We start from the raw sequence: 230686 nt of genomic DNA, 5'->3' as shown, positions 1-230686 counted from the left end.
CCTGCCGCACCGCGGCCCGCACGGCGGCAGTGTCCACCAGGTTCACTGCCTGCCCGTCGATCGTCGAGTAGGCCCTCACAGGGAGGGTGGTGAAGCGCAGTCCGCCGAGGCGGAAATCGCTCATCTGCTGCGCGAACGCCACCAGATCCCACCCTGACGAGAGCACCACGTCCTGCTTCGTCGCGGCGAGCAACCGCTGCACGGTGCCCGCCTTCGACAGCGTTCCGTCCTGTTGCAGCTCGTGCATGACTGACGCCAGGAAAGCTTGCTGCCGGTGGGTCCGGTCCAGGTCGCCGTTGTCGAGCCCGTGGCGCTGCCGCACGAACGCCAACGCCTGCGTAGCATTGAGGTGCTGTACACCCGCGGGGAACCGAGCGCCAGAGTAGGAGTCTCGGACCGCACTGTTCAGGCATACCGTGACGCCGCCCAGCGCCTTGGCCACGTCGTAAAAGCCTACCAGCGAGACCTCGGCGAACCTGTCGATGGGGATCTGGAGGAAGGCCTCCACCGTCTTGATGGTGGCCGTCCGCCCGGCCTCGCGACCCATGTTCTCGAGCTGTGCGAGATCGGTGACTCCGTCGGCTCGCGCCGACGCCTCTGCCTGCGCCTTCGCCAGCCCGTAAGCTTCCTTGATCTTGACGTGGTCGTTGTCAGCGATGCCGGTGACTGGCACGTAATCGTCACGCGGAATCGACACAGCGGCTGCCTTCGACTTGTCCGCCGACAGGTGCACCACGATCAGCGTGTTCGTGTTGTAACCGCCCTGGCTGCCGTCGCCCGCGTGCAACTGCGACAGGACCGCGGCGGGAAGCTGCTGCCCGTTGCGATCTTTACGACTATCGAGGCCCATCAGCAGGATGTTCTCGCCACCATCGCTGGAACGCTGGCCGCCGGCCCGCTCGATCGCCGAGGACAACGAGAATCCGCCGATCGCCGTGCCGAGCATCCACCATCCGGCCCCGGTGACGGCGAGCGTGACGATCGACAACAGCGCCACAACAGCGTGCGCCCTCCCGAACCGCGGCCCCGACACCGGGCGGGCGGTGTTCCCAACCCCGTCGTCGACGTCTTCGACGGCGGGGGAGAGCCCAGATCGGTGTTCCATGATCGGCTCTCCTAGGTTCAACTGACTCGAAACGGGATCGTCCCCGCAATCGCGGCCCGGTTCGCGACCATTGCGATGCCGCTCGCCGCTGCCGGGTGGTAGTGGATTCTGCGAAACGACCCCGACCAGGATGGATCTTTTCTGCTCGCGAGCTGTCATAGGCCGAACGCGCCGCCGGAGACCAGGATGACGACGCCGAGGCCGATCAGGACCAGCGGGAACAGCACGCTTTCCCACCGCTCGAGGATCTCGGCGACCTGGCGGCGGGTGGCGACGAACCGGGCGACGAAGACCAGGGCACCGACGAGGATGAGGAACACCACGCAGTAGGCGATCATCGCTTGGCCGCTGATGCTGACGAACACCGGCACGTAGACGCCGATGTTGTCGCCGCCGTTGGCGAAGGTCACGCCCGCGACGCCGAGGACACCGATCCGGCTGCCGCTGCCCGCCCCGGTTCCGTCGCCGTCGTCATCGTCGTCGCGGCTCCGCCAGGCCGACCACGCCGCCCGCAGTCCGAGCAGCAGCGGGACCAGACCGAAGTACGGAATCGCGGACACCGGCAAGAACGCGCCGGCGCCGAGGGCGATGAGCACGGCCACGGCCAGGATGCCCGCGAATCCCAGGTATTGGCCCGCGGTGATCTTGACGGTGGTGCCGCGCTGGCCGGCGCCGCGGGCGAAGAACAGCGAGATCACGATGATGTCGTCGATATTGGTGGCCACGAACAGGCCGATGGCTTGTAGAACGGATGACAGCATCACCGCGGACCTCCTGCGAGGGTCGGGTCGAACCGGTCGGCGCAGTCGGTCGAGCAGAACCACCACCTCTGGCCGCCGGCGGTTATTCGGTGCGCTGGCGCGGTCGCCGGGTCGACGCGGACCCCGCACACCGGGTCGGCCGGGTGCGGTGGTGCCGCGAGGTCGAGGGTGTGGAGCTGTATCGGGGTGCTGATGTTGCGCAGGTTGCGTTCCCCGATCGCGGTGGCGGTCAGTCCGGCGCCGGTGGTGGCGGGCAGGATCGGGTCGGTGATCACGGCGTGGCCGGCGCCGGCGAGGGCGGTGATGCGGGCGGCGACGTTGACGGCGTGCCCGAACAGGTCACCGTCGCGGCCGACCGCACTGCCGTAGTGGATCCCGGCGCGCAGGGCGAGGAATCCGTCTTGGCCGGCGGCCGCGTCGGCGAGGGCGGTGATCGTGGCGAGCATCGCCTCGGGGGTGTCGGCGGTGAGCATCACCGCATCACCGATGGTCTTGACCAGCCGGGTGCCCGGCTGCAGCGCCCGGCGGGCCTGAGCGGCCAACCGGATGGCCAGTTCCGCGGCTTCCTGGTCGCCGCACATCTCGGTCAGGACGCTGTATCCGGCGAGGTCGACGAACGCCACCGCCACCTCACACCGATCGAGCCCGGCGAGCTCGTCGGCCCGGTCACCGTGATGATGCCCGTGCGGCGGCGGCGTGATCATCGGCCACCGCCGCGGCGGGCACGGAACCGCGTGATGATCGGGTTCTCGCGGACGGTGACGTCGGCCAGCGGCAGGGACGCCAGGTGCGGGTGGAGTTCGCCGCGGGTGATGAACCGGTGCGGTGCGCCTTCGAGGTGGTGCAGCAGCCGCGCCGGGGCGCTGCCGAGCAGGTCGTAGCCGACCAGCGTTCCGCCGGGCGCGAGCACCCGGGCGGCCTCGGCGAGTGCGCGTTCCCAGTCGACGACGTGGTGCAACATGATGAACGAGACGACGGTGTCGAAGGTGCCGTCGTCGAACGGCAGGGCGGTGGCGTCGGCGACCTGGGCGTGGGCACGATCGCCGAAGCCCTGGAGCCGGTCAGCGGCGGCGGCGACCATCACCGGGTCGAAGTCGGTGACCGTCACCTCCACGTCGCCGGGGCTGGCGGTGAGGATCTGTGCGGCCATCGCACCGCCCCCGCCGCCGATCTCGAGGACCCGCCCGCGGGGGCTGACGCCCTGCAGCGCCCATGGCAGCACCCACCGGCCGGTCGCCGCTTCCCACGGGGTGCTGCGGCAGAACCAGGATTCGATCGTCGACATCGACGGCATACCACCAGCTCCCACCATGCTCGCCCGGCCACGGAGTGTGACCCGGGAATTCTTCGTGACGATTCGATTACACCACAGAATCCCGCTATCATCGTCCACGAACGATGAGAGTCAGGTTTGTTGCGGCTCGGTGCGATCGCCAAACCGTCATTAGTCCGGACGATGTTGCCCTCAGATCTGCCTCACTGAAGACGCCTCTCCTGGGGCGCGTGCGCGAACGGGAGTGCAGACGGTGAATCCTCTGCGGAATCTGCAGCTCACGGCAGGTCCCGTACCCCTTCTGTTGCTCGTCGCGGGCGGTGCTGCTCTCGCTGGCCTGATCGGCGCGTCCCGTCGCACGGGGTCTGCACGGATCGTCCTCGCCTGCGTCGGCGCCGCCCTCGTTGTGACGGCGGTGGTGGACTACCTCGTGGAGTTCGTGTGGAAACCTTTCCCGGATCGCCTCGACCCGCTGGTGTTGCTGTGGATCGCTCTCGGAGTGTTGGCGCTGCTGCTGGCAGGAGCGCGTGTGGCGGGCGCCCCGTCGTGGCGGTCCGCCGGGTTGAGTAGCGCGGCTGTCGGTGTCGTGATGCTGATGGGTGGCTATGACAGCTTGAAGAGGCCCCGGCTCGACGGCTAGACCTGGCCCCGTTTGCGACTCGCCGGTGGTGTTGCGACGGTTTGATCTGGCCCCACCTGATGGTTGCTCGTGAACATCGTTTCCGAGCCGAAGCAGGTGGTGGCCAATGATGGGATCGAAGGTGGAGCTGTTCGCGCAGATCCGGCGGGACGCCCGGGTCGAGGGCATGAGTATCCGGGCGTTGGCTCGCAAGCATGGCGTGCACCGGAGGACGGTGCGGCAGGCGTTGTCATCGGCGGAGCCGCCGCCGCGGAAGACGCCGGAGCGGTCGTCGCCGCGGTTGGACCGGTTCAAGGCGGCGATTGATGAGATGTTGCGGTCGGATCTGGATGCTCCGCGTAAGCAGCGGCACACCGCGACGCGGATCCGGGAACGCCTGGCGATCGAGCACGATGCGGTCGAGTTGTCGTATTCGACGGTGCGGGACTACGTGCGGGTCCGGCGGGCGCAGATCGAGGTGGAGGCCGGCCGCCGGACGGAGGTGTTCATCGCCCAGGACCACGCCCCGGGCGCGGAGGCGGAGGTCGACTTCGGCGAGGTCTGGGTGATCCTGGGCGGGGTGAAGACCAAGTGCCACATGTTCGTCTACCGGCTCTCGCACTCGGGCAAGGCCATTCACCGGGTCTATCCGACCGGCGGGCAGGAAGCGTTCCTCGAAGGGCACGTCGAGGCGTTCCGCGAGCTCGGCGGGGTCCCGACCCGGCATATCCGCTACGACAATCTCACCTCGGCGGTGGTCGCGGTCCTGCAGGGCGGAGACCGGCGGCGACAGGAGAACCCGCGGTGGACGTTGTTTCACTCGCACTACGGATTCGATCCGTTCTACTGCCAGCCCGGCATCGCCGGGGCGCACGAGAAGGGCGGCGTTGAAGGCGAGGTCGGATGGTTCCGCCGCAACCGGCTGACCCCAATGCCGCAGGTCGAGTCCCTCGATGAGCTCAACGAGCAGATCAAAGCCTGGGAGGACCGCGACGAGGGCCGCCGGATCGACGGACGACTGCGCACCATCGGCCAGGACTACGAGCACGACCGAGCAGCGCTCGCGCCGCTGCCGGTGGAGGATTTCGACCCGGGCCTGATCCTCACACCACGGGTCGATCGGTCGGCGATGATCACCGTTCGGATGGTGAAGTATTCGGTGCCGGCGCACCTGATCGGCCGCCGAGTCCGCGTCTCACTACAAGCCTCCCAGCTGCTGGTCTACGACGGCCGGACCCTGGTCGCGCGGCATCCACGGGTCGCCGGCCGCGGCACCGCGAAGATCGACCTCGACCACTACCTCGAGGTGCTCAAGTTCAAACCCGGTGCCCTGCCGGGATCAACGGCGTTGGCGCAGGCCCGCGCTGCCGGGGTGTTCACCGCCAGCCATGATGCGTTCTGGGCCGCCGCCCGACGAGTCAACGGCGACACCGACGGCACCAGCGAGCTGATCGACGTCCTGCTGCTGCACCGCAGCCTGCCCGCCGCGGCGGTGATCGCCGGCATCGATGCTGCATTGCGGGTCGGGGCGGTGAGCGCCGAGGTCGTCGCCGTTGAGGCTCGCCGCGCCGAAGCCCGCCTGCTCGCGCACGCCTCGGTCGCTGCCGACCAGACAGGTGGGGCCAACGCTGGCCGTCATCTCGATCGCCATGCCGAACGACGCGAGCAACGAGTTGTCAGCCTCACCCAACGACGGCTCGCAGACCCCGCGGCGGTGATCGCCGGCCTGCCACCCGACCGGCGACCGCTGCCCAGCGTTACGGCCTACGACCGCCTGCTCCCGCAGCACCGGCGACGCACTGCCTCCGACGCGCTACCTGCGTCGCTGGACCCACCACCGATTGAGTCGCTGGACCCACCACCGATTGAAAGGCCCACCCGGCTATGACCGCAACCGCCAATAAGAACCAGACGAATGCGCTGGCCCCGTCGTTGCGCCGCCGGGGCGGCCTCACCGAAGAAGCCGCCCTCGCCGCCGTTGACCAGGCCTGCCGGCGCCTACGCCTGCCGACAGTGCGGTCGATGATCGACCAGCACCTCACCGCCGCCGCCAAGCAGCAATTGTCCTACCAGGGGTTCCTCGCCGAACTCCTGCTCGCCGAAGTCGACGACCGGGACCGCCGCTCCACTGTTCGCCGCGTCAAAGCCGCGGGGTTCCCGCGGGAGAAGTGGCTGGCGGACTTCGACTTCGACGCCAACCCCGACATCGAACCCGCCACCATCCACCAGCTCGCCACCGGCGACTGGATCCGCCACGGACTGCCGCTCTGCCTCATCGGCGACTCCGGAACCGGCAAATCCCATCTGCTGATCGGATTGGGAACCGCTGCCGCCGAGCAAGGCTTTAGAGTCCGCTACACCCTCGCCACCAAACTAGTGAACGAGCTGGTCGAGGCCGCTGACGAGAAGCAGCTCGCGAAGACCATCAACCGCTACGGCCGCGTTGACCTGCTCATCATCGACGAGCTCGGCTACATGGAACTCGATCGCCGCGGCGCCGAACTGCTCTTCCAAGTCCTCACCGAACGCGAAGAGAAGAACAGCGTCGCGATCGCTTCCAACCAGTCCTTCTCCGGCTGGACAGACACCTTCACCGACCCACGACTCTGCGCCGCGATCGTCGACCGGCTCACCTACCGCGGCACCATCATCGAAACCGGCACTCACAGCTACCGCCTGGCTCACACCGAAGCAGCAGCTACCGCGGGCTAAGCGCGGCGTTCGTCCTTGACTACCGACAGATGCCGGCGCAAGGCCCGGTTCTGGTGAGTGACATAAACCACGGTCCACCGGGTCGTCAGGTTCGGCAGTGGCTCCCCGTCTTTAATCTTCACCCGGACCGATACCTGATCACCGAGCTGATCATCACGCGCGATCACGAACTCGGCATACGCACGCACCGACTCGCGATCCCAACCAGTCGGCGCAACCACACTGCGCACCCGCGGCCGCCCATCCACACCCCGGACTCTAGCGGCTCAGGGCCCCACTCAGGTGGGGCCGAATGAAACCGCCCTACCGGGGCCAGATCAACTTGACATAGCCAGATGGGGGCCGGTCAGGTCAACTCGTTGTACTCGGCCTACCCGTCGGTGGAGGACCTCCTTCCTGTTGACTACCCGGCAACGATGCCCAAGCCATCCCCCGGTTCGACAGTCCAGCGCGGGGTGGTGGTCAGGACGAACATCCCCTCCGTCCGGTCCCGCTTCGCCGCTCGGCAGGCGTTGGTGTACTTGCCGCCCGCGTACCTATCCGGCGCCCGCGAACAGTTGCCGGTCCTGATGCTCGTGCACGGCCAGCCCGGCGCGCCCCGTGACTGGTTTTCGGGCGGGAGGCTCGCACGGATCATGGACACCTACGCGCAGCGCAAAGGCGGCGTCACACCCGTCGTGGTGGTCCCGGACGCGACAGGTGGTCAGTTCGAGAATCCACTATGCGCCGATACCCGGCGCACGCGCGCGGCCACCTACCTCGCGGAGGACGTACCCGCCTGGGTACGTCAGAACCTGTCCGTCGCCCCGGCGGCGCGGGCGTGGGCGGTCGGCGGCTACTCGTACGGCGGCACCTGCGCCCTTCAGTTGGTGACGCGGTTTCCAGACGTCTTCCGCACGTTCCTCGCCTTGTCGCCGGAATCCGAGCCCGACCTCGGCGGAGGGCGCGAGCGCACCCTCCGGGAGGCCTTCGCGGGCGACCGAGGAGACTACGCCCGCGCCGATCCCATGACGTTGCTGTCCTGGCGCAAGTTCCCCGACACTGCTGGCGTTCTCGTCGCCGGCACCGATGATGCTGCGTCGACCGCCGCCGCACAGCGCGTGGCCGTTGCGGCTGCCCGCGCGGGCATGGACGTGCGGACCCTTCGGTTGCCGGGCGGGCACGACTTCACCGTCTGGTCGCGAGGTCTCACGGCTGAACTCGACTGGATCAGCCGCCGCCTGGGCCTGCCTGCCTAAGCAACAGCAGGACATTGGTCGCAGTCGGCTTGATGAGCGCCAGCCTCCAGTCTGTTGTACCGAGCGTTCAATGCTGTCACTCCCGGATCGTTCGAGGGGGCTCGATTACACCGACCAATACAGGTATCATCGTCGTATGACGATGAATGAGTGTTCGGTGGCGACCGGGGCGGACCTCGATCCGGCGGTGGCGTTGTTCCACAGTCTCTCCGACGGCACCCGGCTGGCGATCGCGACCCGCCTCGCCCACGGCGGCGAAGCCCGGGTGGCGGACCTGATGGCCGAGTTGGGCCTGGCGCAGTCGACCGTCTCGGCGCACGTGGCGTGCCTGCGGGACTGCGGGCTCGTCGAGGGCCGCCCGGAAGGCCGGCAGGTGTTCTACAGCCTGGCCCGGCCGGAGTTGATGGATCTACTCGCAGCGGCGGAAACGCTGCTGGCGGCGACGGGCAACGCCGTGGCGTTGTGCCCGAACTACGGCACCGACACCGCCGTACCGTGCTGCGGAAGCGACGGCACGACCGCGGCCGGGACCGAGGAAGCTTCGGCGGCGAAGGCGGTGCGGCGATGAGCGACGCATGCGGCTGCGGGCACGACGAACCCGCCGGTGAGGACGAGCAGGCCCCGGAGCACTGGTGGCAGGTGCGGGAGCTGCAGGCCGCCGCCGCGGCCGCAGTGTTTCTGCTCGCCGCGTACATCGTCGGCTGGACCGGCGGCCCCGAACCGATAGCCCTCGCCTTGGAGTGGGTGGCGCTGCTGATCGGGGCGTGGACGTTCGTCCCCTCCACGTTGCGCCGGTTGGCGAAGGGCAAGATCGGCGTCGGCACCCTGATGACGATCGCCGCGGTCGGCGCGGTGATCCTCGGCGAGGTCGGCGAAGCGGCGATGCTCGCTGTGCTGTTCTCCATCAGTGAAGGCCTCGAGGAGTACGCGGTCTCCCGCACCCGCCGCGGCCTACGAGCGCTGCTGAACCTGGTCCCGGACACCGCGACCGTCCTGCGCGACGGCACCCCGACCGTCGTCTCCCCCGACGAGCTGGCCGTCGGGGACTTGATGCTGGTCAAACCCGGTGAGCGGATCGCCACCGACGGCCTCATCACCGAAGGCCGCACCGCGCTGGATGTTTCCGCGATCACCGGCGAATCGGTGCCCGTCGAAGCCGGACCCGGCACGCAGGTGTACGCCGGGTCGATCAACGGCACCGGCGCCCTGACCGTGCAGGTCACCACCACCGCGGAGAACAACTCGCTGGCCAAGATCGTGCAGATCGTCGAGGCCGAACAGTCCCGCAAGGGCGACGCGCAACGCCTCGCCGACACGATCGCCAAACCTCTGGTGCCGGCGATCATGATCTTCGCCGCCGCCATCGCCATCCTCGGATCCCTCCTCGGCGACCCGGCCACCTGGATCGAACGGGCACTGGTCGTGCTCGTCGCCGCCTCCCCGTGCGCGCTGGCGATCTCCGTACCGGTGACCGTGGTCGCCGCGATCGGCGCCGCCAGCAAGATCGGCGTCCTCGTCAAAGGCGGCGCCGCCCTCGAAGCCCTCGGCCGCATCCGCACCGTCGCCCTCGACAAGACCGGCACCCTGACCGCGAACCGGCCCACCGTCGTCGACATCGCCACCACCGAACCCACCACCGACACCGCTGCGCCCAGCGTCGACAGCAGCGGCCCGGGCGGCACCGACAACGGTGGCCGCTCTCCGGGGCAGGAGTGGGTGCTCGCCGTCGCAGCGGCGCTCGAAGCGCACAGCGAACACCCCCTCGCCCGCGCGATCCTCGCCGCCCACGGCCAGACCACCGCCGCGGTCGATGTGCAGGCCGTTCCCGGGGCCGGCTTGACCGGTCTCGTCGACGGCCGCCCCGCACGGCTTGGGCGTCCCGGCTGGATCGAACCCGGCCCCCTCGCCGAGCGGGTCGCGGCGATGCAGGCCGGCGGCGCCACCGCCGTGCTGGTCGAATACGACGGGCAGGTCATCGGGGCGGTCGCCGTCCGCGACGAGCTGCGTCCCGAAGCCGGCGAGGTGATCGCCCATCTGCACCGCAGCGGCGCCACTGTCGCGATGCTCACCGGCGACAACACCGCCACCGCCACCGCCCTGGCGAAGATCGCCGGCATCGATGATGTGCACGCCGACCTGCGCCCCGAGGACAAGGCCCGCATCATCGGCGACCTCCGCCAGGATTCGTTCACCGCGATGGTCGGCGACGGCGTCAACGACGCCCCCGCCCTGGCCACCGCCGACCTCGGCATCGCCATGGGCGCCATGGGATCCGACGTCGCGATCGAAACCGCCGACGTCGCCCTCATGGGCGAAGACCTCCGCACCCTCCCCCAAGCACTCGACCACGCCCGCCGAGCCCGAACCATCATGCTGCAGAACGTCGGCCTATCCCTCGGGCTGATCGCGATCCTCATCCCCCTCGCGCTGTTCGGGATCCTCGGCCTCGCCGCCGTCGTCGCCGTCCACGAACTCGCCGAGATCGTCGTCATCGCCAACGGCGTCCGCGCCGGGCGAATCAGGGCGCTTGCCCAGGCGGGGAGCGGTGCTGGCCAGCGGACTCCGACCATGGTGGCGGTCGGTCAGTGATCACCGCGACGGTTCCGGCGGCGGCGACCGGTCGCGCACGCCTCGCGCGGCGGTGCGGGCTGCTGTCCATCGCCGCCGGACTCGCGGCCACCGATCTCGCCATCAAGGCCTGGGCCGCTAGTGCGCTGGCGGGCGACACAGTCATCGGAACTGGGCTGGTGCAGCTGCGGCTGGCATTCAATCCGGGTGCGGCGTTTTCGCTCGCCGCCGATGCCCCGGCGTGGGTGCTGCTCACAGTCACCGGCGTTATCACCTTCGCCGTTGCGGCCATCGCGTGGCGGATGGCGCCGAGCGCCGGGCGCCTCGGGCGGCTGGGGCTGGCAGCGATACTCGGTGGGGCAAGCGCCAACCTCATCGATCGGTTCCCCGATGGGGTCGTCACCGACTATCTGCACACCGGCTGGTGGCCGACGTTCAATCTCGCTGACACTTTCATCGTCAGCGGCGCTGCCATCTTGATCACCCTCACCGTATCGAGGAGTTCCGATGAGCGAGCACACTCACCTGAGCGCTGAGCTGCCCCCGATCAGGCGCTGGGCCGGGTTGGCAGCGCTGGTCATCGCCCTGCTTACCGTCGGCTTGGACTTGATGGTCCTCAATGTCGCCCTGCCCACCCTGGCGCAGGACCTCGGTGCTAGCACCACCCAACTGCAGTGGATCGTCAACGCATACACCCTCGTATTCGCCGCGCTGATGTTACCCGCTGGCGGTTTCGGGGACCGGTACGGCCGTAAACGACTCCTACTGTTCGGCCTCGTGGCGTTCGTCTCCGCGTCGGCGTGGGCTGCGTATAGCGGGACCACAGGCGCCTTGATCGCCGCGCGCGCAGTCATGGGTGTCGGCGCCGCGATCATCGTGCCACTATCGCTGGGAATTCTGCCGATCCTGTTCCCACCCGACCAGCGGCGCCGCGCGATTGCAGTGTGGGTGGGCGCTCTGGGCATCGGCCTGCCCCTGGGCCCGATCGTCGGCGGCTGGCTCCTGCAGCATTTCTGGTGGGGCTCTGTGTTCCTGATCAATGTCCCGGTCGGTGTTGCCGCCCTCATCGCTTGTATTGCACTACTTCCCGAGTCCTCCGACCCTGACGCACCACCGCTGGACTGGCCGGGCATTGTCACCGCTGTGACCGGAACAGCGGCCCTCGTGTTCGGGGTCATCCAGGCTCCCGACGACGGCTGGACTCACCCTGTTGTGTTGACGACCCTCGGTACGGGAGTGGTGCTCATCGCGGGATTCCTGGTGTGGGAGCGACGGGCCAGCCATCCGTTGATCGATCTGCGACTATTCTCCAATCCGGGATTCACCTGGCCCACCCTCGCGGCCACCGCGGGAACATTCACCCTCGTCGGTGTGCTGTTCGTTCTTCCCCAGTACCTGCAGATCCTCCGCCACCACGACGCTCTCGGCACCGGACTGCGACTCGTCCCGCTGGTGTTGGCGATCCTCGTCGCGGCCGCCGCCGTCGACAGCATCGTCACCCGCATCGGTGCGAAGATCCCGATCGTCGCCGGGTTATTCATCACCGCAATGGGTTTCGTCCTCGCCTCCCGCATCACCGCAGATTCCGAGTACGGCTTCATCGCCGCCTGCCTAGCCGTCGTGGGGCTAGGAGCCGGACTCGCCCTGGCACCGGCAGTCGACGCGGTCATGGCAACCCTTCCCGAACACCGCAGCGCTGCAGGCTCAGGGCTTCTCATGGCCATCCGGCAAATCGGCGCCGCATTCAGCGTCGCCATCCTCGGCACACTGCTCAATCTCACCTACGGCCGCGACCTCGACCCGCATCTGACCGGCCTACCCGCACCAGTAGCCGCCGCAGCCCGCGAGGGCATCGCCGCCGCACAACTCATCGCGGCGGACCTGCCCGGACCGGCCGGAGACGACCTCGCCGCTGCCAGCGCGCACGCCTATACCGCGGCGATGTCCGCGGTATTTCTCGCCAGCGCCGTGGTCAGTGCGTTACTCGCCGCGCTCATCGCCCTGCGCCTCCCCGCACGACGGGAAAATCCTGCCATAGCGGAGGGTTCCTGTGTGTTTGTCAACAGCCTGCCGAACTCGAAAAAAAATAGCGCCTGGGACGTCCTGTCTCGACGCTTCTGCCGACATCATGAACCGACACGGCGTCCGCGCAGCCTAGGCAAGGGCTAGGAAGAGTTTTTCTAGCTTCTGTTGGTCGACGTTGTCGGGGCCTTCGGTTGCCATGCAGTGCTGAAGGCCGGTGGCTACGAGGGCGTAGCCGCTGCGTCCGAGGGCCTTGTTGACGGCGGCGAGTTGGGTGAGGACGTCTTCGCAGTCGTCGCCGTCTTCGAGCATCCGGATGACGGTGGCGAGGTGTCCGTGTGCGCGCTTGAGCCTGGTGAGGATCGGCTTGGCAGCTTGCTCTGGAATCTTCACTCGGCGCCGCCGTCGGTGAGCGCGTCGAGCATAACGGTCAGCAACTCCCGGGCCTCTGTAGCGACAGCCGTGAGCGTGGGATTGCCGGTGAATCCCGGCATCACGTCGGGGTTCATGATCTCAACGACGGAGCCGTCGCCGTCTGCGCTGACGACCACGTTGCACGGAAGCAGGGAGGCAACCCGCGGATCCGCCTGTAGCGCTTGATGGGCGAGTTGCGGCCGACACGCGCCGAGGATCAACTTCGCCGGCACATCCACATCAAGCTTCGCCTTGAGGGTGGCTGCGATGTCGATCTCCGCGAGAACCCCGAATCCCACGCGCGCCAACCCCTCCCGCACCTGCGCCACAGCCTGCGCATACGGCGTCGGGAGTGACCTGGTCATCGTGAATTCGTTCATTGACTCATCCTTCTTCGATACCCGAGGAGGCTGTGCACCCAGTATTGCACAACCCCCTGGGGGGATGCTAGGTTCGCTGCATCCGATCCCCCTGGGGGGTTAATGGTGAGGAGTGAAGACATGGCAGAGACAGTCGGAGACGCGCCGAAATCCGCAGCCGGTGCAACGAGTTCGTCGTTGACCGGCGCGTTGGGGCGCCTTGGCGTGTGGGTCAGCGAGCACGGCCGGGTTGTCACGGCGGTGTGGGTGCTGTTGGTTGTGGGGCTGGGGATCTTCGCGCCGTTTGTGGAGAAGAATCTCTCCGGCGCGGGCTGGCAGGCCGACGGTTCGCAGTCGGTGCAGGTGCGGGAGCTGGCGCAGAAGCACTTCGGTGGCAACGCCAGTCACGCGATCCAGGTGGTCGTGCATAGCGACACTGCGGCGTTGACCGAAGGCCAGGGGCCTCAGATCCTCGAGCGGGTGACCTCGGAGTTGAAGGCGGATCCGCGGATCGCCCAGGTCGTCGCGCCACAGCCGGGCGTGACCTTGAGCGCCGATGGTAAGACGGCGATCGTCCTCGCCGGTGCCGGGGCAGGTACGAACGAGATGGTTCGGGCGGCGACCGATCTCAAGGGGCCACTGAGTGCGCTCTCGACGGATGCGGTGTCGGTGAATCCGACCGGCTCGTCGGTGCTGTGGTCGGACTTCAACGCGGCGAACCTGGAGGCGATGCTCACCTCGGAGATGCTGTCGTGGCCGGTGACTCTCGCGATTCTGGTGATCGCCTTCGGAACCCTGGTCGCTGCCGGCCTGCCGCTGCTTCTCACCTTGGCCGGGCTGGTGGCCTCGGCCGGTGCGCTGGTCTTGATCAATGAGATCGTGCCCGTGTCGATCTGGGCGATGAACTTCGCGATGATGTTCTCCCTCGCGCTGGGTATCGACTACGCGTTGTTCCTGGTGGTGCGGTACCGGGCAGCGCGCTTCGGGCACGGCGTGTCGCCGCGGGAGGCGATCGCGCAGACTATGAACACCGCCGGTAAGGCCGTGTTGCTGTCCGGGGCGACCGTGCTGATCTCCCTGTCCGCGGTGATGCTCGTGCCTTCGCCGTCGTTCCGGTCGATGGCTGGCGGGATCATGCTCTCTGTCGTGTTCGTCCTCGCGGCAACGCTGACGCTGCTGCCGCTGGTGCTAGTCAAGCTCGACAAGCGGATCAACGCGCTGGCGCTGCCGTGGGCCCGAGTCGGTGAACACCGCTCACCAGCCTTCGAGCGATGGGGGCAGCGTTTGTGGAAGCGCCCATTCGCGTGGGGCGCCGCTGCGTTGGCGATCCTGATCGCGCTGTCGATCCCCCTGGCGGGACTGAAGACCGCGATGCCTTCGATCGCGGTGCTACCGTCCGATGCCAACGCGCGAGTCGGCTACGACCAGGTCAAGCGGGCCTTCGGCCCCGGCGCTCCCGGAACACTGCAAATCATCACCCCGTCCTCGGCCGCCTCGCAGGCGCACCAGGTGCTGGCCGCTGACGAGGGAATCGCCGGCGCGATGCCGCCCGCCGCAGCAACCGACGACAGCGGCTTGTCGCTGATCTCCGCGATCCCGAAGGTCGATCCCTCCGACCCGAGCCTGAGCGCGACAGTCGACCGGCTCCGCTCCGACCTTCCAGACGGCACCTTGGTCGGCGGCGCGGCGGTGGAGAATCTCGACCTGAAGGCGCAACTCGACACCTCCACCCCGATGGTGATCGCTGTGGTCCTCCTGTTGGGCTTCGCGCTGCTGCTGGTCGCGTTGCGTGCACCGTTGATCGCCCTGATCGGCACCGTGGTGAGCCTGCTGTCGACTGCTGCTGCGTTCGGTGTCGCCCGCTTGGTGTTCCAGGACGGTATCGGCGCGAACCTGTTCGGCTTCGAACCGCAGGGCTTCCTCGATGCATGGGCGCCGGTGTTCTTCTTCGCGATGATCTTCGCGATCGCTATGGACTACACCGTGTTCCTCCTCTCCTCCGCCAAGGAGCACTGGGAACGCTCCGGTGACCCGAAAGAAGCGATGATCGGAGCCGTCGCCCACTCCGGTCGCGTCATCTTCGCCGCCGGCGGCGTCATGGTCGCCGTCTTCTTCACCTTCGCCCTGTCCGGGCCACTGCCCCCGAAGGAGATGGGCGTCATCCTCGGCGTCGCTGTTCTCCTCGACACCTTCCTTATCCGGCTGGTCCTGCTCCCCGTCGCACTACGCCTGGCAGGACGCGCAGCGTGGGCTTGTCCCGCGTGGCTCGCCCGGATACTGCCGAACATCAGCTTCGCCCACGACTAACCCGTGAAAACAGGAGCACAACCATGACCGACAAGCCCGAAACCACAGCACCCGATCACTCCACCGAATCAGGAGCGGACACCCTGCGGCGACTCCAACCGCAGCACCGTGACCTGCGCAAAGCGATCCCCGACGTGTACATTGAAGACACGAAACGATCTCACCGCATGCGCAAACCCAACATCGACCAAGCCGTCCTGCTCCTCGCCGGAACACTGAACCTCACCGGAGTCGCCCTCAGCGTCACCGTCTCACCCTGTTGGGCCCTCCTATCGGGGCTTGTTTCACTGAACCTGATCCAATCAAGCATCACCGGACTTTGCCCCGCCGCCGTACTTCTCAAGAAGATGGGACTGCAATCGGGAAGGGCATTCTAGGTAGGCCGCTACGGACGGACTTGATGCGATCAGCGATCAATCCAGTGGAAACGACGGAAGGAGCTACGAGTGAACCAACGGCCCGCATTCACGATCTGGCTGGACCCGGTGTGCCCGTATTCGTGGACCACCGCACAGTGGCTGCTAGCCACTGTCGGCAATCCCAACGAACTACAGTGGAAGCTGATGAGTTTGGCCCTCCTCAACGAGGGACGCGAACTGCCCGAACGTGCCCGCAAGCGGATGCAGGATTCCCGAGCGGCGGGCAGACTGTTCGCCTCGCTGGAGCGCGAACTAGACAGCGAGCGGATGTGGCAGGCCCTGCGCACGTTCAGCGACCAGTACCACCGAGACGGCGGCACGATCGACGGTCAGTCAGTGCGCGAAATGCTACTCGAGCTCGACCTGCCCGCACACCACATCTCGAGCATCGACGACCCGACCTTCGACGTCGCGGTGCGCGACGCGCATTCGCTCAGTCAAGAAGCCGCGGGCGAAAGCGCAGGAAGCCCCCTGATCGGGATCGGCGAGACCGTCTTCCACGGTCCCGTGCTCACCGCGATACCGACTCCCACCGCCGCACGCGACCTTCTCACCGCTCTCGAAACACTCGCCACCGTCAAGACCTTCGCATCCGTACAACGGTTTCCACACCCTGTAGCAGCTCACCTCTGAGAACGGAGCAAATCGAGATCATGAATAGCAAACGAATCGTCATCGCCGGCGCCGGAATCGGCGGACTCAGCGTGATCAAAGAGTTGCGCGAATCCGGCACTCCCCTCGACAACACCGACATCACATTGATCGACGAAAACTTCGAGCACTACCTTGGCTTCACTCTGCCGTGGGTCATGCGGGGCTGGCGCACTCCAGAGAGCGTCCCGATCCGCCCGTCCGAGAAGAGCCTCGCTGGAATTCGGACGGTGCGCGGCTCTGTCTCCGGTGTCGACGCCGCCAACAGCACCGTCATCCTCGACGACGGTGCGCACGTGGACTACGACGCGCTCGTACTCGCGCTGGGAGCCCGCAATGCAACGCAGCAAGTGCCCGGCCTCCAAGAGGCGGCCGACGCAGGCGTCGCCGTGCACTATTACGCCACCGCCGACGCCGCACGTGCCCACCGGGCACTGACCGCGTTCGAGGGCGGCCGACTGGTCTTCCTCGTCGCATCGATGCCCTTCCGCTGCCCCGTCGCCCCCTACGAGGGCACCTTTCTCGCGGCAGATCTCCTGACCGAACGCGGCGTGCGGGACCATACAGATATCGCCGTATACACCCCGGAACCGCAGCCAATGCCCTCCGCCGGGCCCGACGTCGGCATGGAACTGGCGAACCGCGTCAGAGCGTCGGGAATCGACCTGCATCCACTACACCAGGTCGAGCGAGTAGACCATCAGACCAAAACCCTGCACTTCACCAACGGCGTGCACGACACCTTCGACCTGCTGGTCTTCGTCCCGCCGCACGAACCCGCGTTGACCCTGGACACACCGGGATGGATTCCAGTCGACCGAGCTTCAATGCTCACCGAACACCACGGCGTATGGGCGATCGGCGACCTCTCCGCAGTCACCTCCCCCACGAACAGGCCCCTCCCTAAGGCCGCCATCTTCGCCAAAAACGGCGCCGCCGCCGTGGCCCAAAACGTACTGCACTACCTCGGGCTCGCCGAATCCCCAGCGTCTCTATCAGGGCAAGGCTATTGCTACATCGATACCGGAGCCCACGAATCAGCCCGGGGCCAGGGCAACTTCTTCGCCGAACCACACCCCGACGTCGCGCTCACACCCGCATCTCAACAGCTGCACCAAGAAAAGATCCGCGAAGAACTCGACTGGCGCGCCTACTGGGAATGACAGCGGACTGCGCGGCCAAATCGAACAAGCCGTAGAGTCCCGTTTAGTCGGGAACAAACGTTGTCGATCGCAGGTCGATCTCCGAACGCTGCGCCCATCGGTCGCTCAAGCTGCCGATCTCACCGGCCGCACCGATCAGCACGCACTCACGCTACAATATCCATCCGCGGCCTCTCCCGCATCGCTGATCATTGTGCGCCACAAGCGTTTCGCGATCTGTCGCTTCAAGCATCGGATCGCCTCACGTGACGTCTTGCCTTCGTCAAGCTTGCGCCGGTAATACGCGTTACCAGCGCTGCCCGCCATCCGGGATTGGGTAACGGCAACGATGTAGATCGCCGCGTTCAAAGATCTGTCGCCCTCAAGGGGTAGGCCCCGGTGTCGTTGCTTATCGGCGCTGGCCACCTCGATTGGCGCGGTCCCAGCATAGGAAGCGAATGCCGACTGATCCCGGAACCGAGCCGGGTCGCCCGTCCGGGACAGAATCCGGCACGCCGTCACCGTCCCGACGCCCTCAATCTCCAACAGGCTCGTCCCCGAGGCCTTCAACTCGACCTCGATCCTGGTGGTGATGTCATCGATCTGAAAGCGCAGCCTGCGCAGATCACCGACGATCGCCAGCCCCACCTCCTTGCGCATCGCATCCGCGCCCGAAGCCGGCGCAAGCCTGCGGAGCGCATCCGATGCCTCCTCCGTCGTGAACGCCCGATCCAAACCGCCCGGCAGCAGTTCCCGCAGTAGAGCATGCAGCTGGTTCGTCAGCCTCCCCTTGTGCCGCACGAGGTCAATCCGGCGTTCATCGAGGACCCGCAACCCATCCGAATGCTTCTCGGCGCCCACCGGCCGGAAGTCGCCTTGCGAGAAGGCGACGCACGCCGCCGCGGCCGCGTCGATTCGATCATTCTTTCGACGCCCGCCTCGGGAGAGCTCCCGCACCCGGGCTGTGGCGGTCGCCGGCACATCCACCACCGCCTCCGCTTGGCTCACGAGCCACTGCGTCAGGTGATGCCCCAACCCGGACGCGTTCTCCACCGCCCAGATCCGCTCCGGCCACTGCCCCGCCCACTTAATCAACTCGCGATAGGAGTTCAGGTCGGCGGAGATCCTCAGCGACCCCAGATCCTTGTTTGTTCCCGAATCGACCGCCGTCGCCGTATGCGTCGACTTATGCGGATCCACACCAATGACGATCATCAAGCACCAAGCCCTGCCTGCGGCGTGGCCGACGACCGCCATACCTCACCCGGGCACTTCAGTGGCTCTTCTCATTTCAGAGTGCGTTGACCCGGTCGGCGAGCTGACCGGAGTGCAGTAGCGACCGCAAGATGTAGTGCTCGAGGTTGCGGAAGCCCAGGGCGATGCCACGCAGGTGCTCGAGTCGTCCGTTGATTGCCTCGACCGGGCCGTTGCTGACGCCGGTGTCGAAGTACGCCAGGATCTCTCGGCGGCGTTTCAAGAGGCTGCGGCCGAGCTGTGCGAGTTCGTCGAGCCCGGCGGGGACTCCGGTGTGGATTCGTTTGAGAGTCTTGAACATTGCGATCTTCCCTGCCCGTCGGTCAGGGTGCTCGTAGGCGGCGATCAGATCCTGATACACCTGGGCGGTGACCTCGACCGCGACGTGACGCTCATCAGCAGCCAACGCCGAATCGAGCTTGACCTGCTGTTTGTCGGCGAGGAGAGCAGGCCGGGTGAGCAGGATCCGGCGAATCCCATAGAGCGGGTCCCCGGAGCGGCCGCGGTGCCCGCAGATCGCCTGCTGCAGCCGCTGCCGGCAGCCGGTGACCTTGTCCGCCGCCAGGTGGATGACGTGGAACGGGTCCATCACCGTTCGCGCTGCGGCGAGTACCTGCGCTGCGGCGGTGTGGTAGCCGCCGAACCCGTCCATCGCGGTGACCTTGATCCGGTCCCGGAACGCTTGATCGCGCTCTTGAAGCCAGCCGCGGAGGGCTTGCGCGGAGCGGCCGGCAACCATGTCCAGCAGCCGGGCGGGACCGGTGCCCTCACGCACGGGGGTCAGATCCACCAGGACCGTCACCCACGAGGAATCGCCGTTGCCGCGGACGTGCTTCCACTTGTGCTCATCAACGCCGAGTTCCCGAACACCCGTGAGATGCTGCGGGCCACGTGCAGCACCGAACGGGCACCGCAGACCGGCAGGTCCACCAGCTCGCGGACGATGTGATCGCGCACCACGCCGAGACCTCGCCGCAGCCCGGGCATTCCAGGTCAGGCGTGAGGACCTCGCACCACAGGTGCGTCACGTCATCGGCGGTGGCAGCGTCGACGACGCTGACCCCCAGATCGATGGCACGGCAGATGGTATCGGCAAGCAGAGACGACGTAGGCTCAGACACAGGTCCTCGGAGTGTGATCGAGATGGCGTAGGAACCTTCATCGTCACACCCCGGGGCCCTCTACATCTTGTGCCGCGCCACGTCAGCGGCGGACCCGCTCATGCACTCTCGCTTGGGAAGAGCCAACGAGGCTCTTCCCAGATGAGGGTGTAGGTCGGTCGGGCGCGTCGGTCCGCAGATAGACGTCGAGGTCTCCCGACGATGGAGGTTCCTACGCCATCCATCCGAAAGACCTCGACGTGACCGACACAACCCCGCCGGCCGGCTTCGGCCGCCCTGACCTCACCGCCTTCGCGGCTCATCCCAATCGACCCTGATCGGGTCTGCTGACCCCCTCGACGAGAACGCAGCGACATCACAGCCACCCAACCCCGACCGTCCGGGAAGCTGGGGCACGTCACACGGCCTGTGCTGCGGGCGTGTCGAGTGGGTCGTCCAGGGGCGACGCAGGAGCGTCGACGCGACGTGCTGAGAGGTGGTTCCAACCGAGCGCTAGGACACTGGCTACAGGCATGGCGATAGGTCAGGAACGGCGTCGCTCCCTGCGCAGGAGGGAGCGCAGAGTCTCGGCGTTCGCGTAGCCGACCCGTAGCGCGATCTCGGCGGAGGTGAGGTCCGTGGTTGCTGAGAGGTGCCGAGCTCGTTCGATGCGAAGCCGTTGGACGAAGCCGAGCGGAGTGAGGTTGAGCGCCGCACGGACTCGTCGTTCGAGGGTGCGCCGGCTGGTGCCGAGCGACTGCGCGACGAAGGCGACGTTGAACGGTTCGTCCAGGCGGGCGCGCACGAAGCGTTCGAACTCGACGACGATCGGGTCCTCGTGCCGGAGATGTTCGTAGGCGACGAAGGCCGCCTGCGACGGACGCTCGTCTATGATGAGGAGCTTGGCGACATGTTGGGCCAGGTCGGGGCTGATCGATCGCACGAGTGAGAGCGCGAGGTCGATGTGGGCGAACGCGGCGCCGGCGGTGACGAGGTTCCCGTCGACCACGACCATGGTGTCGAGATCGAGGGCGACGGTCGGATAGCGCTTCAGGAACTCCGGCCCCAGGAACCAACTGGTCGTCGCCCGCCGATGATGCATCCGTCCAGTCTCGGCGACAGCGAACACGCCGGTGCACGCCGCGGCGATCCGGGTGGTCGCCTCGTCGAGGCGCCCGAGCGAGGCGATGACCGAACGAGCATCTCGGCTCTGGAGGGCGTCGTGGGTCGCGGCGGCCGTGAGGGTTCCAAGCGCAGGGACGACGACCACGTCGAACTCTCCGGACTCCGACAGCGGGTGGTCCACCGACAGGGTCATCGATGCCGTCGTGGTCACTCGCCGTTTCGGTCCGAGGATGGCGAGTTCGATCGCGTCGATCCGCGGGTCGACATCGCTGCGGGCTCCGTCGGCCACCCGCACGATGTCGATGATCGACGCGACAGCCGAACCGAAGCAGCCGTCGATCGCGATCAGTCCGATACGCATGGCGCCAACAATAGCAATACTGCCGTATACGCCACTTCTCACATGCCCTTGCTCGTCATACGCTGAACTCGCTTCACCAAGAAACCTCGACACCTAGGAGAACCCCTCATGTCCACACCCGCATCACTTCCGTATGCCTTCGTCGCCAAGATCGTCGCGGCCGATGGACAGCACGACGCGCTCGCCGATCTGCTCGCCGGCGCTGTCGCGCTCGCCAACGAAGAAGTAGGAACGATTGTCTGGTTCGCGGTCAGGACCCACGCCGACACCTTCTGGATCTTCGATGCATTCCCCGACGAGGCCGCTCGCGACGCCCACGCCAACGGCGCCATCGTCGCAGCCCTGATGGCCAACCAGCACCTCCTCGGCGCAGCACCCGAGATCCTGGCGGCCGACGTCCTCGCGTCCAAGCTTCCGTAGTCCGCCAACGCACGAGACGATCGCGCCCCGCCGAGCCGTCGCCAGGTCGCGACGCAGCGCCACGCTGCGTTGCCGAGCGGTGCGAGGCCTATCGGCACACGGACAGGATGTCCGAGCGTTCATCCGGCGAGGGGTCCGTCGCAGAGGAGAGCGACGTCGGGTGTCGGGCAGAGCCGTGAGGCCAGCGCATCGCGCGACCATCAGAACCGAACCGCCCCTGCCCTACGTTTCCGCAGGTCAGGGGCTGTTCGCCGGAGCCGCCTGTCGGAATCGAACCGACGACCTAATCACGTCGGCTTTGCGTCTATCGCCTGATGCGCCCACTGGGCGAACGAGCCGCTGACCTGCGCGAACGCCGAGCGTGGGGGACGCCGCCATCCGGTGGTGACCGACGACGACCGACTAGTACCGACCGTTTCACCGGAGCTTGCGGCGGCGTCGAAGCCGAGCAAGCTCCATTCTTTTAGCTCACCGCGCCCTCCTCCTCGCCGGTCCCGTCTTCGTCGAAGACGTTTCAGGGGTCTTCTCAGATGCCGGTGTAGGTCGGCCGGGCGCGTCGGTCCGCAGATAGACGTCGAGGTCTCCCGACGACGGAGGTTCCTACGCCATCCATCCGAAAGACCTCGACGTGACCGACACAACCCCGCCGGCCGGCTTCGGCCGCCCTGACCTCACCGCCTTCGCTCGACTCGACGGCCTCGGTCTGAGCGTGACCGGACAACGACTTGAACCGGATCGTGCGGTCCTAGCGTGCCGCGTGGTGGAACCAGATCAGTGGTGCCGACGGTGCGGCAGCGAAGGCGCTGCTCGTGACACCGTGATCCGGCGGTTGGCCCACGAGCCGCTGGGCTGGCGACCGACCGTGCTGGAAGTTGTAGTGCGCCGCTACCGCTGTGCCGACTGCGGACACGTGTGGCGCCAAGACACCAGCGCCGCTGCGGAGCCACGCGCGAAGCTCTCGCGCACCGGGCTGCGGTGGGCGCTGGAAGGGATCGTGGTCGCACACCTCACCGTCGCCCGTGTCGCCGAGGGACTCGGGGTCGCGTGGGACACCGCCAACAACGCGGTCCTGGCTGAAGGCAAGCGGCTGCTGATCAACGACCCCACGCGGTTCGAGGGCGTGAAGGTCATTGGCGTCGATGAGCACGTCTGGCGCCACACCAGGCGTGGCGACAAGTATGTCACCGTGATCATCGACCTCACCCCGGTCCGCGATGGCGCCGGCCCAGCAAGGCTGCTGGACATGGTCGAGGGCCGGTCGAAGGCGGCGTTCAAGACCTGGCTCGCCGACCGCGACGACGCCTTCCGTGACGCGGTCGAGGTGGTCGCGATGGACGGCTTCACCGGGTTCAAGACCGCCGCTGCGGAGGAGATCCCGGACGCGGTCACGGTGATGGATCCCTTCCACGTCGTGCGCCTGGCCGGTGACGCCCTCGACAGGTGCCGGCGCCGGGTCCAACTCGCGATCCACGGGCACCGTGGGTTCAGGGACGACCCGCTCTACAAGTCGCGGCGCACGCTGCACACCGGCGCGGACCTGCTCACCGACAAGCAGAGCGACAGGCTACGCGCGCTGTTCGTTGATGACGCTCACGTCGAGGTCGAGGCGACCTGGGGTGTCTACCAGCGCATGATCGCCGCCTATCGCCACGAGGACCGGCAACGTGGCCGCGAGCTCATGGAGAAGCTGATCACCGACCTCAGCGCCGGCGTCCCCAAGGTGCTCACCGAGCTCACCACCCTGAGCCGGACCCTGAAGAAGCGAGCCGCTGACGTGCTCGCCTACTTCGAACGACCCGGCACCAGCAACGGGCCGACCGAGGCGCTCAACGGACGGCTCGAACACCTGCGCGGCTCCGCACTCGGGTTCCGCAACCTGACCAACTACATCGCCCGAAGCCTGCTCGAGACCGGCGGCTTCAGACCCCAACTCCTACACCCCCGATTGGGATGAGCCAGTAACGACGGGGGCCCGGGGGTCTCGGGCGACACCGCGTCGAAGGTGGACATCACCCGGTCCGCGGCGGGCGACATCACCGCCCACGGGGGTGCGAAGCGCCTCGCCGGCGACCAGACGCAGGCGATCGCCGATTCGATCCAGCGGTCGAAGGCGAAGAACGTCATCCTGATCATCGGTGACGGCACCGCCAACCAGGAGCTCACGCTGGCCCGTGACTACCAGTGGGGCGCCGGCGGCCAGATCCCCGGCATCGACCAGCTGCCGCTGTCGGGTGACTACACCACGTACGCGCTGGACAAGAACACCAAGAAGCCCGACTACACGACCGATTCCGCCGCCTCCGGCTCCGCGTGGGCCACCGGCACCAAGACCTACAACGGCGCCGTCGGCGTGGACGTCAACGGCAAGGCGCAGCGCTCGATCCTCGAGATCGCCAAGGCCAACGGCCGCAAGACGGGCAACGTCACCACCACCGAGCTGCAGGACGCGACCCCGGCCGTGCAGGTCGCGCACGTCGCGCAGCGCAAGTGCTACGGCCCCGTCGCCACCAAGGAGAAGTGCGCGTCGGACGCCCTGGAGAACGGCGGCCTCGGGTCGATCACCGAGCAGCTGCTGGCGGCCCGCGCCGACGTCACCCTGGGCGGCGGCTTCAAGACCTTCCAGGAGGTCGCCGGCGCCGGCCAGTACGCGGGCAAGACGCTCGAGGTGCAGGCCAAGGAGCGCGGCTACCAGATGGTCCGCTCGGGTGAGGAGCTCGACGCCGTCAAGGACGCGGGCCAGGACAAGCCGCTGCTCGGCGTCTTCGCCGACGGCAACCTGCCCCGCCTGTGGGGCAAGGCCACCGCGACCAAGGAGGGCGGCAAGGAGCCGGCCGTCACCTGCTCGCCGAACCCCGAGTTCGCCGCGACCCCGAAGCTCGAGACCATGACCAAGAAGGCGATCGACCTGCTGGGGGGCGACAAGGGCTTCTTCCTGCAGGTCGAGTCCGGCTCCGTCGACAAGGCCAACCACGACGCCGACCCGTGCGGCCAGATCGGCGAGACCGTCCAGCTGTCCGAGGCCGTCACCGCGGCGCTCGACTTCGCGAAGAAGGACAAGGACACCCTGGTCATCGTCACCGGCGATCACGCGCACACCAGCCAGATCGTCGAGACCGGCTCCGTCACCCCGGGCCTGACCCGCACGCTCAACACCAAGGACGGCGGCCTGCTCACGGTCAACTACGGCACGTCGCTCGACCCGGGCGAGGAGCAGCACACCGGCGGCCAGGTCCGCATCGCCGCGTACGGCCCCGGCGCCGCCAACGTCGTCGGCGTCACCGACCAGACCGACCCGTTCTTCTACATCACCGACGTACTCGGCCTGGACCGGGCCAAGAAGTAGGAGGCAAGCCACGGCCACGCGTTCGCGATCACCCTTCGCGGACCGACTGGACGAGATCCCGGTCGGCATGATCGCCGGCCGGACAGCCCGGCTCGATGTCCCGGGCCGACGGAGCATCGTGTTCAGCGGCGCCACCCGCAACTCGGCGTAGGTGGCTATCACGAGTGCGTTTCGCGGGGCGTTGCGCAGTCCGGCCCTTCGCTCCCGTTGCGGTCATGGACGGCCTGGGCATGGAGCTGGTGGCGGGTCTGCGGCCAGGTGCGTCGTCCTTCGGCGGTGGTGAGCCGGTGCGCGTGCACCAGATCCCAGGCGGCGCGTAGGTTGGCCGGGAAGGTGCGAGCGGTCGCTTCGCCGAGCATCAGCTCACGACGCTCGCCGTGTTCACGCCAGATCAGGAACGCGTAGGTGCGGCGGGCCTTTCGGCGACGGTTGAGCTTGACGCGGCCGAGCGCGACCCTGCCGTCGTCGCAGACGACGCGGCGGCGCACCTCGCCGCCGGCGGCGACGTCCTGCTCGGTTTGGTGCTCACGCAGCGTGGCTGCGGCCGAATGCACCGCGTCCGGTGGAAGCGGCGCCGGACGCCACGTCCGGCGGATAGCCCGCACAGCGACCTGGACGGGGTTAGACGCTGCTCAGCTGCGGCCGCAGCCGCGGGAACGGCCACGAGTCGCCGAACACGTCCTGCAACTCCCGGGGCCTGGTCGCGGTGATCGCAGCGATATCGGCGACGGCGTAGCGACTGTTCCGCAGTGAGGCGAAGAACTCCGCGGCCGCCTGCGGCCGGACCGGGTACGTCGATCGCCGCTTGTCCCGCAGCAGGTTCCGGGCGTTGAGGGTGCGGAACCAGTACCGGTACTGCGATTCGGTGATGTCGGCGTGCACGTGCGCGCGGCGCACCAGCGCCGACAGGCTTACCCCCCACCGGCGCCGCAGATCGTCGAGGGTGTCGATCCGGGCCGGGGTGATCCCCCGCAGCTCGTCGCGCAACGACCCGTATGGGGCGAGGAACTCCGCGGCGAACCGATCCGCCCGGTTCTCGATCTCCTTGAGCCCCAACGACACACCCGACAGTTCATCCATCACCAGGTGCCCCAGCTCGTGGGCGAGGGTGTGCCGCTGCCGATCCTCCGGCGCGTGGGGGTTGAGCAGGATCACAGCGGTCACCGGGCCGGTGGTGCGGACGCTGATCGCGTCGACCTTGTCCACATCGGCGGGCATCGGCAAGATCATGATCCCGGCGCTCTCGAGCAGGCCGGCGATGTCGGAGACCGGGCCATGGATGCGCCACGCCTGCCGCACCAGCTGCGCGGCCTCCTCCGACCCCTCATCGAGCAGGTCCACATCCAGCTGCGGCACCGACCGCGGATGCACCGCGGTCGCCAACGTGTCCTCATGCAACCGGTTGAGCATCCAACCGGCGAAGTTCGCATGCTGAATCAACCTGTCCTGCAACCGCTTAGTGACAGTTTGGCTACGGAAGTGCACACCCTCGGGCGGCTCCTGCGGCAACACCGTGCACAGCAGCTCCTCGGTCACATCGAGCACCTGCGCCCACAACGTCAGATCCGCACCACTGACCGATCCGTCGCCGCTCTCAGCGCGCGAGACGTAACTCGGGGAACGCCCCAAGGCATCAGCAACCTGCTTGGCCGTCAGTCCGCGGCGCTCACGGGTGGCGCTCAATGTGGCGGCCACCGCGCAGCGGTCGGTCGACAGCGGCGAACGCGACGCCCGCGAATCAAGATCCGTCACCGTTCCCATGGCCAAAATCTTAGACCCTCCCACCCTCACGGATCACGCTGACGTGCCGAACACCACGCAATCATTCCCCGATCACCGGTAATCCCTACCGTCACACCCGCACCACGGAGGAGGAACGGCCGTTGGGGTTCTACTCGTCCGCTTCGGCATCCTCGGCGGCGTTCGGGTTGGTGGGGACCTCGAAGCGGCTGCGCTCCGCGGCCAGGCCGGCACTGCGGGCGAGGACGGCGATGTCGGCCTCAGCGCGGGCGAGGCGGTCTTGAAGGTCCTCATTCTCGGCACGCAGGCGGGCCGCTTCCTCACGGGCTTCGTCCGTTGCGGCCAGCACCAACGCCCGCTCGGAAGTCATCAGCCACGGCACCCTGCGGCGCCGCCAGGCCACCAGCATGCGGCGCGCCGACTCGATGTCCACCTCGTGCGGGGCCCACAGGTACCGCTCGCCGAGGCGGGTGCGGGCCTGCACTCCGATGATCCGGTTCGCGTCGTTGAGCGTTCCGGACAGGTCGACGTTGGTCACCGCGAACTCGGCGGTGCTCACCACGTCGAACGGCAGCGTGTAGTCCTGGCACTGCTGCTTGCGCAGCCGCTGGCGCTCACTCTGCGAGACCTGCCGCCACGGGGTGTCCCGCTCGACCTTCACGTGCAGGTTGCCGTGCACGATCAGCTCGGTCCAGTTGTGCGGCTCGTGCAGCCGCACGTGCGGCGGGTTCACCGCGTTGGTCCACTCGCGCAGCCCCTCCGACCACACCATCGCCGTCAGCAGCCCCCGCGACTTCGAGTCGTACCGACGTCGCGACGCCGGATCCAGGTACAACGCCTCACACAACTGCGCACACGCCTCATCCGCAGCGAGCGCGATCGCAGCGATCGGCACCATATGCGGCCGCAGCATTCGCAATGCCTGCGTTCGCGGCGCCCTCGGACGCAGCCCTTCGATCCGCACCATGACGCCTCCCCAGAAATCGTTACCAAACTTGCTGTCCATCTTGCAGAGGGGGTAACGATCCTGACGTTCGGACACGCCGCAGCGCAACCATCGAACTCGACGGCTCCGACCGATTTGAGGAGAAGGCAGGGAACCGATCACCGAGCCGATGCGTCCCAATAGGAGTGAGCACCAATCGCGACTTACCCGACGGCACCGAGAGCGACATCCGGGACGACTTCTACGACGGAGTCACTGTGCTGCCGCCCTGGGTCGAAGCCTGGTTCGCTCAGGAACGCACACGCCACCGCAAAGCCCGCGGCGAGAGCCACCCCGCCGGCGACGACTGGGACCGCTGGGAACACCAACTCGGCATCGACTGAAACCCCACCATCCGCTACAGCCCAGATAACACTGACGCAGACGAACACAGCACGACCCCAGAACACCGTCCGCTACAGAGTGGGACACCGAACCGATAGCTACAGATAAGAACGCGGCGGCCACCTGTGCGTGCAGCGCCTCCCGCCCCAGCCCGCCGAGCGCGGCGAGCGCCTCCAGCCGCGCGGGCACCTCTCGCGGGGAGTTGGCGTGGACGGTGCCGGCACCGCCGTCGTGGCCGGTGTTCAGGGCCGTCAGCAGATCGACGACCTCAGCGCCGCGCACCTCGCCGACGACGATCCGGTCGGGCCGCATCCGCAGGGATTGCCGGACGAGGTCGCGGACCGTCACCTCACCCACGCCCTCGACGTTCGCACCGCGTGCGAGCAGTGAGACCACGTGCGGATGGACGGGGTCGAGCTCGTGCGCGTCCTCGACGCAGAGCACCCGCTCGGCCGGATCGATCGCGCCGAGCAGCCCGTTGAGCAGGGTGGTCTTCCCGCTGCCGGTGCCGCCGACCACCAAGAAGGCCAGCCGCGCCGCCACGACACGGCGGACCAGGGGCGCGACTTCGGCGGGCACCGCCCCGCCGTCGATGAGCGAATCCAGCGTCTGGGTCGCGGGCCGCAGCACGCGCAGCGAAATGCACGTACCGCGGTGCGCCAGCGGCGGCAGCACCGCGTGCAGCCGGATCCCGCTCCCGGCGCGCCCTCCCGGCCCCGCCGGGAGATGTCCGTCGACCCAGGGCTGCGCGTCGTCGAGGCGACGGCCCGCCGCGAGCGCCAACCGAGCGGCGAGCCGGCGGACGGCGTCGTCGTCCTCGAAGACGACGTCGGTGCACTCGAGGCCCGCGCCGCGGTCCACCCAGACCCGGTGGGGCCCGCAGACCAGCACGTCCGCGACGGCCGGATCGGCGAGCAGCGGTTCGAGTCGGCCCGCACCGACGAGCTCGGTCTCGAGATAGGCGAGGCCGTCCAGCAGGTCCGTATCCCCCAGCACGCCTCCGCATTCGGCGCGCAGCGCGGCGGCCATGACATCGGGCGTGAGTACGGTCGCGGAGTGCGCGAGCCGCTCACGCACCCGCGCCAGCAGGTCGGCACCGGGGCCCGGCGCGCTCATGCCGCACCCCGGCGCACACCGTCGAGCACGCGCCCCGCCGCGACGGCCAGCGGCGTTCCCCGGCGCAGCCGCAGTCCCCCGCCGTCGAGTTGCGCGGCGAGCCCGGGCTGCGGGCGCATCGACGCGAGCAGGGGCAGGCCGACGGCGCGCTCCACGTCCCGCGCCGAGAGCCCGCCGGGAGCAGGACCACGCACCACCAGCGCGGCCTGCCGCGCGCGTCCCGCCACCCCACCGGCCACCGCGCGGGCCGCGGCGCATCCGCGCACCGTGGCCGAGGCCACGACGACCACCACATCGGCGACCTCGAGGCACGCGGCGGTCGCGGGATCGTTGCGGCGCGGCAGATCGACCACGGTGACCCCCACGCTGCGGCGCCCTGCATCGATGACTGCGAGCAGCCCCTCCACCGGGATCTCCGGCACCATCGCGCCACCCGCGGCGCCGCCCGCCGTACCGCCGGCGGCCAGCACGGCGAGGGCACCCACCCGCCCCGGTAGCGCCGCGACCAGCGCCTCGGCCGGCACGTGCCCGCCGCGCAGCGCGAGATCACCCCATCGCAGGCCGGGCACGTCGGCGCAACCGAGCAGCAGGTCGAGGCCGCCGCCCCAGGGATCGGCGTCGACGGCGAGCGCCGTGACGCCGCGGCCGGGTGCCGCCACCGCGACCGCCGCGGCCAGGACGGACGCCCCCGCCCCGCCGTGCCCGCCGAGGACGGCGACGACGCGGGAGCGGGCACCGTCGTCCTGTTCGCGCGCGGCGAGGAACCGGGCCAGGTCCCGGACCTGGTCCGGGAGGACGAAGACGTGCGCCGCCCCGACCTCGACGGCGGCTGCCAACTCCGCCATGCCCGCTTGCGCGGCCACGATGGCGACGCCGTCCCTGCGGGGCAGTCCACCGGCGCGGGCCGCCTCCGCCATCGCCGTGGCGGCCGCCAGGTCCAGCACCAGTCCCGCCGCCGACGCCCAGCCCGCGCGGGGCCTGCCGCGATCGATGTCCGTGACGGAGCGCGCTGCCGCGGCGGCCGCGCGACGCACGTCGTCGGCGAGCGGCCCGTCCGCCACCGCCATCCCGATCTCGATTCCCCGCATGGCACCACCGTCGCCGATAGGGGTGTCCGGTTCGCCCCGGATCGGCCCCGCCTGTGAATGAACGTGTCCGATTCCAGAAAGTTGTGGAGGAATCCGGTCTCCGCTCTTGCCAGGCGCTCGGCGGCGCGACACCGGTAGGCTGATCGGCGTGAGCCCTACCGCGCCCGACGAGGCCCCGGTGCGCCGGGTCGCCGCCTTCTTCGACCTGGACAAGACGATCATCGCGAAGTCGTCCGCGCTGGCCTTCTCGCGTCCCTTCTTCGACGAGGGCCTGCTCAACCGCCGCGCCGTGCTCAAGTCCAGCTACGCCCAGTTCCTGATGATGCTGACGGCCGCCGATCACGACCAGATGGAGCGGATGCGCGATCACCTCACGCAGATGTGCGAGGGCTGGAACGTCGAGCAGGTGACCTCGATCGTGCGCGAGGCGCTTTACGACGTGGTCAATCCCCTCGTCTTCGCGGAGGCCGCCGAGCTCATCGCCGGGCACCACGCCCGCGGGCACGACGTGGTGATCGTCTCCGCCTCGGGCGAGGAGATGGTCGCGCCGATCGCCGAGATGCTCGGCGCCGATCATTCCGCGGCCTCGAAGATGAAGGTCGAGGACGGCAAGTACGCCGGCGAGGTCGAGTTCTACTGCTACGGCGAGAACAAGGTGACCGCGATGAAGGCGCTCGCCGCCGAGCACGGCTACGACCTCGAGCAGAGTTTCGCGTACTCGGACTCCATCACCGACGTGCCGATGCTGGCCGCGGTCGGGCATCCCACCGCGGTCAACCCCGACCGCGCGCTGCGCAAGGAGGCGGCCGAGCGCGGCTGGCCCGTCGTCTCCTTCTCCAACCCCACGCCGTTGCGCGACCGGCTGCCCACGCCGTCGCGGAACTCGGTGCTCGCGACGGCCGGCCTCGGCGTGGTCGCCGCGGGCGCGGGCGTCGCGACTTACCTTGCGCTGCACCGGAAGAAGCACTGATACCCACCGGTAGCAGTTGCTCCGAAATTTTTCCGCTCCACCCCTTGCTGTGACGGCGCTCACAGGGTAGAAAGGAGTCACGGAGCGGCGCAAAGCCAAACCCCCACCGGAAGAGAAGGTCGAGGGTTCCTGAGCGTCAAGGCTCCCAGCACGGACACCAGGCACCCACGCGGAGCTCGCCACCTATGGCGGAAAGCGCTGTGAGCCTGCGCCACCGGGGAATTTGAGTGGTCAGCACAAGACCTGCGGATAGTGGGTCTCTCCACCGGTTGACGCCGAGGCCGTAATACAGCCCACCCTGACGCACGCTTGGTAACCGGGATCCGTGCTAGCGAACGGCGATTCGGACCCGTTCTGAGGACAGCACCTCGAGTGCGATTCCTCAGCTCAGGCCGGGTCGCCGTTGCGCATGTCCGGGGCCGCGCGCCCCGGTCACGCACGGCGGCACGGTGATCCGCATCAGCGCTCGGCGAGCGCGAGCGCCTCCAGCCCGCCGGCCTCCAGGGCCTGACAGCAGAGCACCACCCAGGCCACCACCCCGTCGGGATCGCCCATGCCGAAGGCGTCCGCGGCGTCCGCATAGCTCGGTGCGAACTTGAGCCAGGTCGTCTCGGGGATGCCGAGCGCGTGCGGATCGAGTCCCGACGCCACCGTCACCAGGCGGGAGGCGGCGCGGGCGACCACGCCGTCGGCCACCTCGAACGGGCGCAGCGAGAGCAGCTCGCCATGCACGATCGCCGCCACCACCGGTGCGGACGCCTGCGTACCCCCGGTCACCAGCTGCGCGAGCAGCCCCAGCCGCTCCCCCGTGCCGGCGCGGGGCCGGCCGAGGCGCTCGTCGTCACCGTCGACCAGCTCCGCCGCGGCCAGTGTGTGCAACCGGGCGAGTACCTGCAGCGGCGCGCGCCGCCACACGCCGACGGTCGCGTCGAGCAGGTCGCCGTCGATCGCCTGGTAGGCGCGCATGGCGCCGGCGAGCACCGGGTCGTTGATCAGTTCGTCGCGGCTGAGCGCGACGGCGCCGCCGTCGAGCGCGGCGGAGGCGCGGGCCCCGCGCAGGGATGATTCCGTGGCCGTGGCCCGCCACTCGCGGCGGTTCGCGGGATGACGGTGCACCTTCGCCAGCGCTTCACGAGCGGCGGCGGCCGCCTCCGCGACGGCGGGGACGGCGACGAGCGGGCTCAGCGGGTCGGTCACACGCCCCACCCTAGCCCGCTCGTCGCGCGTCCCCTCTGCTCAGCCCGCCAGCTCGATCGAACCACCGGGGATCGCCGCGATCAGCGTCCGCGTGTAGTCCGACGTCGGGCTGTCGTAGACCTGATCCGTCGGGCCGGCCTCGACCACCTTGCCGCCCGCCATCACCAGCGTCTGGTGGGCGATCTGCTTGACCACCGCCAGGTCGTGGGTGATGAACAGGTAGGTCAGGCCCAGCTCCTTCTGGAGCCCCTCGAGCAGCGTGAGGATCTGCGCCTGCACGAGCACGTCGAGCGCGGAGACCGCCTCGTCGAGCACAATGACCTCCGGGTTGAGCGCCAACGCGCGCGCGATGGCGACGCGCTGACGCTGACCGCCGGACAGCTCGTTCGGGTAGCGGTGCATGGTGTCGGTCGGCAGGGCCACCATCTCGAGCAGGTCCTTGGCCCGCGCCAGGCGCGAGGCCTTGTCCCCGATCCCGTGCACCACCAGCGGCTCGGTGATCGCCCGGTAGATCGAGTACATCGGATCCAGTGAACCGTAGGGGTTCTGGAAGACGGGCTGCACCCGCCGCCGGAACTCCTTGGCCTCCGCCCCGCGCAGGCTGGTGACGTCCTTCCCGTCGAATTCGACGGTGCCGCTGGTCGGTTCGAGCAGACCTAGCACCATCCGTGCCACCGTCGACTTACCGGATCCGGACTCGCCCACCACCGCCGTGGTGGTGCCCCGCAGCATGGTGAAGCTCACGTCGTCGACCGCGCGGAAATCGCTGCTCTGGAAGGGCAGCGAACCACGGATCGGGAAGTCCTTCAACAGGTTCGAGACCACGACGACCTCGGCGGGGCCCGCCGCGGCGTCGTCCTGCACCTCGTCGTGCAGCGTCTCGGCCTCGACCTCCCGGACACCGGACACGGCCGACGCCTCGTCGCGGTGCGCCGACAGCGACGGCGCCGCGGCGACCAGACGCTTGGTGTACTCGTGCTGCGGATCCTGCAGGATCTCCAGCGCCGGACCCGATTCCACCACGCGGCCCTTGTACATGACCACTAGGTGGCTGGCGCGCTCGGCGGCCAGGCCCAGATCGTGCGTGATCAGCAGCACCGCGGTGCCCAGGTCGGAGGTGAGCGTGTCCAAGTGATCGAGGATCTGGCGCTGCACCGTGACGTCGAGGGCCGACGTGGGCTCGTCGGCGATGAGCAGCTTGGGCCGGCAGGCCAGGCCGATCGCGATGAGCGCGCGCTGCTTCATGCCGCCCGAGTACTCGTGCGGGTACTGGTTCACCCGGCGGTCGGGGTCCTTCATCCCGGCCTCGGTGAGCAGCTCGATCGCCCGCTTCCGGGCGTCGCCCTGGTCCACGTTGTTCGCCTTGAGGGTCTCCTTGATCTGGAAACCGACGCGCCACAGCGGATTCAGGTTGCTGTTCGGGTCCTGCGGGACCAGGCCGATGCCGCTGCCGCGGATCTGCTGGAACTCCTTCTCCGAGGCCTTCGACAGGTCCTTGCCGTCGAAGACGATCTGCCCGCTCGCCACCTTGCCGGTGCCCTGCAGCAGGCCCATCACGGCCGCGGCCGTGGTGGACTTGCCCGAGCCGGACTCGCCGACGATCGCCACCGTCTGGCCCGGGTAGACCGTGAGGTTGGCGCCCCGCACCGCGGGGACCGGCTTGCCCTGCACCTCGAACTCCACGACCAGGTCGCGGATCTCGAGCAGCGGGGACGGCGTCTTACCCAGGGCTGAGGCGACCTTGTCCTTGATCTTGCCCAGACCGTGCTTGTGCTCGTCGCTCATCAGCGCTTCCTCGCCTTCGGATCGAGTGCGTCGCTGAGGACGTCACCGAGCATCATGAACGTGAGCACGGTGAGCGCCAGCGCGGACGCGGGGAAGAACAGGATGGGCGTGCCCTCGCGGAGCAGTTCTTGCCCGTCGGCGATGTCGAGACCCCAGGAGACCTCGCTGCCGGGGAGTCCGATGCCGAGGTACGACAGCGTGGCCTCCGTGACGATGTAAACACCCAGCGCCACGGTCGCGACCACGATCACCGGGCCGAGACAGTTCGGGATCACGTGAGTGAAGAGCGTGCGGATCTTCGACGAGCCCAACGACTTCGAGGCGTCGATGAACTCCTCGTTGCGGATGGAGATGGCCGCCGAGCGCGCGATGCGGGCGATCTGCGGCCAACTGAAGATCGCCAATACGAGCACCACCGAGTAGACCGTGCGCGTGGTGACCATCTGCATGACCACGACGGCGGCCAGCATGAGGGGGACGCCGAAGAAGACGTCGGACAGTCGCGCGATGAGCGAGTCGAGCCAGCCGCCGTAGAAACCGGCGGTGGCGCCGAGCAGGCCGCCGATGACGACCACCGCGATGGTGGTCAGGACGCCCACCAGCACCGAGGCCCGCGCGCCGTAGATCGTGCGGGCGTAGATGTCGTAGCCCTGCAGATCGGTGCCGAACCAGTGCTCGCCGCTCGGCGGGAGCAGGGAACGGCCGAGGTCGGCCTTGTGCGGGTCCTTGCCGAAGGCGAAGACGCCGGGGAACAGCACGACGAGCAGGATCAGGGTCAGCAGCGCGACGCAGACCCAGAACAGCGGCTTCACCTTCAGCTGCAGCCACGCGGTCTTCCAGAAGCCGGTGGGCTCCACATCGCGATCGACGGCGTCGATGGCGCCGACGACCACGTCGTCGGCCGCGGCGACGAAGCGTTCCTGGCCGGGATAGGTGTGATTGTCAGGCATAGCGGATCCTCGGGTCGAGGGCGGCGTAGAGCAGGTCGACCACCACGTTGCAGATGAGGTAGATGACGATGAGCACCGTCACGAACGAGACCACCGTGGTGGCCTCGCCCCGGATGATGGCCTGGTAGATGGTGCCGCCCACGCCGGGGATGTTGAAGATGCCCTCGGTGACGAGTGCGCCGCCCATGAGCGCGCCGATGTCGGCGCCCAGGAAGGTCACCACCGGGATCAGCGAGTTGCGCAGCACGTGCACCAGGACGACGCGCGAGCGCGGCAGGCCCTTGGCCGTCGCGGTCCGCACGTAGTCGGCGGTGAGGTTCTGCGAGACCTGCGAGCGGGTCAGCCGCACGACGTACGCGAAGGACACCAGCCCGAGGACGATGCCCGGCAGCAGCAGGTGGTAGAAGTCCAGGTTGCCGCCGACGGTGACCGGGAACCACTGCAGCTTCACGCCGAAGATGAACTGGGCGATGAAGCCCAGGACGAAGATCGGCACCGCGATGATGATCAGGGAGACGAACAGGATCGACGTGTCGAACCACTTGCCCTTCTTCAGGCCGGCGAGCACGCCGAAGAAGATGCCGAGCACGGCCTCGACGACCAGCGCGATGAGCGCCAGGTTGACGGTGACCGGGAAGGCGCGCTTCATCACGTCCCAGACGGGCTGGCCCGAGAAGGAGACTCCGAAGTCGAGCGTGAAGACGCCCTTGATGTAGTACCAGTACTGCACCAGGAAGGGCTGGTCGAGGTGGTACTGGGCGCGCAGGCCCTCGACCACCTCGGGCGGCAGCGTGCGATCGCCGCCGAGCGCCGCGATCGGGTCCGCGGGGACCAGGAACACGAGCGCGTAGATGAGCAGCGTGGCGCCGAAGAAGACGATCACCAACTGCCCGAGCCTGCTCAGGAGATATCTGGTCATGCCATCACTCCTTCGTGATGTTCGTGAAGTCGAAACGGCCGTTCCAGGTGATATCACCCTTCACGCCGTCGCCGACGCCGCCCGCCGCCTTGTAGTCCCACAGCGGGACGACAGGCAGATCGGCCAGCAGGAAGGCCTGGGCCTCGTTGATGAGCCGGGTCGACTGCGCGGGATCCAGCGCCTGCTGGGCCTGCGCGATCTTCGCGTCGAACGCCGGGTTGCTGTAGTCGCCGTCGTTCGAGCCGCCGCCCGTGAGGTAGTTCGACTCCAGGAAGTTCAGCTGCGTCGGGTAGTCGCCCTGCCAGCCGTTGCGGCCCGCGGACTTGAGCGTCTTCTTGGTCAGCTCGTCGCGGATCTGCTTGAACGTGGGGTAGGGCTTGCCCGCGGCCTCGATGCCCAGGGTGTTCCGGATCTGGTTGGTCACCGCGTCGATCCACTGCTTGTGGTCGCCGTCCGAGTTGTAGGCGATGGTGAACTCGCCGCTCCACGGCTTGATCGCGTTCGCCTGCTCCCACCGCTGCTTGGCCAGCTCCGGGTTGTGCTTGACGGTCTCGTTGCCCGGCAGGTCCCCGCTCCATCCGGGGATCGAGCGGGCGGTGAACTCCAGCGACGGGTTGCGGAACCCCTGGAAGACCACGTCGATGATCTGCTGCCGGTTGATGGCCATCGAGATGGCCTGCCGTCGCAGGCGTCCCTCCTCGTCGGGACCGAAGTGCTCGAGGAACTCCGGGATCACGAAGGACTGCGTCTGCGCGGTCGGGCGCACGATGGCCTTCTTGCCCAGCGTCTTCTGGAAGGACCGCAGCGCACTGTTGGGGATGGTGTCGAGCGCGTCCAGGTTCCCCGAGGTCAGATCCACGTAGGCGGGGTCGTAGGACTCGTACATGACGAAGGTGAGCCCGCCGTTCTTCGGCTTGGGCCCCTTGTAGTCCTCGTAGCGCACGGTCTCGAGCTGGACGTTGTGCCGCCACTGCTTGAGCTTGTAGGGCCCGTTGCCCACCGGATTCTGGCCGAACTTCTCCTTGCCCTCCGTGAAGAAGACGTCGGGCAGCGGCACGAACGGGACGTACCCCAGCGCCAGCTTGAAGTCGATGTTGGGCGCGGCGAGGTCGATCGTGAAGGTGTAGTCGTCGATCACCTTCAGCCCGCTCATCTCGGTCTTCGTGGCGCCCTTCTCGGAGACCTCGTCGAAGCCGGCGATCGGGGCGTAGAAGCTCTGCTGCTTCTGCAGGTTGCCGATCGCGGCACCGAAGTTCCAGGCGCGCACGTAGTTCGACGCCTTGACGGGGGTGCCGTCGTGGAAGGTCCAGTCCCGCTTGAGTTTGACCGTGAAGTGCTTGTTGTCGGTGGTTTCGACCGACTCCGCGTTCGCCAGCACCGGCGTTCCGTCCGCCTGGTACGAGTACAGCCCGGTGAACATCATGTCCAGGACACGGCCGCCCATGTTCTCGTTGGTGTCCGACGGGACGAGCCCGCTCTGCGGCTCGCCGCCGTTCACGCGCACGATCGCATCGGGCCCGACGGTGTTCTGCGACCGCGCGCCCTCCATGCTGCACCCGGACACCGCCAGGCTCGCGGCGACCGCGACTGCGAGGATCGCCCGCACCCCGGATCGCCGCCTACTTCGAATTCCCACAACTACCTCCGCCTGAGTTGGCCGACTTTCGGTGCACAGCACTTTATGTGTGCTGCCCCGCGCTGTCCCGGTAACCGGCAGCACCGCTAACCGAACCGGGCGCCGACCGCCACTGATTTTCCGCCCCAGCCGAGCGCAACCCGCTGCAACCCGCCCCTGGGAACGCCGATTTTCCTCTTTCCCCTGACTGCTGCGGGCGCCCTCCCTACGATTGACCCATGACTGATTCCGCGACAGCCGCTTACCCGCCTTCCGCTGAATTCGCAGCTCAGGCCAACACGCACGGTAGGGAATTGTACGACCGTGCCGATGCGGATCGTCTGGGCTTCTGGGCTGAGCAGGCCGACCGCCTGCATTGGGACACTCCGTTCGGCGAGGTCCTGGACTGGAGTGGCGCACCGTTCGCCAAGTGGTTCGTGGGCGGCAAGCTCAACGTCGCGTACAACTGCGTGGACCGGCACGTGGACGCGGGCAACGGTGACCGCGTCGCGATCCACTGGGTCGGCGAGCCGGGCGACAGCCGCGACCTCACCTACAGCGACCTCAAGGACGAGGTCAGCCGCGCGGCCAATTACCTGAGCTCGCTGGGCCTGCAGGCCGGCGACCGCGTCGCGATCTACATGCCGATGGTCCCCGAGGCCATCGTCGCGATGCTCGCGTGCGCGCGCCTGGGCCTGACCCACTCCGTGGTCTTCGGCGGCTTCTCGGCCGCCGCCCTGCGCTCCCGGGTCGACGATGCCGAGGCCAAGGTCGTCATCACCACCGACGGCCAGTTCCGCCGCGGCAAGCCCGCGCCGCTCAAGGCCAACGTCGACGAGGCGCTCGACATGGACGTCGACGGCCGGAAGGCGCAGTCGGTCCAGAAGGTCATCGTCGTGCAGCGCTGCCGCAACGACATCGACTGGCACGACCGCGACGTGTGGTGGCACGAGTCGGTGGGCGCGGCATCGTCGGACCACACCCCCGAGCCCTTCGACGCCGAGCACCCCCTGTTCCTGCTCTACACCTCCGGCACCACGGGCAAGCCCAAGGGCATCGTGCACAGCTCGGGCGGCTATCTGACGCAGGCCGCGTACACGCACCACTACCTCTTCGACCTCAAGCCGGAGAAGGACGTGTACTGGTGCACGGCCGATATCGGCTGGGTCACCGGCCACACGTACATCGTCTACGGCCCGCTGGCCAACGGCGCCACGCAGATCGTCTACGAGGGCACACCGAACTCGCCCAACGAGCACCGGCACTTCGAGGTGATCGAGAAGTACGGCGTCTCGATCTACTACATCGCGCCCACTCTGGTGCGCACGTTCATGAAGTGGGGCCGCGAGATCCCGGACGCGCACGACCTGAGCTCGATCCGCGTGCTCGGCTCGGTGGGCGAGCCCATCAACCCCGAGGCCTGGCGCTGGTACCGCGACGTCATCGGCGGCGGCTCGGCGCCGATCGTCGACACCTGGTGGCAGACGGAGACCGGTGCCGCCATGGTCGCGCCCCTGCCCGGCACCACGAGCCTCAAGCCCGGTTCGGCGATGGAGCCGGTGCCCGGCATCAGCGCGAACATCGTCGACGACGACGGGAACAGCCTGCCCCGCGGCGAATCCGGACTGCTCGTGCTCGACAAGCCGTGGCCGGCCATGCTGCGCGGCATCTGGGGCGATCCGGAGCGGTTCGTGGACACCTACTGGTCGCGCTACGCCGACCAGGGCTGGTACTTCGCGGGCGACGGTGCGCGGTACGACGAGGACGGCGCCCTCTGGGTTCTGGGCCGCGTCGACGACGTCATGAACATCTCGGGCCACCGCATCTCGACCGCCGAGGTCGAGTCCGCGCTCGTCGGGCACCCGGCCGTCGCCGAGGCGGCCGTCGTGGGCGCCTCGGACGCGACCACGGGTCAGGCCATCGCGGCGTTCGTCATCCTGCGCCAGGGCGTCGACGACTCCGATCCCGACAAGCTGATCGCCGAGATGACCGCCCAGGTCTCGAAGGACATCTCGCCGATCGCCAAGCCGCGCGAGATCAACATCGTGCCCGAGCTGCCGAAGACCCGCTCCGGCAAGATCATGCGCCGCCTGCTCCGGGACGTGGCCGAGGGCCGCGAGCTGGGCGACACGTCGACGCTGGTCGACCCGACGGTCTTCGAGAACATCCGCAAGCAGCGGAGCTGAATCACCTCGCTTCGAGCGTCCGAGGGCGGTAACGTCCGGTAGCTGTGTCGTCGCCATCCGCGGCCGCAGTTCCCGGGCGTGCCGCCCTCCTCGCCGTCCGTGCCGAGGGCCTGCCGTACGCACGGCTGACGGTGGCCGGATTCCGCCAGCAGTCCACGTACCTGAGCGCCGCGGTCGCCGGGGTGTTCACCAACTCCGTGTTCGGCTTCGTCAAAATGGCGATCCTGCTCGCCACACTGACCGGGGCGGGCGGGACGGCGGGCGGGTACACACCGGAGCTCATGGTGAGTTACATCTTCCTCTCGCAGGGCCTGCTGACCGCGATCGGCGCGTTCGGCGGCGACGGTGCCCTCGCCGAGCGGATCCGCACCGGTGACATCGCCGTCGACTTCCTGCGCCCCCTCAACGTCCAGTTCGCCACGCTCGCGACGGTGCTCGGCGGAGCGGTCTACTCGCTCATCCCGCGGGCGCTGCCACTCGTGGTGATCGGCTCCGCGACGTCGATGATGGCCTGGGCGGGCGAGATCGCGGCGTATCCGCTCGCCGCGGTGAGCATCCTGCTCTCCATCGTGCTCGCGCAGGCGCTACTGTACTGCGTGCAGATCCTCGGATTCTGGGTCGTGGACACCCGCGGCATCCAGATGTTCTACGTGGTGGTCGGCACCTTCCTCATGGGCATGTTCGTGCCGGTCGGCCTGTTCCCGGACTGGCTGACCCGGGTCGCCGAGTTCACGCCGTTCGGGTGGATCATCATGCCGCCGTGCGACATCCTCTCCGGCCGCATCGACGCCGGTGCGGGCCTGGTCGCCGTCACGGTCCAGGCGGGGTGGACGGTGGCGGTGCTCGCCCTGGGCCAGGCCCTCACGGCGGCGGGTCGACGACGCCTGGAGGTGCAGGGTGGCTGACCCCGCCTCCACCGCGCGCCCCGGGCCGCTCGCGCCGTACCGCGCCGTGCTGACCTCCCGCGTGCAGGCGCAGGTGAGTTACCGGGCCTCGCTGGGGATGGACCTGTTCGCCGCGCTGCTGCTCGGCCTGGTGGAGCTGGCCGAGGTGTGGCTCCTGTTCCACAACGCGAAGGTGATCGGCGGACTGACCTTCTCGTCCGTGCTGCTGGTCTTCGCGCTGGCCGATCTCTCCTTCTGCACCGCGGACATCCTGTTCGGGCACCTGGACAAGCTGCCGCGCTACGTGCGGGCCGGCACCATCGACGTGTTCTACCTGCGGCCGCAGCCGATCCTGTTGCAGCTCATGACCAGCGACATCCGCATCCACCGGGTGACCCGGCCCGCGGTGAGCCTGGTCGCGCTCGGCTACGCCCTGACGCACAACGACATCGCCTGGGGGCCGGGCACCGTCGGCATGCTGGCGCTGGCGCTGGTGTGCGGGCCGATCATCTACTCGGCGGTCTTCGTGATCGCCGCCGGATTGCAGTTCGTCCTGGTCAACGGCGCCGAGTTCACCAGCTCGTTCGTCTACGGCGGCCGCTACGCCGCCACGCAGCCCGCGTCGGTGTGGCCGGGCGCGATCAAGGTGACCTTCGGCTTCGTGCTGCCGCTCGCGTTCACGGGATACCTTCCGGCTCTGTTCATCCTGGGGTTGCCCGGCGACGGGCTCTTCCGGCCGGAGCTGGCGTGGGCGCTGCCGCTGGCCACCGCGTGGGCGGTCCTGCTGGCGGGCGCGACATGGCGGTGGGGACTACGGCACTACCGGGGAGCGGGCGGATGAGCGATCACATCATCGAGACACGGGGACTGACCCGGACCTTCGTCAAGCGTGGATGGAACGGGCGTACCAAGACCGTGACGACGGCCGTCGACCACCTCGATCTCACGGTCGCGCCGGGCGAATCCGTCGGGTACATCGGCGCGAACGGCGCCGGGAAATCGACGACGATCAAGATGCTCATGGGCATCCTCGTGCCCACGTCGGGGACGGTACGCACCGTGGGGCTCGACCCCCTGGCCCGGCGGCGCGACGTGGCCCGGCGGGTGGGCGTGGTCTTCGGGCAGCGGTCGCAGCTGTGGTGGGACCTGCCCACCGGCCGGTCGCTGGAGATCCTCGCCGCCGTGCACCGCCTCCCCGACGCTATCGCGAAGGAGCGCTCCGACCGGCTCATCGAACAACTCGAACTGGGCGACTACCTGGACCGGCCGGTGCGCCAGCTCAGCCTCGGCGAGCGGATGCGCGCGGAAGTCGCCGCGTCGCTGATGCATTCGCCGGAGCTGCTCATCCTCGACGAGCCCACCATCGGTCTCGATGTGCTCAGCAAGCAGCGCCTGCGCGAGTTCCTCATCGCCGAACGCGCCGAGCGCGGGCTCACCCTGCTGCTCACCACGCACGACATGGGCGACGTGGAGCGGCTGTGCGAGCGGATCCTGGTGGTCGATCACGGGCGCACCGCCTTCGACGGCGGCCTGGACGGGCTGATCGGCACCGTCGGCGCCGCCCGGGTGCTCGTGCTCGACCTGGACCGGCCCACTCCGGACCTGCACGTCGACGGTGCGCGGCACCTCGCCAGCGAGGGCGGGGGCCTGCGCCAGCGCCTGGAGCTGAGCGCGCCGCTGCCGCAGGTCCTCGCGGCCGTCGCGGAGCGGGCGACGGTGCGCGACCTGACCGTCGACGAGCCGGACATCGAGGACGTCGTGCGCAGGCTCTACGAGAGGTCGCGGCCGAACACCTGAGCGCGGAGCACGTCGATCGGGTCGCCCCCGTCGCGCGCGGGCGGCGGCCCCGCCTCCGGCACGCCGAGCGGTCCCGTCAGGTCCTTCTCCCACCGGGTCCAGTCCGTGACCGCCCACCGTTCGGCGATGGCCCACCGTCCGGCCCGGCGCTCGAACCGGTCCACGTAGCGCACACCGAGCGTCAGGTAGGCCTGCAGTTCCGCGTCCGGCGCGGACCAGTGCGTTGCGGTGCAGTAGGTCTCGACGACCGCGACGTCGTCCGCGAGCTCACACAGGTGGTTGCCGACCTGGTGGTGCGTGCCGCCGAGCGAGGCGAGCTGTCCGCGCACCCACGCAACGTATTCCTCGACGGGACCGTCGAATCCGGTGTGGTGGTCGACGGCGCCCGGGTGGTAGCAGGCGCGCACGGCTTCGGGATCGAGGCGGTCGATGCCGCGGCAGTAGCGCAGCACCACGTCGTGGATCGCGGCGCGCGCGAGCAGATCGTCGACGGTCATGCCCCCCAGTGGACCACGCGGGTGCGGCACGGTAGGCAGTAACGCATGGGCTTCACCCGCGAACAACTCCTCGCCTACTCGGACACGACGGTGCCCGACCTCCTCGGCCCCGATTGCCGGCTGCTGTTCTCCGGCATCAACCCGGGCCTGTGGACCGCGGCGACCGGCGCGCATTTCGCGCGGCCGGGCAACCGCTTCTACCCCGCGCTGTACGCGGCGGGGATCGTCGATCACGTCATCGACGCCTCGGACGGGATGAGTTTCGCCGACCGGAACGCCCTCGTCGACGCGGGGGTCGGCATCACCAACGTCGCGCCCCGGGCGACGGCGAAGGCGAGCGAGCTCACGGCCGCCGAGCTGCACGACGGCGGTGCGCAGCTGCTCGCGCGGGTCGCGGACGTGCGACCACGGGTCCTCGCGGTCCTCGGCATCACCGCGTATCGCACTGCGTTCGACCGCCCGAAAGCCGTCCCGGGACGCCAGCCCGACGACATCGCCGATGCTGAGGTGTGGGTGCTGCCGAACCCGAGCGGGCTCAACGCGCACGAGACGGTAGCGAGCCTGGCCAGGGCGTACCGCGCCGCGGCCGATGCTGCGGGGGTACCGGGGAGACTGCGCGAATAACAATCTATTGCTAACGAACAAACCATGGAATCCTGCCTCGTAGAACGAATGCCCGTTCGAGGCAATCTGCATTTGAAAGATCAATTCAAAAACTAGATCAAGATTTCATGCGTTCCATTGCAAATTCTGGACGGCGGATCTGTGTGCAATCACACTATGTACTGCGCTGCATCTCCCACCGGCGCATTTCCTCCGAACCAGGACCGTACACATGTCGATCGCCCGTGCCGCTGCAGCCACCACCACCGTCGTCGGAATGATGACCTCGACCTCGCTCGGACTCGCCTCCGCGCAGGCGGATGCCGAGGCAGGTGGCCGTGAGGTTCTGACCTCGGCGATCTCGGTCTCCGGCGGCGCGCCGTTCAGCGTGCAGGTGCCGACGAGCGCCGCAAGCGGGCGGAGCTCCGTGACGGGGTCCGGCGCACAGTGCTACCCGACCCGCCTGGTCTGGCTGGGCGCGCGCGGCGCAAGCTCGCCGCTCGACCTGAGCTGCGGGTTCGCGATCGGCGGTTTCACCAGCAACGGCAGGTACGTCATCTCCAATGCCGCGGACTTCGGGCAGATCGGACTCGGCCCGTGGATCGGCGTGGGCGCACCCTCGCGCGGTCCGGGTTTCGGCATCGGCGCAGGTGTCGGGGTGGGGCCGGGCCTCGGCTTCGGTGCCGGTGCAGGTCTGGGCGCCGGGCTCGGCAACGGCTTCGGCTTCGGTTCCGGCGCGGGCCTCGGCGCGGGCTTCAACTCGGGCTACGGCTTCACGCCCGGCTTCCAGCTCGGGATCACGCCCGGATTCGGCCCGTACCTCCCCTACGGTCTCGGCGGCGGAGTGAGCCTGGGGCTCGCCCCCGGGTACGGCATCGGCTTCGGCGCGGGCGCCGGTTTGGGCTACGCCCCCGACGGCACCCTGCGCCTCGGCGCCGGCATCGGCTTCGGCATCGGCCTGGGCCCCGGAATCGGGTTCGGCTTCGGTATCGGCGGATACTTCGATCTCCGCTCCCCCGTGAGCATTCCCGGTGTCGACTGGGCGGCACAGGCGCGCGCCAACGCGCTCGGTGCGCGGATCGCCGCGGATTGGGCTGCGCGCGAGGCGGAGCGGGCCCGCAAGGCCGTCGAGGCCGCCCGCGCGAACCAGTCCGCGACCGCGGAGGCCGTGAAGAAGGCCGACGAGCGCCTCGCCGCCGCCACCGCGGCCGCTGAGCAGGCGCAGGCGGCCGCGGAGAAGGCGAGCCAGGACCGCGCCGCCGCAGACGAACAAGCCGCGAACGACACCGCCGCCGCCACGACCGCAGCCGAGAAGCTGGCCACCGCACAGGCCACCAAGGCCGCCGCCGACCAGGCAGCAACCGCCGCCGCCGCCGCGAAGACCGCAGCCGAGAAGGCCCGATCCGCCGCCGACCAGGCAGCAACCGACGCCATCGACCGCCTCAACGACGCCACCGCCACCGCAGCCGACGCGAAGCAGGCCGCCGAGAAGGCCACCGCAGAAAAGCAGGCCGCCGACGCCGCAGCCGCCCAGCGCGAAACCGAACGCCAGACCGCCGCCGACAAGGCAGCCGAGGACCGGGCCACCGCCGAGAAGGCAGCCGCCGACAAGACCGCCGCCGACAAGGCAGCCGCCGACGCCACCACCCAGGCCACCACCACTGCCGCCGCAGCCGAGCAGGCCGCAGCGAAGGCCGCGGCCGACAAGGCCACCGCCGCCGACTCCGCCGCCGCACAAGCCCAGGCCGAAAAGCAGGCCGCCGAGGCGAGCGCCGACGCCACCGCCGCCCGCGACGCCGCCGCGGCAGCAGCCGACAAGGCCACCGCCGACAACGCCACCGCCGCCGACTCCGCCGCCGCACAAGCCCAGGCCGAAAAGCAGGCCGCCGACGCCGCCACCAACGCCGCCGACAAAACCGCCGCACAACAGGCCGCCGACAAGACCGCCGCCGACACCGCCGCAGCCGCCGAACGATCCGCCGCCGCACAGACCCACGCCGAAAAGCAGGCCGCCGACGCCGCCACCAACGCCGCCGACAAAACCGCCGCACAACAGGCCGCCGACCAAACCGCCGCCGACACCGCCGCAGCCGCCCGCCGCGCCGCCGACGAACGAACCACCACCGCCGCCACCCTCGACACCGCCACCACCAACGCCACCACCACAACCACCGCCGCACAGCAAGCAGCGCAGAAGGCCACCGCCGCAACCACTGCCGCGAACCAGGCGGCCGCTGAGAAGGCCACCGCGGACCAGAAGGCCGCCGACGCCGCCACGACGGCGATGAACGCCGCCGACCGGGCGAGGTCGGCCGCCGCTGATGCCGCAGCCGCCGCGGCGGCTGCGGATCAGTCGCAGGCGGCCAAGAAGGATGCCGATGCCGCGAAGGCCGTGGCCGACCAGGATCTCGCCACGAAGACCGAGGCCGCCACGACGGCGGCCGACAACGCCGCCGCGGCCCTGACCGCGCAGCAGCTGGCCGACGCGGCCGCCGCGCAGGCCGCCCGGGACAAGGCGGAGGCCGTCGCGATCGCCGACTCCCGCGCCACCGAGGCGCGCGCCGCTTCTGCAGCGGAGTCGGAGACGCGGTCCGCCGCAGAGCAGGCCGTCGCCGAGCAGAAGGCGGCCGAGCAGGCCGCGGCGTCGGCGATCAAGGCCGCGCAGGACGCCGCCGCGACAGCGAAGACCGCGGCCGATGAGCTCACCGCGGCGCAGCAGGCGCAGGCTCAGGCGCAGGCGGCCGCGGAGAAGGCGAGCCAGGACCGCGCCGCCGCAGACGAACAAGCCGCGAACGACACCGCCGCCGCCACGACCGCAGCCGAGAAGCTGGCCACCGCACAGGCCACCAAGGCCGCCGCCGACCAGGCAGCAACCGACGCCGCCGCCGCGAAGACCGCAGCCGAGAAGGCCCGATCCGCCGCCGACCAGGCAGCAACCGACGCCATCGACCGCCTCAACGACGCCACCGCCACCGCAGCCGACGCGAAGCAGGCCGCCGAGAAGGCCACCGCAGAAAAGCAGGCCGCCGACGCCGCAGCCGCCCAGCGCGAAACCGAACGCCAGACCGCCGCCGACAAGGCAGCCGAGGACCGGGCCACCGCCGAGAAGGCAGCCGCCGACAAGACCGCCGCCGACAAGGCAGCCGCCGACGCCACCACCCAGGCCACCACCACTGCCGCCGCAGCCGAGCAGGCCGCAGCGAAGGCCGCGGCCGACAAGGCCACCGCCGCCGACTCCGCCGCCGCACAAGCCCAGGCCGAAAAGCAGGCCGCCGAGGCGAGCGCCGACGCCACCGCCGCCCGCGACGCCGCCGCGGCAGCAGCCGACAAGGCCACCGCCGACAACGCCACCGCCGCCGACTCCGCCGCCGCACAAGCCCAGGCCGAAAAGCAGGCCGCCGACGCCGCCACCAACGCCGCCGACAAAACCGCCGCACAACAGGCCGCCGACAAGACCGCCGCCGACACCGCCGCAGCCGCCGAACGATCCGCCGCCGCACAGACCCACGCCGAAAAGCAGGCCGCCGACGCCGCCACCAACGCCGCCGACAAAACCGCCGCACAACAGGCCGCCGACCAAACCGCCGCCGACACCGCCGCAGCCGCCCGCCGCGCCGCCGACGAACGAACCACCACCGCCGCCACCCTCGACACCGCCACCACCAACGCCACCACCACAACCACCGCCGCACAGCAAGCAGCGCAGAAGGCCACCGCCGCCGAGGAGGCGGCCGCGGAGGCCGCCGCAGCCAAGACCGCGGCCGACGAGAACGCCGCCGAGGCGACCCGGGTGGCGGACGCCGCCACCGAGCGTGCCGCCACCGCGACCAGCGAGTCCGCGGCAGCCGATTCCGCTGCCGCACAGGCGCTCACTGCCAAGAACCAGGCCGACAACAACCGGGCCCTCGCCGACCAGGACCTCGCGGCGAAGACCGTCGCCGCGGCGACGGCGGCCGACAACGCCGCCGCGGCCCGGACCGCGCAGCAGCTGGCCGACGCGGCCGCCGCGCAGGCCGCCCAGGACAGGACCGCAGCCGAGAAGGCCGGCGCCGAGTCGGATGCGGCCGCGCAGGCCGCCGAGGAGAAGGCCGCCGCAGCCAAGACCGCGGCTGACAACGCCGCCGCCACGCGGAACACCGCCGATCAGTCCGCCACCGCCGCCCAGCGGGCCGCGCAGGATGCCGCGACCGCGAAGACGGCGGCGGACGCCCGCGCCGCCGCCGACAAGGCCGCCGCGGAGCGTTCCGCGGCCGAGGCGGACGCCGCTCGGTCCGCCGCGCGTGATGCCGCTACCGGTTCCACCGAGAAGGCGGCAGTCGCGGCCGCAGCGGCCGAGCGCACCGCCGCCGCACAGAACGACCTGCGTACGTCCCAGGCGGAGCAAGTGGAAGCGGACTCCGCTGCCGCGGCCGCAGCGGAGGCCGGCGCGGCCGCGGCAGCGGCGGCCGACCGTGCCGCTGCGAACGCCGCACAGAAGACCTCCGAGTCCGATGCGGCCGCCGCCGACAAGGCCGCCGCCGAGAAGGCCGCCGCCGACGCGGCCCGCACCGCGGCGGAGAAGAGCGCCGCAGCGACGAAGGCCACCGAGCAGGCCGACGCGACGCGCACCGCCGCGGCGGACTCGGCCGACGCTCGGGCTGCAGCCGATCGCGACCGGGCGGTCGCGGATCAGGCTGTGGCGGAGAAGGTTGCGGCGGAGAAGGCAGCCGCCGACAAGGCCGCCGTCGCGAACACCGCGGCCGATCGGGCAGCGGCGGACAAGGCGGCCGCCGATGCCGCTCGCGCCGACGCGGAGCGACTCGCCGCCGCCAAGACCGACGCCGCTCGCATCGCGAAGGATGCCGCGGCGGCCGCCGAGGACGCCGCCCGCACGTCGGCGGCGGCACAGGTGGCCGCTCAGCAGGCCGCCGCAGCCGCGGCGACCCGCCAGCGCGAGGCCGATGCCGCGGCGGCGACCGCGGCGGCGACCGCGCAGAAGGCACAGCAGGCCGCCACGCAAGCGGACGCCGACCGTGCTGCAGCCGAGCGCGCCGCTGCCACGGCCACGGCGACGCGCGCCGACGCGGATGCCACGGCGCGAGCAGCGGCCGACAAAGCCGCCGCGGACAAGGCCGCCGCCGAGAGGGCCACCGCTGACAGCGCGAAGGCGCAGGCGACGGCCGCCGCGGCGGTCAAGGCCCAGCAGGATGCCGCCACGTCCGCGGTCGCCGCTTCCCAGCAGGCGGCGGCGAGCCAGGCCGCGGCCGATGCCGCCCGCGCGCAGCAGGACGCGCAGCGCGCCGCCCAGACCAGCGCGACAGCTCTGCAGCAGGCGCAGGCCAAGGCCGCCGCAGCGGTCACGGCCGCGCAACAGGCGCAGGCCACCGCCACCAGGACGGCCGCCGATGTCAGTGCCGCGCAGGCGCTGGTGACGCAGCGGGAAAACGAACTGCGCGCCGCGACCGGCGGCAGCATCTTCTCCCCGTTCTGGGAGCTCCTCGGGGCGTACCGCACGGAGCGTGCCAATCTCGCCGCCGCGCAGGCGGCGCTCAACGATGCGATCGCCCGCAACAACGTCGCGCAGAGCGCGTCGACCACCGCAACGGCAGCCGCCACCACCGCGTCGAACCAATCCACGTCGGCCGCCGCCGCCTATACCGTGTCGCAGGACACGCTGGCCGGGGCGAACGCCACCAAGCAGACGGCCGATGCCGCGCTGACCACGGCGACGGAGAAGGCCACCGCCGCGCAGACGACTGCGGATCGCTCAGCCGCGGCAGTGGGACCTGTCGCCTACGACGATCCCGCGGTCCGTACGGCGAAGGACAAGGCCGCAGCGCTGCAGGCCGCGGCGGACAAGTCCGCGGCGTACGCCGCGGCGAATCCGAACGACTCCGCCGCGGCCGCGAAGGCGGCTGCCGACAGGCTCGCCGCGAGCAAGGCCGCCGCCGAGGCCACCGCGCTCGAACGAGCCGCCATCACCTCCGCCGCTGCCGCGGCCGCGACGGCGGCGGCGCAGAAGGAGACCGCCGCCAAGGCCGCCCAGCAGCAGTCCGCCGCAGCGAAGACGGCGGCGGACAAGGTGGCGGCCGATGCCGCGGCCGCGGAGCAGAAGGCCGCCGATGCGGCACGGGTCGCCACCGCCCAGGCGACCACGGCCCGTGCCGCAGCCGACAAGGCAGCAGCAGACAGGGCAGCGGCCGATAAGGCAGTGGCTGCCGCGGCCGCCGCCCGGCAGAGCGCCGACGCCGCGGCCAAGGCGGCCACCGACAAGGCCGCGGCCGATCGGGCCGCCGCGGATGCCGCCCGCGCCGCCGCCGACGAGGCGGCGGCCGAGGCGAACGCCGCGCAGCAGAAGGCCGTCGAGGCCGCGAGGATCGCCACGGAGAAGGGCACCGCCGACCAGCAGGCCGCTGACGCCGCGGCCGCCGCCGACCGCGACGCGCAGCTCGCCGCCGCGGCGCGGGACGCCGCCGAGACGACCGCCGCCGACAAGGCCCGGACCGCGCAGGCCGCGGCCGACAAGGCCGCTGCGGACCAGGCCGCCGCCGAGGCCGCCGCGACTGCGCAGGCGGCCGCCGAGAAGGCCGCCACCGAGGCCGCGGCGACCGGAGATGCCGCTGCGGCGGCCGCGCGGGCCGCCGCCGAGAACGAGTCCGCCGCACGGACCGCCGCCGAGAAGGCGCTCGCCGAGAAGGCAGCGGCCGATACCGCCGCCGCCGAGGCGGCGACTGCGCAGCGCGAGGCGGACGCTGCAGCGGGCGCTGCGGCCGAGCGCGTCGCGACGGATACGGCCACCGCGCAGCGGGCCGCCGCCGACCAGGCGACCGCCGAGGACGAAGCCCGGACCGCGGCGCAGGCCGCGGCCGATGCCGCGAAGGCGGGCACGGACGCAGTGAACCGGGCGGAGGCCGACAGGATCGCTGCGGAGAAGTCGGCACTCGAGCAAGCAACAGCAGCGAAGGAGGCGACCGACAAGGCCGCAGCCGCCGCCACCGCCACCGCAGCCGCGGACGCCGCGAAGACCGCAGCCGACAAGGCCAAGGCCGACGCCGACCGCGCCGCCGCCGACGCCGCGAAGGCCCGCGAAGCCGCTACCACCGCCGCCGGCAACACCGACGCAGCGACCGCTGCGGAGAAGCTCGCCGCGGACAAGGCAGCCGCCGCCACCCAGGCCGCCGCCGACGCCGACGCCGCGAAGACCGCCGCCGACAAGGCACAGGCCGACGCCGCAGCAGCACAGACCCGTGCCACCGACGCCGCCCAGGCCGCCGCCGACGCAGCGACCGCCACACGGGCAACCGCGGACAAGGCCGCCGCGGAGAAGGCAGCAGCCGACAAGGTCGCCGCCGACGCAGCGCAGGCACAGCAGGACGCCGAGCAGGCGGCCAAGGCCGCCGCCGACCGAGCAGCCTCGACGACCGCCGCCGCGCAGCAAGCGGCCGCCGAGAAGGCCGCCGCGGACAAGGCAGCGGCCGACGCCGCGAAGGCACTGCAGGACGCCGCCACCGCCGATCAGGCAGCAGCCGACGCCGCCACCAAGGCCGCCGACGCCGCCGACGCAGCGAAGACCGCAGCCGACAAGGCCGCCACCGAACGCGCCGCCGCCGACCAGCAAGCAGCCGACACCGCAGCCGCAGCGAAGACCGCCCAGGACAAGGCAACCGCGGACAAGACCGCAGCCGACACCGCCAAGCAGGCAGCCGAGAAGGCCGCCACCGAACGCGCCGCCGCCGACCAGCAAGCAGCCGACGCCGCAGCCGCAGCAAAGGCCGCCCAGGACAAGGCAACCGCGGACAAGCAGAACGCAGCGAACTCCGCAGAAGCCCAAGCCCAGGCCGACAAGTCCGCCGCCGACGCCGCCACCGCACAACGCAACGCCACCGACGCCGCCACCCAGGCAGCCGAGAAAGCCGCCGCGGACCAGGCAGCAGCCGACGCCTCCGCCCAAGCGCAGGCCCAGGCCGACAAGTCCGCCGCCGACGCCGCCACCGCACAACGCAACGCCACCGACGCCGCCACCCAGGCAGCCGAGAAGGCCGCAGCGGACCAGGCAGCAGCCGACGCCGCCACCGCCGCAGCCGAACAGGCCACCACCGCCAAGCAGGCAGCCGACCAGACCGCCGCGGACAAGACCGCAGCAGCCGAGAAGGCCACCACCGCACAACAGGACGCCGACGCCAAACAGGCCGCAGCCACCGAACAAGCCGCCCAGGCCACCGCCACCGCCGAACAGGCCGCCGCCACCCAAGCAGCAGCCGACAAGGCAGCCGCCGACGCCGCAGCAGCCCAACAGGACGCAGCGACCAAGGCCGACACCGCCAAGAACGCCGCCGACCAAGCAGCAGCCGCCCAAGCCACCGCCGAGAAGAACGCCGCCGACAAGGCCGCCATCGACAAAGCCATGGCAGACAACGCCGCCGCCCAGAAAGCCGCAGCAGACAAAGCCGCCGCCGACCAAGCAACAGCAGCGAAGGAGGCGACCGACAAGGCCGCAGCCGCCGCCACCGCCACCGCAGCCGCGGACGCCGCGAAGACCGCAGCCGACAAGGCCAAGGCCGACGCCGACCGCGCCGCCGCCGACGCCGCGAAGGCCCGCGAAGCCGCTACCACCGCCGCCGGCAACACCGACGCAGCGACCGCTGCGGAGAAGCTCGCCGCGGACAAGGCAGCCGCCGCCACCCAGGCCGCCGCCGACGCCGACGCCGCGAAGACCGCCGCCGACAAGGCACAGGCCGACGCCGCAGCAGCACAGACCCGTGCCACCGACGCCGCCCAGGCCGCCGCCGACGCAGCGACCGCCACACGGGCAACCGCGGACAAGGCCGCCGCGGAGAAGGCAGCAGCCGACAAGGTCGCCGCCGACGCAGCGCAGGCACAGCAGGACGCCGAGCAGGCGGCCAAGGCCGCCGCCGACCGAGCAGCCTCGACGACCGCCGCCGCGCAGCAAGCGGCCGCCGAGAAGGCCGCCGCGGACAAGGCAGCGGCCGACGCCGCGAAGGCACTGCAGGACGCCGCCACCGCCGATCAGGCAGCAGCCGACGCCGCCACCAAGGCCGCCGACGCCGCCGACGCAGCGAAGACCGCAGCCGACAAGGCCGCCACCGAACGCGCCGCCGCCGACCAGCAAGCAGCCGACACCGCAGCCGCAGCGAAGACCGCCCAGGACAAGGCAACCGCGGACAAGACCGCAGCCGACACCGCCAAGCAGGCAGCCGAGAAGGCCGCCACCGAACGCGCCGCCGCCGACCAGCAAGCAGCCGACGCCGCAGCCGCAGCAAAGGCCGCCCAGGACAAGGCAACCGCGGACAAGCAGAACGCAGCGAACTCCGCAGAAGCCCAAGCCCAGGCCGACAAGTCCGCCGCCGACGCCGCCACCGCACAACGCAACGCCACCGACGCCGCCACCCAGGCAGCCGAGAAAGCCGCCGCGGACCAGGCAGCAGCCGACGCCTCCGCCCAAGCGCAGGCCCAGGCCGACAAGTCCGCCGCCGACGCCGCCACCGCACAACGCAACGCCACCGACGCCGCCACCCAGGCAGCCGAGAAGGCCGCAGCGGACCAGGCAGCAGCCGACGCCGCCACCGCCGCAGCCGAACAGGCCACCACCGCCAAGCAGGCAGCCGACCAGACCGCCGCGGACAAGACCGCAGCAGCCGAGAAGGCCACCACCGCACAACAGGACGCCGACGCCAAACAGGCCGCAGCCACCGAACAAGCCGCCCAGGCCACCGCCACCGCCGAACAGGCCGCCGCCACCCAAGCAGCAGCCGACAAGGCAGCCGCCGACGCCGCAGCAGCCCAACAGGACGCAGCGACCAAGGCCGACACCGCCAAGAACGCCGCCGACCAAGCAGCAGCCGCCCAAGCCACCGCCGAGAAGAACGCCGCCGACAAGGCCGCCATCGACAAAGCCATGGCAGACAACGCCGCCGCCCAGAAAGCCGCAGCAGACAAAGCCGCCGCCGACCAAGCAACAGCAGCGAAGGAGGCCGAGGCCGCGGGCACCGGCACGCAGGACGGTGAGGCGGCCGCACGGACAGCGGCGGAGAAGGCGGCCGAGGCCAAGGCCGCGGCCGACCGCGCCGCCGCCGAGGCCGCGCGCACGCCGGTCGACAAGCCCGCCGTGGACCGCTCCGCGCAGGACAGGGCGGCGGCCGAGAAGGCGGCGGCCGAGGCCAAGGCCGCGGCCGATGCCGCCGAGAAGGCGTCAACGACCACGGGTTCGAGCGGTGCGACCGCGACGCAGCCGGAGCTTCCGGCACCGTCGACGGATTCCCCGTCGAGCACCGGGACGAACGGGTCCGGCTCCGGCAGCTCGGATCGGGGCACCTCCGATGCGCCCGGCGGCGCGGCCACGAGCCCGTCCGGCGGGGCCGACACGAGCGGATCGGGCTCGAGCGCGGACGCCCCGAGCACGAGCGGTGCGGGGACGGGCGGCGCGGACTCGTCCGGGTCGGACGCGACCTCCGGCTCCGGGGCGTCGTCGGATACGGATGCCTCCGGCGCAGGGGATTCCACCGCCGACTCGTCCTCCGACTCGGACTCCCCGGTCACCGCGGGCTGACCCGCACCACGCACGACGGCGCCGACCAGTGGTCGGCGCCGTCGCCGTCGGTGCCCCGTCGCCACCGTCACCGGCGGCGCGCGGTCGATCAGACCTTGTCGAGCTCCACGTCGCGCGTCTCCTTCATGACGATCAGCGCGATCAGGGTGGAGAGGCCGGCCAGCGCCAGATAGACGCCGACCCAGCCGACGCCGTAATCGCTGACCAGCCAGGTGGCGATGAACGGCGCGATGGCGGCGCCCAGGATCGACGCGAAGTTGTAGGCGATGCCGCTGCCCGTGTACCGCACGTTGGTGGCGAACAGCTCCGGCAGCACGGCGCTCATCGGTCCGAAGGTCAGGCCCATCAGGGTCAGGCCCGCGATGAGGACGGCGAGCATCGTGCCCTGCGTCGTGGTCGACGGGTCGAGGATCCACTGGAAGGAGAGCCCGTACGCGATGATCGCCAGCGTCACCACGATGAGCACCGTCCGGCGACCGACGCGGTCGGCGAGATGCCCGGAGACGGCGACGAAGATCGCGAAGAAGACCACCGCGATGAGCTGCATCTGCAGGAAGTCGATGTAGGAGATGCCCAGCTTCACGCCGGACTTGTCCACCACCTTGCCGGTGCCGTAGGAGACGATCCACGTGGTCACCAGGTAGAACAGGGTGTACGTGGCCACCATGACGAAGGTGCCGATGATGAGCGGGCGCCACGCGGTACGCAGGACCTCGCCCAGCGGGGCCTTGACCTTCTTGCCCTCCTCGACGGCCTTCGCGAAGACGGGGGTCTCGGTGAGCTTGAGCCGGACGTACAGGCCGACGATCACCATCACCGCGGAGGCGAGGAAGGGGATGCGCCAGCCCCAGGTCATGAACGCGTGGTTCGACGCCGAGGTCTTCGAGTCGAAGTCCATCAGCTGCATGATCACCAGGAAGGTGCCGTTGGCGAGGAAGAAGCCGAACGGTGCGCCGAGCTGGGGCCACATCGCCGCCCAGGCGCGCTTGCCCGGCGCGGCGGTCTCGGTCGCCAGCAGGGCGGCTCCCGACCACTCCCCGCCCAGGCCCAGGCCCTGGGCGAAGCGCATCACCGCGAGCAGCGCGGGCGCCCAGTACCCGACCTGGTCGAAGGTGGGCAGCACGCCGATGAGGAAGGTCGCGATGCCCATCGTGAGCAGCGATCCGACGAGGGTGGCCTTGCGCCCCACCCGGTCACCGAAGTGACCGAACAGGATCGAGCCCAGCGGCCGCGCCGCGAACGCGAGCCCGAAGGTCGCGAACGAGGCGAGCAGCGCCGCCGTGTCGTCGCCCTTCGGGAAGAACAGGGTGGGGAAGACCAGCACTGCTGCGGTCGCGTAGATGTAGAAGTCGAAGAACTCGATGGTGGTGCCCACCATCGAGGCGACGACGATCCGCCTGCGATTCATTGCGCAGAGATTACGCGGCGCCACAACACCCTCCGGCGGTGACCCGGATCACGACGACCACCTGCGGTACCGTCGACGAATGAACGACGCACCGCCCCGGTTCCGGGCATCACGGGCGTTGGTCCGCTTCCTGCGCACTGAGACGGTCGGCGGCACAGCCCTTCTCATCGCAGCGGCGATCGCACTCCTATGGGCCAACTCCCCCTGGTCGGAGAGCTACACCCATCTCGCCGAGATCACCCTCGGCAGCGACGACTGGACGATCTTCGGGCACTCGCTGCACCTGAAGCTGACGCTGGCCGATTGGGCCAAGGACGGCCTGCTGGCGATCTTCTTCTTCGTCGCCGGGCTCGAGCTCAAGCGCGAGCTGGTGGTGGGCGAGCTGTCCACGCTGCGCGGCGCCGCGCTGCCCGTGCTCTGCGCGGTGGGCGGCGTCGTGGTGCCCGCGGTCATCGCCTTCACGATCGCGCGCGACACCCCGTACATCGACAGTGCCTGGGCCATCCCCATCGCCACCGACATCGCCTTCGCGCTGGGCATCCTCTCGCTCATCGGTTCCCGGCTGCCGTCGGGTGCCCGGGTCTTCCTGCTCGGGCTGGCGGTGGTCGACGACCTCATCGCCATCGCCGTCATCGCGGTGCTCTTCGCCGCCGATCTCAAGGTCGGCTGGCTCGCCGTGGCGGGCGTCGGCTGCGCGCTGTACTGGTTCGGGCAGCACCGTCGGATCACCACGCCCCTGTACTACGTCCCCATCGCGATCGTGGTGTGGGTGGCCATGCTGCAGTCGGGCGTGCACGCCACCATCGCCGGCGTCGCCCTCGGCCTGCTGACCCGCGTCAAGCCCGATCCCGGTGAGCACGAATCGCCCGCGGAGCGGCTCGAGCACCGCATCCAGCCCTTCTCCGCACTGGTCTGCGTCCCCATCTTCGCCTTCTTCGCCTCCGGGGTCGCCGTCAACGGGGAGGTCTTCCGCGAGCTGTTCACCGACGAGCTCGCACTGGGCATCATGATCGGGCTGTTCTTCGGCAAGATCATCGGCATCTCCGGCTCGAGCATCCTCGCCGTCAAGCTCCGGCTGGCCGATCGGCCCGAGGGGCTCGACAACCGGGACATCCTGGCGCTCAGTGTGCTCGGCGCGATCGGCTTCACCGTGAGCCTGCTGGTCGCGGAGCTCGCACTGCCACCGGGCGAGGCCGATCTGGCCAAGGCGGCGGTGCTGCTCACCTCGCTCGTCGCGTCGGTGCTGGGGGCGTTGCTGCTCCTCCGGCGTGGTCGGGCGCACGAACAAGGGTGACCTCTGGCACGATGACTACAACTAGAGGAGGACGACAGTGAGCTTGGACAGCACGCCCACCGGCGGGACCCCGCGGACGCTCTCCGCGATCCCGCTCACCGATCCCAACGTGACCGCATCGGGCGATCCGACCATCGGCAGTCTCGTGCGGGACGCCTCGGCGCAGGTCTCCTCCCTGGTGCGCGCCGAGGTCGAGCTGGCCAAGGCCGAGACGATGCAGGACGTGAAGAAGGCGGCCACCGGCTCGGCGTTCTTCGCCGTCGCCGGCGTCGTGGCGCTGTACTCGTCGTTCTTCTTCTTCTTCTTCCTCACGTGGCTGCTCAACGTGTGGCTGCCGATGTGGGCGGCGTCGCTGATCGTCTTCGTCCTGATGCTGATCGTGGCCGGGATCGCGGCCTTCCTCGGCTACCGCAAGGTCAAGCGCATCCGCGGCCCGCAGAAGACCATCGCCTCGCTCAAGCAGTCGCAGTCGCTGCTCTCCCCGGGCGAGCACGAGGCGGCGGACGCCGTCGCGCGACGCTGACCGCACGACCCTGAGGCACCTTCGGTGACCAGACCAGATCCGTCGAGCGTCCGGTTCCCCGGCCCCTGGGAGCATCTCGACGTGCGCGCCAACGGCATCCGGCTGCACGCCGTCGAGTACCGGCCCGCGGGCGAGGGGCTCGCCCACGACCGGCCGCTGGTGGTGCTGCTGCACGGCTTCGGCGGGTTCTGGTGGAGCTGGCGGCACCTGCTACCGCACCTGCACGGGGCCGGCTACCGCGCCGTCGCCGTCGACCTGCGTGGCTACGGCGACAGCGACAAGCCGCCCCGCGGTTACGACGGCTGGACGCTCTCCGGCGATGTCGCGGGCCTGATCCGCGCGCTGGGCCACACGTCGGCGGCGATCGTCGGCCACGGCGAGGGCGGCCTCGGCTGCTGGGCCACCGCCACACTGCATCCCCGCGTGGTCTCGGCCATCGCCGTGATCTCCTCGCCGCACCCGATCGCGCTCAAGCGCTCGGCGCTGCGCAACAAGGACCAGCGCTCGGCGATGCTGGGCCCCATCACGTTCGCGCAGCTGCCCCGCGTCGCCGAGGACCGGCTCACCCGCGACGACGGTGCCGAGATCGGCGCCCTCTACGCCGCCCGCAGCGGCGCCGCCTGGCGCGGCACCGAGGACTACACCGAGGCGATCGCGCACTACCGCAGCGCCATCCGGATCCCCGGCACGGCGCACAGCGCCCTCGAATACGCCCGCTGGGCGTGGCGCAGCCAGTTCCGCCCGGACGGCAGCCGATTCCTGAGCAGTATGAACCAGCGGCTGCACATCCCCGTCCTCGCCTTCCGCGGCGAGCAGGACCCGTACGTGCTCCCCCAGCCCGTGTACTCCAGCCACGACTGGGCCACGGACTACCGGGTGCGGGCCGTCGAGGGCGCCGGTCACTACGCGCACGAGGAGGCGCCCGGCACCGTCGGGCCGCAGCTCGTGGACTTCCTCGCGGGCCTGCCCGGGCCCCGGCTGCTGCCCTGACCCCCGGACCGGCCCGTCCGGTGCGTCAGCGGTTGACGCAGGCCCCCGTCGAGACGCCCTCGGTCGCGGTCGCCCTCAGCGCGGGCTCGACCTGCTTGGCCGTGAGGGCGAAGGCGGTGTCGGCGTCGTCCACGGCCACACCGAAGATCACGCCGACCACGTTGCCCTCGCGGTCGAAGACGGGTCCGCCCGAGTTGCCGGGACGCACCTGGCCGCGGAGCAGGTAGACGTCGCGCCGGACCTGGGCGTCGCGGTAGATGTTGCGCCCCTCGAGGGTCTGCTGGCTGCGCACGCGCGACGAGGACAGGGTCAGCGGGCCGCCGCCCGGGTAGCCGAGCACGAAGCCCGGATCGCCGGGCTTGGCGCCGTTGAAGACGATGCGCAGCGGCGTGGCCTTCAGGCCCGGCACCTCGAGCACCGCGACGTCGGTCTGGGCGTCGAAGTAGACGACCTGCGCACTGTACTTCGTGGTCCCGTCGACGGTGACCTGCACGCTGCGCGTGCCGGCGACGACGTGGGCGTTGGTGACCACGCGGCCCGGAGTGGCGACGAAGCCCGTGCCCTCCAGCGCGCGACTGCACGAGGGCGCCTGGCCGTCGATCCGGACCACGGACGAGCGGACGCGCTGCACCGCCGGGTCGGTGAAGTCCATCCGGTCCGGCGCCTCGACGCTGACCACGGGGGTGTTGACGAACGGCCCCAGCGCCTGCGGCAGGCCGGAGTCGTCGATGATCGCGGAGAACTTCTGCGGCAGCCCGTCGGCGCCGACGACCTTCGCGAACTCGTTGACAGCACCGAGTACGGCGGAGCCGTTGACGGAGCGGGAGATCTGCGGGGCGGCCGCCGAGGTCAGCGGGATCGCCACCAGCCAGGCGGCCACGAGCAGTGCGCCGACCTGCACCACGGCGCCGACACCGGAGTCGACGGTGCGCAGGCCGGTGCTGCGGATCGAACTGCGCACCGCCCGCCCGAGCACCATGCCCGAGAGCTCGCCGATGATCACCAGCCCGGCCAGCAGGCCGACGCCCAGCAGCAGCCGCCCCTTGGCGTCGCCGACGGAGTCGAGCACGTGCGGTGCGAGCAGCACGCCGGCCGCGGCGCCGAGCACGACGCCGATGAAGGCGAGCACCGAGGCCGCCGCTCCCTGCCGGTAGCCGGAGACGGCGGCCAGGATCATCAGGACGACGACGACCACGTCGACCCAGGTCGAACCGGTCATCGAGGGCTCTCCTGCCAGTTCTGGGCGCGCGCCGCGGCGGCGTGCACCTCGTCGGTGAGCGGCCGCACGTCGTCGGTGTTCCAGGGCCGCTCCCAGCCCGCGGCGCTGATCAGCGCGTTCAACAGCCCGCCGGTGAAGCCCCAGACCAGCATCGGCCCGGCGGCGAAGGCGGGACCGCGGTAGAAGGACTTGCGCACCATGAACCGGTGCGCCGGATCGATGAGCTCGGCGAGCGGCACGCGCCGGACCAGTGCGGTCTCCGCGGGATCGACGGCGCGCACGTCGGGCGGACTGGCGGCGAAGCCGATCACGGGCACCACGCGGAAGCCCGAGACCGGGACCTCGATCGGGTCGAGCTCGGCGAGCACCTGGACGGCGGCGGGGTCCAGCCCCGTCTCCTCCTCGGCCTCGCGCAGCGCGACCGCCACGTCGTCCGCGTCCTCCGGATCGCGGGCGCCGCCGGGGAAGGCCACCTGCCCCGCGTGCTGGCGCATCGCCGAGGCGCGCTGGGTGAGCAGCACCGTCGCGTCCTCGGGCGGGCCCGCCCCGGCCGCGGACGGGTCGCCGTCGAAGAGGATGAGGACCGAGGCCCGGCGCGGGTTGCGCACGCGCTGCAGGGCGGCGACGGCGCCGCCGCGGTGCTCCAGCTCTCCCGCGATGTCGCCGAGGTTGCCGAGCAGCGGATCGAGCCACCGCGGCGCCGTCACAGGGTCACCCCCAGCTCGGTGCGCAGCAGGTCCGCGACCTCGTCGACGGAGGTGAAGGGTTGGGCGTGCACACCGGCCACAGTGCCATCGGCGCGCAACAGAACGGTCACGGGGTACGCCCGGGGCGCGCCGAGGGTAGTGGCGACGACGCCCTGCGGGTCCTGCACCGTCGGCAGCGCGACCTTCAGCTCGGCCAGCAGGTCGAGACCGGCGACGGCGTTCGGGTCGGCGTGCACGCCGAGCACACCCAGCCGGTCCCCCGCGCGGGCCGCGACCTCGGCGAGCACGGGCAACTCGACGCGGCACGGACCGCACCACCAGGCCCAGATGTTGAGCAGCACGGGCTTGCCGCCCGCGGCCGCCAGATCGACGGGGGCACCGTCGCCGAGGCAGGTCAGGGGCTTGCCGGCCAGTGCGGTCGCGCCGATCCCGGCGGGGCACGGCGGCAGGGCGGCGCGGATACGCGCGTCCGCCAGCTGTCCGGGGCTCGCGCTGGTCGACGGCGCCGCGGAGGGCCCGGCCGGGGTGGCACCGTCGTCACCGCGGGGCCAGATGGCCACGCCCAGCGCGAGCGCGACGATCGCGCACACGACGAGCCAGCGCACGCTCGCCGGGATGCGGCTCGGGCGCTCGCCCGGCAGCAGAGGCGCGGGATCGCGCTCGGGGCCCGTCATCGCGCCGCTCCCGTCGGGGCGCGCCGGCGCCGCGGCGGAGGCGGCGCGATCTCGAGCAGGTGCTCACGTTCGGGGCCCTTGACCAGCTCCGCGGCCTCGACGGGGTCGATCGGCCCGGTCCCGAAGGCGGGGCAGTCCTTGGCGAGCACGCAGACGCCGCAGGCGGGCTTGCGGGCGTGGCAGACGCGGCGGCCGTGGAAGATCACGCGGTGGCTCAGCAGCGTCCACTCCTTGCGGGGGATCAGCTCGCCGACGGCGTGCTCGATCTTCACCGGATCGTTCTCCTGCGTCCACTCCCAGCGGTGCACGAGCCGGGAGAAGTGCGTATCGACGGTGATCCCGGGGACGTCGAAGGCGTTGCCGAGGATCACGTTGGCGGTCTTGCGGCCGAAGCCGGGCAGTGTCACCAGCTCCTTCATCGTGCGCGGCACCTCGCCGTCGAAGCGGTCCACGAGGGCCTGCCCGAGCCCCATGATCGACGTGGCCTTGTTGCGGTAGAAGCCCGTCGAGCGGATGTACTCCTCGAGCTCGGCGCGGTTCGCCCCGGCGTAGTCGGCGGCGGTGCGGTAGCGCGCGAACAGGGCCGGTGTGACTTGATTCACGCGCACGTCGGTGCACTGCGCGGAGAGGATCGTGGCGACCGAGAGCTCGAGCGGATCGGTGAAGTCGAGTTCGCAGTACACATGGGGGAAGGCGGCGGCGAGTGTCCGATTCATCCTCCGGGCGCGCCGCACCAGTCCGAGGTGGGTTTCCGACTCCGGGGGCATGGGATCCGATTCTAACGACGGTGCGCAGACGTCATCGTTGCCGTATCGAGACCTTGGCTGTGTTTACTGTCCGGCATGCAAGGATTGCTCGGGTTGCTGTTCCCGGTGGTGCTGATGCTGTTCGCGTTGGCCATGGAGCGTATCGAGGCACGGGTGACGGCCGAGCCCGTCGTGCCACCCGTCGCCGGGGACGACGAGGCGCCGGACGTCGAGACGCTGGCCCGGATCGGCCTGCCGAAGGCCGTCGACAGCCTCGACCTCGACGGCGGCACGGAGCGTCGCGCCAGTTGAGTGCCGGCACCGGTGTCCGGCCGCCCGGGGCGCCGGCGCATCGCGGTCGGTTCCGGCCCGACTCGGACGGTACGGGGAACGCCGGCGTGCCGTTCGACATGTGAACGGGTAGTCTTTCGGTTAGTCGTCTGTGCGATTTCCCACATCTGCGCGGACCGCTGCATAAACTCACACTTCAGGTCGCGGCATCTCCGCACGCGACGGATCGTCGATCAAGGAACGAGGTACCCCGTGGACGAGGTCCTGGCGCGGGCCGGCATTTTTCAGGGTGTCGAGCCGGGCGCAGTCGATGCGCTCACCAAGGATCTGCACGAGGTCGACTACCCCCGCGGGCACGTCATCTTCAACGAGGGCGAGCCCGGTGACCGGCTGTACATCATTCTCTCGGGCAAGGTGAAGCTCGGCCGCCGCTCGCCGGACGGCCGGGAGAACCTGCTGTCGGTGATGGGCCCGTCGGACATGTTCGGCGAGATGTCCATCTTCGACCCGGGCCCGCGCACGTCGAGTGCCACCTGCATCACCGAGGTCCGCGCGATGACGATGGACCGCGAGGCGCTGCGCGCGTGGATCCGCGACCGGCCCGAGATCGCCGAGCAGCTGCTGCGCGTGCTGGCCCGCCGCCTGCGCCGCACCAACAACAACCTCGCCGACCTCATCTTCACCGACGTTCCCGGCCGCGTGGCCAAGCAGCTGCTGCAGCTCGCGCAGCGCTTCGGCACGCACGAGAACGGCGCGCTGCGAGTCACGCACGACCTCACGCAGGAGGAGATCGCGCAGCTCGTCGGCGCGTCCCGCGAGACCGTGAACAAGGCGCTGGCCGACTTCGCCCACCGCGGCTGGCTGCGGCTCGAGGGCAAGTCCGTGGTGATCACGGATTCCGAGCGCCTGGCCCGCCGCGCCCGCTAGCCCCGCGCCGCACCGGATCCGACAACGTCCGGTCGTTCGTTCCCACGATCGTGGAGACGAATGACCGGACGTTTCTCGTCAGTGGGTGGGATCACCCGCCGGGACGGCGACCTGACCGCGCATGAGGGGCCGGGCCGTCCGCAGCAGCGAGGCCGTCACGGCGTGCGGCCCGTCGGGCCGCGAGGCCACCACGGCGCGAGCCGTGACGACGCCCGACGGGGTGGCGATGCGCACGTCGCCCTCAGCACGCGACGCCGCCTCGGCGACCAGCGAGCCCGGCACCGCTGCGGCGACGGCCACCGCCAGCGCGGCGGTGCCGGGGATCGCCCGGTGCGTCTGCCCCATCGAGATCGTCCGCACGACCACGTCCGACGCGTCCGCCGGTAGCTCCGTCCCGTCGATCGTGCGCGTCGCGCGGGGCCCGGCGACGACGGCGATCTTGGGTACCGCGAGGGGCGCCTCCTCCGGACGGTCCGCGAGTCCCATCGCGACCGCGCCGGCGCGCCGGAGGCCGTCGAGCCGCGCCTGCAGGCCGGCGTCCGCGTCGAGGTCCTCCGGCGTCTCGGTGCCGGTCACTCCCAGTTCCCCCGCCGCGACGAAGACCATCGGCGTCGCCGCGTCCAGCAGCGACGCCGCATAGTCGCGCCCCTCGAACCGCAGCCGCGTCCGCGGGCCGCCGCCGGGCAGCAGGGATCCCGTCCGGGCGCCGCCCGGGTCGAGGTACTCGAGCTCGACGGCCGCGCCGGTGCCGGGCACGCCGGGAATCGCGAGCGCGCCCTCGGTCGCCGCCGCGCCGCCCACGACGGTCAGCCGGACGCGGAGCGACTTGTCGGTGTTCGTGTTGTGCACCACGACGGCATGGTCGCCGTCGTCGAGCGCGAGCAGTCCCGCCCCCAGCGCGAACGGCACGACGGCGGCGGAGAGGTTCCCGCAGTTGCCGGAGTAGTCCATCACCGGCTCGCGGATCGCGGCCTGCCCGAACGTGTACTCCAGATCGACGCCGGGCCGATCGCTCGCCCGCACCGCCACGACTTTCGACAGCGACGACAGCCCGCCGCCCATGCCGTCGAGCTGCCGGCCGAACGGGTCGGGCGAGCCGAGCGCGCGGAGGTACAGCCCGTCGCGCTCGGGGCCGGGCGGCGGCAGGTCGGTCTCCCGGAAGAACAGGCCCTTGCTGGTGCCTCCCCGCAGGAAGACGGCGTCGATCCAGCGCAGCGCCACGGCGGGTCAGCCGTGCTCGGCGAGGTATTGCAGCTGCACCTTCACGGACTGCCGCGCCGCGGGCCAGGCCTTCTTGTCCACGTCGCGGTAGACGTGCTTGACGATCTTCATCGGCTTCGCATCGGCGGCGCGCACGCCGAGCTCGTCCAGTGCGTCGCGGACCTGTTGCAGACGGTCCTGGCGGTGCGCCGTGTAGGCCGTGACGACCGGGCCCGCGTCGGGCAGGTCCGGACCGTGCCCCGGCAGCAGGACGCGGCCGGCGGCCACCGTCGACAACGTCTCCAGCGAGCCCAGGTAGTCGGCGAGCGTGCCGTCACTCGCGTCGAGCACAGTGGTGCCGCGGCCGAGGATCGTGTCGCCCGAGACGAGCGCGCCGGGCTCCCCCTCGGCGCCGTCGACGAGGAAGCTCAGCGAGTCGGCGGTGTGGCCGGGCGTGTGCACCACCTCGATCCGCAGCCCCGCCACCTCGATCACCTCGCCGCCGACGAGCGGCGTCGCGGAATCGGTGCAGTACTTCTCGGAGAAGGCCCGGATGGGGCTGCGGGTGCGCTCCTCCCACTTCTTCAGGGCGCCGGTGTGGTCGCCGTGCCGGTGCGTGACCAGCGTGAGGGCGACGGTGCCGGCGGCCTTCGCGACCCGCTTGAGATGCTTCTTCTCGCCCTTCGGGCCGGGATCGACGACGACGGCCTCCGCGCGCCCCGGGGCGCGCAGGATCCACGTGTTGGTGCCCTCGAGGGTCATCACCGACGGGTTGTCGCAGAGCATCACCGCGGCGTAGGGCGTGACCTGCCGCAGCGTGCCCGGCGCCGGGTGCTCCGTCATACCTGGACCGTGAGCTCGACCTCGACGGGTGCGCCGAGCGGCAGCTCCGCGACGCCGACGGCCGACCGCACGTGCACGCCCGCGTCGCCGAAGACCTCGCCGATCAGGAGCGACGCCCCGTTGAGCACCAGCGCCTGGTTGGAGAAGCCGGGCGCGGAGGCGACGTAACCGGTGACCTTGACGACGCGCTTGACCGAGTCGATGCCGACCAGCGCGTGAATCGCGGCGAGAGCGTTGAGCGCGCACTGCCGGGCCGCGAAGGTCGCGTCGTCGAGGTGCACGATGCCCTCGCGGTTCTCGCTGACCTTGCCCTGGGCGACGAGCTCGCCGTCGCGCATGGGCAGCTGGCCCGAGGTGTAGACGAAGTCGCCGACCTGCGTGGCGGGGACGTACGCGGCGAGCGGCGGCACGACCTCCGGCAGGACGATGCCCAGCTCGGCGAGACGCTCGGACGCGGTCACGCGAGCGGCCGCTTCATGTAGGCGACGTGCTGCTCGCCGGTGGGGCCGGGGAGCACGGTGACCAGCTCCCAGCCGTCGGCGCCCCAGGTGTCGAGGATCTGCTTGGTGGCGTGCGTCAGCAGGGGGATGGTGGAGTACTCCCACGAGGTCTTGTCGCTCATGTCCACACCCTATCGACCTCGGGCCCGGCGGAGAAGGCGCGATCCCTACGTCACTGCAGAACGTGTTCTCGGTCGCATTGCCGGGGGAGGTTCACGTTATCGGCCCGGCCCTGCACGAGGGTATGGATATGCTCCGGTCGTGGTGGTGAGCGAGGCGGGCCCCGGAGGGGTCGCGCAGGACACGGGGACGGCCTGGCCCGACGGGCTCCGGGATTCGCGGCTGCACTTCGTGTCCGGCAAGGGCGGCACCGGCAAGTCGACGGTGGCCTCCGCCCTCGCGCTGGCGCTCGCCTCCGGCGGCAAGAAGGTGCTGCTCATCGAGGTTGAGGGCCGCGGCGGCATCGCCCCGATCTTCGAGGCGGGCGAGCTTCCCCCGACCGAGTCCAAGATCGCCGACGCCGACGGCGGCGGCGCCGTCTTCGCGCTGCCGATGGACGTCGAGGCCACGTTCCTCGACTATCTCAAGACCAATTACGGCATGGGGCTCGCGGCGCGAGCGCTCAAGTCGATCGGCGCGATCGAGTTCGCGACGACGCTGGCGCCCGGCCTCAAGGACATCCTGATCACCGGCAAGATCATGGAGTGCACGCAGCGCCGGGGCAAGGACGGGCGCTACGCCTACGACGCGATCGTCGTGGACGCCCCGCCCACCGGCCGGATCGGGAAGTTCCTCGACGTGACGCGGGCGATGAAGGAGATCGCGAAGGCCGGGCCGATCGCGGGCCAGGCCGACCGGGTCGTGCGCCTACTGCACTCCCCCGACACCGTCGTGCACCTGGTCACGCTCCTCGAGTCGCTGCCGATCCAGGAGACGGCGGAAGCGGTGCGCGAGCTGCACGCGCTGGACCTGAAGGTGGGCGCGTTGATCGTGAACCGGACGCTCCCGCAGTTGCTCTCCGACGAGGAACTGCGCGCCGCCGCCGAGGGGACGGTCGACGGGCCGCAGGTGCGCGCCGCGCTCGACGGCGCCGGGCTGCCGCTCTCGGACGAGGACTTCGCCGGTCTACTCACGGAGACGATCCAGTTCGCGCGCACCGTGCGCGGGCAGGACGATGCGCGCGCGGACCTCGGCGCGGTGGACGCGCCCGGCCTGCTGGAGCTGCCGCTGCTCACGGGCGGCGTGGACCTGGGCGGCGTGTACGAGTTGTCGGGCGCACTGATCGAGGCGGGTGTCCGATGATCGACCTGAAGCTGGGACCGCAATTGCTGGATCCGGGCACGCGCGTGGTCGTGTGCTGCGGCAGCGGCGGCGTGGGCAAGACCACCACCGCGGCGGCGATGGCGCTGTGGGCCGCGGAGCACGGGCGGCGCGTCGTGGTGCTGACGATCGACCCCGCGCGACGACTCGCCCAGGCACTCGGCGTGGCCGACCTGACGAACGAGCCGCAGGCCGTCTCTGTCGCCGGCGACGGCACGCTGCACGCGATGATGCTCGACATGAAGCGGACCTTCGACGAGATGGTCACCTCCAACGCGGATCCCGCTCGCGCGCAGGAGATCCTGGACAATCCCTTCTACCAGACCGTGGCCTCGTCGTTCTCCGGGACGCAGGAGTACATGGCGATGGAGAAGCTGGGGCAGCTCACCGCCGACGAGCGCTGGGACCTGGTGGTGGTCGACACGCCGCCCTCGCGCAACGCCCTGGACTTCCTCGACGCACCGAAGCGCTTCGGCTCGATCCTGGACTCGCGCCTGATGCGCCTCATCGCGGGTCCGACCCGCGGGTTCGGCCGCATGGTCTCCGGCGGGATGGGGCTGGCGCTCAAGCTGGTCTCCACCATCGTGGGCAGCCAGATGCTCTCGGACGCCTCGGGTTTCGTCGCGCAGATGGACACCCTGATCGGCGGATTCCAGGAGCGGGCCGATCGCACGTACGCGATGCTCGCGCGGCCGAGCACCCGGTTCGTGGTGGTGGCCTCCCCCGAGGAGGACACCCTGCGCGAGGCCACGTACTTCGTGGAGCGGCTGGCCGGGGAGTCGATGCCGCTGGCCGGGCTGATCGTCAACCGGACGCATCCCGCGCTGGCCGCGATCGGCGCGGAGCCCGCGCGCGAGGCCGCCGGCCGGCTCGGCGAGGGCGATGCCGCGACCACCGCCGAGGGGCTGCTGCGGGTGCACGCGTGGCGCGCGGAGATCGCGGCGCGCGAGGTGCAGGTGCTCGGCGAGTTCGTCGGACGATGCCCGACGGTGCCGGTGGTCGGCGTCCCGTCGCTGCCGTTCGAGGTGGCGAACCTCGAGGCGCTGCAGGCGGTCGCCGAGCAGATCATCGGTTCGCCCTAGCGCCCCGACCGGCGTGCGCGAGCCCACTCGGGAGCGCTCGCTCCGGCGAATTCGATAGGTGGACAAACGAAAGGGCCCCGCACCGTCGACCGGTACGAGGCCCCGATCCCCCGGGAACGGGGATCAGCCGGCGACGCGCTTGCGGTCGCGCTGCGCCTCGAAGAAGGCGCGCCAGCTGGTGACCTCGGGGTGCTGCCGCAGGAGCGCGCGACGCTGACGCTCGGTCATCCCGCCCCAGACGCCGAACTCCACGCGACTGTCGAGCGCATCGGCGCCGCATTCGAGCTGCACGGGGCAGTGGCGACAGATGGTGGCGACCTTGCGCTGCGCCGCACCGCGCACGAACAACTCGTCGGGATCGACGTCACGGCACTTCGCCTTGGAGACCCAAACCAGGCGATCCTCGTCGTCGACCAGAACCCGAGCACTTGTCATCTGACTTCCCCTTTCGCGTGGTGCGGCCCGTCCCCGGTGCCGGCCCTCCCGGAGGTGTACGGGGGGCCGATCGAGGCGCTCGCCACATCGTCTGCAATAGTGTTACCTGAATCACACGGAGGAAACAAGTCGGGGACCGAGGTTAATCGGACAGTGGTCCAAGAATTCCAGTACGCCCGTACCGATCGCCTGGTCGGCGCGTCGGGGTCCCGGTTCGCGGCGGGTCGGCACGTATCCTGGTGACCGTGTCGAAACCCGGAGTGATCGCGAAGCTGGCCGGCTGCGTCCTGCTGGCCGGACTGCTGGTCGCCGGCGTCCTGTTCCCCTACGTCGGCGGGCTGGGCCTGATCTCCAACCGCGCTGCGGACACCGTCGACAACATCAGCTCCGAGCTGCTCGAGGGCCACGTCCCCGAGGTCACGACGGTCGCGGACACGACGGGCGCCCCGATGGCCTACCTCTACGACCAGCGTCGCGTGCAGGTCCCGTTCGATCAGATCTCGCCGAACATGGTGCGCTCGATCATCTCCATCGAGGACAAGCGCTTCATGGAGCACGACGGCGTCGACTACCAGGGCACGTTGCGCGCCTTCCTCAAGAACCAGTCGGCCGGCGAGGTGCAGCAGGGCGCGTCCACGCTCGATCAGCAGTACATCAAGAACTACCAACTGCTCGTGCTCGCCAAGACCGACGCGGACCGGCGGGCCGCCACGGAGACCACCCCCGCCCGCAAGCTGCGCGAGGTGCGCATGGCGCTCACCCTCGAGCGCACGCTGAGCGAGCGCGCCAAGGAGGAGCACGGCGTCGACGACGCGCGGGCCAAGGTGATCGCCAAGGAGCAGATCCTCGCCCGCTACCTCAACCTCGTTCCCTTCGGCAACGGCGCGTACGGCATCGAGGTGGCGGCCCAGACCTACTTCGGCAAGCGCGCCGCGCAGCTGAGCATCCCGGAGTCGGCGATGCTCGCCGGCATGGTGCAGTCCAGCTCCGCGCTGAACCCCTACACGAACCCCGAGGGCGTCACCGCGCGGCGCAACGTCGTGCTCGACACCCTGACGGCGAACTTCCCGGACAAGGCGGACGAGTACCGCGCGGCCAAGAACGCCCCGCTGGGCGTGCTGCCCCGGCCCAACACACTGCCCGGCGGCTGCATCTCCGCCGTCGCCAACCGCGGCTACTTCTGCGACTACGTGCTGCAGTACCTCGCCGAGGCCGGCCTGCCCAAGGAGATGGTGATGCGGGGCGGGTACACGATCCGCACCACGCTGGACCCACGGGTGCAGGACTCGGTGCAGTCGGCGCTCAACGACACCGCGAGCCCGACGCTCTCGAACGTCGCGCAGGTCATGAACGTGATCAAGCCGGGGGAGAATTCGCACGACATCGTCGCGATGAACTCCTCGCGCGTGTACGGCCTGGACGTGAACAAGCGGGAGACCGTCCAGCCGGAGCCCTTCGCCCAGGTCGGCGACGGTGCCGGCTCGACCTTCAAGATCTTCACCGTCGCCGCGGCGATGGAGAAGGGCATGGGCCTGGACACCAACGTCAACGTACCGTCGACGGTGTCGGTCAAGGGCATGGGCCACGGCGGTTACGCCGGGTGCCCGGCCGATTCGTACTGCGTGAAGAACGCGGGCACGTACCCGTCGTCGATGTCGCTGACGCAGGCACTCGCCACGTCGCCGAACACCCCGTTCGTCAAGCTGATCGAGCAGGTCGGCGTGGCCCCGGTGGTCGACATGGCGGTCAAGCTGGGCCTGCGCTCCTACACCCAGCCCGGCAGTTCCGGCTTCGGCAACGACAGCCTCGCCGACATGTTCAAGAAGCAGAACCTGGCCTCGTTCACGCTCGGCCCCACCGCGGTGAGCGCGCTGGAGCTGACCAACGTGGCCGCGACGCTCGCCTCCGGCGGCGTGTGGTGCCCGGCGAACCCGGTGCAGTCGATCACGCAGCCCAAGCGCAACAGCGACGGCATCCAGACGCTCGGCGCCGACGGCAAGCCCGAGACCATCCCGGTGCCGTACAAGTCGGAGAAGTGCGAGCAGGTCATCGACAAGGGCCTCGCGAACACGCTCGCGAACGCGCTCAGCGCCGACGACCGCGGCGCCGGCACCTCGGCCGGGTCCGCGTCGCGCGCCGGGTGGACGCTCCCGCTGGCCGGTAAGACGGGCACCACGGAGACCTTCCGCTCCTCGGCCTTCCTCGCGTACACGAATCAGTACGCCGGTGCCAGCTACGTCTACAACGACGGCAACTCCCCCGGCCCGATCTGCACCAGCCCGCTGCGTCCGTGCGGCGAGGGCAACGTCTACGGCGGCAACGAGCCGGCGCTGGCCTGGTACAACGGCCTCAAGCCGGTGTCCACCATCTACGGCCCCGTGGCGCTGCCGCCCGTCGATCCGAAGTACAAGGACGGCTTCGGGCCCGGCAAGATCCCCAACGTGATCGGCCTGAGCCAGTCGGTGGCCGAGTCCCGGGTGCAGGCGGCCGGCTTCAAGACCACCGTCGCGTACGTGAACAACTCCGCGGCGAAGGGCACCGTCGTCTCGACCTCGCCGTCGGGCTTCACCCAGCCGGGATCGACGATCACGCTGAACCTGTCGAACGGCATCGCCCCGGCGCCGTCCAGCCCGTCGCTGCCGGGCGTGCAGACGGGTCCGGGCGGCACCACGATCACGATCCCCGGCTTCGGCCAGTTCACCATCCCGGGCCAGGGCGGCCAGGGCGGTGGCCCGGTGCAGACGCCCGCGCCGCAGCCTCCGGGGAACTGACGATGCGGGCCCGCCGGATCGTCGCAGCACTCGTCGCCGTCGGGGTGACGGTGACGGCCTGCGGCGATCGGGATGCGCCCGCCGCCGAGACCACCGGCGCGTCCGCCGGTTCCGTCGAGGTCTCCACGGGCCCGACGAGCGGTTCGCCCGCCGCCACCGCGCCGACGGTGACGGCGCCCGCGCCGGGCGCGTACGTCGCGGGCACGGACCGGCGCGCGGGAACGCGGGGCCCGGTGACCTTCGATGTGGGCGTCCCGACGCTCTCCGGCGGGTCGACCGCGGTCACCGAGAAGTTCAACGCGTCGATGCGGGCCTCGCTCGACGACCACCTGCGCGTGCCGGAACAGACCCCGGGGACCATGACCGTCGAGGACGGCCGCCTCGCCGACGGCCGCCGCTCCGGCGTCACGCGGCTCGGGCCGGGTGTGGTCGCCGGCGTGCTGCTCACCAACGGGTACATCTCGGGCGGAGCGCACCCGACCAACGTGATCGGCACCGTCGTCATCGCGACCGGGACCGCGCGCCCGGTCCTGCTGACGGACCTGTTCACCGCGCCGGACACCGGGCTGTCGCGACTCGCCGAGCTGGTGAAGCAGCGGGCACAGGAGGCCGGCACGTCCGTCTTCGTCTCGGAACCCGAGCGCGACCTGGCGAACTGGATCCCGACCGATGAGGGACTGACCGTCTTCGCCGGCGTCACGCACGCCGAGGGCGACTACCGCGGCTTCACGGTGCCGTGGGCGGAGCTGAAAGACGTGATCGCACCGGCCATGTGGCCGGTACTCACCGCCTGATCAGCCGATCTTCGGGGTGACCCGATCGAGGATGGCGGCCGTGTCGACGCCCTGCGGCAGGGTGCCGAAGACGTCGCCGCGGTCGCCGGCGAGCCGGGTGCGGGTGTAGGCGTCGGCGACGGCGGGGTGCCCGTAGCGCACCAGGAGCGAACCCTGCAGCGCCGCAGCCATGTCGCCGATGAGGCGGCGAGCGCCGAACTGCATCGCGACCTGATCGGTGAGGTCGAGCGCGCCGAACGCGCCCTTGAGCTTCGCGACGGCCTCGTCGTAGACCGCATCGGCACCGGTGGCGGCGTCGAGCTCGGCGAAGAACGCCGCGACGGTCTGCGGCTCACGCCCCATGGCGCGCAGCACGTCCAGCGCCGCGACATTGCCCGAGCCCTCCCACACGGAGAGCAGCGGCGCCTCGCGGTAGAGCCGCGGCAGGCGCGAGTCCTCGATGTACCCGTTGCCGCCCAGGCACTCCAGCGCCTCGGCGGCGTGGATCGGGCCGCGCTTGCACACGTGGTACTTGGTGACGGCCAGCGCGATCCGGCGCAGCAGCGAGGCGTCCTCGTCGCCCGCGACGGAGCGGTCGGTGAGCCCGGCCAGCCACAGGCCGGCGGCGGTGGCGCCCTCGGCCTCCACAGCAAGATCGGCGAGCACGTTGCGCATGAGCGGCTGGTCGATCAGGTTCGCGCCGAAGGCCTTCCGATGCGCCGCGTGATGCGCGGCCTGCGCGAGCCCGGCTCGCATGCCGGTGGCGGTGCCGAGCACGCAGTCGAGCCGCGTCATGTTGACCATCTCGACGATGGTGCGCACGCCGCGCCCCTCCTCGCCCACCAGCCAGCCGACGGTCTCGTCGTACTCGACCTCGCTGCTGGCGTTGGAGTGGTTGCCCAGCTTGTCCTTGAGTCGCTGCAGGGCGAAGACGTTGCGCGTCCCGTCGGGCAGCACGCGCGGGATGAAGAAGCAGGAGACTCCCGATTCCGTCTGCGCGAGCGTGAGGAACAGGTCGGACATGGGCGCGGAGGTGAACCACTTGTGGCCCGTGATCCGGTACGTCCCATCGGATTGCGGGATCGCACGGGTGGTGTTGGCCCGCACGTCGGAGCCGCCCTGCTTCTCCGTCATGGACATGCCGGCGATGAGGCCGCGCTTGCCCAGCGGGGCGCGCAGCCCGAAGTCGTACTCCTTGGCGGTGAGCAGCGGCTCGTACTGCGCGGCGAGGTCGGCGTTGGCGCGCAGCGCGGGCACCACCGCGTAGGTCATGGAGATGGGGCAGCCGTGGCCCGCGTCGACGTGGCCCCACACGCTGAACTTCGCGGCGCGCACCAGGTGCGCGTTCGGGTCGGTCTCGGCCCAGGGCGCGGCGTGCAGTCCGTGCTCGACGGCGACCTGCATCAGCCGGTGGTAGGCCGGGTCGTAGACCACCTCGTCGATGCGGTTGCCGTACCGGTCGTGGGTCTTCAGCACGGGCGGGTGCGCCTCGGCGAGATCTCCCCACTCCAGCGCCTCGGCCGTACCGGCGAGGGCGCCGAGGGCGTGGATCGCGTCCAGCTGCGGTGCGTCGACGTGGGCGCGACGCAGCGCGTCCGCGATCATCGGCATCTCGGCGGTGTTGAAATCCAGCAGCGGCGGCACCTGGTTGGTCACTTCGTGGGTGGGCACGACGGCTCCTTCGATCGGCGGTGCGTTTCCCTCAGTGTTACACATTCCCGACAGTCGCACTAGATCTGCAATGCCATCGGATTCCGAAACCGGGCCGATTCTCACTCAGAATCGCCAGAGCGGGTTCTGATCGAGATTCGACCCGGTTTCGGCAGCGGCGAAGCGACAGCGGCCCGGTGTAGCGTCGACGCCGATGTCCACGCTCACCGCCACGGTCTCCGCGCGATCGGCCGTGCTCAGCCTGCTGCTCGGCGCGCACCCGCCCGAGCTCGAGGGCCGCGAGATCGTGGCGGCGATGCGGCTGTTCGGCGTCTCGGAATCCACGACCCGCGCGGCGATGTCGCGCATGGTGACCGCGGGTGACCTGGTCCGCGACGGCGGCCGGTACGCGCTCTCGGAGCGACTCGCGCAGCGGCAGGCACGCACGGACTCCCCGGCGACCACGCCCTGGGACGGCACCTGGGAGACGGCGATCGTCACCACCACCGGGCGCAGCGCGGGCGACCGCGCCGAACTGCGGACGGAGATGACGCGTCTGCGGCTCGCGGAGCTGCGGGAAGGCGTGTGGATGCGGCCCGCGAACCTCGATCGGGCGCTGCCCGCCTCGATCCGGGAGGTGACCACCGGTTTCCGAGCGCGACCGGACGACGACCCCGTCGACCTGGCGCGGACGCTGTGGGACCTGCCCGCGTGGTCGCAACGCGGACACGCTCTGCTGGGCGCCGTCGCGGAGGCCGGCGACGACGGGCGGGCGCGATTCCTGACGATGGTGTCGGTCGTCCGGCACCTCTACCAGGACCCGCTGCTGCCCGCCGAACTCCGGCCCGTCGACTGGCCGTCGGCGCAGCTCACCGCGGCCTACGCGGACTTCCGCGCGTGGCTCGCGGCGATGCGGATCGGGCGGGGCTGATCAGGCCAGCGCGTCGACGACCTTCGTGATCCGCGCCTGCAGGCGCCGCAGCTGCAGCCCCTGATCGTCCAGGCGGCGGGCGATGGAGTTGACCGCATCGCAGGAGCCGGTCTCGTGCAGGCTCCGAGCGTCGATCTGGAGGTCGTCGCCGGTGCGACCGATGGATGCGGCGATGAGCGTGAGCTGGGCGGTGAGATCGTCGAGTTCGCTGCGGACGCTGGCGAGCCCCATGATGGTGCCTCTCTGCGCGGCCCCCGAGTGGAGCCGTTCACCTGCACAGTAGGCGGGGCCTGTGACCGGTGTGACGAATTGCAGGTGACCGTTGCATGTCCGTTACCCGACGAATCGCCGCCACCGCACGCCGGCTGGTGGTCGGCGAACGCCGTCCGGCCGAGCGCACTCAGGCCGACGTGGGCCCGTGCACGGCGGAACCGGTGGCGACCCCGGTGACGGTGCAGACGCCGAACCGGCCGTCGCGGTCGAACATGCTCGCCGAGGAGATGCTGATGCCGTCGACGATGACGAACTGGTCGGCCTCCAGGCCGATCTCGTCGCCACGGGGTGCGCGGGCGATGGCCATGGAGACGTCGCCGTTGATGGTCTCGACGCCGCCCGTGCCCATGCCGGTCACCAGGTTCGTGCAGTCGGAGACCATCGCGGCGCGGGCGAAGGGGGTGGTCTCCTCGCCGTCGAGGACGCGCCAGCCCCGGGTCCACACGCGCTTGCGTTCGGCGGTGGCCCACTGCTCCGGGGTGTCGGAGGAGATGTACTCGCCGGCGCCACCGGCCATCGCGAGACGCGGTGCCCCGGCGGGCGGCGGTGCGGGGACGTGCGGGTCGGACCAGACGGCACCGTCGGGCTGCGGGGCCCGGTGGTAGAACGTGACGGCGGCGCGGACGACGGTCTTGTCGTTCTGGACGATCTCGGCCTCGGCGACGCGGATGCGGCGGCCCGAGCGGACGAGGTTCGTGCGCACGTCGAGGCGGCCGGAGCGGACCATGCGGAACATGTCGCAGTGCCAGCGCGTGCCGACGAGGCCCTCGCCGAATTCGGTGTCGAGGACCTGCGCGAGCAGGCCCGCGATCGCCGGCCCCGACAGGGTGCCGGGCGCCCAACGTCCCTCGGCGGCGGGCAGCGACGTGAAACCGTCGCCGCTGCGGGCGAACTGCGCGGGTACCTCCACGGTGGTCATTCCTATCGGTTTACCAGGCGCACCGGGCCGCGCGGTATTCGCGTGCGTCCGGCCGCCGCGGATGCCATCGTTTCCGGGTGGACCACTTCACCTCCGACCTGCATCTGGCGCACCCGAAACTCGCCGAGCTGCGCGGGTTCGCCGGCGTCGCCGAGCACGACGCGGCGGTGATGGAGGGACTGCACGAGCTGGACCCGGACACCGACGCGCTGTGGGTCCTGGGCGATATCTGCTCGGGCGGCGTGGCCAGCATGGAATCGGCGCTGGCGCAGCTCGGCACCCTGCGCGTCCCCCTGCACCTGGTGACCGGCAACCACGATCCGGTGAATCCCATGCGGCGCGGCGCGCAACGCTTCTTCGCCGCCTACGCGGAGGTCTTCCGCTCGGTGCAGCAGCACGCCCGCACGAAGATCGGCGGGCACGGCGTGCTGCTGTGCCACTACCCGTACGCGGGTACGCCGGACCGGTTCGAGCGCGACGAGTTCGCCCAGTTCCAGCTGCCCGATCGGGGGATGTGGCTGCTGCACGGGCACACGCACGCCACCGAGCGGCGCTCCGGGGAGCGGTCGATCTGCGTCTCGCTCGAGGCGTGGGACCTTGCGCCCGCTCCGGCGGATCGGCTCATGGCCGAGATGACGCTGGGGTACTGATAGAGCATGGGCGAGTCGTTCTTCGTGCGGATGTGGCCGCGGCTGGTGCGCAACGAGCCGGCGCAGGTGACCGAGCTGCGCCGGCGCAACCTGGCCGGGTTGTCGGGGCGGGTGCTGGAGGTGGGCGCGGGCACCGGCACGAACTTCGCGCTGTACCCACCGGAGGTGACGGCCGTGGTCGCGCTCGAGCCCGAGGCCGCGCTGCGGGCCGAGGCGGCGACGGTGGCGGACGAGCGCATCGAGGTGCGTCCCGAGCGGCTCGACGAGTACGCGCCGGCGGAGCCCTTCGACGCGGTGGTGTTCAGCCTGGTGCTGTGCTCACTGCCCGAACCCGCGGGCGCGGTCCGGCAGGTCCGTTCGCTCCTGCGCCCCGACGGTGAGCTCCGCTTCCTCGAGCACGTCGCCGCGCGCGGCGGGATGCTCGAGGGCCTGCAGAAGGCGGTGGACGCGACCACCCTGTGGCCGCGGGTGTTCGGGAACTGCCACGCCCACCGCGATGCCGTCGGGCTGATCAGCGGCGCGGGGTTCGCCGTGACCTCGGTGGAGGACCGGATGCTCGCGCCCGCGTGGGTGCCGATCCCGACGTCTCCGCTGGTGCTCGGTCGCGCGCACGGCTGAGGAGCAGGCGTGCGCCGGAGCCGGGCCGCACTCAGCTGCGGGCGGATTCGATCAATCGCATCATCGTCGCGGTCTCGTCGCCGTCCAGGTCCAGGAGCGGCGGCCGGGGCGAACCGGACGGGATTCCGGTGCGGGCGAGCCCGGCCTTCACGGTCGTCGGGAGGCCGCGCGCCACGATGAACTGCAGGAGCGGTTCGATCCGCGCGAACAGCGCTTCGGCGGCGGGCGCGTCGTCCGCGACGACGGCGGCGTGGAACGCGGCGATCTCCTCCGGGATCAGGCACGGTGCGGCGGTGCACCATCCCGCTGCACCGGCGCGGAAGGCCTCGAGCGCGAGCGGATTGCTGCCGTTGAAGAAGGGCAGGGTGCCGTCACTGAGCTCCCGCAGGCGGTGCATGCGCTCGATGTCGCCGGTGGACTCCTTGACCATCGTGATGTTCTCGACGTCGCGTACCAGTTCCCACAGCTGCTCCGGGGCGAGGTCGACACCCGCCGTCGCGGGGTTGTTGTAGACCATGACGGGGATCCCCACCGCCGCGGCGATGGCCTCGAAATGGCGCTGCACCTCGAGCGCGGTCAACCGCCAGTAGGACACGGGGAGCGCCATGATCGCGTCCGCTCCGAGCCCCTCGGCGATCCGCGCGCGGTGCACCGCACCGCCGGTCGTCAGGTCGGAGACGCCGACGACGGTCGGAGCTCGACCGGCGACATGGCCGATGGTGCTCGCAGCCGTCTCGGTCCACTCGGTCAGTTCCAGGTAGGCGGCCTCGCCGGTGCTGCCGAGCGGGGCGATGGCGGACGCGCCGCCGTCGAGCAACCGGTCGAGGATCGCGTGGAGTGCCGTGTGATCGATGCGGCCCGCTGCGGTGAACGGGGTGACGGGATAGGCGACGATGCCGTGGATACTCATCGGGTTCAGTCCTCTGTTCGGGGGTCAGACGGCGTCGGGGTGATTGCGGAGCGCGCGGCGCGCGTAGTACTGGAAGTTGGCTTCGCTGCGACGGGGGCTGACGGTCCAGTCGTGGGCCTCCTGCGCGAGCCGCGGTGGCAGCGGCTTGATCTCGCCGGCACTCATCGCCAGCAGCTGAAGCCGGGCGGCGCGCTCGATCAGGTGCGCGAGCGAGCACGCCTCCTCGATGGTCGCGCCCACCACGAGCTGCCCGTGGTGCGCCAGCAGGATCGCCCGCTTGTCACCGAGTGCGGCCGAGATGATCTCGCCCTCCTCGTTCCCCACCGGTACGCCCGGCCAGTCGGGGAGGAACGCGCAGTCGTCGTACAGGGGCGCGATGTCCATCTGCGAGACCTGGAGCGGCACCTCGAGCATCGACAGCGCGGCGATGTGCAGCGGGTGCGTGTGGATGATGCAGTTGACGTCCGGCCGGGCCCGGTAGATCCAGCTGTGGAAGCGGTTGGCGGGGTTCGCCATCCCCTCTCCTTCGAGGACGGTGAGGTCCTCGTCCACGAGCAGGAGATTGTCGCTGGTGATCTCGTCGAATCCGAGTCCGAGGCGCTGCGTCCAGAACGTCGCATCCGCCTCGCCGCGCGCCGAGATCTGGCCCGCCAGACCGGAGTTGTGCCCGTCGTCGAAGAGGGCGCGACAGGTCAGCGCCAGCTTCTCCCTGTCGCTCCACTCACGAACGGCGATCCGGGACTGCATCGCCGCGTGAGCCGTGTCCATCAGTTCCTGCTTGCCGAGCTTCATCGTTGACGCCATGACTGTTCCGCCCTTCCGAGGTGTTCCGTTCGACTGACGCCACCGTAGGACACTCGTGTCCTATCGTCAACTCGATTCCTATTCGTCACCTGTTGCCGAGCGTGTACCCTCCAAAGGGCCGTCGACAGAGAGGGGTGCCCGTGTCCGCCATGCTCCGAGCGCACCGCCTGAGCGCCGGAATGACGCTGGAGGTCCTCGCGGACCGGGTCGGCGTCACCAAGAGCTACCTGTCGAAGGTCGAGCGGGGGAAGAGCTCCCCCTCCATCGCGATCGCCCTGCGGATCGCCGAGACGCTGGGCGTCGACGCCGCCGACATCTTCGGCACCCCGGAGGCCGAGCGGCCGGGCACCGTCACCGTCGAGCGCGCCGCGCGCCGGATCGACCCGGCGTCCGCACCCCTGCCGATCCACGACCCGATCGCGGCGGTCCTGCCCGGCAAGCAGATGCACCCGTTCGTCGTTCATCCGAGCGCCACCGGCAGCGGTCCGGTGCACCACGAGGGGGACGAGCTGGTGTACGTCACCGAAGGGATCGTGAAGCTCACCGTCGACGACGAGGAGACCGTTCTGCACGTGGGTGATTCGGCGTACTTCGACGCCCGTCGACCCCACTGGCTCACCGCCGAGTCCGGCGGCTGCGCGACCGCACTGGTCGTCACGACGATCGGCTACCACCACCCGCGCTCGCACGAGGGGACCGAGGACGCATGACCATCGACACCACCGCACTCGGCCTCGACACCCGACTGACGCTGCTCGCCGCGGGACTGGTCTTCCTGTGGGCACTGGGGCTCGGGGTGTGGAAGTACCGCGGAATCATGACGTCCCCCGAGCACCAGGCACACGTGTACGTGGACATCGCGCACCGCGCGGCGCTGATGTACTCCTTCGCGCTCGCGCTGACGGCGGTCTTCGTGGAGCTGAGCGCGTGGCCGCAGTGGGTGAACCTGACGGCCTCCGCGGTCCTCGTCTTCTTCTTCGTCGCCGCCATCGCCAGTTACTGCTGGCACGGCGCGCGCCGCGACACCGACAACCAATTGGCCCCGCCCGCACCGGGAGTACGCGGTTTCATGGTGGCGCTCATCGTCGCCGAGATCGGCGCGTTCGCGGTTCTGCTCGTCGGCTTCGTCGCCGCCTGGTGACGACCGTCAGGCCGCCTGCCCGCAGGTGCACTGGCACTCGGTGAGGGTGCCGCCCGCGGCGGCGGTGTGCCGCCAGGCGGGGCTGCCCGGCACGAGCTCGGGCTCGGGCATCGGCGCCTCGTCCGACGGTGCAGGCTCGACCACTCCCCCGGCGGTGCGACGCCACAGGATCGGCGCGAGAACCGCTCCGGCAGTGGCGATTCCGGCCAGCAGTGCCCAGGCGGGGACGAGCCCGAAGCGGTTCGCACCCCACCCCGCGATCGGATAGGCGACGAGCCAGGCCAGGTGCGAGAGCGAGAACTGGGCGGCGAAGACGGCGGCCACGTCGCTCGGCGCGGCGGCCGCCCGCAGTACCTTGCCGGTGGGCGTGATCGCCAGCGCCGAGCCGGCGCCGCTCGCGAACCACACCACCGCGGTCAGCGCCCACGACGGAGTGTCGGCGGCGGCCATCGCCGTCGCCCCCGTTGCCGCGGCGGTGAGTAGCGCTGCGCCCGTGAGCATCACGGAGCGTTCGGTGAACCGATCCAGCAGCCGCGGCACGGCCAGCGCCACCAGTAGAGTCCCGCCGCCGGATGCGGCGAGCATCCAGGCGACCTGGGATTCGTTGCCGCCCAGCTGATCGCGGACGTAGTTCACGGTGTTGACCACCACGATCGAGCCGGCCGCCGCGACCGCGAAGTTCACCGCGAGCACGCCGCGCAGGCTCGGAGTGCGGGCGAAGAGCCTCACCCCGGAGAGGATCCGATCGGCGGGACCGCCCCCCGGCGCGCGGCGCGCGTCGGGCACCGTCGCCCTGAGTACGAGGAACGCGGAGACGACGAAACCGACTGCGGTGCCGACGAACAGGACGTCGAAATCGATGAGCAGCAGCGCGAGCGCCGCGACCACGGGGCTGACCAGGCTCTCCATCGTGTACGCGACCTGCGACGCGGACAGCGCGGTGGTGTACTCGCGCTCGTCGGTGATGATGTCGGGGATGACGGCCTGGAACGTGGGGGTGAACGCCGCCGACGCCGCTTGCAGGGTGCCGATCAACACGTAGATCTGCCACACCTCGGTGACGAAGGGCAACGCCAGCACGATGCCCGCGCGCACGAGGTCGAGGGCGACCAGGAAGGCCCGCCGCGGGAGCCGGTCGACGTACGCCGCGGCGAGCGGGGCGATCACGACGTACAGCACCATCTTGATCGTCAGGGCGGTGCCGAGCACGACGGCGGCCGAGGAGCCCGCGATCTCGTAGGCGAGCAGGCCCAGCGCGACGGTGGTCAGGCCCGTGCCAAGCAGCGCGACGATCTGCGCGCTGAACAGCATCCGGAAATCGCGGTGCGAGAAGGGACCCACGGTGGCTCCTGGTGATCGAGGCGGGATCAGTGGTGGGCGTGCCCGGCGTGCGGTGCGGCACCGTCGGCGACGAGGGTGAACTCCGCAGTGCGGACGGTGCCGCCGTGCTGGAAATCGAGGAACAGGCGGTACGTCCCGGCCGACGGGGCCATGGCGTGGAAGCGGATCTCCGGGCCGGCGGGGGTCGCCGGGTTCGACGGTCCGCCCTCTGGATGGACGTGCAGGTAGGCCAGATCGCCGGCGCGCAGCGCGACCAGGTGGCCGTAGGCCGCGAGGTAGGGCTCGAGGTCGGTGACGGGGGCACCGTCGCGGGTGACGGTGACGATCAGCTCGCCGCCCTGCCCCGGCACGAGCGCACCGTCGAGGGTGACCCGGTAGTCGTCGATCTCGGCGACGGCGCGGGGCGCGAGGAGGTCGACGGGACGGTACTCGCCCGGCACGGCGACGTCGGCGCCGAGCACCACGCCCGCCCCGAGCGCAGTGGGGACCACGTCCGCGAAGAACCGCCACACACCCGGGGCGAGATCCAGCTCGACCGACCACGTGCCGGCGGCGTCCATGACGGGGTGCACGTGCTGGAAGCCGCTGGTATCGCGCTGGACGGCGATGAAGTGCAGCTTCTTGTCGTGCTGCTCGTCGAAGGCCGTGACCGGCGCACCGTCGGGGCCGAGGATCGCGAACTCGACGCGGGTGCGGCCGGCATCGAGGATCGACAGGGCCGGGGTGATGCGATAGCCCTGCTCCGCGGTCTGCAGGCCCTGCGGGAATGCCGGTGCGGTGTGTGCGCTGTGGTCCATGACTCGCTCCTTCGACGTGCGTTCGCCGAACTGCGCTCGGCTGCCTCCGTGTGCCGGAGACACTGCCATATATACCCCCTAGGGGTATATATGGCAACCATTCGCTCGAGCCGAACGGCGAGCCGCATCACCCTCTCCCGAACCCTGGCGTGGCGCGATCTCGACGAGCCGACGGTTTCACGAGCAGAGGTCCAAACCTCATGCGTCCTGTCGCGGCACCTTGACGACTTCCGTGACGTCCCGGTGGAAGGTGTTCACCAGCGTGATCAGGCTGGACACGAATCCGTTCTCAGTGGCGGACCGCTTAGACCCCATCGACGCCTCGGCAGTGATGGTGAACTCGCGAATATCTCTACCTCCCTGAGGGAGTAGCACCGTCGGATCGTCGCGTACCGTCTCCAGCAGCGCCGAAGTAACTTCCGTTCTACTACCGAAATGGTGGGCGGCAATCCGGAGGCGCGGTGGTGCGGCACTCAGTTGTCGGATCAGCCAATTGACCTTTGTGCTCGTCCGGCCTGACCGTGGGGCAACGACGCTCTGCGAACAACCGATACGCAGCCGGGCCAGGTTGGCGTTGATAATCAGGGGAGCAGTTGCTCCGCTGATTTTCAGCGACCCGAAGACTTCGCCCGAGTCGGCCAACTGCTTGGCGCGGCTCACAGAATCACCCGTGGCGCGCGGGATCTGCGCAACGACAGTTCGGCCTGTGAGCGAGGTCAGCTGCATTGCTGCATGGCACGTGAGGTGATCGAACCTGGAGCAGATCTCCGACGTCGCTACGTCGGTCGCCGCGAGCGTGCCGTCCGCGATTCCGTCCCGAACCTTGACCCAATGCCGCCCCATATCACCGAATGACCACATACCCGACTGCTGATCGGCCGCATAGAGCAGCAGCTCCTCGAGAAGTCGTTGCTGCACGCGGTCACCCGTCTCGGACGCGTACTGCAGGGCAGCCTCGGTCACGATGGCCTCCCATGACAAATGAAAGACGCTGACCGACTTCGGTGGCCGGGATTCGAGGCGGAAGGGCAACTCGCTCGAACTGACAGTGAGATCACAACTGATCGTGACGACCGCGTCGTACCCCTTCGCACGAGCCAGCTTGATGTAGCTCTCAACCTGATCGTTCCCCAGTGATCCCTTAGCAGTCTTCACCTCAACCAGCGCCGTCCATTCCTTCGCGCCCCGAGTGACCCGAATCACCCCGTCCGGACGGTAGTCGTGGCCGGCGAGCGAGAACGCGACCTCAGAGAACGTCTCGACTCTTCCCCGGGGCGCGCCCAGCAGACCGACGATCCTCCGACCGAAATCCGGGACCACCGACATCACCGACAGCAGAACTGATGTCGTTCGGCCCTCTTGCTCAGCCGAGCTCCGAATACCGACCGTGGGAAACAAGCGCGCCCTCTGCCAAAGCTCCGCATGCACAGCGGAGGGGAGTCCGGGACTGAGCCGCTCCTTCCAGTCCGCCGGGATCTTTGCGACGGGTTTACGCCGCCGAGCCAACGCGACCGCAGCATCGGCTCGTGCCGGCACTTCCTCCGCGGCTTCCCGACCGCGCTCGTTCTCAACCACTGAGACCTCGTCGCCCATTCCTCTGTCCTCGGCGTCATCGACGTCGATTCCGAACTCAGTGACCAGCCCGCTGAGGCCGGCGCTGTATCCCTGGCCGACAGCTCGGATTTTCCAATCCGAGTCGCGCCGGTATATCTCGCCGAAAACCAGGGCCCGTTCGTCGGACAACCCACTCAACTCGCTGGTGATTCTCACGTCATCTCGATCCCCCGGTGCCGAAACCGCCATACGAACCGTGTCGGCAGCTCCGAACGTCGCGCTCGAGTCCGCCTCCGAATCGATACTTGCGGCCACGAGCACTCGATCCACAGACTCTGGTAGCCCCGCCAGATCGACTTCGACAGCGATCATGGTCGTGTCCCCATCGTCCGACGATGATGTTTCCGTGAGGCGAACGGCACCGTCCGCACCGGACGGTTGGTTGTAGAACACCAGGTCGTCGTTCGACCGAACCTTTCCTCCGGCGCCGAGGATGAGAACGCTGACGTCAGTAGGAATCACGCGCGAATCGGAAGCGATTCGAGCCTCGACCGCGACGACGACATGCGCGGACGAATCCCCGAATACTGCTTCGACTCCGACGTTTCCGCCCTTGGCGAGTACATACGGCTCGGACATTTCGTCAATCTATCGCCGATTGCGCAGCCATACCTTGACACTCGACGAAGAAGGTTGCGTTGCGGCGGTTTCCATCGGTCGTGAGGATCACTAGGCCGGACTCGGGCATGCGTGGCACGCATAGCCGCGTTGCGATGGATGAATCTCTCCGCGCACGAACGAAGCACTCTACGCACGCAGTCTCAGCACGACGCCCTGCACGCCCCACTCAGCCCACGGAACAAGTAAGGCCCCTGGCCAGTGTCTCCACTGATCAGGGGCCCTGCTGTCGTCTCAACCAACGAGTCGGGGTGGCGGGATTCGAACCCACGACCTCTTCGTCCCGAACGAAGCGCGCTACCAAGCTGCGCCACACCCCGTGACTGTTACAACCTGCACAAGGTTACTACAGCCACCGTCGGGCAGGAAATCGGCAGGTCAGGCCTGCACGGCCTCCGGCGCGACGACGGGTCCGAACTCGACCTCGCGGTCGCGCACGGGCGCGCCGACGAGGGTGAGCAGCGACGCCTCGGGGCGGCAGAAGGTGCGGAACGGCGCCCACGGCGACGTGCCGAGCCCGGCGCTGACGTGCAGCTTCATGTGCGCACCCCACGCGGAGGCGCCCTTGACCCGCGAGCGGTCCAGCCCGCAGTTGGTGATCAGCGCGCCGTACACCGGCAGGCACAGCTGGCCGCCGTGCGTGTGGCCGGCCAGCGCGAGGTCGTAGCCGTCGGTGGCGAACCGGTCGAGCACGCGGGGCTCCGGCGAGTGCGTGAGCGCGAGACGCAGATCGACGGACTCGTCGGCGCGGCCGGCGATCGTCTCGTACCGGTCCCGTTCGATGTGCGGATCGTCCACGCCGGCCACCTGGATGGTGACCCCGCCGACCTCGAGGCGGCGCCGCTGATGCGTGGCGTCGAGCCAGCCGCGCTCGGCGAACGCGGCCCGCAGATCCTGCCAGGGCAGCGGCTCGCCGTGCTTGCGCTCGTGGTCCTTGTCGAAGTACTTCGCGGGGTTCTTCGGCGTGGGACCGAAGTAGTCGTTGGAGCCGAAGACGAACAGGCCCGGCCGCGCGAGCAGCGGATCGAGCGTCTGCACGACCGACGGGACGGCGCGCGGGTGCGAGAGGTTATCGCCCGTGTTCACCACCAGATCGGGCTCGAGCGCCGCGAGTTCGTGCACCCAGGCCTGCTTGAGCCGCTGCCCGGGCGTCATGTGCAGGTCCGAGATGTGCAGGATCCGCAGCGTGGGCGTGCCCGGCGGAAGGATCGGCAGCGTGTGCTCGCGCAGCGTGAAGGCGTTGCGCTCGAACACGGTGGCGTAGGCGAGGGAGGCGACGCCCGCGCCCGCCAGGCCCGCTCCGGCACGCAGAAGAGGATGAACTGCCATTCCCCCAGGATACTCAGCAGCCGCTCCCCCGCACACCGCGTAAATTGGAGCCCATGTCAGAAGTGAAGGCCGCTATCCGCGACGACCTCAAGACCGCGATGAAGGCCAAGGACCAGCTGGTCACGGGCACGCTGCGGATGCTGCTCTCGGCGATCCAGAACGAGGAGACCTCCGGCACGGCGCACGCGCTGACCGACGACGAGTTCCTCAAGGTGGTCGCGCGCGAGGTCAAGAAGCGCGGCGAGGCCGCCGAGATCTTCGAGACCAACGGCCGCGACGAGCTGGCCGCCAAGGAGCGGGCCGAGGCCGAGGTCATGTCCCGCTACCTGCCGAAGCAGCTCGGCGACGAGGAGCTCGACGCCCTCGTCGACGCCGCGATCGCCGAGGTCACCGCCGAACTCGGCGAGGCCCCGACGGTGCGCCAGATGGGCCAGGTCATGAAGGTCGCCAACGCGAAGGCCGCAGGCGCCGCGGACGGCAAGCGGCTGTCCTCCGCCGTCAAGGCGAAGCTCGCCTAGTGGCGACGGTGCGCCGTCCCGGCGCGATGTGGCTGTGGGTGCTGGTCTCGCTCGCGGCGGGCGCGGGAGCGATCGCGCTGTACGTGACCGCGATCATCCAGTGCTCGGCGCTGCTCGGCACCACCGGCTACCCGGGGAACTTCCCCGCCTCGCCGCTGGGCGTGCGCACCATCACCATCCTCATCATCGCGATCGCGGGGCTGGTGGCCGTCGCAGCGATGGCCTTCACCGGGCTGTTCGCCCTGTTCGGGCAGCGCTGGGCGACTGCGCTCTACGGTCTCGCCGTGTTCGTGGGCTTCCTGCTGGCCGCGGCCTCGGTGCTGCTCGGCAACCCGCGCGGCTACACGGATCCGGTGAGCCGCTTCGGGATCGACCACAACGGCGCGCCGCTCGCCGGCCTGCCCATGTGGGGCGCCCTGATCGTCATGTTCCTGATGCTGTTCTCGCTGGTGCTCAGCCGGCCGGTGTACCGGTACGCGGTCGAGCGCAGCGCCGCGTGAACATCCTCGGTGCGTGTCGTCGACGACACGCCGAGGGCCGACCGCAGGAACGCACCGAGGCTCACAGCGCGCCGAGCGCGTAGCCGCCCCACACGGCAACGACGCTCGCACCGAGCGTGACCAGCCCGTAGACCGCGCCGTCCCGGTAGCGCTTGTCCCGCAGCAGGGTCAGGGTCTCGACGGTGGCGGTGCTGAAAGTCGTGTAGCCGCCGCACACCCCCGTGCCGAGCACCGCCAGCGCCGTCCCGCCGAGCCCTCCCCCGGCGACGGCCCCGGCCAGGAGCCCCAGCACGAACGAGCCGGACACGTTGATCAGCGCGGTGCCCCAGAACGACAGGCGGGCACGCAGCGCACCGTCGACGAGGTAGCGCAGGACGGCCCCGAGACCGCCCCCCAGGGCGACGAGCACGGTGGTCATCGCCGGACCACCGCCGCCCCGGCCAGAGCGGCGACGAGGCCGAGCAGCACCGTCGCACCGGCGTACAGGGCGCCGACGGCCGGGCTCGCGTCGTGGATGTCCAGCGCGAACGCGCTGTACGTGGTCAGGCCCCCGCAGAAGCCCGTGCCGAGCAGCAGCCGGACGAGGCGGTGCCGCTCGTCGTCGGGCCGTTGGGAGAGCGCCTCGACGATCCCGCCGAGGAGGAACGCGCCGGCCATGTTCACCGCGAAGGTGGCCCAGGCGAAGGGGCTGTGGGGCAGCCAGTGCCCCACCTCGGCGCGCACGAGGGTTCCGGCCGCGCCGCCGAGGAACACCAGTCCCAGGGCGGCGGGCCGCAGCAGCGTGCTCAGGGTCGGTCAGACCGCGGTGGTCAGATCGACGTCGATGTTGCCGCGCGTCGCGTTCGAGTACGGGCACAGCTGGTGCGCCTTGGCGACGAGGGCCTCCGCGTCGGCCTGGGCGAGGCCCGGCAGGGTGGCCTTGATGGCGGCGTTGATGCCGAAGCCGGACTCGGTCTTGCCGAAGCCGACGGTGACGTCGACGCTCGTGTCGTCCGGGACGTCGACCTTCTCGTTCCGGCCCACGGCGCGGATCGCGCCCAGGAAGCAGGCCGCGTAGCCGGCGGAGAACAGCTCCTCCGGGTTGGTGCCCTCGCCGTTGCCGCCCATCTCCTTCGGGGGCCGGGTGTCCAGGTCGATGCGGCCGGTGGCCGACTTCACGTGCCCGTCGCGACCGCCACCGGTGGCGGTCGAGGAGATGGTGTAGACGACGTCCAAGCTCATATCCGGCGCTCCTTCGCGTGAGGTGTCCGCCCTGTCGGGCGGCGTGCCCTTCCGACAGTAGTCCGCATCACAACCGGCCTCCGGCCGACGGGGTGGATCCGCCGATCAGCCCTGCGCACCGGCGGCGCAGTCGGGGCAGTAGCCCCAGAAGGTCACCTCGGCCTCGTCGATGACGAAGCCGTGGTCGTCGTCCACGGTGAGGCAGGGGGCGGCGCCGACGGTGCAGTCGATGTCGACGATCTTCGCGCACGACCGGCACACCAGGTGGTGGTGGTTGTCGGCGACGCGGGCCTCGTACCGGACGGCCGAGCCGGCGGGCTCGATGCGGCGCAGCAGCCCCTTCTCGGCGCACACGCGCAGCACGTCGTAGACGGTCTGCGTGGCGACGGTGCCCAGCCGCCCGCGCAGGTGCTCTGCCACGTCGTCGGCCGTGGCGTGCGGGTGACCGTCGAGGTAGCCGAGCGCGGCGACGCGGGGCGCGGTGATCCGCAGCCCCACGCCCCGCAGCCGCTCCTCAGCCGTGTCGACCTCGCTCATGCGAAATAGAGTACGCCCGACTTTGGAATGATTCCAGGGTCAATCACGAGGTGTGAGCAGCCCGCCGGTCCGCCCGCGCCACTCCCGCCGCCCCAGGTGGGGCGTCCCGAGGAACTCCTCGATCACGGGCGCCAGCACGTCGGCGCGCGTCACCAGGTCGACGTGCCCGCCCGAGTGGCGGCTCAGCGTGGCCCGCGGCATCAGCTTCTCGAAGATCCGGCCGTTGATCATCGGGATGATCGGATCGTCCTCGCCGAAGACCAGCAGCGTCTTCTGCCGGATCGCCGGCAGCGCGAAGATCGACGTCCACACCGAACCGGCGAGAAGCTGGTGCAGGTAGCCCATCTTCGAGCCCGCGTGCATCTGCTTGACGAAGAGCTGCCCCACGTCGTCGCCGTTGTCGCGCACCGAACCGCCGTAGAGCTCACCGGCGACCTGCGCCGCGTACTCGGGGTCCCGGAACCGGCGGGGCGTGACCATCTTGCGCAGCACCCGCGGATCGCCGGGCACCATGATCGCGCCGGTGCCGGTGGAGACCAGGATCAGGCGGCGGCAGCGCAGCGGGTTCTGGAAGGCGAACTGCTGCGCCAGCGCACCACCCCAGGACAGGCCCAGGATGTCGACGACGCCGATGTCGAGCTCGTCGAGCACCCGCCCCAGCACCCAGGCGAGGTACGGAAACCCGTAGGGCAGAATCGATGTGGGCGACTCCCCGGTGCCGGGCACGTCGAACCGGACCACCGGTCGCTGCGGATCGAGGGCGTCGACGAACGGGTCCAACACCTCGAGGCTCGCCCCGATCCCGTTGCACAGCACCAGCGGTACGCCGGTGCCGGGTCGGTAGCGCACCCGGATGCGCTGGCCGCCGGTGGCGATCAGCAGATCCTCCGGCTGATCCACCTCGACGTCCTTCGTCACGTCGTCGCTCATCGGTAGAGCACCACCGTCTCGGCGATACAGGCCGGGCGGTCGGCACCGTCGACCTCGTAGGTCAGGCGGATCACGGCCTCGATCCCGGCCGGCTTCTCCTGCGCCCCGGCCAGTTCCACGGCGGCGCGCACGCGCGAGCCGACGGGGACGGGTGCGGGGAAGCGCACCTTGTTGAGGCCGTAGTTGACGGCCGCCTGCAGGTTCTCGACGACGAGCGCCTCCGCGATGAACAGCGGCGCCAGCGAGAGGGTGAGATAGCCGTGGGCGATGGTGCGTCCGTACGGCCCGGCGGCCGCCTTCTCCTGATCGACGTGGATCCACTGGTGATCGCCCGTGGCGTCGGCGAAGAGGTTCACCCGGTCCTGGTCGATGGTCATCCACTCGGTGGTGCCGAGCGGCTGCCCGACGAGGCCGAGCAGATCCTGCGCGGTGGAGATCGTGGTGGTCATGCTCGTCCTCACTTCTCGTGAACATAGGTGCCGGGCGCGGGCGCCAGCGGCTCGTAACCGGGGGCGCCGAGCTGGGCCGGGGCGTCGACCTCGGCGCCGGCGCGCTCGGTCAGCCAGGCCAGGTGGTGCGGCCACCACGAACCGGCCTGCTTCTCGGCGCTCTCGAACCACTCCTCGGGCGTCTGATCCGGCTTGACCTGCGCGGTGCGGAACGACGACTTGGGGTTCCCGGGCGGGTTGACCAGGGCGGCGATGTGACCGGCGGTGGACAGGACGTAGGTGTTGTCCTTGCTGCCCAGCAGCGCGCCGCTGCGCTCGGTGGCCTGCCACGGGCAGATGTGATCGGAGAGCCCGCCGAGGACGTAGGCGTCGCACTCGACCTTCGAGAGGTCGACGGGCGTGCCCAGTATCGTCTGCTCGCCCGGCGTCACGAGGGTGTTGTTCACGCCCATCGTCACCATGTCCTTGTGCAGGCTCGCCGCCATCCGCGTGGTGTCGGCGTTCCAGAACAGCACGTCGAACGGCGCCGGGGAGCGACCCTGGATGTAGTTGTTCACCCAGTAGCGCCACACCAGGTCGGTCGGGCGCAGCCAGGCGAACATCTCGGCCATGGCGGCACCGTCGAGGTAGCCCTTGCCGGCCGAGCTCCGGATCGCCGCCTCGGCGCCGCGCTCGCTGGCGATCGCCGACCCCAGGCCCGCGTGGCTCTGATCGAGCACGGTGACGCCGAGCGTGATCGAGGAGATCCGGTCACCGCGGCCCGTGGCGAACAGGTGCGCGAGCAGCATCGAGGTGATGATGCCGCCGGAGCAGGTGGCGAACAGGTTCGCCTTGTCGGCGCCCGTGATCACCTCGAGCGCGTCGAGCGCCTCGATGATGGCGGCGCCGTACTCGTCGAAGCCCCAATCACGGTGCCGCGCCTGCGGATTGCGCCACGAGATCGCGAACACCTGGTGCCCGCCCTTGAGGTAGTACTCGATCAGGCTGCGTCCCGGCGCCAGGTCCATGATGTAGAACTTGTTGATCACCGGCGGGATGAGCAGCAGCGGGATCTCGTGCACCTGCTTGGTCTGCGGGGCGTAGTGGATCAGCTCGAACATCCGGGTGCGCAGCACGACGGTGCCCTTGGTCGTCGCGAGCGTCTCGCCCACCACGTACGCGTCCGGGTCGATCATCGACGGGATCCGCGGGGTGCTCGACATGTCGCGGGCGAAGTTCTTCGCACCGCGCAGCGCCGACAGGCCGCCGGTGTCGATGAGCGCCTTCCAGCCCAGCGGATTGAGCACGGGGCTGTTGGTCGGCGAGAGGCCCTCGATCAGGTTGTCGAGGACGAACCGCATCTTCTCGCCGTCCTTCCAATCGAGATCGGCGTCGACGTAGAGCTGCTCGGCGGTCTCGGACGCGGCGAGGTAGGCCTGCTCGACCCGGCGCAGCAACGGGTTCTGCGTCCAGGCGGGATCGGAGAAGCGGAAGTCGCCCTTCTTCGGCGCCCGCTGGCTCTTCCCCGCAGCGATCAGCCCCAACTCCTTGGCCAGGCCCGCGCCGCGCTCGGCGAGGGTGACGGGCTGGCCGGCGAGGGAGAGCGCGAATCGGGCCCACGCGGCGTTCGGGACCATGCGGGAGGCGAAGGACTTCGTCGAGTTGACGAGCAGCAGGTCGAGCGGAGCGCCCACTTCGACCTCGGGAGCCTGGTTGGAATCGGTGGTCATGGCAGTGCCTCGATCTCTCGTGCGAAGTGGGTGGTCAGGCGGTGTACTCGGACGGAACGGCGATGTCGCGCTTCTGGACCTTGCCGGTGGCGCCCTTGGGCAACTCCGTCAGCAGCCAGACGTGGCGCGGGTATTTGTAGGAGGCCACGCGCTCCTTGACGAACTCGCGCACGGCCTCCGCCGTGAGGGTGCTGCCGGGCTTGAGCGCGACGGCCGCGCCCACCTCCTCGCCGAGCGAGGCGTGCGGGATGCCCACGACCGCGGCCTCGGCGATCTCCGGGTGGCTGTAGAGCACCTCTTCGAGTTCGCGCGGGTAGACGTTGAGCCCGCCGCGGATGATCATCTCCTTCTTGCGGTCGACGATCGAGAAGAAGCCCTCCTCGTCGACGATGCCGATGTCGCCCGTGGCGAACCAACCGTCGGCGTCGATCGCGGCGGCCGTCGCGTCGGGCAGGTTCCAGTAGCCCTTCATCACGTTGTGGCCGCGCACCTGCACCTCCCCGCGCTCGCCCTGCGGGACCTCCTTGCCGGCGTCGTCGACGACCCGCATCTCGACGCCCTCGATCGGGGTGCCGATGGAACCCGCCTTGCGCGGCCGGTCCGGGTGGTTGAACGAGGCGACGGGCGAGGTCTCCGACAGGCCGTAGCCCTCGAGGACGATGGCGCCGAAGGCCTGCTCGAAGTCCGCGATCACCTGCAGCGGCAGAGCCGCGCCACCGGACGCGCACACCCGCAGCGACGAGACGTCGTCGCCGGGCTGCAGGGCCGCCACCATCGCCGCGTACATCGTGGGGACGCCGAGGAAGATGCTCACGCGATCGCGCCCGATCACCTCGATCGCCTTGCGCGGGTCGAACCGCGGGATCAGGGTGAGCGTCGCGCCGAAGCGGACGGCCGCGTTCAGTCCGCAGGTCAGGCCGAAGACGTGGAACAGCGGCAGGCACCCCATGACCACGTCGTCGTTGGTCAGCGCGAACAGGGTGCGGCCGGCGATCTCGCAGTTGCGGCCGAGGCTCTCGTGCGTGAGCTCGGCGCCCTTGGGCTTGCCGGTGGTGCCGGAGGTGTGCAGGATGACCGCCGTGTCCCACGGGTCCCGCGGCTCGACGGTGGCGTTCGGCTGCTGGTTCGCGAGCAGCGCGACGAGCGCGGCGTCGTCACCGAAGTGGCACGCCGCCCCGGCCGCCGTGGCACCGGCCTCGGCGTCCTCGGCGAAGACGGGCGTGGCGAAGAGCGCCTTGGCCGAGGTGTTGGCGAGGTAGTACTCGACCTCCGCCGCCTTGAGCAGCGGGTTCATCGGGACCGCGATCGCGCCGCGGCGCATGAGGCCGTAGAAGACGATGGCGAACGCCGGCGTGTTCGGGAGCATGATGCCGACCCGGTCGCCGGGCCCGATGCCCTGCTCGGCGAGGTACCCGGCGAAGCGCGCGGAGGCATCGTCGAACTCCGCGTAGGTGAAGCGCAGGTCGTCGCACACCAGGGCGACGGTGTCCGCGTGCGCAGCGGCGGCGGAGGTCAGGTTCTCGGCGAGATTCGTCATCGGAGTCCTTCTGGCGGGTGTCGGATTCGTCCTCTACAGAGTGACCCTCGCCACCCTGTCCGGTCGATGGTGACGCAAACACCATTCCGCCCGCTGCGGTGTGACGAAACACAATCACCACAGCTTGGTCTTGCAGCGTGATCGCTAGACGGATTTGCCAGTGTCCATGTGCAGGCGGACCCGGGCGTCCACCTCGAACGCGAGACACAGTTCGGCGACCTCCCGCGGCGAGCCGGTGGAGCGCCCGGTGAGGTGTTCGATGCGCCGCAGCCGATGACGGACCGTGTTCGGATGCACGTACAGCGCGGCGGCCGCGTCCTTGACGTTGCCGTCGTAGGCGACCCATGCCCGGAAGGTCGCGAAGAGCGGGTCCCGGTCGTCCTCGGGCAGCTCGTAGAGCCCGTGCAGCACGCCCCGCGCCAGCTCGACGGTCGTCTCGGGCGCGGCGATCGCCGCGGTGCCGAGCACCGAACCGTCGAACACCGACACCCCCGTCCCCGGCCCGACGAGCTCGCGCCGGGCGAAGGTGAGCCCCTGCGGGGTGTCCCGCAGCTCCCCGAACGGAGCGCTCACGCCGACGCGGGCGACGGCGATCCTGCGCAGTAGATCGATCACGGCGGCCCGCACGGCAGGCGTCGGGGCGTGGATGATCCCGATCTGCTGATCGGGCAGCAGCCGCCACGCGGAGTAGGCGTCGATCGCGCGCAGCCGGTCGGCGATGCCCGGGAGCGGGGCGCGGCCCACCTCCACCGTCGCCGCGGCCACCGCGAGGTACGGCCCGGTGGTCGGCAGGCGGAGCAGCGTGGCGATCTCCCAGAGGCTCTGATCGCTCGGAATCCTTCCCTGCAGAAGATATTCGGCGAGAGCGGCCCGCTCCGCTGCGTCGTCGAGCGCCTGCTCGGTGGTGCGGTCGCGGTGCGCCCCGGCCATGGCGTCGACGAACTGGTCCTGCGCCTCCCACATGTGCTGGGTCGCCGAGAGCAGCGCCCGACGGCTGAGCGCCGGGCGGTCCGCGGCGAGGGCGTGCACCTCCTGCCACACCCGGTGCACGCCGATGCGATAGGCGTGCATCACCGCCGCCAGCGGCACGCCCAGCTCCGCCCGGGTGCGGCCCGTCGCGGCCGCGGGCGCGGTGTCGAAGCGCGTGTCCGTGAGCGCCCGCACCATGTAGCTCAGGTTGTCGCGCACCGCGTCCGTGACCATCGCCGTGGAGACGGTCGTGGCGTCGGCGTAGAACGGGACCTGCTCGCGGATCGCCGCCACCACGGATGCGGTGATCGCCTCCATCCGCTCGGTCAGCGCATCGCGGATCTCCGCGATCTCGGTGTCCACGGCGTCCTCCACACCTGCCGATTGTGCTGCTTCCCACCGCCGCGCGTGCCCGAATCGGCTGGCTAGACTCCGCGCATGGACCTCATCCGGCACCTGCGCTTCTTCGTCGCGGTCGCCGAGGAACAGCACTTCGGCCGCGCCGCGGACCGGCTCGGCATCACCCAGCCCCCGGTCTCGGCGGGACTGCGGCGACTCGAGGAGACGCTCGGCGTCACCCTCATCGACCGGAGCCGACGGGGCGCCGATCTCACCCCCGCCGGCCGCGAGCTGCTCCCCCGCGCCCGCGTGATGGTCCGCGACGCCGACCGCTTCGTCGCCGAGGCGGCGCGGCTCGGCGCGGGGACCGGGCAGCGCCGCATCGCACTGTGCGACGCGCTGGGCTCCGCGGTGGCCGCGGCCTGCGCAGCCGCCCTGTCCACGGACGACGACGGTGCGCCGCTGACGCTGTCCGCGGGAGCCTCGCCGCAGCTGGCGCGGGCGGTCGCGGAGGACCTGCTGGACGCGGCGGTCGTCGAGCACCCCGTCCTCGCGCACGGCGCCCCCTCGGGACCGGTGATCGCGCTGCCGCGGGACTTCCTGGTGCCCGCGGGTTTCCGCTCGCCGCGGCTGCGCGACCTCTCCGCCCTGGCGGTCGCGCTGCCACCCCGCGCGGCGAATCCGCCTGCGGCCGATCTGCTGTTGGACCGGCTCACGGCGCGCGGGATCACCTCGGCGGTCCTGATCGCCGAGACGGAGTCCGCCGCACACGCCGCCGTCGCCGCCGGACTGGCCTTCACGCCCGTGACGGCGGGCACCGCGGTCCCGGACGGGACGGCGCGCCGCCCGGCGACGGACTTCCCCCTGCGGGTCACGGTGCTCGGCCGCCGCGATCACCCGGACACGGCCCGGCTCGAATCGGTGCTGTGGCGGCTGAGCCGATGACCGCCGCCGCGCGGATCGACGGCGTCTTCGCCGACGCGGGGTGCAACGGCTGGCTGCACGCGCGGGTGATCGGCCACCCGGCGGCGCTGTCGGTGGGCGGCGAGCAGCCGGTGGTGCCCGCGTCGGTCTACAAGGTGGTGCTGCTCGTCGCCGCGGCGCGGGCCATCGACGCGGGCCGTCTGGACCCGCGGGCACGGGTCAGCGTCGACCCGGCCTGCGCCACGCCCGGGCCCACCGGGATCGCGGCGCTGACGGACCCGGTCGAGATGAGTGTGCGCGACCTGCTGCGCTCGATGATCGCCGTCTCCGACAACGCGGCCGCGGGCGAGCTGATGCGCCTGGTCGGGCTCGACGCGGTCCAGGAGAGCGCCCGCACGCTCGGGCTCTCCGGCACCAGGATCGTCGGCGGCGACGCCGAGATCCACGCCGCGATGATGGCCGAGACCGACACCCGCACCGTCGCCGAGGCCTTCGCCGCGCTCGCCGACGACGACCTCGCGCGACCGGTGCACGCCTACGACCCGTCGTTCGGGAGCGCGACCACGGCCGCGGACATGACGGCGCTGCTCGCGGCGATCTGGACCGACACGGCGGCCTCGCCCGCGCAGTGCGCGTTCGCGCGCTCCGCGCTCGGCGGCCAGGTGTTCCGGCACCGGGTCGCGTCCGGGTTCGGATCGGCACCGTCGATCGCGGGGAAGACGGGCACGCTGGGCGCGCTGCGCAACGAGGTCTCGGTGGTCACCTATCCCGGCGAGCACCCGGTGGCGGTGGCCGTCTTCACGCACGCCGCGCGCAACGATCCGAGCCTGCCGCGGGTCGACGCGGCGATCGGGACGGTGGCGGCGATCGCGGTCGACGCTCTGCGCATCCCCATTGACCAGGAACGATAGCGAATCGCTATCGCCGACGCCGGTTTCGCACTTTGGCGAGTATCGCGCCGCGCGGGTTGACTGGAGCCATGCGCCCCCACCTGAACCGGCCCGCTCGCTCCACCGCCGGCGCGGTCCTCGTGATCGCCGCGCTCGCGGGTTCGCTCGTCGCCTGCTCGGAGGACGACGTGGTCACCAAGTTCGCCGCCGCCCTGTCCGCGCGCGACGCCGGCGACGCCGCGGCGCTCACCTCCGACCCGGATTCCGCCGCGCAGGCGCTGCAGGCGACGTTCGACGGCATGGGCGCGGCCACACCGACGGTGACCGCCGGCAAGGACGGCGAGGACCGCACGCTGAGCTGGTCGTGGGCGCTCCCGCGCAAGCACGGGGTGCGGTTCACGACGCGGGTCGCCGCCGGTGGCGGGAAGGTCACGTGGGAACCCACGCTGGTGCACCCGGACGCCCGGAGCGCGGGCGCCCGCCTGCTCTACGCCGACGAGAAGCCGTACACCACACCGGTCGTGGACCGGAAGAACGCACCGCTGATGACCTGGCAGACGGTCACCGTCGTGAATCTGGACCCGTCGAAGGCGGCCTCCGCCGCGGATGCCCTGGCGACCCGGCTCACCGCCGCCGACCCGACGGTGACCGCCGCCGGTCTCCGGAAGACGGTCGAGGGCAAGGACTCCCCCACCGCGGTCATCTCGCTGCGCGCCGCCGACGCCAAGAAGGTCGGCGCACTCACCGGGATCGACGGGGTGAGCGTGCGCGAGGAGGGCCGCCTGCTCACCGCGGCGCAGGCGTACCGCTCGCCCGTCGTCGCCGGCCTCGAGGAGCGGTGGCGCCGGGACGTCGACGCAGCCGCCGGATCGTCGGTCACCGTCGTCGACGGGGACGGCAAGCCGATCCGGCTCGTCGACTCCTTCCCCGCGGCGCCGGTGCGCCCCGTGCGGACCACCCTCGACGCGGGCCTGCAGCGCGCCGCGAACGCCGCCGTCGCGGGCGAGAAGCGCGCGACGATGCTCGTCGCGATCCGGCCGTCGACGGGCGGCATCCTCGCCGCCGCCCAGAACGCCGCCGCGGACAAGCAGGGCCCCGTCGCCCTGACGGGGCTGTACGCGCCCGGCTCGACCTTCAAGACCATCACCACGGCCGCCGCGCTGGATGCGGAGATCACCACGCCCGACGCGCAGCTCGCCTGCCCCGGTCGCGCGACCTTCGGCGACCGCACGATCCCCAACGAGAACGAATTCGCTCTCGGCACAGTGCCGTTGCACACGGCGTTCGCGAAGTCCTGCAACACCACGATGGCGGGCCTGGGCACCGAGCTCGACGACAACGCCCTCACCGACACGGCGAAGCGGTTCGGGCTGGGCGTGGACTTCACCCTGCCCGGCGTCACGACGGTGACCGGCTCCGTGCCCGCCGCCCGCACCCCGGCCGAGCGCGTGGAGGAGTCGATCGGCCAGGGCCGGGTCACCGCCTCACCCTTCGGCCTCGCCGTGGTGGAGGCCTCCCTCGCCGCCGGCACCACGGTCCGCCCCGCGCTGTTCGACGGTGAGCCCGCCCGCGCCGACGCGCCACCCCAGCGGATCGACCCCGGCGTGGCCGAGGCGCTGCGCACCGCGATGCGCGAGACGGTCACCTCGGGCACCGCGACCGCGCTGCGCGACATCGAGGGACTCGGCGGCAAGACCGGGACCGCCGAGTTCGGCGACAACACCCACGCGCACGGCTGGTTCGCCGGCATCGTCGGCGATCTCGCCTTCGCCACCCTCGTGGTCTCCGGCGAGAGCTCCGGCCCGGCGGTGACCGTGAGCGGCGCGTTCCTCCGCGGCGCGGGCGGCGATCTGCCCTGACCGGCTGTGCGATGCCACCGAACATTGATACCCTGAAGGAGAAATTCACCAAGAAGGGGAATCGCATGTCGCACCGTCGTCCCGTCCGCCGCGCGCTGGCCGCCGGTCTCGCCACGTTCGGCGTGGCCTCCCTGCTCGCGGTCTCGCCGATCGCCGTGGGCACCGCGAACGCGCTCGAGCCGTGCCCGCCCGGCCAGACCCCGTTCTGGAACGGCAAGAACTGCGCGATGCAGCTGTGCACGCCGCCCTACAACCCGACGTTCCCGCCGTGCACCATGCCTGCGCCCACCGCGCCACCGGCACCCATCGCGACCGCGCCCGGCGCGCCCGGCGCGATCCCGGGGCAGCCGTTCTGAGCGGGTACCGCCCCGCTCCACTGCACCACCCCTGATCTGCGGATATTCCGCCGCGGAACGCCCGCTGCGGCGGTAGTGTTCGGCTCGTGCCCCGCTCCGAGCGCCCCGTGACCACGCCCCGTCGCGCCGTCCCGGGCGTGGTGGCGCTCCTGCTGCTCGCGGCGCTCGCCCGGGGTGCGATCGCGACCGCGAACCCACCGCAGCCGGAACCCTCCTCGGCGCCGGCGGGGACGTTCAGCGCCGAGCGCGCGCGGATCCATCAGGAGCGGGTCAGCACCCGACCCCACCCCACGGGCTCGCCCGCGGCGGCGGAGGTCCGGCGCTACATCCTCGACGAGCTCTCCGCCGCTGGGATCGACACCCGGGTGCAGGACGCCGTCGGATCCACCGATGCCCTCGGAGCCGTCTCGCTCGCGCGGGTGCAGAACGTGATCGCCCGCCTGCCCGGGGCCGGATCATCCGGAACGTTGTTCCTGGTGGCGCACTACGATTCCGCGACGATCTCGCACGGCGCGGGCGACGACGGCGCCGGGGTCGCGACCCTGCTGGAGACTGCGCGGGCGCTGCGGTCCGGTCCTGCACCCCGTAACGACGTGGTGCTGGTGTTCACGGACGCCGAGGAGGCGTGTCTGTGCGGCGCGGAGGCCTTCGTGTCCCAGGACCCGGCCGCCGCGGCCGGCGGGGTGGTCCTCAACTTCGAGTCCCGCGGATCGTCCGGGCCGGCGATCATGTTCGAGACCAGCCGGGGCAACGGCGATCTCGTCGCCGCGTACGCGCGCGCCGCGCCGCGTCCCGTGGCCACCAGCTTCGCGGTGGAGGTCTACCGCCTGCTGCCGAACGACACCGACTTCTCGCCGTTCCGCGACGCGGGGCGCTTCGGCGGGCTCAACACCGCCTACATCGACGGTTCCGCCGCCTACCACCAGCCGCAGGACGACGTCGCCCACCAATCGATCTCGTCGCTACAGCACCTGGGCACCAACGCCCTGGCGATGACGCGCGCTCTCGCGGACGCGGACATCGCGACCCTGGCGCGCCCGTCGGGAACCGATGCCACCTACTTCCCGATCCTGGGGCGGATGATCCGCTATCCCGGCGGATTCGTCTGGCCGATCGCACTTCTCGCGCTGCTCGTGGTGGCGGTCGCGGCCGTGCTCCTCCGGCGCGCCGGCACCCGCGCGCCGCGCCTGCTCGGCGCGATCGCCTGGGGCGCCGTCCCCCTGCTCGGCGCCGCCGGGACCTCGCTGCTGCTCTGGCGGGGCCTGCTCCTGTTGCGCCCGGAGTACGGGCAGTTCGCCGATCCATGGGCGCCCGGGTGGTTCCGACTGGCCGTCGTGGCGCTGGCGTTCACCACCGTCTTGGCGTGGCTCACCCTGCTGCGCAGGAGATTCGATGCCGCGGCGCTCTCCGTGGGCGCGCTGTTCTGGCTCGCCGTGCTCGGCGTCGTCCTCGCGGCCCTCGTGCCGGGCGGCTCGTACCTCGCGGCGGTGCCCGCCCTCTGCGGCGCGCTCGCCGTGATCGCGGGGGTCCGCACCCGGTGGGCGCTGCCGGCGCAGTTCGTGGCCGGTGCCGCCACCGTCGTCGTCCTCGCGCCCACGATCGCGATCTTCTTCCCCGCCACCGGCCTCCGGCTCGCCGCACCGGCGGCGCTGTTCACCGCCGTCATCGCCGTGACGCTGCTGCCGGTGCTGGACCTGCTCCTCCCCGCGCCGGCGGACGGCCGCCGACGCGGGCGCAGCGCGGCCCCGGCGCTGGTGGCCGTCCTGGTGGCGACGGTGGCGATCGGCGCCGGGCTGGCGGCGAACCGGCCGTCCACGGCGCACCCGGTGCCCGTCGCGATGCGGTACGCGCTCGACGCCGATACCGGAAAGGCGTACTGGGTGCGGCCCGGTGGCGATCCGACGGGGTGGTCCGATGCTCTCGTGACGCGGCGCGAGGATCTGACGACGACGTTCCCGATGCTCCGCGGCCGGGGAGCCGGCACGGCCACCGTCGGAGATGCGCGGCCCGCTCCGCTCGCGCCGGCCGAGGTCCGGCTGGTCGGCGCGAGCGTCGAGCGGGGCGATCGACAGCTGCGACTGCGCATCACCTCCGCACGCGGCGCCCGGGTCCTGCAGCTCACCCAGCAGCAGGGCAGGGTGCTCACCGCGACCGCGCGGGGGCGCGAGGTCCCGATCGGCGACCGCTTCGAACTGCGTTTCCACGCGCTGCCCGCAGAGGGCCTCGACCTGGACCTGCGGGTGCAGGGCACCGGACCGCTCCGCCTGCGGGTCGAGGACGCGAGCGACGGGCTCGACTCCCTGCCCGGCTTCGTTCCCCGCCCCGAGGGCGTCAGCGCGCTGGGCGGCCACACCGCGGAGACGACGATCGTCGCCCGCACCGTGACGCTCTGACGGGCGCACGCCGTCCTGCCCTACGATCGACGCGTGTTCGTCAAGGTGTGTGGGCTGCGGACCCCGGATACCGTCGACGCGGCGGTCGAGGCCGGCGCCGACGCCGTGGGCTTCGTCTTCGCCCCGGGCAGCGTCCGGCTGATCGCCCCCGCCGCGGCGGCCGCGCTGGTCGCCCGCGTCCCCGACGGGGTGGAGACGGTCGGGGTGTTCCGCGGCCAGCCGATCGACGAGGTGCTGCGCCTGGCCCGCGCGGCCGGTGTCGGCACGATCCAGCTGCACGGCGACGAACCCGCCGAGCACTTCGCGCGCGCCGCCGCCGCGGGCCTGCGCACGATCCGCGCGATCTCCGCCGCCCGGTACACGGCGTCCGGTCACGCGGGCGACGAGCGCCTGCTCATCGATGCGACGGTGCCCGGCTCCGGCGCGACGTTCGACCCGGCCGAGCTGCCGGTGCCGCCGACCGTCGACTGGTTGCTCGCCGGTGGCCTGCGCCCCGACAACGTGGCCGCGCTGATCGCCGCCTTCGGACCGTCGGGAGTGGACGTCTCCAGCGGTGTCGAGTCGTCGCCCGGAGTCAAGGATCCCGCACTGATCCGCTCGTTCGTCGCCGCCGCCCGCCCCTGACCTGCCGGTTCCCGGCTCGGCCCCGATTCCTACGGGGAGTAGTATTCCGGCTGTGTTCCGCCCAGCCCGCCCCGAAGCCACGGCCCGTGGCGTCGCGGTGGGCGCGGTCTCGTTCGCCGCGAGCCTGACGGCGCACGCCCTCGCCATGCGCGGCCCCGCGATGGCGGGGCACGCGATGCCCGCGAACGCGGCGGCCGGACAAGCCATGCCGGGGCACACCATGCCCGGACATGCCATGAGCGGGCACGAGATGCCCGGTCACGCGATGAGCGGGCACGCGATGAACGGGCACGACATGGGCGCGTCCGCGATGCCCGCGCTCCCGGCGATGGACATGCCCGCCGCGGCACCGTCGGTCCCGCTGAGCGCCGTGCTGCTCCTGGCCGCCGTGTGTGCCCTCCTCGCCGCGCTCGCCTCCCGCCCCCGGTCGACGGGGCCGCGCGGGGTCGCCGCGCTGCTCGTCGCCGGGCAGGGCGCGGGCCACCTCGCGCTGGGCCTGACGATGGGGCATCTCGCGATGAGCCCCGCCATGGCGACCGCGCACATCGTGGCGGCGCTCGTCGCCGGCGTCGTGATCGCGGGCGCGGAGCACGCGCTGCGCGTGGCGCTGGCCACGCTCGTCCCCCTGAGCCCGACCTGGCGGGAGCGACGGCGCACCGTCGTCGCGCCGGTCTGGACCTTCCGCGCCGTGCCGCTGCCCGTGCTCGCCCGGCACGGGGCGCTGCGCGCGCCGCCCTGCTGACACCCACACTCTTCTCCCCGCCCGGATCGGCCCCGCGCCGCCCGGGCTCCCTGCGCGTACGCGCACTTTCCCGTGAGGTGTCCTCATGTCTGTAACCGAATCGGCGGCCGAGAACGCGCCGCCGACCCAGTACCCACCCGCCGACGGTCCCCCGGCCCGCCCCGGGTGGCGCGCCGCGATCCTGCGGCTGCACTTCTACGCGGGCCTGCTCGTGGGCCCGTTCCTCCTCATCGCGGCGATCAGCGGCGGCCTGTACGCCGCCGCGCCCACCGTCGAGAAGTTCGTCTACGCCGACCAGATCGAGGCCCGCACCGACGGCCCCGCCCTGCCGTTGGCGGAGCAGGTCGCCGCGGCGCAGGCCGCCCGGCCCGACCTGCCGCTCGCGGCGGTGCGGACCGGGGACGGACCCGGGCTCACCACCCGGGTGCTGTTCGACGATCCGTCGCTGGCCGCCGAGGGGCGCCAGCTCGCCGTCTACGTCGATCCGGCGTCGGCGCAGGTCCAGGGCTCGCTGCCCGTCTACGGCTCCGTCGAGGCGCTGCCGATCCGGTTCTGGATCGACCGGCTGCACGTCGATCTGCACCTCGGCGACGTCGGCCGGTTCTACAGCGAGCTGGCGGCGTCGTGGCTGTGGGTCGTCGCGCTCGGCGGCCTCTACCTGTGGTGGCGGCACCGTCGAGGCACCCAGCGGCAACGATCCGCCCCGCTCGCTGCGCTCTCGGCGGCGAAGCGGATGCTGGCCTACCCGCGTGCGGCCCGCGGCCGCGGCGGCCGGATGGGCCGGCACGCGGCGATGGGCACCTGGCTGCTCGTCGGCCTGCTGTTCTTCTCCGCGACGGGCCTGACCTGGTCGAAGTACGCCGGCGAGAACATCGGCCAGCTCCGGGCGGAACTGGGGTGGACCAAGCCCGCGCTGTCGACCTCACTCACCCCGGGCGGGGAGCACAGCGGTGGCGGCGAGCACGCCGATCACCAGATGCCGATGGCCGCGCCGACGGTCTCGCCGGAGGTCGCCGAGCAGACCCGTGCGCGGAACATCGCGGTGCTGGACCGGGCCGTCGCCGAGGCGGCGTCCCGCGGCGTCGACGGTGCCGTGCAGGTCTCGGTGCCGACGGACCCGAACGTCGCGATCACCGTCGCCCAGACCCGGCAGCCGTGGCGGATGGGCATCGACTCGGCCACCGTCGACCCGGCGACCGGGCAGGTGATCACGGTGCTCGCGTTCGCGTCGTGGCCGCTGCTGGCGAAGGCGACCGAGCTCCTGATCAACACGCACATGGGCTGGCAGTTCGGTCTGCTCAACCAGATCGCATTGGTGGCCTTCGCCGCCCTGCTGTGCGTGGTGATCGTGCGCGGCTACCTGATGTGGTGGCAACGTCGGCCGAAGCGGGGCGGGCTCCCGAAGCCGCCGGCGCGCGGTGCGATCCGGAAGGTCGAACCGTCGCACGCGATTCCGGCGATTCTGGGCGTCGCGTTCCTCGGTTGGTTCCTGCCCGTGTTCGGCGTTTCACTGCTCGCGTTCGTGGTCCTCGATCTTGCGATAGGCGTGGCTAAGAGGGGTAGGGCTAACCTAAGAAATAGCCCCTGACCTGCGCAAAGGGTCGCCTTGCCTGCGTTGCGCGGTGGCTGGAACGGTTCTAGAGTCGGTCCCATGAAGCTCACGGATGCACTCGAAGAGAAGTTCAACGATCAGATCACGCTCGAGTTCGAGGCCTCGCTGGTGTACCGCCAGCTCGCCATCGAGATGGAGATCCGTGATCTGCCGGGTATCGCGGCGTGGCTGCGGCACCAGGCCGACGAGGAGATCGTCCACGCCAACAAGTGGATCGATCACCTCTCGGACCGCGACAACCACCCGAAGATCGGCGCCTCGGCGGCCCCGAAGGTGGACGTGAAGACGGTTCTCGACGTCTTCGAGGTCGCGCTGGAGCACGAGCGTCGCGTGTCGGACTCGATCCGGGACCTGTACCGGGCCGCGAACGACGACATCGACTCCAAGAGCCTGATCCAGTGGTTCGTCAACGAGCAGGTCGAGGAGGAGGCCACGGTCAGCGAGATCGTCGGCCGCCTCAAGCTGATCGACGGTGACGGCCCCGGCCTCCTGCGCCTCGACGAGGAGCTCGGCTCGCGGCCGACGCGCACCACCGAGGCCTGATCGCAGACCACTATTGCAGCCCGGGAAACGGGGTCCTCCACGCGGAGGGCCCCGTTTTTCGTGCTCCAGCTCCCCGCCGCGCCCCACCCCGTCTTCGGCCCGTCCCTAGCGGGGCGGCCACCTCCCCAGGTCCATGGACGGAGGGAATGCACGACACGCGGCGGCGGAGCACGCCCCGCTAGGGAGGACGCCGGGGAGAGGGGGTCGACGATTCTGGCCGTGCGTGTTATTTTTTGACCGTGCGGCCAGAAAAGGAGATCGGCGGCCAACGCTCGTTCATCGAGGAGGCCCGCCGCCGGCAGATCATCGCGGCGGCGGTCGAAGTGCTGGCCGATCACGGTTTCGGCGGCACGTCGCTCGCCCGGATCGCCGAGCGCGCCGGGATCTCCAAGGGCGTCATCTCCTACCACTTCGACGGCAAGGACGAGCTGCTGCGCGAAGTGGTCACGCAACTGTTCGTGGCCGGCGCCGAGTTCATGGCGCCGCGCCTGGCCGAACAGGACACCGCCACCGACACGCTCCGCGTCTTCATCGCCACCAACCTCGAGTTCCTCAAGGCCGAGCGGCGCTTCCTCGCGGCCATGATCGAGGTGGCCGTCAATCTCCGCAACGCCGACGGGACGCCGGCCTTCCTCCCGTCGGACGGCGAGGACGCGATGGTCGCGCCCGTCGCCGAGATCCTCCGCGAGGGCCAGCGCTCCGGCGAGTTCGGCGACTTCGACCCGGTCGTCATGGCGCGACTCATCCGCGATTCCATCGACGGGGTCGCGGGCCACACCGCCCGCGACGCCGACTTCGACGTCGACGCCCACGCGGACCAGTTGGTCCGCATCTACCTCGCAGCGGTGCAGCCCACGCCGCCCCCATCCGCCTGACCTGTTCGGAGGTCCACCATGACCGACACCAGCACGGCACCGTCGGCCGGCAACGCCCCGGCCGACCGCGACGACGTGCCCCCGATCGCCTGGCCGCTGCTCCTGCCGATCATGGCGGCCGCCGTCGTCGCCGCGGTCTTCGGCGCGAGCAAGTACCACCTCTTCGGCGACGAGTTGTACTTCATCGCCGCCGGGCACCACCTCTCCGTGAGCTACGCGGATCAGGGCCCGATCCTGCCGCTGCTGGCGCTGCTCGGCGACGCGATGCCCGGCGACTCCCTGGTCCTGTTCCGGCTGCCCTCGGTGCTCATTACCCTGGCCGGAATCCTGGTGTCGGCGTTGATCGCCCGCGAGCTCGGCGGGGGGCGCTTCGCGCAGGCGCTGACCGCCGGCGCGTACGCGACCTCCACGTTCCTACTGCTGCAGTCGTCGCTGCTCGCCACCAACGCGATCGACACGCCACTGTGGGTGGCCACCACGTGGCTGCTGGTCCGGTGGGTGCGCACCCGGCGCGACTGGCTGCTGTTCGCCGCGGGTGTTATGACCGCGATCGACATGCAGGTCAAGTGGCTGATCCCCGTCTTCTGGGTGTGCGTGATCGCGGCGTCTCTGATCTGGGGGCCGAAGGATCTCGTGCGCCGGCCGGCGCTGTGGGCCGGCGGAGCCGTCACGGTGCTCACGATGGTTCCGGCCATGATCTGGCAGGCCCAGCGCGGCTGGCCCTACCTGCAGCTCACCGGCCAGGTCGCGGAGGAGAGCCAGTACGCGGGCGGGCGGATCGGCTTCATCCCGATCATGCTGCTCACCGCAGGCGTCCTCGGCGCGCTGCTGCTGCTCTACGGCCTCTACGCGCTGATGCGCTCGGATCGCCTGCGGCCGTACCGGTTCCTGGCCCCGGCCTTCGTCCTGCTGGTGATCGTCTTCATCGTCACCGCGGGCCGCCCGTACTACCCCGGCGGCATGCTGCCGGTGATCATCGCCGCGGGCGCCGTCGCCTTCGAGGCGCTCCCGAAGCCGAAGCTGCGGTGGGCGCTCACCGCGCCACTCTCGTTCCTCGCCGTCGGATCCATCGTCGTGAGCCTGCCGTTCACCCCCGAATCGGAGATCGAGGAGCCGAAGTCGTTGATGGAGGCCGGAATGCAGATCTCCGTGTACGGCCAGTTCGGCTGGCCGGAGCTCGCCCGCGCGGTCGAGCAGTCGATCGCGGACCTGCCGGAAGCCGAACGGCCCCAGGCCGTCGTGGCCAGCTCGTACTGGCAGGCCTCCGCGCTGGAGTACTACGGCGAGGGACTGCCGCCGGTGTCGAGCCCCAGCCGCGGCTACGGGTACTTCGGCGAGCCCGATGACGCCGTGACGCGGGTGCTCTGGGTGGTGGCCTCGGAGGCCGAGCAGCCGGGCGAGATGTGCTCGACCTCCCGCACACTGCGGCAGGTGCACCACCGGATCGGCATGCCGACCGCCTCCACCGACGTCGACCTCCGCCTGTGCGAGGTGCGCCGCCCATGGTCACAGGCGTGGCCGGACCTGCGCCGCATCTAGCCCGCGAACGACGAACGGCCCACGGAGCCAAGCTCCGTGGGCCGTTCGTCACGCGTCTCTAGACGAAGAGCTCCGCGATCTGCACGGTGTTCAGCGCGGCACCCTTGCGTAGGTTGTCGCCGCTGATGAACAGCGCGAGGCCGCGCCCCTCGGGCACACCCGGATCCTGGCGGATGCGGCCGACGAGCGAATCGTCGGCGCCGGCGGCGGCGAGCGGCGTCGGCACGTCGACCAGTTGCACGCCCGGAGCCGACGCGAGCAGCTCCTGCGCGCGCTCGACCGACAGCGGCGCGGCGAACTCGGCGTTGATCGACAACGAGTGCCCGGTGAGCACCGGCACGCGCACGCAGGTGCCGGAGACCAGTAGGTCGGGCAGGCCGAGGATCTTGCGCGACTCGTTGCGCAGCTTCTGGTCCTCGTCGGTCTCGCCCGAGCCGTCGTCGACGATGGCGCCGGCGAGCGGGAGCACGTTGAAGGCGATCGGCGCGACGTACTTGTTCGGCGCGGGGAACTGGACCGCGGAACCGTCGTGCACCAGCTTCTCGGCCTCGGGCTCGACCGCGCGCACCTGGGAGACGAGCTCCTCGACGCCGGCCAGGCCGGAGCCGGAGACGGCCTGGTACGACGAGACGATCAGCCGCTGCAGGCCGGCCTCGTCGTGCAGCACCTTGAGTACCGGCATCGCGGCCATGGTGGTGCAGTTCGGGTTGGCGATGATGCCCTTCTTCAGGTCGCGGACCTGCTCCGGGTTCACCTCCGAGACCACCAGCGGCACGTCGGGGTCCTTGCGCCAGGCGCTCGAGTTGTCGATCACGGTGACACCGGCGGCGGCGAACCGCGGCGCCTGCACCCGCGACATCGTCGCGCCCGCGCTGAACAGCGCGATGTCGAGCCCCGTCGGGTCCGCGGTCTCGGCGTCCTCGACCACGATCTCGCGATCCCCGAAGGGCAGCTTCTTCCCTGCCGAGCGCGAGGACGCGAAGAACCGCACCTCGTCGGCCGGGAAGTTCCGGTCCAGCAGCAGCTGTCGCATGACGGCGCCCACCTGGCCGGTGGCGCCGACGACTCCTACGCGTACACCCATGGCTATCGCCCCGTCCCGCCGTACACGACGGCCTCTTCGTCGGCGCCCAGCCCGAACGCTTCGTGCAGCACCTTGACGGCCTCGTCGAGCTCGGTGTCGCGGATCAGCACCGAGATGCGGATCTCCGAGGTGGAGATCAGCTCGATGTTGATGCCCTCCTTCGACAGCGCCTCACAGAAGGTCGCGGTGACGCCGGGGTGGCTCTTCATGCCCGCACCGACGAGGGAGACCTTGCCGACGTGGTCGTCGTAGACGACGGAGTCGAAGCCGATCTCCTTGCGCAGCGCCTCGAGCTTCTCGACGCCCAGCGGGCCGAGCTCGCGCGGCAGCGTGAAGGTGATGTCGGTGCGGCCGGTGTCGATCTTGGAGACGTTCTGCAGCACCATGTCGATGTTGATCTCGGCGTCGGCGACGGCGCGGAAGACGCGGGCCGCGTAGCCCGGCTTGTCCTCCAGGCCGACGACGGTGATCTTCGCCTCGCTCCGGTCGTGGGCGACGCCGGTGAGAATTGCCTCTTCCACGGGGATGTCCTCCATTGATCCGGCGACGATGGTGCCGGGCTTGGTCGAGTACGACGAGCGCACGTGAACGGGAACGTTGTAGCGGCGCGCGTACTCCACGCACCGGAGCATGAGCACCTTGGCGCCGCACGCGGCCATCTCGAGCATCTCCTCGAAGGAGACCTTGTCGAGGTGCTTGGCGTTCGGCACGATGCGCGGATCGGCGGTGTAGATGCCGTCGACGTCGGTGTAGATCTCGCAGACGTCGGCGTTCAGCGCGGCCGCGAGGGCGACGGCGGTGGTGTCGGAGCCACCGCGGCCGAGCGTGGTGACGTCCTTGGTGTCCTGGGAGACGCCCTGGAAGCCGGCGACGAGGACGATCTTGCCGTCGTCGATGGCGGCCTGGACACGCCCGGGCGTGACGTCGATGATCTTCGCCGCGCCGTGACGGTTGGTGGTGATGACGCCGGCCTGCGAGCCCGTGAAGGACTGCGCCTCGGCGCCGAGTGAATGGATGGCCATCGCGACGAGCGCGTTCGAGATGCGCTCGCCGGAGGTGAGCAGCATGTCCATCTCGCGGGCGGGCGGCGCGGGGCACACCTGGTTCGCGAGATCGAGCAGCTCATCGGTGGTATCGCCCATCGCGGAGACGACGACGACGACGTCGTTGCCCGCGCGCTTGGTCTCGACGATCCGTTCGGCCACGCGTCGGATGCGCTCGGCGGAGGAGACGGAGCTACCTCCGTACTTCTGGACGACGAGTGCCACGTGGAACCTCTCCGTTGCGGTCTTCGATGTGCACGTCGATCCTACCGACCTGGGTTCTTGGCCCGGGAGGGCACCGTTCCAAGCGCCGCGCAACCCGCCGTTCAGCGGCGTCACGGATAATCGATGGGAACGCGAAGACCAGGAGATCCCCATGAACCCCTACGGCGGCCGGAACACCGGCCCGAACCCCGGCGGACCCCCCGCCGGGCAGCCGGGCGGGAAGCCCGGCCCCTGGCAGGGCGGATACCCGCAGAGCGGCTACCCCCAGGGACCCCAGCACGGCGGCGGACCGCAGTACGGCGGCCCCGCACCACAGGGCGGCCCGCAGGGAACGCAGCGCTTCGGGCAGCCCGGCCCGCAGCAGGGCGGCTTCCCGCCCGGCCCGCCCGTGTACGGCGGGAACGGCCCCGGCGGCGGAGGAGACGGCGGCGGGAACGGCGGCGGCAACAAACCCCTGATCATCGCGCTGGTCGCCATCGTGGCGGTCCTGGCCGTCGCCGGCGCCGTCGCGGCGGGCCTCGCACTCAAGTCGGACCCGTCGAGCACCGCCTCGCCCGTCACCTTCTCCGCGGGGAACACCACGACCACGGCCGGCGCACCGACGAGCGGCACCGTCGCGCCGCCGAGCGAGCCCGCCACCGAATCCGACGGCTTCCTCACCACCGCCCCGCGCACCACGACGGGGTCGTCGGCGGGACGCACCGTGCAGCTCAAGCTCTCGGCGACCGGCGCGGGCGCCGGGGCGGTCGTGCTGGTCGGCGTCCGTGACGGCGACGTCCCCAGGGCGTCCACCCTGCCGTGGGAGTGGCAGGGCACCGCGACCATCGGCGACAGCATGACGATGATCGTGACCGGCACCGGAGCGGTGAGCTGCACCATCGTCATCAACGGGCAGGACTTCACCCAGTCCGGCGAGAATCGGGCGGTCTGCTCGATCCGGCGGGTCGCCGGGCCGTGACCCGCGCGCGCGAACGGGTGCGGCGCGGCACCGTCGGTACGATGCAAGCCGTGCCGACCGCCCCTGACCTCGCCGACACCCGCGCCGCGGCGGCACCGTCGTCCCTGCTCGACCGCACGCGCGACGTGTGGCTGCCCATCGTCCTGTACCTGGCGATCCGGGGCATCGGGCTCGCGGTCCTCGCCCGCTTCGCGCAGCTGCGCAACCAGAACCTGGCCGATCTCCTGACGGCCTGGGACGGCAAATGGATGATCGGCCTGGCCACCTACGGCTACAACGACATGCCGTGGCGATTCGTGGACGCACGCGGCGAGCACACCGCGGACACGGCCTACGCCTTCTTCCCCGGCTTCCCGATGCTGGTGCGCGCCGTGGCGCAGTTGCCGGGCTTCGACGCCTACCGCGCCGCGCTCACGGTCAACGTGATCCTGGGCTGCGTCGCCGCCGTCGCCGCATACCGGCTGGGCCGGCTCTGCGTCCAGTACATGCCGCAGGTGCCCGATCGCCTGGCCGAGCGGACCGGCCTGCTCACGACGGTGCTCTTCGCCGCCGCCCCGATGTCCATCGTGCTGACGATGGCCTACACCGAGGCCCTGTACTGCGCGCTGGCCGGCTGGGCGCTGGTGGGCGTGCTCGAGCGCAAGTGGATCCTCGCGGGGATCTGCACGGCCCTGGCCGGCTTCTGCCGCCCCACATCGATCGTGCTGATCGGAGTGGTCGCGCTCGCCGCGCTGCTCGCCGTCCTCTCGTCCGACGGTGCGGAGCGCCTCAAGGCGGGCCTCTGCGTGCTGCTCAGTCCGCTGGGCTGGGTCACCTACCTCCTGGTCGTCGCGCACCACACCGGCAGCCTCACCGGCTGGTTCCGGATCCAGACCGAGGGCTGGGGTACGACCTTCGATCTGGGACTGCAGACGTGGCAGTTCGTGAACTACACCCTGATCAACGGCTCGGACATCGCCGATCTGTCGGTGGTCGCCCTGCTCGCGGCGTCGATCGTGCTGATCGTTCTCGCCGTCCGCGCGCGGGTGCCGTGGCCGGTCACGCTCTACGGCGCGCTCGTGGTGATCTCGCTGCTCGGCTCGGGCGGGCTGATGATGTCGCGGCCGCGACTGCTGCTGCCCGCCTTCGTGCTGCTCATCCCGATCGCGATCGCCCTGGCCAAGGCGTCGAAGCCGGCCCGGGTGTGGACCGTGATCGGCATCATCACCGTCACGTGCTGGTACGGCGCCCACATGGTGAGCGTCTACCCGCACGCCATGTGACCGCGGTCGACGACACCGTCGATTCCCCGCGCCGGACCCTCCGGCGGGCCGGGAGAGTACGCCTCAGGCCGGCAGGGCGGTGCCCTGCCGGCCGTGGCGGTGCGACGAGGGTCAGGCGCGCAGGCTCAGCGGGCGGATGTCCGTCCACGCCGACTCGATGTACTCGAGGCACTCCGTGCGCGAACGACCGCCCTCACCGAACGCGACGGTCCAGCCGCGCGGCGCCTCACGGAACGTCGGCCACAGCGAATGCTGGCCCTCGTCGTTCACGAGCACGAGGAACTCGCCGGTCTCGTTGTCGAAGGGGTTGTTCATTTCGTTTCTCCTTGTTCAAAGGGATGGTGAGTCGGTTGGTCTGAGGGCCGCTAGTGCTTCATGTACGCGCGGGCGGCGAGCGGGACGACGACCACGATGATCGCCAGCGAGGCCAGCGCGGAGTACGCGGTCGCGTGCTCGGCGGCCCAGTTCATGGGCTCGTTCACCACGGGCTTCGGGCTCAGCGGGTTGCCGAAGGCCTCGCGCAGCGAGCGCGCCATGGAGGTCACGGGGTTCCAGGAGGCGATGGTGCGCAGCGGGCCCGGCAGATCGCCCGAGGCGATGAACGCCGACGAGATGAAGGCGATCGGGAACATGACGATCATGGTCAGCGCCTGGGCCGATTCGGGTGTGGACACCGAGAGCCCGATGAGCGCGCCCAGCCACGACATCGCGAAGCCGAAGAGCAGCAGCACCGACAGCGACACCGCCGCATCCACCCAGCTGCCGCGCATCCGCCAGCCCACCGCGAGGCCCACCAGCAGCATCACGGCCACGCTGATCACGTTGACCACGAGATCGGAGATGGTGCGGCCCACCATGACCGCGAGCCGCGACATCGGCAGCGAACAGAACCGGTCGATGATGCCGTTCTTCATGTCCGAGGCCACACCGATCGCGGTGGGCCCGGAGCTGAAGGCCACCGTCTGGACGAGGATGCCCGCGAGCAGGAACTCGCGGTAGCGATCGCCCCCGACCTCTCCGCCGAGCGCCGAGCCGAAGACGTAGCTGAAGAGCAGCACGAACATGATCGGCTGCACCGTCGCGCCGAGCAGCAGCTGCGGGATCCGCACCAGCGTGGTCAGGTTGCGGCGGGTCATCACCGCGCAGTCGCTGAGGAATCCGCCCAGCGACGACTCCCGCTCCTGCGGGAAGGTGATCGCGGTCATGCGTTCTTCTCCTCGGTCTTGTTCGCGTCCTCGCCGGTGAGGGCGAAGAAGACGTCGTCCAGGGTGGCCTCGCGCAACATCGCGGACTCGACGTGGACGCCGGCCTCGCGCAGGTCGTTGAGCACGGCGACGAGCTTGTACTGGCCGTCGGCCACGCGGATCGCGCTGAGGCCGGAGGCCTCGCGGATCGCGGTGCCGTCGATCGCGTGGCGGGCCAGGATCGGCCACGCCGTCACGCGGTCGCGCTCACGTATCCCGATCTGGATCAGATCCGCCGCGGCGGCCGACTTCAGCTCGGGGACGGTGCCGGAGCGGATGATCCGGCCCTGGTCGATGATCGTGACCAGGTCGGCGAGCAGCTCGGCCTCGTCCAGGTACTGCGTGGTCAGCAGCACCGAGATGCCGTCCTCCTTGCTGAGCCGGGCGATCACGTCCCACACGTCCTTGCGGCTGCGCGGGTCGAGACCCGTGGTGGGCTCGTCGAGCACCACCAGGCGCGGGCGAGCGATGATCGCGCCGGCCAGGTCGAGCCGGCGGCGCATGCCGCCCGAGTACGTGCCCGAGCCGCGGTCGGCGGCGGCGGTGAGCCGGAACTGCTTGAGCAGCTCGTTGGCCCGCGCCTTCGCCGAGGCCCTGTCGAATCCGTAGAGGCGGGCGAACATCTCGAGGTTCTCCCGGCCGGTCAGGTTCTCGTCGACCGCCGAGTACTGACCCGACAGGCCGATGATCGACCGCGCCTTCCTGGGATCGGCCAGGGCGTCGACACCGTCGATCGTCACGGAGCCCTCGGAGGGCTTCATGAGCGTCGAGATGATCTTCACCGTGGTCGTCTTGCCCGCGCCGTTCGGGCCGAGCAGGGCGTGCACGCTGCCCGGCGCGATGTCGAGATCCACACCGTTGAGCGCGTACACGGCCTTCTTGCCGCGGCCGTACTTGCGGGTCAAGCCACGGACACTGACGAGCGGCTTCGTCTCGTCCAGCGTCTTGCTCGTGGACTTCACCACCGCGGTGTAGTTGCCGGTGAGGAAGACGTTCATCGTGCGGGCGACCTCGTCGATCGCCGGCGACGAGCCGAGCTGGTTGTGCGTCGCCTCGATGTCGTGCACCTGGACCAGACCGGTCACGTACGGCCGCCACAGCTGCGGCACCAGGCCACCGGTGGGCTGCTCCGTGGCGCGGAAGACCAGCATGTTGCCGTCGTACTCGCGCGGACGGTGCGAGTAACCCAGCATCGTGTTGTGCCGGTAGTTCGACAGCAGTCGCTCCATCTGGCCGCGCGAGAGCTCGCGGGCCGGGCCGCCGGCCGAGGCCAGCAGGTCGAGCGCGTCATCGGTCGTCAGCTCCGCGTCCTCGTCCACGTCGAGCCCCACGAACTCGCGCAGGAGCGCCGCGACGGACATCTCCTCCCGCGGTCCGCGGTAATCGCCCAGCGGATAGGCGTCCATCAGGGCGAGGTTGACCTTCTCGCCCAGATCGCGGAGCTCCACGGCCATCTCGTGCGCGATGAGGCCGCCGAGCGACCAGCCCAGCAGGTTGTACGGGCCGTGCGGACGGCTCGCGCGGATGTTGCGGACGTAGGTGCGCGCGAGTTCCTTGATCGAATCCGCGGGCGGCATCGGGTACGAGATGCCGGGAGCCTGCAGACCGATGATCGGGATGCTCGGATCCAGTTCGCCCGACAGGCCCAGGTAGTTCCAGGCCAGGCCGACCGCCGGATGCACGCAGTACAGCGGCTCCACGCCCGGGGTGCCCGCGCGCAGCGGCAGGATCGGATCGGTGATGGCGGTGTCGGAATCCGCTGCCACACCGGTGATCACGGCCGTCGTCGAGACCGGCGCCGGGGCACCGGCGATCCGTGCCGCGATCGCCGAGACCTTGGCGTCCTCGAAGAACCAGCGGATGCTGGCGTCGTCGGCGTTGAACCGCTCACGCAGCCGGTCGACGGCGATCGCGGCCTGCAGCGACGTGCCGCCGACGGCGAAGAAGTCGTCGTCCATGCCCAGCGAGGCGACTCCGAGCACGTCCGAGAGGATCTCGGCCACAGCGCCGTCCAAGCTGGCGGCGGACATCGTCCGGGGCTTGGGCGCGACGGGCTCGACCACCGCGGCCAGCGGGGACACCGGCGCCTGCTCCCGCACCGCCGGCGCGGGGGCACCGACGGGCGGCAGCGCCTTGAGGTCGGTCTTGCCGTGCGCGGTCACCGGCACCCGGTCGATCTGCTGGAAGACCGCCGGAACCATGTGGCGCGGAAGGCGATCGCCGACCCAGTTGCGCAGCTCATCGACGGTGACGGCACCGTCGGCCACGTAGTACGCGACCAGCCGCGCGGCGGCCTGCGCCTCGAGCGAGCCGTCGCCGCGGTCGACGACCACGACGGCCTGACGCACCCGCGGGTGGCTCTCGACGGCCGTGGCGACCTCGCCCGGCTCCACGCGGAAGCCGCGGACCTTGAGTTGATCGTCGCTGCGGCCGACGAACTCGAGCACCGGATCGCCCGATTCGGAGGCGCGCCAGCGCACCAGGTCGCCCGTGCGGTACATGCGCTTGTAGCCCTGCGCATCGTTGTACGGATTCGCGACGAACCGGGACGCGGTGAGCTCGGGCCGGTCGAGATAGCCGTGCGCCACACCGGGGCCCGCCACGTACAGCTCGCCGACGGTGCCGGGCGCCACCAGGTTCAGGCGCTCGTCGCAGATCATCAGCTGGGCGTCCGTGACGGCGCTGCCGATGCCCACGTTGTCGGGGTCGACGGCGCCCATCGTCGCGGCGATCGTGACCTCGGTCGGTCCGTAGGCGTTGATCAGGATCCGCCCGTTGGCCCAGCGGCGGGCCAGCTCGGTCTGCAGCACGTCGCCGCCGACGCTCAGCGCCTCCAGCAGCGGCAGGTCACGATCCGGGATCGTGGCCAGCGCGGCCGGGGTGATGAAGGCGTGCGTGACCTCGTTCTCCGCCAGGAAGTCGCCCAGCGGCGAGCCGCCATAGAGCGTGACCGGCGCGATCACGAGCTCGGCCCGCGACCAAGTCGCCAGGAGCAGTTCGAGGATCGAGGCGTCGAAGCTCGGGGAGGCGAAGTGCAGCACCCGGGCCTCGGCACCGACGGCGTGCTGGCGCACCAGCGAATCGGCCATCGCGGCGAGCCCGCGGTGCGGGACGACGACACCCTTGGGCCTACCGGTGGAGCCCGAGGTGTAGATGACGTACGCCGGATCGTCGACGCCCACCGGTGCGACATCGGCCGGCGGGTGCTGCACCCGCGAGGAGGTCAGGTCGACCAGCACCCACTCGACGGACGCCGGCAGCCCCGCCGAGGCCTCGCGGACCGTCAGGCCCACCGAGGGCGTGGCGTCCTCGAGGATGTACTCGATCCGCTCGGCCGGGTAGTTCGGGTCGACGGGCAGGTAGACGGCGCCGAGCCGGGCCACGGCCCAGAACGCGACGACCGAGGCGGCCGAGCGCGGAACGGACACGGCCACGCGGGTTCCGATGCCCACGCCGAGACCGGCGAGGCGGTTCGCCAGGGCGGAGACCGCCGAGTCCAGCTCGGAGTAGGTGTAGTGCAGATCGCCGTCGCGCAGCGCCGGGGCACCCGGGCGCTGCCGCACGGCCCGCGCGAGGATCTCCGCCATGGTGTGCGGCTCGATCGTGGCGGAGGCGCGCTGGAAGAGCTCCTGCTCCTCCGGCAGCAGCACCGGCAGGTCGGCGACCGGGGTGTCCGGCGAGGCCACGCCGGCCGTCACCAGGCGCGCGAGGCGTCCGACGATGCCCTCGGCGGTACTGGGCCGGTACAGGTCGGTGCGGTAGCGCAGGTTGAACCGCAGGCCCTCCTCGACCTCCCGCACCTCGAAGGTGGCGTCGAAGGTCGTGGTGGCCGCGGCCAGCGGCAGCGGCTCGAGCTCGAACACGCCGGCACCGTCGGTGCTGAGCACGCTGAGCGGATCGCCCAGGTTCTGGTGGCTGAGCATCACCTGGAACACGGGGTGCCGGTCCCGGCTGCGCGGCGGCTGCAGGGCCTCGATCACGCGCTCGAACGGCGCGGTCGCGTGCACCAGATCGTCGAGATCGCCGCTGCGGATCCGGTCCACGAGGGCGTTGAAGCTCTCAGCGCCGGTGACGGTGGTGCGCAGCGCCACGGTGTTGACGAACATGCCGACCACGTCGCGCAGGCGACGGTCGGTCCGGCCGATCACCGGGGTGCCCACCACCACGTCGTCGGCGCCGTTGACGCGGTGCAGCAGCGCGGCGAGACCGGCGTGCAGCACCATGAACATCGAGACACCGCGCTTGGCGGCGAAGTCCGCCAGCGCATCCCGCTCCGCACGCGGCAGCACGATGGCTATCTCTCCCGCGTCGGTCGAGCCGATCGTCGGGCGCGGGCCGTCGGCCGGGAAGGAGCTCTCCTCCGGAATGCCGGCGAGGCGCTCGGCGAAGTAGTCCACCGCGCCGGCGTCTTTCTCCGCCTGGCCACGCTGCCACACCGCGTAGTCCGCGTACTGCAGCGGCAGCTCGCTCCACTGCGGCTCGGAGCCCGTGCTGCGGGCCAGGTACGCGGCCATCAGGTCACGGGTCAGCGGCACCACCGAGGCGCCGTCGGCGGCGATGTGGTGCACCGCGATCGCCAGGATCGAGCCCTTGCCGGTCGGGGCGGTCATGACCCGCAGCGGCAGGTCGCGGTTGAGCGCGAACGGCCGCGCGACGAACTCCGCGATCGCCGACTCCTGGCCAGCCACATTGGAGGTCGCGGTCCCGAACTCGGCCGCGAAATCGCGGATCTCGGGCGCGTCCACGGCGAGGATCTCCTGGTACGGGCCCTCGGCCGAGGACGGGTACCGGGTGCGCAGGCTCTCGTGCCGCTCGAGCAGGTCGCGCAGGGCCGCGTCGAGCACGGCCTTGTCGACCGGCCGGCTGGCGAGGAACGCCGCGCCGATGTTGTACGTGGGGCCCGGGTCGATCTTGTTCTGCAACCACATCCGCTCCTGCGCGGACGAGAGCGGCATGCGATCGCCGCGCTGCACGCGGCGCAGGCCCTGGTCCTCGAGGGCGGACTCGTTGGAGATCCGGTCGGGATCACCGGTGAGCGCGGTCGCGATGGCGGCGGGGGTCCGCAGATCGAAGACGGTGCGCGCCTCGATCCCGTTGCCCAGCAGGCCGACCAGCTCGTTGGCCGAGAGCGAGTTGCCGCCGAGGTCGAAGAAGTCGTCCTCGACGCCGATGGCCTCGTTGCCGAGCACCTTGCGGAACGCGTCGAGCACGCGGCTCTCGCCCGGTGTCCGCGGCGTGGCGGCCGCGTTGCCGGTGCCTCCGAAGTAGGGCTCGGGCAGGGCGGCGTTGTCGAGCTTGCCGGTGTTGCCCATGGGCACCGAGGCGATGATCATCACCGCGGCGGGAACCATGAAGCCGGGCAGCCGGGTACGCACGTGGGCGCGCACCGCGGACGGGTCCACGTCGCCCTTGACGTACGCGACGAGCGCCGGGGCACCGTCGGGGCCGGGGCGCACCTGGGTCGAGACGAAGTCCACGCCGGGCATCGTGTCGATGGTCGCGTCGATCTCGCCGAGCTCGATGCGGATGCCGCGGATCTTGACCTGGAAGTCGTTGCGGCCCACGAAATCGACGATCAGCCTGCCGTTGTCGCTCCGGGTCCAGCGCACCACGTCGCCGGTGCGGTACATCCGGTCGCCGGGGGCGCCGTACGGGTTCGCGACGAAGCGGGACGCGGTCAGCTGCGGGCGCCGGTGGTAGCCGCGCGCCAGCTGCGGTCCCGCGACGTAGAGTTCGCCGGGCATGCCCACGGGGACCGGGCGCAGCTCGTCGTCGAGCACCATCAGGCCCTGGCCGCGCACGGGCGGGCCGATCGGCACCCGGCCGTCGCCCGAGAGCGCGTCGGAGATCGCGGTCATGATGGTGGTCTCGGTCGGGCCGTAGCCGTTGTGCAGGTGCCGGCCGACGCTCCACTTCTTCGCCAGGCCGGGGCCCAGCGCCTCGCCGCCGGCGAGCACGGTGGTCCAGGTCGGGACGGCGTCGGGATCGACGGTCGCCAGGGTCGACGGGGTGAGGAAGCCGTGCGTCACTCCGTGTTCGGCGATGATCCGTTCCAGTTCGCGTCCACCGGTGGTCCCCGAGGGCACCACGACCAGCGGCGCGCCCACACGGATCGCCATGAGGTGTTCGAGCACCGTCGCGTCGAAGGCCGTGGAGGCGAACGCCATCACCTTGGTGTCGGCGCCGGTCTGGAGGCGCACGTGCAGCTCCTCGGCGAAGTTGCCCAGGCCGCGGTGGGTGACCACGGTGCCCTTCGGCTGCCCGGTGGAACCCGAGGTGTAGATGACGTACGCGGCGTCGTCGAGGTTCGGCACGATCTGCGGGTCGTAACCGTCACCGTCGAGGTTGTCCATCGCGACCCAGTTGACGCCCTCGACGCCGCTGCCCGTCGCGGTGACGCCCACGCGGGCGCGCACGTCGTTCGCGATGTAGTCGCGGCGGTCCTGCGGGTACTTCGGGTCCACGGGAGCGACCGCGGCACCGGCGAGCGTGATCCCCCAGAACGCGGTGATGGACTCCGCGGAGCGCGGCAGGTCCGTGAGCACGGCCTCACCGGGGCGCGATCCGGCGGCCAGCACCGCGGCGGCCACCTTGCGGGCGTCGGCGTACAGCTCGCGGTAGGTCAGCACCCGCTCGCCGTCGACGATCGCGGGACGGTTGGAGTAGGTCCGGGCCGCCTCGCGCATGAGCTGCCCGAGCGGGGTGTGGAAGTCGGCCTCCACCCCGTGCACAGGGGTGAGCTCGGCGAGCCGCTCAGCCGCCATGATCGGCAGCGCGTCGATCGTCGTCTGGGGATCGAGGCCCACCGCGGTGAGCACCGCGACGAGCGCGTCCAGGATCGACTCGGCCTGTTCGGTGCGGTAGAGCTCCGAGGCGTAACGCAGCTCGATCGTGCCGTCGGCGCCGAGCGTGAACTCGAGATCGAAGCGGGCGATCGGCACGTCGACGGGGACGACCTCGACGTCGATGCCGGCCATCGGGAAGTGCTGGGTGTCGAACGGGCGCTGGTTGAGCATCACCTGGAAGATCGGGTGCCGGCCCGCGGCGCGCGGCGGGTCCACCAGTTCCAGCACCGACTCGAACGGCAGGTCCGAATGGTCGAGCGCGTCGAGGTCGCCGCGGCTGACCGCGGCGAGATGCTGGGCGAAGGTGTTGTCGTTGACGGTCCGGGTGCGCAGCGGGATCGAGTTGACGAACATGCCGACGAGACCGTCGAGTTCGGCCTCGCCGCGACCGGCGACGGCGGTGCCGATCACCAGATCGCTCTGGCCCGACAAGCGCGAGATCGCCGCCGCCAGCGCCGCATGCACGACGATGAACGGCGTGGTGGTGTGCGCGCGGGCCAGTCCGGCCACGCCCGCCCACACCTCGGGGGCGACGCGGGTGTCGATCGAACGCGCCGCGGAGACGACGCCGCCGGAGCGCGGGACCGCGGCGGGCGGCACCGACTCGGCCGGCGGATCGGCGAGCACGTCCGCCCAGAACCGGTCGAGCGCCTGGCGCGGCGCCCCGGTCAGGCGGTGCTTGTAGGAGCGGGCGTGCTCGGTGTAGGTGCGCGGCAGCGGTGCGAACTTCGGCGCCTTGCCGCGCGTGCGCGAGGCGTAGGCGGTGGCGAGATCACCGGCGAGCGGCAGCATCGACCAGCCGTCCGCGGCGATGTGGTGGATCACCAGCACCAGGACGAAGTGCCGATCGTCGATGCGGTACATCCGCGCCCGGATCGGCACGTCGGCGGCGAGATCGAAGGGCTCGGCGGCGTACTCGGACGCGGCGTCGGTCAGCTCACCGATCGTCACGGAGCGCTCGGTGAACGGCACGAGGTTCGGTCCGGCGGGCAGCACCTGCACCTCGGGCTCGCCGGCGGTGGGGCCGTTGCGGTAGACGGTGCGCAGCGGGGTGTGCCGCGCGACGACCTCCCCCAGGGCGACGCGCATGGCGGAGACGTCCACGTCGCCGCGCAGGTGCAGCGCGACCGGAATGTGGTACGAGCCATCGGGACTGACGCGGTTGCGGACCCACATCTGGTGCTGGGCGGGGAGCAGCTCCGCCGCCTCCTCCGGATCCGACGGTGCCGTGAACTCCGGCTCGGCCGCGACCGGCGCGGCGACGACCGCCTCCGTCGCGGGCGCGAGCGCCGCGGCGGGCACGGGCGCGCCGCCGATCGCGGCGGCGAGACCCTCGACGGTCGGATTGGCGAAGACCGTCGCCACGCTCACGCGAGTGCCGGTCGCCGAGCCGAGCCGGGCGGCGATGCGGGTGGCGGACAGGGAGTTGCCGCCGAGGTCGAAGAGCGTGGTGGCGACGTTGAGGTCGTCCTTCGTCACGCCCGGGATCACCTCGGCGAAGGCCTCCGCGACGAGCTTCTCGGCGTCGGTCTTCGGGCCGCGCCCGGTGATCACGGTGACCGCGGCGCGCTCGGGCTGCGGGAGTTGCTTGTGATCGACCTTGCCGTTGACGGTGAGCGGGAACTCGCCGAGCGGAACGATGTGCGCCGGAACCATGTAGGCGGGCAGTTCCGCCGCGATGCTCGCGGAGATCGTGCCGGTCTCCGCGGTGCCGGTCACGTAGGTGACCAGTTCCGCGGTCGCTGTGTCGTCGCCGAGGACGACGGTGACGGCGCGCTCGGTGCCGGGCACGCGCATGACTGCCGCGTCGATCTCGCCGAGTTCGATGCGGAACCCGCGCAGCTTCACCTGCGAGTCCACGCGACCGAGGAACTCGAGCGTGCCGTCGACGTCCCAGCGCACGAGGTCGCCGGAGCGGTACATGCGGGCACCGTCGGCCTCGAAGGGGTTGGCCACGAAGCGCTCCGCGGTGAGCACCGGGTTGCCGTGGTAGCCGCGGGCGATGCCCGGGCCGGAGATGTAGAGCTCGCCCGGGACACCGGCGGGGGCGGGCCGCAGCTCCGAGTCGAGAACGTAGAGCCGGGTGCCGGGGATCGGTCCGCCCAGGCGCACGGGAGCCTCGGCCCGCAGCGCGCCGAGGGTGACGGCGATCGTGGTCTCGGTCGGTCCGTAGACGTTGACGAGCGTGCGCCCGTTGCCCGCCCACTTGTCGACGAGGGCCTGCGGCACCGTGTCGCCGCCGACGCCGAGGGAGGTGAGCGCGGGCAGCTTCGCCGGATCCAGCGTGGCGACCGCTGCGGGCGTGATGAATCCGCCGTTGACCTCGCTCTGCGCGAGGATCTCCTCGAGTTCCTCGCCGCCGTAGACGTCCGGCGGCACCACCACGAGTGTCGAGGCGCTGCCGACGGCCATGAGCAGTTCGAGCACCGAGGCGTCGAAGCCCGGCGAGACGAAGTGCATGACGCGCGAGCCCTCGGCCAGGCCGTGCGAGCGGACCAGCTCGGCCGCGAGGCTCGACAGGCCGGTGTGGGTGACGCTGACGCCCTTCGGGCGGCCGGTCGAACCGGAGGTGAAGATCAGGTAGGCGGGGTTCGCGAGGTCGATGGCCGGCCAATCCGCATCGCTGGCACCGGCGTTCGCACCGGGTCCCCACACGCGCGCGAGGTCCGCCGGGGTCAGCGTGGCGACCGGCGCCGCCGCCGTGGCGATGTGCTCGGCGCGCTCGGCGGGCAACTTCGGGTCGATCGGCACGAAGGCCGCGCCGGTCTTCGCCACCGCCCACACGGCGATCACGGATTCGAGCGAACGCGGGATGCGCAGGGCGACGCGCTCCTCGGGCGCCGCACCGACGGTCATCAGGTACCGCGCCAGCCGATCGCTGTAGCGGTCCAGCTCGGCGTAGGTGATGCTGCGGTCACCGTCGACGACGGCGATCCGCTCGGGCTCCGCGGCGGCGACGCGGCGCAGCAGCTCGGGCATCGGGACGGACGGGCCGGCGGCCGCGGGTGCGCCCGGTGCCGCACCGGCGAAGCGGGTCCAGTCCGCGGTCTCGGCGGCGGTGGCGACCGTCAGGGCGGACAGCGGCGTCCCGCCGGATGCGGCGGCGAAGCGCTCGAGGTACTCCATGAACCGCACGTAGTGCGCGTCCAGATCGGCGACGGTGTAGGTCGCCGGGTTGGCCTCCATGTCGATCCGCAGCGCGCCCTGTTCGGACTCGTAGACGGTGACGGCCACGTCCTCGGCCGGCCCGGACGTCAGCAGGTTCAGCGTGCCGGCCGCCTCGCCCAGGGTGAGCGCCGACGAGAACATCATGATGTTGATGGTGTCGCCGAAGGTGGAACCGACGACGCCCTCGCGCAGCGTGGGCGCCTCCATACGGGCGGCGGGATAGAGCTGGTGCCGCAGCCCGTTGCGCAGGTCGAGGCCGGTGCCGTCGATGATGTCGGAGACGGTGGCCCCGGAGCCGGCGCGCACCGGCACGGGCAGCACGTTGGCCGTCATGCCGGTGGAGCCGCGCAGCGCGGCGGTGGTGCGGGCCGCGACGGGCACCGAGAGCGAGACCTGCTCGCGGCCCGAGACCGCGGCCACGTACGCGCCGAAGGCCGCGATCACGAGGCCGGTGCGGTTGGTGCCCAGGCGCTCGGCCGCTGCCTCGAGCCGGGCCCCCGCCTCGGCGCTGGGGTCGCCGTTGCGGCGCAGATTCAGGCTCGACGGCGCCGCGACCACGCGGCTCAGGCCGGCCGCCTCGGGCAGGGTCGCGACCACCTCGGACCAGTACTCGGCGTCACCGTCCGAGCGCGCCGAGGCCAGGTACTTGTCCTCGGAGACGACGAAGCCCTCGGGCGTCAGCGGGGCGGGCTTGAGCGGCGGCGTCTCGGCGCCGGTGGCGTGCGCGGTGTAGAGCTCGGCGACGCGGCGCTGCAGGATCGAGGCGCCGTAGCCGTCGATGACCACGTGGTGAGCGCGCGCGTACCAGAGCCAGCGATCGTCGGCGACGTGGATCAGGCGGTTGATGATGAGCTCGTCGGTCGCCATGTCGATCGGCCGCGAGTACTCGGCGCGCATCCAGGCGACGGCGGCGTCGATCCGCTGGTCCTCGGGCAGATCGGCCAGGCCCAGGTCGATGACCTGGGCGGCGGCGTCGATCGAGCGGTCGAGCCGCTGCACCGGCGAGCCGGACTCGTCGACCTCGACGCGCAGGAACGGGGAGAGGAACTCGTCGCTGGCCTCGCGGGTGGCCCGCTGCATGGTCGCGACGTCGAACGGACCGCGGATGTCGACGTATTGCGCCACGGTGTACGCGACGTCCGGGGACATCTGCTGACCGAGCCACATTCCGTACTGGGCTCCGGTCAGGGAGTGCACCACGTGGTCCACCTAGCTCTCCTCTGCGTAACGATCGCAACACACAACGGTTGCAATCGCAGAATTGTAGGGAGCGCGACGTTGGAATTGCAACATCTTCAATAGGACTTCCCGTGAGCGAAGCTCACAGAAACATCGCAGGTCGAACGGTTGCTACAGAAGAATGTTCACTGGGGATGTGCCATCCTGCGGTTTCTCTGACGTTCTGCGCCGCGATGCTCAGCTTTGAATTCATGATCAAACATTGCAGTAACTTGCATCGCGGTCCCGCCGAGTCAGAACGTGTTCTAGATCACACCCCGGAACCGCCCGTTCCGCCATTCCCGGAGCGGCCCGCGGAGACTCGCGGAGTGCGCCATCGAGGGCGTCCGGCAGCGGCCCCCGCGCTCGTGCGCTACATTCGAACCGTGCAGTGGCGCGCTCTTCTCCTCGGTTGCCGCGGCGGGGTCTGATCCAGACCGGCTCCCCGTCGCGGGTTGAGCCGTGCAGTCGCGGCAGCGCCGGTCGAGTCCCCCACTCCCTGCGCTTCGCAGGGGTGAACCGAGAAAGTAACCTCGACCTATGAGCCCTGCAGCCGATTCCTTCACCTCCGGCGTATCGAAGATCACCGCTCCCGCCGGCCCCCGTAACCCGGGCCAGCCCGCGTGGAACCAGCAGCGCGGAAGCGCGATGCCCGCCCACCGCTACCGCTCCTTCGCGGACGAGGTCGAGGACGTCTCGGTCCCCGACCGGACGTGGCCCGACAAGGTCGCGACCACCGCGCCCCTGTGGTGCGCCGTGGACCTGCGCGACGGCAACCAGGCCCTCATCGATCCCATGAGCCCGGCGCGCAAGCGCCGCATGTTCGACCTGCTGGTCCGCATGGGCTACAAGGAGATCGAGGTGGGCTTCCCCTCGGCCAGCCAGACCGACTTCGACTTCGTCCGCGAGATCATCGAGGACGGCGCCATTCCCGACGACGTCACCATCCAGGTCCTGGTGCAGTGCCGCGACGAGCTGATCGAGCGCACCTTCGAGGCCTGCCAGGGCGCGAAGAACGTGATCGTGCACTTCTACAACTCGACCTCCGTGCTGCAGCGACGGGTGGTCTTCCGCGCCGACAAGGCCGCGATCAAGAAGATCGCCACGGACGCGGCGCACAAGGTGCTCGAAGAGGAGAAGAAGTACCCGGACACCGCCTGGCGCTACCAGTACTCCCCCGAGTCGTACACCGGCACCGAACTCTCCTTCGCCAAGGAGGTGTGCGACGCGGTCACCGAGATCATCGCGCCCACGCCCGATAAGCCGATCATCCTGAACCTGCCCGCCACCGTCGAGATGGCGACCCCGAACGTCTACGCGGACTCGATCGAGTGGATGAGCCGCAACCTGGCCCGCCGCGACAGCGTCATCCTGTCGCTGCACCCGCACAACGACCGCGGTGAGGGCGTCGCGGCCGCCGAGCTGGGCTACCTGGCCGGTGCGGACCGCATCGAGGGCTGCCTGTTCGGCAACGGCGAGCGGACGGGCAACGTCTGCCTGGTGACGCTGGGGCTGAACCTCTACAGCCGCGGTATCGACCCGCAGATCAGCTTCTCCGACATCGACGAGATCCGGCGCACCGTCGAGTACTGCAACCAGCTGCCCGTGCCCGAGCGGCACCCGTACGGCGGCGACCTGGTCTACACCGCCTTCTCCGGCAGCCACCAGGACGCGATCAACAAGGGCCTCGATCAGATGAAGATCGACGCCGACGCGGCCGACAAGGACGTCGACGACATCCTCTGGCAGGTGCCCTACCTGCCGATCGACCCGAAGGACGTGGGCCGCAACTACGAGGCCGTGATCCGCGTCAACAGCCAGTCCGGCAAGGGCGGCGTCGCGTACATCATGAAGTCCGATCACGGGCTGCAGCTGCCGCGGCGCCTGCAGGTCGAGTTCAGCCAGTCGGTGCAGAAGATCACCGACGGCGAGGGCGGCGAGGTTACGCCCAAGGAGATGTGGGACGTCTTCGCCGGCGAGTACATCGACCCGATCCTGCCGCTCGAGCGCATGCGCCAGAAGGTGACCGCCTCCGAGATCGACGGTGGCGTCGACCGCATCGACGCCGTGGTCAAGGTCGACGGCAAGGAGCAGGAGATCTCCGGCGAGGGCAACGGCCCGCTGGCCGCCTTCGTCGACGCCATCGGCACCGTCGGCTTCGACGTGCGCGTGCTCGACTACAGCGAGCACGCCCTCTCCGCGGGTGACGACGCGCAGGCCGCCGCCTACGTGGAGGCCATCGTCCGCGTTGGCGACGAGGACCGCACCGTGTGGGGCGTCGGTATCGCTCCGTCGATCACCACCGCCTCACTGCGCGCCGTGGTCTCGGCGGTCAACCGCGCCAACGGGAGTCGACGGGCCGCCGCCGAAGCGGTCGGCGAGGCGTCGACGCGGACGTGGGCTCCGTAGGGTCCTCGGGTCATGACGGGTGGGTGTGGCGCACACCCACCCGTCACTTCCACCTCTCCCGCCGGCTGTCAAGGATCGCCGTCCGCGTCGGCGGCGGGGCCCCGGGGGATCAGCGGGTGCGGACGGCGAGGGTGGCGGCGACGATGACGGCGACGCCGCCGAGCACCGTCGACCACCCGATCGGTTCGCCCAGCAGGAGTGCCGCCCAGGCAATCCCGAAGACGGGCTGGGCCAGCTGGACCTGGCTCACGGTGGCCATCGGGCCGATCGCGAGGCCGCGGTACCAGGCGAAGAAGCCCAGGAACATGCTGACCACGCCGAGGTAGGCGAAGGCCCACCAGCCGGCGACTGTTCCCGAGACTCCGTCGCGCGCACTGAAGGCGGTCAGCGCCAGCATGACCGGCGACGCGACCACGAGGGCCCACGAGATGGTCTGCCAGGCACCGAGTTCCCGCGCGAGCAGGCCGCCCTCGGCGTATCCGATCGCCGCCGCGACGACCGCGCCGAACAGCAGCAGGTCGGACGGCTGCACCGAACCGGGGCCGCCGCCCTGCACCACGGCGAAGGCCACGGCGCACACGGCCCCGATCGCGGCGGCGCACCAGAAGGCGGGGCGCGGTCGCTCGCCGACCCGCCGGACGGCCACGACGGCGGTGGCGGCGGGCAGGAGCGCGATCACCACGGCCCCGTGCGAGGCGGACGAGCTCGTGAGCGCGAACGAGGTGAGAACGGGGAACCCGACCACCACGCCGAGCGCGACGACGCCCACGCGGAGCCATTGCCTCCCCTGCGGCAGCGCCTGCCCGGTCACGACGAGGGCCGTCCCCGCGAGCAGGGCGGCGACCACGGCGCGACCGGTGCCGACGAACAGCGGATCGAGGCCGCCGTCGGCGACCGCGAGACGGGTGAAGGGCACCGTGAACGAGAAGGCGAGCACGCCCAGCAGACCCCAGAGCAGGCCCGCCCGTGCCGGAGTCGACTCCGGTATCACTGACGGCCTGGTGAGAGTAGCGCTATCATTGTCTTTCATGTCTGACGATAGCAGTAGCGCGCGGCTGACGACAGCGCTGCGCGGGTGGATCGCCGCATCTCCGCCCGGTTCCAAGCTGCCGTCGACGCGGGCCCTCGTCGCCGAACATCGGGTCAGCCCGGTCACGGTGCAGCAGGCACTGCGCTCCCTCACTGCGCTCGGAGAAGTCGAAACCAGGCCTGGTGTCGGCACTTTCGCTCGCGTCGAGCGGGCGACACGCGCGGTCGATTTCAGCTGGCAGACCGCCGCGCTGGGCGCCTCGGGCCGACGCACCCCCGCCGCGCCCACCGCGCTGCAGCCCTCGGACGGTGACGCCATCGGCCTGCACTCCGGCTACCCGGCGCGCGAGCTGCTACCGGAACGACTCGTGCGGCCGGCTCTGGCGCGCGCATCCCGCAGCGAGTCGTTGCTCGGCCGGCCACCCATCGCCGGCGTCATTGAACTGCGGTCGTGGTTCGCGGCGGAGCTGGCGGCCCTCACACCGGCGGGTATCGGCCCCGTCGGAGCCCGGGACGTGGTCATCACCCCCGGGAGTCAGGGCGCACTGCTCACGGCGTTCCGCGCGCTCGTCGGCACGGGGCGACCGTTGGTGATGGAATCGCCCACCTACTGGGGCGCGATCCTGGCGGCGGAGCAGGCGGGCGTCGAGGTCGTCCCCGTTCCGAGCGGACCGTCGGGCCCGGATCCGGACGTCGTGCGCCGGGTGCTGGCGGAGACGGGCGCACGTGCGTTCTACGCGCAGCCCACGTTCGCCAGTCCGACCGGGGCCGTGTGGGACGCGGACCGCGCGGCGGCGGTCCTCGGCGCCGTGCGCACCGCGGGGGCCTTCCTCATCGAGGACGACTACGCCCGCGACTTCGGCATCGACGCGGCGCCCGCGCCCCTCGCCGCGCGGGACGACGACGGCCACGTGGTCTACATCCGCTCGCTGAGCAAGAGCGTGGCGCCAGCGGTGCGGGTGGCGGCGGTGATCGCCCGCGGGCCGGCCCGCGACCGCATCCTCGCCGACACGCAGGCGGACGCGATGTACGTCAGCGGCGTGCTGCAGGCCGTGGCGCTCGACGTGGTCACCGCCCCGGCGTGGCGGACGCACCTGCGCCGCCTGGCGCACAGCCTCGGCGAGCGGCGCGACCTGCTGTTGCGTTCCCTGCGCGAGGAGGCCCCGTCGGTCGCGATCGACGCGGTCCCGCGCGGCGGACTCGCCCTGTGGGCGCGCCTGCCCGAGGAGGTCGACCTCGGCACCGTCGTCGACGACTGCCGGCGCGCCGGGCTCGTCGTGGGCTCCGGCGACGAATGGTTCCCCGCGGAGCCGACGGGCAACCACCTTCGCCTGGCCTACGCCGGACCGCAGCCCGAACGCTTCCCGGAGGCGGCGCGCATCCTCGAGGAGTCGATCACGCACTCACGGGCGAGACCGGAGTGAAGGCCTCCGCGTAGATCCGCTCCGGCGCCACCTCGGCCGCCGCGAGCTGGCCGCCGAGTGCGGTCATGAACGGCTGGGGCCCGCAGAGGTAGATGTTCGCATCCGCCGGAACATCGATGTCGCGCAGGTCGATCCGCCCGCGGCGCTCGCCGTCGCCCAGCGGGTATCCCTCGGGCAGCCGATCGTAGTAGGTGATCAGCCGGGCGTCCGGGATCCGCCCGACGAGCTCGGCGAGCTCGGCACGATGGGCGTGCGTCGCGCGGGTGCGGTCGGCGTGGACGACGGTGACCGCGCGCCCCTGCTGCTCCGCCTCGAGCGCGTAGAGCATCCCCAGCACCGGGGTGATGCCGATGCCCGCCGAGGCGAGCAGCAGCGGCGTCGCCGGATCACTGTCGAGGTAGACGTCGCCGAACGGATGGGACACCTGCAGCACGTCGCCCTCGAAGGCGTACTCGTGCAGATGCGACGAGACCTCGCCCTCGCGGCGCACCGAGATCCGCCAGCGATCCGCTCCCGCGGCGTGGGAGAGGCTGTACTGCCGGATCTGGCGGGCACCGTCGGGCAGGACGACGGCGACGGAGACGTACTGCCCGGCACGGAAAGTCGGGAGCGACGAGCCGTCGGGTGCGGCCAGCGTCAGGGCGACGGTGGCGGGCGACTGCTGCACGCGCTCCGTCACGACGACGGGCATCCAGGTCGTCTCCGGCGTGGTGTCGGCCTCGGCGTACAGCTCGCGCTCGCGACCGATCAGCTCGTCGGCCATGGCCCAGTAGACGGCCGTCCACGCCTCCGCGACGGGCGCCGTCACGGTGTCGGCACCGAGGATCTCGACGATGGCGGCGAAGAGGTGCTCGTACACCACCGGATAGGCGGACGGCGGCACGCCCAGCGAGGCGTGCTTGTGCGCGATCCGCTCGATCAGGGCGCGCTCCTGCGCGTCCTCGGTGACCAGCATCGTGGCGTACATCGCGACGGCGCCCGCGAGTGCCGCCTGCTGGGCGCCGTTGGCCTGGTTGCCACGGTTGAACAGGTCCCGCTCGAGTTCCGGGTGCGCGGCGAACAGGCGGCGGTAGAACACCGGAGTGATCTCGGCGATGGCACCGCCGACGAGCGGCAGTGTGGCGGAAACGATTTCCCTGTGGGCTGCGGAAAGCATCGTGAGCATCCTTATCGGTTCGTGAGTTCGAGCACGACCGCTCGAGTGGGCGGTTGCGCCAGCGAGGCCACGGTGACGGTGTTCAGCGACGCGTAGAACGCCGCGCGCGCGGTGGCGAGGGCGGACCGGAGCCGGCACGCGGACCGGAGTGGGCACCCCAGGCCCGCGCAATCGATGAGCTCGCCGTCGTCGTCGCCCTCCAGGGAGCGCACGACGTCGCCGAGCGCAGCGGCACGGCCGGACGCAGTGAGCGTGACGCCCCCGCCGCGGCCGCGATCCGCCTCGATCCATCCGCGGGCGGACAGGTGTGCGCACGCCTTCGTCGCATGGGCGTAGGACACCTGCATCTCGGCGGCGATGTCGCGGGTCGAGAGCCGGTCCCCGTCCTCCGCGACGGCGAGCCGGATCAAGATCCGTAGTCCGACGTCGCTGAATCCTGTGAGCCTCACGTGACCAGGCTATTGAAATATGCAGATTACGTGCAAGATAAAATCCAGTGATCTACGACACTATGTAGTAGATCGTGTCGGCGCTGCCTCGGAGACCAGCGCTACGGGGTCGCGTTCACCCAGCTGTGCCCGGGACCGAGGAACGTGTGGACGTACCCGCACGCCGTGCAGATCGCTCCGTCCCCGGACCTATTGGCCCAGTCGAAGCCGAGGAAGGAAGCACCGGTGGTGTTCATCTTCACCTCCCGCCGATCGAACGTGGTGCAACCGCACACCACGCACGCGAGATAGCGCTGGGTCGGCTCGATCAGGACGTGCACGATTCGGACACTACCGCTTGAGTCCGTGCTTGCGCGCGACGATGCTCGAGACGACCTCGACGGGCACCAGGCGCTTGAGCAGGAAGACCAGCGGCGCGTTGCTGCCCACCGCGGCGAACTCGCGGGGCTTGTCCGCCTCGATCGCCTTCACGATCACCTCCGCCACCTGCTTCGGGGTGATGCCCGCACGCTCATTGGCATCGAGGTTCTCGATCATCGTGTCGAAGTCGGTGCGGTACACCGAGTTGTCGGCGATGTACTTGGTGCGCCGCTCGCCGATGCCGGTCGCGATCGAGCCGGGTTCGACGGTGGTCACCGCGACGCCGAAGGGTGAGAGCTCCTGGCGCGCGGCGGAGGCGAAGCCCTTGAGCGCGGCCTTCGCCGCGACGTAGGAGCCGCGGTAGGCGAGCGGGAAGCTGGCGAGCATCGAGCCGACCATGATCACGCGGCCGTAGCGCTGCTCGCGCATCGCCGGGAGCAGGCGCTGCGTCAGCTGCACCGCGCCGAAGACGTTCGTCTGGAAGAGGCGGTCCACGGCGTCCGCGGGGAGCTCCTCCAGCGGGCCGGACTGGCTCTCGCCCGCGTTGTTGACCACGACGTCGACGTGGCCGGCCGCGGCGGCACAGGCCGCGACCGAATCCCGGTCGGCCAGATCCAGCGCCAGGTACTCCACCCCGGGGATCCGCTTGTCCGCCGCGATCGTCTCCGGATCACGACTGGTACCGAGAACTCGATACCCCTTCTGTGCCAGCAGCTTCGCCGTCTCGTAGCCGATGCCGGAAGTCGCCCCGGTCACCAGTGCGGTACGTCCGCTCACGCCCTCACTCCCTTCCGTCCACCGGTGGCGGCCGCTGCCGCGCGGCCCGCCGTCATCCCCGAGAATATGCATCCGCCGAGGAACGTGCCCTCCAGTGCGTTGTACCCGTGCACACCGCCGCCGCCGAACCCGGCGACCTCACCGGCGGCGTACAGGCCGGGCACGGGCGCACCGTCGGCCCCGAGGACGCGCGCCGAGAGGTCGGTCTCGAGCCCGCCCAGGGTCTTGCGGGAGAGGATGTTCAGGCGCACCGCGATGAGCGGCCCGTGCGCGGGGTCCAGGATGCGGTGCGGCTTGGCGACACGGACCACCTTGTCGCCCAGATAGTTCCGCGCGTTGTGCATCGCCTGCAGCTGGGCGTCCTTGCTGAACGCGTTGGCGGTCTCACGGTCGCGCGCCTCGATCTGGGTACGCAGGTGTTCGAGTTCGACGTGCCCGCCGCGGCCGATCGCGTTCATACCCGCGACCAGTTCCTCCAGGGTGTCGGCGACGACGAAGTCCTCGCCGTGCTGCTTGAACGCCTCGACCGGGCCCGGCGCCCCCTTCGACTTCACCCGCCCGAGGGCGAGTTTCAGGTCCTTCTCGGTGATGTCGGGGTTCTGCTCCGACCCCGAGAGCGCGAACTCCTTCTCGATGATCGTCTGCGTGAGCACGAACCACGAGTAGTCGTAACCGGTCTCGAGGATCGCCTTCATCGTGGCGTTGGTGTCGAATCCAGGGAAGTTCGGCGCCGTGAACCGGTTGCCGTTCGCATCGAACCACAGGGACGAGGGCCCCGGGATGATGCGGATCGCGTGGTCGGGCCAGATCGGGTCCCAATTGTGGATGCCCTCGGTGTAGGCCCAGACGCGGTCGCGGTTCACGATGTTCGCGCCTGCCTCCTCGGAGATCGCGAGCATGCGCCCGTCGACGTGCGCGGGCACGCCGGCGATCATGTGCCGCGGGAACGGGCCGAGGCGCTCGGCGGGCCAGTACTGGCGCATGAGATCGAAGTTGTGGCCGATGCCGCCCGAGGTGACGAGCACCGTCGGTGCGCGGAACTCGAATTCCCCGACCGTCTCCCGGCTGCTGGCCACGCCGCGCTCGAGGTCCGTGGGCTCGAGGACCGCGCCGCGGACACAGACGATCGCGCCGTCGGCACCGGTGATCAGCTCGTCGACGCGGTGCCGGAAGGCGAAGCGCACCAGCCCCTTCGCCTCCGCGCGCTCGACCGGCTCGCGGAAGACCCGCACCACCTCGGGGCCGGTGCCCCAGGTGAGGTGGAAGCGCGGGACGGAGTTGCCGTGGCCGTCGGCGGTGCCGCCGCCCCGCTCCGCCCAGCCGACCACCGGGGTGAAACCGAGGCCGAGGCGGCGCAGGTAGTCGCGCTTGCGGTGGGTGGCGAACTCGACGTAGGCCCGGGCCCACTGCCGGGGCCAGCGGTCCTCGTCCTCACGGTCGAAGCCCGCCGAGCCCGTCCAGTCCTGCCACGCCAGCTCGAAGGAGTCCTTGATGCCGAGGCGCCGCTGTTCCGGCGAGTCCACCAGGAACAGGCCGCCGAGGCTCCAGAACGCCTGGCCGCCGAGATTGTTGCGGTTCTCCTGGTCGACGATGAGGACCCGGCGTCCCGCTCGCGACAGCTCGTACGCGGCCACCAGGCCCGCGAGTCCCGCACCGACGACGATCGCATCCGGGGCGTCGTGTTCGCTCATGCGCCCACCTTACGTGCGCGCCCGCGCCCCCGCCCCGTCGTCGGCCCCAGCACTTCCGACGCTCTTGTTCCCACCGGCGACGAGCCCGCACAACAGGAGCGGCACCAGCAGGATCAGCAGGCCGACCAGCGGGAGCGTCCAGTCGTCGTGCACGCCGTGCAGGACGCCCATGAGCATCGGCCCCCAGGCGGCGAGCAGGTAGCCCACCGTCTGCGACATCGCGGACAGCGAGACCGCCTGCGCGGTGGTGGCGGCGCGCAGGTTCATCATCGTGACGGCCAGCGAGATCATCGCCCCCAGGCCGAAGCCGACGAAGACGTTCGCGATCCAGGCACCGATCCCGGTACCGAAGGCGAGCACGCCGAACACGCCGATCGCCTGCAGCCCAACGGCCGCCACCGCGACGGTCCGCTGCTCGCGGCGACGCGCGGCCCACTGCGGGAAGCTGAGCGCGGTCACCACGCTGAGCAGGCCGCCGATCGCCAGCATGGCGCCACCGGTCTGCGCCGACAGGCCCCGGTCGCGGTAGATGGTGGGGATCCAGCCGATCAGGGCGTAGGCCTGCAGCGACTGCAGCCCCATGAACCCGGTGACCGCCCAGGCCACCGGACTGCGCAGCACCGTCCGGGCGGCTCCGGTCTCGGCGGCACCGTCGGACTCGGGGACGCTCCGGCGGAAGGCGAGGTAGCGCACGGTGACCACCGTGAGCAGTGCCGCGGCGGCGAGCGCGGGGATCGCCCACAGGGCCAGGGCACCGCGCCAACTGCCGCCGAGCGCCGTCGCACCGGGAACCGTGAGCGCCGAGGCGAACCCGGTGGACAGGCACACCATCGCGGTGAACAGGCCGGTCATCAGCCCGAGGCGGTGCGGGAAGAAGATCCGCACCAGCACCGGCCCGAGGACGTTGCCCAGGGCGATCCCGGCGCCGGCGAGCAGCGTGCCGCCGAGGAGCACCGTCCAACTGGGCGCGATCCGCAGCGCGCTGCCGAGCGCGACCATCGCGACGGCGGCGGTCGCCACCACCACGGCCGTGTACCGGTGGGCCAGACGCGGCGCGGCGGCCGAGAACAGCCCGAGGCAGAGCACGGGGCCGGTGGTGAGGAGCGCGACCTCGGCGCCGCTCAGTCCGTACGCGTCCCGGATCTCCGCGAGCACGGCCGACGAGCTGCCGAAGATCAGTCGCAGGCAGATGCCCATCGTGATCAGGGCGGCGGCGCACGTCAGGGCGCCGACGGCCCGGAGCGCGGGCGGGGCGGCGACTTGCGAGCTCGACGTCATCACTCGAATCATGGGATGACTTCGACACCGGCGTCAACCCACCGCCGCGACCTCCTCGTCGAGCGCGCGCAGCACCGCCGCGACGGCGGGCCGGCGTTCAGCCCCGGGCCGCGTCGCCGCCTCGAGAATGCGGGCGGCCAGCACACCGGCGATCTCGAGCCCCCGGACTCCGGGGTGGGTCACCGCGTGGCGCGCGACGAGCGCGACCCCGAGCCCGGCCGCCACCATGGCCTGGATCGTGTGGAAGTCGTTGATGCGCTGCACCACCCGCGGCTGCACGCCGGTGATCGTGGCGAGGGAGCGGAGCACGTCGTCGACGGGGAAGCCGTCGCGCACGCTGATCCAGTCGAGGTCGGCGAGCTGCGTCGCGTCGACCCGGCCCGCCTCGGCGAACGGGTGGTCCACCGGAACCACCAGGTCGATCGGCTCCCGCATGAGCACGCGGGAGGCGATCCGGGGTCCGCCCAGCGGGCCGGCCCGCTCGTCACGGTGCGCGACCACCACGTCCGCATCCGCGAGCATCGCCGGCAGCTCGGTGCCCGGCAGGTCCGCGTCCGCCGCGGCCACCTGCACTCCGGCGGCGGCGGTGCGCCGCAGCACGCCCGGCAGCAGCAGCTCCGCGGCCGACGGGAAGAGTGTGAGCCGGACGACGCCGACGGGGGTCGAGCGGTACCGATCCATCTCCGCGCGAGCCCGATCCAGTTCGCCCAGCACCGATTCCGCGCGGACCACCAGCGCGAGACCGGCGTCGGTGAGGCGCACGCGCCGGCCGTCGGGCTCGAGCAGATCGACGCCCGCCTCCCGTGCGAGCACCTTGAGTTGCTGGGAGACCGCCGACGGGGTCATGTCCATCGCCCGTGCCGTCGCGGCGACGGTGCCGCGATCGGCCAGTTCGCGAAGGATCCGGAGCCGGTGCACGTCCATGTAGCCACGCTACATGGACGCTCAAGAAGTATTCGATTGTTCTTCCGGTCCAGGGGCGCGACAGTGGAATGCATGACCCCCCGCCACCGCCTCGTCGCCCTGTTCGTCGTCGTGCTGTGGGGACTGAACTTCCTCGCCATCCGCTACGGCCTGGACTACTTCCCGCCGCTGTTCCTGGGCGCGCTGCGCTTCCTGGTTCTCGCGCTCCCGGTGCTGCTGTTCGTGCGCCCGCCGAAGGGGCCGGTGAAGTGGCTGCTGCTCTACGGCATCGGCTCGGGCACCTTCCAGTTCGGCCTGTTGTTCACCGCCATGCACATCGGGATGCCGACCGGCCTGGCCTCGCTGGTGCTGCAGTCCTCGGCGCCGTTCACCGTCCTGCTCGGCGCCGTGCTGCTGCACGAGAAGCTGGCCGTCCGGCAGATCGTCGGCATCGGGATCGCGGTCGTCGGGATGGGCCTGATCATCGCCGACCGCGCGGACGCCGCGGCGGGCGTCGGCGTCCTCGGCGTCGCGCTCACCCTGTTGGGAGGCCTGAGCTGGGCGTTCGGCAACATCGGGCAGCGGCTGGCGGCACCGTCGGAGCCCTTCCGCTTCACCCTGTGGATGTCGGTGATCCCGCCCCTGCCGATGCTGGCGCTCAGCGCCGCCGTGGAGGGCCCCACCACAGGGTGGAAGGCCCTGGCGCACAGCCTCGACGGCACCGAGGGTCGTCTGGCTCTGCTGGGTGTGGCGTACATCGCGATCCTCAGCACCGTCGTCGGGTACGGGCTGTGGGGCGCGCTGATGGCCCGCTACCCCGCCTCGACCGTCGCGCCGGCCACGCTGCTGGTCCCGGTCGTCGGGATCGCCGCGAGCGCGGTCGTGCTCGGCGAGCACCCGACGGCGCTCGCGCTGGCCGGCGCCGGGACGGTCATCGCCGGCTGCCTGCTCGGCATGCTGCGGCGGCCGTCGCCGCTACCGGGTGGCGATGAGGGCGGTGGTGCCGGCCGAGAGCTCGACGTCACCGTCGCCGATGACCTCGGCGAGCGCGGCACGCAGCGCGACCCGGCGGTCGTCCGGCAGGGTTGAGTGCCCTGAGTACGTGAAGACCAGGTCCAGCCAGCGCTCCTTGGGCTGCGTCTCGACCCAGCCGTCCTCGCGCTCGGTCACGACGAAGCCCGCCTCCTCGAACCGACGGCGAAGCTGCGCCATCGCGAACAGTTGATCGTGGGCGGTGCCGGCGCCCGCGGCCTCGACGTTGACGTAGTCCTCGCTCGCGGCACGCAGCGCGTCGTTCGACGGGCGGCACGGCCGCAGCTTGTTCCACAACAGCACCACACGCCCGCCCGGGGCGAGTAGGTCCGCGAGCCGCGGGATCGCGGTCTCGGCGTCGACCCAGTGCCAGGACTGGCCGAAGGTGACCAGGTCGAACGTGCGGCCCTGCGCATCCCAGTCCTCGAACGTCGCGACCTCGGCCGGGACGCCGGAGGCGCGCGCGACCTCGGCCATCGCGGCATCCGGCTCGACGGCCAGCACCTCCACGCCGCGCTCGCGCAGTTGCCGTGCCAGGATGCCCGTGCCCGCCCCGACGTCGACGGCGGTGCCCGCGCCCGTCGTGATCGCGTCGACGGTGACGTCCGCGTAGCGGGGGCGCAGCCGGTCGTAATCCTCGGCGATCGCCCCGAACGAGAGCGCCCGCCGCCGGTCCTCGTGCAGTTCAGCCATGAATCCAGCTTGCCCTATCCTGGAGCGCATGCCCGGACTCCCCCTCCGCGCCCGCGCGGCGCTGCTCGCCGCCCGATCCGCAGCCTGGGCGTCGCAGCGCGCCGGGCGCGGCAAGGGCTCGATGATCGGCGGCCTGGTCGCGCTCAAGATCGAGCCGAATCTGATGTCCCGACTGGCCGCGGGCAAACGCACCGTCGTGGTGACCGGCACCAACGGCAAGTCGACCACCACCCGGATGACCGCGGCCGCACTCGGCACGCTCGGCCGCGAGGTCGCCACGCAGGCCGACGGGGCGAACATGGACGCCGGCATCGTCGCCACCCTCACCGCACACCAGCGCGCGCCGCTCGCCGCCCTCGAGGTCGACGAACTGCACGTGCCGCACGTGCTCGACGCCACCGACGCCGAGGCGCTCGTCCTGCTCAACCTCTCGCGCGACCAGCTCGACCGCGTCGGCGAGATCAACGCCATCGAGCGCAGGCTGCGCGCGGGCGTCGAGGCGCACCCCGAGCTGACCGTGATCGCGAACTGCGACGACGTGCTCGTGACCTCCGTCGCGTACGACGCGAAGAACGTGGTCTGGGTCGCGGCCGGCGCGGGCTGGACCAGCGACTCCACCTCGTGCCCCCGCTCGGGCGAGCCCATCGTCCGCGACGGCGCGCACTGGTACTCGACGGGGACCGACTTCTCCCGCCCGGAGCCCGACTGGTGGGTCGACGACACCTCCATCCACGGGCCGGACGGTTTCGTCGCGCCGCTGGATCTGAAACTGCCCGGTCGGGCGAACCGCGGCAACGCCGCGCAGGCAGTGGCCGCCGCGGTCGCAATGGGCGCCGACCCGCGGGCCGCGGTCGAGGCCGTCGGCACCGTCGGCGAGGTCGCGGGCCGCTACTCGACGGTGATCGTCGGCGAGCACACCGTCCGGATGCTGCTCGCGAAGAACCCCGCCGGCTGGCAGGAGGCCATGTCGATGATCGACGGCACCGCCGAGGGACTGGTGATCGCCGTGAACGGACAGGTCCCCGACGGTGAGGACCTCTCGTGGCTGTGGGACGTGCAGTTCGAGCGGTTCGACAACGGCAAGGTCGTGGCGTCGGGCGAGCGCGGGGCCGACCTCGCGGTGCGCCTGACCTACGCCGGGGCGGAGCACTCGCTCGTCGCCGATCCCCTCGCGGCGATCGCCTCGTGCCCGCCCGGACGGGTCGAAGTCCTCGCCAACTACACCGCGTTCCGCGACCTGAACACGGCACTGGAAGGGCGGCGCGCGTGATCGACTTCTCCGGATCCGAGGCTCGGATCACCGAGTCCACCCTGGTCATCGGCCTGGTGCTGCCCGATGTGATGGGCACCTACGGCGACGGCGGCAACGCCCTGGTGCTGCGCCAGCGGGCGCGGCTGCGCGGCATCGACGCCGAGGTCCTGCCGATCACGCTGGCCGATCCGGTGCCCGCGACCTGCGACATCTACACCCTCGGCGGCGCCGAGGACTACGCGCAACGCCTGGCGACCCGCCACCTGACCCAGTACCCGGGCATGCAGGAGGCCGCGGCCAAGGGCGCGCCCGTGCTCGCGATCTGCGCGGCGATCCAGGTGCTCGGCCACTGGTACGAGACGTCCGAGGGCGAGCGTGTCGACGGCATCTCGCTCTTCGACCTGACCACGACCCCGCAGGCGACCCGCTCGATCGGCGAGATCGAGGGCGTGCCGCTGATCGACGGGCTCACCCAGCCGCTGAGCGGTTTCGAGAACCACCGCGGCGGTTCGGCTCTCGGCCCGGACGCCGCGCCGCTGATGCGCGTGGTCCGGGGCACGGGCAACGGCGCGGGCGCCGCGGTCGACGGGGTCGTCCAGGGCAGCGTGCTCGGCACCTACATGCACGGCCCGGCCCTCGCGCGGAACCCGGAGTTGGCCGATCATCTGCTGGCCCGCGCGACCGGGCGTTCGCTCGAGCCGCTGGACCTGCCGGACGTCGAGCTGCTCCGGCGCGAGCGCCTGCGGAAGTAGGCCCGTCGCCGCTCGGCCGGACCGGGTCACGGTGTGTCGACCGGAGGCCATGCGTGCGGCGCATACCTCGTCGGCGCCGTCGCAGGGCATCCCCGTGACGCGCCGACGAAACATCGCGGCGCCCCGTCCCGAGCTGGGGGACATCGTGAGCAGAACCAGCAAACCAACGGCGGGACGCGCGGAAGAGTTCACCAGAGCCCGAGGACGGCCTGCTCGGTGGAGAGCAGGCGCATCTTGGTCGTGACGCCGCCGCCGGCGGAGAAGCCGCCCGTCCTGCCGTTCGCGGCGGTCACCCGGTGGCAGGGCACGACCGGGGGAAAGGGGTTCTCGCCCAGCGCCCGACCGACGGCGCGTGCGGAACCGGGAAGGCCTATCTCCGTGGCGATCTCGCCGTAGGTACGGGTGACTCCGGGCGGGATCCGGCGGGCCACGTCGTAGACGGAGCGCTGGAAGTCCGTGAGCCCCTGCATGTCCAGGGGCACCCAGGCGAGATCGTCGTCGAGGTTCGTGCCGGAGACCAGGTCGACGACGGCCGTGATCACGCGTTCGATCGCGGGCGGCGGCGCGGCCGGCTCCGCGCCCTCGCCGAGATGCTGCGCGGTGGCCTGATCGGACTCCTCCGGCAGTCGGACGGCGGTCACGGCACCGTCGGCGCCCCAGGCGATCCCGCACCGCCCCACAGCGGTGTCGAAGAGGGCGAAGCCGGCGGGCACGTCAGCCCACCTCGCGCGCGAGGAGGTCGAGATTGGCCCGCATGTAGTCGCGCCAGAGGCCGAGGCGGAAGTCGATGATCCGGGCCTCCTGATCCGGGTGCTCCGCGATGTACTCGCTCAGGGGCGAGGTCCCCGTTCCGGCGCGCGCCCACTGCCGCACCAGCGCGCCGCCCTCGACGGGTTCGACCTCGAATCCCCACGTGGCCAACGGATCATCGGCAGGGCCCACGCGCCAGACCCAGCGCCGGCCGTCCTCGACCTCGGTGACCTCGGGCTCGGTGAACCATTCACCGATCTCCGGGTCGGCGTTGTGCCCACGGAACCGCGCTCCCACGGCGACGCCGTCGGCTCCGTCGAGCCATTCCGCGTGCTGCAGCTCCCCTTCCGCGCGCGTGGGGAGCGTGATGTCGGTGACGAGGCGCCACGCCTCCGCCGGCGAGCATGGAAGCTCTCGGGAGACCTCGATGATCGGATGGTCGCGCAGGCGCATGCTTCGATCCTATTCCGCGGCCCGCGCCGCGGCGTCGATCTTCTCTTGCTGCTGCCGGTCCGCCATGCCCCGACGGTGCCACAGCGCACCGACAGGTTCTAGTGCGCGAGTACCGGTGAGTCGACGACGGTGCAGCGCTCCCGCGTACCGTCGACCGCGAACCAGCCGCGCTCGAACTCCTGCCAGCGCACCAGCTCGTCGCGGGCGTCCTCGCCGTCCCGCGCGACGGCCCGCTCGAGGCGCTGCTCCGCGGTGCCGCCGTCCAGCCACAAGCCCAGGGACAGCCGGTCCGCGAAGGAGCGCCGCGCGCTCGAGACGCCCTCGATCACGATGAGCGGCGCCCAGGGCAGGCGCAGCTCCTCCCCCGGCGACGGGACGCCCTCGCGCCAGACCATCGGCCGGTAGAAGGCGTTGCGCCCCCGCGCCAGCGGGTCGATCACCTCGGCGACGAGCTGCGGCCACCACGAGACCGGGTCGTCCCACGTGGCGTAGTGGTCGGTGCGCACCAGCGCGACGCGGGCGCCGCCCGCGCGCAGGTCGTCGACGAGACGCTGCGCGTACGTCGACTTGCCCGCCCCGGACGGACCGTCGATCGCGACGATGCCCTCGGGCGCGCCCAGGCGGGCCAGCACGGCTGCGGCGTCCACGGTCAGCTCGGCGGCGTCTCTTCGAGGACGCGCGGCGGCTCGGCCAGCGATCGCCTGCCACTCATCGCGCGACCGAGGGTCAGCTCGTCGGCGAACTCCAGCTCGGCGCCCATGGGCAGGCCCGCGGCGGGCCGGGTCACGGTGAGGCCGGGGAAGTCCTTGAGCATCCGCACGAGGAAGGCGGCGGTGGCCTCGCCCTCGGTGTTGGGATCGGTGGCGATGATGACCTCGTCCACGTCGACACCGTCGACCGACGTGCCGAGCCGCACGAGCAGCTCGCGGATGCGGAGCTTGTCCGGGCCCACCGACTTGATCGGATTGAGAGCGCCGCCCAACACGTGATAGAGCCCGCGGTACTCGCGGGTGCGCTCGACGGCCTGCACGTCCTTCGCCTCCTCGACCACGCAGATCTTCGAGGCGTCGCGGCGCGGGTCGGAGCAGATCCGGCACCGCTGCTCGGCGGAGACGTTGCCGCACACCTCGCAGTAGCGCACGTCGTTGCGCACCCGGGTGAGCGCGTTCGTGAGCCGATCGATGTCGGTCGGCTGCACCCCCAGGAGGTGGAAGGCGATGCGCTGCGCGCCGCGCGGTCCCACCCCCGGGAGCTTCGCGAGCTCGTCGATCAGCTCTTGAACGGGTCCTTCGTACACGTGCCGACCGTCAGAAGGGCAGGCCGCCGGCCAGCGGCCCCATCTTCTGCTGCGCGACGGCGGCCGTGTTCTCCGCCAGGTTCGTCAGGGCGCCCAGGACCAGGTCCTGCAGGGTCTCGACGTCCTCCGGGTCGACCACCTTGGGGTCGATGGTCAGGGACTTCACCTGGCCGTCGCCGGTACCGGTCACCTTCACCAGGCCGCCGCCGGCCTGGCCCTCGACCGTCGTCACGGCGAGCTCCTCCTGCGCCGCCATGAGCTGCTGCTGCATCGCACCGACCTGCGCCATCAGGTCTTCCATCGAGCCTCCGGGCTGCATGTGCCGTCTCCCTCCGCCGGTCAGGTGACCCGCTATGTCCGATTCGTGTTACTCGTGATTCCACTGTGCCGGCTGGGGCGGTACAGTGCGATCCGTGAAGAACCGCCGTTCCGCCCTCGCGGCCGCGACCGTGCTCCCTGCGCTGATCCTCTCCGGCTGCACCGTCGGTGACGCCGGATCGCAGCGGAACGCGGCCGCACCCACCAGCCTATCGCTCGGTGGGCCGGCCCTCGTGAACAACGCGGCGCCGCTCGCCGCGGGCGCGCTGAACGGCAAGAAGATCTTCGTCGACCCCGGCCACAACGGCGCGAACGACGCCTCGATCAACAAGCAGGTCCCCACCGGCCGCGGCGGCACCAAACCCTGCCAGACCACCGGCACGACCAGCGTCAACGGCGTGCCCGAGCACACGTTCAACTACGCCGTGGCCTACAAGCTCTACCGGGCGCTCACCGCCGCGGGCGCCCAGGTGATGTTCTCCCGCACCGACGACACCTCCGTCGCCTCGTGCATCGACGCCCGCGCCGAGGCGGCGAACCGCTGGGGCGCCGATGCCGCCGTCAGCATCCACGCCGACGGTTCCGCCCCCGGTAATCGCGGGTTTCACGTGAATCTTTCCTCGCCGCCGCTCAACCCAGCACAGGAGACGGCGAGCCCGGCGTACGCCGCGAAGATGCGCGACGCGCTCGTCGCGGGCGGTTTCACCCCGGCCGCGTACATCGGCTCCGGCGGCCTCTACCCGCGCTCCGACCTGGCCGGGCTGAACCTCGCGACGGTCCCGTCCGTGCTGGTCGAGGCGGGCAACCTGCGCGACGCCGAGGAGGCCAAGGTGCTCGAATCCGCCGACGGCCAGCAGCGGCTCGCCGACGCGATCGCCGCAGGCATCAGCGCGTACCTGGGCTCGCCCCCGACTCGGTAGCTGGAAATACCCGGAGATTCCGCACTCAGCTGCCCTCCGAAGCCGAATTCGGCTTCGGAGGCTCGTGCACGGCGAATTCTCCGGCGCCGAGTTCCCGCCCGCTCACGAACTCCCGCTCGGTTCCGTCGATCGGGTCGGTGAAGGCGAGTCGGCGGGCCAGCAGGCGCAGCGGATCGGAGAAGTCGCCGTCCACGAACTCGCGCGGCTCGGGATACAACGGATCCCCCAGGATCGGCACCCCCAGGCCCGACATGTGCAGCCGCAGCTGGTGGGTCTTCCCGGTCTCCGGACGCAGCCGGTACCGGCCGACGGTGCCGCCGCGGCCGTCGGGCAGCTCGGCCTCCAGCGCGACGTGCGAGCGGGCGTTGGCCGGGCCGTCCACCTCGTAGGCGCGCATGATCCCCGGCGTCTTCTCGATCCGTGACTCCACGACCGTCGGCAGCGCGAGGTCCGCGCGCAGCGGTGCCAGCGCGGCGTACTCCTTGCGCGCCACGCCCGTCGCGAACAACTGCTGGTACGGACCGCGCACCGCGGGGTCACGGGTGAACAGCAGCACGCCGGCGGTCAGCCGGTCCAACCGGTGCGCGGGCGAGAGCCGCGGCTCGTCCAGTTCGCGACGCAGCCGGACCAGCGCGCTCTGCACCACGCGCGCGCCGCGCGGCATCGTCGCGAGGAAGTGCGGCTTGTCCACCACGACGATCCGCTCGTCCTGGAAGAGGATCGGCATCGGAAAGGGCACGTCGATCTCGTCCGGCAGCTCGCGGTACATCCACACCGCCTGCCGGGCGGCGAGGACCGATCCGGGGTCGAGCGGCGCACCGTCGGACGCCAGGACGCACCCGGCCGCGCTCTCGCGCGCCACGTACGCCGCGGTGCCGGGAAAGCGGGCCTCGAGCACCTCGCCGAGTGTGCGACCCGCCTCCTCCTCGGCGACGACGAGTCGCGTCGGGTCGACGCCGTCGCGCAGCGGCAGCGGCGCGACCGGCGTCCCGCGGTGACGCCGCGGGCGCCTAGCCGTTGGACTCGACCTGAACCTTGAGGTTGGTGAGCAGCTCGTCGTAGATGCGGCCGAGGCCCTTGGGCGCGAAGGTCTTCTCGAAGAAGCCCCCGATACCACCGGCACCCTGCCAGGTGGTCGTGACGGTCGCGGTGGTCGCATCGCCCGCGCTGTCGGCGGCGACGGCGCGGTAGGTGGTGACCATCGAGCTGTTGGCGTCGGTCTCGGTGATGGTGGCGCCGTCGACGGTCACGGTGGCGCGCACGTTGCGCGAGCGCTTCTCCGTGGCCTGCAGGACCCATTCGGCGACGGTGCCGGAGCCCTGGCCGCCCTCGACGACGCGGTAGTCGCGGTAGTTCGGGGGCAGGATCTCGGCGCGGCGCGTGTAGTCGCTGAGCGCGGCGAGGACGGCCTCGGGCGCGGCGGAGATGGTGATGGACTTAGTGGCGGTTACCTGGGCCAACGTACTTCGATCCTCTGAGTATCGGGGTCCCCGACGAGGTCGGGGACGTGGGTGCCGGCACCGCCGACGGGTTCGTCGCCAGCCTAACCAATCGGTAACGGCCCGCGCGCGGCGCGGCCGAGGGGTATAGCGTCGATGATCGTGAGTGCTCGCAACGTTACGCCGGCGCGAACCCCGTCGACGGTCCCGATCGCAGGCGAGGCGGCCTACGCGGAGGGGCTCGCGCGCCTGCGCGAGAGCTACCGCGCCATCCCGCCGAACGCCCGTGTCCGCCTGGCCAAGAAGACCTCCAACCTGTTCCGCGCTCGCGCGGCCGCCGAAGCCCCCGGACTCGACGTCTCCGGGCTCGCCTCGGTCATCTCGATCGATCCCGAGGCCCGCACCGCGGACGTCGGCGGGATGTGCACGTACGAGGACCTGGTGGCGGCGACGCTGCCCTTCGGCCTCGCCCCGACGGTGGTGCCGCAGCTCAAATCGATCACCCTCGGCGGCGCAGTGAGCGGCATGGGCATCGAGTCCAGCTCGTTCCGGGCGGGACTGCCGCACGAGGCGGTGCTCTCGATGGACATCCTCACCGGCAGCGGCGAGGTCGTGACCGCCGCACCGGGCGGACCGGATGCCGACCTCTTCTTTGCATTCCCCAATTCGTACGGCACCCTGGGATATTCGACGCGACTCACCGTCGCGCTGGAGCCCGTGACCCGGTACGTCGAGCTGCGGCACGTGCGCTTCCACACACTCGACGACCTGCAGGAGACGATGGGCGAGATCGTCGACGCCCGCGAGTACGAGGGCGAGGCCGTCGACTACCTCGACGGGGTGGTCTTCTCCGCCGACGAGTCCTACCTGGTGCTCGGCCGCAAGACCGACGAGCCGGGCCCGCTCAGCGACTACACCGGGCGCGAGATCTACTACCGCTCGATCCAGCACGCCGACGGGATCACCCGCGACCGGCTCACCACGCACGATTACCTGTGGCGCTGGGACACCGACTGGTTCTGGTGCTCGCGCGCCTTCGGCGCACAGAACCCGAAGGTCCGGCGGTTGTGGCCGAAGCACCTGCTGCGCAGCAGCTTCTACTGGAAGCTGGTGGCGCTGGACCGGCGGTGGGACATCGGCGATCGACTCGCCGCGCGCAAGGGCGAGCCGCCCGGCGAGCGCGTGGTCCAGGACATCGAGGTGCACATCGACGAGATCACCGAGTTCCTCGAATGGTTCCTCGACGAGATCCCCATCGAACCGATCTGGCTGTGCCCGTTGCGATTGCGCGACCCACTGCCGACCGGTGCCGACCCGGACCGGCCCTGGCCGCTGTACCCGTTGGAACCCCGCGAGACCTACGTCAACGTCGGTTTCTGGTCCGCGGTCCCGAAGCAACCCGGCCAGATCGAGGGCCGGGCGAACCGCCTCATCGAGGAGAAGGTCTCGGAACTGGGAGGGCACAAGTCCCTCTACTCCGAGGCCTTCTACGAGCGCGCCGAGTTCGACGAGCTCTACGGCGGAACCCACTTGGAGAAGTACAAGTCCCGCTACGACCCGGAGGATCGCCTGCTGGGCCTGTACGACAAGACAGTCAGGAGGCAGTGAATTGACGCGATCCACTGAGCATCTCCCCAAGCTCAGCCTCGCCGAGATCATCGAGAAGGTGGCGGGCGGCAAGCTCGCCATCCGGGTCAAGGCCTACGACGGCTCGTCCGCCGGCCCGGACGACGCACCGTACGGCCTGGACCTGCTCACCCCGCGCGGAACCACCTACCTCGCAACGGCGCCCGGTGACATGGGCCTCGCGCGCGCCTACGTCGCCGGCGACCTGGAACTGACGGGTGCGCCCCCGGGAGACCCGTACGAGGCGCTGCGGGCTCTGTCCGACGACCTCAAGTTCGCCAAGCCCGGCCCCCGGCTCATCGCGCAGATCGCGCGCTCCGTCGGTGCGGAGCACATGATCCCGATCGCACCGCCGCCGCAGGAGGCGATCCCGCGCTGGCGGCGGATCGCGGAGGGACTGCGGCACAGCAAGACCCGCGACGCCGACGCGATCCACCACCACTACGACGTCTCCAACCGGTTCTACGAGCTGGTGCTCGGACCGTCGATGACCTACACGTGCGCCTGCTACCCGGACGCCGGCGCGACGCTCGAGGAGGCGCAGGAGAACAAGTACCGCTTGGTCTTCGAGAAGCTGCGCCTGAAGCCGGGCGACCGGCTCCTGGACGTCGGCTGCGGCTGGGGCGGCATGGTGCGCTACGCGGCCCGCCGTGGGGTGCACGCCATCGGCGCGACCCTGTCCAAGGAGCAGGCGGAGTGGGCACAGGCCGCGATCGAGGCGGAGGGCCTGGGCGAGTTCGCGGAGGTGCGCTACAGCGACTACCGCGACGTGCCCGAGGGCGACTTCGACGCGATCAGCTCGATCGGCCTGACCGAGCACATCGGCGTGCACAACTACCCGTCGTACTTCACGTCGCTGCGCGAGAAGCTCAAGACCGGTGGCCTGCTGCTCAATCACACGATCACGCGGCACGACAACAAGCTGTCGGGCAAGGGCGGCCAGTTCATCGACCGGTACGTCTTCCCCGACGGCGAGCTCACCGGCTCCGGCCGTGTGATCGCCGCGATCCAGGACATCGGCGGGATGGAGGTGCGGCACGAGGAGAACCTCCGCGAGCACTACGCCCGCACCCTGGCCGGCTGGTGCGCAAACCTGGTCGACAACTGGGACGAGGCCGTGGCAGAGGTCGGTCTGGGCACCGCTCGCGTGTGGGGTCTCTACATGGCCGGATCGCGACTCGGCTTCGAGCGCAACGTGGTCCAACTGCACCAGATCCTGGCGGTCAAGCTCGACGAGAAGGGCGGAGCGGGCGATCTGCCGCTGCGCCCCTGGTGGAACGCCTGAGTCCGGAGTCAGCCGCGGAAGTACATCACCGCCAGTAGGCGACGCTCCGGATACAGGAACGCCCGCACCGTGCCGGGCTCGACGGCCACGAACGCGTCGAGCCCGGCATCGGTGAGCCCGACCCCTGGATCTCCGAGCACGGCCGGCAGCTCGGGGCGCGACCTGCCCGGTGCCGTCCCCGCCGCGTCGCGCAGCCGGGTGGTCACGACTTCGTCGCCGAGGGCGATCACCGCGTCGAGCCATACGGCGCTGGGCCCGGGATTTCGGTCGTCGGCGTTGGAGCGGCCGATCCAGCGGGCCGAGAAGCTGTCGCCGATGTTTTTGACCCGCTTGCGAATCGGCTCCACCTCGTCGCGAACGGTCGGCGCGGAAGGTGCAGGCTCCGACGGAGCGCAGCCGGCGACCACCGGCACGAACAGCGCCCCCAGGATCACCGAGCGGCGCGAGGCGTGCATCAGATGGGGCGGGCGCCGAGTTCGTTCTTGAGCAACTCCAGCGCGATCTCGTCCGGGTCGCGACGGGGCGCGCTGGTGCTGCCGGAGACGGCGTCCTCCCGGTGCGCGGCGTCCATCATCTCCTCTTCGGAGATCTCCTCGACGGGCGCCGGCTCGGGGTCCGGCTCGGGCGGCAGCGGGATGTCGTCGTGGTGCGACGGTGCGCGGTTCTCCCGGCCGGCCGGGCGCGGGTCCGGGCGCTGCTCGCCCGCGCGGCTGCGTCGCTCGAAGGTGGGCGGCGCCTTGCGCGGCTCGGCCGCGGGGCGCTGCTGCTGCGGCGCTGCCGCGGGAGCACCCTGCTGGCGAGCGCCGCTGCCGTCGCCGACCTCGACGTTCCACTGCGTGCCGAAGACCTCGCGGACCGCATCGCGCAGGTTGCCCACGTGCTGCTGATCGCTGAACCGGCCGAGCAGCGCGGGGATCGGCAGCGCCAGGTGCAGGGTATCGCCGGACAATCCGAGCACCTGCACGTTCGGCATCAGGGCGAACGTGACCGTGCTGCGGTCCTTGACCGCGCGCAGCACCTTGGGCCACGCCGTGCGCACCTCCTCGACGGAGGGGCCCGACGGTGCCTGCGCCGCGGGTGCGGCGGCGGTCTGCGGCTCGGGTTCGGGACGGTACTCGGGCTCGGGTGCCGGGGGCGTCGGCTCCGGGGCCGCTGCGCGCACGGGCTCCGGCGCGGGCGGCTCGACTGCCTGCGGCGGGGCGGCAGGCTCCGGCTCCCGCGCGGGTGCTGGCGGCTCGGGCTCGCGCGCGGGCGCTTCCGGCTCCGGGCGATGCAGTACAGGCTCCGACTCGACGGGCTCCTCGGGCTCGGGCCGCGCCGCGGCAGGCTGTGCGTGCTGCGCCGCCACGGGCTCGGGCGCGACGGGCTCGGGGGCAACGGGCTCGGGGGCAACGGGCTCGGGTGCGGCCGGCGCCACCGGCTGCTGGGCCTGCGCGGGCTCGGCCTGCGGGGTGGCCGCGACGGGCTCCTGCGCGGGCACGGCGGGCTGCGACGGAGCCGCGGGCTGGGCGGCAACAGCGGGCTGGGCGGGAGCAGCGGGCGCGACAGGGGCAGCGGGCTGCGCCACCGGCTCGGCGGCGGCCTCGGCCTGACGCTGACTGGGCCGGACGAAACGGGACGGCGGACCGTCGGGCTGGGGTGCGGGGGCCGGACCGCCCGACGGGGCGGCGGGCGCGGAACCCGGGACGGGTGCGGCACCACCGGCAGCGGGCGCGCCCGCGGGGCGCCGCTCGAGCGCCTCGATGCGCTGCAGGAGAGCGGCCTGCGCATCGTCGGCCGCGGGGAGCAGCATGCGGGCGCACATGACCTCGAGCAGCAGGCGCGGCGAGGTGGCGCCGCGCATCTCGGCGAGGGAGGCGTGCGTGACCTCGGCGCACCGGGTGAGCGTCGCGAGGCCGAGCTTCGCGGCCTCCCCGCGCATCGTCTCGAGCACGTCCTGCGGCACGTCGATGAGCCCGCGATCGGCGGCGTCCGGGACGGTGTGCAGGAGGATCAGGTCGCGCAGGCGCTCGAGCAGGTCCGTGGCGAAACGACGGGGATCGTGCCCGGCCTCCATCACCTTCTCGACGGCGCCGAACAGGGCGGCGCCGTCGGCGACGGCCAACGCGTCGACCGCGGCGTCGATCAGGGCCGTGTCGGTGACGCCGAGCAGGCCGAGGGCGCGCTGGTAGGTCACGCCTTCGGGGCCGGCACCGGCGAGCAGCTGATCCATGATCGACAGGGAGTCACGCGGGGATCCGCCGCCCGCGCGGATGACCAGCGGATACACCTGGGGCTCGACCGCGACGTGCTCGGCACCCGTGATCTTCTCCAGCAGCGGCCGCATGACGTTGGGCGCGAGCAGCCGGAACGGGTAGTGGTGCGTGCGGGAGCGGATGGTGGTGAGCACCTTCTCCGGCTCCGTGGTGGCGAAGATGAAGATGAGGTGCTCCGGCGGCTCCTCGACGATCTTCAGCAGCGCGTTGAAGCCCTGCGGGGTGACCATGTGCGCCTCGTCGACGATGAAGACGCGGTAGCGCGACTCGGCCGGGGCGTAGAAGGCGCGATCGCGCAACTCGCGCGCGTCGTCCACACCGCCGTGGCTGGCGGCGTCCATCTCGGTGACATCGAGGTTGCCGGGGCCGCCGGGGGCGAGCGCGACACAGGAGTTGCAGACGCCGCACGGTGTGCTGGTGGGGCCCTGCTCGCAGTTGAGCGAGCGGGCCAGGATGCGCGCCGACGAGGTCTTGCCGCAGCCGCGCGGGCCGGAGAACAGGTACGCATGGTTGATCCGGCCGGAATCGAGCGCGATGCTCAGCGGCTCGGTGACGTGCTCCTGCCCGACGACCTCGGCGAACGTCGCGGGACGGTACTTGCGGTAGAGAGCCACGGTGCCAGGCTACCGGCAGGGTCCGACAGCGTCGCAGCTTGCTCGGCGACCAACCGCCGGGCGACTGCGGCGCGCCGTCACCGCTCCGGCTCGTCGGTCGGAGCGACCGCCGGGAACTGCCCCGTCGCATGCGGCGGGACGGCCGGGAACTGCCCCGTCGGGTACGGCGGGGCCGGAGGGACGAACCGCGCCGGACCGGGCGCCGGCGGGAGCGGGGTACCGCCGAGGCGGTCGGCGAAGGCGAGCGCCAGCAGCATGCACAGCGACACGAACAGCACCAGCACGAACGCGGGGTGCAGCTGGACCGACACCAGGCCGGCGAGCATGAGCACCGCCCACACGCAGCAGCTCGCGACGCGGGCCACCAGCGATCCTCTGGCGAGGAAGACCGCGAGTCCGATCAGTCCGACGAGGGCGGCGACGAGGAGCACCGCGAGCGGGGCGATCAGGGTCAGCAGGTACAGGCCCCACCCCTCGCCCACGTCGGCGTAACTGTCGGCGGAATCGCTGTCGAAGGCGGTCATCCAGTAGATCACCAAACCCACGACGGTGAGCGCGGCGATGAGGGCCTGGATCAGAGCGAGCGCGCGGTGGATGCGCGGAACCGGCACGACCATCGGATACATCTCTCCCCCTGCCCTTTGCGTGTGCACCCACGGTAGCGGGCGGACCGTCGGCGGAGAAGAGCGAAAGACAGCGAGCGGCGGCCCGACGGTGCCGGGCCGCCGCTCGCGGCGCTCCTACTTCTTGTCGCGGTCGAGACCGAGGGCGTCCGTGATGTAGAAGAACGGATCGGTCTGGTCGGTCAGCCCGACGACGTTCGCGGCGCCGGGGCCGTACGCCGCGATGCGGACCTGGCCGCCGGTGTGCTGCTCCTCGCCCGGCTCGAGCGACGTGCCGTAGTTGACGGTCAGCTGGCCGCCGTCCTTGGTGGCGAGCGTGCGGGTCAGGCCGGGCGTGACGGTGCCCGCCTCGATGATCTGGCTCGAATGCGCGTGGTCACCGGTGACGATGACGAGCGTGTCCTTGTCCTGCTTGGCGAACTCGAGTGCCGTCGACACCGCCTCGGAGAGCTGCACGGTCTCACCGATCTGGCCGCAGGGGTCGGCGTCGTGGTTGGCCTTGTCGACCGAGCCGGACTCGACCTGCAAGAAGAATCCCTTGTCGCCCTTGAGCAGGTCGATGGCCTTCTTCGTCATCGACGCGAGCTTCGGGGTGGCACCGAACCCGGGGTTGGGCGAGCAGGTGACGGCCGGCTCCTTGCCGCCCTGCAGGGTGGCGGTCGCCTTGTCCCACACGCGCGGCAGGTTGCCGTCGGCGAAGACGCCGAGCACCGGCTTGTCCTGGTTCGCCTCCGTGACGGCGTCGAGCTCCGCGCCGGAGCGGGCGATCTGGTAGCCGCGCTCCTTGGCCTGCACCTCGAGGGTCTTGTCGCGGTACTCGCCGGCGGTCGCGGTCTCCTGGAAGGTCTTCCAGCCGCCGCCGAGGGTGACGTCGGCGCGCGCCGCGAGCAGCTGCTCGGTGATCGAGCCGAGGCCGCCGTTCTCCTGCAGGTTCTCGGGGCACTTCTCCTTGGTGGCGACGGGGCCGTAGCACTTGCGCTGCGCGACGTGCGCGACCTGCACGGCGGGGGTGGCGTCCTGCAGCTCGGTGGTGGTGACGTTGCCGGTCTTGCGGCCGTTGGCCTTGGCGATCTCGAGGATCGAGCGCTGCGCCTTGCCGTCGACGTCGACGCCGACGGCGCCGTTGTAGGTCTTGGTGCCCGTGGCCCACGCGGACCCGGAGGCCGCGGAATCCGTGGTGTAGTCCGGCTTCTTGGTCTTCTTGTCGATCGCGTAGGTGGTGTAGTCGCCCGACAGCGGCAGCTCGTCGATGCCGGGGATCTGGCCGCCCGCACCCCACTGGTAGTTCCGGGCGAGGGTGAGCTCCTGGTTGGCGGTGCCGTCGCCGATCACGAGGATCACGTTCTTGGCCTTCGAGCGCTGGATCGAGTCGGCGATCGCCTGGGTCTGATCACCCGCGAGCCGCTTGGCGCCGCCGTGGGTCGTGACGTCGCCGGCCGCCTGCCGGTTGATCTCCACCTTCGCTGCCGTCTCACCCGAGGTGCCGGGCCCGTCGTCGCCGCCGCTGCCGCAGGCCGCGACCACGCCGAGCACCGCCACCGCGCTGACGGCCATCGCCGTCCGCGCCTTTCCGCTACCGAGGTTCGTCATTGCCGTAGCGAAACATGCGCGTATGAACATGAATCAGTGTGCGGGTGAACAGTTCGCTATCGCGGATGCGAACGACGCTCGAACCGTCCCGTCACCGCCTGCGCAAGCGCGGAACCGAACAGCAGCCCGAGGGCGAGGGCGCAGATCACCGCCGCCACGTCGACGACGGTGCGCGCGCCCTGCTCCGGATCGATGCCCACCGACGTCACCGACAACAGGCCGAGACTGCCGGGCACGAGCACCCAGAACGCCGGGAGGAAGACCACCAACCGCGACCATTGCGGCCGCACCGCCGCCACCAGCGATGCACCGAGGCTGCCCGCGATCGCGCCGAGGAAGCCGCCGAGCACGACGCCCGAGAGCGCCTGCCCCGCGAGCTGCGCGCCGAAGGCCGCGGCCACCACCAGGCCGATCGCCGGAAGCAACCGCATCGACGCGCCCTCGTTGAGGCACACGCCCACGCAGATCAGCGCCAGCCCGACGGGTGGCCCCCACCAGCCGAGCTGATTGATCCGCTCGTTGACCAGCATCTCCGGGGCGACGCCGAGCACCGACGTCGCACTGAGGACGCCGAGCGAGAACAACAGCAGCTGCACGGTCCCGAACGTCAGCCGGGAGCTGCCCGCGACCATCGCGCCGGCCGCGAGCTCCGACATGCCGGTGACCATCAACGCGCCCGGCAGCAGCACCGCCAGCGGCGCGAGGAGGGTGCGCAGCGGACCGTCGAGCCAACCGGCCTGCGCGGCGGCGAAGACCCCCGTCCCCACGGTGAAGGCCGCGATCGTGGGCAGCAGCGTGGCCGCGAGCCGCACCCGTCCTGCGGCCTTGACCAGCAGCATCACCACCACGCCACCGATCGCCGCGGCGGCGATGTTGGGCAGGCCGGGCTGCAACAGCATCGCTATGCCGACGGCGATCACCGACCACGAGGCGTCCTGCACCCACTGCGGGTACCGGTGCGGCAGCGAGCGCAGGGTCCCGAGCCGGGCGAAGGCGTCGTCGACCGACAACGTGCGCGCGACGAGACCCCGTCGCACCTCCGCGACCACCTCCGACTGCTCGAGCCGGAGCGGGCCCGCGATCGATTCGAAGGTGGCGGGCGCGCCGGGCTCGAGCGTCAGCGTCAGGCCCGTGGGCGTGGCCCCGATCTGGGCGAGCGGGTGACCGAGGGCGGTGGCGACGCCGGTGAGCTCGTCCTCGACCTCGTGCACGGGCTGCCCGCCGGCGATCATCGCGGCGCCGAGGTAGGCCAGCAGCCGGCGGTCCTCGGTGCGCCGGTCAGGCTGCACGGCCGGACCGGCCCGGTCCGGCCGGGACGGCCTCGTCCGCGAGCGCGGGTCGATCCTCCGTGTGGCGGAGGTACCAGGCGGAGCCGATCAGCGTGGCGACGAAGATCCACACGTAGACGCCGCCGGCGAGCGCCTTGAGCACGGGGTTGTCCATCGGGCGCAGGAAGATCCCGATCGCGTACGTGTCGTGCACGTCGTCGACGCCCGTCGGCTGCAGGTGCGGGAAATAGGTGACCCAGATGAAGGTGGCCGCGACCAGCGCGGCGGCGGCCACGAGGGCGAGCACGCGCCGACCGGGATCGGCGGTGAGCAGCGCGCGGCCGATGAGGAGCACGAGCAGCGGCACGATCCACACCCAGTGGTGCCCCCAGGAGAAGGGCGAGACGGCACAGGCGGTCAGGCCGACGACGGTGACCGCGAGCAGCACCTCGTCGCGCCGGTACGCCCAGGCCGCGATCCCCAGGCCCGCGAGGGCTGCGGGCACGGCGACGGCCAGCCAGACCGCGGTCGAGGGCTCCTCCGCGTGGGTGAGGTACGCGATGAGGCCGTTGATCGACTGGTTGCCGACCTGGTTCGGCTCGCCCACCCGGTTGGCGTCGAGGAAGGTGCCCGACCAGTACTGCCACGACTGCTGCGGGATCACCAGGAAGCCGACCACCACGGTGCCGGCCAGCGTCGCGATCGCGGTGCGGGCCTCACGCCACTGCCTCGTGACCACGAGATAGGCGAGGAAGAACAGCGGGGTGAGTTTGATGCCCGCGGCGATGCCGATGCTGAACCCCTTGAACCGCGCCCCCGCGGGCCGGCCGAGGTCCCACAACAGGAGCAGCATGAGGAAGACGTTGATCTGGCCGAACCAGATGGTCGTGCGCACGGGCTCGAGGACCGTGGCGACCAGCGTCAGGCAGATCGCCGCGAACCACACGCGCCAGTCGCGGACGAAGCCCACCAGGCGCAGCGCGATGAGGATGCACGCCAACAGCGCGAGCATCACGGCGATGGTCCACACCCAGCGCAGGACCTCGGTGGACATCCAGCTCAGTGGCACGAACAGCACGCCCGCGAAGGGCGTGTAGGTGAACGGCAGGATGTCGTTGAGCAGCGGACCGTCGTAGAGGCCCTCGCCGCCGTGCGCGACGATCTCGCCGCCCTTGCGGTAGACCTCGGCGTCGATCTGGTTGTGGAAGAGCCCGTACATCGGTGTCGAGAACGGGATCCGGACGAACTGCTGCCACACGGCGACGGCAGCGGCCACCGCGAAGAGGGCCAATACCCACCACTGCCGGGGGAAACGCCGGCTGTTCTCGTCCGCCACCGGCGCGATCCTCCTGCTCAGGCGCGCCCTACTCGGGCTGCGACATCAGCTTTTCAGCAGAAGCCAAGAGTACACAGGTAGCCACGCCGTCCATTGCGGTCTCAAGCTCGCCGATCGACGGGAACGTCGGCGCGAGCCGGATGTTGCGGTCGTCCGGGTCGGTGCCGTGCGGGAACGTGGCGCCGGCGGCGGTCAGGGCGATGCCCGCCTCCTTCGCCAGGGCGACGGTCCGCGCGGCCGTCCCGTCGAGCACGTCGAGGCTGATGAAGTAGCCGCCCGTGGGCTCGCTCCAGGAGGCGACCTTGGCCGCGCCCAGCCGGTCCTCGAGGATCTCGAGGACGCGGGCGAACTTGGGCGCGATCAGGTCGCGGTGCTTGCGCATGTGGGCGCGCACGCCCTCCGCGTCGCCGAAGAAGCGGACGTGCCGCAGCTGGTTCACCTTGTCGGGGCCGATCGAGGTCAGCCCGGTGTACTTGCCGTACCAGCCCAGATTCTCGGCGGACGCGCCGAAGAAGCTCACTCCGGCGCCCGCGAAGGTGATCTTCGAGGTGCTGGCCAGCACGTACGGCCGGTTCGGGTGGCCGGCCGCGGCGGCCAGGCCCAGGACGTCGGGGTCCGACGGTGCGTCGCCCACCAGGGGGTGCACGGCGTAGGCGTTGTCCCAGAAGATCCGGAAGTCGGGCGCGGCGGTCGGCATCGACACCAGCTCGCGCGTGACCTCCTCGGAGTACACCGCACCGGTGGGGTTGGCGAACTTCGGGACGGTCCAGATGCCCTTGATCGCGGGATCCTTCGCCACGAGCTCCTTGACCACCGCCATGTCGGGGCCGTCCGGGTTCAGCGGCACGACGATCATCTCGATGCCGAACTCGGCGGTGATGGCGAAGTGCCGGTCGTAACCGGGGGCCGGGCAGAGGAACTTCACCGTCTCCTCGGCGCCCCACGGCCGCTCGCCGTCGACGGTGCCGTGGATCCACGCGAGGGTGATCAGGCGGTGCATGATCTCGAGGCTGGAGTTGTTCTGCGCGTACAGGTTCGCGACGGGGATGCCCAGCAGCTCGCCGAAGATCGCGCGCAGCTCGGGCAGACCGGCGAGGCCGCCGTAGTTGCGGGTGTCGGTGCCGTCCGCGGCGCGGTAGTCGCCCTCACCCGGCAACGCGAGCAGCGCGTTCGACAGGTCGAGCTGATCGGGCGCCGGCTTGCCGCGGGTCAGGTCCAGCTTCAGCCCCCGGGCCTTGAGCGTCTCGAACAGTTCCGTCAGCTTCGCGTGGACGTCGGCGAGCTCGGACTGACTCAGGGACACGTAGGTGGACATCGGGTGCGCCTCCGGCGGATATTCGGGCCCGGACATAAAGGGGACTCCGCGCACCCGCCAGAGCCCGTTGACCCTTGCTGCGTTCCCGCCCTGGGGGAGTTCACAGGATGGACGCCGCGCGGAGTCCGGTGTCGACTATACGTGGTCGTCCTGGTTTGGGTCGACGGGGGCCGTCGTCTACAGTGGTCCACGGAGGATTCGCCTAGTGGCCTATGGCGCTCGCCTGGAACGCGGGTTGGGTTAATAGCCCTCAGGGGTTCAAATCCCCTATCCTCCGCAGATCAGGGGCGGTTCCGAGCACATCGGAACCGCCCCTGAGTCGTTCCCGCACCCGGTCGAGCGACGCGGCGGCCAGCGGCACACCCTGGGGCGACGATGCAGCATCGAACAAGTGTCTGTTCACAGTGGCGTCCGCGATGCTAACCTCGGGCCACGGATCGACGGCGGTGTCGTCGACACGGCGGCACGAGGGGGAGACATGGGTTCGCAGCGCCCCGGCCGCCTGCGCCGAGCAGTGCGGAAGGCCGTCGAATACGCGACCGACGTCGTCGCGGAATTCCTCACCAAGCTCATCCCGTAGCCCGCAGCCGGTCGACCGGAGAAGGAGTCTCGTGTCCCGTGTGCTCGATCCCGAGGTCGCGGGCGGTCTCGGCGACGAGTCGGTGCTGGACACATCGGTGCATCCGCCGCTGGTGCACCGACTGCACTTCGTGGTCGCAGGCTGGCTCGGTGACGATCTGATCCAGAGTTTCCCGGTGTACCTGATGTCGCCGCGGCTCCTCGCCGCTCTGCGCACCGCCGGCCTGACGGGGTTCTCCGTGAACCCGCACTGCCGGATCGCCTTCGACGAGCAGGTGGGCGAAGAGCTCGACAACGCGGACATCCTCACCTTCGAGTGGATCGACGTCCATGGCACCGCTGCCGACGACCTGCGGATCACCGAGGATCTCCTGCTCGAAGTCTCGGATCGGGCGTGGGACACGCTCTCCCGGTTCTCCGTGAACCACTGCGAGATCGGGAGCGCGGACGGCGGAGAGGAGTTCTGATGTTCGGCGGCGTGAGCGCAAGAACGCGCGCGCCCACCAGCGCGAACCCGCCGACGCCTTCGTCGCACTCGAGAAGGGCGCGGTACAGGTGTACGACGCCGAGACCTCGGCGGTCAATTCCGCTGTCGTCTCGGCGATGACGGGCCGAAAGGCCCGTGTCCTTGCGGGGAACTGGACCGGCGTTCAGTTCTGGGTCGACGACGATGCCGCGGCCGACGATGACAGCGCCATGGTGTTCATGCTCGACCCCTCCACGATGATCGTCGACGACTTCGTCGAGCAGGGACGGTTCGTCGCAGCGATCCTCGAGGGAAGCATCGTGGCCGGCATGGAGGCGGAGCTGCTCCGTTCCTGGCTGGCCGAACGGTCGATGGAGTCCCTCGCGCCGAACACCTGCGTGCCCGTCCACCCGCAGCAGTTCCTCACCGGGTCCGTCGACGCGCGGCCGTTGAGCACGGACAGCGTCTCCACCACGGGCTGGTTGATCCACAGCGCGAAGGCACTGCGCGTGATGCACGACCTCGAGCTGCAGGCGGGAGATCCCCTGCCTCCCGACTTCACCGAGCGCGTCGCAGAACTGTGAGGTCAGCGCGACGTTAAGCTCCTGACGCAACTCTTCCGAGCACAGGAGACACCGTGGCCAAGGGGTATTGGGTCAGCGTCTACCGGGTCATCAAGGATCCGGAGAAGGTGGCCGCCTACGACGCGCTCGCCGGCGCAGCCGTCCGGGCCGGCGGCGGGCGACTCCTCTCCCGCGACGGTCGTGTCGCCCCGTACGAGCAGGGTGTCGCCGAGCGGACGATCCTGATCGAGTTCGAGAGTTTCGAGCAGGCCGTCGCCACCCGCGAGAGCGCGGCGTATCAAGAGGCGCTGGCAGCGCTGGGCGATGCCGTGGAGCGTGACTTCCGCGTCGTCGAAGGCCTCGACTGACACCGGTGCGCCCGTCCCACTGCGGGACCGGTCAGTCGGCGATCGCCGCCGCCGCGGCCGCGAGCTTGGGGATCAGCGTGTTGCGGTAGCCACGCTCCGCGGCGTTGCGGGCGAACTTCTGCTGCCGGTCGTCGACGTCGAAGCCCGACATCGTGAAGACGATCCGGGTCCCGCGCCCCTCCGGCACCAGTTTCCAGTCGACGACCCAGCGTGCCGGCCGAGGCGCCCGGAGATCCGTGTAGCTGTGCGCGAACCGCACGGCGGGCACCGCGTCGATCACCTCGCACGAGACCTCCCCCGGCGGATCCGACGGGATCTCGAGGATGAAGGTGGTGCCGATCTCCGGTCGCAGCCCGACCGACCGCACGAGCCACTGCTCGACGGACGCCGGCTCGGTGAGCGCGCGCCACACCGTCGCGGGCGCCTCCGGCACGTACCTGTCGAGCTCCACGATCGACGGGTCCGACTCGATCTCGAACACGCCGCCAGTAGACCACGCACTTGTGGCGCGGCGTCGCCGGTTCGGGCGCACGCCCTCGACCGGGCCATCGCGACGGCGGGCTCCGCATTCGACGGACGCGCCCCACCGATGAGTGCAGTCCCTCACAAAAGATCTTCTCGTAGTGCGCTCGAACCGAAGCCTCACTAAACTTAACTGGCATCCGCACCCGTGCCCCCGCCCCGGAGACAGTGATGCAGTGGACCGTGATCGACCTCGCCGACGCGATGAGGCTCGCGCGCGGCCTGGGCGACTCCTGGTCGAGTGCATCCGAGCTGGTGGCGATCGTCGCCGAGCGGCGTGAACGACCGATCGACGTGACGGCCACCGACCTCACCGGCACCGGGATCACCGGCACGGTGCTCGCCGGGCGCGACCGGGACACCATCGTCCACGCGACCGGCCTGCCGCCGTTCTTCGCCGAACACGTGATCTTCCACGAGCTGGGGCACCTGGTCTGCGGGCACCTCGACGGAGCAGCGGCCGAACCACAGGGCCGGATGCGGTTCCGCAGCGCCCACTCCGATCCGGCGCAGGAGCACGAGGCGGAACTACTCGCGACGGCGTTCGCGCAGGTCCGTTCGGAACGGGATCGCCGGCGCGGCCACCTCGCCGACGACGGCGGATTCATCGCCACCCTGGCCCCTCACATGCTGTCGCGATGAGGTCGACGTGCCGCCCCCGCCCACCGTCGTCGTCCTGAACGACGTCCTGTTCTCCGGGGCGGCGATAGCGTGCGCCGTCGTCGCCCTTCTGATCGCGGCCACCAGCCTCACTCCGGGACGCGCAGCGCGCGTGCGTCGCTGGCTTGCGGTCTCGTTCACACTCAAGGGCCTGGGCTTCGCCAGCGCAGCGCCCTGGATCGTGCGCCGGGTGAACGCGGTGTTCGAGGACTCGGCGTCCCTCCTGATCACCTACGCCATCTCTCCGCTCTGGTGCGCGGCGATGATCCTCGTCGCCCGCGCCTGGCGGCACGGCTCCGTCACCCGGCCGTTCGGCTACGGCATCGGCGGGGCCGCGGTCGCCAGCACGCTCGCGATGATCGTCCTCTGGTGGCACACACCGCGCACGGACCTCGTCGGATCCGTCAGCGCGAAGTTCGCCGAGACCGCGACGGGGACGGCGCTCATCCTCACCTACGCGGGCACGCTGACGTTCGGACTCCTCGTGCTGCTCGGCGCCTGCCGGTTCCACACGGACCGCCTCGGCGAGAGAGCGACGCCGGCCGTGCGCACCGCGGTCACGATCATCTCGGTGGGCGTCGTCCTCGATCTGATCTTCGCCGCCAACCAGGCCGCGAAGGCGCTCTCCAGCGCGCGGGGGACACCGATCGTCGTGCTCGAGTACCTCACCGCCGCAACGGCGATCGTGGCGGCGACACTCCTGGGCCTCGGGTTCGCCTACCCGGAGGCGCGGCACCGGTGGAGCGACGCCAGGCGGTCGGCCCGGGCGCGGCGCACCTGCCGGGCGCTCACACCGCTGTGGACCGACCTGAACTCCAGCCGCGGCGCCGCGCCCACGCCGTGGCTCAGCACGGCGCACCCCGAGATCCGCGTCTACCGCATGATGGTGGACATCCACGACGGGCTGATCCACCTGGCCCCGCTCCTGCCCGGGTCCGACGAGCGATCACACCCGCAGTCGAGTGCGGACTTCGCTCGGGAGATCCGCGGCGCGGTGTTACAAATGCATAAATCAGACACTTCACTCGAGGGTGAGCTCGGTTTCGGCGAGATCGCCCGCCGCCCCGATCTCCCCTTCGACCAGCAGATCTCCTGGGTGAGCTCGGTGTCGCAGGAGTACCGATCGTTAACAGACCGTAAATAAGCTCCCAAAGTGATTCGTGTCACTACCGAATTCTACTGTCAGTAGATACCGTGGATGACAGACGTTCCGCCGACGCCGCCGGACGTTGCACTCCCGCTCTCCCGCGACAGGGACATCCACGACCGCAAGGTGCTCGCCATGAACGAGAATTCCGTAGTCGATACCCGTACCGAGACCTACCGGCGTCCCGACGGCGCCCGTATCTCCTACCGCTTCACGCCGGCGGCCGCGCACACCGGCGACCAGACCCCCGTCTTCCTGCTGCACGGGACGTTCCAGTCGGCGCAGGTCTGGCACTCCGTCGGAGTCGTCGAGGCGCTGCGCGGCGATCGCCCGCTCATCGAGGTCGACATGCTCGGCCACGGCGCCAGCGACAAGCCCGTCGACCCGCAGCAGTACCTGATCGAGACGATGGCCCGCGACCTGCTCGGCATCGCCGATCAGCTGGGCATCGACCGGTTCCACACGGTTGGCTTCTCACTCGGTGCCCGCACCTCGTTGCGCCTGCCCTTCCTCGCACCGGATCGCCTGGAATCGATGGTGTGCATTGGCGGTTCGCACCGCCCGCAGCCCTCGATGGCGGACCGGGTGTTCTTCCCGGGCGCCCGGGCCGCGCTCGACAGCGGGTCGATGGACACCTTCATGGACCGCTGGGACACCCAGCGCGAACGCCCCCTCAGCGCATCGGCCCGCGAGCGACTGCGCACCAACGAGCCGGGAGCCCTGGCTGCGTTCTTCGACTCCCAGGAGCTCGACGCCGGACGCGAGATCGACGACTACGCAGCGGTGTTCACGCCCGCTCTCTTCATCGCGGGCGAGCACGACACCGAGCGCCTGGCGGATTCCTGGCTGCTCGCCGGGACGATGCCGGCCGCTCGCTTCACCGTTCTCGCCGGAGCGGGCCACGCGGCCTCGATCCGCGAGGCCGGCCCCGAGATCGTGCGGCACTTCGCCGCTCTGGAGCTCAGCTCCGCTGCGTGATCGACTGCACTGCAGAGCAATCCGCCGGAACCCGGCCGACGTTTCAGTCGGTCGGGTTCTGCGCCTGCTCACCCGCCACCGGCAGGCCCTCGAGCTTCCGGGCGTTGTCGATGATCGCGGCGATGCTGGCCAGACTGGCCTCGCCGAGCCCTTCGGCGCGCAGCGCCAGGGCCCGGATGCCGGCCTCGCGCATGACCAGTTCCGCCGCGAGCGCGGCCTCGTCGTCGGTGCCCGGCGCGGTCAGATGGTCGACGGGGACCTCGAAGTACGCGGCGAGCGCGCGGAGCAGTTCGATCGAGGGGTTGGCGCGCCCACCGTTGCGGAGCGCGGAGAGGTAGCCGCCGGAGACCCGCAGCCCGGGGTTGCGTTCACGCAACTGCTCGGCGATCGCGTTGTTGGTACGCGGGCGCCCCGCCTTGGCCTCGCGCTCGTAGAGCGAGTTGAGGCGCTGGGCGAGCAGCAGTGGTGCCGCTTCCGCCTCCCCGCCTGTCATGGCGAGAATTCTACTACCAGTCGCTTTCTCATACGAATCATTGACGGAGGACATGTCGGGCTCCTTTCCTCTCGTGCACGCGAACAGCCTCGGGCCCGGAGCGGTCCGGGGACGCGGATCAGCAGGTCAGACGGTGCGCTCGGCGCGCTCGGCCAGCACCGTCCGGCGCCAGCGCAGCACCTCGCGGACCGCGAGGAACGCCATGAACGAGCCGAGCACGACCGCGAGCCCGCGCTCCGGGAGGGCGAGCGCGAGACTCACGCCGACCAGCGAGCCCGGCAGGGCCGCCAGCGCCAGCGGCTTGCCCACCTGCAGATCGGCACTGCCGTGCCGGATGTGCGTGGCCGCCCCGACGATCGCATTGGGCAGCATGACCAGGAGCGACGTTCCGGCCGCGGTGTGCAGATCGGCGCCGAACATCACGGCCATCACCGGCACGACGAGCAACCCGCCGCCGAGCCCCATGGCCGCCGAGTACGCGCCGACGAGCAGCCCCGTCACCGTCGCCACCGCGACGATCAGCGGCGCACCGTCGAACAGGCCCGAAGAGGACCCGACCTCGATACCGAAGCCCTGCAGGAGGAACTTGGTCGACGAGAGCACCAATACCAGGACGAAGAGCGAGCGGAGCACCACCTCGGGCACCTTCGAGACCCAGCGCGCGCCGACGTAGGCGCCCACGATGCCGCCGATCATCAGGCCGACACCGGGTACGAAGTCGACGTGCCCACCGCGCAGCGCGTAGACGATCGACCCGACCAGGGCGGCGGAGACGTTGGCGAGCGTCGAGGTGCCGTGGATGACGTGGCGCGAGAGCGTCGAGTGCCGATCCAGGGCCGGGACCGTGACCACGCCGGTTCCGCCGCCGAGGAGACCGCCGGAGATCCCGCCCAGGAAGCCGATCGACGCGGACCGTCGCGGGCCCGGGATCCGAGGGCCGGCCACGGCCGATCCGGTCGACGCCGGGGCTGCTACCTGAGTCATGACTCCTCTTTCGTCGCTTGGCTAACTAACACCAGACTATTCGTGACTGATAGGCATGAAAACAGCCTCTTTCGCATCGCTATGATGCAGATATGCAGCATTCGATGGCGCAGCGTCAGCACGCGCTCGCACCCGGGCTCACCGAGTTCCACGCCGTCATGCGCACCGGCAGTTACGCCGCCGCCGCGGCCGCACTGAAGCTCACCCCCACCACGGTGAGCCGCTCGATCCACCGCCTCGAACAGCGCCTGCACCTGCGCCTGTTCGAGGCGCACGGCCGCGGCATCGCCCCCACCCCCGCCGCCGTCGAGCTCGCCCTGTACGCCGAACGCGCGCTCGACGGCCTCGCCCTGGGCCTGCACCGCGCGGATCTCAAGGCCTCCCCGGCGCCGCTGATCCGCCTCGGCTTCATCCGCACCCTCGGGGCCTCGTTCGTCCCCCGGTCGGTGGCCGGGTTCCGCCGGCTGCACCCCGACGTCCAGTTCGTCTTCGAGCTGGGCGTGACCGATGGCCTGCTCGACGAGGTGGCCGGTCACCGCATCGACGCCGCCCTCGTCTCGCCGCCGCCGCGACGGGAGGGCCTGGTGGTGACGCCGCTGTTCGACCAGGCGCTAGTGCTGGTGGCGCCGCCGGACTCGCCCTTCGCGACGCGGCCCGAGGTCTCCCTCGCGGAGCTGTCGGACGAGGGCTTCATCCTGGCGCGGACGGGTCTGGGCACGCGCTCCGCGACCGACGAGCTGTTCCGGGGCGTCGGATTCGAACCGCGCATCGTCCTCGAGACCGAGGACATGGCCATGGCCCGCGCGATGGCGCAACAGGGGCTCGGGCTCGCCCTCGTCCCCGGGCCGGCACCGGGCGACCCCCCGTTCCCGCACGGGCACGTGCGGCTCACCGACCCCGAGGCCGTGCGCTCGGTGGTGGCGGTAACCGCCGCCGACGGTGCCGACGACTCGCCCGCCGCCGACTTCGCCCGCTTCCTCGCCGCGCCGTGATTCCGCGCGACGATCGCGGAGCGGAGGGGGCACGTGAGAGGCGCCGGCGTGACGTCCGCGCAAGGGCTCGGTGAATTCTGTGAGATCCGGTCACGATCCGGGGCCGTGCTGGTGGAGGCTGTGCAAAGCTGAGCGGCGTAGTCCGTCCTCCCTTGCCGAAAGCTGAGCGAACCATGCCGGAGTTCGTATCGACGTCCCGTCCCCGCCGCCTCGTGACCGGGCTCATCGCGCTGCTCGGCGCGATCGCCCTCACCCTGGGCACCGCACTCGCCGGGGCCGCGGCCTGGGCCGCGACCACCGTGCTCGTGGTGCCCGGCACCGGCACCAAGGATCCGTCGAAGGTCCCGGGCTATCAGGAGAACGTCGTCGGCTACTACGTGGCGCCGACGGGTGCGTGCGGCGCCGAGGACTGCGTCGCGAAGCCGGTCCCGTACATCGCCGAGTTCTGGCCCGTGCCGCTGCCGGGCTGGGGCGGCCTCGAGGGCGCGAAGTGGGACGACTCGGTCGGCAGCGGCGTCACGAGCCTGAACGAGCAGTACGCCGCGACCGATCCGGACTCCCCGATCGTGATCTTCGGGTACTCGCAGGGCGGCACCGTGGTCAGCGCGGTCAAGAAGCAGCTCGCCGAGAACGGCGGTGTGCCGGACAACGTCTCGTTCGTGCTGATCGGCAACGCAAGTCGCCCCAACGGCGGCCTGTTCACCCGGCCGTCGTTCCTCGGGCACATCCCGATCCTCGACGTGACCTTCGGCCCCGGCACCCCGACGAACACCACCACGCCCGGCAGGATCAACACGACGGACGTGGCCTTCCAGTACGACGGCGTCACCGACTTCCCCAAGTACCCCGTGAACCTGCTGGCCACGGCCAACGCGCTCGTCGGGTTCTGGTACGTGCACGGGACGATGCTCTCTCCCAAGGGATCCGACGCCCCGTCGGAGCAGCCCATCGGGTACACGCCCGACGAGGTCCGCGCCGCCGTCGCCGCGGCCACCGAGAACTGCACGGCCGGCACCTACTGCCAGGTCAGCGGCGACACCCGCTACGTCACACTGCCGGCGAAGATCCTCCCGCTCATGCTGCCGCTGCTCGATCTCGGCAAGGCCACCGGCACCACCGCCCTGCTCACTCCGTTCGTCGACCTGGTCTCGCCGGTCGCGCGGGTGCTCATCGAAACCGGCTACGACCGCAGCGATTACGGCGCCGCGACCCCGTTCGGCGTGTTCCCGGCCATCAAGCCGCTGGACCTCGGCCTCGGCCTGCTCGGCGCCGGAATTCAGGGCGTCGGTCAGGCGCTGACCGGCACGGGCGACGCCTCCCGCTACCTCGCGCCGAAGCCCACGGCACCGGCCACGACCGACGCGGAGAAGAGCACCTCCGCCTCGGCCACGGCGACGTCCGCCGAGCGGACGACCACGGAGCAGTCGCCGCTGCTGCAGCTCGTGAAGAACACGACCTCGCAGGCGGATCCGTCTCCGACGACGACGGCGTCGAGCGGCACCGTCGAGCCGAGCACGACGGCCACGCGGGGCACGACCGAGCCGACCACCGCGACCGCGACCACCGGGACGCAGGAGAGCACGGCGCCGGAGTCCGGGACCCCGGCGGCGACGGGCACCGGTGAGCCCGGCACCGTCGAGCGGACCGGCTCCGCGACCGAGACCGGCTCCGCGACGGCGGGTTCGGCGACCGAGACCGCACCGTCGACCGGGACCGAGCAGCCGGCCGCGGAGGCGACCGAGGACGCGACGGACGAGACCGTGGTGACGGCCACCGCGGCCTGAGGGACTACTCGCCGGAGAAGAAGGCGGCGGTCCGCTCGCCCTGCGCGCGGGCGTGCTCCTCGGGCACGCCGGCGGCGATGCTCGCCTCGGCCCAGCTCTGCGCCGCGGCGGCGACGAGCGCCTTGGCGGCGGGCGTCGCGAAGAACGCCTCGGCGTCCTCGGGGCGGTCCTGACCCGTGGTGATCAGCGCGTTCAGGCCGAGGAAGGCCAGGTCCCAGCCGACGCCGGTGGCGCCGGGGCCGAACTGCTCGTAGAAGTCCCGCACGTTCTCGCCCGAGTGCGTCAGCGTGAGGCGGGCACCGTCACCGTCGGGCTCGACGACGACCTCGACCTGCGAGGTGCCGCCCATGATCTCCCAGGAGACGAGGTAGCGGTGCGGCGCGTCGCACTCGAGGACGGTGCCGCCGGCGTTGCCCTCCACCTGGAAGCGACCGCCGAGGGCCAGCTCGCCGGTCACGGGCGCGAACCAGCGCGGCAGGCGCTCGGCGCTGGTGACGGCGTCCCAGAGGTCGGCGACGTCGGTGGGGTAGGTCTGGCTGAGCGAGCCGGAGACGTGGACGTCCCCCTCGCCGGTGTCGCGCACCTCGGCGCGGCGGGTGACCGCGGCGGGCTGGGTCGCGGCGAGATCGTCGATGTCGTAAGTCATTGCTCTTCCTTGTCTGCAGTCGATCGGCGCGCCTTCTTGCCGCGCGATATCTCGGTCCCGAGGGCCCACAACTTCGGCTCCCAGAAGTGACGGAAAGGGACCAGCCAGTCGTCGACCTCCCGAAGGGGCTCGGGCTGCACCGAATACAGCCGTCGCGCGCCCTCGGGGCGGACCGCGACGAAGCCGGCCTCACGCAACACCTTCAGGTGCTGCGAGACCGCGGGCTGACTGATCCCGAAACGCGCACGCACCTCGTCGCTCAGTTCACCCGCCGAGAGCTCCCCGCGAGCGAGGAGCTCGATCAGGTGGCGGCGGACGGGGTCACCGAGGACGTCGAAGGCGTGCACATCACGAGTATTTCACTACAGGCTTATATAAGTCAAGGGTTAAGCGAGTTCTGCGCGGCGCCTACCCGACGGTGACGGTGATCGTGCGCTCCACGGTGGGCTCGTTCAGGCGCGACGTATCGACCTTGAGCACCTCCAGGCTGTCCTGCAAGCCGTTCGCCAGCGTCTTCGCCTTGAGCTGGAACGGCGTCCGCGGGCCGGCGATCCCCGCGAGGCCGAAGTCGCTGTCGTTGGCGATGTAGAGGGTCTTCCCGCCGTCGAGCGTGGCGAGGCCCTCCACCTTGTCGTGGCCGTAGAACTTCCCGGCGGGGTTGAGCTTGTCGACGAGCCCGCTGAGGTCGAGCGCCATCGTCTTGCGGACCGGCGTGATGCCCGCCCCCTTGAGCGCGGCCTCGGCCTCGGCGCTGGTGCCGGTTCCGACGAGGGTCTCGGGGTTCTGCTCGCCGAGCGCGGTCGCCCCGTCGAGGCTGATTCGGTACACCGACTTGTTCGCCTTGGGCGCGGTCTTGCCGTCGCGCTCGTCGACGAGGAACTCCCGGTCGGAGATCGCGGTGATCTCGGAGACGGCCTTCTTGGTGTTCTTGGGATCGTCGAGCGGGTACGCGTACTGCTGCACCGCCTTGGTCGCCAGGTCGATCACCACGATGCGGGTCACCGGAACCTCCTTGGCGCTGCCACTCAGCCCGGGAACGCTCAACGCGGACTGCATGATTCCCACCAGCCGCTTCCCGTCGGGCGTGACGGTCAGGCCCTCCATGCCCTGATTCGGCGTGCGGTTGCGGAGCACCTCCGGCAGGCCCTTGCCGGGCGCGAGGCGCTCGAGCTCCTGCCCGTTGGCGTCGAAGTGGATCAGGAAGGGGCCGTATTCGTCCGACACCCAGAACGAGCCGTCGGGCAGCGCGACGAGGCCCTCGGAGTCGATGCCGTGGTCGCCGGGCGGCAGCTCGCCGCCGTCCAGGTCGAGCATCTTCTCGCCGGTCGGCGCGGCCGTATCGCCCAGGCCGTTGAGCGGGCGGCCGTCGCGGCCCTTGAGCGTGATGACGCTCTGCAGCTTCACCGCACCGTCCTCGAGCAGGAACCGGCCGATCTGCGGGGTGAAGTCGGGCGTGACGGCGACCTTCTCGTCCTTGCCCGGACCGTCGACGTTGGGTCCGCGGTCGGTGAGGCCGTAGAACTCGCCCTGCGCGCCCGGCACGGGCGTCCACGACGAGCCGTAACCGCTGCCGTCGATCGAGACGCCGCCGACGGTGGCGAGCGGCGGGATGTCGGACGAGTACAGCGCGACGGCCGGCGAGACGACGGCCTGCAGATCGACCTTCCCGGTGAAGCCCGCCTTGGGCTTGAAGACCAGGGCGCCGCCCTTGGCCGCTTCGACGGTGCCGTCGGGCGTCGGCTTCACGTCCACGACCGCCCCGCCCTGCGCGAAGCCCGCGAGCTGCGCCGCGGTGATGGTCAGCGCGGAGTTCGTGCCCGTCTTGAGGTCCAGCTTCGCGGCGTCGTCGTCACCCCCGGAGGAGCAGGCGGCGAGGGCGCCGCCCGCGAGGACGGCGACGAGGGCGGCGGCGAGAGGGCGATTCGAGCGCATGCCCTGTGCTTACCAGACCGGGGTGAACCGCGCCTGGACCCCGATCGGCTACTCGATACGGTTGCCCTCGGCGTCCCAGTGCTCGGCGACCTTCTTGCTGGGCTGCACGCGCGGGGGCTCGCCGGGCATCTTGGGGTAGTCGGGCGGGTAGTTCAGCTCGACGGGGTGCTGCTCCCACAGCTCCAGCAGCGGGGTCAGATCGTGCGCGACGTCGTCCATGTCGGCCCACGGGTTCCCGTCGGCGAGCCGCTCGGGCACGGTGAACAGGTTGAGCTCGTGCGGGTCCTTCAGCTCGGCCAGCGCGTCCCACGTGAGCGGCGTCGAGACGGTGGCGCCCTGCACCGCGCGCAGCGACCACGCGGAGGCGATGGTGCGGTCGCGGCTGTTCTGGTTGTAGTCCACGAAGATCCTTGTCCCCCGCTCCTCCTTCCACCACGCGGTGGTCACCCCGTCGTCGCGCTTCTCCAGTTCGCGACCGAAGGCGATGGCGGCGTGGCGCACGTCCACGAAGTCCCACCGCGGCGCGATGCGGATGAAGACGTGCACGCCGCGGTTGCCGGAGGTCTTGCAGTACGCCCGCAGACCGAGGTCGTCGGCCAGCTCCCTTGCGATGCCCGCGACCCGTACCGCGTCGCGGAAGTCGGTGCCGGGCTGGGGATCGAGGTCGATCCGCAGCTCGTCGGGATGATCCACATCGGCGCTGCGCACCGGCCAGGGGTGGAAGGTGATGGTGCCCATCTGCGCGCACCACACCGGGATCGCGATCTCCGACGGGCACAGCTCGTCGGCGGGGCGACCGGACGGGAAAGCGATGCGCACCGTCTTCGCGTAGTCGGGCGCGCCCTTCATCATCCGCTTCTGGTAGAAGCCGTCCGCGTCCTTGTCCTGCGGGCCCTGCGCGAGCCGGCCGCCGGGATGCACGCCGCCGGGCCACCGCTCGAGCGCCGTGGGGCGGTCGCCGATGGCCGCGAGCAGCGCCTCGCCGACGGCGGCGAAGTACTGCGCCACCTGGAGTTTGGAGACCTCGGGGGTGAGGTCGGTGGCGGGATAGATGATCCGGTCCGGGCTCGAGACCCGGACGGCGCGGTCACCTCCATCGCCACCGGGCCCGGGGACGATCACCTCGGCTGCCGGGGCCTTCGCCATCACTCGCCCTCCTGCAGAACGTCGTCGAGGTCGTAGGTGACGGGGACCTCGAGCTGCTCGTAGCCACAGCTCGACGGGTCGCGGTCGGGTCGCCAGCGCCGGAACTTGGCGGTGTGCCGCAGGCGCATTCCCTCCATCTGGTCGTAGTCGAACTCGACGACCAGTTCGGGGCGCACGGGCACCCACTCCCCCGTCTTCTCCGGGGTGGCCCAGCGGTTGGGCTCGCCCTGCACGGACTCGGCGGTGCGCATGGGCTCGAGCAGTTGCAGGTACTCCTCGCGCTTGGCGGCGGTGAAGGCGCCGATGCCGCCGATCGGCAGCAGCTGCCCGTCCTGGTGGAGGCCGAGCAGGACGGAGCCGACGGCGTTCGGCTGCGACTTGTGCATCCGGTAGCCGATGACCACGGCCTCGGCGGTGCGGGCGTGTTTGACCTTGATCATCTCCCGCTTGCCGGGCAGGTAGTGCCCGTCGACCCGCTTGGAGATCACCCCGTCGAGTCCGGCGCCCTCGAAGCGCTCGAACCAGTCGGCAGCGGCGCCCGCATCGGTGGTGACGCGGCTGATCTTGCAGGTCCCGGTGCCGGCGTACGCGGAGACGAGCACCTGGCGGCGCGCGCTGAAGGGCTTGCCCGTGAGGTCCACGTCCGCCATCGCGATCGCGTCGAAGCCGATGAAGATCGCCGGGGTCTCCTCCGAGAGCTTGGTGATCCGGGACTCCGCCGGGTGGATGCGCGCGGAGAGCGACTCCCAGTCGAGCCGCTTGCGGCCCTCGCGGTGCACGGCGACGGCGATCTCCCCGTCGAGCACGCAGCGTTCGGGAAGCTCCGCCCGCGCGGCCGCGACCACCTCGGGGAAGTACCGGCCGAGGTCCTTGCCGCTGCGCGAGCCGATGAAGACCTCGTCGCCGTCGCGGAAGATGAGGGCACGGAAACCGTCCCACTTGGGCTCGTGCGAGTATCCCTCGCCGGGCACGGCCTTGGCGGCCTTCGCGAGCATGGGATCCAGCGGCGGGTTCACGGGGAGGTCCACGTGTCCGATCGTAGGCGTCACCGCCGACATCGGGACCGGACCCGCGGACCCCGGCCGCTAGCCCATGCTCTTCTGGCCGTCGATGCTCTCGCGGATGATGTCGGCGTGGCCGGCGTGGTGCGCGGTCTCGCCGGCGATGTGCAGGAAGACGCGGCGCACGGTCCAGAACACGCCCGGCGGCTGCCACGGCGCCTCGGGCAGCTCGAAGGCCGTGTCAAGATCGAGGGTGCGCACCAGCTCGTCGGTGGCGGCCGCGACCTTCTCGTGCTCGGCGAGGACACCCTCGATGGTCTCGCCGTCGGTGAGGCGGAACGTGTTCGCGAAAGCCTCCTGCTGCTCCGGCGTGATGTTCTCGAAGTCGATGTCGTCCATCGCGTGGCCCTTGCCCACCGCGAAGTCCTGCCAGCCCTTCTCGACCTCGGTCACGTGCTTGATGAGGCCGCCCACGGTCAGCTCGCTGACGGTGCTGCGGGTGCCGGCCTGCTCGTCCGTCAGCCCCTGCGCGGTGAAACGCAGGAAATGCCGGCGTTCGGCGAGGAAGCTGAGGATGTCGTTGCGCTCTGCGGAGATGTTCTGGGTCTCGGTCATGAACACAAGGCTACGAGCGATTAGTGTCAGTTTCTGTCCTTAATGCAGAACACACTGGAAGACATGGCGAACACGAGCTCCCGAACCCTGCGGCTGCTGTCCCTGCTGCAGACCCACCGCTACTGGCCGGGCTCCGAACTGGCCGACCGGCTCGAGGTGTCGGTGCGCACGCTGCGCCGCGACATCGAGCGCCTGCGCGACCTCGGCTACCCCGTCTCCGCCACGCGCGGCGTGGACGGCGGGTACCAGCTGGCCGCCGGCGCCGCGCTGCCGCCGCTGGTCCTCGACGACGAGGAGGCGGTGGCGATCGCCGTCGGGCTGCAGACCGCCGCGCAGGGCGGGATCGCCGGCATCGCCGAGACCTCCGTCCGCGCGCTCGGCAAGGTCGCCGCCGTGATGCCGCCCCGGCTGCGCAAGCGGGTCGAGGCACTGGGCGCCGTCACCCAGCCCGCGACGCTGAGCGGCGGCCCCGCCGTCGATCCGCGGATCCTCACCGGCCTGGCCGAGGCCTGCCGGGCCGAGGAGCGACTCGAATTCGGCTATACCGCCGCCGACGGCGCGCGCACCGAGCGGCTCACCGAGCCGCTGCGCCTGGTGCCGCTCGGGCGGCGCTGGTACCTCGTGGCCTACGACCTGTACCGCCACGACTGGCGCAGCTTCCGGCTCGACCGGATCAGCGGACCGTCGAGAACCGGAGTGCGGTTCCGTCCGCGCGAGCTCCCCGCCGAGGACGCCGCGGCGTACGTCCGCGCCGCCGTCGGCCAGCGCACGCCCGGGCACTCGATCGAGCTGCTGGTGGACGCGCCCGCCGAGCGCGTGCGCGCGCGCATCGGCCGCTGGGCCCGGTTGGAGGAGACGCCCGGCGGCACCGTCGTGCGGATGGAGGCGGACACGCTGGACTGGCCGGCGATGGCGATCGCGGTGCTCGACGCCGACGTCACCGTGATCGAGCCGGCGGAACTGCTCGACCACGTCGCAAGGTGGGCCGAGAATCTCGGCCGCGTGCGCGGCGTTCGTAAACTGGAGCGGTGACTGCTGGACGGTACGCGCCGAGCCCCTCGGGCGATCTGCACGTGGGCAATCTGCGCACCGCGCTCCTGGCCTGGCTGTTCGCCCGCTCGACGGGCCGGGAGTTCCTCCTGCGCGTCGAGGATCTGGACCGGGTGGCCGGCGGTGCCGAGGCCCGGCAACTCGCCGACCTCGCCGCGATCGGCCTGGACTGGGACGGAGCGCCCGTGCGGCAGTCCGCCCGCACCGACGTGTACGCGGCGGCGCTGACACGGCTCGACGTGTACGAGTGCTACTGCACCCGGCGGGAGATCCTCGCGGCCCCGTCGGCGCCGCACGCGCCGGAGGGCGCGTACCCGGGGACCTGTCGCGACCTCACCGAGGCGCAACGGGTGGAACGGCGGCGCGAGCGCCCGGCCGCCCTGCGGCTGCGCGCGACCGTCGACGAGTTCACGGTCACCGACGTGCTGCACGGCGAATACACCGGCGCGGTCGATGATTTCGTGCTCCGGCGCGGCGACGGGACGTACGCCTACAACCTCGCCGTGGTGGTCGACGACGCCGCGCAGGGCGTCGACCAGGTGGTGCGCGGCGACGATCTGCTCTCCTCCGCGCCGCGGCAGGCCTACCTCGGGACGCTGCTCGGCGATCCGCCGCCGACCTACGCCCACGTACCGATGGTGCTGGGCCCCAACGGCGTCCGGCTCGCCAAGCGCGACGGTGCCGTCACCCTCGCCGACCGCGGGGGGCCGGGGGTCGTGCTGCCGGAGATCGCCGCGAGCCTCGGGCTGCGCGGGCGCACCCCGCGCGAGATGCTCGACGACTTCGATCCGGCACGGCTTCCGCGCGAGCCGTGGACGTTGCCGCTCTGATCGCGGGCTACGCCGGCCCCGGGCGGCCGCTCTCGTGCCGGCCGTGGCGCACCCGTGCACCGTGGGCGCTGGGTACGTCCACTCCGTGCCGCACCAGGTTGCTCGCCGTGATGCCGGAGGCGAACCCCCGCATCCATCCCGGTGCCCCGCTCCGCGTCCCCGAGGCGCTGCGAGCGCCGCCGAAGACCTTCCTGAACTGCTGAATCCTCATGCCAGAAACGGTATCCGGGGCCGATCGCCGCGCCCAGGTGTGCGGTGCCGCAATTCCTCAAGATCCGGCCACGGGCCGGCCGGCGCTGCGGCCGACGTCGCTGCCCCGGAACTTCTCGCGGTACGCCGTGGGAGCGAGACCGGTCTGCCGCTTGAAGTGGTACCGCAGGGTCTCCTCGGCGTCGAAGCCCGCACGACCGGTGATCGTCGTGATCGAGTCGTTGGTGGGTCTCGAGCAGTCGCATGGCGCGGTAGACCCGTTGCCGCATCAGCCATTCCAGCGGCGCGACACCGGTGTACTGCCGGAACCGCCGGTGCAGCGTGCGGCGCGAGACACCGGCCCGGGTCGCCATGTCGTCGAGTCCCTTCACTCCGCCGATGCCGTGCGCGAGCCCCTGTAGGAAGTCCGCGAACCGCTTGTCCATGTCCGGCCGCAGGGTGTCGATGTTGACGAACTGCGACTGGTCGCCGTCGCGGTGCGGCGCGACCACCAGGCGACGGGCCACCTCGTTGGCGGTGCCCGCACCGTGATCGCTGCGGATCAGGTGCAGGCACAGGTCGAGGCCGGCGGCCGAGCCCGCTCCCGTGAGCACCGGCCCGTCCTGGATGTAGAGCTCCGACGGCGTGACGTGCACGCGCGGGAAACGGAACTGCAGCAGGCCCGCGTGCCGCCAGTGCGTGGTGGCGCGGCGGCCGTCGAGCAGGCCCGCGCCCGCGAGCGCGAACGCGCCGGTGCAGATGGAGACGATCCTGGCTCCGCCGCGCGCCGCGGCCCGCAGCGGCTCGTGCCATTCCGGGTTGGAGTCCGTGCGCGGGTCCGTCACCGCGGTGACGATGACGGTGTCGGCACTCGCGATCTCGTCGAGGCCGTACCCGGGGTGCAGGACCGCGCCGCCGAGCGTGCGCACCCCGTCGGCCGGGCCGCAGCCGCGCACGTCGTAGCCGAGCGAGGGGAGGTCGTTCCACGCGAACCCGAGCGCCTCGACCACGGTCCCGTACTCGAGCATCGTCATCCCGTCGCAGACGGGCAGCGCGACCACGTGGGGCATGTCCGAATCCTACTGGGGCCGACGCCCGGCCGGAGTGGACAAACGTCCGGTCGTTCGTCTCATGGGTCCTTGAGACGAACGCCCGGACGTTTGCGTGTCGCGGCGGGCTGACTAGTCCGACTTGGCGAGGTGCTGCTGGGTTCCCTTGTAGTAGCGGCCCAGGAACTCCTCCTTGAAGTCCCAGTACGTGCCGTCGAGCATCGACGCCCGGATCTTCGCGACCAGGGAGACGATGAACTGCTCGTTGTGGATCGTCGCGAGCGTGGCCGCGAGGCTCTCCTTCGCCTTGAACAGGTGATGGATGTACGCGCGGGTGTACTGCGAGGTGAAGTTCTCCGTCTCGGGATCGAGCGGGCGGAAGTCCGTCTTGAACCGCGAGTTGGTCACGTTGTAGCGACCGTCGAGCGAGTAGATCGCACCGTTGCGCGCCACCCGCGACGGCGAGACGCAGTCGAAGGTGTCGATGCCCTGCTCGATCGCGGCGAAGATGTCGTCCGGCTCGGAGATGCCGAGGAGGTGCTTGGGCTTGTCCTCCTCGAGCTCCTGGTTCACCCAGCGCACGATCGTCGCCAGGTTCGCCTTCTCCAGCGCGCCGCCGATGCCGTAACCGCCGAAGCCGAGGCCGCCGGCCAGCCGGTCCTCCTCGCTCAGCGCGCGCAGGTCCTTGGCCGCCTTGCGGCGCAGGTCCTCGTACTGCGCACCCTGCACCACGCCCCACAGCGAGATCGCGTCGTGCCGCTGCGCGGTGAGCCAGTTGTGCTCGGAGAGGCAGCGACGGGCCCACAGGCGCGTGCGCTCCAGCGACTCCACCTGGTAGGCGCGGGTGTTGTGCAGGGTGGTCAGCTCGTCGAAGGCGAAGATGATGTCGGCGCCCAGCTGGTGCTGGATCTGCATCGACACCTCCGGCGTGAACCGGTGCTCCGTGCCGTCGAGGTGGCTGCGGAAGGTCACGCCGTCGTCGTCGACGCGGGAGAGCCGGTCCTTGCCCTCGGCGATGGCGTCGTCGCCCTGCAGCTCCTCGCCGCCGCCCATGTCGATGACCTTCTTGAAGCCCGACCCGAGCGACATCACCTGGAAGCCACCGGAATCGGTGAAGGTGGGGCCGTCCCAGTTCATGAACGCGCCCAGGCCGCCGGCCTGCTCCACGATCTCCGGACCGGGCTGCAGGTACAGGTGGTAGGCGTTCGCGAGCACCGCCTGTGCGCCGAGGTCGGAGACCGCCTCGGGCATGACGGTCTTCACCGTCGCCTTGGTCCCGACGGGGATGAAGGCGGGCGTGAGGATCTCACCGTGCGGCGTGAGCAGGCGGCCGGCGCGGCCGAGCGGACCGTCGGGGCCCTCGAGGCGACCGTCGATGTCGAACCGCGTCGGGTCGCTGATGTGCTCGCTCTGCAGGCGCGTCCGGCTGGTCATGGACCGGTAGTCCGAGCGCAGCGCGCTGAGCTCCGCGGCGATCGCCTTGTTCTGCTCGCGCAGCTGCGCGATCTCGTCGCTCGTGCGGTCGCCGCGCGAGCGCTCGCGGATCGGGCCGGTGGTGGTGTGATCCGGCACCGGGACGCCGGGCCGGGCCACCGGGTACTCCCGGGTGTCCTGCACGACCGACTCGGGCAGCTCGGCCGCCGGGGCGTTGACCTCGACCACCGGGTTCTCGTCCGTGGTCGCGGCCGGCACCGGCTCGGTGGCCGGCTCGTCCTTGCCGAGCGGAACCAGCGGCACGGGCGCCGTCGGTGCGACGCTGGGCCGCGCGACGCCGTTGCTGTGGCCGTTGACGCCGGCGGACTCGACTCGGGCGGCACCGCGGGCGTACTCGTCCGTCGCGCCGACCGGGGCCAGCTGCTCGGTCGGCACCGGGATCTCCGCCGTGGTCTGCGCGGGGATCGCCGCGGTGTCGGCGGTCGCGCCGCGGCCGAGCTGCGCGACGAGCGCCTCGCCCTCGATGTCGACGTTGGGCAGGATCTTGTCCAGCCACTTCGGCAGCCACCACGCCCACTTGCCCAGCAGCGTCATCACCGACGGGATGATCACCAGGCGCACGATGAAGGCGTCGAAGAGGACGGCGACGGCCAGGCCGAAGCCGATCTCCTTGATGAACACCTGCTCGTTGAGGATGAACGAGGCGAAGACCGAGATCATGATGATCGCCGCGGCGGTCACCACGCGGGCGCCGTACTGCACGCCCGTCACCACGGACTGCGTGGCATCGCCGGTGTGCACGAACTCCTCGCGCATCCGGGAGACCAGGAAGACCTGGTAGTCCATCGCGAGGCCGAAGACGATGCCGATCATGAAGATCGGCAGGAACGCCACCAGCGGCTGCGTGTTGTCGATCAGGCCGAGCGCACCGTCGGTGAAGATCGCCGAGGTGACGCCGAAGGTGGCGAGCACCGAGAGCAGGAAACCCAGGGCGGCCGTGATCGGCACCATGATCGAGCGGAAGGCGACGAGCAGCAGCACGAACGCCAGGCCCACCACGATGGCGAGGTAGAGCGGCAGGACACCGCCCGCGCTGATCTTGAAGCCGAGCTTCTCGGAGACGTCCATCTCGATGGCCGTGCTGCCCGCGACGCCGAGGTCCACGCCGAGGCGGCTCTCGGTGCCGGCGTCGCCGTTGGCCATGTTGCGGATCTTGGTCACCAGCGACTGGGTGTCGTCGTCGTTCGGGCCCGACTTGGGCGTGACGATGACCGTCGCCGCCTTGTTGTCGGGCGCGAGCTGCGCGATCTGCGCGTTCGCGACCAGCGGCGACAGCTCGGGGCTCGTGTTGAGCTTGTCCACGATCTGCGCGTAAGCGGCCAGGCGCTGGTTCGGCTGGGCGTCGGCACCGTCGAGGGCGACGAGCAGGGTGCCGTTGGCGCCCTTGCCCCAGGCGTCGGCGATGAGGTCGTAGGCCTGCCGCTCCGACGTGCTCTTCTCGCTCATGCCCGAGCCGGGCAGCGCGGTCTTCATGTCCTTGATCGGGATGGCGAGGATGCCGAGCACCGCGACGCCCGCGATCAGCGTGACGACGGGGACCTTCTTGATCAGGTGCGCCCAGCGCAGGCCGTTGGCGACCCGGCCCTCGCCCTCGTCGGTGTCCGGCGGGTGCAGGCCCTTGACGCGGCCGGCGAAGACCTTCGAGCCGAACAGGCCGAGCAGCGCCGGGAGCAGGGTCAGGGCCACGATCACGGCGATGAACACACCCCACGCGGCGGCGACGCCCATCTGGCCGAGGAAGTCCATGCCGATGAAGGCCAGCGCGGCGAGCGCGATGATCACCGTCAGGCCGGCGAAGATCACCGCGGTGCCGGCGGTGCCCACGGCGATGCCGGCGGCCTCCGCGCGTTGCTCCTTGGTCGTGGCGCCCAGTCGCCGGAGTTCGTGCCGATATCGGGACACGATGAACAGGGCGTAGTCGATGGTGACGGCCAGGCCGATCATCGAGGTCAGGACCGTGGGGAAGGTGCCGAGCTCGATGAAATGCGTGGCGAGCATGACGCCGCCGATGGCGACGGGCACGGCGATGATCGCGTTGATCAGCGGCAGGCCCCAGGCGACCAGCGAGGCGAAGGTGATGATGAGGACGATCGCGGCCACGATCATGCCGATGATCTCGCTCGTCGCGCCCAGGTCGGGCTCGCCGCGGGCGGCGGAACCGTCGGCCTCGATCTGCAGGGTGCCGTTGGAGGCGGACTCGCCGGCCTCGCGCGCCTTGGTGATGTCCTCGGAGAGCGACTTGGGCAGGTCGGTGACCTTGTCGACGAAGTTCACCGTGATCTTGGCGGTCTTGCCGTCCGGGCTGACCGACGAGGTCGCGGCGGCGTCGGCGTCCTTCTGCTGCGGCGACTTGGTCGACGCGATGTCCTTGCCCTGGGCCGTGATCGCCTCGAGCTGGGCGCGCTGGTCCGGGGTGAGCGCGTTCGGATCCAGCTTGCCCGTCGGGTTGTGCAGCAGCTCGCGGTCCTTGACCAGCGGCTCGTCGCGCTCGACGCCGTTCTCCGTGACCTTCTTGGTCAGGTTCTTGATGTCGGCGATCGTGCGATCGATGCCGGCCGCGGCGGCCGGATCGGTGAGCTTGCCGTCCTTGGCGTGGAAGACGATGGTCGCCGAGGCGGTGGTGAAGGGATCGCCGCCGCTGTCGCCGAAGTTCTCGGAGACGATGTTCGTCGCCTTCTCCGACGGCAGGCCGGGCAGCGAGAAGTTGTCGACGGTGGGCTTGCTCAGCGCGACACCGGCACCGAGCACTCCGACGAAGATCAACAGCCATACCGCGATGACTTTGAATCGGTTGAGGTAGGCGAACCTCCCCAGCCGGTACAGGAACAGTGCCATGCGAGTCACTCCGAGTCGTCGATGCGCGTCGGGCGCGCTGTACGGGTCGAGTTCGAGTGTACCGATCGTTGCCGCCCGCAATAATGTCGCTGACCGGCAGTTTTGTGAGGCTCATCACCGGTCGGCAGGTAGCGTGCAGGGTATGACCGCATTTCAGCACTTCGCAACGCCTGTCACAGCCGTCGCAACTGCAACAGTGTGCGGCCTGCTCCTCGCGGGCTGCGGCAGTTCCTCGGACTCCGCCTCCACCCCTGCGCCGTCCGGCGCACCGTCGGCCTCCGCTACGACGGCCGAGAACCGCGCCGAGATGTGCGGGCAGACCCGCGGCCCCGACGGGGCCCTCTACGTGCACGCGCTCGGCACCGCGAAGGTGGACTGCGCCGAGGCGATGCGCGTCGCGAACGCCTTCGGGCCGCAGATCGCGATGGCGAAGCCCGTCACCGTCGAGGGGTGGAACTGCACGTTGGCGCAGACCCCCGGCATGCTCGCGCGCTGCGACAGCGGCGAGAAGGCGATCGGCTTCTTCAGCTCGCACTGAGGGCCGTCAGCGCGGCGTCCTCGTCCGCGGGCAGGTCGATCGCGAAGGTCTCCGCCAGGATCGCCCGACGGTCCGCCGCCACGTACGGCACGGACTCCCTGCCCCCGTCGGGGCGGGTGGTGATCACCGCGTCGCGGGTGAGCACGTGGCGCAGGCCGGGGCGGTTGACCACGGCCATCGGCCGGCCGCGGAACGGCGAGTGCGGCGAGGTCGCGACGTAGAAGTTCGTCATCCGCAGATCGGCCCAGGTGCGATCGGCCACGGTGAAGCGGTACTGCGGCCGCCACTGATCCGCGCTCGGGTCGAGGAAGTCGAGCTGCCACTCCTCGCCGAAACCGACCGGCATCGCGGTGAGCCGGTAGCGCCAGCCGTCGGCGTCCTGCTCGAGGCCGGACTCGAGCCGCAACGGGACCGTCGGGACGGCGCCGAAGCCGACCTCGACGAGGTGCGGCGCACCGTCGACCTCGGCGAGGAGCAGCGCGTGCGTGCTCGCGGCGGGCCGGCCGTCGACCAGCACCCGGCCCGACGCGGCCCCGAACTTCCAGCCCGTGCGCTGCAGGACCGCCGCGAGCAACGGAACGTGGCCGGTGCAGCCGTAGCCGCGGCGCCCGTCGATCATGCGTCGCTGCAGGGCGTCGAGAGTGAGCTCCCCCGGCACGCCGCGCACGGCGTCGAAGTTCTCCCACGGCAGCGTGCGCGCGTGCGCCCGCACCAAGTCCGTCAGTCCGGCGAGGTCCGGCGCGGGCGGCGCCGCGAGGCCGACGCGGCGCAGGTACCGCGGCAGATCGAGCGCGGGCGCGCCCCAGGCGTCGTCGGTGTTCATCGCCCTCCTCGGCTCCGTTCCCGGCCATCGTGCCTCACCCCAGGGGACTACGCCGGTCCACCCGCGCGGGTGATCCGTCCGCCCGTGCGCAGTCCCTAGCGTCACGGGCATGAAGAAACTGCTGGTGGGCGCCCTGGTCGTGCTGGTCTTCCTCGCCTATTCGCTGCCGCCGTACCTCACCGGCGGCAGCCGGGTCCCGCTCGACGATCAGCCGGACTGGTACTACGGGCTGCTCGTCGGGCACATCGTGCTCGGCTCCGTCGCGATGCTCGCCGGCCTGGTGCAGCTGGGGCGTCGCTGGTTCGCGAAGTACCACTGGATCGCGGGCCGGATCTACGTCGCGTGCGCGCTGCCGGTGGGGCTCGCGGCGATCGCGATCGGCACCGTGACACCGTTCGGCCCGGTCAACGCCGCCTCCAACGTCACCCTCGGCTCGCTGATGCTGCTGTTCACCGCGCTCGGCGTGCGGGCGATCGTGGGCGGCGACGTCGGCGCACACCGTCGCTGGATGCTGCGCAGCGCGGCACTCATGTACTCGGTGATCATCAACCGCATCCTGGGCCCGGTCGCCTTCCTCGTCCTCGACGCCGCCGGCATTCCGGAGTCCGCCCTCGAGACCTGGGGGCCGGCGATCGTCGCCTGGCCGAGCTGGCTGATCGCGCTCGGATTCTGCGAGTGGTGGCTGCGGCGCCGTCCGCGCCGCCGCGTGCGCGCGGCGCGACCGGCGCGCCACCGGGGCACGCCCGGGGTGCGCGCCGCAGCGGCCGACGCCTGAGCCCTCCGCGCGGCTCGCGGGCGCAGGCCCCGGAAAACAGCTGAGCCGGGATGTCGGAGGACATCCCGGCTCAGAACCGTGGCGGTGGCGGAGGGATTTGAACCCTCGGTACGGGGTTACCGCACACAGCATTTCGAGTGCTGCACCTTCGGCCGCTCGGACACGCCACCGTCGGAGTACTTTACCGGAAGACGACTCAGCAGTTAAATCGGCTGGTCACGACCGGTGCGGGGCGAAGAAGTCCGTGAGGAGGGCGGCGCACTCGGCCTCGCGGACGCCGCCGCGCACCGTCACGCGGTGCGTGACGCGCGGATCGCGCACCACGTCCCACACCGACCCGACGGCGCCGGTCTTCGGTTCGAAGGCGCCGAAGACGAGGTGGCCGATGCGGGCCGAGACCAGCGCTCCCGCGCACATCGCGCACGGCTCCAGCGTGACGGCCAGGGTGCAGCCCTCGAGCCGCCAGCCGTCGCCGAACGCCGCCGTCGCCTCGCGGATCGCGAGCACCTCGGCGTGGGCGGTCGGATCCCCGGAGGCCTCCCGCCGGTTGCCCGCCATCGCGAGCACGGCACCGTCGGGGGCGATCACCGCGGCGCCGACGGGCACGTCGTCCGGGCCGGACAGGCCCGCGGCCTCCAGGGCGAGGCCCACCGCCGCGCGCTCGGCGTCGAGCAGTGCCACTAGCCCAGGGAATCGAGGATCGCGCCGAGCTCGGTGTCGAACCGGAGCCGCTCGGCGATGACCTGCAGCTGCTCGTCCGGGTAGAGGTCCGGGTCGGCCAGCAGCACACTGAGCTCCTGCTCGCCGAGGCCGAGGTCGCCGAGGATGCCGAGATCGCCCTCGGGCCAGGGATCGGTGTCCTCGATCTCCTCGGGATCGATGTCCGGCACGTCGACGTTGAGCCGCTCGAGCGCCTGCACCGCGAGCTCGTCGAAGACGGCGGCCGTGGCGTCCGAGAGCAGCAGCCGCGTGCCCGAGGGCCCGGGCCGCACGATGACGAAGTACTCGTCGTCCACGTTGAGCAGGCCGAACACCGCGCCGGTGGCGCGCAGCCCCTTGAGCTCCTGCTCGGCCTTGCCGATGTTGCCGAGTGCACCCGGGTCGAGCAGGTGCACCGTCCAGGTGGTCTCCTCGCGGGTGACGGCCACGGCGTAACCGTCGACGTCGTCGTAGCGCTCCGGTGCGGTCTGTGCGGCCATGAGTGAAACCGTATCCGCAAACCCGCCTCCGCGACACGTCTCATACGGCTTCCGAACACGGTTGTGGAACGCTGTCGGGGTGTCTGCGCAGCGTGCTCCTCATTCCGACGTCCCCGTGTGCGTCCTCGGGCTGGGCCTGATCGGCGGCTCGATCCTCCGCGCGCTCGACCGTGCCGGGCGTCCCGCGTACGGCTGGAACCGCTCGGTCGCCGCGGTCGACGACGCCGACGCCGCGGGGTTCGACGCCTCCGCGGACCTGGCCGCGACGCTGCGCCGCGCCGATCAGGGCGGGCACGTGATCGTCGTGGCGGTGCCGGTGCCCGCGCTCGACGGAGTGCTGGCCGCCGTCGCCGAGCACGCGCCGAACGCCTGGCTCACCGACGCCGTGAGCGTCAAGGGCGACGTCGCGCGACGGGTCGCCGCCGCGGGCCTGACAGGCCGCTACGCCGGCGGGCACCCGATGGCGGGCACCGCCTTCTCCGGCTGGGCCGCGACCGATGCGACGCTCTTCGACGGCGCGACCTGGGTGGTCACCGCCGACGACGAGACGTCCGCGCAGGCCTGGAGGCTGGCCGCGACCGTCGGACTGGACTGCGGCGCCGTGATCGTGCCCGCCGGCTCCACCGAGCACGACGCGGCCGTCGCGCGGATCTCGCACTCGGTGCACGTGGTGGCCGAGGCGGTCGCGATCACCGCCGAGCTCGACCCGGCGGCCAAGCAGCTCGCCCTCTCGCTCGCCGCGAGCAGCTTCCGCGACGTGACCCGGGTGGCGGGCACCGCACCGTCGCTGGTGAACGCGATGTGCGAGGCGAACGCCCCGGCCCTGCTCGACGCGCTCGACGACACCATCGCCGAGCTGATCGCGGCACGCGCCGAGCTGGCGGAGAAGGGCACCGTCGGGGAGATCACCGAGCGCGGGTACGCGGCGCGCCGGCGGTACGAGAACGCCCGCCGCACCCCCTTCTCCCCCGTGCTCGACGGGGCGGGGTGGCAGCGGGCGCTGCGCGAGGCCGGTCACGCCGGGGGCGTGATCACGGCGCTCGGCTGATCACTCGACCCGGCGCGAGAGCCCCGGGTAGTCGATGATGAAGCCGTCGGCGTCGACGGAGACCTTCGAGCTGCTGATCGGGGAGATGACGGTGATGCCGTCGGCGGCACCGTCGTAGTTGATGACCGTCTCCTTGACCGCGAGGCTCGGCAGGTCGACGTACACGACCGGCACGTCGATCTCCTCGGGGTGGCTCTGCAGGTCGAACCGGCGGATGGTGAGCGCGTTGAAGAACGCGGATTTGAGCACGTCGACGCTGAGCGCGCCGGAGAAGAAGCCCCGCTCGGAGCCCTGCGCGCCCTGCACGAGCCAGTGGTTCTCGCCGTCGCGGGCGATGGTCACCTGCGATTCGCCGGCCGCGGTCAACGCGTGCACGGACAGTCGCCGGGTGACGCCCTCGTCGTCGGTGACGAGGTCGTAGGAGGCGTTGAACGCGGGGCCGTCGGCCGACGGTGCCGCGATGATGCGGCCGTAGGCCTTGATCCGGTCGCCGGTGAGCTGTACCCGGACGGACTCCAGGAGGTTCCCGTCCTCGGATCGCCAGGTGAGGATCCTGGGCCAGCTCGCCCCGGTGATCACGGTGGCCACGGAGTCTGCGGATGAAGGGGTACTCACATCCCATACGGTAACCCCTCGCATTCGGCGCGAACGAACCCCTGTGGCCACCCCTGATCCCGTCGCGCCGCTGTGCCTGCGCTCACAGAACCGGCCGCTACAGCGCGGCGACGGCCTCGAGTTCGACCACCTGATCGTCGTAGCGGAGCCGGCTGACGCCGACGACCGACAGCGGCGGCAGATCGCCGAAGAGCTCGGCGAGGGTGTCGACGGCGACCTGCAGGTCGATCTGCAGGTGCTCGGCCACGAACACCGTCAGCCGCGCGACGTCGGCGAGCCCCGCACCGCGCTCGTCCAGAATCACCCGCAGGTTGGCGACGGCCGCGCGCACCTGGCCCTGCACGTCGCCGGGGGCGAGTGTGGTGCCGCCCTCGTCGAGCGGCGCGACACCGGCGATGTGGACGGTGGCGCCCGCGGGCACCGTCGCGCTGTAGGCGTGCGCCACCGCGGTGGTCAGCCGGTCCGAGCCGTGCAGCTCCACGTTCGCCATGATCAGGCCGCGTTCTTCTGGACGGCCGCGCCGACGCGCGGGAGCGCTGCGACGACGTTCTCCTTGGCCTTGCCGCGCAGGCTCGAGTAGGCCTTGCGCAGGGCCGGCTGGCTGGTGGACTCGGCCTTCTTGTCGGTGACCGCGAGCAGCGCGTCGCCCACCTGGTCGCCGCGGGCGGCGAGGAACTGGCCGAAGTCGCCCGGGCCCTGGGCCTGGAACTCGGTCCAGAACGGGTCGAGCGCGGCGGCGAAGTCGGGCAGCAGCTTGGTCAGCGCCGACTCGATGACGTTCGGCGAGACCTTCTTGACGGCGGAGTAGGCGGTCTTGATGACGGTGCCCGACAGCCCGCTCTTGTCGCCCACCTCGGCTTCGACGACCGACGCGAAGTCGGCGACGACGGCCGGCTGGCGCGCAGGATCGAGGAGTGTGGTGGTCAGCGACATGGGGTACCTCCGAATTCGGGAACGAGTGCGAGAACGAGCTTATCGGGCGCTCCGCCGTCGTGCGGAGTGCTGCATCCACGGTGAACGGGACCTCCGGGAATGCAACCGTTCTGCATCGGATCTGCAACAACCGCACCCCTGGTTTGTGAGGTTCGTCACCTGTGCTCTAGGTTGACGGTTGAAGGAAGGGGTTGCAATGGTGACCAGCCGATCCGGTAGAGCGAACGCACGGCTGTCCGGCGTGCGCTTCCCGCTCTGGGACCGCAGCCCGGCGCTGCCCGCCCCGACGGGCGGCGTGCACCACGCGCGCGTCGACCACACGCTTCCCCTCGGCGACCCCACCGGCGGCGCCGACGCCCTCGCCTGGCGCGAGGCCGTCGACGGCCGGCTCACCTACCCCCGGGTCCACATCGACCGCAACGTCGACATCCGCATGTCCGACGGGGTGGTTCTCCGGGCCACCGTCGTCCGGCCTGCCGAGCTCGACGGGGTCCCCGTGGAGCGCCCCTATCCCGCGATCCTCAACCTGAACCCGTACAACCGGATGGTCGTCGACGCGATCGACGAGACCACGCACGCCGCCTTCGTCGGCCCGGCGCTGACGAACGCCTCCAAGACCCTCACGGGCGGAACCGTCGACTTCTCCGGTGGCCTGCTGCAGGGCTTCGGCATCAACCGGCGGCTGGTGCGCAGCGGCTACGTGCAGGTGATCGTCGACGTCCGCGGCACCGGCACCTCGCACGGGGTGTGGCAGATCCTCGGCCCGCGCGAGCAGCGCGACTCGGTCGAGGCCCTGGCCTGGGCCCGCGAGCAGGCGTGGTGCGACGGCAAGCTCGGCATGGGCGGCTGGTCGTACTCCGCGATCAACTCGCTGCAGGCCGCGGGCCACGCCCCGGAGGGCCTCGGCGCCGTCTTCGCGATCGAGGGCAGCGAGGACATCGTCCGCGACATCTACATCACCGGCGGCCTCCCGTCGGTGTTCATCCCGCTGTGGCTGGGCGCGGTGAACGCGCTCAAGTGGCTCTACAATCCGCGCACGCTGCTGCGGGACACCGTGAACGGCAACGTCTTCCGCTGGCTGCACAGCCGCCTGGCCTCGCCCGCGACGGAGATCTCCTCGGTGGTCTCCGGCGTCCTCACCGGCCGCGATCCGCGCGTGAACGACAACCCGTACTTCACCGAGCGGAACGCGCAGATCGAGTCGATCACCGCTCCCACCTTCCTGTTCGGCGGCTGGCACGACCTGTTCGGCCGCAGCACGCCGCGCACGTACCAGCGCCTGAACCTGCCCGCCGGGCGCAAACAGATGGTGATCACCAACGGCTTCCACTTCGACATGGGCGCCGGCTTCGGCGGCACCCAGGCGCCGCCGCGCATCGACGTGCTCGAGCGCGCCTGGTACGACCGCTGGCTCAAGGACATCGACAACGGCGTCGACCGGTACGGCCCCGTCACCCTGGAACAGCAGGGCGGCGGCTGGAGCGCGGGCGAGTCCTTCCCCCGTGCCGGCGCACGCACCCAGCGGCTCTACGCGACCCCGGCACCGTCGGGCACGGCGGCGCACGCCAGGTTCGACGGTGGCCTCGCCGTCGTCCCGGCGCGCCGGCGCGAGTCCGCATCCACGCGGATCGACCTGCGCGGCCTGGCTTCCCCCGATCTGACCCAGGTGCTCGCCGGCCTGACCAAGGCCGTGCCGGCCCTGGAAAACGCCGCGGTGCAGGAGCGCGGCGCGCTCAGTTTCACCTCGCCGCCGGCCGCGGCGCCGGTGCAGCTGAGCGGCGCGATCAACGTGCATCTGGTGACGCGGTGCGAGGGCGACGAGGCGATCTGGACGGTGACCGTCAACGACGTCGCACCGGACGGCACCTCGACGGTGCTCTCCGGCGGCGGCCTGCTGGCCTCGAACCGCGCCGTCGATCCCGCCCGCAGCACCTTCGACCTCGACGGCGAGCTGCTCGGCGCCGTCCACCCGCTCACCTGGTCCGCCAAGCAGAAGGTGGTGCCGGGCGAGATCATCGAGCTCGACGTCGACGTCGTACCGACCGACGCCCTGCTCGAGGAGGGCCACCGCCTGCGCGTGGACGTCTACGCCGGCAGCGTGCCGCGCTACCTGGCGACGGTGCCCGACCTGCTCAAGACCCGCTTCGGCAAGCAGATGGTGCTGATGAGCCCCGAACGGCCCTCGTACGTGAGCCTGCAGATCGTGGGCGATCCGGGCTGGTGACCGCCCGTTCCGGGCTATCGTCGTCTCCACGATGGTGACCGGTTCCCGAGCCGTCGCGTCCGCCGGTGCGGCCGCGCGGCTGCACAGCATGTTCGTCGACGGTGCGGTCGACGAGGCCGCGCTGCGCGCATCGCAGCTGCGGCACCTCATCGCCGAGAGCTGGCAGCGCAGCCGCGCCGTCGGCGTGAACCCGGACGGGGAGGCACCGTCGGGCGACGGTGCGCTCGACGCGCTCCGGGCGCGCACCCCACTGGCGGGTGTCATGCCGGTGATCCGACGGCTGCTCGTCGACGACTCCGCGGGTGCGATGGTGGCCGTGGGCGATCGCGACGGCACCCTGCTGTGGGTGGAGGGCGACGACGCGGCGTTGCGCCGCGCGGCGTCCATGAACTTCACGCCGGGCGCGAACTGGAGCGAGACGGCGGCCGGGACCAACGCTCCGGGGACCGCACTCGCGCTGGACGCCGAGGTCCAGATCGCCGGTTCGGAGCACTTCGCGCGGCGCGCGCACCGGTGGAACTGCACCGCCGTGCCCGTGCACGATCCGGTGACCCGCACGCCGATCGGCGTCCTGGACGTGACGGGCGGTCCCGAGGTGGCGACGCCGCAGGCCCTCGCCCTGGTGCGGGCAGCCGCCCTCGCCGTGGAGGGGCAGCTCGCGATCCTGCGTCTGGCGCCGCCCGCTCCGACGACGGTGCCCCGGCTGCGGCTGCTCGGCGGGCGCCCGGTGCTGGAGAAGGACGGCCGTGACGTGCCGCTCACCGGCCGGCACGGCGACATCCTCGCGCTGCTCGCCCGCCACCCGGAGGGCCTGACCGCCGATCACCTGGCGCTGCTGCTCGACGAGCGCGATCTGGACGTGGTGACGGTCCGCGCCGAGGTCTCGCGGCTGCGCAAGACCGTCGGCGCCGATCTCGTGGGGTCGCGGCCGTACCGGCTGCTGGGGTCGCTCGCCTCCGACGCCGACGACGCCGCGCGCGCCCTCCGCGCCGGCCGGGTGGCCGATGCGCTGGCGCTCTACCGCGGGCCGCTGCTGCCGAACTCGGCGGCGCCGGGCGTCGCGCGCCTGCGCACCGAGCTCGCGGAGAGCCTGCGATCGGCGGTCATGGCGAGCCGGGATCTGGGCCTGCTACGACGGTGGCTCGACCTCCCGGACGCGCGCGACGACGAGCACGGTTGGCGGGTGCTGCGCGCCCACGGGGACGCCCGGGCGCGCGCCGAGGCGGACGGCCGCCTCGCGGCGATCGCCATCGACCTGGCCTGACCTGGCCGGATTCGGGCCGCAACCGGCTGCAACGGTGTTGCAACGGTCACTGCGTAGGGTGGAGTGTGACTGACATCACGCCACTCTTTGGAGGTCCGCCATGACCGTTTACGCACGCCCCGGAGCGCCCGGCTCCCTCATGAGCTACCAGGCCCGCTACGACAACCTGATCGGCGGCGAGTGGGTCGCCCCGGTCAAGGGCCAGTACTTCGAGAACCCGTCGCCCGTCACCGGCCAGAACTTCTGCGAGGTGGCCCGCTCCACCGCGGAGGACATCGAGCTGGCGCTCGACGCCGCGCACGCCGCCGCACCCGCCTGGGGCAAGACCGCCCCCGCCGAGCGCGCCGCGATCCTGCTCAAGATCGCCGACCGGATGGAGGCCAACCTCGAGGCCATCGCCGTCGCCGAGTCCTGGGAGAACGGCAAGCCGGTCCGCGAGACCCTCAACGCCGATATCCCGCTCGCGATCGATCACTTCCGCTACTTCGCCTCCTGCCTGCGCGCGCAGGAGGGCAGCCTGTCGCAGATCGACGAGAACACCGTCGCGTACCACTTCCACGAGCCGCTCGGCGTGGTGGGACAGATCATTCCGTGGAACTTCCCGATCCTCATGGCCGTGTGGAAGCTGGCGCCGGCGCTCGCGGCGGGCAACGCCATCGTGCTCAAGCCGGCCGAGCAGACCCCGGTCTCGGTGCTCTACCTGTTCTCGCTCATCGGCGACCTGCTGCCCCCGGGCGTGGTGAACATCGTCAACGGCTTCGGCCTCGAGGCCGGTAAGCCGCTGGCCTCGTCGAAGCGGATCCGCAAGATCGCCTTCACCGGTGAGACCACCACGGGCAAGCTGATCGCCGGCTACGCCGCCGACAACCTGATCCCCGTCACGCTGGAGCTGGGCGGCAAGAGCCCGAACGTCTTCTTCAAGGACGTCATGGCCGCCAACGACGACTACCAGGACAAGGCCCTCGAGGGCTTCACGATGTTCGCGCTGAACCAGGGCGAGGTCTGCACCTGCCCGTCGCGCGCGCTGCTGGAGAAGCCGATCTTCGACGAGTTCCTCGAGCTCGGCGCCATCCGCACCAAGTCGATCATCCAGGGCGATCCGCTCGACACCGACACGATGATCGGCGCCCAGGCGTCGAAGGAGCAGCACGAGAAGATCCTGTCCTACATCGACATCGGCAAGAACGAGGGCGCGACGCTGGTCACCGGTGGCGAGGCCGCCGACCTCGGCGGCGACCTGTCCGGCGGCTACTACATCCAGCCCACGATCTTCTCGGGCTCGAACGACATGCGGATCTTCCAGGAGGAGATCTTCGGCCCGGTGCTCGCGGTGACGTCCTTCGACGGATACGACAACGCGATGGAGATCGCCAACGACACCCGCTACGGCCTCGGTGCCGGCGTGTGGTCGCGCAACGGCGACGTCGCGTACCGCGCGGGCCGCGACATCCAGGCCGGCCGCGTGTGGACGAACACGTACCACCAGTACCCCGCGCACGCGGCGTTCGGCGGCTACAAGGACTCGGGCATCGGCCGTGAGAACCATAAGATGATGCTCGACCACTACCAGCAGACCAAGAACCTGTTGGTCTCGTACGCACCGGGCGCGCAGGGCTTCTTCTGATCCCCTGCCCGGACGACACCAGGTGAGGGTGTCCGCGGCGCCGTTCCCCATCCGGGGGGCGGCGCCGCTCGCGTGTGCCGGTCGGTGCCGGCCGACGGTGCGCCGCTGCTCGGGTGGTGGACGGCGGGTGGCGGGGTGGCGGAGTGGCGGCCCGGGCACGCTGATGAGGTCGTGTCGTTCACGCAAGCGATGCGTGCAGCGCATACCCACGAACCCTCAGGTCACAGCCTTTTACACGGCACGAGCCATGCGTGGCGCGCATACCCCTGCACTCACCACGTCAGTGCCCCACGGACGAGCCCCTGGACGCCGGGACGCCCTCCGATCCTCGGTGCATTCCTGCGACGACACGCCGACGAACCGTCGCCGACACGCACCGAAGATCGGCCTGAGCGCTCCGCTGTCCGCTGCTCCCGCCCGACGGTGCGTCGGGCGTCGCGTACGTGGGCTGACTCAGTCCACCGGAATGGTGTTGGTGCCCAGCACGTCTCCGAGCTGCCACGGATCGAGTCCGTTGGCGGCGTTCATGTCGCACCGCACGCGACCGTAGCCCTCGGGCAGGCCGTTTCCATAGCCGCTGCCGTCGGTGTACTGGTGGATCACGAAGCGCCGCCCCAGTTCCGGAGCGCGGGAGAAGTCGGGCAGCGCGCCGTAGGAGGGCACGACGAAGGGCATCTCGGGCAGAGACGGCCAGATGTCGATGTCGTTGGGGTTGAGGTAGCCGATGCACCGGGTGGGCCGTGGTTCCGCGTCGCCGCCGCGCCAGTCCGACGCGCCTCGAGTGAAGCCGTTGAAGGCCTCCGAATGATCCCCGACGATCTGGCCTCCCCACGACTCCGCGTCCGCCATCGTCACCACGTCGGGCCGGTCCTCGCCCTGCATCTCCAGGTGCACCGCGAGGCTGTCCTCCCAGTTCGGCCGGACAACGGCGTAGACGATGGCGCCGACCAGGCGCCCGTCGTCCAACAGTCGTCGCACGGTGTCCCAGTTGGCGGCGAAACGTCGATCGCGGTAGGTGCCGTCGTTGGAGCGGATCGCCACCCAGCGGTACGGGTAGTTCTCGGGCAGCGGCGGCTGCCACTCGGAGACGTCGGCGTACAGGGTGTCGCGCTGCAGCCGCGCGGCGCGCGCCCGTCTCAGCCTCTTCCGCATGCGCCCACGCTACCCCGCGAGACGGTACTTTGGGGAGAAGATTCACCCGGTCTTGCTTTGCGCGAACGTCTTTCACGTGGTCGAGGCTCGCTGTTCGCGAACCTCACGGTCGACGGTAGCGGCCGATCGCCGTGCGCGCTCGCGTCAGGACTGCGGGGCGGGGCACGCGGCACCGTCGGCGCCGGTGATCCGCACCCGCGAGACGAAACGCTTCCCGGTCGAGCCCTCCAGCGAGAAGCCCGCGGCGCGGCCGGGCTCGAGGTCGAGCACGAGGACGCTGTTCTCCCATACCCGCGCCTCGCCGTCGGAGACCCAGATCGGCACGGCGCGCCCCTCGTCGAGTTCGACGGTGCCGAGCCGCGTGTTGGCATCGCCCACGCGGAACTCGTCGACGGTGAAGACCATCGGGGCGGAGCCGTCGCAGCAACCGCCGCTCTGGTGGATCAACAACGGGCCGTTCGTGTCCCACAGCTCGCCGAGCATCTGCCGCGCTTCCGCAGTCGATTCGACCCGCTCGTCCATGCCCGCTCCCTTCGACTGATCCGACGGTAGCGCAGCGGAAGCCGCGGGGAAGGCGGTTCGCGGGCTCAGCGGCTGTGCGTACCAGCGCGACGGCCTGAGAACACGCAGTCCGCCAGGGAAAGACCGCTGACGTAGGAGTTCGAGCACACGCCGACCGACGCGCGCCCGGCGGCGAGCAGGCCGGGTACGGGCGCACCGTCGGGGCGCAGGACGGCACCGGTCTCCTCGTCCACCACGAGCCCGCCGAGCGTGAGTATCGGCATGGGATAGCTGACCCGGGCGCGGAAGGAGACGTCGAGCAGGGTGAACGGGCCGGTGGTGATCGGGCGGCGCACGGCGTCGGGCTTGCCCAGGGGGTCGGGCGCTCCGGTCTCGGCGGCCCGGTTGTGCGCGTCGACGGTGGCGCGCAGCTCGCCGGGATCGATGCCCGCGCGGGTGGCGACCTCCTCGATCGTCGCTCCGCGGGTGGACCCCAGCCGTAGGAGGCGCTCGGTCTGCAGCCGCTGGAACCAGGTGGACTGCTGCGGGATCTGCTTTCTCGCCTCGGCCAGCAGGGGTGCGTCCACCAGGAGCCATCCCCGATGATCGGGGCGGGTCGCGAGGGCGTCACCGAGCGCTGCGCCGTACCGGGATTCGTCGATCATGCGGCGGCCGTCGCTGCCCACGGCGAGGCCGGCGAAGAAGGCGCTGGGCGGACCGATGAACCGCCAGTTGGAGATGTGGTCCATCTTGTCGACGGCGGCGCCGAGCGCGCGCGTCATGGTGATCGCGCTGCCGTCGTCGGCAGCCGTACCGAGCGGAAGGCCTTCGTCCCAGGGGAACTCGGGCCGGTGCGCCGTGACCATGGCGCGGTTCGCGATGAAGCCGCCCGTCGTGAGGATCACCGAGGAGGTGGCGCGGATCCGGATCGTGCGGCCGTGCCGGCGCTCGATCCGGTCCAGCACTTTCTGCACCGCGGACCGGAAACCCTTGTGGTAGACACCGGGTTTCGCCGAGAGTCGCGCCAGGGCGACGAACCGGCGCAGCACGGCGAGCGGCGCACCGTCGAGGGTGACGGCCTCCACGCCGACGACGCGGCCGTCCTCCACGACGAGATCGCGGACGCGGGTCCCCGTCCGCACCCGCACCCCGGCGTGCGCCGCGGACGCGGCGAGGGGGCGGTAGAAGGCCTTCCCGGAGACTCCGGGTCCGTGCGCCCGGTGCCCGCGTTGGCGGGGAACGGCGCGGTCGGGGAAGGAGTTCTCGCTGCCCGAGTAGTAGAGGTAGTAGTCGTCGGTCGGGTACGAGGTCTTGTAGGGGCACAGCGACGGCTGGAAGGGGACGCCGTGGCCGGTGAGCCAGTCGATCATGGCGGGCGACCCCTCGCAGAAGCGGCGGAGAGTGGCCGCGGAGACAGCGTCGCCCACCTCACCCTGCAGGTAGGCGTACATGTTCTCGACGGTGTCCTCGACCCCGGCCGCGCGCTGCACCCAGGTACCACCGCCGGCGTAGACGATGCCGCCGGACAGGTCCGTCGCACCACCGCCGAGGTAGCGGTCGAGCGCCAGCACGTCCGCGCCGGCCTCACGCGCCGCCAGCGCGGCCACCACTCCGGCGCCGCCGTATCCGACGACGACCACCTCGGCCGACAGATCCCACTCACCCATGCCATGCCACCCGTTCGCCGACGATTTCTAGAACACGTTACAGAAACCTCTCGGGAGGGGATGCTCGATTCGCGGGTACGCAACGAAGAACGCCAGGTCAGAAAGACTGACCTGGCGTTCCGTACTGTGCGCCCGAAGGGATTCCAACCCCTGACCTTCTGAATCGAAACGCCGAGACCGCGGATCGCCGGGAGTTCCGGCTACTCCGTCTGTTCCACGTCAGGGCAGTGCCGGTGTCCGCCTGTTCCTGACGGTTCCGTCTGTTCCCGCCGGTTCTACATGGGTATCGCATGGGTTGAGCCCACCCGTCTATATGCCTGAGCGTCGAGCCAGGCTCCGACAGCTTCGTCCAGAGCTTGGTCGTAAGTCTGTCCGACGACGCCAGCGGTTCCCTGAACCGCGTGATCGTCTCCAGCGGAACGGCGCCTACCGATTCTGCGGCACCGGCGAAACTTCGCTAGGAGCGCCCCGCGCTCGACGTTGAACTCCTCGGTTTTAAGAGCGCCAGGACAAGATGCTGAGGGGACCGCCCCCTGCCTCACCCTCAGTGCCTACAGCACTAGATTCGAAATGGAGCTTTGGACTGCATTCTGAACGACAGTCAGCTCGCCCTGTACGCATCGTTCAGACGCTGCGAACGCTTGACGAACTGCTCTTCCTTGTGGTTGCTCTCCCCCGTGGATCCGTTGACGACGGAGCCGCTGTATATGGCGAGAACCGCACCCGGAGAAAACAGGAAGTCGTGCCGCAGGGCGAAGCACTATACGGTTGAAGCGAAATCAATTCGCGCAGCTGGATCTGTCGAGGAGACGACGCTCGACGACATTAGGGACGTCACCGTCAATTGCACCAGAAAATCACATTCACCACCCTTGACGTACGACGTAGTTACAATCGACAAGAGCGATCCATACGGACTTTCTAGCATACCAACAACCTTGACGGAATCCTGATCCGCGCCTCCGTGGTGAAAGGCGTCCCCTAGCGCAGACCACCCCGGGATGCTGATGGAGTCCTCAATCGCCGCAGAGACTAAGGCGCTCCCATGCTCGCGCCACGCGGAACCTTCAACCTTATAAACAACAAGAACCGCGTTGTCTGAAAAAGGCATTCCGTTCCCGTATGACTCTATCGGGCTAAACCAAACACTAACCGGAACTTCCCCTCCAAACAGTCTGTTACCGCGATCCTCCACCCAGCCGTCCGGTAGGCCAGTAACTCTCACTTTAGCCTCTTCCGGGGCGCATCCCGTCAGAATCAAATCGAACTCGATGGCCGCACTCGCCAAGCGTGAAGGGTATTCGCTCATTTCTCTCCAATCACCGATGGGTGATCCTCTAGAGATTCCTAGGGATCTGGATTTCAACACTCTCACCCTCCAACACTCCAGTTGGCGGGCTTATCGCTAGCATGAATTTCATTTCAGCCGACGAGAAGGTTGCCCTCCCACCCGAGTCGAGCGACCCTATCGCATCAATAAGGGACAGCAAGTTATTCGGACTGACTAGATAACCGAGCGACGTAACATACTCGGACCTGTCACCGAATCTACTGCCTCTCTGAAACAACCGCACAGAGGCGGCCCCACCGCTAGGCGGATCGTACAGATCGTATCCGAGGTCCTTGAAAAGAATGCTTCTACCGCGCGGAGTTACGACCCTATCCGCATAAATGGTAACGCCTCGCCTAGATCTAGCGATCGCATACACCATGTATACAGAAAGCGCTAGACCTACGATCGCCGCGGGTATCGCAAGAGCAGACCTGACGGAATTATCCTTGGTTACACCAATCGCCAGCCCTGAGAAGAACACCGAAGAGCCGACTGTTACATAGAATGCAATATTCTTCCACCAAGACGCCGGAGCGATCCGAACCCCTACTTCATCAGTCAAGCCCAGAACCGTCTCACCAAAAGATCCGAACAACCTTGGCGCCAGCATTCCGAAGCTCATGATCTCCAGGCCGACTCCCGCGACTATTAGATCCTGCATTCCAGAGATTAATCCCAGAACCAACAGAGGCGAGAACAAGGCCATCATGATAATCGGCGCCCTTTTGGGAATCCAATCATCTTTGTAGTTCTTCCACGTGAACGTTTTCTCGCTTCTCACCACAGCCAGTCAATCCCCTTGGAAGTCAGATAGCCAACTCCCGCGCCAGCTGCGGCTCCCAGGATCGTGCCCACTACAGGGAACGACGATCCCACCATCGCACCGACCGCGATGCTTGCAGCAATACTAGTCGTGGCTGCCGCACCCTCCCTAACAACAGCCTCCCCCACACTGTTTCCGTCCTGAATGTCGGAAAAAATGGCAGGGGCGAGGGTCACCAGACTGGCAACACCCCCCATACGAGAGAGGCCCTTAACAGGCCCGAGGTCGATGTTCTTGATCCAGGGAAGCGCCTTGGCATCGAGATTGGTAGGGCTTTCTGCGATGGCTTTGAGCCACTGCTGCCGTAGTAGATCGCTCCCCGCGCCTACAGTAGTGTTAGTGAATCCAAGAGTATAATCTTTGCCCCCTGGCTCCCAGGTGAATCCGCCATCGGGTGTTGGTATCGCTGGGACTACGTTGCCATCTGGCGTGGTCATCTTGACGCCATCATCGTCGGCGACGACGGTGACGGGGTTTCCGGTATTCGGGTCGATCTCCGACCGGATATTGCTGGTGCTCCCGTTCGGGTTCTGCGTGGTCAGGTCGTACTGGTTATCGCCCGTGCGATTGAATTCGCCGGTGGATTGGGTGCCGTTGTAGTTGGTTCCGGTGATGGTGCCTTGGGAATTGTCCGGGTTGCCGGTGGAGGTTACGCGTGGTGGTGCCCCGTCGAGGGGTGAGCCGTCGTAGCGTTCGGTGGTGTAGTCGCCGTCGACGCCTTCGCGGCCGCCGTAGCTGCTGCCGCCGGTGCTGTCGTCGGACCAGACCTGGACCCCGCCCTGGCCGTCATCGACGCTGCGGATGTCGCTGAAGCTGCCGTCCGGCCGCACCGCCCGGGTGTCGACCGTCTGCCCACCGGTTCCGGGCACGATGGTGTGGGTGAGGGTTTCACCGTTGGGCCGCGTCTCGGTCCACGGCACCCCCTCGTCATGCCCCTTCGTCTCAACCAGGCCCACCTGATCAGGATCGGCCAGGATCGGGTTGTTGTTACCCTCCGGCCTATCAATGTTCTGCACCAGCTCATCGCCGTCGACGCTGTAGCGGGTAGGGATCTTCTCCCCCGTCTTCGTGTCATAGGCCCACGGCTTATCGAACCGGCTGACTTCATTACCGTCACGATCGAGCACGCTCGCGGATCCGTCATCGTTGATCCGCGACGAACCGCCCTCGGGCTGATCGAGCTTGAACCGGTACTGCTCCGGCGCATTCTCATTCTCCGACAGGATGAACGTGCGGTCCCCGTCCGGGGTGGTCCACTCCTTGTAGTTCTCACCATCGACCTGATCGCCGGGAATCATCTCATTCGTCGGGGCAGACCCGTCAGAGTTGAGCGGTCCGGCCTTACGGCCCCGCCGACCGGTCATCAGCGCCGTGACCTCGCCGACGAGGTAAGACCATGACGGAGCGCCGTCTTCACTGTCACCGCCGTCAGGGCCGCCAGCGCCGAGTCCGCTCGCGTCGCCACCGCCGCCGGGTGCGCCCTGCCCACCAGCGCCAGGAGCTGCAGGGGCGGGGCACTGCGACTGGGTTTGCGTGATGGTCACCGTCGGCCGCGACGGAGAAGCCTGGCCGGACTGGGTCGGCCCGCCGGTCTGCTGTCCCTGCTGGGGCCGGCCGGCGGCAGTCGTCTGAACCGGGTTCTGCTGTTGCTGGGCCCCCTGCTGCTGCCCCTGGCCTTGGCCGGGTTGCTGGGCGGGTTCGTTGCCGGGGATGTTCGGAGCCTGCTGCCCCGGGGTACCGAAATCGGGAGTTTGTGCCTGGATACCCGGCCCGTTCTCACCGTCGCTGCCTGCGGGGGAAGTCGCGATTCCGTCGCTACCCTGCTGGGCGCCCTGCTGACCCTGCTGCCCACCCGGCGCGGTCTGCTGCCCCGCGGGCGGCGTGAACGTCAGCTCCGGCTGCCCGGGTGTCGGCCCACACGTGGCAGGCCCACCACCGGGACACGGAGCCGCCTGCGCACTACCGGTGCCAGCGGTGGTAGCTGCAAAGCCCATCATGCCGACCGCGACAACAATCGCCGCGACCGCCGCCGCACCACGCACCTGCTCCGGTGCCGGAGCCCCCACACCCGCAGCCCGGAGTTTGCGCAGCCCGGCGAAGAGCACCTGCCCGACGATCACCATCACCAGCCAGAAAGACAGGAACACGACCGGCACCGGCGTGTACTTGGGGGCTTCGATGGAGAACAACACCCCACCGAACGCGCCAGCCACGCCGATCATCGTCAAGAACAGCCCTTGGAGGCGCTGCTGCGCCACCGAACTCTCCCGCCCGGCACTAGCCGACGGCGAAGGATCGCCACCAGGCTTGGGGACGGGATTGCTACGCGCATGCACTCCGGCCATCAGCGCATCAACTCACTTCCACAACACAGACCAACCCCGAAAGGCTGGAGAGAAAAGAGGGAAAAGGTGCCCGCGAACCGGGCGATGCGCCCAACCTCACCCGCACCGGCAGACTTGTCAACCAACCCGAACCAAGCAGGGCATGTTTGCGCAGGTAGGCGGACCGATTTTCAGAGGATTCAGTGGGCCCACTAAATCTGGAACCCCTCCAGATCTCCATCTGGCTATCATTCAGCGCCCCGCTGAATAACGGCATATCAACTAAATCGGGCATTCTCGGGGGCGTCGCCGACCACTGACACGAGCGCGCACGCGGACGGTGTTCATGTCAGTGCCGCGAGGTGAAGCCGAGGCCGAGGACCATCACCGCCAGGGTGATCAGCAGGGCCATGATGATCTGATCGACCCGCAACCGGTAGTGCGCTTCAGTTTGTGAGGCGGCCCAGAACGCCGTCACTATGGCCGGGACATCAGCTGCGGTGGCGTCCCCGAACCGGATCCCCACCCCCTGCCCTTCGTGTCGACCTGGGGCGGTGAGGCGGCGGGGTGATTGAGGGCAACCAGAGCGTGCGCGGCCAGCTCAAGCCGCCGATGGTCTTAGAGCAACTCCCGCGGCCGGGTTCCACATGGCCCAATGAAATCAGGGCCGGTTCTCCTTGCTGGAGAACCGGCCCTGACTTGTATCTTCTGTGCGCCCGAAGGGATTCGAACCCCTGACCTTCTGATCCGTAGTCAGATGCTCTATCCACTGAGCTACGGGCGCATACCCATATTCAATTCTCGCCGACCCGAAGGCCGACGTGGCGGAGGCGAGAGGATTTGAACCTCCGGTCCGGTGTTGGCCGGACAACTCATTAGCAGTGAGTCCCATTCGGCCGCTCTGGCACGCCTCCAAATCGGACGCGATGCGCGAGCGATCCTTACGGGCCACGCGCAACCGCCGAGCAGCTACTTTACACAACCTCCCCGCAACCCACAAAACCGCTGTTCACACCGCATTCAGGCGCTGGAAAACCTACTGCGGTTCCGGCGTCAGCATGTCCTCCCACGTGAGGTCGATCCGGATGTCGTCGGCCCCGACCATGCGGCGCACGACATCGGCCGCGAGCGACCGCAGGCGCTCGCCACCGTCGAGCAGGGAGACCCGACGGTCCGCTCCGACCGCGACCAGGTGCACGTGCACGGCGGAGAGCCCGTCGCCCACGACGTCCAGCTCGACGTCGGCGACGGCGGCCGATTCGACGGCCGCGCTGTCGGAGAGGGCGGCGGTGACGGCCTTCGAGAGGGCCAGCTCACTGACGGTCACCCCGGGGCGCGCCGTCGCGACCGGGCGGGAACGTCGCGGCAGCGCCGAGACCTGCTGGGAGACCGCGGCCCGGAGCCGGTCGATCGCGTCGGCTCCCCACCGGGGGTCGACGTCGGGAGCCTCCGCATCGGGTCCGGCCAGCCCGGCGAGCCGACGCGTCGCGTCGGCGATCCAGTCGGTGGCCTGCGCCGGTGCGGCGTCGGTGCCTTCCACGTGCCTCACAGTCATCGCACCCCCAGTGCGACCACGTCCTGTCGGATTGCACAACGCCCCGGCCCCCACGGGGCGTGTCGACGCCGTCATCGCCAGTACCCCTCGAGCGCTTCCGCGAGCCGCTGCCGGGTCCGCTGCAGGTGCCCGCGCACGGACCCCTCGGTGGTCCGCAGAACGCCGGCGATCTCGGCGATCGACAGTCCGTCGACCTCCCGCAGCCACCACGCGGCGCGGGCCGGGTACGGCAGGCGGCCGAGCTCGCGGCCGAGGGCGTCGAGGAACTCGCGGTCCGTGGCCTTCTCGACGGGGCCCGGCCCGCTCGCGACGGCCTCGTCGACGGCCTCCGAGTCGACCACCGGCGCTCGGCGACGCAGCACGTCAGCGGTCTTGCGGGCGGCGATGGAGAACAGCCACGTCCGCAGGCTGGAGCGGAAGGCGAAGGTCGGCAGCGCCTTCCACGCGGCGATGAGCGACTCCTGCACGATGTCGTCGCAATCGCTGCGCTCGGGCATCGTCCGCGCGACGAACCGGTGCAGGGCCGGCGCATGGCGCTGCACCAGTACGTCGAAGGCGGCGCTGTCGCCGCGCTGAGCCCGCCTGGTCAGCGTCTCGTCGGACAGCGATCGCAACACGTCCGCGTCGAACAATCACCTCCCGATGTGAGATGGATCACAATCGCGTGCCGATCCTGCGAACGCCGCGACTCACCCAGTGTGCCGGAAAGGATCCCGGTACATCAGTCGACACAAGGGAGACGGAAAGATGACCTCGACCACCACTAAGCCGGCCACCGCCTCGACCACCGACGAGTCGACGGCGAAGACGCCCGGCTCCGCGGTCTCGACGCAGGTGGGTCGCGGCACCACGAGCATCGCCGACGTCGTCGTTTCCAAGATCGCCGGCATCGCCGCCCGCGAGGTCGACGGAGTCTACGACCTCGGCGGCCAGGCCGCGCGCGTCGTCGGCCGCATCCGCGAGACCCTGCCCGGCGCCCCCGACCTGACGCAGGGCGTCACCGTCGAGGTCGGCGAGAAGCAGGCCGCCGTCGACGTCGCGATCGTCGCCGAGTACGGCGTCGCGATCCACGACCTGGCGGCCGGCATCCGCAGCAACGTGATCGACGCCGTCGAGTCCATGACCGGCCTCGAGGTGACCGAGGTGAACGTCACGGTCCACGACGTCCACTTCGCCGACGAGGACGAGGCCGCCGAGGAGACCTCGTCCGAGCCGCGGGTCCAGTGAGCAGGGCGCACGCCGCGCGGGTCGACGGGGTCGTCGCCGCCGTGACGGCCGTCGACGGCGTCGTGGGCGTGCACGCCGGCGGGCCCGGCGCGCCCGCCACGTACCTGCCGGGCCGGACGGTCCGCGGTGTCCGCCTCGACGACGAGGGCGGCCAGGTCGCCGTCGTCCTCGAGTTCCGCCGGGACATCGACCTGATCGACCTCGCGGACCGGGTCCGCGCGGTCGCCACCGACGCCGCGGGGGTCCCCGTCGACGTCGTCGTGTCCGACATCGCGGTGTCCGGGAACCCGGACGCCGCTTCATCGAAGGAGTTCAGCGCATGACGCCCGGAAACTTCACCGTCTGGGGAGGCGTGATCGGCCTGCTGGTCGCGATCGCCGTCCTCGTGGGCGGTCTGCTCGGCTTCCTGCTCGCGATCGTCCTCGGCGCGGCCGGGATGGCCGTCGGCGCCCACTTCGACGGTCTCATCGACCTCACCGCTCTGCGGCGGCGCGACCGGAGCTGACCATGACCACCGACGAATCGGTGACCCCCGACGCTCCGGACGAGGCCGGTGCCGCGGCGGAGGCGAACGCCGCCGCCGAGCGCGCGCGGGAGACCGCGGGCCGAGGGCGCACCGTCATCGACGAACGCGTGCGGCGCAGGCTGATCGAGCACGCCGTGCTCACCGTGCCCGGCACGGAGCGGCGGCGCACGCTGCCGACCCGGCAACTGCCGGCCGTCCGGTTCGCCGACCGCGACCGCAACGAGGTCGACGTGCAGATCGCGGCACAGTGGCCGCTCGACGCGGCCCGCCTGGTCCCGTCGGTCCGCTCCGCCATCGACGACGAGCTCAGCCGCAGCCTCGGCGCCGCACCCACGGACGTGCACGTGCACATCACCCGGGTCAGCGACGAGCGCACCGACTCCGACGCGGCGTTCCTGCACCGGAACCCGCCCCCGGAGCCGGAGGACTCGGCCGACGTCCGGGCACGGCGCAAGCACGCGCCCCGCCGAACCGCGGGCGCCAGCATCGCGACGGTGCCGCTGCTGCTGGCGATCCTCGCGCTCGGCGTCCTGGCCGTCCGCGACAGCCTGGTCTCGCTGGGCTGGGTGGCCGGCGACCGCTGGCTCGACGCCGTGCCCCGCATCGCGGACGACGTGCAATGGGCTTGGTGGGCCTGGCCCGCGACGATCGGCGCGATCGTGCTCGGGCTGGTGCTCGTCATCGCGGCCGTCAAGCCCCGACGGCGCAGCCATGCGCCGGTGACCGACGATCTCTGGTTCGGCCGGCGCGTGAGCGCCGAGCGCCGCACCCCCGAGGAGGTGGCCCGATGAAGCCCTCGACCCGCGTGCTCGACAGGCTCGTCGCGGGCCTGGTCGGCCTCGTCCTGCTCGCCGGCGGCCTGTGGGCCCTGGGCGACCGGCTCGGGCAGCGCACCGCTGCCGAGGCCGCGGACCGCGTCTCGACCGCGAAGATCACCCGGCTGCCCGACGAGCCGTGGTGGCCCGCCGTCGTCGGCGCGGCCGGCGTGGCGCTGATCCTGCTCACGCTCTGGCTGCTGGTGCGGCACCTGCGCAGTGCGGGCTCGCGCACCACGGTCACCGAGGGCGGCGGCACCGTCGACCTGGGGCGCGTGGCGGACGCCGTCGCCGCCGACCTGGGCCGCAACCCGCTGATCCGCCGCGCCCGGCCGTCGACCGCGGTCGAGAAGGGCCGGCCGATCATCCGGATGGCGGTCAGCATCGCCCCGAGCGCCTCGGTCGAGGAGTTGTCGGCGCTCGCCGCAGCCGCCCGACGTGAGGTCGCCGCCGCCACCAACCCCGACGTCGGTTTCCAGATCCTGGTCAACGACCGGCGGGGAGACAAAGGACTTGGGGAGCTCCCCCGAGAAGAAGAACACCACACGATCACCGAGAGGACATAGCCATGGGAATCGCTGACGACGCCAAGAACAAGGCCGAGGATCTCAAGGGTCGCGCCAAGGAGGCCACCGGCGCGGTCACCGGCGACGACGACCTCAAGGCCGAAGGACAGGCCGATCAGGGCCTCGCCGCGGCCAAGGAGAAGATCACGGAGGCGGCCGACAAGGTCAAGGAGGGCGTCGACGCCGTCAAGGACAAGCTCACCGGGAACTGAAATCCCCGCAGGTCGGATGCTATTGCACACGGTTGCCCGGCGCGGGCGTCCCACGTCGCGCACAATCGAGGCCTCGGGGGCCGTCCTCGGGGTAGTACGTCGGGTACACCGGAAGGCAACGATATGAGTTTCGCAGACGACGCGAAGAGCAAGGCCGAGGAGCTCAAGGGCCGCGCCCAGGAGGCCGCGAGCAAGGTCGAGGGCCAGGTCGGCGAGGCCGCTGCCGCCGCGAAGGAGAAGGCCGGCGAGTTCGGCGACAAGGTCAAGGGCGACGCCGCGTCGCTCAAGGACAAGCTCACCGGCAACTGATCCACCGCTCCACCGCCACCGGGGCCGGTCCGTGCGACCGGCCTCGGTGGTCCGCGCGGGCGCACCGTCGGACTACCCTGGCCGGGTGGCAACTGAGAACTCGTCCCGCCCCGCGCCGCTGAGCATCCGCCCCGATCTCGACGCGCTCCCCGCCTACGTGCCGGGCAAGTCCGCGCCGGGCGCGATCAAGCTCGCCTCCAACGAGATCGTCGACGGTCCTCTGCCTTCGGTCGCCGCGGCCCTCGCGGAGGTGCTGCGCGACGCCAACCGCTACCCCGACAACGGGGCGGTCGCACTCAAGGCCGAGCTGGCCAAGCTCACGGGAGCCACTGAGGAGCAGCTGCACGTGGGCTGCGGCTCCGTCGCCCTCTGCCAGGACCTCGTGCAGGTCACCTGCCGGCCCGGCGACGAGGTGATCTTCGCCTGGCGCAGCTTCGAGGCCTACCCGATCGTGACGCGCGTCGTCGGCGCGACGCCGGTCCAGGTGCCGCTCACCGCCGATCACGCGCACGATCTCGATGCCATGGCGGCGGCGATCACCGATCGCACGCGCCTGATCTTCGTCTGCAACCCGAACAACCCCACGGGCACGACGGTCTCCGAGGACGCCCTCGAGACGTTCCTGCAGAAGGTGCCGCCGCACGTGATCGTCGCCCTCGACGAGGCCTACTACGAGTACCACCGCCCCAACGAGCAGACCGGCGAACGCATCGACGGCGCCGCCCTGATCTCCCGGCACCGCAACGTGATCGCGCTGCGCACCTTCTCCAAGGCCTACGGCCTCGCGGGCCTGCGCGTCGGCTACGCCATCGCCGATCCCGAGCTCATCGCCGCGCTCACCAAGGTGCACCTGCCCTTCTCGGTCAGCGTGCCCGCGCAGGCCGCGGCGATCGCCTCCCTGCACGCGAACGACGAGCTGCTCGCCCGCACCGAGGCCGTCGTCGCAGAGCGCGTCCGCGTCCGGGAGGCGCTGCTGGAGGCAGGATTCGAGGTGCCGCACACGCAGGCCAACTTCGTCTGGCTCCCCCTCGGCACCGACGCCCTGCGGTTCACCGCCGACGCCGCCGAGGCCGGCCTGCTGGTCCGGGGCTTCGACGGTGCCGGCGTCCGCGTCACCGTGACCGTGCCGGAGGAGAACGACGCCTTCCTCGCCTTCGCGTCGGGGTGGTCGCGGTGAGCCTCGGCAAGCACGAGTTCGCGTTCACGGCGCACGTTCCCGTGCGCTGGTCGGACATGGACGCGCTGGGACACGTGAACCACGCGCGGATGGTGACGCTGCTCGAGGAGGCCCGCATCCAGTGGCTGCTCTCCGCCGGAGAGAAGTACGCGCCGTTGATCAAGAGCGCCTTCATCGCGGACGTCGCGATCAAGTACAAGGCGCAGCTCTACCACGAGGATTCGCCGGTGCAGGTGGGAATGTACATCGCCTCCAACCGCACCGTGGACTTCACCCTCGGCTACGAGGTGCGCGCGAACGGCGCTGCGCCCGAGTCGAAGCCCGCGATCCTGGCGACCACGCAGATGGCGGTGGTCGACATCGAGAAGCGGAGCCTGCGCCGTCTCACCGACGAGGAGAAGTCCTACCTGGCGTCCTGGTCGCGCGGCTGAGCCGGCGCGGGCCGCCACGCCTTCGGCGCCTCTCCGGGGAGCGCCGCCCCGGGCCGGGCAGCGCCCGAGCGTGGGTTGCCGGCAGTGGAACCCGGTGCCGCACCGTCGGATCCGATCGAACCGGCGCCGGGCAGGGCCCGGCGCGTCCCGTCGGGCAGCTGCGGCGGGAGGTCGCCCCGCGCCCCCATGATCTGCCCGGCGACGCGACGCGCGCTCTGCGTGGAGATCTCGCGCTCACCGGCGCGCTGCACCAGCTCGTGGATCTGCTGATCGATGGACTCGATGGACATGCGCCGCGGCCGCTTGGAATCGGCCACGTCGACCAGGTCGCCGACCCGGGTGAGTGCGGTGACCCGATCGACGAGTTCGTCCCAGACCTTGTCGAGCTCGCTCGAGCGGGTGCCGTCGGCGAGGCCCGGCGCGTACCGCAGCTGGCTCCACACGGACTTGAGCTGCACCACGTCGGCGGAGATCTGCACCAGGTCGGTGGGCAGGTCCAACTGCATCAACTGCTCGTCGAACTCGCCGGCGCTCACCGACCGGGAGTAGCTCACCTTGTCGTAGACCAGCCCGGCGATGAACAACAGCACGTCGTAGCGGTCCTCGAAGACGAGCAGGCCCTCGTCCGGCGCGCCGTGCCCGTCGACCCAGCCCGCGAGCTGCGGGGCCAGGCGCAGGGCCGGCCCGGCCACCCGCGCGACGGTGCGCGCGGCGACCGCCGCGGCCGACGGGGTGAGCGGCAACGGCGTCAGGCACAGCGCGTCGAAGAGGGCGTCGCGCTCGTCGAGATCGAGGTGCACTGCGTCCTTGCGGGCCCGCCGCACCGCGCGCACGCCGGCGGCGAAGGAGATGCGGTTGAGCGTGAAGGCGTGCCGGTACCCGGCGAGCTTGCGCCGCGCATCGGCGCCGCGGACCGCGTCGGCGGCGGCCTTGGCCTGCTGCAGCGGGTTGGGCGGGACGCCGTCGGCCGTGGGCGCGGGGGCCTCGTGCTCGGCGATCCGGCTCAGGCGCCGCAGCTTGGAGTATCCGCCGATGTCGGGGAAGGCGCGCTCGGTGTCGAAGCGGTTGAGCACCACCTCGCGGGCTGCGGGCGAGAGGTGTCCGGCGGCGATCAGCAGTGCCGCCTCGTCGGACAGTTCGCGGCGCGGCATGGGGATGGCGCGCGCGTCGGTCCACCGGCGCACCGGCGCCTCGATGTGCACTTCAGGCTCCTGTGCGGACATCCGTCACCCCCTTCTGCGTCGCGGTACGTCCCTCATCATCCCCGAAGGGCAGCGCCGCGCGCAGCGCCCACGCGAGCGGGATGCTCACCGCCGAGGTCGCGAGGAAGGCGATCGCGATGCTCCCCGTGAAGATCGGCCACTCGAAGACGTCGAGGAGCAGCACGTCCATCACGATCAGGTGCACCAGGAAGTACTCGTAGGAGATGCCGCCGAGCCACACCATCGGGCGGCTGCCGAGCACGCGGTGGTACAGCGACCGGGACGCGGGCGCGAACCCGATCGGCGCGATCAACGCGACCGCGATCACCAGGTACAGCCCCGATTTCACCAGCGCCTCCACCTGGCTGGCCGGCACCATCGTCGGCGGGCCGCCGATCGCGGGCAGCGCGGAGACGAGGAAGGCCGCCACCGCGAGGGCGAGGCTCGCGGCCGTGGCCCAGCGCGGCCACCGTCGGGCGAGGGCCACCGCGACGGTCAGGGCCATGCCCCCGACGAACCACCACAGGTATGCGGGCGGCCACATCCGCGCAGTGCGCTCGATGTCGGGGGCGATCATGATCCACACCGGGCTGATCGCACCCACCACGGCCAGGCCCGCGAGCAGCCGCGCGGGGCGCCACCGGTAGCGGCACACCAGCGCGGTGAGCACCCAGCCGATCAGCGGGAGCGCCAGGTAGAAGGCCATCTCGACCGCCAGACTCCACGCCTGCGTCAGGCCCACTCGCAGGTGCCCGAAACCGTAGATCTGGGTGAAGGTGAGGTTGCGCAGCAGCCCGTCGATCCCGCTGCCGGACGGGTTCGGCTCGTGCCGCACCAGGCCCAGCGCGTAGACGAACACCACCACCACCCAATAGGCGGGGACCACGCGCCGGAACCGGTGCCAGGCGTAGCGACGCAGGTCGGGCTGGTGTCCCGTCCCGTCCTGCAGCAGCCGCACCCAGGGCCGGAAGAGCAGGAATCCCGACAACGCGAAGAAGATCGGCACGCCGATCTCGAACCGCGCCCAGAGGTGGCCGACGAAGTCGTCGGTGTAGTGGCCGGTCGAGAAGGCGGCGTGCGTGAGGCACACCGCGGCCGCCGCGAGGGCGCGCAACCCGGTGAGCGGCGCAACCCGACTCTGCATCCCTCCATTTTGCCCGGTCGCCCCCGGGGCCCGTCCAGTGCCCGGCGCACCGTCGCCCGGGCCCGACGGTCCGCGGTCACGCGCCCCGGGGCTCGCGGAACGCGCGGCGGTAGCCGAGCGGCGTCATGCCGGTGTCGCGCCGCAGGTGGGCGCGCAGGCTCGCGCCGGTGCCGAGGCCCGACTCCTGCGCGACGGCGTCGACGGGCAACTCCGAGGTCTCCAGCAGCTCGCGTGCGCGGTCGAGGCGGCGGCGCAGGATCCAGGCACCGGGAGTCTGCCCCGTCTCCTCCCGGAAGCGCCGGTTGAACGTGCGCACCGACATCCCTGCGCGCCGCGCGAGTACCTCCACCGAGAGGTTCTCGTGCAGGTTCCGCACCGCCCAGTCCCGGGGTTCGACGGTGCTGCCCGCGCCGCTCACGGGCACGGGCACGTCGACGAACTGGGCCTGGGTTCCCTCGCGGGCGGGCGGTACGACGCAGTGCCGCGCGACCTTGTTCGCCACCGCCGCACCGTGATCGGTGCGGATCAGGTGCAGGCACAGGTCGACGCCGGCGGCGAGTCCCGCGGAGGTGAGCACCTCCCCGTCGTCGGTGAACAGCACGTGCTCGACCAGGCCGACGCGCGGGTAGAGCTTGCGCAGCTGGGCGCCGTACTTCCAGTGGGTGGTCACGTCGCGGCCGTCGAGCAGGCCCGCCGCGGCGAGCACGAAGGCACCGGTGCAGATCGAGACGATGCGCGTGCCCGGCCGCACGGTGGCGAGCGCGGCGCGCACCTCGTCGGGCAGGGTGCCCTCGAATCGCGGCCCGGCGATCTTGGTCCCGGGGACGATCAGCGTGTCGGCCTCGGCGAGCACCTCGAGCCCGGCCTCGGGGACGATCGCATAGCCGCCGGTGGCGCGCACGGGGCGGCCGCCGACGCCGCAGGTCACCACGCGGTAGAGCGGGCGATCCTGCTCGTCGGTGGCCTCGGAGAAGCACAGCGGCGGGATCGCCGCATCGAATCCGACGATCGGTTCGAGCAGCAGCACGGCCACGGTATGCATGGCACGATTCTTTCATATCTTGTCATCAATGCCACTGGTTCGGTGTCGCGGAATCCGGGAATCTGATCCGGTGAGTACACCTCTGAGGCGCCTGCGCGCGCCGCACTACGCCTGGATCGTGGCGGGCGTCGCCTTCGTGACCATGCTCGGCGCGGCCGGCTTCCGCTCCGTGCCCGGCGTGATGATGGACCCGCTGCACTCCGAGTTCGGTTGGTCGCACGCGACGATCGGCGCGGCGATGTCGGTGAACATGGCGCTGTTCGGGTTGACCGCCCCGTTCTCGGCGGCGCTCATGGACAAGCTCGGCGTCCGCCCGGTGGTCATCGGCGCGCTGACGCTGGTGGCCGCTGGCACGGGGCTCGCGGTGTTCATGACCGACGCCTGGCAGCTGGTCCTGCTGTGGGGCGTGCTGGTGGGGCTGGGCACCGGATCACTGTCGACGGCCTTCGTCGCCACCATCGCGATGCGCTGGTTCGTCGCGCGACGGGGCCTGGTGACCGGCGTGCTCACCGCCGCCAGCGCGACCGGCCAGTTGATCTTCCTGCCGGTGGTGGCGGCGCTGTCGCAGGCGCACGGCTGGCGCACCGCGACGCTCGTGGTGACCGCGGTGGCGGTCGCGGTCATCCCGGTGGCCGGGCTGTTCCTGCGGTCGTGGCCGTCACAGCTGGGCCTGCCGCCGTACGGCGCCGACGAGATCGCGGCTCCCGCGGCGCGCACCCACGGCGCGGTTCGGGCCGCCGTCGCGGGCCTCGCCATGGGTGCGCGTCGGCCCGCCTTCTGGCTGCTCGCCGCGAGTTTCGCCATCTGCGGCGCGACCACCAACGGCCTGCTGCAGACGCACTTCATCCCCGCCGCCGGGGACCACGGCATGCCCGCCACCACCGCCGCGTCGCTGCTCGCCGTGATCGGCGTCTTCGACGTCGTGGGCACGATCGCCTCGGGCTGGCTCACCGATCGCGTCGATTCGCGGATCCTGCTGGTGATCTACTACCTCGGCCGCGGGCTCGCGCTGGCGCTGCTGCCTGCGCTGCTGTCCCCCGGGCTCGCGCCGGGCCTGCTGGTGTTCATCCTGTTCTACGGTCTCGACTGGGTCGCGACGGTGCCGCCGACGATGGCGTTGGCCCGCGAGCACTTCGGCGAGTCGACGCCGGTCGTCTTCGGTTGGATCTTCGCCTCGCACCAGTTGGGCGCCGCGGTCGCGGCGTTCGGCGCGGGGTACATCCGCGACGCCTCGGGCGGCTACGACCCGGCGTTCTACACGGCGGGCGCGTTGTGCGTCGCCGCCGCGGCGATGTGCTGGGCCGTGCCGCGCGCACGAAGCCGCACCGTCACGCCGGAGCCGGTGGCCGCGTGAGCGGTGCGCGGCCGCGCCGTCAGCCCGCGGCCTCGGAGAACAGGCGCAGGCCCTCGGACCGCGCGTCCGCGAGCCGCACGCCCGCGACGACCCCCGCGGCCGCCGGCCCGCCCGGCTCGGGGCGGTCCTCCGGCCACATCGTCGCCTCCTGCACGGCCCGGTAGGAGACGCTGCTCGGCGCGATGTCCAGCTCGCCTGTGCGTTCGCGCACGTAGATCCCGGTCTCCTCGAGCAGCACCTCGACGGTGCCGGCCACCACCGGGGCGGGCCCCTCGTCGTGCCAGCCCAGGCTCACGATGAGATCGGTGCGGTAGGGGTCAGTCACCGAGAAGCCGAGTTGCGCGTACAGATCCCCCACGACGACCAGCCCGGTCGACGGGTCCCAGTCGAGGACCTCGGGTGCGGGGTAGCCCGGTCGGCGGCTGGGGTGCAGGGTCAGCGATCCGCGCACCGTCGAACCGATCCGCGGCACCTCACCGCAGCACTGGTACTCCCAGTTCGAGATGTGGACGTACACCAGCGACACGTCCAGCGGCAAAACAGAATTCACGGCCCTGTACCGGGTGTTCGACGCCTCGCAGGAGCGGTTCCGCGGGGTCCCGGCGTACCTCCGCGGTCATCGTAGCCACGACGACGCTCCGGCGTTGCTATTGCATCCGCCGACACTCGGGCCGGGCCCCACCCCGGAGGTGGATTCAGCAGAAGCCGCACTCGCCGTTTGCGGCGAGCTGGGTGAAGCAATTGGGGCAGAGCTTGGCCGGACGGGGCTCGGGCTTGGCAGGGGCGGCGGCCTTCACGGGCCGGGTCGACGGTGCCTTCGCCGCACGCGGCGCGGCGGGGGTGCGCGCCTTGACCACACGACCGTTCGAGGCGGCCTTGGCCGGCTTGATCTTCGCGGCGCGGGCGGCGGCGACGCGGCGGGCCTCCTCCAGCTTCGGGGTGAGCTGCGGGCCGGCGCCGGCGGGCATCGTCGCCCCGAAGTGCAGGTAGCAGGCGAATCGGGCCGCGGCGGCGTGCTGGTCCAGGTTCTCGGGGACGGGCAGCCCGGCGGCGGCGACGGCGTGGGCGTAGCCCTCACCGACGGTCTGATCGTGCGCGACCATCAGGGAGACCAGCGGCGGCTCGCCCGCGGCTCCGCAGCGGTCGGTGATGCGCCGCTGCAGTGCGGCCACCCACAGGCGCACGGGAGCACGGGTGGCGACGCCGGCGTCGGCCTGCGCGCGGGCGGCGAGCTCGGCGTAGCTGATGAAGGAGCCGTAACGGCCGGCCAGCTCGACGAGGGCGGCGTGGGCGGTCTCGGCCCACAGATCCAGCGCCTCGGAGAAGGGCACGGACAGTTCGTTGGCGGTGCGCCAGGCTTCGAGGTCGATCGGGTCTTCAGGGGCAGCGCCGGCTTCGCTCACGTCGTCATTTTACGACGAGCCATGGGGTACAACGCAAACCGTCGACCTCGACGTGAACTCGACCACACCGGAACGACCCCGGACCAAGCCGTCGGACGGATTCTTGGAGGATCGGACAAGTGCCGAGGCCCTGCGCGCCGTTACGTTGGACGGATGCCGAACAACGACCCCGCCGCCCCTGCGCTGACCCCGGAACAGATCAGCGAGCGTGCCGCATCCGCGGTCGGCCACAGCTACATCCATCCCGACACCTACCTGGTCGGCCGCGAGAAGGTGCGCGAGTACGCGCGCGCCTCCCAGTTCACCGCGCCGGTGCATTTCGACGTGGAGGCGGCCCGCGCCGCGGGCCACGCCGATCTCGTCGCGCCGCCGATGCTGGTGAGCGTGGCGGGCGTCGTGGCCAACCGCGCCCTCTTCGACGACGAGGTGCTCGGCTACGGCGCCAGCCAGCTGATGCAGGCGGACGAGTCGATGACCTACCACCGGCCGATCGTCGCCGGGCACGAGCTCACCTGCCACGTGCACGTCGACAAGCACCGCCGGGTGGGTGGATTCGACATGGTCACCATCCGCAACGAGATGTACTCGCAGGACTCCGAGCACCTCGTCACGTTCTCCACCACGCTGATCGGCGGCTCCCCGGACGGCGAGGCCGCCGACTTCGGTGACGCGGCCGAGCAGGTCGTGATGCACGGCGTCATCAACGCCTGACCCGCGCCGCGCTCACCGCACGAACTGCATCACCACGTCGTAGCCGATCTTGCAGATGAAGGCCGAGACCACGACGAGGAAGACGACTTTCACGAAACCGCTGCCCTTCGCGACCGCAGTCCGCGCGCCGAGGTAGCCGCCGGCGACGTTCGCGCACGCCATCGCCACGCCCAGCTTCCAATACCCCGCGCCCTGCGGCAGGAAGACCACCAGCGAGGCGAGATTGGTCGCGAGGTTCGCGACCTTCGCCTTGGCCGAGGCCTCGAGGAAGGCGTAGCCCATCAGGCCCACCATCGCGAAGACGAGGAACGAACCGGTCCCGGGGCCGAGCGCACCGTCGTACACCCCGATCGCGAACCCGGCGAGCCCGGCCGTCACGAGGTGCCGGTGCCCCCGGTAGCGCAGGTTCGTCTCGTCGCCGAGGTCGGGCTGGCGCAGCGTGTAGACGAAGACGGTGATCAGCGCCGCCAGGATGATCGGGTTGAACGCCGAGCGCGGGATGTGCGAGGCGATGATCGAGCCTGCGATCGCTCCCGCGAAGGCCGGGACGGACAGGGCGACGGCGGTGCGCCAATCGGGCCGCACGCGCCGCCAGTAGGTGATGCTGCTCGTGGTCGTGCCCGCGATGGAGGCCATCTTGTTGGTCGCGAGCAGGTGGATGGGCGCGGCCGTCGGGAACGCGATCAGCAGCGCGGGCAGTTGGATCAGCCCTCCGCCGCCCACCACGGAGTCCACCCAGCCGGCCGCGAGGGCGGCGAGCAGCAGGAGGAGCAGCGTCGTGGTGGTGATGTCCGGCACCGCACGATCGTGCTGTAATGGCCTTGTGCATATCAACCCTTACGGCGAGGGGCCGGTGCTGCTCGCCGTCGACTTGGCGAACGATCCGCCCGCAGACCTGCGGGAGCTGGTTCGACGGTGCGATGCGCACGACATGCTCGTCGAGACGGTCGGACCCACGGATTTCGCCGGATGCCGCACCCTGATCGCCGAGTGGCTCACGGTGGTGGGCGCCACCGACGTCGCCGCGCGGGTCGAGCGGCTCAACGCGCTCCTCGCCGCGCACGCCTCCCATCCGCGCGTCACCGACCACGCCGGCACGGGCTGGCACATCCACTACCGCGAGTCCGGAGCGAGCCTGACCGGCCAGCTCGCCGTACTGATCCTCACCGGGACGGCGCTGCACCTGACGACGCGCGGGATGAACCGGCTGGGCCGCTGCGCCTCGTCGGACTGCGACCTCGTCTTCGCGGACGTCTCGCGCAACGGCCGGCAGCGCTACTGCTCGCCGCGGTGCGGCAGCCGGGAGGCTGTGCGCCGCTATCGCGCGAGCTGAAACGACGAATCCTGCACCTCGCGTCACACCATCTTGCATCGCTAACGCGGGTTGTTGATACTGGCCCGCATGAGCACCCTTTCCGCCGGCCCGAGCTGCCGGTTCTGCGGCGCGTCCCCCGCGATCGACACGACAGTCCGCGGCCATCAGGGCTTCCTGATCGTCATGCGCTTCCTCAAGCAGCCGGGGCCGTACTGTCGCGATTGCGGCATCGCCACCGTCCGCGCGATGTCCGCCAAGAGCCTGTGGCAGGGATGGCTGACGTTCCTCTCCGTCGCGGTCAACCCCCTCACCCTGCTGTGGAACCTGGTGGTCCGCATCCGTCTGCACCGGCTGCCGCCGATCCAGCGCCCAGGCTTCGCGCACCCGATGGAGACGGGCAAGCCGCTGTACCTGCGCCTGGGCATGCTCGGCCTGCTCATCCCTCTCGCCGTCCTGGGCTGGCTGCTGTACAACAAGTTCGTCGTCCACGAGATCGACGGCACCGGCGCGCGCAGCGGTGCCTGCGTCGCAACCTCGAGCGACAGGCTCACCGTCGTGGTCCCCTGCGACGACGCGGATGCCGACTATCGGGTGGTCGGCAGACTGGAGAACACCAAGGACGCGGGCGGTTGCTCGAGCTACCCCGGTTCCACCAGGACTTTCACCGAAACTCGCAGGAGTACGCCCTACGTGCTGTGCCTCGAGCCCGTCGCCGCCCCCTGATCCCGGGCCGAGTCACGGATCGGCCGGCGCGCGAGCCACGCCGCGACGATCGCACCGGAGACGTTGTGCCACAGCGAGAAGACCGCGGACGGCAGGGCGGCGAGCGGCGAGAAGTGCGCCGTGGCCAGCGTCGCCGCCAGGCCGGAGTTCTGCATGCCGACCTCGAAGGCCAGCGCGCGACGAGCACGGTCGTCCAGACGCCCGACCTTGCCTGCGAGGTAGCCCAGCCCCAGTCCGAAGCCGTTGTGCAGCAACACGGCGAGGAACACGATGCCTCCCGCCGCGGCGAGCTTGCTCGCGCTGCCCGCCACGACGATCGCGACGATGAACGCGATGACGATCGCGGACGCCCACGGCAGCACCGGGAGCGCCCGCGCCACGAGCCCCTTCGCGAAGCGGCGCGCGAGCACGCCGAGGATCACCGGCAACAGAACGGTTTTGACGATGTCGAGCACCATCGCGCCGGCGTCGATCGGCAGATAGGAACCGGCCAGCAGGAGGACCAGGAGCGGCGTGACGACCGGCGCGATGAGCGTCGAGACGCTCGCGACGGCGACGGACAGCGCCACGTCGCCCTTGGCCAGGAAGGCCATGACGTTCGAGGCCGTCCCCGACGGGGCGCAGCCCACGAGGATGACGCCCACCGCCAGCTCCGGCTCGAGCTGCAGCGCGTGCGCGATCGCCCAGCCCGCGCCCGGCATGATCACGTAGTGCGCGACGATGCCGAGCACGACCGCCCAGGGCCGCTTCGCGACCGACGCCAGATCGGGCGGGGTCAGCGTGAGTCCCATGCAGAACATGATCAGGCCGAGTAGGTACGGCACCGACGGCGCCAGAGGCGTGAACGTGCTCGGCGTCAGGTAGCCGACGACACCGGCCACCAGGACCAGGAGCGGGAACACGGTGACCGCCGTCCGCGCGATCCGCGCCTCCGCCGCGAGGGCGGGATTGTCCGGGGATTCAGAAGTCGGCGACATGCTTCGATGCTCTCACTTCCGGCGCGGAGGGCGGCACCCCGGAAGTCGGGTCGTCGTTTCCTCGTCAGAGCGGTCAGCGTCGACTAGATTGCCACCGTGAACCCTGAGAGCTCGACGAGCAGGCGGGCGGATCTCCGTCGGCTCGCCGGCGAATGGTGGGAGGGCGGGCCCAGCTACGGCGAACGCATCGCCTACCTGCGGAATCGATCTCTGCTGCCGATGGTGCGGCTCGTGGTCAGCGTCTGCGCCCTGTTCCTGGGCGTGCTCTCACTCGTCCTGCTGACCGTCGTCCACCCGCTGACCCCCTGGGTGATCATCAGGCTGGTCGCGGCCGGCGCGGTGGCACTGTTCTGGGCGATCCGCTGGCGGATCGGCGATGTCCCCACCTCGCGCGGTGCGGCGATCTTCTTCGCCTCCTCGATCATCGCTATCTACGCGGCCTCGTCGACGCAGAAGGAGTCGGTCGCGTTCATCGCCAGCCTGGCGATGATCGCGACCTTCGGAGCGCTCATCCTGGCGACACGTGCGTTCCTCGTCAACGCCGCCCTGGTACTCGCGGCGATCGTCGCCTCGACGGTGGCGGTCATCCCCGCGCAGGGGTGGACCGTCGCGGTGCTGGGCGCCGCGATCCTGGTCGGCGCCACGATCGGCGTCCCCGCGGTGATGCAGTTCGGCATGACCTTCTCGTGGTTCGACACCGCCGAGGCGGGCACCGACCCCCTCACCGGCGCCCGCAACCGGCGCGGACTGACCACCATGTGGGCCACGTGGGCCATGCGGCGCACGCCCAGCGCCGCGCACGTCGGCGTCATCGTCCTCGATCTCGACCGCTTCAAAGCGATCAACGACGCCCACGGCCACCACGCGGGGGACGAGACGCTCGTGCGGGTCGCCCGCCTGTTGCGCGCGGAGGGCGCGGCGGTCGACGCCATCGTGGCGAGGTTGGGCGGCGACGAATTCGCCCTCCTCATCGTCGGCCATGCGATGCCCACGTACCTCGATCTCGCCGAACGGGTCCGGGAGGGCGTGCGCGCGCTCCCCGCCGTCGACGGTGTCGCCATCACCGCCAGCATCGGCGTGGCCGCAACCGACGCCCCCACGCCCGAACGCGAGCTCCTCGACGGGCTCCTCACCCATGCCGACGCGGCGATGTACCGCGCGAAGCGCACCGGAGACGCCGTCGTAGCGTCACCGGATACGACGGCGCACTGAGTCCGGCCCCGGTACCCGACGACGCCGGCTCCGGCCCGACAGGCGGCCCGCCGGGAAAATGGATCGTTAGCGTCAGTATCCCGCGTCGGATCAACACCTCTGACTATTCGATTGCAACATCTCTACGGCGCCCACTCCTGGACAGGAGGAATGTTTCCTCAGGTGACCGCAGATTCGTGAGTGCAAGGACTTTTCTACCTCAAACTCACCATGCTTCCGAGGTCAGGAGCGGTCCGAACGCGGGTGGCCGCCCTGAAACGGAAACGATGTCCCCTTACGGGAGTCAGCACAGCGCGTTTTGCAATCAGCTCATTTTAAGTCTCTTCGCACGTTAGGATTTTCCTATTGCAGAAGTTCTTTTGCATACATTCATTCTTTTTCAACCGGAGGTACTTTCGTGGGACGACACAGCGCACCGACAGCGCTTCAACGTTCGGCGCGGCGGGCGACCGTCGCGGCGGGTGCGCTGGCCGCGACCGCAGCGATCACGACAGGCGGCGCGGGGGGCGCGGCTGCGGCGACCACGGCAATGGACACCGTCGCAGCCCCGACCACCATCCCCGGCCCGTTCGGCAGCTCGATCACCTACATCACCAATCCCCACGAACCGGGCATGATCGTCTCGGGTGGTTCGGTCACCACCGTCTATCCGTTCGGCCTCGGCACCCGGGGCACCGTCTACGGCCCGGGGGGCATACGCCAGAGTCCGGACGGCACCATCAGCGTCTACGCGCCGGGCGGCAGCAGCACCTGGCGAGGGCCGCAGGGGGTGTACGCGAGCACCACCGGATCCGGTCCCTATGTGTCGTCCGGTCCGAACGGCTTCGAGGTCTACCTCGGGGTCCGCGGCTACTCCCGCGGCATTCCGGGGCTCCTGACCAGCACAGGCAACACCTACTTCGGTCAAGGCCGATTGACCTCCACCGGCTTCACGGCCAGCGGCCCGAACGGGTCCCATTCCTTCTGGAGTCCGCTCGGCACCCTTACGAACTCGTTCTCCGCCGGCAACCTCAGCGTCGGGGCCGGGGGCCTCTTCGCCGGCGGCGGCCACTTCAACCTGAACGGATCGTCGCCGTCCCTGGGCGGCGGCACCGTGAACATGATGCTCGGCGCCATCTCGATCACCCCCACCGGTCTGATGCTCCAGAGCCCGATGCTCACCTTCGGCGGGGGCGGCCCGCTGGGCAGCCTCAGCGGCGCCTTCTCGCCGATCGTCCTGACGCTCGATGCCAACGGGCTGAACATCGGAGGCGGCGGGTGGAGCCTCGGCGGTGGTTCGATCTTCGGCATCGGCTTCGGCGGGGGCGGCCAGCTCGGCAACCTGCACCTGGGGCTGGACGGCCTGAACATCCAGGGACCGGTGGCCTCGGGCAGCCTCGGCGGCCCGCTCGGCACGATCAATACCGTCCTGCAGGGCGGATTCTTCAACCTCGGCACCGGCGGGCTGTCCGCGGGTGGCGGCATGGGGCTGGTCAACGTCGGCACCCCGCTCGGTGGCCACAACACCGTCGTGAACGGCGGCTTCGTGGCCGTCACGCCGACCGGTTCCACCATCGTCAGCCCCTCGGGCAATTCGACCACGAGCACCCCCGCGGGCACAGCGACCGTCGACGTCAACCCCGTGACCGGCAGCGTGAACGAGTCCGGGGCCGCGGTCAACGGCGGCTCCGTGACGGGTGTTGTCACCAACGGCGGCGGCACCACGTCGGTGACCGTCGCCGGCGGATCCGCCAGCACGAACGGCGGCGAGGACGGTGGCCCCACCTCCACGCCGCCGAGCGTCACCGTCGAGCACACCACGACCGAGGACGGCGACGAGGCCGACGCCGCGAAGTCCGGCGGTGAGCCGGCCGCCGGCGTGCAGAGCTCCGAGCAGACGCCGAGTACGGCGAGCGCCGGCGCAGCCGACGAGCCCGAGTCCGCCGACGCGGCCGAATCCGGCTCGGAGTCGGTCACCGACTGACAGGCGGACACCTCCTGCTCCGCCCCACGGCGAGCGCCGGAGTGAGACTCACGATGAAGGCCGATCGCACCTCGCGATCGGCCTTCGTCGCGTGCGGCGCCGCGGCGGAACCCGCAGGCGCCGAGCCGCTCTCCCGGCGACCTCTTTACAGTCAGTCCAGACTGACTGTACGGTGCTCGTCATGCACAGCAGCTCGGACCACGGTGAGACCCCGCCGCCGCCAGAGGAACGTGTGCTCGTCCGCAAGGACGGCCCGGTGACGATCGTGTCCATCAACCGCCCCGCGGTGCGCAACGCCGTCGACCGGCGCACGGCCGAGGCGCTGGCGGACGCATTCCGCGCCTTCGACGCCGATCCCGATGCCGCCGTGGCGATCCTGACCGGCGAGGGCGGCACCTTCTGCGCCGGAGCCGATCTCAAGGCGGTGGCGGCCGGCGATCCGAACCGGTTCGCGCCCGACGGCGACGCCCCGATGGGGGTCTCCCGCCTGCGCCTGTCCAAGCCGGTGATCGCGGCGATCTCCGGGCACGCGGTGGCGGGAGGGCTCGAGCTCGCTCTCTGGGCGGACCTGCGGGTCGCCGACGACGATGCGGTGCTCGGCGTCTTCTGCCGGCGGTGGGGAGTCCCGCTCATCGACGGCGGCACGGTACGGCTCCCCCGCCTGATCGGCATGGGGCACGCCATGGACCTGATACTCACCGGTCGTGCGGTGCCCGCCGAGGAGGCCCGAGCGATGGGCCTGGTCAACCGGCTCGCGCCCAGTGGCACGGCCCTGGAGCACGCCCTCGCGCTGGCTCATGAGCTCACCCGCTTCCCTCAGACCTGCCTGCGCGAGGACCGGCTGTCCACGCTCGAGCAGGAGGGGCTCACCGAGACCGACGCCATGGCCAACGAGCACCAGCACGGCAGGACCTCCCTGCTCTCCGACACTCTCGCCGGCGCGACCCGTTTCGCCGACGGCGCGGGCAGGCACGGCAGTTTCACCGACCTGGGCACGACGACAGATGAGGACACTCCATGACCACGTTGCAGGGCAGGACCGCGATCGTCAGCGGATCCGGACGCGGCATCGGCGCCGCGGTCGCACACAAGCTCGCCGCGCACGGCGCGAACGTCGTGGTCAACGACCTCGACGAGGCGGTCGCGCGGGCGACGGCAGCCGAGATCACGGCAGTCGGGGGCTCCGCCGTCGCATGTCCCGGCAACGTGACCGAGGTGGGCTTCGCGCAACGCTTCGTCGACACCGCCGTCGATTCGTTCGGCGGCCTGGACATCATCGTCAACAACGCGGGCTACACCTGGGACGGCGTGGTCCAGAAGATGGGCGACGAGCAGTGGGACGCCATTCTCGATGTGCACCTCAAGGCACCGTTCCAGATCCTGCGCGCCGCCCAGCCGGTGATCAGCGCGGCGGCCAAGCGCGAGAGCGCCGCGGGGAATCCGGTGACCCGCAAGGTCGTCAACATCTCCTCCCTCGCGGGCCTCTACGGGAATGCGGGCCAGGCCAACTACTCCGCGGGCAAGGCGGGGATCCTCGGCCTGACCAAGGCCATCGCCAAGGAGTGGGGCCGCTACCGGGTCACGGTGAACGCCGTGGCCTTCGGGCTGATCGAGACCCGCCTGACCAGCTCGGCGGAGGATGCCGAGACCATCGAGATCGAGGGGCGTGAGATCACGGTCGGGGTCAATCCGATGATCCGCCAAGCCGCGCAGCACATCGCGCCGCTCGGTCGGCTCGGGACGCCGGAGGAGGCGGCCGGCGCAGTGTATCTCCTGTGTCTGCCCGAGTCCGACTACATCACCGGCGAGGTGCTCGCCTGCAGCGGCGGTCTCGTCGGCTGAGGCCTTCGGGCAGGGCCGAGCACACCGGACCGGGCTCGCCGGCGTGCGACGATGGTGAGCCCCGGCGCACCGTCGCGCCGCCCGGACGAGCACACGGACAGGGATGGTGAGAATGGCCGCGGCCCGCACGATCAACCCGGTCGAGATGCGCAAACGGCTGATCGACGCCACCGTCACCGCTCTGGTCGAGCACGGCTACGCGGGCACCACCACCCTGCGGGTCCAGCAGATGGCCGGCGTCTCGCGAGGCGCACTGCTGCACCACTTCCCGAGTAAGTCGGCCCTGTTCGTGGCCGCAGTGCAGCGCGTCGCCGAGCAGCAGGATCGCGATGTGCGCGAAGCCCTGACCGCGCCGCCCGCGGGCGCCGATCGTGTCGCCTTCGCCATCGACGTGCTGCGCACCGCGATGTCCGGGCCGCTCTACGTCGCGGGCTACGAGTTGTGGATGGCGGCGCGCACGGACCCCGAGCTGCGGGAGGTGCTCGTGCCGTACGAGCGCACCGTCGGGCAGGGGATCCGCGAGCTCGGCGCCGAGGCCTTCGGCCCGGAATACGCACAGCTGCCGGGGTTTCCGGTGGCCTTCGAGATGCTGCTGGAGCTCCTGCGCGGCCAGGCCCTCACCAGCGTGCTCCGTAGTAGCGAGGACACCGAACGCCGTGTTCTCGCCGCGTGGGCGAGCGCGTTCCCCGCGCTCTGCGCCCGCGCATCGTCGTAGAGCACCCCGGAGGCCGAACGCCGCGCGGGGCACGTCGAGATGCCGGTGTTCGAGAACCTTACGGATTCGGCTGTGCCGCCGTCGGCTACCCGCCCGCTGGATCCTCGGCGCGGAGATCGTCGAGCATGACGGCCCACCGGTCGCACACCGTCGCGCGACGCTGCGAGTCGTCGTTGAGCATCGCCGCCAGCCCGAGCCCCCGCGCGGAATCGAGGAAGGCCTGCACCGTGGCGCGGACAGTGGCGTCGTTGCCGTTGAGACCGAGTCGTTCCACCAGCGCCCAGAACCCCCGCGCACCGACCTCGAGCTCCATCGCCGCCACCTGGGGCCGCAGGGCCGGGTCGTCGGCGGCGGCCATGCAGAGCTGCAGGCCCGCGGCGAAATTGGTGCCGATGTGCATGTCGACGACGGCGCGCACGATCGCGCGTGTGCGGTCGGCCTCGTCCACGGACGTGCCCTGCAGCTCGACGATGTCCTGGATCCGGGACTCGAGGACGTGCTTGACCGACGCCGTGAACAGCCCCTGGCGGTCCTTGAAGTGGTGCTGGATCGCACCCCTCGTGACGCCTGCTCGGCTCGCGACCGCGGCCACGCTGGCCGCGCGCCATCCCTGCGTCGCGAGGACCTCGGTGGCGGCCTCCACGATCGCGCGGTAGGTGTGCTCGCCGTTCTCGTTCCGGTGCGCACCGCGCGGCCTCGAGAGGCGGGGCATGGGTTCTCCTCAGTGCGGCGGGCAGGTCACTACATGTCTACGCTCAGCGGTCCGTCCGCGCGCGAGACACACGGGAGGAAGTATCCCTCGTCGCGCTCGGCCTGCGACAACCCGGTCGACCTGTGGTCCGGGACCCCGTCGACGACCCGGACGACGCACGAGCGGCAGAAGCCCTGCCGGCACGAGTACGTCGCGTCCGGCCTGACGCGCAGTAGCGCGGTCAGTGCGGTCTCGTCCGCCGCCACCGGGACCCGCTCGTCCGTGCGCGCGAAGTGGAGCTCGAACGGCCGGCCGTCGACCACGGGCGCGGGCGAGAACCGCTCGTAGTGGAGCTCGACGTCGGGTCGCGCCGCCAAGTGCGTACGGACGGCGTCGATCATCGGGGGCGGACCGCAGACGTACACCGCGCTCCGCGGCGGCAGCTCTCCCACGAGAGCGGAGGCCGCCGGCGGCGGACCCCCGTCGTCGGTGAGCACCGTGACGCGGTCGCCGAACCGGCGCATCCCGTCGAGGAAGGCCATCGAATCGCGATCACGCCCGGCGTACGCCATCGACCACGGAACGCCGACGGACTCGAGCGCGGAGATCATCGGGCGGATCGGCGTGATGCCGATGCCACCCGCGATCAGCCGTACGTGCGTCGTCTGCTGGCGGAATCCACCGATCGCCAACGGGAAGGCGTTGCGCGGCACGGAGACCTGCAGGACGGTACCCACGGTGACGTCGTCGTGGATCTCGCCCGATCCGCCGTCGGTGCTGACCCTGCGCACCGCGATCCGATAGTTCTCGATGTCGGCGGGGTCGCCGCAGAGCGAGTACTGCCGGATCCGGCCCGAGGGGAGAGTCACATCGATGTGGGCCCCGACCGACCAGCGCACCGCCGCTCCGTCGGTCGGCTCGAGCACGAGGGCGATCACGCTCCCGTCCGGCGCCGCGATGTCCTTGCTCACGACCTGGACCGCGCGTTGCCCCGCGCTGCCGGCTCCGAGCGCGGGCAGTCGGAGCCGGGCGTCGATCCAGTTGATGGCCCGGTATCCACCGGTGACGATGCGCAGGAAGGGATCCCGGCGGTATCGCCCACGCAGGTGGGGCGGGATCTGCGTCGCTATCGATGCCGGGCGGCGCCGGCGCAGCGTGGGCATCTCAACTCGCCCGTCGCGGTTCGATGGTGGCCAGGTACGACAGCGCCTGGGCCATGGAACCGGTGTCGTCGGGGCGGAACCCGGGGCGCAGATAGTCGACGGCCGAGCCCAGGATCGTCGTCAACGAGGGCAACAGCCCGCGGCGTCCGGCCCGGATCGCGTGCCAGAGGACCCGCAGGCGCGACTGCGGCGCCGCGGGGTCGTGCCGCACCAGGTACCAGATGAAGCGGCACGAGAGCCAGACGGTCAGTGGGAACGTCATCAGCATCGTGATCACCCGGCGGCTGTAGCGGGGGTCGAAGTACATGGCCACGTCGTAGGCGACGTTGCGGTGCTCCATCTCCTCGGCCCCGTGCCAGCGGAACAGTGCCACCATGTTCGGATCGGCGCCGCGGTCGTCCCACGCGCAGTTCAGAACGAAATGGCCGAGGAACGCGGTGAAGTTCTCCAGCGCCGCGGTGACGGCGAGCCGGAACACCAGGTGCCGGCGCGCCGCGCTCGCGCTGCGGAACTCGCGCGGCCCGAGCAGGCGGTCGAGAACGAACCTGGCCTGCTCGAGCAGCGGTTCCGGGTCGATGCCGTTCCGGTGGAAGAAGTCGTCGAGGGATTCCTCGTGCGCGTTCGCGTGCATCGTCTCCTGGCCGATGAAGCCGAGGACGTCCTCGCGGAGGCGGGCGTCCTCGATGTCGGGGAGGGCCTCGCGGAACGCGGCGATGAAGAACCGCTCGACCTCGGGGAACAGGAGGTGGTAGGCGCTGACGCAGTGCGACGCCGCCGGCTCTCCGGGAATCCAGTGCAGCGGCGTCTCGCTCAGGTCGAACTCGACCTCCCGCGCCTTGAGCTGCAGGGGGCCGATGTCGAGCGCGTCCATCGGGAAGCGCGGTCGCTTACGTGTGATCACGGGACGTACCTTTCAGATAGCCGAGAATGCAGCGCGAGATCGCGTCGGGCTGGTCGAGGTGCGCGAAGTGGCCGGAGTCCGGGACCACCGTTCGACGGCTGCCCGGCGGCAGGTGATCGAGTGCGTGTGCGCTGGTGGAGGCGAGGCCGCAGGTGTCGTCCGCGCCCTGGATGAGCAGTGTGGGAACGGATCTCCTGGAACGCAGCAGGTTCCACTGCCGCGGCAGTTCTCTCCGGCGACGATGGAAGCACGGGTTCCACAGTGCGCGGTAGTAGCTGAACGCGGCCCGCCGCCGTCGCCGATCCGGCAGCGCCGCATGGGCGTTGCCCCGCGCGTCCCGATCCGGAGAATGCCGCCACGAGCTCCACAGGCGGTCGATCAGACGGCGCCCCAGGAGGTCCGAGAGAATCGGTACGTTCAGCACGGGCATGTACCAGCTGCGCGGGAGTTGGCGGAGCGCGGCGCGGAAGTGCGCGGGGCCGCTCAGGGCGAGGATCGCCGGCAGCGGAGGTATTGCGATCAGGACGACCCGTTCGAACAGGTCGGGATGGGCGGCGGCCGCGGCATCGGCGATCGCGCCACCCCAGTCGTGCCCGATGAGAACCGCCCGCGCATCGCCTCCGGCCCAGCGGTGCACGGCGACCACATCGTCGATCAGGCTCACCAACGAGTAGTCGTCGTCGCGCGCCAGGCCGCTCGGAGCGTAGCCGCGGGTGAACGGCGCCACCACGTACCGACCGTTCGCGGCCAGCTCCGGCCCCAGCCGATCCCACGTGTGGGCGCTGTCCGGGAAGCCGTGGAGCAGCAGCACCAGCGGGTCACCGGGAGTGCCCCAGGTGAGCAGCGTCAGGTCGACCGATGCGCGACGCAACGCAGCGACATCCGCGTCGATCATCACCACCACCTCCTCGGGCTTGAATATTTCCATGCACTGTTGCATGGTTTTAGTCGACAGGCCGAAAGGAAGTCAAGACGGGAACCTCGTACGTGCTGTTCATTCCCCTCCCGACCTCCCGCTCACGGCACCACCGCGCTCCATGCACATAGGCATGGCGATCGGAGACGACATGGCCCGCTACGACCTCCTCATCCGCGACGGCATCTGGTTCGACGGTGCCGGCAACAGCCCCCGCACCGCGGACATCGCGGTGCGCGACGGACGCGTCGTCGACATCAGCTCGACCTCGTTGGAGCCGGCGGACGCCGATGAGGTGATCGACGCGCACGGCAAGTGGGTCATGCCCGGCTTCGTCGACACGCACACGCACTACGACGTCGAGATGTTGGTGGCCCCGGCGCTGACCGAATCGGTGCGGCACGGCGTCACCACCGTGATCATCGGCAACTGCTCCCTCACCACGATCATGGCCTCGAACACCGAGTGCGCGGACATCTTCAGCAGGGTGGAGGCGGTCCCGCGGGACATCGTGATCGGCGCTCTCGACGCGCACCGGACCTGGTCCTCACCCGCCGAGTACGCGAAGTCCGTCGACACGCTGAAACTCGGCCCCCACGTCGCCGCCTTCCTCGGCGGCTCGGACCTGCGCATCGCGACGATGGGCATGGACCGCGCCGTCGACGAGAAGGCCGTTCCCACGGCGGACGAGGTCGACGAGATGGTGCGAACGCTCGAGGAGGCGCTGGACGCCGGGTTCCTGGGGATGTCCGCGACGACCAACTGGATCGACAAGCTCGACGGTGACCTGTACCGCTCGCGCTCGCTGCCGACGACGTTCGTCAAGGGGAAGGAGTTCCGCCGTCTGAACTCGGTTCTCCGGCGCCGCGGCCGGATCCTGCAATCGACGCCGGAGGTCTCACTGACCCCGAACCTGCCGAAGTTCTTCCTCGCCGCGTCCAGCCTGCTCCACCGCAAGCGACTCAAAGTCTCGCTGCTCGCGGCAGCGGACTCGAAGGCCTATCCGCCGCTGGTGTACTTCATGATGTACGGCGCCCCGATTCTGAACCGATTGTTGCGCAGCGATTTCCAGTGGCAACACCTGCCCGTTCCGTTCACCGTCTACGCCGACGGCATCGATCTCGTGGTCTTCGAGGAGTTCGGCTCCGGGGCGGCCGCACTCGACATCAAGGACGAGATCGAACGCAACGAACTGCTGCAGTCCGAGGAGTACCGCCGCTGGTTCCGCCGCGACTACGAGAACAAGCTCTCCCCGAAGATCTGGCACCGCAACCTCTTCGACGCCACGATCATCTCCTGCCCGGAGGCGGACCTGAGCGGCAAGAGCTTCGGCCAGGTCGGCCGGGAGCGCGGCATCCATCCCGTGGACGCCTTCCTCGATCTCGTCGTCGAGCACGGGAAGGCGCTCCGCTGGCGCACGACCATCGCAAATCACCGGCCGAAGTATCTGGACAAGCTGGCGCGGAACAAGAGCGTGCACATGGGATTCGGGGACGCCGGCGCCCACCTGCGCAACATGGCCTTCTACAACTACCACCTGCAGCTTCTCGCCCGGGTGCGGGCGGCGCAGACAGCGCGCAAGCCCTTCCTCTCGATCGAGCGCGCGATCCATCGGCTCACCGGCGAACCCGCCGACTGGTACGGGCTCGACGCCGGGCACCTCCGCCCCGGCGATCGCGCCGACATCGCCATCGTCGATCCCGCGAGGCTGGACCATTCCGTGCACGAGCTCGACGAGGCCCCCGTCACCGAGTACGGCGGCCTGCGTCGCATGATCAACCGCGATGCCGGGGCAGTCTCCGCCACCATCATCAGTGGGAAGGTGGCCTACCGCGACGGCGAGTTCGCCGAGGGCCTCGGTGACACCTGGGGCTCAGGCGGCTTCCTCCCGGCGACGGGGGCGCGGTCCTGACTCGGCGCCCCGTCGACCTACGCCCCACCTTGGATCCGACGACGTCCAAACCGGTGTGGCGGGTACTCATCGGTGAACGACGACGATCACGTGGGCGCGAGGCCCAACCAGTCGAACGGCGCGAAGAGCAGGGTGACCAATCCTCCGACGATCAACACCGCGATCGCGTAGGCGTACCCCGCTCGGCGCGTACGCCGGGCGAGCGCCAACATCATGCCCGGTAACAGGGCCACCGGCCACGCGGTCACCCACGGCACCCTGTACGTCGGCCCGATCGACGTGTCCGGAGTGCGGCACCCGAAAGCCTGTCCCCTACTGTCGTCGGTCATTCGTCGCCGGAGAGGAGCAGAGTCTGGGCGTGCACGGGTGCGGAATGGGGCCGGATGACGCGCACTCGGCCGACCGGCTGGTGAGTGAGATGGACACCGGGCGCCAGGCTGCCTTCCTGGCGGTCACCGGAGAACAGCACCATCGTGGCGTTGTGCTCGCGGATTCCGCAGCCGACATCGGATTGCGCGTGGTGATTGCCCGGCGTTCGGCGGGCATCAGTCGCGCGCTGTACGACAGCGTCGTGGCAATGCTTCATCAAATCCGTCGACGAATTCGCTGAAAGTGGCTCATCCCAATCGGGGGTGTAGGAGTTGGGGTCTGAAGCCGCCGGTCTCGAGCAGGCTTCGGGCGATGTAGTTGGTCAGGTTGCGGAACCCGAGTGCGGAGCCGCGCAGGTGTTCGAGCCGTCCGTTGAGCGCCTCGGTCGGCCCGTTGCTGGTGCCGGGTCGTTCGAAGTAGGCGAGCACGTCAGCGGCTCGCTTCTTCAGGGTCCGGCTCAGGGTGGTGAGCTCGGTGAGCACCTTGGGGACGCCGGCGCTGAGGTCGGTGATCAGCTTCTCCATGAGCTCGCGGCCACGTTGCCGGTCCTCGTGGCGATAGGCGGCGATCATGCGCTGGTAGACACCCCAGGTCGCCTCGACCTCGACGTGAGCGTCATCAACGAACAGCGCGCGTAGCCTGTCGCTCTGCTTGTCGGTGAGCAGGTCCGCGCCGGTGTGCAGCGTGCGCCGCGACTTGTAGAGCGGGTCGTCCCTGAACCCACGGTGCCCGTGGATCGCGAGTTGGACCCGGCGCCGGCACCTGTCGAGGGCGTCACCGGCCAGGCGCACGACGTGGAAGGGATCCATCACCGTGACCGCGTCCGGGATCTCCTCCGCAGCGGCGGTCTTGAACCCGGTGAAGCCGTCCATCGCGACCACCTCGACCGCGTCACGGAAGGCGTCGTCGCGGTCGGCGAGCCAGGTCTTGAACGCCGCCTTCGACCGGCCCTCGACCATGTCCAGCAGCCTTGCTGGGCCGGCGCCATCGCGGACCGGGGTGAGGTCGATGATCACGGTGACATACTTGTCGCCACGCCTGGTGTGGCGCCAGACGTGCTCATCGACGCCAATGACCTTCACGCCCTCGAACCGCGTGGGGTCGTTGATCAGCAGCCGCTTGCCTTCAGCCAGGACCGCGTTGTTGGCGGTGTCCCACGCGACCCCGAGTCCCTCGGCGACACGGGCGACGGTGAGGTGTGCGACCACGATCCCTTCCAGCGCCCACCGCAGCCCGGTGCGCGAGAGCTTCGCGCGTGGCTCCGCAGCGGCGCTGGTGTCTTGGCGCCACACGTGTCCGCAGTCGGCACAGCGGTAGCGGCGCACTACAACTTCCAGCACGGTCGGTCGCCAGCCCAGCGGCTCGTGGGCCAACCGCCGGATCACGGTGTCACGAGCAGCGCCTTCGCTGCCGCACCGTCGGCACCACTGATCTGGTTCCACCACGCGGCACGCTAGGACCGCACGATCCGGTTCAAGTCGTTGTCCGGTCACGCTCAGACCGAGGCCGTCGAGTCGAGCGAAGGCGGTGAGGTCAGGGCGGCCGAAGCCGGCCGGCGGGGTTGTGTCGGTCACGTCGAGGTCTTTCGGATGGATGGCGTAGGAACCTCCGTCGTCGGGAGACCTCGACGTCTATCTGCGGACCGACGCGCCCGGCCGACCTACACCGGCATCTGAGAAGACCCCTGAAACGTCTTCGACGAAGACGGGACCGGCGAGGAGGAGGGCGCGGTGAGCTAAAAGAATGGAGCTTGCTCGGCTTCGACGCCGCCGCAAGCTCCGGTGAAACGGTCGGTACTAGTCGGTCGTCGTCGGTCACCACCGGATGGCGGCGTCCCCCACGCTCGGCGTTCGCGCAGGTCAGCGGCTCGTTCGCCCAGTGGGCGCATCAGGCGATAGACGCAAAGCCGACGTGATTAGGTCGTCGGTTCGATTCCGACAGGCGGCTCCGGCGAACAGCCCCTGACCTGCGGAAACGTAGGGCAGGGGCGGTTCGGTTCTGATGGTCGCGCGATGCGCTGGCCTCACGGCTCTGCCCGACACCCGACGTCGCTCTCCTCTGCGACGGACCCCTCGCCGGATGAACGCTCGGACATCCTGTCCGTGTGCCGATAGGCCTCGCACCGCTCGGCAACGCAGCGTGGCGCTGCGTCGCGACCTGGCGACGGCTCGGCGGGGCGCGATCGTCTCGTGCGTTGGCGGACTACGGAAGCTTGGACGCGAGGACGTCGGCCGCCAGGATCTCGGGTGCTGCGCCGAGGAGGTGCTGGTTGGCCATCAGGGCTGCGACGATGGCGCCGTTGGCGTGGGCGTCGCGAGCGGCCTCGTCGGGGAATGCATCGAAGATCCAGAAGGTGTCGGCGTGGGTCCTGACCGCGAACCAGACAATCGTTCCTACTTCTTCGTTGGCGAGCGCGACAGCGCCGGCGAGCAGATCGGCGAGCGCGTCGTGCTGTCCATCGGCCGCGACGATCTTGGCGACGAAGGCATACGGAAGTGATGCGGGTGTGGACATGAGGGGTTCTCCTAGGTGTCGAGGTTTCTTGGTGAAGCGAGTTCAGCGTATGACGAGCAAGGGCATGTGAGAAGTGGCGTATACGGCAGTATTGCTATTGTTGGCGCCATGCGTATCGGACTGATCGCGATCGACGGCTGCTTCGGTTCGGCTGTCGCGTCGATCATCGACATCGTGCGGGTGGCCGACGGAGCCCGCAGCGATGTCGACCCGCGGATCGACGCGATCGAACTCGCCATCCTCGGACCGAAACGGCGAGTGACCACGACGGCATCGATGACCCTGTCGGTGGACCACCCGCTGTCGGAGTCCGGAGAGTTCGACGTGGTCGTCGTCCCTGCGCTTGGAACCCTCACGGCCGCCGCGACCCACGACGCCCTCCAGAGCCGAGATGCTCGTTCGGTCATCGCCTCGCTCGGGCGCCTCGACGAGGCGACCACCCGGATCGCCGCGGCGTGCACCGGCGTGTTCGCTGTCGCCGAGACTGGACGGATGCATCATCGGCGGGCGACGACCAGTTGGTTCCTGGGGCCGGAGTTCCTGAAGCGCTATCCGACCGTCGCCCTCGATCTCGACACCATGGTCGTGGTCGACGGGAACCTCGTCACCGCCGGCGCCGCGTTCGCCCACATCGACCTCGCGCTCTCACTCGTGCGATCGATCAGCCCCGACCTGGCCCAACATGTCGCCAAGCTCCTCATCATAGACGAGCGTCCGTCGCAGGCGGCCTTCGTCGCCTACGAACATCTCCGGCACGAGGACCCGATCGTCGTCGAGTTCGAACGCTTCGTGCGCGCCCGCCTGGACGAACCGTTCAACGTCGCCTTCGTCGCGCAGTCGCTCGGCACCAGCCGGCGCACCCTCGAACGACGAGTCCGTGCGGCGCTCAACCTCACTCCGCTCGGCTTCGTCCAACGGCTTCGCATCGAACGAGCTCGGCACCTCTCAGCAACCACGGACCTCACCTCCGCCGAGATCGCGCTACGGGTCGGCTACGCGAACGCCGAGACTCTGCGCTCCCTCCTGCGCAGGGAGCGACGCCGTTCCTGACCTATCGCCATGCCTGTAGCCAGTGTCCTAGCGCTCGGTTGGAACCACCTCTCAGCACGTCGCGTCGACGCTCCTGCGTCGCCCCTGGACGACCCACTCGACACGCCCGCAGCACAGGCCGTGTGACGTGCCCCAGCTTCCCGGACGGTCGGGGTTGGGTGGCTGTGATGTCGCTGCGTTCTCGTCGAGGGGGTCAGCAGACCCGATCAGGGTCGATTGGGATGAGCCGCGAAGGCGGTGAGGTCAGGGCGGCCGAAGCCGGCCGGCGGGGTTGTGTCGGTCACGTCGAGGTCTTTCGGATGGATGGCGTAGGAACCTCCATCGTCGGGAGACCTCGACGTCTATCTGCGGACCGACGCGCCCGACCGACCTACACCCTCATCTGGGAAGAGCCCTGAAAGTACACACCCGGTAACAGGATCGCCCAGGTGTCAACCAGCGTAAATCGAGAACTTCAGGGACAAATCAGAGGCCGCCAGGCACTAATCCTGCCGCCCCAAAAAGCCAATATTTCGGAAACGCTTCTCGAATACGCCGCGGACCAGAGGGTCTACGTGATGGACATTACCGGTAAGGTGTACAATCAGGCCTTGATGCCGGGCAAGCTGCCGCAAGAGATCGTCGATGCACTCACTATTACACGTAAGCCACGAGGATGTAAGACATGGAATTCGACGTCATGTATTGCCGCGACTGGAACCCGTGGCGCTACAAGGCCCTAGATCCGGTGACCGAGGAACGAGCCCGCGCCATGTTCCACACCGACAAACGAGACTTCACTGTCTCCGCAGTCTGCGGAGAGCCTGGATTCTACGAGCGAGAAGCGCAGCCGCTCTTTATCGTCGGAACCTCGAAAATTGGCGCGCAAATCCACATCTGCAACCGAGCCGGATCGGATATCCAAACCTATTCATACAGCAACAAGCACGAAGACCGAATGTTCCTGTTCGGTTACACGCGCTACTACTACGATGACCCTAACGAATACTCGATGAGCCCGGATGCTTCCCGCTTCGAAGATTGGGCATTTCGCGAGGATGGTAGCTATAGGCTCGCCCAGTCTGGCGAAAGCGACTCCGGCGGAGAGGAAGTTTCTTCAGGAGCGGAGATGGAGAGGGTCCTGTGGCGCCCACGGGTGGTGTTCGGGCGGTGGAGAGAGTTGACGGCGGTGGGAATGATTGAGCCGGCAGTGCCTGGCTATGTCGGTATGGATTGGCCTGATGTCACTGTCGACGAGGATGGGCGGGCGAGTATCGATACGTCTGCGGATGTCGTTCACGTGAAGGAATTCCCCGGCGCGAAGGGAATGCCTTAGGCGCCGCATGTACGCCAAACATGAGCCGCAATCAGATCTACCTCGTGATGAGAGGACCGTGATTCGCCGTGGCGTACAACTGTGGGATCATGCATATTGGGTGGCCTGGAACGCCGAGCGCGTACGTACGCGTGGCGTCGGAGCACC

211 protein-coding genes, 5 tRNA genes, 1 other RNA gene and 4 pseudogenes (2 of these 221 running past the window's edge) are annotated in these 230686 nt (G+C 70.5%); 99 read left to right on the top strand and 122 right to left on the bottom strand.

Features of this window, described 5'->3' with window-relative positions:
• From BLQ62_RS03290 to BLQ62_RS03275, 4 genes are all read right to left on the bottom strand, one after another.
• Positions 1–1105, bottom strand: the 5' portion of a protein-coding gene (locus tag BLQ62_RS03290) for an LCP family protein (RefSeq protein ID WP_082756685.1). It extends 188 nt beyond the left edge of the window; 1105 of the gene's 1293 nt are visible here — the first part of the coding sequence; the start codon lies at positions 1103–1105; its stop codon lies off the left edge, out of view.
• Positions 1106–1260: 155 nt separating this feature from the next.
• Positions 1261–1869, bottom strand: a complete 609-nt coding sequence (locus BLQ62_RS03285) for a cadmium resistance transporter (RefSeq protein WP_068567310.1) — start codon at positions 1867–1869, stop codon at positions 1261–1263.
• Complete coding sequence (locus BLQ62_RS03280) at positions 1866–2570, bottom strand: adenylate/guanylate cyclase domain-containing protein (RefSeq protein ID WP_068567312.1); 705 nt, start codon at positions 2568–2570, stop codon at positions 1866–1868. Before BLQ62_RS03280 ends, BLQ62_RS03285 begins: the two co-directional genes overlap by 4 nt.
• On the bottom strand, positions 2567–3151 hold the full coding sequence (locus BLQ62_RS03275) for a class I SAM-dependent methyltransferase (protein WP_231857358.1): 585 nt from the start codon (positions 3149–3151) through the stop codon (positions 2567–2569). The genes BLQ62_RS03280 and BLQ62_RS03275 overlap by 4 nt, the downstream gene beginning before the upstream one ends.
• 241 nt (positions 3152–3392) lie before the next feature.
• Between BLQ62_RS03275 and BLQ62_RS03270 the strand changes: the two genes are divergently transcribed.
• The 3 genes from BLQ62_RS03270 to istB all read left to right on the top strand — a co-directional run bounded on the left by BLQ62_RS03270 (position 3393) and on the right by istB (position 6470).
• On the top strand, positions 3393–3779 hold the full coding sequence (locus BLQ62_RS03270) for a hypothetical protein (RefSeq protein ID WP_139184148.1): 387 nt from the start codon (positions 3393–3395) through the stop codon (positions 3777–3779).
• Positions 3780–3888: 109 nt separating this feature from the next.
• Positions 3889–5646, top strand: a complete 1758-nt coding sequence (istA, locus tag BLQ62_RS03265) for an IS21 family transposase (RefSeq protein ID WP_231703188.1) — start codon at positions 3889–3891, stop codon at positions 5644–5646.
• Positions 5643–6470, top strand: coding sequence for an IS21-like element helper ATPase IstB (gene istB / locus BLQ62_RS03260; RefSeq protein WP_068526535.1), 828 nt, complete (start codon positions 5643–5645; stop codon positions 6468–6470). The genes istA and istB overlap by 4 nt, the downstream gene beginning before the upstream one ends.
• Here the strand turns inward: istB and BLQ62_RS23195 are convergent.
• Entirely contained in the window at positions 6467–6718 is a 252-nt protein-coding gene (locus BLQ62_RS23195; RefSeq protein ID WP_133298647.1) for a hypothetical protein, read from the bottom strand. The genes istB and BLQ62_RS23195 overlap by 4 nt on opposite strands.
• 87 nt (positions 6719–6805) lie before the next feature.
• On the opposite strand from BLQ62_RS23195, the gene BLQ62_RS03255 reads away from it, so the two are divergent.
• The 5 genes from BLQ62_RS03255 (at position 6806) to BLQ62_RS03235 (ending at position 12445) form a co-directional block, all read left to right on the top strand.
• Positions 6806–7708 (top strand): alpha/beta hydrolase, encoded by a 903-nt coding sequence (locus BLQ62_RS03255; RefSeq protein WP_068568390.1) that lies wholly within the window; start codon positions 6806–6808, stop codon positions 7706–7708.
• Positions 7709–7844: 136 nt separating this feature from the next.
• Positions 7845–8276, top strand: a complete 432-nt coding sequence (locus BLQ62_RS03250; protein WP_068568392.1) for an ArsR/SmtB family transcription factor — start codon at positions 7845–7847, stop codon at positions 8274–8276.
• Entirely contained in the window at positions 8273–10297 is a 2025-nt protein-coding gene (locus tag BLQ62_RS03245; protein WP_068568394.1) for a heavy metal translocating P-type ATPase, read from the top strand. The genes BLQ62_RS03250 and BLQ62_RS03245 overlap by 4 nt, the downstream gene beginning before the upstream one ends.
• Positions 10294–10812 carry a signal peptidase II gene (locus BLQ62_RS03240; RefSeq protein ID WP_068568396.1) on the top strand — a complete coding sequence of 173 codons (519 nt, stop codon included), beginning with the start codon at positions 10294–10296 and terminating at the stop codon, positions 10810–10812. Before BLQ62_RS03245 ends, BLQ62_RS03240 begins: the two co-directional genes overlap by 4 nt.
• Complete coding sequence (locus tag BLQ62_RS03235) at positions 10784–12445, top strand: MFS transporter (RefSeq protein ID WP_082756876.1); 1662 nt, start codon at positions 10784–10786, stop codon at positions 12443–12445. Before BLQ62_RS03240 ends, BLQ62_RS03235 begins: the two co-directional genes overlap by 29 nt.
• Here BLQ62_RS03235 and BLQ62_RS03230 read toward each other — a convergent pair.
• A complete protein-coding gene (locus BLQ62_RS03230; RefSeq protein WP_068568398.1) occupies positions 12431–12691 on the bottom strand; it encodes a metal-sensitive transcriptional regulator in 261 nt (86 codons plus the stop codon). The two genes, BLQ62_RS03235 and BLQ62_RS03230, sit on opposite strands and share 15 nt — an antisense overlap.
• Positions 12688–13092 carry a DUF302 domain-containing protein gene (locus BLQ62_RS03225; protein ID WP_068568400.1) on the bottom strand — a complete coding sequence of 135 codons (405 nt, stop codon included), beginning with the start codon at positions 13090–13092 and terminating at the stop codon, positions 12688–12690. The genes BLQ62_RS03230 and BLQ62_RS03225 overlap by 4 nt, the downstream gene beginning before the upstream one ends.
• Positions 13093–13212: 120 nt before the next feature.
• Here BLQ62_RS03225 and BLQ62_RS03220 point away from each other — a divergent pair, with 120 nt between their 5' ends.
• The 4 genes from BLQ62_RS03220 to BLQ62_RS03205 all read left to right on the top strand — a co-directional run bounded on the left by BLQ62_RS03220 (position 13213) and on the right by BLQ62_RS03205 (position 17611).
• A complete protein-coding gene (locus BLQ62_RS03220; RefSeq protein ID WP_074850833.1) occupies positions 13213–15378 on the top strand; it encodes an MMPL family transporter in 2166 nt (721 codons plus the stop codon).
• Positions 15379–15401: 23 nt separating this feature from the next.
• Positions 15402–15755 (top strand): YgaP family membrane protein, encoded by a 354-nt coding sequence (locus BLQ62_RS24085; protein ID WP_231707035.1) that lies wholly within the window; start codon positions 15402–15404, stop codon positions 15753–15755.
• A 69-nt stretch (positions 15756–15824) separates the two neighbouring features.
• The gene (locus BLQ62_RS03210; RefSeq protein WP_074850837.1) at positions 15825–16430 is read left to right on the top strand and encodes a DsbA family protein; all 606 of its coding nucleotides are present in this window, start codon (positions 15825–15827) and stop codon (positions 16428–16430) included.
• Positions 16431–16450: 20 nt separating this feature from the next.
• Positions 16451–17611, top strand: a complete 1161-nt coding sequence (locus BLQ62_RS03205; protein ID WP_068568406.1) for an NAD(P)/FAD-dependent oxidoreductase — start codon at positions 16451–16453, stop codon at positions 17609–17611.
• A 135-nt stretch (positions 17612–17746) separates the two neighbouring features.
• On the opposite strand, the gene BLQ62_RS03200 is transcribed toward BLQ62_RS03205, so the two are convergent.
• The 3 genes and pseudogenes from BLQ62_RS03200 to BLQ62_RS03185 form a co-directional block, all read right to left on the bottom strand.
• The gene (locus BLQ62_RS03200) at positions 17747–18805 is read right to left on the bottom strand and encodes an IS110 family RNA-guided transposase (protein ID WP_068568408.1); all 1059 of its coding nucleotides are present in this window, start codon (positions 18803–18805) and stop codon (positions 17747–17749) included.
• Positions 18806–18881: 76 nt separating this feature from the next.
• Positions 18882–19965 (bottom strand): annotated as a pseudogene (locus BLQ62_RS03195) (ISL3 family transposase).
• A 523-nt stretch (positions 19966–20488) separates the two neighbouring features.
• A complete protein-coding gene (locus tag BLQ62_RS03185) occupies positions 20489–21430 on the bottom strand; it encodes a GlxA family transcriptional regulator (RefSeq protein WP_068568955.1) in 942 nt (313 codons plus the stop codon).
• A 108-nt stretch (positions 21431–21538) separates the two neighbouring features.
• On the opposite strand from BLQ62_RS03185, the gene BLQ62_RS03180 reads away from it, so the two are divergent.
• The 3 genes and pseudogenes from BLQ62_RS03180 to phoA (BLQ62_RS03170) all read left to right on the top strand — a co-directional run.
• Positions 21539–21850, top strand: a complete 312-nt coding sequence (locus tag BLQ62_RS03180; RefSeq protein WP_003941073.1) for a putative quinol monooxygenase — start codon at positions 21539–21541, stop codon at positions 21848–21850.
• 628 nt (positions 21851–22478) lie between these two features.
• Entirely contained in the window at positions 22479–23804 is a 1326-nt protein-coding gene (locus tag BLQ62_RS03175) for an ISL3-like element ISPfr2 family transposase (RefSeq protein ID WP_068568956.1), read from the top strand.
• A gap of 21 nt (positions 23805–23825) precedes the next feature.
• Positions 23826–25193: pseudogene (phoA, locus tag BLQ62_RS03170) on the top strand (alkaline phosphatase); the annotation flags it as partial.
• Between the two features lie 158 nt (positions 25194–25351).
• On the opposite strand, the gene BLQ62_RS03165 reads toward phoA (BLQ62_RS03170), so the two are convergent.
• From BLQ62_RS03165 to ssd, 5 genes are all read right to left on the bottom strand, one after another.
• Positions 25352–25747 carry a hypothetical protein gene (locus BLQ62_RS03165; protein ID WP_068564987.1) on the bottom strand — a complete coding sequence of 132 codons (396 nt, stop codon included), beginning with the start codon at positions 25745–25747 and terminating at the stop codon, positions 25352–25354.
• 67 nt (positions 25748–25814) lie between these two features.
• Complete coding sequence (locus tag BLQ62_RS03160) at positions 25815–26954, bottom strand: helix-turn-helix domain-containing protein (RefSeq protein WP_139184147.1); 1140 nt, start codon at positions 26952–26954, stop codon at positions 25815–25817.
• A gap of 130 nt (positions 26955–27084) precedes the next feature.
• A complete protein-coding gene (locus tag BLQ62_RS03155; protein ID WP_139184146.1) occupies positions 27085–27846 on the bottom strand; it encodes a hypothetical protein in 762 nt (253 codons plus the stop codon).
• Between the two features lie 285 nt (positions 27847–28131).
• Positions 28132–29379 carry a TadA family conjugal transfer-associated ATPase gene (locus BLQ62_RS03150; protein ID WP_231857572.1) on the bottom strand — a complete coding sequence of 416 codons (1248 nt, stop codon included), beginning with the start codon at positions 29377–29379 and terminating at the stop codon, positions 28132–28134.
• On the bottom strand, positions 29376–30467 hold the full coding sequence (gene ssd / locus BLQ62_RS03145) for a septum site-determining protein Ssd (protein WP_068564993.1): 1092 nt from the start codon (positions 30465–30467) through the stop codon (positions 29376–29378). Before ssd ends, BLQ62_RS03150 begins: the two co-directional genes overlap by 4 nt.
• 148 nt (positions 30468–30615) lie before the next feature.
• On the opposite strand from ssd, the gene BLQ62_RS03140 reads away from it, so the two are divergent.
• Positions 30616–31437, top strand: coding sequence for an HAD family hydrolase (locus BLQ62_RS03140; protein ID WP_068564996.1), 822 nt, complete (start codon positions 30616–30618; stop codon positions 31435–31437).
• 459 nt (positions 31438–31896) lie between these two features.
• On the opposite strand, the gene BLQ62_RS03135 is transcribed toward BLQ62_RS03140, so the two are convergent.
• From BLQ62_RS03135 to BLQ62_RS03115, 5 genes are read right to left on the bottom strand one after another with little or no spacing between them, the layout of a single operon-like run.
• Positions 31897–32634: a Fic family protein gene (locus tag BLQ62_RS03135; protein WP_068564997.1), complete on the bottom strand. Its 738-nt coding sequence runs from the start codon at positions 32632–32634 to the stop codon at positions 31897–31899.
• 39 nt (positions 32635–32673) lie between these two features.
• Positions 32674–34419, bottom strand: a complete 1746-nt coding sequence (locus BLQ62_RS03130; protein WP_068532183.1) for a dipeptide ABC transporter ATP-binding protein — start codon at positions 34417–34419, stop codon at positions 32674–32676.
• Entirely contained in the window at positions 34419–35369 is a 951-nt protein-coding gene (locus BLQ62_RS03125) for an ABC transporter permease (RefSeq protein WP_068564998.1), read from the bottom strand. Before BLQ62_RS03125 ends, BLQ62_RS03130 begins: the two co-directional genes overlap by 1 nt.
• Complete coding sequence (locus BLQ62_RS03120) at positions 35362–36288, bottom strand: ABC transporter permease (RefSeq protein ID WP_068564999.1); 927 nt, start codon at positions 36286–36288, stop codon at positions 35362–35364. Before BLQ62_RS03120 ends, BLQ62_RS03125 begins: the two co-directional genes overlap by 8 nt.
• A 4-nt stretch (positions 36289–36292) precedes the next feature.
• Entirely contained in the window at positions 36293–37837 is a 1545-nt protein-coding gene (locus tag BLQ62_RS03115) for a peptide ABC transporter substrate-binding protein (RefSeq protein ID WP_082756339.1), read from the bottom strand.
• A 305-nt stretch (positions 37838–38142) separates the two neighbouring features.
• Between BLQ62_RS03115 and acs the strand changes: the two genes are divergently transcribed.
• From acs to BLQ62_RS03095, 4 genes are read left to right on the top strand one after another with little or no spacing between them, the layout of a single operon-like run.
• Positions 38143–40089, top strand: coding sequence for an acetate--CoA ligase (acs, locus tag BLQ62_RS03110; protein WP_068565002.1), 1947 nt, complete (start codon positions 38143–38145; stop codon positions 40087–40089).
• A gap of 44 nt (positions 40090–40133) precedes the next feature.
• On the top strand, positions 40134–40994 hold the full coding sequence (locus tag BLQ62_RS24330; RefSeq protein ID WP_068565004.1) for an ABC transporter permease: 861 nt from the start codon (positions 40134–40136) through the stop codon (positions 40992–40994).
• Positions 40987–41814: an ABC transporter permease gene (locus BLQ62_RS03100; RefSeq protein ID WP_068565006.1), complete on the top strand. Its 828-nt coding sequence runs from the start codon at positions 40987–40989 to the stop codon at positions 41812–41814. Before BLQ62_RS24330 ends, BLQ62_RS03100 begins: the two co-directional genes overlap by 8 nt.
• Complete coding sequence (locus BLQ62_RS03095) at positions 41811–42770, top strand: ABC transporter ATP-binding protein (RefSeq protein WP_068565008.1); 960 nt, start codon at positions 41811–41813, stop codon at positions 42768–42770. Before BLQ62_RS03100 ends, BLQ62_RS03095 begins: the two co-directional genes overlap by 4 nt.
• Here the strand turns inward: BLQ62_RS03095 and BLQ62_RS03090 are convergent.
• Positions 42743–43267 carry a nuclear transport factor 2 family protein gene (locus tag BLQ62_RS03090; protein ID WP_068532159.1) on the bottom strand — a complete coding sequence of 175 codons (525 nt, stop codon included), beginning with the start codon at positions 43265–43267 and terminating at the stop codon, positions 42743–42745. The two genes, BLQ62_RS03095 and BLQ62_RS03090, sit on opposite strands and share 28 nt — an antisense overlap.
• 45 nt (positions 43268–43312) lie before the next feature.
• On the opposite strand from BLQ62_RS03090, the gene mug reads away from it, so the two are divergent.
• Both mug and BLQ62_RS03080 read left to right on the top strand, forming a co-directional pair.
• Positions 43313–43891 carry a G/U mismatch-specific DNA glycosylase gene (gene mug, locus BLQ62_RS03085; RefSeq protein WP_068565011.1) on the top strand — a complete coding sequence of 193 codons (579 nt, stop codon included), beginning with the start codon at positions 43313–43315 and terminating at the stop codon, positions 43889–43891.
• Between the two features lie 211 nt (positions 43892–44102).
• Positions 44103–54416 (top strand): hypothetical protein, encoded by a 10314-nt coding sequence (locus BLQ62_RS03080; RefSeq protein WP_083350786.1) that lies wholly within the window; start codon positions 44103–44105, stop codon positions 54414–54416.
• An 88-nt stretch (positions 54417–54504) separates the two neighbouring features.
• Here the strand turns inward: BLQ62_RS03080 and BLQ62_RS03075 are convergent, their stop codons facing one another.
• Positions 54505–55824: an MFS transporter gene (locus BLQ62_RS03075; RefSeq protein ID WP_068564772.1), complete on the bottom strand. Its 1320-nt coding sequence runs from the start codon at positions 55822–55824 to the stop codon at positions 54505–54507.
• Between the two features lie 79 nt (positions 55825–55903).
• Here BLQ62_RS03075 and nhaA point away from each other — a divergent pair, with 79 nt between their 5' ends.
• The 3 genes from nhaA to BLQ62_RS03060 are packed head-to-tail and all read left to right on the top strand — an operon-like array spanning position 55904 to position 58631.
• Complete coding sequence (gene nhaA / locus BLQ62_RS03070) at positions 55904–57118, top strand: Na+/H+ antiporter NhaA (RefSeq protein WP_068531674.1); 1215 nt, start codon at positions 55904–55906, stop codon at positions 57116–57118.
• 37 nt (positions 57119–57155) lie between these two features.
• Positions 57156–57641, top strand: a complete 486-nt coding sequence (locus tag BLQ62_RS03065) for a phage holin family protein (RefSeq protein ID WP_068531676.1) — start codon at positions 57156–57158, stop codon at positions 57639–57641.
• A 24-nt stretch (positions 57642–57665) separates the two neighbouring features.
• Positions 57666–58631, top strand: a complete 966-nt coding sequence (locus BLQ62_RS03060; RefSeq protein ID WP_068564773.1) for an alpha/beta fold hydrolase — start codon at positions 57666–57668, stop codon at positions 58629–58631.
• Positions 58632–58656: 25 nt separating this feature from the next.
• Here the strand turns inward: BLQ62_RS03060 and BLQ62_RS03055 are convergent, their stop codons facing one another.
• The 4 genes from BLQ62_RS03055 to nth are packed head-to-tail and all read right to left on the bottom strand — an operon-like array spanning position 58657 to position 61998.
• Positions 58657–59850, bottom strand: coding sequence for a MarP family serine protease (locus BLQ62_RS03055; protein WP_068564776.1), 1194 nt, complete (start codon positions 59848–59850; stop codon positions 58657–58659).
• The gene (locus tag BLQ62_RS03050) at positions 59847–60557 is read right to left on the bottom strand and encodes an NUDIX hydrolase (protein WP_068531682.1); all 711 of its coding nucleotides are present in this window, start codon (positions 60555–60557) and stop codon (positions 59847–59849) included. The genes BLQ62_RS03055 and BLQ62_RS03050 overlap by 4 nt, the downstream gene beginning before the upstream one ends.
• Positions 60554–61231, bottom strand: coding sequence for a TlpA family protein disulfide reductase (locus tag BLQ62_RS03045; protein ID WP_068564778.1), 678 nt, complete (start codon positions 61229–61231; stop codon positions 60554–60556). The genes BLQ62_RS03050 and BLQ62_RS03045 overlap by 4 nt, the downstream gene beginning before the upstream one ends.
• Entirely contained in the window at positions 61228–61998 is a 771-nt protein-coding gene (nth, locus tag BLQ62_RS03040; RefSeq protein WP_082756285.1) for an endonuclease III, read from the bottom strand. The genes BLQ62_RS03045 and nth overlap by 4 nt, the downstream gene beginning before the upstream one ends.
• Before the next feature lie 75 nt (positions 61999–62073).
• Between nth and BLQ62_RS03035 the strand changes: the two genes are divergently transcribed.
• Complete coding sequence (locus BLQ62_RS03035) at positions 62074–62289, top strand: hypothetical protein (RefSeq protein WP_068531685.1); 216 nt, start codon at positions 62074–62076, stop codon at positions 62287–62289.
• 231 nt (positions 62290–62520) lie between these two features.
• Positions 62521–63195: a Crp/Fnr family transcriptional regulator gene (locus tag BLQ62_RS03030; RefSeq protein WP_068523121.1), complete on the top strand. Its 675-nt coding sequence runs from the start codon at positions 62521–62523 to the stop codon at positions 63193–63195.
• A gap of 78 nt (positions 63196–63273) precedes the next feature.
• Here the strand turns inward: BLQ62_RS03030 and BLQ62_RS03025 are convergent, their stop codons facing one another.
• From BLQ62_RS03025 to sp36, 4 genes are read right to left on the bottom strand one after another with little or no spacing between them, the layout of a single operon-like run.
• Positions 63274–64416: a PrpF domain-containing protein gene (locus BLQ62_RS03025; RefSeq protein WP_068531688.1), complete on the bottom strand. Its 1143-nt coding sequence runs from the start codon at positions 64414–64416 to the stop codon at positions 63274–63276.
• A 6-nt stretch (positions 64417–64422) separates the two neighbouring features.
• On the bottom strand, positions 64423–65238 hold the full coding sequence (locus BLQ62_RS03020) for an MBL fold metallo-hydrolase (RefSeq protein WP_068564785.1): 816 nt from the start codon (positions 65236–65238) through the stop codon (positions 64423–64425).
• On the bottom strand, positions 65235–65699 hold the full coding sequence (locus tag BLQ62_RS03015) for a RidA family protein (protein WP_068531692.1): 465 nt from the start codon (positions 65697–65699) through the stop codon (positions 65235–65237). The genes BLQ62_RS03020 and BLQ62_RS03015 overlap by 4 nt, the downstream gene beginning before the upstream one ends.
• On the bottom strand, positions 65696–65860 hold the full coding sequence (gene sp36 / locus BLQ62_RS23680; protein ID WP_165824342.1) for a Sp36 family protein: 165 nt from the start codon (positions 65858–65860) through the stop codon (positions 65696–65698). The genes BLQ62_RS03015 and sp36 overlap by 4 nt, the downstream gene beginning before the upstream one ends.
• 139 nt (positions 65861–65999) lie before the next feature.
• On the opposite strand from sp36, the gene bagA reads away from it, so the two are divergent.
• Together bagA and bagB are read left to right on the top strand one after the other, a co-directional pair.
• The gene (gene bagA / locus BLQ62_RS03010) at positions 66000–67040 is read left to right on the top strand and encodes an ATPase BagA (RefSeq protein WP_414929906.1); all 1041 of its coding nucleotides are present in this window, start codon (positions 66000–66002) and stop codon (positions 67038–67040) included.
• A complete protein-coding gene (bagB, locus tag BLQ62_RS03005) occupies positions 67037–68140 on the top strand; it encodes an ArsA family ATPase (protein ID WP_068531694.1) in 1104 nt (367 codons plus the stop codon). Before bagA ends, bagB begins: the two co-directional genes overlap by 4 nt.
• Positions 68141–68263: 123 nt before the next feature.
• Here the strand turns inward: bagB and BLQ62_RS03000 are convergent, their stop codons facing one another.
• Positions 68264–68575: a WhiB family transcriptional regulator gene (locus BLQ62_RS03000; protein WP_068531696.1), complete on the bottom strand. Its 312-nt coding sequence runs from the start codon at positions 68573–68575 to the stop codon at positions 68264–68266.
• Positions 68576–68820: 245 nt separating this feature from the next.
• On the opposite strand from BLQ62_RS03000, the gene BLQ62_RS02995 reads away from it, so the two are divergent.
• Both BLQ62_RS02995 and BLQ62_RS02990 read left to right on the top strand, forming a co-directional pair.
• The gene (locus BLQ62_RS02995) at positions 68821–71346 is read left to right on the top strand and encodes a penicillin-binding protein (RefSeq protein ID WP_068531842.1); all 2526 of its coding nucleotides are present in this window, start codon (positions 68821–68823) and stop codon (positions 71344–71346) included.
• Between the two features lie 2 nt (positions 71347–71348).
• The gene (locus BLQ62_RS02990; RefSeq protein ID WP_068531698.1) at positions 71349–72140 is read left to right on the top strand and encodes an RsiV family protein; all 792 of its coding nucleotides are present in this window, start codon (positions 71349–71351) and stop codon (positions 72138–72140) included.
• Here the strand turns inward: BLQ62_RS02990 and BLQ62_RS02985 are convergent, their stop codons facing one another.
• Complete coding sequence (locus BLQ62_RS02985) at positions 72141–73835, bottom strand: acyl-CoA dehydrogenase family protein (protein ID WP_068564786.1); 1695 nt, start codon at positions 73833–73835, stop codon at positions 72141–72143. It lies immediately after the preceding gene.
• A gap of 148 nt (positions 73836–73983) precedes the next feature.
• Here BLQ62_RS02985 and BLQ62_RS02980 point away from each other — a divergent pair, with 148 nt between their 5' ends.
• Entirely contained in the window at positions 73984–74700 is a 717-nt protein-coding gene (locus BLQ62_RS02980) for a PaaX family transcriptional regulator (protein WP_068564788.1), read from the top strand.
• Here the strand turns inward: BLQ62_RS02980 and BLQ62_RS02975 are convergent, their stop codons facing one another.
• Together BLQ62_RS02975 and BLQ62_RS02970 are read right to left on the bottom strand one after the other, a co-directional pair.
• The gene (locus BLQ62_RS02975) at positions 74701–74931 is read right to left on the bottom strand and encodes a hypothetical protein (RefSeq protein WP_068531705.1); all 231 of its coding nucleotides are present in this window, start codon (positions 74929–74931) and stop codon (positions 74701–74703) included.
• Positions 74932–75100: 169 nt separating this feature from the next.
• Entirely contained in the window at positions 75101–75892 is a 792-nt protein-coding gene (locus BLQ62_RS02970) for an acyl-CoA thioesterase domain-containing protein (RefSeq protein ID WP_068564790.1), read from the bottom strand.
• A 77-nt stretch (positions 75893–75969) separates the two neighbouring features.
• Between BLQ62_RS02970 and BLQ62_RS02965 the strand changes: the two genes are divergently transcribed.
• Both BLQ62_RS02965 and BLQ62_RS02960 read left to right on the top strand, forming a co-directional pair.
• On the top strand, positions 75970–76542 hold the full coding sequence (locus tag BLQ62_RS02965) for a metallophosphoesterase family protein (protein ID WP_068564791.1): 573 nt from the start codon (positions 75970–75972) through the stop codon (positions 76540–76542).
• A 6-nt stretch (positions 76543–76548) separates the two neighbouring features.
• Positions 76549–77160: a class I SAM-dependent methyltransferase gene (locus tag BLQ62_RS02960; protein ID WP_068564793.1), complete on the top strand. Its 612-nt coding sequence runs from the start codon at positions 76549–76551 to the stop codon at positions 77158–77160.
• A 31-nt stretch (positions 77161–77191) separates the two neighbouring features.
• Here the strand turns inward: BLQ62_RS02960 and BLQ62_RS02955 are convergent, their stop codons facing one another.
• Together BLQ62_RS02955 and BLQ62_RS02950 are read right to left on the bottom strand one after the other, a co-directional pair.
• Positions 77192–78070: a dihydrodipicolinate synthase family protein gene (locus tag BLQ62_RS02955; RefSeq protein ID WP_068564795.1), complete on the bottom strand. Its 879-nt coding sequence runs from the start codon at positions 78068–78070 to the stop codon at positions 77192–77194.
• Positions 78071–78094: 24 nt separating this feature from the next.
• Entirely contained in the window at positions 78095–78874 is a 780-nt protein-coding gene (locus tag BLQ62_RS02950; protein WP_068564797.1) for an aldolase, read from the bottom strand.
• 149 nt (positions 78875–79023) lie between these two features.
• On the opposite strand from BLQ62_RS02950, the gene BLQ62_RS02945 reads away from it, so the two are divergent.
• Positions 79024–79584, top strand: a complete 561-nt coding sequence (locus BLQ62_RS02945; protein ID WP_231857565.1) for a helix-turn-helix domain-containing protein — start codon at positions 79024–79026, stop codon at positions 79582–79584.
• Complete coding sequence (locus BLQ62_RS02940; RefSeq protein WP_068564801.1) at positions 79581–80015, top strand: hypothetical protein; 435 nt, start codon at positions 79581–79583, stop codon at positions 80013–80015. Before BLQ62_RS02945 ends, BLQ62_RS02940 begins: the two co-directional genes overlap by 4 nt.
• Before the next feature lie 6 nt (positions 80016–80021).
• Here BLQ62_RS02940 and BLQ62_RS02935 read toward each other — a convergent pair whose 3' ends face one another.
• From BLQ62_RS02935 to BLQ62_RS02915, 5 genes are all read right to left on the bottom strand, one after another.
• Positions 80022–81356: an MFS transporter gene (locus BLQ62_RS02935; protein ID WP_082756287.1), complete on the bottom strand. Its 1335-nt coding sequence runs from the start codon at positions 81354–81356 to the stop codon at positions 80022–80024.
• A gap of 26 nt (positions 81357–81382) precedes the next feature.
• Complete coding sequence (locus BLQ62_RS02930; RefSeq protein WP_068564803.1) at positions 81383–82153, bottom strand: hypothetical protein; 771 nt, start codon at positions 82151–82153, stop codon at positions 81383–81385.
• 198 nt (positions 82154–82351) lie between these two features.
• On the bottom strand, positions 82352–84346 hold the full coding sequence (locus tag BLQ62_RS02925; protein ID WP_068564805.1) for a TerD family protein: 1995 nt from the start codon (positions 84344–84346) through the stop codon (positions 82352–82354).
• 285 nt (positions 84347–84631) lie between these two features.
• A tRNA-Pro gene (locus tag BLQ62_RS02920) sits at positions 84632–84705 on the bottom strand.
• A 58-nt stretch (positions 84706–84763) separates the two neighbouring features.
• Complete coding sequence (locus BLQ62_RS02915) at positions 84764–85714, bottom strand: metallophosphoesterase (protein ID WP_068564807.1); 951 nt, start codon at positions 85712–85714, stop codon at positions 84764–84766.
• A gap of 53 nt (positions 85715–85767) precedes the next feature.
• Between BLQ62_RS02915 and BLQ62_RS02910 the strand changes: the two genes are divergently transcribed.
• On the top strand, positions 85768–86232 hold the full coding sequence (locus BLQ62_RS02910; protein WP_068531731.1) for a GatB/YqeY domain-containing protein: 465 nt from the start codon (positions 85768–85770) through the stop codon (positions 86230–86232).
• Positions 86232–86732 (top strand): hypothetical protein, encoded by a 501-nt coding sequence (locus BLQ62_RS02905; protein WP_068531733.1) that lies wholly within the window; start codon positions 86232–86234, stop codon positions 86730–86732. Before BLQ62_RS02910 ends, BLQ62_RS02905 begins: the two co-directional genes overlap by 1 nt.
• A gap of 61 nt (positions 86733–86793) precedes the next feature.
• On the opposite strand, the gene BLQ62_RS02900 is transcribed toward BLQ62_RS02905, so the two are convergent.
• The 9 genes from BLQ62_RS02900 to BLQ62_RS02860 all read right to left on the bottom strand — a co-directional run bounded on the left by BLQ62_RS02900 (position 86794) and on the right by BLQ62_RS02860 (position 94459).
• Positions 86794–87150, bottom strand: a complete 357-nt coding sequence (locus tag BLQ62_RS02900; protein WP_068531735.1) for a fluoride efflux transporter FluC — start codon at positions 87148–87150, stop codon at positions 86794–86796.
• On the bottom strand, positions 87147–87485 hold the full coding sequence (locus tag BLQ62_RS02895) for a fluoride efflux transporter FluC (protein ID WP_231857557.1): 339 nt from the start codon (positions 87483–87485) through the stop codon (positions 87147–87149). The genes BLQ62_RS02900 and BLQ62_RS02895 overlap by 4 nt, the downstream gene beginning before the upstream one ends.
• A gap of 42 nt (positions 87486–87527) precedes the next feature.
• A complete protein-coding gene (locus tag BLQ62_RS02890; RefSeq protein ID WP_068531739.1) occupies positions 87528–87953 on the bottom strand; it encodes an organic hydroperoxide resistance protein in 426 nt (141 codons plus the stop codon).
• A 105-nt stretch (positions 87954–88058) separates the two neighbouring features.
• Positions 88059–88490 (bottom strand): Fur family transcriptional regulator, encoded by a 432-nt coding sequence (locus BLQ62_RS02885; protein WP_068531741.1) that lies wholly within the window; start codon positions 88488–88490, stop codon positions 88059–88061.
• A gap of 39 nt (positions 88491–88529) precedes the next feature.
• Positions 88530–89420 (bottom strand): poly(3-hydroxyalkanoate) depolymerase, encoded by an 891-nt coding sequence (phaZ, locus tag BLQ62_RS02880; RefSeq protein ID WP_068531743.1) that lies wholly within the window; start codon positions 89418–89420, stop codon positions 88530–88532.
• Positions 89417–89869, bottom strand: coding sequence for a MaoC family dehydratase (locus BLQ62_RS02875; RefSeq protein WP_068531745.1), 453 nt, complete (start codon positions 89867–89869; stop codon positions 89417–89419). Before BLQ62_RS02875 ends, phaZ begins: the two co-directional genes overlap by 4 nt.
• A gap of 8 nt (positions 89870–89877) precedes the next feature.
• Positions 89878–91578, bottom strand: coding sequence for a PHA/PHB synthase family protein (locus BLQ62_RS02870; RefSeq protein WP_068531747.1), 1701 nt, complete (start codon positions 91576–91578; stop codon positions 89878–89880).
• Positions 91579–91612: 34 nt separating this feature from the next.
• Positions 91613–93115 carry a long-chain-fatty-acid--CoA ligase gene (locus tag BLQ62_RS02865; RefSeq protein WP_068531749.1) on the bottom strand — a complete coding sequence of 501 codons (1503 nt, stop codon included), beginning with the start codon at positions 93113–93115 and terminating at the stop codon, positions 91613–91615.
• A 144-nt stretch (positions 93116–93259) separates the two neighbouring features.
• Positions 93260–94459, bottom strand: a complete 1200-nt coding sequence (locus BLQ62_RS02860) for a PucR family transcriptional regulator (RefSeq protein ID WP_068531750.1) — start codon at positions 94457–94459, stop codon at positions 93260–93262.
• 63 nt (positions 94460–94522) lie between these two features.
• Between BLQ62_RS02860 and BLQ62_RS23985 the strand changes: the two genes are divergently transcribed.
• The 11 genes from BLQ62_RS23985 to BLQ62_RS02805 all read left to right on the top strand — a co-directional run bounded on the left by BLQ62_RS23985 (position 94523) and on the right by BLQ62_RS02805 (position 106780).
• Positions 94523–95368, top strand: coding sequence for a LysR family transcriptional regulator (locus BLQ62_RS23985; protein ID WP_068531752.1), 846 nt, complete (start codon positions 94523–94525; stop codon positions 95366–95368).
• The gene (locus BLQ62_RS02850; protein WP_068564810.1) at positions 95365–96258 is read left to right on the top strand and encodes a serine hydrolase; all 894 of its coding nucleotides are present in this window, start codon (positions 95365–95367) and stop codon (positions 96256–96258) included. The genes BLQ62_RS23985 and BLQ62_RS02850 overlap by 4 nt, the downstream gene beginning before the upstream one ends.
• A 68-nt stretch (positions 96259–96326) precedes the next feature.
• Positions 96327–98096 (top strand): penicillin-binding transpeptidase domain-containing protein, encoded by a 1770-nt coding sequence (locus BLQ62_RS02845; protein WP_068564812.1) that lies wholly within the window; start codon positions 96327–96329, stop codon positions 98094–98096.
• Between the two features lie 65 nt (positions 98097–98161).
• Positions 98162–98452, top strand: a complete 291-nt coding sequence (locus tag BLQ62_RS02840) for a hypothetical protein (RefSeq protein ID WP_068531755.1) — start codon at positions 98162–98164, stop codon at positions 98450–98452.
• 86 nt (positions 98453–98538) lie between these two features.
• Positions 98539–100845 carry a M28 family peptidase gene (locus BLQ62_RS02835; protein WP_197467279.1) on the top strand — a complete coding sequence of 769 codons (2307 nt, stop codon included), beginning with the start codon at positions 98539–98541 and terminating at the stop codon, positions 100843–100845.
• A 33-nt stretch (positions 100846–100878) separates the two neighbouring features.
• Positions 100879–101469, top strand: coding sequence for a phosphoribosylanthranilate isomerase (locus tag BLQ62_RS02830; protein ID WP_068564817.1), 591 nt, complete (start codon positions 100879–100881; stop codon positions 101467–101469).
• A gap of 52 nt (positions 101470–101521) precedes the next feature.
• The gene (locus BLQ62_RS02825) at positions 101522–102211 is read left to right on the top strand and encodes a hypothetical protein (RefSeq protein WP_139184145.1); all 690 of its coding nucleotides are present in this window, start codon (positions 101522–101524) and stop codon (positions 102209–102211) included.
• An 85-nt stretch (positions 102212–102296) separates the two neighbouring features.
• Positions 102297–103799 carry a PepSY-associated TM helix domain-containing protein gene (locus BLQ62_RS02820; protein ID WP_068531763.1) on the top strand — a complete coding sequence of 501 codons (1503 nt, stop codon included), beginning with the start codon at positions 102297–102299 and terminating at the stop codon, positions 103797–103799.
• Between the two features lie 63 nt (positions 103800–103862).
• Entirely contained in the window at positions 103863–104366 is a 504-nt protein-coding gene (locus BLQ62_RS02815; protein WP_068531766.1) for a ferritin, read from the top strand.
• 239 nt (positions 104367–104605) lie between these two features.
• Positions 104606–105241, top strand: coding sequence for a TetR/AcrR family transcriptional regulator (locus BLQ62_RS02810; RefSeq protein ID WP_068531847.1), 636 nt, complete (start codon positions 104606–104608; stop codon positions 105239–105241).
• A gap of 18 nt (positions 105242–105259) precedes the next feature.
• On the top strand, positions 105260–106780 hold the full coding sequence (locus tag BLQ62_RS02805; protein ID WP_068564821.1) for an ArnT family glycosyltransferase: 1521 nt from the start codon (positions 105260–105262) through the stop codon (positions 106778–106780).
• A 58-nt stretch (positions 106781–106838) separates the two neighbouring features.
• Here BLQ62_RS02805 and BLQ62_RS02800 read toward each other — a convergent pair whose 3' ends face one another.
• Both BLQ62_RS02800 and BLQ62_RS02795 read right to left on the bottom strand, forming a co-directional pair.
• Complete coding sequence (locus tag BLQ62_RS02800; RefSeq protein ID WP_068531770.1) at positions 106839–107864, bottom strand: aspartate-semialdehyde dehydrogenase; 1026 nt, start codon at positions 107862–107864, stop codon at positions 106839–106841.
• Between the two features lie 2 nt (positions 107865–107866).
• The gene (locus tag BLQ62_RS02795; protein WP_068531772.1) at positions 107867–109132 is read right to left on the bottom strand and encodes an aspartate kinase; all 1266 of its coding nucleotides are present in this window, start codon (positions 109130–109132) and stop codon (positions 107867–107869) included.
• A 151-nt stretch (positions 109133–109283) separates the two neighbouring features.
• On the opposite strand from BLQ62_RS02795, the gene BLQ62_RS23190 reads away from it, so the two are divergent.
• Both BLQ62_RS23190 and BLQ62_RS02780 read left to right on the top strand, forming a co-directional pair.
• A complete protein-coding gene (locus tag BLQ62_RS23190; protein ID WP_068564823.1) occupies positions 109284–110090 on the top strand; it encodes a hypothetical protein in 807 nt (268 codons plus the stop codon).
• A 41-nt stretch (positions 110091–110131) separates the two neighbouring features.
• Positions 110132–111352, top strand: a complete 1221-nt coding sequence (locus BLQ62_RS02780) for a mannosyltransferase family protein (protein ID WP_068531849.1) — start codon at positions 110132–110134, stop codon at positions 111350–111352.
• 111 nt (positions 111353–111463) lie between these two features.
• Here the strand turns inward: BLQ62_RS02780 and BLQ62_RS02775 are convergent, their stop codons facing one another.
• Genes BLQ62_RS02775 through BLQ62_RS02765 form a run of 3 tightly spaced genes read right to left on the bottom strand, consistent with a single transcriptional unit; the run spans position 111464 to position 123818 of the window.
• Positions 111464–111667, bottom strand: coding sequence for an MbtH family protein (locus BLQ62_RS02775; RefSeq protein ID WP_068531776.1), 204 nt, complete (start codon positions 111665–111667; stop codon positions 111464–111466).
• A gap of 50 nt (positions 111668–111717) precedes the next feature.
• On the bottom strand, positions 111718–112557 hold the full coding sequence (locus tag BLQ62_RS02770) for an ABC transporter permease (RefSeq protein WP_068531777.1): 840 nt from the start codon (positions 112555–112557) through the stop codon (positions 111718–111720).
• Positions 112554–123818, bottom strand: a complete 11265-nt coding sequence (locus tag BLQ62_RS02765) for a non-ribosomal peptide synthetase (protein WP_068564825.1) — start codon at positions 123816–123818, stop codon at positions 112554–112556. The genes BLQ62_RS02770 and BLQ62_RS02765 overlap by 4 nt, the downstream gene beginning before the upstream one ends.
• Before the next feature lie 549 nt (positions 123819–124367).
• Between BLQ62_RS02765 and leuA the strand changes: the two genes are divergently transcribed.
• Positions 124368–126236, top strand: a complete 1869-nt coding sequence (gene leuA, locus BLQ62_RS02760) for a 2-isopropylmalate synthase (protein WP_068564826.1) — start codon at positions 124368–124370, stop codon at positions 126234–126236.
• Positions 126237–126345: 109 nt separating this feature from the next.
• Here the strand turns inward: leuA and BLQ62_RS02755 are convergent, their stop codons facing one another.
• On the bottom strand, positions 126346–127266 hold the full coding sequence (locus BLQ62_RS02755; RefSeq protein ID WP_068564828.1) for a DMT family transporter: 921 nt from the start codon (positions 127264–127266) through the stop codon (positions 126346–126348).
• Between BLQ62_RS02755 and BLQ62_RS02750 the strand changes: the two genes are divergently transcribed.
• A complete protein-coding gene (locus BLQ62_RS02750; protein ID WP_068564830.1) occupies positions 127265–128689 on the top strand; it encodes an aminotransferase-like domain-containing protein in 1425 nt (474 codons plus the stop codon). The two genes, BLQ62_RS02755 and BLQ62_RS02750, sit on opposite strands and share 2 nt — an antisense overlap.
• Here BLQ62_RS02750 and BLQ62_RS02745 read toward each other — a convergent pair.
• The 7 genes from BLQ62_RS02745 to BLQ62_RS02715 form a co-directional block, all read right to left on the bottom strand.
• Positions 128661–129845 (bottom strand): globin domain-containing protein, encoded by a 1185-nt coding sequence (locus BLQ62_RS02745; protein ID WP_068564942.1) that lies wholly within the window; start codon positions 129843–129845, stop codon positions 128661–128663. The two genes, BLQ62_RS02750 and BLQ62_RS02745, sit on opposite strands and share 29 nt — an antisense overlap.
• An 11-nt stretch (positions 129846–129856) precedes the next feature.
• Positions 129857–130294 carry an RrF2 family transcriptional regulator gene (locus tag BLQ62_RS02740; protein WP_068531781.1) on the bottom strand — a complete coding sequence of 146 codons (438 nt, stop codon included), beginning with the start codon at positions 130292–130294 and terminating at the stop codon, positions 129857–129859.
• Between the two features lie 101 nt (positions 130295–130395).
• Positions 130396–130614, bottom strand: a complete 219-nt coding sequence (locus BLQ62_RS02735; protein WP_068564832.1) for a zinc ribbon domain-containing protein — start codon at positions 130612–130614, stop codon at positions 130396–130398.
• A gap of 10 nt (positions 130615–130624) precedes the next feature.
• On the bottom strand, positions 130625–131431 hold the full coding sequence (locus BLQ62_RS02730) for an SDR family oxidoreductase (protein WP_068564834.1): 807 nt from the start codon (positions 131429–131431) through the stop codon (positions 130625–130627).
• The gene (locus BLQ62_RS02725) at positions 131428–133122 is read right to left on the bottom strand and encodes an FAD-binding dehydrogenase (protein WP_068564836.1); all 1695 of its coding nucleotides are present in this window, start codon (positions 133120–133122) and stop codon (positions 131428–131430) included. Before BLQ62_RS02725 ends, BLQ62_RS02730 begins: the two co-directional genes overlap by 4 nt.
• A gap of 9 nt (positions 133123–133131) precedes the next feature.
• Positions 133132–134400: an MFS transporter gene (locus tag BLQ62_RS02720; RefSeq protein ID WP_068564839.1), complete on the bottom strand. Its 1269-nt coding sequence runs from the start codon at positions 134398–134400 to the stop codon at positions 133132–133134.
• Positions 134401–134433: 33 nt separating this feature from the next.
• The gene (locus BLQ62_RS02715; protein ID WP_068564841.1) at positions 134434–135324 is read right to left on the bottom strand and encodes a LysR family transcriptional regulator; all 891 of its coding nucleotides are present in this window, start codon (positions 135322–135324) and stop codon (positions 134434–134436) included.
• 72 nt (positions 135325–135396) lie between these two features.
• On the opposite strand from BLQ62_RS02715, the gene BLQ62_RS02710 reads away from it, so the two are divergent.
• The gene (locus BLQ62_RS02710) at positions 135397–136392 is read left to right on the top strand and encodes an EamA family transporter (RefSeq protein ID WP_082756295.1); all 996 of its coding nucleotides are present in this window, start codon (positions 135397–135399) and stop codon (positions 136390–136392) included.
• On the opposite strand, the gene BLQ62_RS02705 is transcribed toward BLQ62_RS02710, so the two are convergent.
• On the bottom strand, positions 136279–137028 hold the full coding sequence (locus BLQ62_RS02705; RefSeq protein WP_160126341.1) for a class I SAM-dependent methyltransferase: 750 nt from the start codon (positions 137026–137028) through the stop codon (positions 136279–136281). The two genes, BLQ62_RS02710 and BLQ62_RS02705, sit on opposite strands and share 114 nt — an antisense overlap.
• A gap of 28 nt (positions 137029–137056) precedes the next feature.
• Between BLQ62_RS02705 and BLQ62_RS02700 the strand changes: the two genes are divergently transcribed.
• Together BLQ62_RS02700 and BLQ62_RS02695 are read left to right on the top strand one after the other, a co-directional pair.
• A complete protein-coding gene (locus tag BLQ62_RS02700) occupies positions 137057–138298 on the top strand; it encodes a Mur ligase family protein (RefSeq protein ID WP_068564844.1) in 1242 nt (413 codons plus the stop codon).
• Positions 138299–138324: 26 nt separating this feature from the next.
• Positions 138325–139032 carry a type 1 glutamine amidotransferase gene (locus tag BLQ62_RS02695; protein ID WP_068531855.1) on the top strand — a complete coding sequence of 236 codons (708 nt, stop codon included), beginning with the start codon at positions 138325–138327 and terminating at the stop codon, positions 139030–139032.
• 188 nt (positions 139033–139220) lie between these two features.
• On the opposite strand, the gene BLQ62_RS02690 is transcribed toward BLQ62_RS02695, so the two are convergent.
• From BLQ62_RS02690 to BLQ62_RS02670, 5 genes are all read right to left on the bottom strand, one after another.
• Positions 139221–139745, bottom strand: coding sequence for a methylated-DNA--[protein]-cysteine S-methyltransferase (locus BLQ62_RS02690; protein WP_068564846.1), 525 nt, complete (start codon positions 139743–139745; stop codon positions 139221–139223).
• Position 139746: 1 nt separating this feature from the next.
• On the bottom strand, positions 139747–140235 hold the full coding sequence (locus BLQ62_RS02685) for an SRPBCC family protein (RefSeq protein ID WP_068564848.1): 489 nt from the start codon (positions 140233–140235) through the stop codon (positions 139747–139749).
• Positions 140236–140333: 98 nt separating this feature from the next.
• Entirely contained in the window at positions 140334–140882 is a 549-nt protein-coding gene (locus tag BLQ62_RS02680; RefSeq protein WP_068531800.1) for a uridine kinase family protein, read from the bottom strand.
• Positions 140883–140884: 2 nt separating this feature from the next.
• Complete coding sequence (gene recR / locus BLQ62_RS02675; RefSeq protein ID WP_068531803.1) at positions 140885–141532, bottom strand: recombination mediator RecR; 648 nt, start codon at positions 141530–141532, stop codon at positions 140885–140887.
• Positions 141533–141542: 10 nt separating this feature from the next.
• Positions 141543–141851: a YbaB/EbfC family nucleoid-associated protein gene (locus tag BLQ62_RS02670; RefSeq protein ID WP_082756298.1), complete on the bottom strand. Its 309-nt coding sequence runs from the start codon at positions 141849–141851 to the stop codon at positions 141543–141545.
• Positions 141852–141945: 94 nt separating this feature from the next.
• Here BLQ62_RS02670 and BLQ62_RS02665 point away from each other — a divergent pair, with 94 nt between their 5' ends.
• Positions 141946–142770, top strand: a complete 825-nt coding sequence (locus BLQ62_RS02665; protein ID WP_082756300.1) for an Rv3717 family N-acetylmuramoyl-L-alanine amidase — start codon at positions 141946–141948, stop codon at positions 142768–142770.
• Between the two features lie 25 nt (positions 142771–142795).
• Here the strand turns inward: BLQ62_RS02665 and BLQ62_RS02660 are convergent, their stop codons facing one another.
• Positions 142796–143743, bottom strand: coding sequence for a pseudouridine synthase (locus tag BLQ62_RS02660; RefSeq protein ID WP_082756326.1), 948 nt, complete (start codon positions 143741–143743; stop codon positions 142796–142798).
• Between the two features lie 37 nt (positions 143744–143780).
• A complete protein-coding gene (locus tag BLQ62_RS02655) occupies positions 143781–144230 on the bottom strand; it encodes an SRPBCC family protein (RefSeq protein ID WP_068531807.1) in 450 nt (149 codons plus the stop codon).
• A 189-nt stretch (positions 144231–144419) separates the two neighbouring features.
• On the opposite strand from BLQ62_RS02655, the gene BLQ62_RS02650 reads away from it, so the two are divergent.
• Both BLQ62_RS02650 and BLQ62_RS02645 read left to right on the top strand, forming a co-directional pair.
• Entirely contained in the window at positions 144420–145817 is a 1398-nt protein-coding gene (locus tag BLQ62_RS02650; protein ID WP_068564949.1) for an FAD-binding oxidoreductase, read from the top strand.
• A 1-nt stretch (position 145818) separates the two neighbouring features.
• Positions 145819–147120, top strand: coding sequence for a class I SAM-dependent methyltransferase (locus BLQ62_RS02645; protein WP_068564850.1), 1302 nt, complete (start codon positions 145819–145821; stop codon positions 147118–147120).
• 8 nt (positions 147121–147128) lie between these two features.
• Here the strand turns inward: BLQ62_RS02645 and BLQ62_RS02640 are convergent, their stop codons facing one another.
• The 8 genes from BLQ62_RS02640 to ffs all read right to left on the bottom strand — a co-directional run bounded on the left by BLQ62_RS02640 (position 147129) and on the right by ffs (position 156252).
• The gene (locus BLQ62_RS02640; protein ID WP_068564852.1) at positions 147129–147575 is read right to left on the bottom strand and encodes a hypothetical protein; all 447 of its coding nucleotides are present in this window, start codon (positions 147573–147575) and stop codon (positions 147129–147131) included.
• The gene (locus BLQ62_RS02635) at positions 147575–149989 is read right to left on the bottom strand and encodes a DNA polymerase III subunit gamma and tau (protein WP_068564854.1); all 2415 of its coding nucleotides are present in this window, start codon (positions 149987–149989) and stop codon (positions 147575–147577) included. The genes BLQ62_RS02640 and BLQ62_RS02635 overlap by 1 nt, the downstream gene beginning before the upstream one ends.
• A gap of 77 nt (positions 149990–150066) precedes the next feature.
• The gene (locus BLQ62_RS02630; RefSeq protein ID WP_115391406.1) at positions 150067–150606 is read right to left on the bottom strand and encodes a hypothetical protein; all 540 of its coding nucleotides are present in this window, start codon (positions 150604–150606) and stop codon (positions 150067–150069) included.
• Positions 150607–150729: 123 nt separating this feature from the next.
• Positions 150730–152202: an alkaline phosphatase gene (gene phoA / locus BLQ62_RS02625; protein ID WP_068531814.1), complete on the bottom strand. Its 1473-nt coding sequence runs from the start codon at positions 152200–152202 to the stop codon at positions 150730–150732.
• Between the two features lie 56 nt (positions 152203–152258).
• Entirely contained in the window at positions 152259–153491 is a 1233-nt protein-coding gene (locus BLQ62_RS02620; protein WP_068531815.1) for a threonine/serine exporter family protein, read from the bottom strand.
• Positions 153481–154806, bottom strand: a complete 1326-nt coding sequence (locus tag BLQ62_RS02615) for a glycosyltransferase 87 family protein (protein ID WP_139184144.1) — start codon at positions 154804–154806, stop codon at positions 153481–153483. The genes BLQ62_RS02620 and BLQ62_RS02615 overlap by 11 nt, the downstream gene beginning before the upstream one ends.
• Positions 154807–154834: 28 nt before the next feature.
• Positions 154835–156121 (bottom strand): aspartate aminotransferase type Ic, encoded by a 1287-nt coding sequence (locus tag BLQ62_RS02610; protein WP_068531861.1) that lies wholly within the window; start codon positions 156119–156121, stop codon positions 154835–154837.
• Between the two features lie 34 nt (positions 156122–156155).
• Positions 156156–156252: signal recognition particle sRNA small type (ffs, locus tag BLQ62_RS02605), an RNA gene on the bottom strand.
• A 60-nt stretch (positions 156253–156312) separates the two neighbouring features.
• Between ffs and BLQ62_RS02600 the strand changes: the two genes are divergently transcribed.
• The 4 genes from BLQ62_RS02600 to BLQ62_RS02585 all read left to right on the top strand — a co-directional run bounded on the left by BLQ62_RS02600 (position 156313) and on the right by BLQ62_RS02585 (position 158097).
• Positions 156313–156398, top strand: a tRNA-Ser gene (locus BLQ62_RS02600).
• 334 nt (positions 156399–156732) lie between these two features.
• Entirely contained in the window at positions 156733–157167 is a 435-nt protein-coding gene (locus tag BLQ62_RS02595; RefSeq protein ID WP_068536942.1) for a hypothetical protein, read from the top strand.
• 136 nt (positions 157168–157303) lie between these two features.
• Positions 157304–157750, top strand: coding sequence for a hypothetical protein (locus tag BLQ62_RS02590; protein ID WP_133298623.1), 447 nt, complete (start codon positions 157304–157306; stop codon positions 157748–157750).
• A gap of 53 nt (positions 157751–157803) precedes the next feature.
• Positions 157804–158097, top strand: a complete 294-nt coding sequence (locus BLQ62_RS02585) for a DUF1330 domain-containing protein (RefSeq protein ID WP_068564861.1) — start codon at positions 157804–157806, stop codon at positions 158095–158097.
• Positions 158098–158128: 31 nt separating this feature from the next.
• Here the strand turns inward: BLQ62_RS02585 and BLQ62_RS02580 are convergent, their stop codons facing one another.
• Positions 158129–158578: an SRPBCC family protein gene (locus BLQ62_RS02580; RefSeq protein ID WP_068564863.1), complete on the bottom strand. Its 450-nt coding sequence runs from the start codon at positions 158576–158578 to the stop codon at positions 158129–158131.
• A gap of 212 nt (positions 158579–158790) precedes the next feature.
• Here BLQ62_RS02580 and BLQ62_RS02575 point away from each other — a divergent pair, with 212 nt between their 5' ends.
• The 3 genes from BLQ62_RS02575 to BLQ62_RS02565 are packed head-to-tail and all read left to right on the top strand — an operon-like array spanning position 158791 to position 161404.
• Positions 158791–159261: an ImmA/IrrE family metallo-endopeptidase gene (locus BLQ62_RS02575; RefSeq protein ID WP_068536956.1), complete on the top strand. Its 471-nt coding sequence runs from the start codon at positions 158791–158793 to the stop codon at positions 159259–159261.
• A gap of 7 nt (positions 159262–159268) precedes the next feature.
• Positions 159269–160423 (top strand): MAB_1171c family putative transporter, encoded by a 1155-nt coding sequence (locus tag BLQ62_RS02570; RefSeq protein ID WP_068536959.1) that lies wholly within the window; start codon positions 159269–159271, stop codon positions 160421–160423.
• Positions 160424–160477: 54 nt separating this feature from the next.
• Complete coding sequence (locus BLQ62_RS02565; protein ID WP_068564866.1) at positions 160478–161404, top strand: alpha/beta fold hydrolase; 927 nt, start codon at positions 160478–160480, stop codon at positions 161402–161404.
• Between the two features lie 43 nt (positions 161405–161447).
• Here the strand turns inward: BLQ62_RS02565 and BLQ62_RS02560 are convergent, their stop codons facing one another.
• Positions 161448–161897, bottom strand: coding sequence for a helix-turn-helix domain-containing protein (locus BLQ62_RS02560; protein ID WP_068536968.1), 450 nt, complete (start codon positions 161895–161897; stop codon positions 161448–161450).
• Between the two features lie 126 nt (positions 161898–162023).
• Positions 162024–162881: a sulfite exporter TauE/SafE family protein gene (locus BLQ62_RS02555; protein WP_082756304.1), complete on the bottom strand. Its 858-nt coding sequence runs from the start codon at positions 162879–162881 to the stop codon at positions 162024–162026.
• Positions 162882–162973: 92 nt separating this feature from the next.
• On the opposite strand from BLQ62_RS02555, the gene BLQ62_RS02550 reads away from it, so the two are divergent.
• Together BLQ62_RS02550 and BLQ62_RS02545 are read left to right on the top strand one after the other, a co-directional pair.
• Complete coding sequence (locus tag BLQ62_RS02550) at positions 162974–163873, top strand: LysR family transcriptional regulator (RefSeq protein WP_068564867.1); 900 nt, start codon at positions 162974–162976, stop codon at positions 163871–163873.
• Between the two features lie 173 nt (positions 163874–164046).
• Positions 164047–165657, top strand: coding sequence for a PE-PPE domain-containing protein (locus tag BLQ62_RS02545; protein WP_082756306.1), 1611 nt, complete (start codon positions 164047–164049; stop codon positions 165655–165657).
• 4 nt (positions 165658–165661) lie between these two features.
• On the opposite strand, the gene BLQ62_RS02540 is transcribed toward BLQ62_RS02545, so the two are convergent.
• From BLQ62_RS02540 to BLQ62_RS02515, 6 genes are all read right to left on the bottom strand, one after another.
• Positions 165662–166303 (bottom strand): SRPBCC family protein, encoded by a 642-nt coding sequence (locus tag BLQ62_RS02540; RefSeq protein ID WP_068564871.1) that lies wholly within the window; start codon positions 166301–166303, stop codon positions 165662–165664.
• Positions 166300–166650: an ArsR/SmtB family transcription factor gene (locus BLQ62_RS02535; RefSeq protein ID WP_068564873.1), complete on the bottom strand. Its 351-nt coding sequence runs from the start codon at positions 166648–166650 to the stop codon at positions 166300–166302. The genes BLQ62_RS02540 and BLQ62_RS02535 overlap by 4 nt, the downstream gene beginning before the upstream one ends.
• A 61-nt stretch (positions 166651–166711) precedes the next feature.
• Positions 166712–168235 carry an esterase-like activity of phytase family protein gene (locus BLQ62_RS02530; protein ID WP_068564875.1) on the bottom strand — a complete coding sequence of 508 codons (1524 nt, stop codon included), beginning with the start codon at positions 168233–168235 and terminating at the stop codon, positions 166712–166714.
• Between the two features lie 48 nt (positions 168236–168283).
• Positions 168284–169381 carry a DNA polymerase domain-containing protein gene (locus BLQ62_RS02525; RefSeq protein ID WP_068536980.1) on the bottom strand — a complete coding sequence of 366 codons (1098 nt, stop codon included), beginning with the start codon at positions 169379–169381 and terminating at the stop codon, positions 168284–168286.
• Entirely contained in the window at positions 169381–170409 is a 1029-nt protein-coding gene (locus BLQ62_RS02520) for an ATP-dependent DNA ligase (RefSeq protein WP_068564878.1), read from the bottom strand. The genes BLQ62_RS02525 and BLQ62_RS02520 overlap by 1 nt, the downstream gene beginning before the upstream one ends.
• Positions 170410–170466: 57 nt before the next feature.
• The gene (locus BLQ62_RS02515) at positions 170467–170997 is read right to left on the bottom strand and encodes a DinB family protein (protein WP_068537524.1); all 531 of its coding nucleotides are present in this window, start codon (positions 170995–170997) and stop codon (positions 170467–170469) included.
• A gap of 63 nt (positions 170998–171060) precedes the next feature.
• On the opposite strand from BLQ62_RS02515, the gene BLQ62_RS02510 reads away from it, so the two are divergent.
• Both BLQ62_RS02510 and gluQRS read left to right on the top strand, forming a co-directional pair.
• Positions 171061–172029 (top strand): helix-turn-helix transcriptional regulator, encoded by a 969-nt coding sequence (locus BLQ62_RS02510; RefSeq protein WP_068564951.1) that lies wholly within the window; start codon positions 171061–171063, stop codon positions 172027–172029.
• Positions 172026–172877, top strand: coding sequence for a tRNA glutamyl-Q(34) synthetase GluQRS (gene gluQRS / locus BLQ62_RS24075; protein ID WP_068564880.1), 852 nt, complete (start codon positions 172026–172028; stop codon positions 172875–172877). Before BLQ62_RS02510 ends, gluQRS begins: the two co-directional genes overlap by 4 nt.
• 437 nt (positions 172878–173314) lie before the next feature.
• Here the strand turns inward: gluQRS and BLQ62_RS24070 are convergent.
• From BLQ62_RS24070 to BLQ62_RS02490, 3 genes and pseudogenes are all read right to left on the bottom strand, one after another.
• Positions 173315–174136: pseudogene (locus tag BLQ62_RS24070) on the bottom strand (GlxA family transcriptional regulator); the annotation flags it as partial.
• Between the two features lie 111 nt (positions 174137–174247).
• Positions 174248–175516: a tRNA guanosine(34) transglycosylase Tgt gene (gene tgt / locus BLQ62_RS02495; RefSeq protein WP_414929907.1), complete on the bottom strand. Its 1269-nt coding sequence runs from the start codon at positions 175514–175516 to the stop codon at positions 174248–174250.
• A gap of 603 nt (positions 175517–176119) precedes the next feature.
• Positions 176120–178444: pseudogene (locus tag BLQ62_RS02490) on the bottom strand (MMPL family transporter); the annotation flags it as partial.
• 142 nt (positions 178445–178586) lie between these two features.
• Between BLQ62_RS02490 and BLQ62_RS02485 the strand changes: the two are divergent.
• Positions 178587–178982, top strand: coding sequence for a hypothetical protein (locus tag BLQ62_RS02485; RefSeq protein WP_068537006.1), 396 nt, complete (start codon positions 178587–178589; stop codon positions 178980–178982).
• Here the strand turns inward: BLQ62_RS02485 and BLQ62_RS02480 are convergent.
• On the bottom strand, positions 178969–179805 hold the full coding sequence (locus BLQ62_RS02480) for an arylamine N-acetyltransferase family protein (protein ID WP_068564890.1): 837 nt from the start codon (positions 179803–179805) through the stop codon (positions 178969–178971). The two genes, BLQ62_RS02485 and BLQ62_RS02480, sit on opposite strands and share 14 nt — an antisense overlap.
• 109 nt (positions 179806–179914) lie before the next feature.
• On the opposite strand from BLQ62_RS02480, the gene BLQ62_RS02475 reads away from it, so the two are divergent.
• Positions 179915–180580, top strand: a complete 666-nt coding sequence (locus BLQ62_RS02475) for a DUF2306 domain-containing protein (RefSeq protein ID WP_068537012.1) — start codon at positions 179915–179917, stop codon at positions 180578–180580.
• A 79-nt stretch (positions 180581–180659) separates the two neighbouring features.
• On the opposite strand, the gene BLQ62_RS02470 is transcribed toward BLQ62_RS02475, so the two are convergent.
• From BLQ62_RS02470 to BLQ62_RS02460, 3 genes are all read right to left on the bottom strand, one after another.
• Positions 180660–180750: transfer RNA gene (locus BLQ62_RS02470), tRNA-Ser, on the bottom strand.
• A 46-nt stretch (positions 180751–180796) separates the two neighbouring features.
• On the bottom strand, positions 180797–181261 hold the full coding sequence (locus BLQ62_RS02465; RefSeq protein WP_068537016.1) for a nucleoside deaminase: 465 nt from the start codon (positions 181259–181261) through the stop codon (positions 180797–180799).
• Positions 181261–181779, bottom strand: a complete 519-nt coding sequence (locus BLQ62_RS02460; protein WP_068564892.1) for a tRNA adenosine deaminase-associated protein — start codon at positions 181777–181779, stop codon at positions 181261–181263. The genes BLQ62_RS02465 and BLQ62_RS02460 overlap by 1 nt, the downstream gene beginning before the upstream one ends.
• 79 nt (positions 181780–181858) lie before the next feature.
• Between BLQ62_RS02460 and BLQ62_RS02455 the strand changes: the two genes are divergently transcribed.
• Positions 181859–182827, top strand: a complete 969-nt coding sequence (locus BLQ62_RS02455) for a prephenate dehydrogenase (RefSeq protein WP_068564894.1) — start codon at positions 181859–181861, stop codon at positions 182825–182827.
• On the opposite strand, the gene BLQ62_RS02450 is transcribed toward BLQ62_RS02455, so the two are convergent.
• The 3 genes from BLQ62_RS02450 to BLQ62_RS02440 form a co-directional block, all read right to left on the bottom strand.
• Entirely contained in the window at positions 182828–183442 is a 615-nt protein-coding gene (locus BLQ62_RS02450; protein WP_231857559.1) for a putative glycolipid-binding domain-containing protein, read from the bottom strand.
• Positions 183443–183539: 97 nt separating this feature from the next.
• Complete coding sequence (locus tag BLQ62_RS02445) at positions 183540–183932, bottom strand: RidA family protein (protein ID WP_068537028.1); 393 nt, start codon at positions 183930–183932, stop codon at positions 183540–183542.
• A 2-nt stretch (positions 183933–183934) separates the two neighbouring features.
• Positions 183935–184375: a DUF6918 family protein gene (locus BLQ62_RS02440; RefSeq protein WP_068537031.1), complete on the bottom strand. Its 441-nt coding sequence runs from the start codon at positions 184373–184375 to the stop codon at positions 183935–183937.
• Between the two features lie 196 nt (positions 184376–184571).
• Here BLQ62_RS02440 and BLQ62_RS02435 point away from each other — a divergent pair, with 196 nt between their 5' ends.
• The 3 genes from BLQ62_RS02435 (at position 184572) to exaC (ending at position 189487) form a co-directional block, all read left to right on the top strand.
• Positions 184572–186599, top strand: a complete 2028-nt coding sequence (locus BLQ62_RS02435; protein WP_082756315.1) for a CocE/NonD family hydrolase — start codon at positions 184572–184574, stop codon at positions 186597–186599.
• 31 nt (positions 186600–186630) lie between these two features.
• Positions 186631–187863 (top strand): GAF domain-containing protein, encoded by a 1233-nt coding sequence (locus BLQ62_RS02430; protein ID WP_068564896.1) that lies wholly within the window; start codon positions 186631–186633, stop codon positions 187861–187863.
• A gap of 100 nt (positions 187864–187963) precedes the next feature.
• The gene (gene exaC, locus BLQ62_RS02425; RefSeq protein ID WP_068564899.1) at positions 187964–189487 is read left to right on the top strand and encodes an acetaldehyde dehydrogenase ExaC; all 1524 of its coding nucleotides are present in this window, start codon (positions 187964–187966) and stop codon (positions 189485–189487) included.
• A 453-nt stretch (positions 189488–189940) separates the two neighbouring features.
• Here exaC and BLQ62_RS02420 read toward each other — a convergent pair whose 3' ends face one another.
• The 10 genes from BLQ62_RS02420 to BLQ62_RS02385 all read right to left on the bottom strand — a co-directional run bounded on the left by BLQ62_RS02420 (position 189941) and on the right by BLQ62_RS02385 (position 199474).
• Entirely contained in the window at positions 189941–190639 is a 699-nt protein-coding gene (locus BLQ62_RS02420) for a hypothetical protein (protein WP_068537045.1), read from the bottom strand.
• A gap of 144 nt (positions 190640–190783) precedes the next feature.
• Positions 190784–191161: a DUF779 domain-containing protein gene (locus BLQ62_RS02415; RefSeq protein WP_068564901.1), complete on the bottom strand. Its 378-nt coding sequence runs from the start codon at positions 191159–191161 to the stop codon at positions 190784–190786.
• Between the two features lie 65 nt (positions 191162–191226).
• Positions 191227–192807 (bottom strand): FAD-binding protein, encoded by a 1581-nt coding sequence (locus BLQ62_RS02410; protein WP_068564903.1) that lies wholly within the window; start codon positions 192805–192807, stop codon positions 191227–191229.
• Positions 192808–194144: 1337 nt separating this feature from the next.
• Entirely contained in the window at positions 194145–194921 is a 777-nt protein-coding gene (locus tag BLQ62_RS23185; protein WP_139184143.1) for a hypothetical protein, read from the bottom strand.
• Entirely contained in the window at positions 194918–197221 is a 2304-nt protein-coding gene (locus BLQ62_RS02405) for a hypothetical protein (protein WP_068564905.1), read from the bottom strand. The genes BLQ62_RS23185 and BLQ62_RS02405 overlap by 4 nt, the downstream gene beginning before the upstream one ends.
• Before the next feature lie 415 nt (positions 197222–197636).
• Positions 197637–197813: a hypothetical protein gene (locus tag BLQ62_RS23670; RefSeq protein ID WP_156483180.1), complete on the bottom strand. Its 177-nt coding sequence runs from the start codon at positions 197811–197813 to the stop codon at positions 197637–197639.
• A gap of 185 nt (positions 197814–197998) precedes the next feature.
• Positions 197999–198071: transfer RNA gene (locus tag BLQ62_RS02400), tRNA-Arg, on the bottom strand.
• Positions 198072–198109: 38 nt separating this feature from the next.
• Positions 198110–198201 (bottom strand) — tRNA-Ser (locus BLQ62_RS02395).
• Positions 198202–198323: 122 nt separating this feature from the next.
• Positions 198324–198827, bottom strand: coding sequence for a hypothetical protein (locus tag BLQ62_RS23665; RefSeq protein ID WP_068564907.1), 504 nt, complete (start codon positions 198825–198827; stop codon positions 198324–198326).
• Between the two features lie 86 nt (positions 198828–198913).
• The gene (locus tag BLQ62_RS02385) at positions 198914–199474 is read right to left on the bottom strand and encodes an RNA polymerase sigma factor (protein ID WP_068537068.1); all 561 of its coding nucleotides are present in this window, start codon (positions 199472–199474) and stop codon (positions 198914–198916) included.
• A gap of 115 nt (positions 199475–199589) precedes the next feature.
• On the opposite strand from BLQ62_RS02385, the gene BLQ62_RS02380 reads away from it, so the two are divergent.
• From BLQ62_RS02380 to BLQ62_RS02340, 9 genes are all read left to right on the top strand, one after another.
• Positions 199590–200069 (top strand): Asp23/Gls24 family envelope stress response protein, encoded by a 480-nt coding sequence (locus BLQ62_RS02380; RefSeq protein ID WP_068537071.1) that lies wholly within the window; start codon positions 199590–199592, stop codon positions 200067–200069.
• Positions 200066–200392, top strand: coding sequence for a hypothetical protein (locus BLQ62_RS02375; protein ID WP_068537073.1), 327 nt, complete (start codon positions 200066–200068; stop codon positions 200390–200392). Before BLQ62_RS02380 ends, BLQ62_RS02375 begins: the two co-directional genes overlap by 4 nt.
• Positions 200389–200574 (top strand): DUF2273 domain-containing protein, encoded by a 186-nt coding sequence (locus tag BLQ62_RS02370; protein WP_068537075.1) that lies wholly within the window; start codon positions 200389–200391, stop codon positions 200572–200574. Before BLQ62_RS02375 ends, BLQ62_RS02370 begins: the two co-directional genes overlap by 4 nt.
• Before the next feature lie 2 nt (positions 200575–200576).
• Entirely contained in the window at positions 200577–201386 is an 810-nt protein-coding gene (locus tag BLQ62_RS02365; RefSeq protein ID WP_068537077.1) for a hypothetical protein, read from the top strand.
• Positions 201383–201976, top strand: coding sequence for a hypothetical protein (locus tag BLQ62_RS02360; RefSeq protein WP_068564910.1), 594 nt, complete (start codon positions 201383–201385; stop codon positions 201974–201976). Before BLQ62_RS02365 ends, BLQ62_RS02360 begins: the two co-directional genes overlap by 4 nt.
• Before the next feature lie 2 nt (positions 201977–201978).
• The gene (locus tag BLQ62_RS02355; protein ID WP_068564912.1) at positions 201979–202188 is read left to right on the top strand and encodes a CsbD family protein; all 210 of its coding nucleotides are present in this window, start codon (positions 201979–201981) and stop codon (positions 202186–202188) included.
• A 123-nt stretch (positions 202189–202311) separates the two neighbouring features.
• On the top strand, positions 202312–202497 hold the full coding sequence (locus tag BLQ62_RS02350) for a hypothetical protein (protein WP_068537083.1): 186 nt from the start codon (positions 202312–202314) through the stop codon (positions 202495–202497).
• 85 nt (positions 202498–202582) lie between these two features.
• Entirely contained in the window at positions 202583–203674 is a 1092-nt protein-coding gene (hisC, locus tag BLQ62_RS02345; protein ID WP_068564913.1) for a histidinol-phosphate transaminase, read from the top strand.
• Positions 203671–204105 carry an acyl-CoA thioesterase gene (locus BLQ62_RS02340; protein ID WP_068537530.1) on the top strand — a complete coding sequence of 145 codons (435 nt, stop codon included), beginning with the start codon at positions 203671–203673 and terminating at the stop codon, positions 204103–204105. Before hisC ends, BLQ62_RS02340 begins: the two co-directional genes overlap by 4 nt.
• Here BLQ62_RS02340 and BLQ62_RS02335 read toward each other — a convergent pair.
• The 3 genes from BLQ62_RS02335 to BLQ62_RS02325 form a co-directional block, all read right to left on the bottom strand.
• The gene (locus BLQ62_RS02335; RefSeq protein WP_139184142.1) at positions 204078–205328 is read right to left on the bottom strand and encodes a hypothetical protein; all 1251 of its coding nucleotides are present in this window, start codon (positions 205326–205328) and stop codon (positions 204078–204080) included. The two genes, BLQ62_RS02340 and BLQ62_RS02335, sit on opposite strands and share 28 nt — an antisense overlap.
• Positions 205309–206451 (bottom strand): acyltransferase family protein, encoded by a 1143-nt coding sequence (locus BLQ62_RS02330; RefSeq protein WP_068537087.1) that lies wholly within the window; start codon positions 206449–206451, stop codon positions 205309–205311. The genes BLQ62_RS02335 and BLQ62_RS02330 overlap by 20 nt, the downstream gene beginning before the upstream one ends.
• A 76-nt stretch (positions 206452–206527) precedes the next feature.
• Entirely contained in the window at positions 206528–207493 is a 966-nt protein-coding gene (locus BLQ62_RS02325; protein ID WP_068564918.1) for a GlxA family transcriptional regulator, read from the bottom strand.
• A 28-nt stretch (positions 207494–207521) separates the two neighbouring features.
• Between BLQ62_RS02325 and BLQ62_RS02320 the strand changes: the two genes are divergently transcribed.
• Positions 207522–208847: an MFS transporter gene (locus tag BLQ62_RS02320; protein WP_082756318.1), complete on the top strand. Its 1326-nt coding sequence runs from the start codon at positions 207522–207524 to the stop codon at positions 208845–208847.
• A gap of 19 nt (positions 208848–208866) precedes the next feature.
• Here BLQ62_RS02320 and BLQ62_RS02315 read toward each other — a convergent pair whose 3' ends face one another.
• Positions 208867–209385 (bottom strand): DUF6578 domain-containing protein, encoded by a 519-nt coding sequence (locus BLQ62_RS02315; RefSeq protein WP_068537093.1) that lies wholly within the window; start codon positions 209383–209385, stop codon positions 208867–208869.
• A gap of 157 nt (positions 209386–209542) precedes the next feature.
• Positions 209543–210250 (bottom strand): hypothetical protein, encoded by a 708-nt coding sequence (locus tag BLQ62_RS23175; protein ID WP_068564920.1) that lies wholly within the window; start codon positions 210248–210250, stop codon positions 209543–209545.
• A 153-nt stretch (positions 210251–210403) separates the two neighbouring features.
• Between BLQ62_RS23175 and BLQ62_RS23170 the strand changes: the two genes are divergently transcribed.
• Entirely contained in the window at positions 210404–210961 is a 558-nt protein-coding gene (locus tag BLQ62_RS23170; RefSeq protein ID WP_068537097.1) for a MaoC family dehydratase N-terminal domain-containing protein, read from the top strand.
• A 12-nt stretch (positions 210962–210973) separates the two neighbouring features.
• Here BLQ62_RS23170 and BLQ62_RS02305 read toward each other — a convergent pair whose 3' ends face one another.
• A complete protein-coding gene (locus BLQ62_RS02305) occupies positions 210974–211759 on the bottom strand; it encodes a sulfite exporter TauE/SafE family protein (RefSeq protein WP_068564922.1) in 786 nt (261 codons plus the stop codon).
• A gap of 25 nt (positions 211760–211784) precedes the next feature.
• On the opposite strand from BLQ62_RS02305, the gene BLQ62_RS02300 reads away from it, so the two are divergent.
• Positions 211785–212294: a CGNR zinc finger domain-containing protein gene (locus tag BLQ62_RS02300; RefSeq protein ID WP_068564925.1), complete on the top strand. Its 510-nt coding sequence runs from the start codon at positions 211785–211787 to the stop codon at positions 212292–212294.
• 69 nt (positions 212295–212363) lie between these two features.
• Positions 212364–212999 carry an LppU/SCO3897 family protein gene (locus BLQ62_RS02295; protein ID WP_068537103.1) on the top strand — a complete coding sequence of 212 codons (636 nt, stop codon included), beginning with the start codon at positions 212364–212366 and terminating at the stop codon, positions 212997–212999.
• Here the strand turns inward: BLQ62_RS02295 and BLQ62_RS02290 are convergent.
• The gene (locus tag BLQ62_RS02290; RefSeq protein ID WP_068537105.1) at positions 212963–213976 is read right to left on the bottom strand and encodes a bile acid:sodium symporter family protein; all 1014 of its coding nucleotides are present in this window, start codon (positions 213974–213976) and stop codon (positions 212963–212965) included. The two genes, BLQ62_RS02295 and BLQ62_RS02290, sit on opposite strands and share 37 nt — an antisense overlap.
• 96 nt (positions 213977–214072) lie before the next feature.
• Between BLQ62_RS02290 and BLQ62_RS02285 the strand changes: the two genes are divergently transcribed.
• The 5 genes from BLQ62_RS02285 (at position 214073) to BLQ62_RS02265 (ending at position 219708) form a co-directional block, all read left to right on the top strand.
• Positions 214073–215188 (top strand): GGDEF domain-containing protein, encoded by a 1116-nt coding sequence (locus BLQ62_RS02285; protein ID WP_133298706.1) that lies wholly within the window; start codon positions 214073–214075, stop codon positions 215186–215188.
• A 529-nt stretch (positions 215189–215717) separates the two neighbouring features.
• A complete protein-coding gene (locus BLQ62_RS02280) occupies positions 215718–217151 on the top strand; it encodes a hypothetical protein (protein WP_068564926.1) in 1434 nt (477 codons plus the stop codon).
• A 181-nt stretch (positions 217152–217332) separates the two neighbouring features.
• Positions 217333–218172 (top strand): crotonase/enoyl-CoA hydratase family protein, encoded by an 840-nt coding sequence (locus BLQ62_RS02275; RefSeq protein WP_068537532.1) that lies wholly within the window; start codon positions 217333–217335, stop codon positions 218170–218172.
• Positions 218169–218993: an SDR family NAD(P)-dependent oxidoreductase gene (locus tag BLQ62_RS02270; protein WP_068537110.1), complete on the top strand. Its 825-nt coding sequence runs from the start codon at positions 218169–218171 to the stop codon at positions 218991–218993. Before BLQ62_RS02275 ends, BLQ62_RS02270 begins: the two co-directional genes overlap by 4 nt.
• 112 nt (positions 218994–219105) lie before the next feature.
• The gene (locus BLQ62_RS02265; RefSeq protein WP_068537113.1) at positions 219106–219708 is read left to right on the top strand and encodes a TetR/AcrR family transcriptional regulator; all 603 of its coding nucleotides are present in this window, start codon (positions 219106–219108) and stop codon (positions 219706–219708) included.
• An 85-nt stretch (positions 219709–219793) separates the two neighbouring features.
• On the opposite strand, the gene BLQ62_RS02260 is transcribed toward BLQ62_RS02265, so the two are convergent.
• The 4 genes from BLQ62_RS02260 to BLQ62_RS02245 are packed head-to-tail and all read right to left on the bottom strand — an operon-like array spanning position 219794 to position 223391.
• The gene (locus tag BLQ62_RS02260) at positions 219794–220420 is read right to left on the bottom strand and encodes a TetR/AcrR family transcriptional regulator (RefSeq protein ID WP_068564928.1); all 627 of its coding nucleotides are present in this window, start codon (positions 220418–220420) and stop codon (positions 219794–219796) included.
• 29 nt (positions 220421–220449) lie between these two features.
• Positions 220450–221562, bottom strand: a complete 1113-nt coding sequence (locus tag BLQ62_RS02255) for a PDR/VanB family oxidoreductase (RefSeq protein WP_068564930.1) — start codon at positions 221560–221562, stop codon at positions 220450–220452.
• Between the two features lies 1 nt (position 221563).
• Positions 221564–222463, bottom strand: a complete 900-nt coding sequence (locus BLQ62_RS02250; protein WP_231857562.1) for a metal-dependent hydrolase — start codon at positions 222461–222463, stop codon at positions 221564–221566.
• Entirely contained in the window at positions 222450–223391 is a 942-nt protein-coding gene (locus BLQ62_RS02245; protein WP_068564932.1) for an alpha/beta fold hydrolase, read from the bottom strand. Before BLQ62_RS02245 ends, BLQ62_RS02250 begins: the two co-directional genes overlap by 14 nt.
• 139 nt (positions 223392–223530) lie before the next feature.
• Between BLQ62_RS02245 and BLQ62_RS02240 the strand changes: the two genes are divergently transcribed.
• A complete protein-coding gene (locus BLQ62_RS02240) occupies positions 223531–225291 on the top strand; it encodes an N-acyl-D-amino-acid deacylase family protein (protein ID WP_068564957.1) in 1761 nt (586 codons plus the stop codon).
• An 86-nt stretch (positions 225292–225377) separates the two neighbouring features.
• Here the strand turns inward: BLQ62_RS02240 and BLQ62_RS23660 are convergent, their stop codons facing one another.
• On the bottom strand, positions 225378–225539 hold the full coding sequence (locus tag BLQ62_RS23660; protein WP_156483181.1) for a hypothetical protein: 162 nt from the start codon (positions 225537–225539) through the stop codon (positions 225378–225380).
• A gap of 125 nt (positions 225540–225664) precedes the next feature.
• Here BLQ62_RS23660 and BLQ62_RS02230 point away from each other — a divergent pair, with 125 nt between their 5' ends.
• Entirely contained in the window at positions 225665–225901 is a 237-nt protein-coding gene (locus BLQ62_RS02230; protein WP_068564936.1) for a hypothetical protein, read from the top strand.
• Positions 225902–225908: 7 nt separating this feature from the next.
• On the opposite strand, the gene BLQ62_RS02225 is transcribed toward BLQ62_RS02230, so the two are convergent.
• Both BLQ62_RS02225 and BLQ62_RS02220 read right to left on the bottom strand, forming a co-directional pair.
• Positions 225909–227234, bottom strand: coding sequence for an ISL3-like element ISPfr2 family transposase (locus tag BLQ62_RS02225; RefSeq protein ID WP_068568956.1), 1326 nt, complete (start codon positions 227232–227234; stop codon positions 225909–225911).
• A gap of 628 nt (positions 227235–227862) precedes the next feature.
• Entirely contained in the window at positions 227863–228174 is a 312-nt protein-coding gene (locus tag BLQ62_RS02220; RefSeq protein ID WP_003941073.1) for a putative quinol monooxygenase, read from the bottom strand.
• A 108-nt stretch (positions 228175–228282) separates the two neighbouring features.
• Between BLQ62_RS02220 and BLQ62_RS02215 the strand changes: the two genes are divergently transcribed.
• The 3 genes from BLQ62_RS02215 to BLQ62_RS02200 all read left to right on the top strand — a co-directional run.
• Positions 228283–229224 carry a GlxA family transcriptional regulator gene (locus BLQ62_RS02215; RefSeq protein ID WP_068568955.1) on the top strand — a complete coding sequence of 314 codons (942 nt, stop codon included), beginning with the start codon at positions 228283–228285 and terminating at the stop codon, positions 229222–229224.
• A gap of 664 nt (positions 229225–229888) precedes the next feature.
• Positions 229889–230539 carry a hypothetical protein gene (locus BLQ62_RS23165; RefSeq protein WP_068537120.1) on the top strand — a complete coding sequence of 217 codons (651 nt, stop codon included), beginning with the start codon at positions 229889–229891 and terminating at the stop codon, positions 230537–230539.
• 131 nt (positions 230540–230670) lie between these two features.
• Positions 230671–230686 carry the 5' end (the start) of a hypothetical protein gene (locus BLQ62_RS02200; RefSeq protein WP_139184141.1) on the top strand. It continues 488 nt past the right edge of the window, so 16 of the gene's 504 nt are visible here — the first part of the coding sequence; its start codon is at positions 230671–230673; the stop codon falls past the right edge of the window.

The organism is Tsukamurella pulmonis, from assembly GCF_900103175.1.
Lineage (GTDB): Bacteria > Actinomycetota > Actinomycetes > Mycobacteriales > Mycobacteriaceae > Tsukamurella > Tsukamurella pulmonis.
Note: the sequence above shows the minus strand (reverse complement) of the source record. Positions and strands in the feature narration are given on the sequence as shown.

Bases quoted from the DNA above. Each gene is read 5' to 3' on its own strand.
- BLQ62_RS02865 (WP_068531749.1), bottom strand. From the start codon at position 93,115: ATGACGAATCTCGCCGAGAACCTGACCTCCGCCGCCGCTGCGCACGCG.
- BLQ62_RS03225 (WP_068568400.1), bottom strand. From the start codon at position 13,092: ATGAACGAATTCACGATGACCAGGTCACTCCCGACGCCGTATGCGCAG.
- BLQ62_RS02480 (WP_068564890.1), bottom strand. From the start codon at position 179,805: ATGAACACCGACGACGCCTGGGGCGCGCCCGCGCTCGATCTGCCGCGG.
- BLQ62_RS03090 (WP_068532159.1), bottom strand. From the start codon at position 43,267: ATGACCGTCGACGATCTGCTCGCGCGCGCCGCGATCCACGACGTGGTG.
- BLQ62_RS02840 (WP_068531755.1), top strand. From the start codon at position 98,162: ATGTCGCACCGTCGTCCCGTCCGCCGCGCGCTGGCCGCCGGTCTCGCC.
- BLQ62_RS02945 (WP_231857565.1), top strand. From the start codon at position 79,024: ATGCTCCGAGCGCACCGCCTGAGCGCCGGAATGACGCTGGAGGTCCTC.
- BLQ62_RS02960 (WP_068564793.1), top strand. From the start codon at position 76,549: ATGGGCGAGTCGTTCTTCGTGCGGATGTGGCCGCGGCTGGTGCGCAAC.
- BLQ62_RS02445 (WP_068537028.1), bottom strand. From the start codon at position 183,932: ATGGCGAACGTGGAGCTGCACGGCTCGGACCGGCTGACCACCGCGGTG.
- BLQ62_RS02270 (WP_068537110.1), top strand. From the start codon at position 218,169: ATGACCACGTTGCAGGGCAGGACCGCGATCGTCAGCGGATCCGGACGC.
- BLQ62_RS02460 (WP_068564892.1), bottom strand. From the start codon at position 181,779: ATGGCCGCACAGACCGCACCGGAGCGCTACGACGACGTCGACGGTTAC.
- BLQ62_RS02700 (WP_068564844.1), top strand. From the start codon at position 137,057: ATGCCCGGACTCCCCCTCCGCGCCCGCGCGGCGCTGCTCGCCGCCCGA.
- BLQ62_RS02685 (WP_068564848.1), bottom strand. From the start codon at position 140,235: ATGCGCCTGCGCGACCATCCGATCATCGAGGTCTCCCGAGAGCTTCCA.
- BLQ62_RS02560 (WP_068536968.1), bottom strand. From the start codon at position 161,897: ATGACAGGCGGGGAGGCGGAAGCGGCACCACTGCTGCTCGCCCAGCGC.
- BLQ62_RS02540 (WP_068564871.1), bottom strand. From the start codon at position 166,303: ATGACTTACGACATCGACGATCTCGCCGCGACCCAGCCCGCCGCGGTC.
- BLQ62_RS02990 (WP_068531698.1), top strand. From the start codon at position 71,349: ATGCGGGCCCGCCGGATCGTCGCAGCACTCGTCGCCGTCGGGGTGACG.
- BLQ62_RS23985 (WP_068531752.1), top strand. From the start codon at position 94,523: ATGGACCTCATCCGGCACCTGCGCTTCTTCGTCGCGGTCGCCGAGGAA.
- BLQ62_RS02630 (WP_115391406.1), bottom strand. From the start codon at position 150,606: ATGGTCGTGCCGGTTCCGCGCATCCACCGCGCGCTCGCTCTGATCCAG.
- BLQ62_RS03245 (WP_068568394.1), top strand. From the start codon at position 8,273: ATGAGCGACGCATGCGGCTGCGGGCACGACGAACCCGCCGGTGAGGAC.
- BLQ62_RS03280 (WP_068567312.1), bottom strand. From the start codon at position 2,570: ATGATCACGCCGCCGCCGCACGGGCATCATCACGGTGACCGGGCCGAC.
- BLQ62_RS02755 (WP_068564828.1), bottom strand. From the start codon at position 127,266: ATGAAAGACAATGATAGCGCTACTCTCACCAGGCCGTCAGTGATACCG.
- BLQ62_RS03235 (WP_082756876.1), top strand. From the start codon at position 10,784: ATGAGCGAGCACACTCACCTGAGCGCTGAGCTGCCCCCGATCAGGCGC.
- BLQ62_RS23190 (WP_068564823.1), top strand. From the start codon at position 109,284: ATGAACCCCTACGGCGGCCGGAACACCGGCCCGAACCCCGGCGGACCC.
- bagB (WP_068531694.1), top strand. From the start codon at position 67,037: ATGATCGACCTGAAGCTGGGACCGCAATTGCTGGATCCGGGCACGCGC.
- BLQ62_RS02335 (WP_139184142.1), bottom strand. From the start codon at position 205,328: ATGTCCGCACAGGAGCCTGAAGTGCACATCGAGGCGCCGGTGCGCCGG.
- BLQ62_RS02525 (WP_068536980.1), bottom strand. From the start codon at position 169,381: ATGGCGAAGGCCCCGGCAGCCGAGGTGATCGTCCCCGGGCCCGGTGGC.
- BLQ62_RS02255 (WP_068564930.1), bottom strand. From the start codon at position 221,562: ATGCCCACGCTGCGCCGGCGCCGCCCGGCATCGATAGCGACGCAGATC.
- BLQ62_RS02220 (WP_003941073.1), bottom strand. From the start codon at position 228,174: ATGTCCACACCCGCATCACTTCCGTATGCCTTCGTCGCCAAGATCGTC.
- BLQ62_RS02485 (WP_068537006.1), top strand. From the start codon at position 178,587: ATGACCGCATTTCAGCACTTCGCAACGCCTGTCACAGCCGTCGCAACT.
- BLQ62_RS02725 (WP_068564836.1), bottom strand. From the start codon at position 133,122: ATGAGCGAACACGACGCCCCGGATGCGATCGTCGTCGGTGCGGGACTC.
- BLQ62_RS02575 (WP_068536956.1), top strand. From the start codon at position 158,791: ATGCAGTGGACCGTGATCGACCTCGCCGACGCGATGAGGCTCGCGCGC.
- BLQ62_RS02515 (WP_068537524.1), bottom strand. From the start codon at position 170,997: ATGACCGAGACCCAGAACATCTCCGCAGAGCGCAACGACATCCTCAGC.
- istB (WP_068526535.1), top strand. From the start codon at position 5,643: ATGACCGCAACCGCCAATAAGAACCAGACGAATGCGCTGGCCCCGTCG.
- BLQ62_RS02610 (WP_068531861.1), bottom strand. From the start codon at position 156,121: ATGTCCACCTACGTGTCCCTGAGTCAGTCCGAGCTCGCCGACGTCCAC.
- ssd (WP_068564993.1), bottom strand. From the start codon at position 30,467: ATGCGGGGAATCGAGATCGGGATGGCGGTGGCGGACGGGCCGCTCGCC.
- exaC (WP_068564899.1), top strand. From the start codon at position 187,964: ATGACCGTTTACGCACGCCCCGGAGCGCCCGGCTCCCTCATGAGCTAC.
- istA (WP_231703188.1), top strand. From the start codon at position 3,889: ATGGGATCGAAGGTGGAGCTGTTCGCGCAGATCCGGCGGGACGCCCGG.
- BLQ62_RS03185 (WP_068568955.1), bottom strand. From the start codon at position 21,430: ATGCGTATCGGACTGATCGCGATCGACGGCTGCTTCGGTTCGGCTGTC.
- BLQ62_RS02410 (WP_068564903.1), bottom strand. From the start codon at position 192,807: ATGGGTGAGTGGGATCTGTCGGCCGAGGTGGTCGTCGTCGGATACGGC.
- BLQ62_RS02885 (WP_068531741.1), bottom strand. From the start codon at position 88,490: ATGAGCGAGGTCGACACGGCTGAGGAGCGGCTGCGGGGCGTGGGGCTG.
- BLQ62_RS02265 (WP_068537113.1), top strand. From the start codon at position 219,106: ATGGCCGCGGCCCGCACGATCAACCCGGTCGAGATGCGCAAACGGCTG.
- BLQ62_RS02815 (WP_068531766.1), top strand. From the start codon at position 103,863: ATGAAGCTCACGGATGCACTCGAAGAGAAGTTCAACGATCAGATCACG.
- BLQ62_RS02435 (WP_082756315.1), top strand. From the start codon at position 184,572: ATGGTGACCAGCCGATCCGGTAGAGCGAACGCACGGCTGTCCGGCGTG.
- BLQ62_RS02670 (WP_082756298.1), bottom strand. From the start codon at position 141,851: ATGCAGCCCGGAGGCTCGATGGAAGACCTGATGGCGCAGGTCGGTGCG.
- BLQ62_RS02365 (WP_068537077.1), top strand. From the start codon at position 200,577: ATGACCACCGACGAATCGGTGACCCCCGACGCTCCGGACGAGGCCGGT.
- BLQ62_RS23170 (WP_068537097.1), top strand. From the start codon at position 210,404: ATGCCGAACAACGACCCCGCCGCCCCTGCGCTGACCCCGGAACAGATC.
- BLQ62_RS02975 (WP_068531705.1), bottom strand. From the start codon at position 74,931: ATGGGGCTCGCCAGCGTCCGCAGCGAACTCGACGATCTCACCGCCCAG.
- BLQ62_RS02955 (WP_068564795.1), bottom strand. From the start codon at position 78,070: ATGAGTATCCACGGCATCGTCGCCTATCCCGTCACCCCGTTCACCGCA.
- BLQ62_RS03130 (WP_068532183.1), bottom strand. From the start codon at position 34,419: ATGAGCGACGAGCACAAGCACGGTCTGGGCAAGATCAAGGACAAGGTC.
- BLQ62_RS24085 (WP_231707035.1), top strand. From the start codon at position 15,402: ATGACCGACAAGCCCGAAACCACAGCACCCGATCACTCCACCGAATCA.
- BLQ62_RS02910 (WP_068531731.1), top strand. From the start codon at position 85,768: ATGTCAGAAGTGAAGGCCGCTATCCGCGACGACCTCAAGACCGCGATG.
- BLQ62_RS02415 (WP_068564901.1), bottom strand. From the start codon at position 191,161: ATGGACGAGCGGGTCGAATCGACTGCGGAAGCGCGGCAGATGCTCGGC.
- BLQ62_RS02980 (WP_068564788.1), top strand. From the start codon at position 73,984: ATGTCCACGCTCACCGCCACGGTCTCCGCGCGATCGGCCGTGCTCAGC.
- BLQ62_RS02360 (WP_068564910.1), top strand. From the start codon at position 201,383: ATGAAGCCCTCGACCCGCGTGCTCGACAGGCTCGTCGCGGGCCTGGTC.
- BLQ62_RS03095 (WP_068565008.1), top strand. From the start codon at position 41,811: ATGAGCGATCACATCATCGAGACACGGGGACTGACCCGGACCTTCGTC.
- BLQ62_RS02295 (WP_068537103.1), top strand. From the start codon at position 212,364: ATGAGCACCCTTTCCGCCGGCCCGAGCTGCCGGTTCTGCGGCGCGTCC.
- BLQ62_RS02475 (WP_068537012.1), top strand. From the start codon at position 179,915: ATGAAGAAACTGCTGGTGGGCGCCCTGGTCGTGCTGGTCTTCCTCGCC.
- BLQ62_RS03000 (WP_068531696.1), bottom strand. From the start codon at position 68,575: ATGACAAGTGCTCGGGTTCTGGTCGACGACGAGGATCGCCTGGTTTGG.
- nhaA (WP_068531674.1), top strand. From the start codon at position 55,904: ATGAACGACGCACCGCCCCGGTTCCGGGCATCACGGGCGTTGGTCCGC.
- BLQ62_RS03045 (WP_068564778.1), bottom strand. From the start codon at position 61,231: ATGACGGGCCCCGAGCGCGATCCCGCGCCTCTGCTGCCGGGCGAGCGC.
- BLQ62_RS02215 (WP_068568955.1), top strand. From the start codon at position 228,283: ATGCGTATCGGACTGATCGCGATCGACGGCTGCTTCGGTTCGGCTGTC.
- BLQ62_RS02930 (WP_068564803.1), bottom strand. From the start codon at position 82,153: ATGGACCACAGCGCACACACCGCACCGGCATTCCCGCAGGGCCTGCAG.
- BLQ62_RS02565 (WP_068564866.1), top strand. From the start codon at position 160,478: ATGACAGACGTTCCGCCGACGCCGCCGGACGTTGCACTCCCGCTCTCC.
- sp36 (WP_165824342.1), bottom strand. From the start codon at position 65,860: ATGAGCGACAAGACCTCGTGGGAGTACTCCACCATCCCCCTGCTGACG.
- BLQ62_RS02380 (WP_068537071.1), top strand. From the start codon at position 199,590: ATGACCTCGACCACCACTAAGCCGGCCACCGCCTCGACCACCGACGAG.
- BLQ62_RS02530 (WP_068564875.1), bottom strand. From the start codon at position 168,235: ATGCGCTCGAATCGCCCTCTCGCCGCCGCCCTCGTCGCCGTCCTCGCG.
- BLQ62_RS02875 (WP_068531745.1), bottom strand. From the start codon at position 89,869: ATGACCACCACGATCTCCACCGCGCAGGATCTGCTCGGCCTCGTCGGG.
- BLQ62_RS03160 (WP_139184147.1), bottom strand. From the start codon at position 26,954: ATGGGAACGGTGACGGATCTTGATTCGCGGGCGTCGCGTTCGCCGCTG.
- BLQ62_RS03075 (WP_068564772.1), bottom strand. From the start codon at position 55,824: ATGAATCGCAGGCGGATCGTCGTCGCCTCGATGGTGGGCACCACCATC.
- BLQ62_RS03250 (WP_068568392.1), top strand. From the start codon at position 7,845: ATGACGATGAATGAGTGTTCGGTGGCGACCGGGGCGGACCTCGATCCG.
- BLQ62_RS02820 (WP_068531763.1), top strand. From the start codon at position 102,297: ATGTCTGTAACCGAATCGGCGGCCGAGAACGCGCCGCCGACCCAGTAC.
- BLQ62_RS02555 (WP_082756304.1), bottom strand. From the start codon at position 162,881: ATGACTCAGGTAGCAGCCCCGGCGTCGACCGGATCGGCCGTGGCCGGC.
- BLQ62_RS02545 (WP_082756306.1), top strand. From the start codon at position 164,047: ATGCCGGAGTTCGTATCGACGTCCCGTCCCCGCCGCCTCGTGACCGGG.
- BLQ62_RS02420 (WP_068537045.1), bottom strand. From the start codon at position 190,639: ATGCGGAAGAGGCTGAGACGGGCGCGCGCCGCGCGGCTGCAGCGCGAC.
- BLQ62_RS02370 (WP_068537075.1), top strand. From the start codon at position 200,389: ATGACGCCCGGAAACTTCACCGTCTGGGGAGGCGTGATCGGCCTGCTG.
- BLQ62_RS02275 (WP_068537532.1), top strand. From the start codon at position 217,333: ATGCACAGCAGCTCGGACCACGGTGAGACCCCGCCGCCGCCAGAGGAA.
- BLQ62_RS02440 (WP_068537031.1), bottom strand. From the start codon at position 184,375: ATGTCGCTGACCACCACACTCCTCGATCCTGCGCGCCAGCCGGCCGTC.
- BLQ62_RS03200 (WP_068568408.1), bottom strand. From the start codon at position 18,805: ATGATCGTCATTGGTGTGGATCCGCATAAGTCGACGCATACGGCGACG.
- BLQ62_RS02845 (WP_068564812.1), top strand. From the start codon at position 96,327: ATGCGCCCCCACCTGAACCGGCCCGCTCGCTCCACCGCCGGCGCGGTC.
- BLQ62_RS02950 (WP_068564797.1), bottom strand. From the start codon at position 78,874: ATGGCGTCAACGATGAAGCTCGGCAAGCAGGAACTGATGGACACGGCT.
- BLQ62_RS02430 (WP_068564896.1), top strand. From the start codon at position 186,631: ATGGTGACCGGTTCCCGAGCCGTCGCGTCCGCCGGTGCGGCCGCGCGG.
- phoA (WP_068531814.1), bottom strand. From the start codon at position 152,202: ATGACGAACCTCGGTAGCGGAAAGGCGCGGACGGCGATGGCCGTCAGC.
- nth (WP_082756285.1), bottom strand. From the start codon at position 61,998: ATGCCCCCGGAGTCGGAAACCCACCTCGGACTGGTGCGGCGCGCCCGG.
- BLQ62_RS03120 (WP_068564999.1), bottom strand. From the start codon at position 36,288: ATGACCAGATATCTCCTGAGCAGGCTCGGGCAGTTGGTGATCGTCTTC.
- BLQ62_RS02770 (WP_068531777.1), bottom strand. From the start codon at position 112,557: ATGACCGCGATCACCTTCCCGCAGGAGCGGGAGTCGTCGCTGGGCGGA.
- BLQ62_RS02750 (WP_068564830.1), top strand. From the start codon at position 127,265: ATGTCTGACGATAGCAGTAGCGCGCGGCTGACGACAGCGCTGCGCGGG.
- leuA (WP_068564826.1), top strand. From the start codon at position 124,368: ATGAGCCCTGCAGCCGATTCCTTCACCTCCGGCGTATCGAAGATCACC.
- BLQ62_RS02940 (WP_068564801.1), top strand. From the start codon at position 79,581: ATGACCATCGACACCACCGCACTCGGCCTCGACACCCGACTGACGCTG.
- BLQ62_RS03125 (WP_068564998.1), bottom strand. From the start codon at position 35,369: ATGCCTGACAATCACACCTATCCCGGCCAGGAACGCTTCGTCGCCGCG.
- BLQ62_RS03275 (WP_231857358.1), bottom strand. From the start codon at position 3,151: ATGTCGACGATCGAATCCTGGTTCTGCCGCAGCACCCCGTGGGAAGCG.
- BLQ62_RS03020 (WP_068564785.1), bottom strand. From the start codon at position 65,238: ATGACGGAGCACCCGGCGCCGGGCACGCTGCGGCAGGTCACGCCCTAC.
- BLQ62_RS02745 (WP_068564942.1), bottom strand. From the start codon at position 129,845: ATGCTTTCCGCAGCCCACAGGGAAATCGTTTCCGCCACACTGCCGCTC.
- BLQ62_RS02280 (WP_068564926.1), top strand. From the start codon at position 215,718: ATGGACACCGTCGCAGCCCCGACCACCATCCCCGGCCCGTTCGGCAGC.
- BLQ62_RS02710 (WP_082756295.1), top strand. From the start codon at position 135,397: ATGACCCCCCGCCACCGCCTCGTCGCCCTGTTCGTCGTCGTGCTGTGG.
- acs (WP_068565002.1), top strand. From the start codon at position 38,143: ATGACTGATTCCGCGACAGCCGCTTACCCGCCTTCCGCTGAATTCGCA.
- BLQ62_RS02290 (WP_068537105.1), bottom strand. From the start codon at position 213,976: ATGTCGCCGACTTCTGAATCCCCGGACAATCCCGCCCTCGCGGCGGAG.
- BLQ62_RS02590 (WP_133298623.1), top strand. From the start codon at position 157,304: ATGACGGGCCGAAAGGCCCGTGTCCTTGCGGGGAACTGGACCGGCGTT.
- BLQ62_RS02350 (WP_068537083.1), top strand. From the start codon at position 202,312: ATGAGTTTCGCAGACGACGCGAAGAGCAAGGCCGAGGAGCTCAAGGGC.
- BLQ62_RS02510 (WP_068564951.1), top strand. From the start codon at position 171,061: ATGGCGAACACGAGCTCCCGAACCCTGCGGCTGCTGTCCCTGCTGCAG.
- BLQ62_RS02715 (WP_068564841.1), bottom strand. From the start codon at position 135,324: ATGGACGTGCACCGGCTCCGGATCCTTCGCGAACTGGCCGATCGCGGC.
- mug (WP_068565011.1), top strand. From the start codon at position 43,313: ATGGGCTTCACCCGCGAACAACTCCTCGCCTACTCGGACACGACGGTG.
- BLQ62_RS03255 (WP_068568390.1), top strand. From the start codon at position 6,806: ATGGGGGCCGGTCAGGTCAACTCGTTGTACTCGGCCTACCCGTCGGTG.
- BLQ62_RS02925 (WP_068564805.1), bottom strand. From the start codon at position 84,346: ATGTCCGAGCCGTATGTACTCGCCAAGGGCGGAAACGTCGGAGTCGAA.
- BLQ62_RS23165 (WP_068537120.1), top strand. From the start codon at position 229,889: ATGGAATTCGACGTCATGTATTGCCGCGACTGGAACCCGTGGCGCTAC.
- BLQ62_RS03205 (WP_068568406.1), top strand. From the start codon at position 16,451: ATGAATAGCAAACGAATCGTCATCGCCGGCGCCGGAATCGGCGGACTC.
- BLQ62_RS02720 (WP_068564839.1), bottom strand. From the start codon at position 134,400: ATGACGTCGAGCTCGCAAGTCGCCGCCCCGCCCGCGCTCCGGGCCGTC.
- BLQ62_RS02800 (WP_068531770.1), bottom strand. From the start codon at position 107,864: ATGGGTGTACGCGTAGGAGTCGTCGGCGCCACCGGCCAGGTGGGCGCC.
- BLQ62_RS02900 (WP_068531735.1), bottom strand. From the start codon at position 87,150: ATGACCACCGTGCTCGTCGCCCTGGGGGGCGGTCTCGGGGCCGTCCTG.
- phaZ (WP_068531743.1), bottom strand. From the start codon at position 89,420: ATGAGCGACGACGTGACGAAGGACGTCGAGGTGGATCAGCCGGAGGAT.
- BLQ62_RS03220 (WP_074850833.1), top strand. From the start codon at position 13,213: ATGGCAGAGACAGTCGGAGACGCGCCGAAATCCGCAGCCGGTGCAACG.
- BLQ62_RS02260 (WP_068564928.1), bottom strand. From the start codon at position 220,420: ATGCCCCGCCTCTCGAGGCCGCGCGGTGCGCACCGGAACGAGAACGGC.
- BLQ62_RS03035 (WP_068531685.1), top strand. From the start codon at position 62,074: ATGCAAGGATTGCTCGGGTTGCTGTTCCCGGTGGTGCTGATGCTGTTC.
- BLQ62_RS02330 (WP_068537087.1), bottom strand. From the start codon at position 206,451: ATGCAGAGTCGGGTTGCGCCGCTCACCGGGTTGCGCGCCCTCGCGGCG.
- BLQ62_RS02355 (WP_068564912.1), top strand. From the start codon at position 201,979: ATGGGAATCGCTGACGACGCCAAGAACAAGGCCGAGGATCTCAAGGGT.
- BLQ62_RS03180 (WP_003941073.1), top strand. From the start codon at position 21,539: ATGTCCACACCCGCATCACTTCCGTATGCCTTCGTCGCCAAGATCGTC.
- BLQ62_RS02890 (WP_068531739.1), bottom strand. From the start codon at position 87,953: ATGAGCTTGGACGTCGTCTACACCATCTCCTCGACCGCCACCGGTGGC.
- BLQ62_RS02550 (WP_068564867.1), top strand. From the start codon at position 162,974: ATGCAGCATTCGATGGCGCAGCGTCAGCACGCGCTCGCACCCGGGCTC.
- BLQ62_RS02970 (WP_068564790.1), bottom strand. From the start codon at position 75,892: ATGACCACCGTGGAGGTACCCGCGCAGTTCGCCCGCAGCGGCGACGGT.
- BLQ62_RS03055 (WP_068564776.1), bottom strand. From the start codon at position 59,850: ATGACCGGTTCGACCTGGGTCGACGTGGTCGTCGTCGTCCTGATGATC.
- BLQ62_RS02230 (WP_068564936.1), top strand. From the start codon at position 225,665: ATGGGGCCGGATGACGCGCACTCGGCCGACCGGCTGGTGAGTGAGATG.
- BLQ62_RS02805 (WP_068564821.1), top strand. From the start codon at position 105,260: ATGACCGACACCAGCACGGCACCGTCGGCCGGCAACGCCCCGGCCGAC.
- BLQ62_RS03115 (WP_082756339.1), bottom strand. From the start codon at position 37,837: ATGGAGGGCGCGCGGTCGCAGAACACCGTCGGGCCCGATGCGATCGTG.
- BLQ62_RS03080 (WP_083350786.1), top strand. From the start codon at position 44,103: ATGTCGATCGCCCGTGCCGCTGCAGCCACCACCACCGTCGTCGGAATG.
- BLQ62_RS02985 (WP_068564786.1), bottom strand. From the start codon at position 73,835: ATGTGTAACACTGAGGGAAACGCACCGCCGATCGAAGGAGCCGTCGTG.
- BLQ62_RS02320 (WP_082756318.1), top strand. From the start codon at position 207,522: ATGCCACTGGTTCGGTGTCGCGGAATCCGGGAATCTGATCCGGTGAGT.
- BLQ62_RS02775 (WP_068531776.1), bottom strand. From the start codon at position 111,667: ATGAACAACCCCTTCGACAACGAGACCGGCGAGTTCCTCGTGCTCGTG.
- BLQ62_RS03155 (WP_139184146.1), bottom strand. From the start codon at position 27,846: ATGCTGCGGCCGCATATGGTGCCGATCGCTGCGATCGCGCTCGCTGCG.
- BLQ62_RS02245 (WP_068564932.1), bottom strand. From the start codon at position 223,391: ATGGAAATATTCAAGCCCGAGGAGGTGGTGGTGATGATCGACGCGGAT.
- BLQ62_RS02325 (WP_068564918.1), bottom strand. From the start codon at position 207,493: ATGCATACCGTGGCCGTGCTGCTGCTCGAACCGATCGTCGGATTCGAT.
- BLQ62_RS02850 (WP_068564810.1), top strand. From the start codon at position 95,365: ATGACCGCCGCCGCGCGGATCGACGGCGTCTTCGCCGACGCGGGGTGC.
- BLQ62_RS02780 (WP_068531849.1), top strand. From the start codon at position 110,132: ATGCAAGCCGTGCCGACCGCCCCTGACCTCGCCGACACCCGCGCCGCG.
- BLQ62_RS03150 (WP_231857572.1), bottom strand. From the start codon at position 29,379: ATGAGCGCGCCGGGCCCCGGTGCCGACCTGCTGGCGCGGGTGCGTGAG.
- BLQ62_RS02705 (WP_160126341.1), bottom strand. From the start codon at position 137,028: ATGGCTGAACTGCACGAGGACCGGCGGCGGGCGCTCTCGTTCGGGGCG.
- BLQ62_RS02870 (WP_068531747.1), bottom strand. From the start codon at position 91,578: ATGACCACCGATTCCAACCAGGCTCCCGAGGTCGAAGTGGGCGCTCCG.
- BLQ62_RS02915 (WP_068564807.1), bottom strand. From the start codon at position 85,714: ATGGCAGTTCATCCTCTTCTGCGTGCCGGAGCGGGCCTGGCGGGCGCG.
- BLQ62_RS02640 (WP_068564852.1), bottom strand. From the start codon at position 147,575: ATGCACGCCTCGCGCCGCTCGGTGATCCTGGGGGCGCTGTTCGTGCCG.
- BLQ62_RS02240 (WP_068564957.1), top strand. From the start codon at position 223,531: ATGGCCCGCTACGACCTCCTCATCCGCGACGGCATCTGGTTCGACGGT.